Genomic DNA, 230,686 nt, shown 5'->3' on the forward strand with positions numbered 1-230,686 from the left:
GTACCATTCTTGAATCCAACTGGCATGGATAAACCAGATGCCATTTCACGGTGAGTTTGTGATTCAGTGGTACGCGCACCAATTGCTGACCAACTGAACAAATCACCCAGGTATTGCGGGCTATTCGGATCCAGTGCCTCAGTTGCCAACGGCAACCCCATACCCACTAAATCCAGCAGTAATCGACGGGCAATATGTAAGCCAGCTTCCACATCGAAAGAGCCATCCATTGCCGGGTCGTTGATAAGGCCTTTCCAACCGACAGTAGTTCTTGGTTTTTCAAAATAGACACGCATAACGATATATAAGCTATCACTCAACTCCGCAGAGAGTGTTTTCAAACGACGCGCATAATCCAGAGCAGCATCCACATCGTGGATCGAACATGGGCCACAAACGACTAATAAACGTGGATCTCGTCCTTGAACAATGTCAGCAATGGTTTTGCGAGCGGATTCAATCGCATACTGATCATTGTCGCTCAAAGGAAACTGGTTTTTCAGTTCTTCCGGGGTTATCAGTATTTGTTCAGCACTGATATGGACATTATTGAGCGCATCTTTTTGCATGATCATATTCTTTACCCTATCTCTGTTTAGCGGATGTCGTTTAGCGTATTTATCGTTTGATGGGGTACACAATACCATGACGTGTAAAGTTTTCAATCCATATGTGTAAATAAATAATTACCACACTTTTACCGCCCTATTTCTGTCCGACTTTTGCGGTAAGTCGCAGTTTCCGCAGATGGTCCCAACCTCCCTCGGAGGCCATGATAGAATGCGGAAAATTTGTGGAGGCTGTATGTTAAGAGTCATCATCGTCGACGATGAGCAACCTGCGCGTGAAGATTTACGCGAAAGACTAAGTGAAGAACACGATATTGAGATCGTCGCCGAATGCAGTAATGCACTGGAAGCAATCCCTGCAATCCAGCGCTTACAGCCCGACGTGGTGTTTCTCGACATCCAAATGCCAAGAATTAATGGCCTGGAATTGGCATCAATGTTGAATCCAGAAAACATGCCACACATCGTGTTTGTTACCGCTTACGATGAATATGCTATCCGTGCATTTGAAGAGCACGCCTTTGACTATCTGTTAAAACCACTCGATTATCAACGGCTGGCAAAAACGCTAATACGCTTAAGACGCGGCCTTACCGTAAATAATAATTTACATAAAATCACTGAACCCATGCTGCGGCATATCCCCTGTTCCGGTCATAACCGTATTTTTTTGCTGAAAATTGAAGAAGTAGAATATCTAAGCTCTGAGCTTAGCGGGGTGCATGTCGTCGGGACAGTGCAATCAGGCTATACCCAGTTGTCACTCAAAACACTCGAAGAAAAAACACCATTTATCCGCTGCCACCGTCAATATATGGTGAATACTGAACAACTGGGAGAAATTCAACTGATGGATAACGGCTCAGCCGAAGTGATTACCCGTAGCGGTAGGCATATCCCGGTGAGTCGCCGCTACTTAAAATCACTGAAGGAGAAATTAGGTATTAGTTGAGAGATGTGGCAGTTAAAAATCACAGAAAATTCCCCGACCGATTGTACGCTTTATCAATGCATGCCAATCATTAACAGCATGGCGGTGCCAACGCAAAAGGAAAACCGCCCTCAAGTTATGATCCAATTGATAATATTAATGTGTTAAAACGGGAAATAATAAGTGTTATTAGAAAATTAACACATTAATTGAATACAATATTTATACATTATTTTCACAATCAGACCATATATCCCATAATTCCCTCCTCACGCCACTTTAATTAATTAGAAAAGTCTGGGCTGATATAAAAATAGAGGCAGATCTCAGATTTAATTAATTACATAACTAAACAATACTCCCTTGATATTAGCCAAGTTTTAATCAATACAATCTGTGCTCTGATAGAGAAAGTCGAGTAAGAGCCATGCTCATTGCTTAAAACCAGCAAATACCTAACCGAATTTCATTCATGTTGGAAGCAAGGGAACGTTATGATAACACTACAATTTATAATTATAATTATATGTCTACTACTGGGGACACGCTACGGAGGTATGGGGCTGGGGTTAATAAGTGGTATCGGCTTATTTATTCTAACCTTTATCTTTGGGCTTGAACCAGGGAAACCACCAGTAGATGTCATGCTCACCATATTAGCTGTTATTGGTTGTGCATCTGTATTACAAACTGCCGGTGGATTAAATGTAATGATGCAATTTGCCGAGCGCTTATTACGTCGGCACCCTCAGCATATTACGCTACTAGCTCCATTTACAACCTGGTCATTAACCTTTTTATGTGGCACCGGGCACGTTGTTTATACCATGTTCCCGATTATTTCTGATATTGCCATTAAGAAAGGTATTCGCCCGGAACGACCAATGGCTGTTGCATCCGTTGCTTCACAAATGGCTATTACCGCCTCACCCGTATCGGTAGCTGTCGTATCATTAGTATCAATTATTGGTGCCAACCACGGTATCGGCCATGCTTACAGCATTCTGGAGATTCTGGCCGTATCAGTCCCAGCCTCTTTAGTTGGGGTACTAATGGCAGCCTTGTGGAGTCTGCGTCGTGGTAAAGACCTGGATAAAGACCCTGATTTTCAAGAGAGAATTAAAGATCCAGAGCAACGCTCCTTTATCTATGGTTCAACAGATACATTATTGAATCAGGTTTTCCCGAAACAAGCCTACTGGTCTACCTGGATATTCTTCGCAGCTATCGCAATAGTGGTATTACTGGGCGCTTTTGCTGATCTGCGACCAGCCTTTGAAGTTAAGGGCAAATTGCAGTCACTGTCAATGAACCTGGTTATTCAGATGATGATGCTGATAGCTGGTGCGGTTATATTGATGGGCTGTAAAGTTAAACCCAGTGATATCTCTAACGGTGCCGTATTTAAAGCTGGCATGGTTGCTATCTTCTCGGTATTCGGTGTTGCCTGGATGAGTGATACCTTCTTCCAAGCCCATATGGGTGATTTGAAACTGGTATTGGAAGATGTCGTGAAAAGTAAGCCTTGGACTTATGCCATTGTTCTGTTCTTGGTTTCCAAACTGGTAAACAGCCAAGCGGCAGCATTAGCCGCCATCGCACCAATGGGCCTGCAACTTGGTGTTGATCCTAAAATGTTGATTGCCTTCTTCCCTGCAGCTTATGGCTACTTTGTTCTGCCAACTTATCCAAGCGACCTTGCTTGCATCGGTTTTGACCGTTCAGGTACCACCAAGATTGGTAAATTTATCATTAACCATAGTTTTATCATCCCAGGTCTTATCGGTGTTATTAGCTCGTGTATCACCGGTTACCTACTGGTAACGACCTTTATGTAATTACTCGGTATACAGATGATATGCAAAGAGGCCAGTCCATTGTGAACTGGCCTCTTTAATTTTGTGGCATAAGAATTTCATGCTGTGAACAAAATATCTGTTTTTATTATTTTATTACTCACAGTAAAAAGTTGATACACTCTTTTTATTACATTTTAAGCATTAACTCATCGGAAAAACCTTCTTATTATAATTAATTATTCAATCCGAAATATCTTCTGATTTAGTTGGATCACAACTGCTACAATGCGGGCCGCAGCACAAAAATCATTTTTTTCACCATGGGCCTATTATGTTTTCTTTGCGTCATACCAGGGCGTTGCCGTTTTATCTCAGCGCAATCGCTTTATCCCTCATCAGCACTTCAGTTCTTGCTGATGGGACTGTTTTTACTGCCTTAGATGATCCAGCTACAGCCAAGAAGAGCTTTGATGGTACTGTCGAGGCTGGCTATACCGCACAATCAGGTAATACCACTAACTCAACGTTGACCGCTAACTCAACGTTAACCTGGTTCCAACCTAACACCGCCTATAGTTTGTGGGGAGCCGCACGTAATACCAGCGCTAACAATCAACGCTCTTCCGAACGTTACCAGCTAGGCGGGCGTACCCGCTATAATCTGACTGACAGTAACTACCTGTTCGGGCAAGCCAGTTGGCTGAATGATCGCTACAACGGTTTTGATTCCCGGTCGGTATTAACTACCGGTTATGGCCGCCAGATTATGACCACACCGTTGCACAACCTACGGGTGGAATTTGGTCCCGGTGTTCGCCACGATGAATTTTATGGTGGTGGTCGAGCCACTAAAGCATTGGCTTATGGCGGTGCGAACTATACCTATCAACTAACTGATAATACGGTGTTTAGCGAAGGGGTTTCCGCATTAGCGAACGAAGAAACTACACTGAACTCTGAAACTGCGTTAAATGTTGCCATCAATAAAAGTTTCGCACTGCGCCTGGCTTATGTTGTGACTTATAACACTAAGCCACCTGCCAGCGCGCCTAAAAATACTGATACCACAACATCAATAACTCTGGTTTACGGCCTGTAATCATCTATTAGTCTCTTTAGCGTGGTGTGATGCCACGCTAATTATCTCAGTTCGCCTTCCCCCACTTATCGCGCTGAAATCTCTGTCGTTTTTTTGTCATCATTGAAATAAAAAAAGGGGTCAGCCGATGGCTAACCCCTTCATAACTATTAACTTTTGGATGCAGCGCTAGCTGTATCTTAGTTAAGACGCTCTTTAATACGAGCAGACTTACCAGTACGCTCACGCAGATAGTACAGTTTCGCTTGACGAACGGCACCACGACGTTTCACAGTAATGCTGTCGATTACTGGGGAGTGAGTTTGGAATACACGCTCAACACCTTCGCCGTTGGAAATTTTACGAACGGTGAACGCAGAATGCAGACCGCGGTTACGAATAGCGATAACCACGCCCTCGAATGCCTGCAGACGCTTTTTAGAACCTTCAACAACCCATACCTTCACTTCCACGGAATCACCCGGACGGAATGCAGGTACGTCCTGCTTCATCTGCTCTTGTTCGATTTGCTTGATAATATTGCTCATAATAATTCTCTTACCCTAGGTAAACTGATATATCAGGAAGTTGGCACGCAGCACAACACTCCTTTCATAGTTCTGTTGCTTCAGGGCTTGTGTTCCCGTTGGAACTCAGCCAGCAACACCATTTGCTCGTCAGTCAGAGCTAGGCTTTCTAGAAGTTCAGGTCTTCTAAGCCAGGTACGGCCCAGCGACTGCTTTAAGCGCCAGCGACGAATCTCGGCATGGTTGCCCGACAGTAATACTGGCGGAACTTCCATCCCTTCTAACACCTCAGGACGAGTGTAGTGTGGGCAATCCAGCAATCCATCAACAAAGGAATCTTCCTCTGCTGAAGCCTGATGACCTAGCACTCCCGGGATAAAGCGGGATACTGAATCTATCAGAGCCATTGCCGGCAGCTCTCCACCGCTGAGAACGTAATCACCAATTGACCATTCTTCATCAATTTCGGTTTTCAGTACGCGCTCATCAACACCTTCGTACCGACCACATACCAGAATCATCTTCTGATTGGTAGCCAGTTCGCAAACACCCTGTTGGTCCAGTTTGCGCCCTTGAGGTGACAGATAAATCACCTTTGCTCCCTCGCCTGCCGCTGCTTTTGCTGCATGAATGGCTTCCCTTAGCGGTTGCACCATCATCAGCATTCCCGGGCCACCGCCGTATGGGCGGTCATCCACGGTACGATGCCGATCGTAGGTAAAGTCACGAGGACTCCAACACTGCACGCTCAGCAGGCCATTTTTTACTGCCCGGCCAGTTACCCCGTAATCGGTTATTGCGCGGAACATCTCGGGAAACAGGCTAATAACACCGATCCACATCGTTTTGTTCCACTCACTTTTGCCGTTTAATTCGGAGGTCAAAAACCAGGATCCCAATCTACCTCAACACGTTGAGCAGTGAGATCGACTTTCTTGATAACCTGCCCATGAAGAAACGGGACCAACCGCTCCTTCATACCGAATGCATCTTTCAGGTTTGCCTTCACTACCATCACATCGTTAGAACCGGTTTCCATCATATCGATGATTTTACCCAGTTCGTAACCCGTGGTTGTTACTACCTGACAGCCCATAAGGTCTTTCCAGTAGTAATCATCCTCTTCTAGTGCGGGTAGTTGCTTGGAATCTACGATAATTTCGCAATTAGTCAGTAAATTCGCGGCATCCCGATCGTCAACACCTTTAACTTTGATGATCAGATCTTGACTGTGGCGCTTCCAGTCTTCCAACTCGACATGCTGCCACTTACCGGCCTGCTGGATAAACCACGGCTGGTAATCAAAAATGCTTTCGGCGTTTTCGGTGGATGAAAATACTCTGAGCCAACCGCGAATGCCGTAAGTTGAACCCATTTTACCGAGTACAATCGGCTGATCGGGAACCACTGGATTGAGTTGCTTGCTCATAATAACCACCACCGCGACAGATTAAGCTGCTTTCTTAGCGTCTTTGATCAGCGCAGATACGCGATCAGAAACTGTTGCACCCAGGCCAACCCAATGTTCGATACGGTCCAGGTCCAAACGCAGAGCTTCAGCCTGACCAGCTGCGATCGGGTTAAAGAAGCCTACACGTTCGATAAAACGACCGTCACGAGCATTACGGCTGTCGGTCACTACTACTTGATAGAACGGACGCTTTTTAGCGCCGCCACGAGCCAAACGAATTGTTACCATAACATCCTCTTTAGTTAATAAAACAACTGGACCCCATCGGGGAACGGGGTCCAGTTGCAATATAAAAAGCCCGAAAATTTTACTCATTTTGGCGCAAAAAGCAATCTAAAGCGTAGATTCCTGTGCGCTAGTTTTGGAATGAGTACAGTTTTCTTCGTTTACCGCCGTTTTCAGCGGGAAATCATTACTCATCTCACACGGTTAACACCACTGCGTGAAATATACCCTTCGTACTTGAAACCACAGGGTTGTTGGCTGCGCGCACTAACCCGAATCATTTACTTGAGTAAGTTCATCGTGATTAGTTTACTGGCCGCCTACCTGAAACCCCAATCACTTTGGGTATGACGTTTAGCGGCCTGGGAAACCCGGTGGCATCATACCCTTCATGCCACGCATCATTTTAGCCAAGCCACCATTCTTCATTTTCTTCATCATGCGCTGCATTTCATCAAACTGCTTAAGTAAGCGGTTAACATCCTGTACCTGCACGCCAGAACCAGTAGCAATACGGCGCTTACGCGAGCCTTTGATGATCTCTGGTTTAGCGCGTTCTTTCAGCGTCATCGAATTGATGATGGCCTCCATACGTACCGTCACCTTATCGTCCATCTGCGATTTCACGTTTTCTGGCAACTGACCGGCACCCGGCATTTTACTCAACATGCTGGCCATACCGCCCATATTGCGCATTTGCTTCAACTGATCAAGGAAGTCGTTGAGATCGAAACCATCACCTTTTTTCAGCTTGGTGGCTAGTTTCTCCGCCTGTGCACGGTCAACTTTGCTTTCGATATCTTCAATCAGCGACAGCACGTCGCCCATCCCCAGAATGCGTGAAGCCACGCGATCCGGGTGGAATGGTTCCAGTGCGTCGGACTTTTCACCCACGCCCAAGAATTTAATCGGCTTGCCGGTAATATGGCGGATAGACAGAGCCGCACCACCACGAGCATCACCATCAACTTTGGTCAGCACCACACCCGTGAGCGGCAACGCTTCGTTGAATGCTTTCGCCGTGTTTGCAGCATCCTGACCGGTCATTGCATCGACGACAAACAAGGTTTCAACCGGATTAATCGCGGCATGAATCTGTTTGATCTCGTCCATCATCGCTTCATCGACGTGCAAGCGACCGGCGGTATCGACAATCAGAACATCATAAAACTTAAGTTTTGCCTGTTGCAGGGCACGATTAACAATATCAATCGGCTTTTCTTGTACATCAGACGGGAAGAAATCAATATCAACACCCTGTGCCAGCGTCTCCAACTGTTTGATCGCCGCAGGGCGATACACGTCGGCAGACACAACCAGCACTTTTTTCTTCTGTTTCTCTTTAAGGAACTTACCCAGTTTGGCCACACTGGTGGTTTTACCCGCCCCTTGCAGACCGGCCATTAACACCACTGCTGGCGGTTGAGCTGCCAGATTCAGTTCGTTATTGACCTCACCCATGGCGGTGATAAGTTCATTTTTAACTATTTTGACGAATTCTTGGCCTGGTGTGAGGCTTTTATTCACCTCATGCCCGACAGCACGCTCTTTTACCCGGTTGATAAAGTCACGAACCACCGGCAGGGCTACGTCAGCTTCCAGTAACGCCATGCGCACTTCACGCAGCGTTTCTTTAATATTTTCTTCTGTCAGCCGGCCACGGCCGCTGATATTGCGCAGTGTGCGCGACAATCGATCAGTTAAGTTCTCAAACATTGTCTCATACTCAACGTGGAAACAGGCCGCTCTGGCGACACAATGGGGGGATTATAACACGAAGCTTAAACGATCTCTGCTCTCACGTCGGAGAACGGTTGGAGAGGAACGCGCTCAACGCTATACTGGCTATCTAATTCACTTAGCCGATGCTCATATACCGCTATGCCCGTGTTCTCCATTTTGGCTTTGATCGCTTATTTGCTCAGCCTGGGCCTGATTGTCCCAAGCTTGGTGCAGAAAAATAGTGCTTACCGGCGGTTAGCGCTGGTTTCTGCCGTCGTGGCTCTAGTGTGCCATGCTATTGCTCTGAAGCATCAGATTTTTGATGTCGGTGGGGGCCAAAACCTCACTTTATTGAATATTGGCTCCATCGTGGGGTTGATGATCTGCACTATCATGACTATCGTCGCCTCACGGGGGCGCGGTTGGTTCTTGCTGCCGATTGTCTATAGCTTCGCCATGATCAACCTGGCCCTTGCCAGTTTGCTACCGGGCGAGTTTATTACTCATCTGGAAACCAGCCCCACCATATTCGTTCACATTGGGTTGGCGCTTTTTGCTTACGCGACACTTATTATCGCAGCGTTATATGCATTACAACTGGCTTGGCTCGATTATCAGTTAAAGAATAAAAAACTGACATTTAATGCAGACATGCCACCATTAATGAGTATTGAGCGTAAAATGTTCCATATCACCCAAATTGGGGTGGTATTACTGACACTGACGCTGTGTACTGGTTTACTTTATATGGACAACATATTTAGTAAAGAAAACGTCCATAAAGCGGTGTTATCGATCATGGCCTGGTTTGTCTATATTGTTCTATTATGGGGCCATTACCATGAAGGCTGGCGTGGGCGTAGAGTGATTTGGTTCAGCTTCGCTGGTGCATTTCTACTTACTCTGGCCTATTTTGGCAGCCGCTTGGTGCAGGAAATTATAGTTCCTTAATCATCCTCTCCATCATCAGCGTATGGATCAGTTGAACTGACAGAGCCACCATCGCCATTAAGGAATACAGTGTTGGATCACGTATCAACTAGCACGCTGATCATTATTCTGGTCATTATGGTCGTGGTCTCGGCTTATTTTTCTGCCTCCGAAACCGGTATGATGACCCTTAACCGCTATCGTTTGCGCCATTTATCCAAACAGGGTAATCGCGCCGCACGGCGAGTTGAGAAACTACTAAGACGTCCCGACCGCCTGATAAGTCTGGTGTTAATCGGCAACAACCTGGTTAATATTTTGGCATCCGCCTTGGCAACTATTGTTGGTATCCGCTTATACGGGAATGCCGGAGTCGCAATAGCAACCGGAGTGCTGACTTTTGTGGTGCTGATTTTTGCTGAGGTGATGCCGAAAACTATCGCGGCACTTTATCCTGAACGTGTCGCCTTCCCCAGCAGTTTCTTACTGGTTCCCCTACAGAAAATTATGCTGCCACTGGTATGGTTGTTAAATACCATTACGCGCGCGCTGATGCGTCTGTGTGGCATTAGAGGGAATGTTCACAGAAGCGATGCCGTCAGCAAAGATGAATTGCGCAGTATTGTGAATGAATCCCACTCACAAATATCCCGCCGTAATCAAGATATGTTGATATCGGTACTGGACTTGGAAAAAGTTACCGTTAGCGACATCATGGTGCCACGCAATGAAGTGGTCGGTATTGACATCAATGATGACTGGAAGTCAATCATGCGCCAGTTAACCCACTCACCACATGGGCGCATCGTGTTGTATCGCCAGTCATTGGACGATGCCATCGGCATGTTACGTGTGCGGGAAGCCTATCGATTGATGACGGAGAAAAAAGAGTTCAATAAAGAGAATTTGCTGCGCGCAGCTGATGAAATTTACTTTATTCCAGAAGGCACACCACTGAATGTGCAACTGGTGAAATTCCAGAGAAATAAAGAGAAAGTCGGCATGATTGTCGATGAATATGGTGATATTCAAGGGTTGGTGACAGTTGAAGATATTTTGGAAGAGATCGTTGGCGACTTTACCACGTCAATGTCCCCAACACTGGCAGAAGAGGTCAATCCGCAAAGCGATGGTTCAGTACTCATTGATGGTAGCGCCAGCGTTCGCGAACTGAACAAAGCATTCAACTGGTCACTTCCGATCGATGCCCGTACCATCAATGGCATGCTGCTGGAAGAGCTACAAGAGATCCCACAGGTAGGTGCTCAGGTCCGTATCGGCAATTACCTAATTGATGTTCTGGATGTACAAGAGAACATGATTAAACAGGTGCGAGTCGCCCCCATAGTGTCTCAAGGCAGCTCCGCATAACTGCGTAACCAATACGGCTAGCGAACATAAAAAAGACGCCTTATCAGCGTCTTTTTTGCATTAGCCTATCGAAAACTAAATATGTAATTCAGATAGTTTTTCTTTCGGCAGCGCCAGTTCTTCGTTGTGATTGATACGTACATCACGATCAAGGATACCTTTGGCAATCGCCTGAGCCTCCTCCAGTGAGTGCATATGATAAGTACCGCACTGATACTCATTCAGTTCAGGAATTTTCCGTTGGTCGGTTACCTTCAACACATCCGCCATTGCCGCTTTCCAGGCATTAGCAACACGTTGCTCATCCGGCGTACCAATCAGGCTCATATAGAAACCGGTACGGCATCCCATTGGCGAGATATCGATAATCTCAACACCGTTGCCATTGAGGTGGTTACGCATAAAACCGGCAAATAGATGCTCCAGTGTATGAATCCCGCGTTCCGGCATCACTTCTTTATTTGGCACACAGAAGCGCAAATCAAATACAGTTATCTCGTCGCCATGAGGGGTTTTCATCGTCTTAGCAACACGCACAGCCGGTGCTTTCATAATGGTATGGTCTACGGTAAAGCTATCCAATAATGGCATTTAGTCACCTCCTCATAAAAAAATAATTTTTTATCTGATCTTTTTTCGCAATCCGTGAAACTTTTTCGAATCCTGTGCGTCTTAATATGTGAAAGACGCGCATTTGTTATCATCATCCCTGTTATCAGAGATGTTAATTTGGCCACAGCAATGTGGCCTTTTCTTTTTATTGGCCGCCATGAAGCAGCAAATATTCTTCAAAGCTTAGTTGATCTTTGAGTTCCAGATCACGCTGGCGCTGCCATGAAGCATCTCGCTCTGCGCTTAATTGCTCTTCTGTCAGTAATTCCAATGGTTCATTTTGCAGCATCTCCTTGTATCGCTCCGCGAGTTCAAGGCCAATACCACCAATACCACCTTCTTTCATCGCTTGCAAAATACGCGCGGAGAATGTCAGGCTTGGATCATCAAAATACGCCACAAGCTCATCACAAACTTGTTGATATTCAGTACTGTCTTTGCCATCCAGCACTTCTGCAACACGGCGCAGGTCTGCAAACAGATCTTTTCCGACCTTTTCCAGCGGTTCACGGGTATCGTTGCATCCCCTGCCAATCGTCTGCCCCGGCTTACGCCCTTCTAAAATAACCCGATTCCAGTTCTTACGGGTACACAGTAGTTCATCACTGCTCATTTCAGGCGCATCGGCCAATACACACCAAATCAGGAATAGATCGAGGAACCGTGCCTGTACTGCATCAACGCCAATCGGTGAGAATGGGTTAATGTCCAGAGAGCGCACTTCGATATATTCAATGCCGCCACGTAGCAAAGCATCTGACGGTGATTCGCCAGCCCGGGTAACCCGTTTTGGCCGAATAGGGGCATACAATTCATTTTCAATCTGCAATACATTGGTATTCAATTGCAGATGACGGTCACCGTCTTTTAGCCCCAGTGCTGCGTACTCTTCTGATGGCGTTTGGATCGCACGTTTCAGCCCAGCAACATAGGTGTGCAGGTCATTAAACGTGATACCCAAATTGCTTTGTGATTTATTGGTATAACCCAAATCACTCAGACGTAAAGAGGTGGCATAGGGCAAATAACACATCCCCTTATCATTACGCTCGAAGGGTAATGCCGTCTCGCGCCCTTGCAGGAACGATGAGCAAATCGCCGGTGAAGCACCAAACAGATATGGAATAACCCAACCAAAACGGTAGTAGTTGCGAATCAGTCGGAAATAGCCCGCTGAGATCTCTTCCTTACCGCTTTTTTCATCGGTGACACCTGCCCATGCCTGCCAAAACTCCAGCGGCAAAGAGAAGTTATAGTGCACTCCAGAGATAGTTTGCATCAACGCACCGTAACGGTTTTTTAAACCTTCACGGTAAAGTGTTTTGAAACGGCCAATATTAGAAGAACCATACTTAGCCAATTCAATATCCTGCTCAGCCTCAATAAAGCAAGGCATACTGAGCGGCCACATACGTTCATCACCCAGTTTACGTGCCGTATAACGGTGGATATCACGTAAAAAAGTCAGCAAATGGTCAATATCACCATCGACTGGAGTAATGAATTCCAACAATGCCTCAGCAAAATCAGTGGTAATCCATTGATGTGTCAGGGCTGCACCCAATGACTCTGGATGACCCGTCGAGGCTAATTGGCCATCGGCAGTCACTCTCAATGTTTCCCGCTCGATACCGCGACGGATCCCTTTCAGGGCTTTAGGGTGCGCTTCCAGCCAAGTTAGCGCGTGTGATACATCCGGGATCAAATCGACCTCCCGCTCTTGAAAACCATAACTCGCCAGCATACTGAAACTGCATCGAAGTGACTATGTAAGTTTGTCACATTCTTTACTGCCACCAGGCGATTCCTTGCAACGTAATTACCGTTAATACGATATAACGTAATGCTTTTCCCAAACACAGAAAAAAAGCCACAAGACCCCAGGGCATTCGCAACCAGCCTGCCAACACACACATCAAATCGCCCACTATCGGTAGCCAGCTCAATAACAAAGCCGCTGGGCCAAAACGTTGGAGCCAGCCTAATGCTGTACTCATCCCCCGCTGTGGCTTTAGCTCCGGTAATAAACGTCCTATAACAACATTTGTTAGCCCCCCAAGGGTATTTCCGACAGTGGCAGATAACACCAGCATCATTGCCGGCGCACTACCTGCCGTTAATAGAGTGACTAACAGAATTTCAGAATTTCCGGGTAAGAGCGTCGCACTGAGGAAGCTACTCCCGAATAAAGAAGCAATAGCTAGCGTACTACTCACAACAGGCGCACATCAACTATTGCCATATTGGCCCTTTTAGCCGCTTCAACACCAAAGTCAGCATCTTCGAAGACGACACATTTATCTGGCTGCACGCCGAGTAACTGCGCACAGCGTAAAAATGTCTCAGGCTCTGGTTTATGTTTGGTGACATCATCAGCACCGACAACGGCCGCGAAATAACCGCGCAGACCCAGATGACACAAGAGCATCTCTGCCATAGCATGCTCGCTTCCTGTCCCTACAGCCATAGGTATACGCCCATGATAGGCTTTAACCACGTCTATGAGCGGTAGAGGCTTCACATTATCCAACAGCATCGTCTTCACTAATGCTGTTTTCTCAGTGGCCAATAAATGAGGATCCAAATCAGATTGATGATTAGCGATGATTGCCTGGGCAATTCGCCAAGTCGGTGCGCCATTCAAAGCCACCATCGCTTGATCATCGAAATGCATACCATAAGGCGTTAGCACCTGACGCCAGGCCTGACGATGTGTGGACTCAGTGTCCAGAATGGTGCCATCCATATCAAAAATCAGGCCTTCGTAGCGATCGTACATCGTGGCCCCGCGCCTAGGAATAAATGAAAAGCTACTTTATCGCAAACTAACTAAATTGTCGCTTACTGTATAATTGCATGAATTTACTTGATAAATAATAAATTCAGCTTAATAAAGTTGCTATTTGATATAGAAGAAACCAATGAGTTGAAGCGTTGATTACGAGATAAGAGAATTCAGGTATTTCGTTTTGCTGGGCTATAGGGAACATGAAGCAAAAACTAAAAAGCAGAAAACCCCGCCGTAGCGAGGTTTCTTAATATGGTGCACCCAGGAAGATGACTCGGCTTACGCCTCGCCCTCCGGGCCGTTGCTAAAGCAACGTTGTCTCGCTGCGCTCGGCTCGAACTTCCAACCGCTCGGTTCTACGAATTATCTGCTGCTAAAAAGCAGAAAACCCCGCCGTAGCGAGGTTTCTTAATATGGTGCACCCAGGAAGATTCGAACTTCCGACCGCTCGGTTCGTAGCCGAGTACTCTATCCAGCTGAGCTATGGGTGCGATTTTTATTTCTAATTTTACGGAGGCGTTTCAGCAAGTGAAACTTAACAACAAGATGTATGACCTAGAAGATGGTGCACCCAGGAAGATTCGAACTTCCGACCGCTCGGTTCGTAGCCGAGTACTCTATCCAGCTGAGCTATGGGTGCAATTAATTCTTTGACACTACCTGATGTTCATTTGACTATTTCACCATACTGCAAAATATGGTGCACCCAGGAAGATTCGAACTTCCGACCGCTCGGTTCGTAGCCGAGTACTCTATCCAGCTGAGCTATGGGTGCATAGTAAATGGCGGTGAGGGAGGGATTCGAACCCTCGATACAGCTTTTGACCGTATACTCCCTTAGCAGGGGAGCGCCTTCAGCCTCTCGGCCACCTCACCATACGCTTCTTTCGAATTGTGCCTGACTTGCTTTTGAAGAAGCTCATCGGCACTGCGTGGCGCACATATTACTTTCCCGCACTTATAAGTCAAACAATTTTTCCCAACTCACGTTCATTTGCACAATTCACACACAACATGACCAGTTTGACGTCAAAAAGAGTGTTTTATCAACAGGCAAGATAGTGTTTATTGCGGCGTAATTCGATAGAGGAAAAAATAAAACTCTCACCAGCGGCCAATTAAAGAGATTGAAAATAGAAAATTATTACAGGGAGAAGAAGGTTAAAAGGAGATAAAACAGCAGAACTGAGGAGAATAGACAGCAGTAGCGTCTCGTATAACACGAGACGCTGCTTCAAAATCAGTAAGTCGTCGGTTGAGACTTTTCTGCTTGGATGCGCTGGTAGATCTCTTCACGGTGAACAGAAACCTCTTTCGGAGCATTTACACCAATTCGAACTTGGTTGCCTTTAACCCCTAATACAGTAACCGTAACCTCATCGCCAATCATGAGTGTTTCACCAACTCGACGAGTCAGAATAAGCATTCTTTGCTCCTTGAAAAATTAAAAGAGTCGGGTCTCTCAGTTTCCCCGCCATTATCCATCATACACCGTGAAAACGTAAGCCATCACATTCACATAAAATGTAAGTAGCTTGGTCGAGTCTCTAACTAATACAAGTTTAGCTGAAGCAAACAACTTTGCGTTTAACTTTGTTTTCGAACTATGACATGAAAATTGAAAAACGCCATACCCAGCATAGAGATATGGCGTATTGATTTAATAGGTCATTACTTGCTTATAACCGGGAAGCTACCCAAGCGTCTACGCTTGCCAATGCCGCTGGCAATGCCAGAACATCAGTACCACCCGCTTGTGCCATATCAGGCCGTCCACCGCCTTTACCGCCCACTTGCAGGGCAATATCTGCGATTAACTCACCTGCTTTTACTTTTCCGGTAAGATCTTTGGTTACACCAACAATCAGGCTGACCTTATCATCCGCTGTTGTTGCCAGCACAATAATGGCCGACCCCAGTTGATTTTTAAGATCATCAACCATGGTACGCAGCATTTTTGGTTCAACATTGTCTAACTGACTAACGAGTAACTTCACACCGTTAACCAATTTCGCACTTGATGACAATGACGCACTTTCTTGAGCGGCTTGTTGATCTTTCAGTTGCTGGAGTTCACGTTCCAGCAGTTTACTGCGATCTAACACGGCACGGACTTTATCTGCCAAATTATGGGTATCACCCTTCACCAGATGAGCAACATCCGCCAGCAGGTCAGTTTGCTGGTGTAGCAGTGCAATAGCCCCCTCTCCAGTGACTGCCTCGATACGGCGGATACCTGCCGCCGTACCTGATTCAGACAGGATGCGGAACAAGCCAATATCACCAGTGCGGCTGGCGTGAATACCGCCACACAGCTCAGTTGAGAAATCGCCCATGGTTAATACTCGTACCTGGTCGTCATACTTCTCACCAAACAGGGCCATCGCCCCTTTTTCTTTGGCCGCATCCAGTTCCATCACTTCTGTCTGGACTGGCAAGTTACGGCGAATCTGCTCGTTGACCAGATCTTCTACCTGACGAATTTGTTCTGGCTTCATCGCTTCAAAATGAGAGAAGTCAAAACGCAAATACTTGTCGTTAACTAACGAGCCTTTCTGAGCTACGTGCTCACCCAGCGTTTTACGCAATGCCGCATGCAGTAAATGGGTTGCGGAGTGGTTCAACCGAATGCGATTACGACGTGCGACGTCAACCTGAGCATCAATACTGTGGTTAACTCGCAGAGTACCTTGAGTCAATTGCCCCAAGTGACCGATAGCCTGACCGTATTTCTGAGTGTCCGCTACCACGAAGGTGGCGGTAGCATTTTTAAGTTCGCCTTTGTCACCAACCTGACCACCAGACTCACCATAAAATGGTGTTTGATTCAAGACAACAACTGCCTCTTCACCGGCATTAATTTCATCAACGGCTACCCCGTTGCGGAACAATGCGGTAACGGTAGCTTGTTGATGAACATGGTCATAACCCGAGAACTGGCTCGCGCTATCAACACGGATCATACTATTATAATCTGCACCAAAACCACTGGATTCGCGGGCACGACGACGCTGAGCTTCCATCGCTTGTTCAAAACCAGCTTCATCCACTTTCAGATTACGCTCACGACAAACATCAGCAGTTAAATCAACCGGGAAGCCGTAAGTATCATATAAGCGGAAAGCCGTCTCACCGTCGAGGGTGTCACCGGTCAATTTACTGAGCTCTTCATCCAGCAGGGCTAAGCCACGCTCTAAGGTGCGCGCAAACTGCTCTTCTTCAGTTTTCAGAACTTGTTCAACCATCGCCTGCTGTTGTTTCAATTCAGCAGCAGCAGATCCCATCACGGCAATCAACGGAGCAACTAATTTGTAGAAGAAAGTCTCTTTAGCCCCCAACATGTTGCCATGGCGAATAGCGCGGCGAATAATACGACGCAAAACATAACCACGGTTTTCATTTGACGGGATAACCCCATCAGAAATCAGGAAGGCACAAGATCGAATATGGTCAGCGATGACACGCAGCGACTTGCTGGAAAGATCGGTTGCACCAGTGGCTTGCGCCACCGCTTTAATCAAATCGCGGAACAGGTCAATCTCATAGTTAGAATTAACGTGTTGTAATACCGCAGCAATACGCTCAAGCCCCATACCGGTATCAACCGAGGGCTTAGGCAATGGCAGCATAGTGCCATCTGACTGGCGGTTAAACTGCATGAAGACGAGATTCCAGATCTCAATATAGCGATCGCCATCTTCTTCTGCCGACCCAGGAGGTCCGCCCCAGATATGGTCACCATGATCAAAGAAAATCTCTGTGCATGGACCACATGGACCGGTATCACCCATTTGCCAGAAGTTATCTGACGCAAAAGCACCACCTTTGTTATCACCGATACGAATGATACGTTCACGAGGAACACTAACGTCGTTAGCCCAGATTTCATAGGCTTCATCATCGGTTTCGTAGACGGTTACCCAAAGTTTTTCTTTTGGTAAGTTAAACCACTGTTCGCTGGTCAATAATTCCCAAGCGAAACTGATAGCATCATGTTTGAAATAATCACCAAAGCTGAAGTTACCCAACATTTCGAAAAATGTGTGATGACGCGCGGTATAACCTACGTTTTCCAGATCGTTATGCTTACCACCTGCACGCACACAACGTTGAGAGGTCGTTGCACGAGAATAGGCCCGTTTATCCAAACCTAAGAAAACGTCCTTGAACTGGTTCATCCCCGCATTGGTAAACAACAGCGTCGGGTCATTATTGGGAACCAAAGAGCTGCTTGATACAACCTGGTGTCCCTTGCTATGGAAGAAATCGAGAAACGCTTGACGAATCTCAGCGGTGCTCTTGCTCATAATTGCCCCGGAAACAAGCTAAAAGAATGGCCCGCAAGCATATTGCGCATCAATTATTGATAACGCAGTGAGTAAGCTCACGAACAAAAAGTGGGAATAAGATAAATTTTCTTCGAGGGGAAGTAAAATCCCGCGTGCATTCATTCGACAAAATCATTGTAAATCGACTGAATTTCTTCTTGGAAGAAGCCACGATAGAGGAGATAACGCTGAACTTTCGCCTTTTCTTTCCACTCAAGAGGTAAAGTTTCACTAAATTTACGCTGTGCGACTTCTTTTGCGAGCAGACACCAGTCGATTTCACTGATTTCAAAAGCAGCTTGAATTAGTTCTTTATCGACCCCTTTTTGCATCAATTCCGAACGGATGCGCTGTGCCCCATATCCTTTCCGACTACGGCTATTAATATAACTGGTGGCAAAGCGGGAATCGTCTAACCAATCGTGTTGATAGCAATAAGCAATAACTTGTTCGATAGCTTGAGGATCAATATCTTCGACAGGTTTGCTATTTTCACCGCTGGTGCGCCTACCCCAATTCCCTTTTGCCGAAAAAGGCTGGGCTGCAAGCTTACGGCGCAACTCCGATTCACTATGATCACGCTGAGAGAGTAATCTCATGGCACGGCTTAACAGGTCATTCATATACCCTTCTTACTTGAGGTTACTGCTGTGTTAGCGGCTCTCACTCGCCCGAATTACTGACAAGGGTCAGTTCATCGGAACTCATTCGTTGGCTACCTTGCTGTAATCAAATTATTTTGGGTAACAGCCTTCTCTCTCGGCGTTGCAGGTAGGTACGGGCTCTGATTATTTTGGATATGAGCAGGAGTGGAGAGCTGAATACGAATTGCTATTTACTTACTCAAGCGGCCCAATTAATGGGCCGCTTGTTAACTACTTAATCTGCTGATACTAACGCGCTGTTTTAACCTTATTAATTAAAACTCTTCGCTAGTTTCATCAGTCTCATCGGCAAATGCTGCTGTTGCTACAGGTTGTTCGCCGTTCCCACCGTTAAGTAGCATTTCACGCAGTTTTTTATCCAACTCTGCCGCAACCGCTGGGTTTTCTTTTAAATAGTTGCTGGCATTCGCTTTACCTTGACCAATTTTGTCGCCGTTGTAGCTATACCATGCACCTGCTTTCTCAATCAGTTTGTGTTTAACACCCAAATCAACGAGTTCGCCGTTAATATTGATGCCTTCACCGTACAGAATCTGGAATTCAGCTTGTTTAAATGGCGCTGCAATTTTGTTTTTCACAACTTTAACGCGAGTTTCGCTACCAACAACTACATCGCCTTCTTTTACTGCGCCAATACGGCGAATATCCAAACGTACAGACGCGTAAAATTTAAGTGCGTTACCACCGGTGGTAGTTTCAGGGTTACCAAACATAACGCCGATCTTCATACGAATCTGGTTAATGAAGATCAGTAAGGTATTCGCATTCTTCAAGTTACCCGCCAGCTTACGCATAGCCTGGCTCATCATACGTGCCGCAAGGCCCATGTGAGAGTCACCGATTTCGCCTTCAATCTCGGCTTTAGGCGTCAATGCAGCAACCGAGTCAACGATGATAACGTCAACAGCACCAGAACGAGTCAATGCATCACAGATTTCCAATGCTTGCTCGCCAGTATCTGGCTGAGAACAAAGCAGGTTATCAATATCTACACCTAATTTTTTGGCATAAATTGGGTCAAGAGCATGCTCAGCATCGATAAATGCACAAGTCTTGCCTTCACGCTGTGCGGAAGCAATAACCTGTAACGTTAGCGTTGTTTTACCTGATGACTCAGGACCATAAATCTCAACAATACGCCCCATTGGCAAGCCACCGGCTCCCAATGCGATATCAAGAGAAAGGGAACCGGTAGAGATGGTTTCAACATCCATTGAGCGGTCTTCGCCAAGGCGCATAATAGAGCCTTTACCGAATTGTTTTTCAATTTGGCCCAGTGCTGCTGCTAACGCCTTTTGTTTATTCTCATCAATAGCCATTTTTACTCCCTCTCTGGTATGCAGGGGTTACCCCTACCATTACCACTGAATGTTGTTTTATGCAGGAAATTACCGCTAATTATACTGTACAATCATACAGTATCAAGCCTATTTTTACAGAAAATCATCGAATAGTGTTTGTAGCGCGAAAACAGCCGCTTGCAGCCTTACTGCATCGCGATCACCGGGGAAAATCTGTTTGCATGCCAAAATCTGCCCTTCACGTGCCGCGAAAGCAAACCATACCGTACCAACCGGTTTATCCGCACTGCCACCATCAGGCCCGGCAATGCCACTAATAGATACCGCGAAGTCAGCATTCGCTTCTCTCAATGCTCCGAGCGCCATCTCTCGTACTACGGCTTCACTCACAGCACCATAATTTGCTAACGTGATTTCGTCCACACCGAGCAAATCGTGTTTGGCTGCATTACTGTATGTCACGAAACCACGGTCAAAGTACGCTGAACTCCCCGCAATATCAGTTAATGCTTTGGCCACCCAACCCCCTGTACAGGACTCAGCACAGGTCACCCAGGCACCACGGGCCTTTAGCTTATTCCCGATTGCAATACTGAGCTGGCGTAATTGTTTCTCGCTCATTGTTGCCCCCTACTCTAATAAAATCTCCCGCCGCCGATAGTAGCACTTCTTTAGCCCGTAACGACAACCACTGTCAGTTATGCGAAACCTCTCGCAAGGAGGAATGAAAAAAAGCGCTTTCCCGTACAAAGCTTTACCTCACAGGCTTAGCTGTTAGTATCAAAAGGGCTGTTCGAATTTATCGGCAACGTAGGATGCGGCAAGTTGCATCAGGGGTACTGGATAGTTATCCGGGATGATGAACTAAGGACGAGATAGTGAAAAAAACGCTTAACGCCTTTTTCCCACTTTATAGTGCAACCGTTTTGATGTTGCTGGGTTCAGGCTTATTGACGACCTATATTTCGCTAAGGTTGACCGCCATCCATGTCTCAGGTGCATTAATTGGGGCAATTATTGCCGCAAATTATATTGGTCTGGTGATCGGTGGCAAGGTTGGCCATTTCCTGATTGCCCGCGTAGGCCATATTCGCGCTTATGTCGCCTGTGCCGGTATTATCACGGCAGCCGTGTTAAGCCATGGACTTACTGAATACATCCCCGCATGGGTAGTTCTGCGCTTGATTATTGGCCTCTGTATGATGTGTCAGTTTATGGTGCTGGAAAGTTGGCTCAATGATCAGGCAGCCTCTAATCAACGCGGTATCGTGTTTGGTGTTTATATGGCTGCAACCTATGCCGGTATGGCGTTAGGTCAGGTGGTATTAATGCTCCAACCTGAGTTGGGTCTGAGCACCCTGATGATTATTGCGCTATTTTTTGCCCTTTGCCTGGTGCCTGTAGCCCTAACAACGCGCAGTAATGCCCAACAAATGTCCCCAGCCCCTATGGAGCTGAAATTCTTTATCAGTTCAATTCCCAAAATACTGGCATCAACTTTGGTAATTGGCATGATTGTCGGCTCCTTCTATGGTCTGGCACCGGTCTATGCCAGCCTGCAATCGCTATCAACGCAGGAGACCGGCCTGTTTATGGCATTATCTATCTTTGCCGGTTTAGTGGCCCAACTTCCTCTCAGTTGGTTGTCCGATCGCTATAACCGCACGCTACTGATCCGTATTAACGCATTATTACTGGCATTAACTGCACTGCCGCTGGCCCTGGTGCCCCATATCTCGTTCCATTTTTTACTGGGTCTGGGGTTTGTCGTCAGCATGTTGCAGTTCACCCTCTACCCACTGGTGGTCGCTCTGGCTAATGACCTGATTGCACCAGAGCGGCGAGTTTCACTGGCGGCATGCTTACTGATGTCATTTGGCGTTGGCGCCAGTATTGGGCCGCTCGCTGTAGGTGCCCTGATTCAGCCATTGGGTGGCAATATTCTATATGCATTCTTCGTACTGTGTGGTGTGAGCCTGATAACACTGAGCAGAACGGTGAAACAAGATCAGGACGAATTCGTTAACGATGCCCCGGTTCCACACATGGCAATACCGGACAGCCTGGTCAGTTCCCCACTGTCACCAGCGCTGAACCCTAGCTTTGACGAGCAAATGATCCACGATGTTATGCCGCCTCCTGACCAACAAGAAGAAGTAGAAAAAACAGAGGAATCGTCTGCAACAGACACACCTAACGCCCCGTAACTCGGGGTCATAGGGGTATCAGTTTGTTTGTACAGCCTCTCTGACGTTAAAATTCGGTACAGCTTGTTATTTATTCAGCTTTGAATAAAAATACCAGCATCAGATAATTAGCGGGACGGAACCATGTCGAGACAAGATGAGCAACGGTTGCTGGTGAAAATAGCCACGCTGTATTACAGCGAAGGTATGAAGCAATCTGAAATTGCTGACAGCCTGCATTTATCTCAATCTTTTGTCTCCCGAGCGATCACCCGCTGCGTTAAAGAAGGAGTGGTGAAAATCAGCGTGATTCAGCCTGCCAATATGTTTATTGGTATCGAATCACGGATTCAAAAACACTATGGAATCGATCAGGCCATTGTGGTGGATATTGCTGATGACGCCAACCCAGTCCAAATAAAGCAAGCTATTGGTTCTGCTGCTGCCCATTACATGCAAACCAGTATTCGCCCAAACGATATGGTGGGGATCTCTTCGTGGAGTAGCACTATCCGGGCGATGGTTGATAATCTTCATCCGCTTAACATCAAAACCAGCGGGGTTATCCAATTACTGGGAGGGGTTGGCCCCAATGGTAATGTGCAAGCCACCTTGTTAACTCAAGCATTAGCCAATATTTTAAATTGTCCGGCTTACTTGCTGCCCGCTCAAAGTATTGAACGTTCGACAGAAGACCGCGCACGCTTGATATCCAGTGGTGAAGTTGCCGACGTAGTGAATAAATTTGCCGAAGTTGATCTGGCATTGGTGGGAATTGGTGATCTGGAGCCATCACAGCTATTGAGAAACTCCGGTAACTATTATCACGAAGAGATGCTCAAGTTACTGGCAGAGCGTGGGGCCGTGGGTGATTTATGTCTGCATTATTTTGATGCTGCTGGCGATGCGGTACTTAGCGATGAAGAAGATCCAGTGATTGGTATGTCGCTACCACAACTGCGTGCCTGCCCCCGAGTGGTAGCGCTGGCAGGAGGGGTAGGGAAAAGTGCTGCCATTCGTGGTGCACTGACGGGTAACTATGTTGATGTATTGATTACCGACAGGTTAACCGCCGAAACCTTACTTTAAAGCGACTGTGCTCGGTTAATAATCACCATAATGATTCACCGCGCCCTCCCTGGTGCGGCATTTGATAATGTCATTGAAACTAAAGCGGCGACTTCCCATGCCAGTAACAATCAACTCCCAGATACTTACTGAATGCTTCTTGCAATACCTGAGCTGTCGCTGAATGGTTCATTGCCACATGGTGTTCGAAACCATTATTACAGATATGCGTAAGTAAGCTTTCCAGCTGTGGCACTTCCACTACCGCACGGCAACCCACGGTATCTAACTCGTCACTGACAGAACGGCCTTCACCGACATAAGCCCGAACCCGACCGGTAAAATCATCAGAAGAGAGGCGGAAATAGGTCAATGGCCCGGATTTCATGCGACCATGGACAGCACCACAGGTATTCTCGCAACCTACAGTTGTTCCGATAATATCAGCGGTGCCCATGGTTGAGCTTTCCAGACTTTCACTGGCAAAGTTGCCACAGTGGAATAACACACATTTATCACGTTCTGCGCCAAAGTTATTATTCCAGTCAGCAATTGAGGCCGGCGCCAGTGAGCAACTCGCCAGTGCATACATCGATAGTGCCCCCATTACATCCACTTCACAGGCACTTGGCATCAGTTGCCCGGACATCACGCTCATAATGGAACAGACGTTGATACCCAAATTCTGTTGCAGCGAGGTCCAGCACTGCATGGCGGTGGTATCGATATCGTTGGCGATGATCCATTCACTGATAACCACAAACAGTTTCGCCATTTTGTGTAACTTATCTTGTGGGATGGCACTGGTGTCACCGTTGGCTTTTAACAGCGCCAGTTTTTCACCAACACGAATATCGTTATCACTGAGATTAGCGACGCGGAAGAACACTTCGGATAAATCGAGCGTTTCAACAGTAATGCCCAAATTCTCCAATAACTTCTCGCTGTAGCGCACAGTATTAAAGTTAGTTGGACGAGCACCAATAGCCCCGACACGCACCCGTTTCATGGCATGCACCACACGGCACAGTTGTACAAATTGTTCGACGTCGTGGCTAAATATTTCGCTGTTTAGACTACAAACATGCTGCTTGGTCAATGTGAATGGAATGCCATATTGGCGCAGATTGTTACATAACGAGATTTTGCCGCAGAAGCTGTCGCGACGCGTCGCTAGCCCCATTTTATCCAGCGCATCTTCTTCAGCCTGTACTAATACCGGTACTTTAAGGCCCGAAAGGCGAATAGCATCTGAGACACTTTTTTCATCACCAAAGTTGGGCAGAATCACCACTACACCATGGATCTCTTCGCTGTGCTTACGGAATAACTCGGCACACACGTTGGCATCACGCCAGTTTTCAACCCCCCCCAAGGGGGTTTGCTCTTCATTGAGCATAATGATGTTGATGCCCAGTCTATCAAACAGCGCCTGAGCATCACGGCGCGCGTCAGCCACCAGATAGCTTGGGAAAAACCCCCGGTTGCCGATAATCACCGCGAAAGTTAACTTACGAGGTATTGCTGACATATGCTTACTCCTAGTGTGGGTTATTTCGGCTGAAAACGCGCACGCGCGATGGCCGTTTGCCAGAGGCTATAGTTATCTTGCATCTCCGCACTTTGAGCGCGCGGTTCGATGTATTCCACTTCACGGGGAAGTGCGGCTAATTGCTGGTTATCCTGCCACCAGCCAAGGGTTTTCCCGCCTAAATATGCCGCCCCCAGTGCCGATACTTCGGCGGTATGGTTGCGTATCAACGTGCGCTGCAACAGGTCGGCTTGAAATTGCATCAACCAGCGGTTGCTGGTCGCTCCACCATCTACCCGCAGCCGTTCAAGACGATGGTTGCCAGCCCGCTCCATAGCAAAAAAGACGTCGGCTATTTGGTAGGCGACCGACTCTAACCCGGCGCGGGCTAATACCGCAGGGGTGGTAGCATCGGTCAAGCCGCAGAACAGACCACGAGCCTGGCTATCCCAATAAGGCGCCCCTAATCCCGAGAGGGCTGGAACAAAATAGACGCCCTGATTACCTGACTGACTTTGCGCCATCTCGGTCAAGTGCGCTAAATCCGTGATACCTAGCATGCGTGAAACCCACGCCACCCCCGAACCGGTATGCGTGATATTGCCTTCGAGGGCGTAACGTAGTTCACCGTCATGCCAGGCAATGGTGGTACTCAGGCCATTGCTCTGTGTTACCGCCTGCTTCACGGTAGTCATCAGGGAAGAGCCGGTACCATAGGTCGCTTTGATTTCGCCCGCACGGTCACCGCCCTGCCCATAGAGTGCAGCGTGGGAGTCGCCGATTTGTGCCACAATCGGTATCCCCTGTGGCAAGCCAATAATACCGGTATTACCGGTATGTCCGTGGATAGCCGCCGAGGGTAATACCGCAGGCAGACAAAGACTGGGAATACCAAATAGCGCCAGCAGGTCAGGATCCCATTGGCCGGAATGAATATTAAACAGTTGGGTACGGGCTGCATTGGAGAAATCGGTCGAGAAACTTTGGCCGCCACTGAGCTGCCAGGTTAACCAACAGTCGATGGTTCCGACGCACAGTTCACCGTGAGCCGCACGTTCCACACCACGTGGGATTTCTGCCAGCATGCCGTGAACCTTGGCGGCCGGAAACAGCGGATCAATCGGCAATCCAGTGCGTTCGGCAATCATTGCCGCCTCCGGTAACTGGCTCAGCGTTTGACAGAAAAGCTCTGAGCGCCGACATTGCCAACTCACCACTGGCGTCAGTGGTGTGCCGGTCTCCCGCTCCCAAATCAGCACCGACTCACGCTGGTTACTGATGGCAACACCGGCCACCCGCGCACCTGCCAACTGGTTCAGACAGCCTTCGATTGCCAAAGAGACCGCCTGCCAGATAGCCAGCGGGTCCTGCTCTGCCCAACCAGGCCTTGGGTGATTCAACAGAAGAGGCACTGAAGCCTTCGCCAGAATCTGCCCGGCAGTGTCCACTGCAATGGCTTTGGCATTGGTGGTGCCTTCATCAATAGCCAGAATAATCGGCGTTGACATGATTACTCTCCTCGGCAAAACCGCAGAGCACGCGCTACAATGCCTGCCGCATCAAAACCATGATAGGCACGCATATCTGCCCTGTCGGCAGCAATCGCATAGCCGCCATCAGGAATACCTAATCTCACCAATGGGATCCCACTGCCCGCTTCGGCCAACACTTCAGCCACCAAACTGCCCACACCACCATTAATGTTGTGCTCTTCGATGGTAATCACCCGCTGACTCTTCTGGAGAATGGCTAACAGTTGCTGAGTATCACACGGACGAATAGAAGAAACGTTGACCACCGCAGCAGAAACGTTGTTATCCGCCAGTATCGCGGCAGCGCTTACAGCCTCATGCACTGTAGAACCCATCGCTACCAGAGCAATATCCTGACCATCCTGCAAGACATCAATCTGCCCCGGTACAAAGTGGTAGTGCTCATCATGGAGTTGTGGCAAGGATTTGCCGTCCAGACGAATATAGACCGGTCCCTGATGGGCGATAGCATAATCAATTATTTGACGGCACTCTTGTGGGTCAGAGGGAGCATAAATTTCGATATTGCCAAAACCACGTAAGATAGAAATATCATCGATACAGTGATGAGTACTGGCCAGCGGCCCGTAACTGGCGCCAGAATTGAGACCGAACAACTTAACATTGCTATTGTTGTAGCAAACATCGATTTTTAGCTGCTCATTGGAGCGTGAAATCAGGAATGGCGCGGCATTACAGGTTACTGCAACTTTCCCGCCCATGGATAAGCCCACGGCGGTGCCGACCATCGCTTGTTCGGCAATACCTACGTTAACCACACGATCAGGGAAGCGAGCAGTAAACGGCCCGATTTTCGCCGTCGAAGTGGAATCAGCCACCACCGGAACCAGATCAACACCGTTATCCACGGCTTTGATAAACTGCTCAACCATCACTGAGGCCAAATGTTCTGCATTACTCATCGCTCAATTCCTCCAGTGCCAGATCAATTTCAGCACCTTTCGGCACCCGGTGGTGCCACTCCACGCGCCCTTGAATAAAGGAGATACCGGCACCTTTTTCGGTGTTGGCAATCACCACATTGGGTTTACCCTTGGGTTGTAATGCCTCCAGTGTTTCCACCACCGATTGCATGTTATTACCCTGGCATTCCGTTACTTCTAAACCAAATGCACGCCATTTATCCGCCAACGGGTCGGTATTCATAATTGACTTGGTGGTGCCCGCCAGCTGGAGTTTGTTTTTATCGTTAATGATTATCAGATTGTCTAACTGATAGTGAGCAGCCACTAATGCCGCTTCCCAGTTACTGCCTTCGGCTAACTCACCGTCGCCGGTCAGAACAAACACTCGGCGTTTGCTGTTGGCGCGTTTTGCCGCTAATGCGATCCCGACTGCGACCGGCAAACCATGTCCTAGCGCGCCGGTATTTAATTCGATCCCCGGCGTTTTGTGTTTTACCGGATGGCCCGGCAGATGAGAGTTAGCGTGTTGATAAGTTGCCAACCATTCCTCTGGGAAATAACCCGCTTCCGCCAGACAACAGTAATAGCCGCCAACGGCATGGCCCTTAGATTGCACATAGATATCGCGCTCAGGATCAGTTAACCGGTCAGGTGCGCAATTAAGGATGCGGAAATAGAGTGCGGTCAGAATCTCTACCTGCGAAAGATCAGCACCGGTATGCCCCCCTGCGGGGCTGTTCGCATTAAGCAGGACGATCCGGCGGCGGATAGCCCGCGCCTTTCTCACCAGCTCATCGATTGACAGTGAATACGGATTCATGACATTACCTCTCTTATATTTTCCTTCGCCATTGAATTTTTACTCATTGGCGAATATTTATTCCTGATGGTGCTAAAAAATAGCTTTCATCAAGCCTGACCGGAAAGCCTCCTCCGGCATTACCTCTTCAGTGTTCTGCGGCTTAGGGCAAGGTGTTACCCCCATCAGCCCATTAGCCGTTATGGGTTCTTTATGCCTGCTCGCTTTTGCCCACTTGCGCAACTACGTTGGCTTTTTGCGACACAATTGCTGCTTTATGCTGCATACGGTTTTGCATCTGGTCGATAATCACAGCCACAATAATTACGATACCTTTAATAACCATTTGCCAGAATTCACTGACCCCCATCATCACCAGCCCGTCAGCCAAAATACCGATAACAAATGCGCCGATCAGTGTGCCGAGGATGGTGCCACGGCCACCGGCCAGAGAAGTTCCCCCCAATACCACGGCCGCTATCGCATTCATCTCAAAGCCGCTGCCGTTCGCAGGGTGGCTGGCCACCAATTGAGCGGAAACAATGATCCCGGCAATTGCCGCACAGAAACCGGAAATGGTGTAAACCCAAACTTTGACCTGCCGGACTTTGACACCAGATAGTTCGGCTGCTCTCTCGTTATCACCGATAGCGTAGACATGGCGACCAAAAGGTAGGCGACGCGCTACATAGGCAATCACCAGAGCCAAAATGAACATGATCCAGATGGCGATCGGCAAACCCAGTAATGTGCCGGACCCCAGTAGATCAAAACCGGTATTTCCGAGTTGTGGATTGCCCTGTAAGCCTGGGAAGGTTTCACCGCCAGAAATCAGCATCGCCGCACCACGAACCACATACATGGTACCGAGGGTGCAGATAAACGGCGCGACGTTATAGCGGGTTATAATCCAACCATTGACCGCGCCAATCAGTGCACCGATGACCAATACCACCGGGACCACCACCCAAACACTGGGGAAAATGGCAATACCAAACATCGGTAATACAATACCTTGGGTGATCATCCAGCCCGCAATCATGCCGCACAACCCCAAGGTGGCCCCGATAGAGAGGTCAATCCCTGCGGTGATAATGACAAACGTGATGCCCAGTGCGAGGAAGGCATTGATAGCGATATGCTTCACCATAATGATCAAGCTGCCTGTCGCCAGAAAGCCCGGTACCATCACGGAGAAGAAACCAAGAATCAAAAACAGGGCAATAAAGGTGCGCATCTTGAGCAGAAGCAGCAGCATATTTTCCCGTGACCACGACGCGCCACCGGGCCGGTGACTCGCCAACGCAGTGCCAGTTGTTGCTTTCATCATTCGAACCCTTGTGCACTTGCCGTAACCAATGCCGATTCACTGGCCGACTGACGGGATAAGTTCGCGGTCAGCTTGCCATTCGACATCACCAGTATGCGGTCAGATACCGCCATGATCTCTTTCAGATCAGAGGTTGAGAACAAAATACCAATCCCCTGCTCAGAGAGTTTCACCATCATTTCAAACACATCAGCTTTCGCACCGACATCAATGCCTCGCGTTGGCTCATCCAACAGCAAAATGTTTGGACTGGTCAGTAATGAGCGCCCTATCACCACCTTTTGCTGATTACCGCCACTGAGAGCCTGAATCTCTACTTCCGGTGAAGAGACTTTGATCGACAAATCCCCGATAACCGATGCCACCACTTGTGACTCACTCTCTTGCCAGATAGTGAAGCTGTGTTTTAACCGACGCCATAAGCTGGAAATGGTCAGGTTATTGGCCACCGATGACACAGGGAAAATACCGGTTTTTTTACGGTCTTCCGGTACCAGACTCATTCCCAGACGAATGCGCTCTGCGGTTGAGGTCTTGGCATTAATCGACGTGCCATTGAGCCGGATAGTGCCAAGGTAGCTCTGCTGCGTGCCCAGCAGACATTCAAACAATTCGGTACGACCTGCCCCCATCAACCCATAGATGCCGACAATTTCACCCGCCCGCACTTGCAATGAGACCTGATTCACTACCGTGTTGCCGGATTCATTGATTAACGTGACGTTATCAACCTCCATCATCGGCGCACCAAATGTACGGTCCGGGTGAAGAAAACTGGAAACCGGGTCACTGCCCAGCATTTCACGGACAATCCACGGTACATCAATATCTTTTACCGCAGCTTCAGCCTGAAAACGGCCATCACGCAAAATAGTGATGTAGTCACCAATCGCCATCAACTCTTCCAAACGATGTGAGATGTAGACGATGGAAACACCCTGTCGCGTCAGTTCGCGAATAACCCGAAACAGGATATCAACTTCGGTTTTACTCAACGCCGACGTCGGCTCATCCAGAATCAGAATATCCGCCTGTTCTGCCAGTGCTTTGGCGATTTCAATCAATTGCTGTTGGCCTACTTTCAGGTTTGATACCATTTCTTTCGGCGAAATAACCTGATCAAGACGCACCATTAACTGTTCAGCAATCAGCTCCTGCGCTGCCTGATTAATGGGTTTCAAGCCTTGCTGAATCTCACGCCCCAGAAAGATGTTTTCCGCAACATTGAGGTTTTCCGACAGGTTCAGCTCCTGATGAACCATGCCAATACCCAGCGCCGCAGCCTCACGAGTATTGGCAATACTCACCGCATTACCATTCAGGTAGATTTGGCCGGATGTTTGTTGCTGTACCCCAGCCAAGATCTTCATTAAGGTAGATTTTCCGGCGCCATTTTCGCCGATAATCACATTCACTTTGCCGCGATAAACGTTATAACTGACGGCATCTAGCGCCAATGTGCCAGGAAAACGCATTGAAATGTCCTCAGCACGCATGACGATGTCAGGTCTGTGATCCATTAGTGGCTCTCCTTATTCAAACTGAGCGGCACACCATTGCTCAGACCGGTAGGGGTGAGTGTCACCGCTGCCAATACCTCGACTTGCTGCCCGACCCAACTGGCATCGGGTTTTGCCACATCCTGCAAAGCACGCTTGCTTAATGCTTTAGAGAGCTGGGCGTATTGCACCTGATTTTTAAAATCTTCGAAGCGGATAAACGTTGATGCATCACGAATGGCATTACCTTTGACGATTGGCCCCACTTGCAGCACTTGTTCATCACCGTCAATGGCCAAACGAATCAACCCTTCCCGCCCTTCTGTGTCTACCGCCACCACTTTGCCGTTAAAACGAACAAAACGACTTTGGCTATTTTTCCCTGCTGCTGGCTGACTTTGTTGCTGCTTTACCTGCTGCCAACTGAGCGCATTGCTATTGGCAAACGGCATAACTTTACTCACCCAAATGGTGGAGGCGACTTTGTCCGGTGGCTGGTTATAGTCACTGACCACCGCGTTAGGATCGACTGGCAGAATCGGTTTACCGTTTTCATCCAAATCAACCACGGTACAAGCCACCAGCACCGTACTGATAACCAACAAACCGCCTGCTTTTGATAAGGCACTGAACCACATACTGCCTCCTGTCAGGAGGGGCGATTACGCCCCTCATTCTTAAACCATGGTTTTAATAACCGGTGATTATAAGATGGGTGTTTCAGTCGCGATTATTGTTTCAGTGCAAAGACATTCAGATTCTTGGCATTGTTTTCATCAATCAATACGCAATCCATCAGTTGCTTTTCTTCCAACCCGGTTTTGCCGGTTTTCAGATATTTATCAGCCTGCACCACCGCCATCTGAGCTTGTGCCCAACCCGGCTGTAATACAGTGGCTTTGATATTGCCTTTGTTGATGATGGAGTCGCGAACATAGTCACTGCCGTCAAAGCCGACGACGATGACATCATTACGCCCCGCAGCTTTCAATGCCGCTTCTGCACCGAGTGCCATGGTGTCGTTGCCGGAAATCACCCCAGTGATATCTGGGTTAGCCTGCAAAATGGACTCCATACGGTTGAATGCTTCAGTCTGGCTCCAGTTTGCAGTCTGTTGGGCAACCATCTTCATGTCGCTATGTTCGTCAATCACGTCGTGATAACCCTGTGAACGAACATGAGCGTTGGTATCGGACTCACGGCCGAGCAATTCAACATATTTTCCTTTGCCCCCCATCAACGTAACGAATTTCTCAGCGCCGAGTTGCGCACCCTGATAATTGTTCGACACAATTTGCGATACTGCGATTCCGGTTTCATTGATTTCACGGTCAATCAGGAAAGTCGGAATACCGGCCGCTTTGGCTTTTTTCAATGGCCCGATAGTGGCATCTGATCCGGCGTTATCCAGAATGATCGCTTTAGCCTTACGAGCGATGGCAGTTTCCAGCAGTTGGTTTTGTTTGTTCACATCATCATCATGGGAAGCCACCAGTACGGTGTATCCCAGTTCCGTCGCTTTGGCTTTAGCACCTTCCGCCTCCGCTTTAAAGAACGGGTTATCGTGGGATGGGGTGATAATGGCGATCAGGCCGTTACTGGCGGCACCAGCAACACCCGCCATTGAGATCAATGCTGCGGTAAGACAGGATTTCAGTAGGGTATTTTTCATTATTTTTCTCCGCATTGAATATATATTCACTATTAAATTTATATTCAATGTAATAATACAAACGCCCCGCAGCTTGTCCAATGTGAGTGCAAGGAAAGTAGAAGCCGGTCACAAATTAGTCAAAAAGAGAGTTAAAAGATAAGTGAGAAATTACATATTAGGGAAAAGCAATTTAGCCCTTGGCACAGAACAAAAACGAGCATATGCTAAGGCATAGGCCAAGAAACAAGGAGTAAATGATGGATAGAGTTGCGAAGTTATTTAAAAATGGTAGAAATCAGGCAGTTAGGTTACCCGTTGAGTTCGAGTTTGATACTGATCAAGTCTATATTCGCCGTGACGAAAATGGAAATATAATCTTATCGAAGCAACCAGCTAAACCGGATGACTGGAGCCAACTGCTTCAGTTAATCAATAAAACACGCGTACCTGCTGATTTCTTGAGTATCAATGAACGTCAGCAAGGTACAGCAAACCGTGACCCATTCGACGGGATAAAGTAGCGCCATGTATATGCTTGATACCAATACAGTGAGCCATTTATTTCGACGTCATCCTAATGTTTTGCTCAGCATACAGCACGTGAAACCTTCTGATGTCTGTATTTCCAGTATTACAGAAGCTGAATTGCTCTACGGAGTAGCAAAACGTCAAAACAAAGCGCTAAAAACGATGGTAGCAGCCTTTCTGGACTCGGTAACCCTGCAAGCGTGGGATAGCGAAGCTGCAGAATGCTATGGCAAACTACGTGCAAAAATGGAAAAAAAGGGACATATCATGGGAGCTCTAGATCAATTAATTGCAGCCCATGCACTCAGCCTTGGAGCCATTTTGGTGACAAACGACAAAGCTTTTTCAATGGCTCCAGCCCTCCTAATAGAAGACTGGACCAAAGAAAGCCAGTGTTAATATACTGAAAATAATATCTATATTAATAACAAGGCTATATTTTCTTAATACTCAGCGATATAACTCAATCACCGCAGGCGTCACCTGTAATTCGTGTTGCCAGTGGGTCAATGTCAGGGTCGTTAACTCAGCTAGCCCCTGATAAAACGGGTGTCTGGCATCAGATTGCAGCAAGGCGAGGTAACGATACCCCCACGGCAACAGGTGCTCTGCCAGTAAAACCGGTAAATCCGCTGGTTGATGTTCTGCCAGCCAGGCGGCCATCATCAGCAATAAGCCGAAATGATCCTCTGGCTCTTGCTGCTCCAGTGTCACCTCCACTTGCTGCTGCGCCATCCAATCACGCAGTTTGAGCGTCGAGTCGCCAAACAGGACATTTTCTTTATCCAGATAAACCGATCCCCACGGGGGAGCGGGCAGTGCATATGGGCCAATAAACAGCCGCTGCCAAGCCTCTTCCAGGGTTTCATCTGACTTGTCTTGCGCCAATAAAGCGGCAATGGGCATTAGTTGAGTTTCCAGGCCATAAGGCCACTGGGCTACCCACTCATCACTGCTGAGTTGCGCCACAATATCACTGCACGCCGGACTGTCCGGTTCACAATAAAACAGCGCACCCAATACGTGGCCAGTCAGCGCAATTTGTTGATAAGTCATATTGTTTTCAACCATTTTGTTACCTCAGGAGCGCGATCAATTCGCCATCAAACGGGTGAAGCATTGCGAGCAAAGCCACGTTGGGCGTAAACCCAGCATGGGCTTTGCTCAGTCGCCATCAGGCTATATTTAACCGCCGATTGCCATTCCGACTGTCATATGCAACCCGTAAAACATGCCACGGCCAATTAGCTCACCCGCAAAAATAAGCAGCATAGCGAAGACCATGCCGAGCGTCGTCGGTGTGCGGCCTCTGATTAACGGACAAATCCAGCAACCCAGCCCCAGAACCAGTAGCACCAAACGCCATACCATCAGTGTGCCATAGTGGGGAATAAGCTCTGAAGCTTGCTGTACCGAGCTGTAAATCGTCGACAAACTGGCCGCCTGCATAATGACACTGGCAATACTGATAATCAGTGCCAATACACTGATCATCGGTAGTTGCAGCATCATTCGCCCATTAATCCCGGCCAGTTGTAACAACAAATAACCCAACATCGGGCCGCCAATCAAGGTGGTAAGAACAAAACCTAGCGGAGTATAGAGGTTGTCCCAAGTAGGAACAGTATCAATGGAATAGACTCGACACATGGCATAGACAAATACCACGCCCAGCACCATGGCGACCACTAGCCAGACTTTGCCGAGTACCGCTGGCATTTTACCCAATACGGCCAACAACCAGTAAAAACCTGCCACCGCAAAGAACAGTGAACCGGCGGCTATTTCATTACTGAGCGCCGACTCGCCAATGCGGCTTAATGAATTGAATGCTCGCATTGGCGAGCCTAAATGCAGTGTCGAGGCGATAAAAGCCAGTGCCATCAGCACCCACAGTACCAACATGCTGCGGTGAATTCGCTGTTGCTGCCCGTGACTCAAACCACCGAATATCAGCGCCAGCCCCAGCACTATAAAGCCGCCGACCACGCACTGCCCCAGTACCGTAAAGACCATTAGTGGCCATTCATGCCATCCCATGCCCATATTATACCTCCTTCGGATTTGCCAGATGACCGGTGGTATCTCTGACCGGACGGCTGTTGGCATTAGGTTTCACTACGATATTCGGCAGCGTGAAATGGGCTGCTGGCAATGGTGCGACTTCGGCCAAATCACCGTATTTCTCGCGTAATTCATCAATAGGGGCCATATCCAGTGCCCGCAGTGGGCAAGAATCGACACAAATCGGTTTCTTACCGGCAGCGACTCTTTCATAGCAGCCGTCACACTTGGTCATATGCCCTTTTGCTTCGTCATATTGCGGCGCACCGTATGGGCATGCCATATGGCAATAGCGGCAACCGATGCAAATGTCTTCGTTTACCACAACGAAACCATCATCACGCTTATGCATTGCGCCACTCGGACATACTTTGGTACAGGCGGGATCACTACAGTGATTACAGGCGATAGAGAGATAGTAAGCGAACACATTTTGGTGCCATGCGCCGTTATCTTGCTGCCAATCCCCACCGGCATATTCGTAGATACGCCGGAAGCTGACATCGGTAGACAAGTTTTTGAAATCCTTGCAAGCCAACTCGCAAGTTTTGCACCCAGTGCAACGGCTGGAGTCGATGTAAAAACCATATTGCGTTGTCATCAGTCAGCTCCTTATGCCTTGGTAACTTGAACGAGGTTGGTATGGGATGGATTCCCTTTCGCCAACGGAGAAGGCCGCTGAGTGGTCAATACGTTAATACTGCCCGCGCGATCAATGCGTTTCTCATCCGGGCTATACCATGCCCCCTCACCCAGTGCCACAACCCCCGGCATCATGCGTGGCGTGACTTTGGCGTTAATCTGAACTTCGCCTCGGCCATTGAAAATACGCACCATATCGCCATTTTTGATCTCACGCTCGCGGGCATCCATTGGGTTAATCCACATCTCCTGACGGCAGGACGCTTTTAAAACATCGACGTTGCCGTAGGTGGAGTGGGTTCTGGCTTTGTAGTGGAAACCCGTTAACTGTAATGGATACTGCTGATTGAGCGGGTCATCGTAGCTTTCAAAACCTGCGGCATAGACCGGCAGCGGATCGATAACATCGTCTTGTTGCAGTTCCCACGTGGCGGCAATCTGTGCCAGTTCGGCAGAGTAAATCTCAATTTTTCCCGATGGTGTGGTTAACGGATTGGCAATAGGGTCTGCGCGGAACGCTTTATAGGCAACATGATGCCCCGCCGGATCGCGTTTTTTAAAGATACCCTGTTCGCGGAACGCCTCAAAAGAAGGCAGTTCAGGAATGGCCTGTTGCGATTGTTGGTAGAGATGACGCAACCACTCTTCTTGCGTGCGCCCTTCGGTAAATTGCTGCTCCACCCCCATGCGTTTTGCCAGTTCGGTGGTCATTTCATAGATGTTTTTACATTCAAAACGCGGTTTGATGACTTGATCGGCAAAAATCACATACGCCATATTGCCGCTGGAAGCGTCGAGGCAGAAGTCCATCTGCTCAGAGGCGGTGCAGTCAGGCAGGATGATATCGGCGTATTTGGCTGACGAGGTCATGTGATTATCGATAACCACCACAATTTCACATTTTTTATCATCTTGCAGAATGTCGTGGGTACGGTTGATTTCTGAATGCTGATTAATCAAACAGTTACTGGCGTAATTCCAGATAAACTTGATCGGTACATCCAGCTTATCTTTACCGCGCACACCATCACGGGTAGCGGTCATTTCTGGCCCGCGCTCAATCGCGTCAGTCCACAGGAACATCGAGATACTGGTTTTAACTGGGTTTTCCAGTGTTGGCATGCGGACAAATGGCAAACCGTAAGAGCCTTCGCGGGCACCTGAATTACCGCCATTAATGCCAACGTTCCCCGTCAGGATAGCCAACATGGCAATGGCCCGACTGGTATTTTCGCCGTTGGAATGGCGCTGCGGCCCCCACCCTTGCGCAATATAAGCCGGTTTCACCGACCCTATTTCACGCCCCAGTTTAATGATTCTTGCGGCTGGAACACCGGTGATGGCTTGCGCCCATTGTGGTGTTTTGGCGGTTTCATCTGCACCCTGCCCTAAAATATAGGCTTTGTAGTGGCTATTTTTTGGCGCATCTGCCGGCAAGGTTTTCTCATCATAACCGACACAATATTTATCGAGGAACGGCTGATCGACCAGATTCTCGCTAATCATCACATAGGCCAAGGCCGATGCCAGTGCCGCATCGGTACCGGGCCGCAGCGGGATCCATTCATCTTCCCGACCTGCTGCGGTATCGGTATAGCGTGGATCAATCACTATCATCTTGGCATCGGATTTCTCCCGCGCTTGCTCCAGATAGTAGGTGACCCCACCACCACTCATGCGCGTTTCAGCCGGATTGTTACCAAACAGCACCACCAGCTTGCTGTTTTCGATATCGGACGGGCTGTTACCATCAGCCCAGCCACCATAAGTGTAATTCAGGCCAGCAGCGATTTGCGCAGTACTGTAGTCACCATAATGATTAAGGTAGCCACCACAGCAATTCATCAGCCGCGCCAATAGCGTCGATCCCGGTGGCCATGAGCGGGTCATGGTGCCACCTAAGGTGCCGGTGCCGTAATTCAGATAGATAGCTTCGTTACCATATTCCTTAATGATACTTTGCATGCTGCCCGCAAGGGTGTCGAATGCCTCTTCCCATGAGATGCGCTTGAATTTGCCTTCCCCACGCGCGCCAATACGCTTCATTGGGTATTTCAGACGGTCAGGGTTGTATACCCGGCGGCGCATGGAGCGGCCACGCAAACAGGCACGCACCTGATGCAAGCCATCAAAATCATCATTGCCAGTGTTGTCGGTTTCGACATATTTGATTTCGCCATCAACGACATGCATACGTAGCGGGCAGCGGCTACCGCAGTTGACAGTACAAGCACTCCAGATCACTTTGTCATCATTGAGCGGATTTATTGCCGATTGCACCGCACGGGCGGCGCGGGAGAACGGGAGCGAAAAGGCCCCGGTTGCCATGGCAAGACTGCCGATAAGCGTCGTTTGGACCAGTTTTCGGCGCGTGACTTCTGCCGTTAATAGCCGGGATTCGTTGGTCTCTTTCATAAGATTCCCACTTGGTTGCATTCCAGAAAATGGACAACATCCGTGATAGATGAAATCCGATTAATTCAAAAAAATGAGTAATTCTGCGGGAGAGGTTGTGTCATGAATGAGAGCGCAGTGGCCCAGCTACAGCAGTTATTATAGTTAGGATGATAAACAGTTCTCCCCGCAGTTATGAGCCTACCTCTTATGGGGAGTGCGGGTGTTGTCTGGTATCAATAAAGCAGTGGGGATTGCCTTCTCCTCACTGCTTTATGATGAATCTGTGACAAATAACCGTTCGGTTTAACAAGCCTGATGATACAGCGCCATAATTTCATCAATCGACGCTTCACGCGGGTTCCCGCCGGTACATACATCCGCGAAGGCTGCTGCTGCCAGCGCGGGAATATCATCAGCCAGCAAACCCACCGCACTCAGGGATGACGGAATGCCAATATCACGGTTCAATTCAATTACTGCCTGAATGGTTTGCTCACGAACCTGTGCCAATGACCCACTCAGGGCATTGTCGAGGCCCATCGCCATCGCGATTTGACGCAAGCGTTCACCGGTATAAGCGGCGTTATAACGCATGATATAAGGCAGTAAAATGGCGTTGGCGACACCGTGTGGCATGTTGTAAAACGCCCCCAGAGGGTGTGCCATACCATGAACCAACCCCAGCCCTACGTTTGAGAACCCCATTCCAGCGATATACTGCCCAAGAGCCATATCTTCGGTGGCGGCGGCATCACCTTGCACGGAAGCCCGCAATGAACGACTGATGACTTCAATGGCTTTAAGATGCAAAGCATCCGTCAGTTCCCAAGCCCCTTTAGTCAGATAACCTTCGATGGCGTGGGTCAACGCATCAACTCCGGTCGCGGCTTTCAGGGCCGCTGGCATACTGTCCATCATGTCCGCATCAATAAATGCCACTGCCGGAATAGCATGAGGGTCGACGCAAACAAATTTGCGCCGCCGCGCTTCATCGGTAATCACATAGTTAATGGTCACTTCTGCCGCAGTACCGGCGGTGGTTGGAATAGCCAGAATCGGTACGCAAGCGTTGCGGGTGTCAGCCACCCCTTCCAAACTGCGCACATCAGCAAACTCAGGATTATTGATAATAATGCCGATGGCCTTGCTGGTATCTTGTGGCGAACCGCCGCCCAGCGCGATGAGATAATCCGCCTCGCTTTGGCGAAAAACAGCCACACCTTGTTGTACGATGGCGATTGTCGGGTTGGGCGTTACCGCATCAAAGACAGCAAAATCCAGACCGGCCTGTTGCAAGCGGCTGATTAGGCAAGCCGCAACACCGCACTCCATCAGTATTTTGTCGGTGACCACTAACGCCTTTTTATATCCCCGCCGTGTCACTTCATCGGTGAGCGCATCCAGTGAACCGCGCCCAAACCACGCCATTTCGTTTAAAATCATTCTGTTCATGACTGATTCCTCTCGGTATTTTAACCCGCACGCTAATCTTCAACCCGTAAACCGTAGGTTTTGAATTTCTCCAGTACCACGCTGATCTCTTCTTTGGATAACACCGGCACCTCATCGACAATCGGCAAGATAGCCAGCAGCAGTGTTGCCAACACCTCAACTTCATGAGCAAGCCACAACGCTTTGGCCAAATTCTCCTCACAAGCAATCAGGCCATGGTGCTGCAACAGCGTGGCCTTGCGGTGCTTCATCGCCACGGCGACATGTTCAGACAGCGCTTTGGTACCAAAAGTGGCGTAGGGCGCACAGGGGATATCATCGCCACCGGCAGCGGCAATCATGTAATGAATCGCCGGGATCGGGCGGTTAAGAATCGATACTGCGGTGCAATGGACTGAGTGGTTGTGTACCACCGCATTGGCGTCTGCCCGAGTATGATAAACCGCCTGATGAAAACGCCACTCACTGGAAGGGACTTTGCCAGGCTCATGGTGGCCGCTGGCATCGATATAAACAATATGCGACTCCGTCAGTTTGTCGTAGGCAATACCGGAGGGCGTAATCAAAAATCCATCCTGGTAACGCACACTAACATTGCCAGCAGTCCCTTGATTCAACCCTAAACGGGTCATTTCCAGGCAAGTATTGATAATATCGCGCGCCAGTGCTTCTCTCTTCATTTGTTCCTCTCTTAAGATGCAAATACCTAAATATAAAAATGCATTGAATAATGGATGTAGGTGAATAAGCGTTAACAACTGTGGATATATCTTTCGCTCATTTAATTCAACTGAAAAATAAAGCACACCAAAATGTGAGCCATGTCATGACTATTCATGACTTCATCGTAATTTAGATCTTATTTATTTTCATTAAATGTCCGTTTGAAAAAACAATATGGGCAAACGGTCAAGTGACGCTGAATGATTAAATGCCGGGATATTTCTCGACAACTGACCGTTTGTGACAGAAATAGAAAAATCGGTCATTACCTATGTGTGTTTGAAACACAATTCATTTCAAACGGTCATGAAATGTTTTTATTTAAAGTGACTATCATCACAAAATATCAGCATTGAGTTACCAATGTGATTCAGCTCATACTTTTTAGCGATTTTTACCTTATAAAGAACGGGACTTATCGCAATGAGGATATTTAAATTTGTCACTCAGGCAGTTGTGGCTCGCCAGAGAAAGTATCACTCATTAAACAAAAATAATTCCGTCGAACATTACAAACTTTCGGACTAGTGAAGTATCTGACGAGGGCATCATGGGAAATATTTTAATACAAACAGATAGCACTAAAATTTCCGCCTCGGTAAGTGACGAGGCAGAAAATAAAAAAAGGTATCTGATTCCTTTCGCATTACTGTGTTCACTGTTCTTCCTTTGGGCAGTAGCAAACAACCTAAATGATATTTTATTACCTCAATTTCAACAGGCTTTCACCCTGACCAACTTTCAAGCAGGGCTGATTCAATCCTCCTTCTATTTTGGCTACTTCTTAATCCCAATACCTGCCGGGATATTGATGAAAAGGTTTAGCTATAAGGCGGGGATTATTACTGGATTACTGTTCTATGCCTTCGGGGCGGCATTGTTCTGGCCTGCGGCCGAAACGATGAATTACACCTTGTTTTTAATCGGATTATTTATTATCGCTGCCGGTTTAGGTTGCCTTGAAACGGCTGCCAATCCTTTTGTCACTGTATTGGGGCCAGAAAAAACCGGTCACTTCCGTATTAACTTGGCACAGACCTTTAACTCTTTCGGGGCCATTATTGCGGTAGTGTTCGGCCAAAGTTTAATACTCTCCAATGTGCCCCACCAAACACAGGAAGTGCTGGATAAATTGTCTGCTGAGGATTTGAATAGCTATCATCATAGTTTAGTAAAAGCTGTTCAATTACCCTATCTGATTATTGTTGCGGTCGTTATTTTTGTTGCGCTATTAATTTTAATCACTCGTTTCCCGGCAATAAAAAGTGAATCGGATGATTCGCATAACGGTTCTTTCTTTGCATCACTACCACGGTTATTAAAGATAACACATTGGCGCTGGGCGGTATTAGCACAGTTCTGTTATGTCGGCGCACAAACCGCATGTTGGAGCTATTTAATTCGTTATGCCATTGAAGAGTTACCGAATATCACACCGGGATATGCGGCTAATTATTTAACGGCCACTATGGTATGTTTCTTTATCGGTCGATTCAGTGGCACCTGGTTAATTACTCGTTTCGCACCAGAGAAAGTTTTAGCGGCTTATGCATTTATCTCTATGTTGTTATGTATTATCTCTGCGGCCTTCGGCGGACACATTGGATTATTAGCACTTACCCTGTGCAGTATGTTTATGTCAATCCAATACCCAACCATATTCTCATTAGGCATTAAGAATCTAAATCAAGACACTAAATATGGCGCATCTATTATTGTTATGACCATTGTCGGTGGTGGTATCGTCACCCCGATCATGGGATTAGTTAGCGATGCGGCAGGGAATATACCTACGGCTGAAATTATTCCTGCTTTATGTTTTGCCATTATATTTATTTTCGCCAAGTACAAAACAGTTCCTGTTAATTAATAATACGGGTAACGGACAAATTAACATTAAATTTTTGCTACTGAACACAAGGACTAATAATGAAAAAGACAATTCAATTACCTAAAATTGGCATTCGCCCAGTCATTGATGGACGCAGAATGGGTGTGCGTGAATCGTTGGAAGAGCAAACCATGAAAATGGCCCGTGCCACCGCAGAGTTTCTGCAAGAGGTGGTACGCCATCCTTGCGGCACGCCCGTTGAATGTGTCATTGCTGATACCTGCATTGCCGGAATGGCAGAATCCGCCGCCTGTGACGATAAATTCAGCGCACAGAATATTGGCCTAACCATAACGGTGACACCTTGTTGGTGCTACGGCAGCGAAACCATTGATATGGACCCGTTCCGCCCGAAAGCTATTTGGGGCTTTAATGGTACCGAACGCCCTGGCGCGGTCTATCTGGCAGCAGCACTGGCGGCGCACAATCAAAAAGGATTGCCAGCCTTCTCCATTTACGGCCATGACGTGCAGGATGCTAATGACACCCGCATCCCTGCCGATGTGCAGGAAAAACTGCTGCGCTTTACTCGCGCAGGTTTAGCCGTTGCCAGCTTAAAGGGCAAAAGTTACCTCTCTCTCGGTGGGGTATCCATGGGGATTGCCGGCTCCATTGTTGACCATAACTTCTTTGAATCCTGGTTAGGAATGAAAGTGCAAGCGGTCGATATGACAGAGTTGCGCCGCCGCATTGATCAAAAAATCTATGACGAGCAAGAGCTAGAACTGGCGTTGTCATGGGCAGATAAAAACTTCAAATACGGACCGGATAAAAACGCAGAACAATACCGCCGTTCACCGGAAAGCAGCCGCGCGGTACTGCGTGAAAGCCTGCAAATGGCGTTATGTATCCGCGACATGATGCAAGGTAATCCAACACTGGCAACGAAAGGTTTTGGTGAAGAAGCCTTAGGCTATAACGCTATTGCTGCCGGTTTCCAGGGTCAGCGCCACTGGACCGATCAATATCCAAATGGCGATACCGCTGAAGCCTTGCTGAATAGTTCGTTCGACTGGAACGGCGTGCGCGAACCGATGGTTGTCGCCACCGAAAACGACAGTTTGAACGGCGTGGCGATGCTATTTGGCCATACCCTGACCGGCACCGCGCAGATCTTTGCGGATGTCCGTACCTACTGGTCACCGGAAGCGGTACAGCGGGTTACCGGCCATCAACTGGAGGGGGTTGCCGAACACGGCATTATCCATCTGATTAACTCCGGCTCTGCCGCGTTGGACGGCACTTGCCGCCAAAACGATGCGCAAGGTAAACCGACCATCAAACCGCACTGGCAAGTGAGCCAGCAAGAAGCCGATGCTTGTCTGGCGGCAACCGAATGGTGCCCTGCTATCCATGAATACTTCCGTGGCGGTGGCTTCTCTTCGCGTTTCCTGACCCGTGGTGGGGTGCCCTTCACCATGAGCCGTATCAATCTGATTAAAGGCGTCGGGCCGGTCTTGCAAATTGCCGAGGGCTGGAGTGTCGAATTACCGAAATCCGTTCACGACACCCTGGACAAGCGAACCGATTCAAGTTGGCCAACCACCTGGTTTGCTCCACGCCTGACCGGCAAAGGGCCATTCAGCGATGTTTATTCGGTAATGGCGAACTGGGGAGCTAACCATGGCGTGCTGACCATCGGCCATGTCGGGGCGGACCTGATTACACTCGCCTCGATGTTACGCATCCCGGTATGCATGCATAACGTCGAAGAAGAGAGTGTTTACCGGCCAACTGCGTGGGGCGCGCACGGTATGGATATCGAAGGGCAGGATTACCGTGCCTGCCAAAATTACGGCCCACTATACAAAAGATAATGTGATGTTTGAGCAGGGTCTCAGGTGTGGAGCACTCCTTACCTGAGTCATAAAACAACCCTTGCTGTCAGCAAGGTGAACGAAGGGTTTATCGTGCCCCGAGGATTTAGCGGCTCACGTCGTTACCGCCTCGACGCCCCATATTCCCTTCGTTCCGCGTTATCCGCCCCCGTGGCAAGACATTTTCTGCCTAACAGCAGTAACAGGAGCATTTATGAAGCGCGATGTGGTCATTGTTTTAGATTGCGGCGCAACTAATATCCGGGCGATCGCAGTCGATCCTCAAGGTGTGGTGGTGGCGAAAGCTGTGATGCCGAACCACAGCCAACCCGATCCGGCTAATCCGCAATGGCAGTTGTGGCCGCTCGATGGCATCTTGCACAGTTTCGCTCAGTGTTGCCGCCAATTACTGCCACAGATTCATCAGGATAAGATCCATGGCATGACTGTTACTACCTTCGGCGTAGACGGTGCATTGGTGGATGCCAACGGCAAAATGCTGTACCCCATTATCAGTTGGAAATGCCCACGTACCGTGGCGGTGATGGAGAGTATCTCCCGCTATATGTCTGCAGAAAAGTTACAACAAATATCCGGTATCGGTCAGTTCAGTTTTAACACCTTATACAAGTTGATTTGGTTACAGGAAAATCGACCCGATTTAGTTGAACAAGCCCATGCCTGGCTGTTTATTTCATCTTTAATCAACCATCGCCTTACCGGGGAATTTACCACCGACCGCACCATGGCTGGCACCAGCCAACTGTTGGATGTCAAACGTGAGCAATTCAGCAGCACGATTTTACAAAAGATCGGTATTCACGCTGATTTATTCCCACCGATGGTGGCCGCCGGTGAAATCATTGGTCAGCTACTGCCAGATATCGCCGCTGAGTTAGGGTTACCCGCGGGTTTGCCGGTGATATCAGCCGGTCACGATACTCAGTTTGCACTATTTGGTTCGGGTGCTGATTTGGATCAACCGGTACTGTCATCCGGTACCTGGGAAATCCTGATGGTTCGGACCCCAAAAGTGAATACGACACTATTGCCACAATTTGCCGGTTCCACTTGTGAACTTGATAGCTGCCCAAGGTTGTTTAACCCAGGTTTGCAATGGCTAGCTTCAGGGGTACTGGAATGGGTGCGGCAGTTGTATTGGCATAACGAAGCCAGTGCCGAGGTCTACCAGCAAATGATTAGTGAAGCTGAGGCTATCGTACCCGGGGCAAACGGCATACGTATGAATTGCAACCTACTGGGCAGTGCTCAGCATCATCAATCGGGCGGCTGGCAAGGGGTCTCGCTGGCGGCGCGGCGCGGGCATTTTTACCGTTCTGCGTTGGAAAGCCTTACCTGGCAGTTAAAAAGCAATCTGTCATTACTCGAAGAGATTGGTGAATTCCGTACCCGCGAACTGCTGCTGGTTGGTGGTGGTAGCCGTAATACCTTGTGGAACCAGATCAAAGCCGATGTGCTCAATCTGCCCATCAAAGTAATTGATGAAGCTGAAACCACGGTTCTGGGGGCGGCGTTGTTTGTCTGGAGTGGCACTGGCTATTACCGCAGTGCTGAACAAGCGCGGGAGCAGGTCAATTACCGCTATCAATACTATCAGCCAGGCGAGCAACAACCGCTTTATCAGGCACTGAGCGACAGCCCATATCCCATTACTGAAGGAGCCATTCATGCTTAAAACCATTTCGCCATTACTGTCACCACAACTGCTAAAAACGCTGGCAGAGATGGGGCACGGTGATGAAATAATCTTTTCGGATGCCCATTTCCCAGCGCACGCGATTGGAAAAAACGGTGGCCCGTTGGTGATTCATGCCGATGGTTTATCTGTTAGCGCATTGCTAGCGGCCACTATTCCGTTATTTGAACTGGACAGCTACGCACCACCATTGGTAATGATGGCCGCGGTGGCAGGCGACACCCTTGATGCCGCGGTTGAAAAACGCTATTTACATGCCCTGTTTGGTAGCCAGGAAGCGTTGCCAGTGGAACGTATTGATCGTTTTGCGTTTTATCAGCGCGCTCAGCAAGCCTATGCCATCGTCATCACCGGAGAGACCGCCAAATACGGTAATATTCTATTAAAGAAGGGGGTGACGCCTGTTTTTTAAACCCGTGATCACGTAACCTCATCCCTTTAGCCATGTACTCTTTGTTGGTATTAACCGATGTGTTGGTATTAACCAATATATTAATATCAATCAATGTATACATGGCTTTGCTGACGGAGAGGATCATGAAAGCATCTCGTCACCAGAAAATCCTGCAACATATCAAACAGCATGAAACGCTGACAACCGCAGATCTGGCTCAGTTACTTGAGGTCAGCCAAGAGACCATTCGCCGTGACTTGAACGAGTTACAGGCGCAAGGGCTGATCATCCGCCAGCACGGGCGCGCCAAAAGCATTAAGCGTGCCACCAAAGACAGCGGCGATCCTTTTACCACCCGGCTAAAAAGTCACCTATCCAGCAAAGCCAGCATTGCTGACCATGCCCTGTCACTGATTGACAGTGGAATGGTGATCGCATTGGATGCCAGTTCCACCTGCTGGTATTTAGCCAAAAAGCTGCCCGATATCGATATAACGGTGTTTACCAATAGTGTACGGATTTGCCAGGAATTGGTGAAACACCAAAATATTGAGTTGATCAGTGCCGGTGGTCGCTTACAACGTAAATATGCCTGCTACGTTAATCCCGCACTCTTTTCACTGCTAAAAACCATCGAAATTGATCTGTTTATTTTCTCGTGCGAAGGTATTGATGCCGATGGCATCTTATGGGATTCAAACCCGTTTAATGCCGAATTTAAGACCATGCTGTTAAAGCGTGCCACCCAATCCATCTTACTGATCGACAAAAGTAAAATGTGCCGAACGGGAGAGGTAAAAATCGGGACGCTGGATGATGTAGAACAGGTCATCTCCAATGTCGATGCAGAGTAATTGATGGCGCAGACTTGCTCTACGCCACTAAGCTGCCATTCACCTTACTGACCGTAATAGGCTTTTGCGCCATGCTTGCGCAGATAGTGTTTATCCAACAATGTTTGCTGCATATTAGCCACCGCAGGCCGAAGTTGATGAGTAAACAGGTTCATATAAGCAATTTCTTCCAGCACTACCGCGTTATGCACCGCACTGGCCGCATTGCTACCCCAGGCAAACGGGCCATGGCCATTGACCAGAACCGCCGGTATTTCCCCCGCACTTAACGCCTGATGGGCAAAGGTTTCGACAATGACATTGCCGGTTTCATACTCATAGTCGCCAGCAATTTCGGCATCAGTCATAAGGCGGGTGCATGGGATGGGGCCATAGAAATAATCAGCATGAGTGGTGCCTAATGCTGAGAGCGACTTACCCGCCTGCGCCCAAATGGTGGCATGGCGAGAATGGGTGTGGACAATACCACCTATTTCGGGAAAGGCCCGGTATAGCACCAGATGGGTATCGGTATCGGAAGACGGTTTTTTATTTCCCTCCACCACCTTACCGCTTGCCAAATCCACCACCACCATGTCATTCACACTCATGGCCTCGTATTCAACACCAGAGGGCTTAATTACCACCAACCCGAGTTCACGATCAATACCGCTGACATTACCCCAGGTAAAAGTCACGAGTTTATATTTTGGTAATGCTAAATTAGCGTCAAAAACCTGTTGTTTTAACTGTTCTAACATGATGCTACCTCATGAAATAATATTCAGTACGGCAATTAACAATCACCAATAACGCACATGATGTCGTTAGATTATTTAATGGCCGTGATTAAACAAGCAACTCGCTATAAATAGCCATCATTGGTAATGAGCTTAATAAATAAGAAAACTGTTAATTAAAAATAACCAACTTAAATCCGTCATTCAAAATCTATTATTCAGCCCAGGCTTTATCTATCCCCAAAAATAATATCTAGCTGCAAACTAACCTAACTCTATTTATCGCTAAATTAAAGAGGATGAAAGGCGAGTTAATCATCAAACAAAAAGAATCGGTTGAATTCGGTCACAAACGGGCATTATTGTCATGCCCGAATGTGTGCTTTCATTACCAGTATTGACCATTCGTAAGGCAAAGAAGCCCTTAACATGAGGCATGAATCACATTATTTATGATAATTAAATGAATAACATATTAATATATGTGATTCTCACCACATAATCTCAGAGGAAAACACCCCTTAAAGCAATACTTGAATTCAGTCACTGTATAAACAGCAGATAAATACCAATATATCATCATCGTATTTGAAGCCGCAGACGTGCTACCTGCAATACCAACAACTTCAGGTATAGCAGCATGAGTGCTACGGGTGCTTTTTAGCATTAAGCGCTAAGACAATTTTTGAGGTAAATATGTTACAAGCCGAACGCTATAAAATCATCTGTAGCCATGTGCAGCAGCAAGGCTCGGCGCTGGTAACTGAGTTATCTGTCTTATGCCAAGTCTCGCAAGAAACTATTCGCCGTGACCTGACGGTGCTGGAGAAAAAGCAAAAACTGATCCGTAGCTTTGGTGGCGCGGTAGCACTGGATGGCCCAGACCTATCAGTCATTGATATTAAAGAGACCCACTACAGCCTTAATGCTATTGATCGGGCCGAATCCTTCCGTAAACGTACGGAGGAACACCCTGATACTAAAATGAAAATTGCTAAAGCAGCATTACAATTTATCCATCCGGGCGACTGTATTTTACTGGATAACAGTAGCTCTTGCTGGTTTCTGGCACGCCAAATCCCAGACATTGAGATTACCGTCGTCACCAACTCAGTGAAGATTATCCAGGCACTGGCCTGCCGTGACAAAGTGCGCATCATTGGTATTGGCGGTGAGTATTCTGCCCGCCATGATGACTTCCATGGTCCGGTGGCGGAGAATGCTATCCGCAATTTCCAGATCAATACTTTTTTCTTCTCTTGCCAGGGTATTAATCAGGAAAGTGGGGTGCGTGATGGCAACGACATTAACGCCAAGTTAAAACAAGTTATGTTACAAGTCTCGGGCCAAAAAATATTATTGGCCGACTCTAGTAAATTTGACCAGTATGCATTTTGTAAAATATGCATGTTAGATGAAGTCGATATTCTTATTACTAATAGATTAAGTTCGCAAAACTATCGCAGTGACAATCCAAAATTAAATATTATTGAATCAGATAAATAACAAAATTATTCATCGGAATAATAGCGTCAACACCAGTGAAACAGTCACACAATAAGAATAAGCCAAGCTGCTTTGTTTTCTCTCTTTATATATACAAAGCAGGACGTCTTGATGCTTTCTAAAATTGTTCTTTCAGAGGATTTAATAATGAAAAAGTTAATCTTACCCTGCTTAATAACCACATTAATTACTTCCCATGCTACTTGGGCGGATGACAGTAAAGTGCCACAAAAAGCCAATAAACCATTCACTATGGGGGTAGTGGTTAAAGTGGGGGGTATTCCTTGGTTCAATGTGATGGAACAGGGCATTAAAGCAGAAGGTCAGGCTCTCGGCGTCAATGCCTGGCAAGTCGGGCCAACCACCGCAGACCCCGCCGAGCAAGTTCGTGCTATTGAAGACTTGATTGCCAAAAAAGTCGATGTGATTGGTGTGGTGCCAAATGATGCCAAAGTGCTGGAGCCAGTGCTGAAACGGGCGCAGGAAGCAGGCATTAAAGTCATTACTCACGAATCACCAGGCCAAATCAATGCCGACTGGGACTTTGAGCTATTAGACACCCAAAGCATGGGCGCTAACCATATGAAAGATATGGCGCAATGCATGGGTGAGGAAGGCAAATATGCCATGTTTGTCGGTAGTTTGACTGTGCCACTGGTGAATGAGTGGGCCGATGCCGCCATTGCTTATCAAAAAGCACATTATCCAAAAATGCTCCTGGTTGAAGACCGTTTCGGCGTTGCTGAGTCGGTGGATGACTCCATGCGTACCGCCAATGACTTGCTCTCTAAACATAAAGATCTAAAAGGTATTATGTCCTTCGGTTCACAAGGTCCGATTGGCGCTGGCCGCGCGATTGATAAACGTAAGAAAAACGACACCACCTGCGTATTCGGTACCTTTACTCCGGGTCAAGGTATCAAGCTGTTAGAGAAAGGTGCGATTGATGGCGGTTATATTTCCAATCCAATGGTGGCCGGTAAGGTATTCGTGCAGGTAGCCACCGCCATGATGAACGGCGAGCCAATTAAAGACGGCGTCAAACTGGGCGATATGGGTGAAATCAAAACCAAGGGGAATACCATCCTCAGTGATAACCCGGAAAAACTGGATGTAGAAAACACCAAGCGTCTGGTCAAACTTGGTCTGTAAACACAATCCAAACTAAAAAACAGCGCCGGGCACTGCTCGGTGCTTATTTCGGCCCGCAGTATTGAGGCCGTTTTCCGGGGAACAGCACTATGACTAATATTTCTGATGCTGATAAAGGAGTGCCGCTTATCACGCTAAAAGAGCTATCAAAAAGCTTTGGCGGACATCAGGCACTCAAAAATATCACTCTGACGTTGAATAAAGGTGAAGTGCACTGTTTAGCTGGGGCCAATGGCTGTGGCAAAAGTACGCTGATAAAAACCATCAGTGGTGTGTATGCCCCTGATGACGGTAGTGAAATTATTATCGACGATAAATCGTACCCGCGTTTAACCCCTGATCGCGCTCGCGATTTGGGGGTGCAGGTTATCTATCAAGACTTGTCGCTGTTCCCTAACCTGACGGTGGCGGAAAACATTGCTTTCGAATACAACCTGAAAGGTTACTTCGGTTGGTTTAGCAAAACCAAACTCAAACAGAAAGCTTGCCAGGTTTTACAAGAGTTGGCCTTTACCATCGACCCCGATGCGCTGGTACAAAACTTACCTATTGCTCAACGTCAGCAGGTTGCTATTTGTCGCGCATTGGTTGCTGATGCCCGTTTGGTGATTATGGATGAGCCAACTGCGTCTCTCACCCGAACAGAAGTGAATCAGTTGCTGCGCACGGTGAATTACCTGCGCGACAAGAACATCACCGTGGTGTTTGTCAGCCACCGGTTGGATGAAGTGAAAGAGATTTCGGACCGAATTACCGTCATTCGTGATGGCGAGAAAGTGGGAACCTGGCCGGCAAGCACTCTTTCCGTGGGGCGGATTACCGAGCTGATGACCGGTTTAACCATTACCCATGAGCAGAAATTACCGAATGCCGAACTGGGCAAAGTGGTATTGCAGTTAGATAAGCTCAGCCGCAAAGGGCAGTTTGAGAATATTTCCTTTAGTCTGCATCGCGGTGAGGTGCTAGGGCTTTGTGGCTTGCTCGGGTCCGGGCGCACAGAACTGGCGTTGAGTCTATTTGGCATCACCCACCCTGATAGCGGCGAGATTGCTATTGATGGCAAACCGGTTCACATCAAAGATAATACCCGCGCCATCGAGCTGGGGATTGGTTACGTCTCTGAAGACCGCCTGACACTCGGCGCCGTGCTACCGCAATCGGTCGCCGACAACATGATGCTGTCAATATTGCAACGTATTCGCACCCCGCTCTACCTACTTGATGAAACGAAAAAAGCGGCGCTGGTGCAGGAATGGGTAAAAGATTTAGACATTAAAGTCACCAACCCCGATAACCCACTGTCAACCTTATCCGGCGGTAATCAGCAAAAAGTGGTGCTGGCCAAATGGATTCTGACCAAACCGAAAGTACTGATTCTTGACTCCCCTACCGTGGGCGTCGATATCGGTGCGAAAGACAGTATTTACAAGCTAATTCACCGCCTATCAGGTGTCGGTATTTCGGTACTGCTTATCTCCGACGAAGTGCCAGAAGCCTATTACAACTGTGATCGCATCCTGCATATGAAACAGGGGCGCATCGTCAATGAATTGATCCCGAATCAAATGACTGAGCAACAGCTTGCGGAGGCCATCAATGCCTAATATCAGCAGACTCAAACCGCAATCCGTTGAAGGGTGGCTAGCCTGGGTTATCGTCATTATGCTGGCCCTGTTCTCCCTGCTTAGCAGTGAGTTTCTGTCCATTCAAAACCTGCTGGATCTGACGGAAAGCTATGCCGTCACCGGCGTCTTTGCCCTCGGGCTTTTTGTAGTACTGGTGACCGGCGGTATCGATATTTCCTTTGCTGCCGTGGCCTCGGTGGTGCAATACGTGGTGGCATCACTGCTACTCAATGACGTGATTGCCAGCCCGCTATTGTGCCTGGTTATCGCTATCTCCATCGGCGTGTTGCTCGGTTTCGTTAATGCGATACTGATTTACTATCTAAATATCGTTTCCATCATTATCACCATCAGTATGCAATCGGTACTGTTTGGCATCCTGATGTGGATAACCAACGGCCACAGTATTTATGACTTGCCGGACTGGTGGATAACCCAGCGATCCATTCTGCCCTTTAGCGTTGATGGCGAGAGTTACCAAATTGGCTTGCCGCTGGTCATTATGCTCGCTATTGCCCTACTCACCTGGCTGCTACTGAATAAAACTCATATTGGTCGTCAATTATATGCCGTCGGCGGTAGCCCTGAATCTGCGCGCCGTATCGGTATTCGCGTGTCACTGCTTTATCTGTTCGCCTATGGCTATTTAGGGGCAACGGCAGCAATCGGTGGCATGTTGCAGACCTACCGAATGAGTGAGGTGGTACCAAGTGCACTGGTGGGCGGCGAGTTGGATGTTCTGGCCGCAGCCGTGTTAGGGGGTGCCAGTTTGTCCGGTGGGCGCGGCTCGGTGGTTGGCACACTGATGGGCGTCTTCCTCATTGGTATTCTGAAAAATGGCCTCAACCTGATCGGCGTTTCCAGTTACTTCGTCAACATTGTGATTGGCGTAGTGATCGTCGCCGCCATTTGCGTCACCCATTACAAGAAACGCAAAGAAACTGATGTTGGCTTTGTCTGACAGGGGCTTTTTATGAAAAAGAACACGTTTTTCCATATCGACGGCACCATCTCCGGCTTACTGAGTATTTGCTGTCTGGCAACACTGGCTTTCAGTCTGGCTATGCCCGGTCACTTCTTTACCACGAACACCTTTTTGAGCATCGCTTTCCAATTGCCGGAGTTAGGGCTGCTGACCTTTGCCATGTTTGTGCCGATGCTCAGCGGCGGGCTAAATCTGTCCATCATCGGCACAGCTAACCTCACCGGCCTGTTTATGGCCTGGTTGCTTATTCAATATGTTCCGGCGGATGCCAGCACCGCGACACAATTGATGTGGCTGGTGATTGCCCTGTTGGGGGCGGCGCTGATTGCCGTCATTATCGGCACGCTAACCGGGCTGATGATCGCTCGCATCGGCGCGCACCCGATTCTGGTGACATTGGGCAGCATGACCATTATTAGCGGGATCGGTGTTTATCTGACCAAAGGGGCCGCACTCAGTGGTATGCCGCCCATTGTGCGCAGCATGGGATCAGAGGTGGTGATGGGCATCCCTATCCCGATGATTATTTTTGTCGTCGCCTCACTGCTGTTGGCACTGATATTAGGTAAAACACGGCTAGGTAAAACCATCTATATGTGCGGCAGCAATATCAACGCCACCTGGTTCAGTGGTATCCGTACTGACCGCGTGATGATTGCTATCTACTCCATCTCCAGCCTGTTATGTGTGTTAGCCGGCCTGATTATGATGTCGCGTTTTAACTCAGCACGCATGGGATATGGCGACTCTTATCTGTTACTGACCGTGTTGGCTATCGTGCTGGGTGGGACCAATCCGTTCGGCGGAGTAGGGAAAGTTAGCCATGTGTTTTGTGCACTACTGGTATTGCAGGTCATCGCCACCGGCCTGAGCCTACTGGGTGTCAGCCTGCACTTCAATCTGGCGGTTTGGGGGATCACGCTTATCTTCGCGCTGGCCTTTAAGTTCTTCAAAGAGAAATGGAAAGCCAAACGTGCCATGAAAAATAACCGATTGAAAAATTTCAGTAAGATGGCCATAGGGAAAACAGAATAATGCGAATTCACCCATTAGGAATCTATGAAAAAGCACTACCTGTGGGCACCAGTTGGGTTGAAAAGCTGGCGGTAGCAAAGTCCTGCGGTTTCGACTTTGTCGAGATGTCGGTTGATGAAAGCGACGAGCGGCTGGCCCGGTTAAATTGGAGCCGCGAGGAGCGCATGGCAGTTATTAGCGCTATCCAGCAAACCGGGGTGAGAATTCCAACACTGTGCCTGTCGGCACATCGCCGCTATCCCTTTGGCAGCCGTGATGCTGCCACCCGTGAGCAAGCACACACTATCATGTTGCAAGCCATCCGGCTGGCGCAAGATCTGGGTATTCGCACCATTCAACTGGCGGGTTATGACGTTTATTACGAGCCACAAGACAGCGAAACCATCCGCCGTTTTGAACAAGGTATGGCATGGGCAGCACAGCAGGCAGCGGCGGCACAAGTGATGTGTGCGGTAGAGATCATGGACACACAGTTTATGAATTCCATCAGCAAGTGGAAGGCGTTGGACCGCAAAATTGGCTCGCCGTGGTTTACCGTGTATCCCGACATTGGCAACCTCACCGCGTGGGGCAATGAAGTGGATACTGAACTGGCAAGTGGCATTGACCGAATTGCGGCTATCCATCTGAAAGATACTTTTGCCGTCACCACAGATTGCCCTGGTCAGTTTCGTGATGTGCCCTTCGGTGAAGGCTGTGTCGACTTTGTTAGTCTGTTTAAAACCCTGCGGCGTCTGAACTATCGCGGCACCTTTCTGATTGAAATGTGGACCGAGAAATCAGCCGAACCGTTGCTAGACATCATCCATGCCCGCCACTGGATTGAAGACAAAATGCGGCTGGCTGGTTGGGGTAACGATACCTTACCGGCTGCATGCTAAGGAGCCATAATGAGCCACTATTTTCTCGGCATTGACCTTGGCGGCACGGTAACCAAGGCCGGGATTTATACCGCCGAAGGGTGCGAAATTGCGGTTACAGAGCAGGCTTTGCCGGTGCTTAGCCCACAGGTAGGGTTTTGTGAGCGCAATATGGAAGCACTATGGGCGGCGACTTGCCAGGTTATCCGCCAGACCCTCAATAATGCGCAGGCGGTGGCTGGTGTGGCGGCCGAGCAAATTCACGGCATCAGCTTCTCTGCTCACGGTAAAGGATTGTATTTGGTAGATAAACAGGGCCAACCGGTGCGCCATGGCATTGTTTCTTCCGATTCCCGCGCGCAAACTTTGGTTAGCCGCTGGCAAAAAGAAGGCAAAGCAAACCAAGCTTATGCACTCAGCCTACAACAACTGTGGCCATCCCATCCGGCAGCCCTACTGCGTTGGCTTAAAGAGAACGAACCGGAAAACTATCACCGCAGCGGTTATGTGTTAATGGCACATGACTATATCCGCTATCGCCTGACAGGCGAGTTCACCATTGAAGAGACTAATATCTCTGGCAGTAATCTTTATAACCAATACAGCGGCAATTTTGATCCGCAACTGATGAAGATATTCGCCATTGAGGAAGTCGCCGAGAAAACCGCACCGATTATTGGCTCTGCGGATCTGGCAGGCTATGTCAGTCAACAGGCGGCACAGGCCTGTGGCTTAAGACCCGGTATTGCGGTATACGGTGGTATGTTTGATGTAGTCGGTGCGGCGTTAACCTCCGGCTTGCATGATAGCCACCAGCTCAGTGCTGTGGCAGGAACCTGGTCAATAGCTACCCGGGTATTCGAAGGCGTACAGCCATCTGACTACCCTTATGTGTGGGGGAAATATTGCATCCCCGGTACCTACTTTGTTCACGAAGGCAGCCCAACCTCCGCCAGTAATCTGGCGTGGTTTGTACAGCAATTCCTACCAGATTTGCCCGACAGCTATCAAACACTCAATCAATGGGCTGAGTTGGGTTATGCGAAGTCGGAAGATTTGCTGTTTTTCCCGTGGCTATACGGCTCCAATTACAGTGCCAATCTTAGCGGCGGTCTGTTAGGGCTGAGCGGGCACCATACTCGCCAGGATATTGTTTACGCGATTTATCAGGGGATTGTTTTTTCGCATCTGTTGCATCAGGACCAGATTCTGGCGCTGGGCGATAACACCGACTGCATCCGTTTCAGCGGCGGCCCCACTCACTCGGCCATCTGGATGCAAATGTTTTGTGATGCCAGTAATTTGCCATTAGAAATTGTCGATATTCAGCAATCCGGTTGCCGGGCTGCGGCCCTATGTGCGGCAGTGGGAAGCGGCTATTATCGCGGTTTTGAGGACGCCATCACTGCCAGCCCGCCGCCTATCACTCGCCTGCTACCCAATGCTGAAAAACACCAGATATTGAGAACGCGTTTTGACAAGTTTAAGTGCATTGCCGAGGCGTTAAGCAGAGTCATGTAGTTGCATCACAGGCAGAATTTAGTGAAAAACACAATAACATCATCAAGTTATAGCCAAAATAATTGGAGTTACAGGTAGGCAGCAAGAAAGCGAATCCCGATGAGCTGACATAAGTCAGTGATTCGGGTGAGTGAACGTAGCTAACACTCCGGCAGCTTCAAGTATGAAGGATATAATAGTGTCCCACCATCATCCTGCCAGAACCATCGATAAGTGCGGAAAATGAGATCCACCCTTTATAAAGAGGGTGGGGCCGTCGCCTCGCACTGACAATCTATAGTAAGATCATCGCCAAAGTCATGTCCCCAAAGAGATTAGAGTGGTAGGTAGGCGGCAAGTGAGCGCCGCTAACAATCTTGCTACTTCAAGTTCGAAGGGGAAAGTAAAAATATATCGGCTTGGCTTACTAACGCTTGTTTCTGTTATCGAACGCTTTCGCTAACTGATGTTGAATGTGAGAAAAATATGTCAAACAAACCGTTCCACTATCAGGATCCCTTCCCGTTAAAGGAAGATGATACTGAGTATTACCTTGTCAGTAATAATCACGTCTCGGTTACCCAGTTTGAAGGCCACGACATGCTAAAAGTCGAGCCAGAAGCCCTGACCCTCCTCGCCCAACACGCTTTCCACGACGCCTCATTCCTGCTACGCCCCGCTCACCAAAAGCAAGTTGCCGCTATTTTGGATGACCCAGAAGCGAGCGAAAATGACAAATATGTTGCCCTGCAATTCCTGCGTAATTCGGAAATTTCCGCCAAAGGGATTTTACCGACCTGTCAGGATACCGGCACCGCAATTATCGTCGGCAAAAAAGGCCAACGTGTTTGGACCGGTGGCAATGACGCAGAAGCCCTGTCACGCGGCGTGTATAACACCTTTATTGAAGATAACCTGCGCTACTCGCAAAACGCGGCGCTGGATATGTACCAAGAAGTGAACACCGGCACCAACCTGCCAGCACAAATTGACCTGTACAGCACTGAAGGCGAGGACTACAAATTCCTGTTCGTCACCAAAGGTGGTGGCTCAGCCAACAAGACCTATCTGTATCAGGAAACCAAGGCGCTGCTGTCTCCGGGCAAGCTGAAAGAGTATCTGGTCGAGAAAATGCGCACCTTGGGTACCGCGGCCTGCCCGCCATACCATATCGCCTTTGTGATTGGTGGGACGTCGGCTGAAAGTACCCTCAAAACCGTCAAATTAGCCTCAACCAAATATTATGATGGTCTGCCGACTGAAGGGAATGAGCACGGGCAAGCTTTCCGTGATACCGCGCTGGAACAAGAGCTACTGGAAGCGGCACAGGACTTAGGTTTAGGCGCGCAGTTCGGCGGCAAATACTTTGCTCATGATGTGCGGGTGGTGCGTTTGCCGCGTCATGGTGCATCCTGCCCTGTCGGGATGGGGGTCTCCTGCTCTGCCGACCGTAATATTAAAGGCAAGATTAACCGCAAAGGGATTTGGCTGGAAAGGCTAGAGCAAAACCCAGGGAAATATATTCCTGAGCATTTGCGCCAGAGCACCGAAGGCAAAGTGGTTAAAATCGACCTTAACCGCCCAATGGCCGATATCTTAAAAGAGCTGTCTCAGTATCCGGTATCAACCCGCCTGTCACTGAGTGGGACGATTATTGTTGGCCGTGATATTGCCCATGCAAAATTAAAAGAACGGTTGGATAACGGTGAAGGTTTGCCGCAATACATTAAAGATCATCCGATCTACTACGCCGGGCCGGCCAAAACGCCAGAAGGTTATGCATCAGGCTCCCTCGGGCCAACCACCGCGGGCCGCATGGATTCCTACGTGGACCTCCTGCAATCCCACGGCGGCAGCATGATCATGCTGGCAAAAGGCAACCGTAGCCAGCAAGTGACCGATGCCTGTCACAAACACGGCGGCTTCTATTTGGGCAGCATTGGCGGCCCAGCCGCAGTATTGGCACAAAACAGCATTAAGAGTCTGGAGTGTGTGGAATATCCTGAACTGGGTATGGAAGCCATCTGGAAAATTGAAGTGGAAGACTTCCCAGCCTTTATCTTGGTAGATGATAAAGGTAATGATTTCTTCCAACAGATCCAGGCATCAAGATGTAACCGCTGCGGTTAACATTAAAATCCAACCTCGGTGGTTTCGCCGGGGTTGGATTTATTACAAATAAAAAGTTTACAAATAAAAAATTTACAGATAAAAAGCAGATAAAATTTCGAATAGTTTTTAAGCACCCCACTGGTGCAATTTATTAACCTCCGCCATTCTCTTCACTATGCTCTACATGGATAATCTCGCCATTTTGCTTTTCATCATCCACAGTTAGCGCCCCCCACCAGCCCCAAACGAATGAACCATTTACGTGCAACGTAAAGCCCTGATTTAGTGCAACGAATTTCAATTTTACTATTTGATTTTTATTGGAAATTCTTCGTTGACAATAACTCTGATTACTTTTTATAGTGACCCTGACTTCTCCGCAAGAACGCCAACGTTGTCGGCTTGTGGTTATGGCAATAGAGCCCTCGCAATGTCATCTGACTTTGCCGGGCTTTTTTTTTGGCTTTTTTTCAGACCCACTTTTTTAACCAATATCAGGGGTACTTATGTCCAGAATAAAACGGTCAAGAATAAAATGTCATTACGCTGCGCTCTCAATCGCGCTGGCAACTGCATTTGCCGTGACCTACTCAGGTATGACGATCGCGGCAGAAAAACCGGTGAAAATTGGTTTATTGGAAGATGCTTCCGGTAACTTTGCTTTGCCGGTTATTCCCAAAATTCATGCTACAGAACTGGCAGTAGAAGAAATCAATGCCAAAGGCGGCATACTCGGACGCCCAATCGAGTTGGTCAAATACGATACGCAATCCGATAACACCCGCTTTCAACAAATGGCTCGCCGCTTAATTAAAAATGACAAAGTAGATGTGATATTCGGGGCGTTTTCCAGTGCCTCACGCGAAGCTATCCGCCCGATAATGGACCGTGAAAAGCAGCTCTACTGGTATAACAATCAGTATGAAGGCGGCGTGTGTGACTCCAATGTTTTCGTCACCGGCGCCGTGCCTGAACAGCAGTTCTCAACCCTGATCCCATGGATGATGGAGAAGTACGGCAAAAAAGTTTACACCATTGCTGCCGACTATAACTTCGGGCAAATCTCGGCTGAATGGGTACGCAAAATTGTGGAAGAGAATGGCGGCACCATGGTGGGTGAGGAGTTTATTCCGCTGAGTGTTTCGCAATTTGGTCAAACCATTCAGAACATCCAGAAAGCCAAACCTGATTTCGTGATGACTTTGCTGGTCGGAGCGAACCAATCTTCTTATTACGAGCAACAAGCCGCAGCAAAATTGAACTTGCCGATGGGGAGTTCAGTTAACGTCGGCCAAGCTTATGAGCACAAACGCTTTAAAGCCCCGGCACTGAAAGATATGTATATCACGGCTAACTACATTGAAGAGGTGGATAGCCCCGCCAGTAATGATTTCAAACAGCGTTTTCACGCCAAATTCCCGAATGAACCGTACATCAATCAGGAAGCGGCCAATGCCTACGACGCAGTTTATCTGTACAAAGCGGCGGTAGAAAAAGCGGGCAGCACCGATATGGACGCGGTGCGTAAATCACTGGAAAGTGGTGATATCTGTACCGATGGCCCTTCAGGAAAAGTCTGTATCGATCCGAAAAGCCATCATTTGAGCCACACCATCTATCTGGCTCATGTCAAAGATGACCACTCAATCGAGATCCCGAAAGTGTGGGCCGATATCAAACCGTATTGGTTGGGTGAGGCCGGTTGTAACTTGCCGGTGAAACCGGATAACAGCCAATACACACCATCATCTCCGCCGAAAAAGGCCTAAACCACGCTAATGACAAAGCTATTGATAGCTTGGTGAGTGAAGGGGGGACCACACCTCGGGGCGCTCCGATGGCTTACGCACTTGTATTTGAAACTAAGAGCGATCCCAGCGGCACGTTTCCCCTTCATTTGACTTTGTCAGCAGTTTGAACGGGCTATTTTATAGGGAAGTCGCCGCTTGAGCGGGCTTCCCTGTGTTATCCATTTTCAATAGTGTCAATCAGGACACCAGGGATTGCCAAACGATGTTAACGCTATCCTTTCTCTATTCGGTGATTTATCAGTTTGGCGATAACTTCGCCTATCTGGTGCTGGCAGCACTAGGGCTGGCGGTTATTTTTGGCATGATGGGCGTGATAAATCTGGCACATGGCGAATTCATTATGTGTGGTGCTTATGTCACCATCCTGATGAACAAAGCAGGCTTGCCACTGCCTTTTGCCATGCTCGCCGGTACCTTAGCGGCGGCGTTCTTCGGCGGGGTGGTCGAGCGCCTTGTGGTGCGCCATCTCTATGGCCGTTTGTATGATTCGGTGGTGGCGACGTGGGCTATCAGCCTGATTGTGCAGCAAAGTATGTTGCTGATCGCCGGTCCATCACTGGAGGGATTGTCTACGCCTTTCGGCTCTTTCACCCTTGGCGAATACTCGTTTGCCACTTACCGCGCATTACTGCCCTTTTTCGCCATTGCCATATTAATGGTGCTCTATTGGCTGTTCTTCCACACCAATTACGGCGTCTGTGCCAGAGCTACCATTCAAAACGCCCGCATGGCCTCCTGCCTGGGGTTAGAAACTGATCGTATTTATACCCTGACATTCGCGCTGGGCGCAGGGCTGGCGGGGCTCGCAGGGGCCATTTATGCCCCGACGCTAACCGCCGTACCCACCATGGGCAGCAGCTTTATTGTTCAAGCCTTTGTTTCGGTAGTGGTCGGTGGCGCCAATGTACTTGTTGGCACCATTCCTGCAGCGATTGCCTTAGGTGCGATACAAACCGGGCTGAACTCCTGGTATGGGCAACTGGCGGGGCAAATTGGCTTACTGGTCACCGCTGTCTTGGTTATCCGCTTACTGCCTAACGGTATTGGCAGCCTGTTTACCCGTAACCGCTAGGAGCCTAATGTGACAATGACCTCTGTTAATTTATCGACGGTGAAGCAACGCACGCCCTCCACCACTCGGCTGGCGGCAATGTTAATTCTGGCCGGCGCACTCGCGCTGCCGTTAGTGGTCGATAGCGCCATGATAGGCGACTTCTCCTACTTCCTACTCTGGACCTTCTGTGCCATCGGATTGGCCGCAATGTGGGGGCATGGCGGCATTTTATCTTTCGGGCAGACCGCCTTCTTTGGCCTTGCCGGTTACACCTATGGCGTGATGACGCTGAATTTTGGCGATGGGGTACTCTCCACCTGGTCGGGGCTGGTCATGGCACTGCTAGTGGCTGCCACCGTGGCGGCGGCACTGGGCTATCTGATGTTTTACGGCGGGGTGACCGGTATTTTTATCGGCATTGTGACGCTCTCTTTCACGCTGGTATTGGAAACCTTTATGTCCCAGACCGCAGGCCCGCAATGGGCTATCGGCAGCGCGCGACTGAATGGGTTTAATGGTATGTCAGGTATGCCGCCACTCTCCCTACCGTGGTTTGGCGGCGAATTACTGACACTGGAAGGCAATGCGTTCTACTACCTGATTATCGTGCTGCTCGCGGGGGTTTATTGGGCTGTTCGGCGCTTATTGCGCTCCGATTTTGGCCTGACACTGGCCTCTATTCGTGAGAACCCACGTCGGGCAGAAATGCTCGGTATTGATATCCGCCGCTACCAATTACTGGTGTTCGTGCTGGGTGGCGTGCTCTCCGGGTTATCCGGCGCACTTTATACCCTGTGGGGTTCTTACATTACCCCCTCTTCCATGGGGCTAACTGCCGCCGCGATGCCGGTTATCTGGGTAGCGACCGCTGGGCGTAAAAACATTTTCGGCACGGTGGTCATCACAGCCCTGCTGGTGTGGTTATCCCAATGGTTGGCTATCTATGGCAGCGAATACGCCATGATCCTGCTGGGGGCCATTCTGCTGTTTGTCGTGCTGGCCGCCCCTAATGGTCTATTACCTTGGCTGGCAGAAAAAATCACCCGCTTATCTGCCGCACGTCAGAAGAAAGGGGAATCGCTATGAATCAGGCATCACAGGATCTGATCCTCGAAACCCGTGGGCTGAGTAAGCGCTTCGGTGGCATTCAGGTTATCAATAAGGTCGATTTGCAAATACGTCGCGGTGAAGTGCGCTGTGTCATTGGCCCGAATGGCGCCGGTAAAAGTACCTTTTTCAAATTACTGACTGGTGAACATACGCCAAGTGATGGGGATATCCGTTTCTTCAATCGTCGGCTGAATACTTTAGCCCCCTTCCAGCGCATCAGGATGGGCATGAGCATTAAGTTTCAGATCCCCGGTATTTTCCCTGAATTGACCGTTGAGCAACATTTGCAATTATCACTCAGCCACTTACGCCCAGAGGTTCGCTCACAAGCGGTCAGTGTCGATGAGCTACTCGAGCGCTTTAAGCTCAGCTCTGAATACCATCAGTTGGCCGGTAACTTGTCTCACGGCAAAAAACAGTGGCTGGAAATTGCAATGGCCGTGTCGCTGCAACCGACGTTGCTAATGCTTGATGAGCCAGTGGCAGGCTTATCTATTGATGAAACCTATCTCACTGGTGAGCTGATTAAGCAGATGCAGAGTGATGGTCTGACGCTGATGGTCGTGGAACACGACATGACATTCGTGCGCCAGATTGCCTCACAAGTCACGGTCCTCCATGGCGGGCAGGTTTTTGCTGACGGCAATGCCGCCGACGTGCTGGCCCGTGAGGATGTGGCGGATATCTATTTGGGGAAAGCGGTATGAATAACGTGGTGTTGCAAATAGAGGGGCTGATCGGCGGTTATGGCGGTGGGCAAGTGCTTAATGGCGTAACACTGCAACTGCACGCCGCAGAAGTCTTAGGTTTGATTGGCCGCAATGGGGTGGGGAAAACCACACTGATGCGCACTTTAATTGGTGCGGTACCGACGAAACAAGGCAGCATTTTGTTGGGCGAGACTGACATCACCCTAGCCTCACCGCAGCGCCGTGCCCGCTTGGGGATTGGTTACGTCCCGCAAGGACGTGAAGTGTTTGCTGGTCTGACGGTGGCGGAGAACCTGCAAGTCGGCATGCAGTTTGTACGAGAACACCGTGAGTTTGCTAAAGACTTGCTGGAGCGGGTGCTGGATTACTTCCCCATCTTGCGCCAAAGACTCAAACAAAAAGCCGGCACCATGAGTGGCGGCGAGCAACAACAATTGGCTATCGCCAGAGCCTTGGTCGGCTCACCCAAAGTATTACTGTTGGATGAACCCTCAGAAGGTGTTCAGCCCTCTATCGTCAATATCATTGCCGATACTCTGGTGCGCATTGCCCGCGAACTGCATGTGGCAGTGATTCTGGTTGAACAGGATATCGCAATGATCCAGCGGGCCGCACAACGGTGCGCAGTGATGGACAAAGGCCAAATAGTAGAAAACCTGACCCAACAACAACTTTCTGATGATCTTTTAATGCGCCGTCATCTGGCTTTGTAACCGGATGCCGCTATACCCTAAATAGTTCGAGCTTCAGGAAAGTGGCAACGAAACCAACCCAATTAGTTGATATAAATCAATATATTGGGTGAGTTATGGCAGCCAACGCACATGCAGCTTGAAGTATGACGAGTATATTACGTGGAGAATTGCTAATGAAATGGCTGGAAGAATCAATCATGGTCAAACGCGGTGTCGGTGCTGGACGTAAACCGGTGACCCATCATCTGACCGAAGAGATGCAAAAAGAGTTTCACTATACTATCGGCCCCTACTCAACACCGGTGCTGACCATTGAACCCGGTGATCGGGTGATTGTCGATACCCGCGATGCCTTTGAAGGTGCCATTAGCTCAGAGCAAGATATTCCGAGCCAACTGCTCAAAATGCCCTTTCTCAACCCACAAAATGGCCCGATCATGGTCAATGGTGCCGAGAAAGGGGATGTGATCGCAGTTTATATCGAATCCATGTTGCCGCGTGGCGTTAACCCGCACGGCATCTGTGCGATGATCCCCCATTTTGGCGGGCTGACCGGAACAGATCTAACCGCCATGCTCAATGACCCACTACCAGAAAAAGTGCGCATGATTAAGCTCGATAGCGAAAAGGTCTACTGGAGCGAGCGCCATACCCTGCCCTATAAACCCCACATTGGCACCCTAAGTGTGTCGCCAGAAATTGACTCAATCAATTCACTCACGCCGGATAATCACGGCGGGAATATGGATGTCCCGGATATCGGGCCGGGGAGCATTACTTATCTGCCGGTGCGCGCCCCCGGAGGACGCCTGTTTATTGGTGATGCTCATGCCTGTCAGGGGGATGGGGAGATTTGCGGCACCGCGGTGGAGTTCGCCTCAATCACCACCATCAAAGTGGATTTGATTAAGAACTGGCAACTCTCCTGGCCACGAATGGAGAACGCCGAAACCATCATGAGTATCGGCAGTGCGCGCCCGTTAGAGGATGCCACCCGTATTGCTTATCGCGACCTGATTTACTGGCTGGTGGCCGATTTTGGCTTCGAACAGTGGGATGCCTACATGTTACTGAGCCAATGCGGCAAAGTGCGGCTGGGCAACATGGTCGACCCGAAATACACCGTCGGCGCGATGCTTAACAAAGAACTTTTAGCGCAGTAAAAACAGCTAGCACAGTAAAAATTCTAGACCCTAAATAATTCGAGTTGCAGGAAGGCGGCAAGTGAGTGACAAATCGGTCAGGAACCAATTTGAACGCTGTTTGCAGCGGCCTCGCAGAGGCGAGGCCCAGTAACGAGGGCAGCCAACACCCCTGCAGCTTGAAGTATGACGGGTATTCATCGAGTTTGGATAAGCAGGTGCCTATGAGTTCAGATACACCGGTCAACATTGGCTTACTGTACTCCTTCAGCGGTGTGACGGCGGCACAAGAGCTGTCGCAATGGCGGGGAGCAACACAGGCTATTGCCGAAATTAACCAAAATGGCGGCATCAACGGCAGGCCACTGAATGCGATTCATTTTGACCCACAATCTGACGATACGCAGTTCCGTGCCTTGGCCGAACAATTGATCGTCGAACATGAGGTTAATGTGATTTTTGGCGGCTACACCTCCAGTAGCCGTAAAGCCATGTCACCCATCGTCGAAAAGTACCGTCGGCTGCTGTTCTACTCACAACTGTATGAAGGCTTTGAGTTTTCGGAGAATATCTTTTACGGCGGCGCGGCACCTAATCAAAACTGTGTACAACTGGCGGACTATCTCACCGGGCAGTTTGGCGCGCGGGTTTATTTGATTGGCTCCCGTTATATTTACCCTTATGAATGTAATCGCAACATGCAGGAGTTAATTCTGCAACGCCACGATGGCGCGGTTATTGGCGAGCGCTATTTAGATCTGAATGCACCTTATGAGGCGTTTCTGCCCATCATTGAGGAGATAACCAAAAAGCAGCCCGACTTCATCTTCAGTACCGTGGTAGGTCAAACAGTCCCCTTTTTGTATCAGGCTTATCAGGCTGCGGGGCTGGATCCTGGCCGCATGCCAATTGGCAGCTTGAATACATCAGAAACCGAGATTGCCATTATGGGGGCACAAGTGGCACAGGGCCATTTCAGTTCAGCTCCCTATTTCCAAAGCATTAGCACCAAAGCAAATCAATCAGCACTTAAACAATTCCATCAACAATTCGGGCCGGAACTCACCACCGACATGAATTGGGAAGCCACTTACAGCCAGGTGCATCTGTTTGCCAAAGCCATGGCAGAATGCGGCAGCGACCATATCTTCCCACTGTCTGCCGCACTGCGTGGGAGCCAATTTGATGCCCCTCAAGGCCGCATTCGTATTGACCCGCTGAATCAACATACCGGACTGTATCCACGCATTGGTATGGCGAATGAGCATGGGCAATTTACCGTCGTGCAGGAGTCTCGCCGTATCGTCGAACCCGACCCCTATATGACTAATCAGATTCAGGGCGATTGGGTCACGAAGTTAACGACCGTGGGGTATCCACATGCGACCTAGCGATAGCAGAATCAGTGCAACCGCCCTATTACTCAGTCGTGGGATCCGTTGTGTGGTGTTACATCCCGACGACGAAGACGGTGCCACCCTCACCAATCATTTACGCCGAATGGGGTTTAAGGTTCAGGCTTTCTGGCCTATCCCTGAGCAACTCCCCGCCGATACAGATCTGATTTTCTATGCATTACAGTCAGATAACCCGGAACCAGATGTGTCATGGCTCAACCCTAACAAACATGCCCTGATAGCAGTTATTACCTATGAAAATCCGACATTTATTGATCAAGCACTCAATATGGGCGCGGGCACCTCGATAACCACTCCCATTCGCGCCTCAGGCTTATTGTCAGCCATGGTGTTTGCTTTACACCATGCCCAACAGCAGCGGCTGATGAGTGATCGAATCGAACGGCTGGAGAAAAAAGTGCTCGGGGTTCGCCAGGTCAGTGAGGCCAAAGCGATCCTGATGCGGATGCACAGCATTGGTGAAGAGCAGGCTTACGACATCCTGCGCCATCAGGCCATGGATAAGCGCATTACCGTCGAAGAGATCTCGTGCGCATTGATTCAAGCCAACGATATTTTCTCTTGGACCACACCAGCGGCTGCCAATCACCGGAAGAATTGAGTTTAATTGCCGCTATATGCCGAACCTAAAATTTATTATTTATGAGGATCATCATGTCGATAACGCCTTTTCTTGCAGCCGCAATTCAATTTGAACCCTTAATGTTTGCCAAAGAAGCGAATTTGCGTCAGTTACTGGCATTGGTAGAACAGGCGGCACAGAAAGGTGCTCGTCTGATTACCACGCCAGAAATGGCGACCACCGGTTACTGTTGGTTTGATCGACAAGAGATTGCGCCCATGGTCGAAACCGTCCCCGGTGAGAGCACCGCCCGCTTTGCGCAACTGGCGCAGCGTTATCAATGCTATATCGTCTTAGGGATGCCAGAAGTGGATCCGCAAACAGCGCTGTATTACAACAGTGCGGTACTCATCGGGCCGCAGGGGGTGATTGGCTGCCATCGCAAAAGCCACCCCTATATTTCAGAGCCTAAATGGGCTGCTGCGGGTGACGTCGGGCATCAAGTGTTTGATACACCGCTGGGACGTATTGGCATGCTGGTGTGTATGGATATTCATTTTCCCGAAACGGCCCGTCTGCTGGCACTGGATGGCGTTGATGTCATTTGCCATATCAGCAACTGGCTGGCAGAGCGCACTCCGGCCCCTTACTGGATCAGCCGGGCCATGGAAAATGGCTGCTATCTGTTGGAAAGCAACCGCTGGGGATTAGAGCGCGGCGTGCAATTTAGCGGTGGCAGTTGCATCATTGAGCCTGATGGCAACATTGCTGCGGTGGTGGATGGCGGCGATGGGATTGCTTATGCCGAAATTGACATCAGCCGTAGCCGTCAGCGTCAAGTGTTAGGCGAGTTAGTGTTTGAGCAGCGCCGCCCTGACTATTATCACGCGCTATTAAGTGACAGTTTTTTGTGGAACCCACAGGATTTCTTTGGGCTTTACGGGCAACGGCCGTTGCCGCCCGGTAAGCAGAGCCGGATCACGGTAGCGCAGTTCTCCCCAACAGAACGGGTGGAGGATAATTTGGCAGCAATTACCGCCCTGACAGAAGAGGCGGTGTTACAGCAAGGCAGTGAGCTTATCGTGTTCCCGGAGTTATCCCTGACCGGTTATCTCGCGGGTGCGGTTCAGGCCCAAACATCAGAAAGTCCCGCGGTGCAGGCGCTGGCTCGTCTGGCTATAAAGTTACGGGTATATCTGGTAGTAGGAATGGCCGAAAAACAGCAAGATAAGTGCTACAACACCCAGATTATGTTGGGGCCGGAGGGGGTCATTGGCACCTATCGGCAAATACATCTGTCTCGAGCACATCAAGCGTGGGCTAGCGCTGGGGAGCACTGGTGCGTATTTGATACTGCGCTCGGAAGGGTCGGATTGCTACTGGGCCAGGATGCACTGTTGCCCGAATCAGCGCGTATTTTGGCCCTGATGGGATGCGATATTATCGCCTGTTCCGCCGCACTTCCTGCGGGGTTCACTGCTGCGCATGCGGGCAGTGTCGTGGTGCAAAATTATCCGATTCCAATGGGAGCCGACCCGCTACACTGGCACTTATTCAGAACCCGCGCGGGGGAAAATAATCTTTATTTGGCCTTTGCCAATGCTGTCGATGACCTCAATCAGCAAGGAGGATATAGCGGAATATTCGGGCCGGAAACCTTCACTTTCCCACGTCTTGAGCGGCTGCTGTGGCAAGAAACGCAAGCCGTAACACAAACCATTAATACCGCGTCTCTCGCCGGCAGCCCCTACCCAACCAATGTCGTGCGCCGTAAAGATCTGGTCACCATGCGCCAGCCCCATCACTACAAACCGTTACTGAATTAGTCCCTTTCCCTGACTAACCTCGGATAAGTATTACCGGGGTTAGTGCTATAACCGCGCCATTCTGCACATATGTGCAAAACCAACCATATCACACAAAATAAAAATGTGATCACAATCCAAATTTTGTCGTCAAGATCGTTGCGGCACACAAAAACCCTATTTCAATTTATTTAATATAAATCAATTCATTAAATATGAATGCACATCTGTGCGATAACTAAAGTGGGTAATAGCGCTTGAATTGGTTTTTTATGGAAGATATTGAGAGTTATTCGTTATATTGTGCTTTTGACTTCAAAAATGGAAAGTGATTATATCAAGCCATAGATAACTTAATGACATTTGCACAAATGTGCAAGAGGTTGAAAATGGAAAAGAGCGACGATCTGCGCCTGATGGTGAAAATTGCACAAATGTATTACGAGCAAAACTTCACGCAAGCGGAGATAGCACGCGCGCTCGGTATTTATCGCACCAGTATCAGCCGAATGCTAAAAAAAGTACGCGAACAGGGCATTGTTACTATTTCAATCAATTATAACTATAACGAGAATCTGTTACTGGAACAGCAGTTGAAGTCGCGTTTTAAATTACGTGAGGCGATTGTCGTCTCTTCAGAGCATGATCAATCGCCAGAACATCAGTTGATATTAATGGCAAAACAGTGTGCCGCATTGTTAAACCGAATTATTGAAAATGGCGATATCCTCGGCTTCTCTTGGGGCAGTGCGATTGCCACCCTGATTGAGCAAATGGATATATCACCGGTATCGCGTCAGTTAACCTGTATCCCGATGGTGGGTGGCCCCTCAGGTAAGCTCGAAAGCCGTTATCATGTGAATACCCTGGTTTATAGCGCCGCAATGAAATTAAAAGGCGAGTCATTGTTGATCGATTTCCCGGCAATTCTGGAGAAAAGTGTTATCCGTGATGGCATTGTGCAATCTCAGCATTATCAGGCTATCGCTGACTATTGGCAGCGGCTGGATATCGCTATATTCGGTATTGGTTCACCCAATATCTCGGGGAATTCCACCTGGCGCGCTTTTTATGGCAGTGATGTTATTGATCACTTTAATGACCGACAGGTTGCTGGCGATATTTGTTCGCGTTTTTACGATTTGCAGGGCAACCCGGTGGAAACCTACATTAGCGATAAGACGATCACTATCGACTTAGAGAAAATTAAAAAAGCCCGTTATTCCATCGGTATTGCGCATTCCCATGAAAAAATCAGCGGGATCATCGGAGCAATTAAAGGAAAGTATATTAATAGTCTGGTGACCACGAAAGAAACTGCCGAGGAGATACTCAAACTAACGGCATAAAGTTCAGCTAAAGAAATACCATGAGGAAAAGTTTACTGTCAGTCATGATTAACTTTTCCTATTTATATCAAAAAACTCAATTAATTGCGCCTTAGGGTGTATGGCTGAGTATTAGCAAAATTCAGAACAGCAGGGAAATTCTATGAACGATTGGCTTAATTTAAAAGATAAAGTTGTCATTGTAACCGGTGGTGCATCAGGGATTGGCTACGCTATTGTGGAAGAGTTACTGGCGGCAGGTGCCAAGGTGCAATTAGCCGATGTTAATAAACTTGACGGTGACATTAAAAATAATCCACAGCTGAGTTTTATTCAATTGGATATTTCAGACCGTAGCAGTGTACAGACTGCAATTGATAATATTCTAACCCAACATGGGCATATTGATGCATTAGTTAATAATGCCGGGATTAATCTCCCCCGTCTGCTGGTCGATCCGAAACAGAGCCACAGCCAATATGAGCTGAAAGATAACGAATTTGAAAAAATGGTAAATGTGAATCAGAAAGGGGTGTATCTGATGTCACAAGCCGTGGCACGCAATATGGTTGAGAACAAACGCGGTGTCATTATTAATCTCACGTCGGAAAGTGGATTAGAAGGCTCTGAAGGACAAAGCTGTTATGCCGCAACTAAAGCCGCACTATATAGTTTTACCCGCTCCTGGGCCAAAGAACTGGGAAAATACGGTATTCGTGTGGTGGGCGTCGCGCCGGGTATTTTGGAGAAAACCGGTTTGCGCACCCTGGATTATGAAGAAGCACTGGCCTACACCCGTAATATAACGGTTGAGCAGTTACGTGACGGTTATACCAAGAATGCCATTCCAATTGGCCGGGCTGGAAAACTATCAGAAGTGGCTGATTTTGTCACTTACTTATTATCCGAACGTGCCAGCTATATTACCGGCGTTACCTACAACATTGCCGGTGGTAAAACCCGAGGCTAAACAGGAGGTATGATGGTTAGTGTCATTTTTTGTGCTCATGGTGATTTAGCGGTTTCAATGCTTAACTCCGTCAATATGGTGTATGGCGAAACACAAAATATTACCCCGCTGTTATTTAACCGTGGTGAAAATGCCGAAGATTTAGTGACAAAAATGCAGGATGTGATGGCACATAGTGACAGTTGCTCTTGGCTGATTGCGGTTGATTTGCAAGGTGGCAGCCCATACAACGCTGCCGCACGGTTGGCATTCAACAATCACAACATTCAAGTTATCAGTGGATTATCACTACCACTGGCACTGGAGATTGCCGATAACCAGCACTCGATGGCAGTAATAGAACTGGCTGATTACTTACTGGAAATCGGCGCGCAGTGTGTGCAGTCATTCCATCACTTACAGAATGTCGAAGAAGAAGAGGCCGACTTTATATGAAAATCAATCTGGCAAGAATTGACGACCGGCTGATTCACGGTCAGGTCACCACAGTATGGGCGAAAGAGGCCAAAGCTGGGCGGATTATTATCTGTAGCGACGAAGTCTATAACGATGATATTCGTAAAACGTTATTAAAACAGGCAGCACCTCCGGGAATAAAAGTAAACGTGGTTAATATAGAAAAAGCCGTCGCGGTTTACCACAATCCTAATTACAGTAATGATACGGTTTTTTATTTATTTACCAATCCGACCGATGTTTTGCGCCTGGTGGATCAAGGCGTGAAGATTGAAGTTATTAATATTGGTGGCATGGCATTTAAACAAGGTAAAAGGCAATTAACTAAAGCAGTATCAGTTGATCAGGAGGATATTAAAGCCTTTTATGCATTAGCTGAACGTGGCGTACATTTGGATTTACGGGTAGTCACTTCCGACCCTCAGGTAGATGTGATTAAAAAAATACGTGAACTGGAGTCTAAATAACGACATTTAACACAACCGACAAATAATAACTCAGGTTTTATTAAACATTTAAATCCGATTACTCAACCTGGGCAATGAAACTATTTAATGATAATCCATGGCGATAGTGGCCAGGGTTAATAGGAGTATATTGCCGAAAGGGGTCCACCATGGAAATAAGTTTAGTACAGATAATCTTAATCTTTATTTTCTCATGCATCGCCGGTATGGGCAGTGTGCTGGATGAATTTCAAACTCATCGGCCATTAATCGCCTGTACCATTACTGGCCTGATCCTCGGTGATATGACCACCGGCGTGATTCTCGGCGGTACCTTGGAATTGATCGCCCTCGGGTGGATGAACGTCGGTGCGGCGCAATCCCCCGATTCCGCCCTCGCCAGTATTATCTCAACCATTCTGGTGATTGTCGGCCATCAAAACATTGCCACCGGGATTGCTATCGCCCTACCCGTGGCGGCAGCCGGTCAGGTGCTGACAGTGTTCGCCCGTACCATTACCGTGGTTTTCCAGCACGCAGCAGATAGGGCCGCAGAAAAAGCCAACTTTGCCATGATCGACTTAATGCATGTCTCAGCCCTACTGGTTCAGGCTCTGCGCGTGGCGATACCGGTTTTGATCGTATCCATCTTTGTCAGTGCCGATACCGTCAGTCACATGCTCAGCGCGATTCCAACCGTAGTCACCCATGGGTTACAAATCGCGGGCGGATTTATTGTGGTGGTCGGTTATGCCATGGTACTCAACATGATGGGTGTGAAATACCTTATGCCCTTCTTCTTCCTCGGTTTTATTGTCGGTGGCTACCTTGGTTTCAGCCTGCTCGCCTTCGGTGGCATCGGCCTGATTATTGCCTTGCTATATATCCAGTTAAATCCTCTGTATCAGAAACCGGCGGCTCCTGCGACGTCAGCCAGCCACGCCAAACTTGATGAATTAGAAGATTAGGAGACGCTGAAATGAGCACACCTCACAAACAATTAACTCGCTCTGATCTGTTTAAAATGTTCTTACGCAGTAACTTACAACAAGCCTCTTTTAACTATGAACGTATCCACGGCTTAGGTTTTTGCTATGACATGGTGCCCGCAATCAAGCGTTTGTACCCACTGAAAGAAGATCAGGTTGCTGCCTTAAAACGTCATTTAGTGTTCTTCAACACCACTCCCGCCGTCTGTGGCCCGGTTATCGGGGTGACGGCGGCGATGGAAGAAGCGCGAGCCAATGGGGCCGACATTGATGAAGGGGCAATTAATAGTCTGAAAGTCGGGCTAATGGGGCCATTGGCCGGAGTCGGTGACCCATTGATCTGGGGAACCTTACGCCCAATCACCGCAGCCTTGGGGGCCTCGCTGGCGCTAAATGGCAATGTACTAGGCCCGATACTGTTCTTCTTATCCTTCAACTCTGTTCGTCTGGCATTGAAATGGTTCGGCCTGCAATACGGCTTTACCAAGGGGGTCAATATCGTCAAAGACCTTGGCGGCAATCTGCTACAAAAACTGACGGAAGGCGCGTCCATTCTGGGCCTGTTTATCATGGGGGTTTTGGTCACCAAATGGACCAGCATCAATGTGCCACTGGTGATTTCGAAAACACCGGCACAGGACGGCAGCACGGTAACCATGACGGTGCAAAACATTCTGGATCAGCTCTGTCCCGGCCTGTTGGCACTGGCACTAACCCTGTTAATGATGCGATTACTCAAACGTAAAATTAACCCTATCTGGCTTATCTTCTCCTTGTTTGGCCTTGGTATTTTAGGCTCATGGCTTGGCATTCTTTCCTGATTTATGCCGGGGAGATTTTTTATTCGATCTGCTGTTTTTTATATTTAAAAATGATTGAGGTGGTTCCAAATGAAGACCAAAGCATTGCGTTTATATGGTAAGAATGACCTACGACTGGAAAGCTTCATCTTACCGGAGATAAATGATGATGAAATTCTGGCCACAGTAGTGACCGACAGTATTTGTCTTTCTTCGTGGAAAGAGGCCAATCTGGGGGCTGAGCATAAAAAGGTGCCGGATAATGTGGCAGAAAATCCGATTATTATCGGCCATGAATTTTGCGGCGATATTTTACAAGTGGGTAAAAAATGGCAGCATAAATTTAAACCCGGCAGCCGTTATGTGATTCAAGCCAACTTGCAATTACCCGACCGCCCTGACTGCCCAGGCTATTCATTCCCTTATGTCGGCGGCGAAGCCACCCATGTGGTTATCCCTAATGAGGTGATGGAACAAGACTGTCTGCTGCCTTATGAAGGTGAAAGCTATTTCGAAGGATCCTTGGTAGAACCGCTTTCTTGTGTTATCGGCGCATTTAACGCCAATTACCATCTTATTCCCGGCACATACCAGCATAAGATGGGCATAAAACCTGGTGGGAATGTGCTAATTCTCGGCGGTACTGGTCCGATGGGATTATTGGCCATTGATTACGCGCTGCACGGGCCAGTCAATCCACAATTACTGGTGATAACTGACCGTCACCAGCAAAAACTAGATTATGCCGCCCGCCTGTATCCGAGCGAATCATCAACAGCAGTACATTATCTCAATACCAAACAAACAGAGGATCAGTTTGAACGTTTAATGGCTTTGACTGGCGGAAAAGGCTACGACGATATATTTGTCTTCGTACCTTCCGCAGAATTAGTCACCTTGGCTTCAAGCTTATTGGCACCGGACGGCTGCTTTAATTTCTTTGCCGGCCCGCAGGATAAGAATTTTATGGCGTCGGTTAATTTCTACGATATCCATTATTCATTTACCCATTATGTCGGTACCTCTGGCGGTAATACCGATGATATGCGCGAAGCAGTAAAATTAATTGAAGCGAAGAAGGTGAATGCCGGCAAAGTGGTCTCCCATATTCTGGGTTTAAATGACGCGGCAGAGACCACCTTAAATCTACCGCAGATTATTGGCGGTAAGAAATTGGTCTATACCGGTAAAAATATCCCGCTGACGTCATTGAGTGAGTTGATGAGCCAATCACAAGAGCTGCCGTTATTACAGCAACTCCAGGCTATTTTGCGTAAAACCGACGGTTTGTGGTCGAAAGAAGCGGAAGATTTTGTTTTGGCGCACGCCCAAGAGATTTAACCTTTTGACTAAGGGCGGCAAATAGCCACTGTCGCCCTCAGCTCACTCCGGCAGATGCTTCGCCGTTGATTCATCGGTGGTTGCATCATTCTCCACCGCGCTCAACAACACATCCAATAAACCGGGGAAACGGGCATCAATATCATCGCGTCGCAGTGATAGCAAACTCTCGCGCCCGCAAGGCCGCTGCCAGATAACACCGCTTTCCCGCAATACGCGCCAATGATGGGTCAGGGTGGATTTAGACAACCCTTGCACTAAGGTGCCACATGCATGCTCCCCACCAGCCGCCAACCTACGTACTACCGCTAACCGCAGCGGATTACCTAAAGCCGTCAGCACATTTTCCAGCCGGATCTGCTCACGCTCAGGGTGATTTGCAATCATAGTATTCCTATAGATAAGTGACAGGCCAGCACGCCTGATTTGGCTACCGCTACACAGCTTAGCGCGCCGCAATATAGCCTATACGCCATCTCGACCCTACAATTAATTCTCATGCCATGCTGAAAGCTACCTCAGCCGTTGTATGCCGCCATTATTGCATATTTTAAGAACAAATAATCAAATCGTACGTGTATATTCGTACAATTGGACTATACTGCTCTCGACCGATTGATCAACCAAGATCATAACTTAACAACTTCCCGGCAGAGCAGCAAACCGCCCGCCCCGAAATTGCCATTATCTTTTAAGGACTTAATATGGCACGTAAAACTCCTATCGAGCGCTATCGCAACATCGGTATCTCCGCCCACATCGACGCCGGTAAAACAACCACCACTGAGCGTATTCTGTTCTACACCGGCGTCAGTCATAAGCTGGGTGAAGTACATGATGGTGGCGCGACAACTGACTGGATGGCTCAGGAGCAGGAACGTGGCATTACCATTACATCGGCTGCCGTGACCTGCTTCTGGAAAGGTATGGACCGTACCTTACCGGAACACCGTATTAATATTATCGACACCCCCGGGCACGTGGATTTCACCATTGAGGTGGAACGCTCCATGCGGGTACTCGACGGTGCAGTCATGGTGTATGACGCGGTAGGTGGCGTACAGCCACAATCAGAAACGGTCTGGCGTCAGGCCAACAAATACCGCGTGCCACGATTGGCTTTCGTCAATAAGATGGACCGCCCAGGTGCTGATTTCTTCCGCGTTAGGCAGATGATGATTGACCGCCTGAAGGCCAATCCAGTGCCGATTGTGATTCCGATCGGCAGTGAAGAGCACTTTATCGGTGTGGTAGATCTTCGTTTGATGCGGGCCATTATCTGGGATGAAGCCTCTCAGGGTATGACATTCAGTTACGCCCCGATCCCGGAAAACTTGCTGGCAACCGCCAATGAGTGGCGCGAAAAGATGGTCGCTGAAGCGGCTGAAGCCTCTGAGGCGCTAATGACCGAGTATCTGGAGACCGGTGACCTGACGCTGGAAGAGGTCACCCAAGGTTTGCGTATCCGTACCATTGCGGGCGAAATACAGCCCATGATGTGCGGCAGTGCCTTTAAAAACAAGGGTGTGCAGCGGATGCTGGATGCGGTGGTTGAACTAATGCCGTCACCGGTCGATATCCCACCGGTCAGTGGCACTGATGAAGAGGGCAATGAAGTCAGTCGCCGCGCCGATGATAATGAAAAATTCTCGGCACTTGCATTTAAACTGATGACTGACCCCTACGTCGGCCAGTTAACATTCGTGCGGGTTTACTCCGGTGTGTTGCGAAAAGGTGATAGCGTTTATAACCCGATTCGCGGCAAGAAAGAGCGTATTGGCCGTATTGTTCAGATGCATGCCAACAACCGCATTGAAGTCGATGAAATCTGCGCCGGTGATATTGCGGCCTGTGTCGGTTTGAAAGATGTCACCACTGGCGAGACGTTATGTGACCCGGATGCCGTGATTACCTTGGTACGGATGGAGTTCCCCGAACCAGTGATTTCGCAAGCGATTGAACCGAAGACCAAAGTCGATCAGGAGAAAATGGGGATCGCATTGCAACGGTTGGCATCAGAAGATCCGTCGTTCCGTATCCGTACTGACGAGGAATCAGGCCAGACTATTATTTCCGGTATGGGCGAGCTACATCTGGAGATAATTGTCGATCGGATGAAACGTGAGTTCGGTGTGGAAGCCAATATCGGTAAACCACAGGTGACCTACCGTGAAACTGTGCGTAAAACCGTGACTGACGTCGAAGGCAAATTTGTGCGGCAGTCTGGCGGTAAGGGGCAATATGGCCATGTGGTCTTTACCCTCGAACCGCAGGAAGCGGGCAGCGGCTTTGCGTTTGTTGATGCAACTAAAGGCGGTGTGGTCCCGCGTGAATATATCGGTGCGGTAGAGAAAGGTGTACTCGAAGCCACCAATACCGGTGTATTGGCCGGTTATCCGGTAGTGGATGTGAAAGTAACACTGACTTTCGGTTCCTATCACGAAGTGGATTCATCGGAACTGGCGTTTAAAATGGCCGCCATCTTTGGTTTTAAAGAAGCGGTCAAACAGGCGTCACCAGTGATTCTGGAACCGGTGATGAGTGTGGAAGTAGAAACACCGGAAGAGTACGCCGGTAACGTGATGGGCGACCTTTCCTCTCGCCGTGGCTTGGTACAAGGCATGGAAGAGATGATTGGCGGCGGGAAGATTATCCGCGCAGAAGTGCCGTTATCCGAAATGTTCGGTTACTCCACCGTGCTGCGTTCCATGTCGCAAGGCCGTGCCACCTATACCATGGAGTTCAAGCACTATGCTGAAGCACCACGTAATGTCGCCGATACGATTATTGCCGCCCGGGGCAGTAAGGGCTAAACGTTAAACCGCAGTAACATACTCAGCCGCCAGTGGAAAATTTTACGCTGGCGGCTTTTAATTGGCTAGATAGCGACCCGCCGGCTAATCTCTACCACCTGATCGCTGGGTAAATGATAGTAATCAGTCACATGAGTGCAATTTCTGACCATAAAAGCAAAGCTGCTTCGTTGCCATGCCGGTAATCCCCTGCCATCTTCACGGCCCACAATGGTTTCATGGCCTAAATAATAGGTCACATCATCCAGCTCAAACTGACAATCCATATCGGCAATACGTTGTAATAATGCCGGTATATGCGGCCGCTCCATAAAACCGTATTGTGCCGTTCCGCGCCAATAATCTGGCGCTTGCTCGGTCATCACCAGCCGCTCTGCCGCCTCCGCCCGTGGAACATTCAAAATAGTGATCGTCAGTGATAACACCTTCTGTTGTAGGGCGCGATTACGGGCCACATGCCAGCGCATGACTGGGGGAATCTCATTCTGAGTGCGGGTCAAAAACACCGCAGAACCCGATACTCGAGGGATATTTTTATCGCGGATTTTACTAAAGAATTCATCGCTTCCCACCACTTTCTCGCTGATAGCGAGTGAGGTTGCTTTAACCCCTCGGTGCCATACCAACATCACTGTACAGACCACGGTCGCCAGCAGCAGCGGGATATAACCGCCGTCCAACACTTTGATGAGATTAGCGATTAAAAAGCTGGTATCGATAATCAGAAATCCCCCCGCCACTAACATACTGGTTGGTAAATTCCAACGCCATATCTTGCGCATAGCGACAAATAACAAACCAGACGTCATCAACATCGTTAACGACACTGCAATACCGTAAGCTGCGGCCAGGTTTTCAGAGGATTTAAAGAATACAGCCAGAAATATAGTCACTATCATTAATAGCCAATTGATCGTGCCAATATAAATTTGCCCGTAGCTCTCAGCGGCTGTCTGCTTAATCCGCAAACGAGGTAGCCACCCTAATTGAATCGCTTGGCGAGTCATGGAAAACGCGCCGGTAATAATCGCCTGACTGGCAATAATGGTCGCGAGTGTCGCCAGAATCACCAACGGAAGTTGCATTATCGGCGGGCACAAGCGGAAGAAGATATTATGTGAAATATCAGCACCGGCTAAAATCAGCGCCGACTGACCGGCATAATTAAGTAACAGGCTGGGAAAAACCAAACCGAACCACGCCATCCAGATAGGTTTTTTACCAAAATGCCCCATGTCCGCATATAAGGCTTCCGCCCCCGTGACACACAGGAAAATACCGCCTAATACCAGAAAGCTGGCAAAGCCATGGGAAAACAAGAACTTGATGCCATAGTATGGATTAATAGCCAGCAACACTGCTGGGTGTTGAACTATCCCCCATATTCCCAGCCCCGCAATAGCGAAAAACCACAGTGCCATAATGGGGCCAAAAACTTTGCCTATTTTTGCGGTACCAAAAGGCTGAAGAGCAAATAACGCAACCAAAATAATAACTGTCCCAGGTAAAATATAGGGTTGAGCGTCTGGGAGAACAATTTTCAGACCTTCAAGGGCTGAGAGTACAGATATCGCTGGCGTAATGGCACCATCACCGTAAATTAATGCCGCTCCGAGTAAAGCAGAAAAAATAACCCACTTGTTCCCCTTCCCCTTACGTACCAACAGCGACATTAAGGCCATAATGCCCCCTTCACCATTGTTATCAATACGCATGGCGAAAACGGCATACTTTACCGAGGTAACCAGAATCAGTGTCCAGATAATCAGTGATAACAAACCCATTATCACTGCAGGTGTCGGGTTATTTCCTGACAGCAACAGGACGGTTTTCAGTGTATAGAGAGGGCTGGTACCGATATCGCCGAAAACCACGCCAAGCGCGCCGCCCGCGAGCATAATTCTACCGGGCGATTTTTGAGCAGCGACACCACCGGCAGCTAACGCCATTCTTTCCATTGCGACATCCCTTTACCTTTTCATCCGCCATGGCGCGATGATTTAGTTAAATTCCCCTATCAATAATATAGATATAAAGATGTCGCACCACACATTACCGCAACGCAATAACCGACCAAACAGATCCCTGAGAGCTATCATGATCAAATTGCTTTTATGATGTAAGAAGGCGGCAACGATGTTGACCTATCTCCCATCGCTGGCGACGCCCAGCCGATAACATAATCCCCCATATAAAAACGGGGTAATCATTTACCCCGTTTTTATATTGTTATCATCTCATGAAATCAAATCTTTGCTGTTGCGAGATACTTTTTCATCTCTTCGGCAGGTACCATCCCACCGCCGGTAGCCCAAACCAGATGGGTCGCATTCTGCATTTTCTCAGCACTAAAGTGGTTATTACTTAAATAGTCAGAACACTGATTTACCCGCGCCGCACCCGGCATTCCAGCCAGTGCCGAAGGCTCCAACTGAATACCTTCATCGCGATTTAGCAAGCCGAGCAGATCGTACATCTCAGCATCACTTAAGGTATAGAAACCGTCCAGTAAATGTTCCATAGCGCGGCCAACAAATCCTGATGCCCGCCCTACCGCCAAACCATCTGCGGCGGTGATGTTGTCGATACCAATATCCTGCACGGAGATACCATCATGCCGGCCAGTATAGACACCTAATAGCATGCACGGCGAATGACTCGGTTCGGCAAAAATGCAGTGCACATGGTCACCAAACGCTAGCTTCAGGCCGAAAGCAACCCCGCCAGGGCCACCACCAACCCCACAAGGCAGATAAACGAACAGCGGATGGTTTTCATCAACCACAATCTGCTGCTCGGCAAACTGTTTTTTCAGCCGGCTGCCTGCCACCGAGTAGCCCAAAAAGAGTGTTGGCGAGTTCTCATCGTCGATAAAGAAGCAATTCGGATCAGATTCTGCCTCTTTGCGCCCTTGTGCCACCGCCACGCCGTAGTCCTGTGCATACTCAACTACATTTACACCGTGTTCCCGCAGTTTGCGTTTTTTCCATTCACGCGCATCGGCAGACATATGCACACTGACACTGAACCCCAGCTTGGCACTCATGATGCCAATCGACATCCCCAGATTACCGGTAGACCCCACCGCAATACTGTACTGGCTGAAAAATTGGCGGAAATCATCTGAGAACAGTTTGCTGTAATCATCGGTTTCGGCCAATAACCCAGCCTGTAGCGCCAACTTTTCAGCATGGGTTAACACTTCATAAATGCCGCCACGCGCTTTAATCGAACCAGAAATCGGCAGGTGGCTATCTTTTTTTAATAGCAGTCGACCGCTAATTTCAACGCCGTATCGCTGTTGCAACGTCTCTTTCATGGTGGGAATCGCCACGATATCAGATTCAATAATACCGTGGGTTTTTTGTGTTTCAGGGAATGCCTGACACAGATAGGGCGCAAAGCGTTGCAACCGTGCCTCGGCATCCGCCACATCCCACGGCGTTAATCCAACATATGGCAATCCCTCTGCCAATGTGGTCGATAACGGGTTAAACCAAGTGACCTCCTCTAAATTGATAAGCTTTTTGACCAAAGGAAAGTCGGTAATTAATTTATCAATTTCAGTGTGTTTCATAGCATGTCTCTTTTCGGTCATATAATGTAAGAAAGTAGGAAGGTCGTACCTAATGCGATCACCGAGGCGATGAACGTCGCGGTGGTGTAATATTTAAATGTCTCATTAAGGGTGGCACCGCAGTATTGCTTTACCAACCAGAATAGCGAGTCAGTGACGATGGTGAAACCAATGGCACCGGAGCCAATCGCTAAGGTGATAATTTCTGGGCTGACATTGGGATACATTGGTAATATCGGTGCCACTATCGCCGTCGCCCCCATCATTGCTACCGTAGCCGAGCCAACCGCCGCATGCAGAATCAAGGCCACCAACCAGGCCAGTAGAATCGGGTGCATATCCAGATTGGATAAAATCACTGCCAGCGTATCTGCTAAACCACTGGCTTTTAATATGCCGTTAAATGCCCCACCGGCACCGATAATCAACAGGATATTAGCAATCGAGGAGAAACCATCTTCGGTTTTAGCCAGCAGCGTACTCATACCTATATTTTGGCGAATGCCCAGCATGTAGTAGGCCGCAAATGCGGCAATAAACATGGCGGTAATGGGGTTACCGATAAACGATAATACTGAATATAGCGGAGTGCCTTTTTCCATATTCAGTTCTGCGGCGGTTTTCGCCAACATCAGAATAATGGGCAGTAACACGGTAAATAGAGTTGCACCCAGAGATGGCAATTCATCTTCATTGCGCACTTTAATTTCAGAGAACGCTTGCGGTACCGCTTTAAAGGGCAGTCGATTACCCACTAGCCGCAAGAATAACGGCCCACCAATTAATGATGCTGACAGCCCAACCACCAGCCCGTAGACAATCACAGTGCCAATGTCAGCCCCTAACGCATTGGTGACATACATGGCTGCCGGATGCGGTGGCACCACACAGTGAACGGCCATTAGCGCCGTACACAACGGGATTGCCAGTTTTAATAGCGAAGTATTGGTCTTTCTTGCGATGGAAAAAGCCAGTGGAATCAATAACACCACACCCACTTCAACAAATAGCGTAATGCCACAGATCAACCCAACTAACACCATCGTGACATCAGGTGATAGCCAGCGGCAACGTTGTAAGGTGATACCGATGCGCTCTGCCGCACCCGATATCTCCATCATTTTGCCTAAAATAGTGCCCAGCCCGATCACTGCGGCTAAAAAGCCCAGCGTCCCGCCAATCCCACTTTCAATGGAATTAACCATCTCAATGGGATTCATGCCCATTAATAGCCCGACATAAAAACTGGCTAATAATAGCGCCAGAAAAGGATGTATTTTCAGTTTTACAATGGTGAAGATGATAATAATGATACTTGATAATAACGTACCCACTACCCATATTTGTGAGTCCATAGCCAACCTCATCTAATAATAAGTTCTATCACTATTGAATAAGAATTAGCCGGGGCTGACAAATGATGAAAATCCAGCTTAAGATGAGCTAGATTGACCCAAATAGGTAATATCAGTCAAAGTTTTATGATTTATTCAGGTTTGCATCACATTAGATAACCCTAAATATCTGCTCCAGCAATAAATACGATATGCTATTGAGTCAAAAATGATTGTCTGAGCCGCCGCCATGTACCCGGAAAAAAGCTATATCACCCGTAATAAGCTGCTTAATGGTTATCAGCTATCCAAACTCTATACCTTTGAAATTGCCGCGCGGCACAGCTCATTTGCGCTGGCGGCTGATGAGTTATCCATCAGCCCCAGTGCCGTTAGCCACAGGATCAATAGTTTGGAAGAGGAGTTAGGGTTCAAACTGTTCCAGCGTTTTCATCGTAAAGTGGAACTCACCAGCGAGGGGGAACGCGTCTTTTGGGTACTTAAATCGTCGCTGGAGTACCTGAATCAGGAAATTTTGGAGATAAAAAATCAGGAGTTGTCCGGTACATTAACCGTCTATTCCCGGCCATCCATCGCCCAATGTTGGCTGGTACCAAAATTGGCGGACTTTGCCCATCGCTATCCGGCCATTAGCCTGAATATTCTGACCGGCAATGAGAATGTTAACTTTCAGGGCGGCGGCATTGATTTAGCGATTTATTTCGATGATAAAACGCCGGAGAAACTGTCATATCAACACTTGATGGATGAATCGATGGTCCCCGTGTGCAGCCCGGAATATGCGGAAAAACATCAGTTACACGGCAATCTGATCAATCTGCGGCAGTGCACCTTACTGCACGATCGGCAAGCCTGGAGCTATGATTCCGATCGCAGTGAGTGGAATAGCTGGAGTCAGCAAATCGGTTTTGATCTTGATCCCACCCAGCGCAGCATGGGGTTTGATCGCTCCGATTTGGCGATTATCGCAGCCATAAATCATGTTGGGGTGGCGATGGGCCGTAAAAAGCTGGTCAATAAACGGTTGGAAAACCAAGAGTTGATTATGCCGTTCCCCGACATGGAAGTCAGATGTGAACAACGCTATTACATTTCAACATTATCCGACCGGCAATGGCCGAAGATTAACGCCTTTATTCAGTGGCTTAAGAAGATGGCTGATGAGTCCTGAGGCGCAGGCGCTCCCTCGCAGAAGCGCCTGACGCGATTACGACATCTCGGCAGCTTTTTGCGCCAAATCACGGCTATAGTGGCGGCTGGCATCTACCAGCATATGGGTATAAGCGGTTTTTTCGCAATCAGTGGTCAAATCCTCAGTGTTCAGTGTTTCCAGAATCCGGCCATGTTGCATCACCGCAACCCGATGGCAAAGATGAGCAATGACCCCCAGATCATGAGTCACCATCAGATAGGTTAGTTTCTCCCGCTGTTGCAACTCAGCCAGCAGATTTAGGATCTCTGCCTGCACCGACACATCCAGAGCCGAGGTCGGTTCATCCAGCAGCAATACCCGCGGCTCAAGAATCAATGCCCGCGCAATGGCGACGCGCTGGCGCTGCCCACCCGAGAGCTGATGGGGATAGCGCTGGCGAAACTGCCGGTTGAGGCCCACTTTATCTAAAATAGTGTCGATCCGTTGGTCGCGATCACCAATGCCATGGATAATCAGTGGCTCAGACAAAATGTATTCGATGGTATGACGCGGGTGCAGCGAACCATAGGGATCCTGAAACACCATCTGAACATGGCGGCAGCGCTCACGCTCAATGCGGTGTGCCAAGGGGATCTGATTCAAGGTTAGCTGACCGCTCCAATGGTTAAACAGCCCCGCCAGGCATTTCAGCACTGTGGTTTTACCCGAACCGGACTCCCCAACCAAGCCAAAAATCTCACCGTTATTCACCGTCAGATTAACATCAAACAACACCTGATTCTGCTGGCTGCCTTCGCCAAAAATAAGGTTAAGGTTATTGATTTCAATCATCGCATTTGCAGACATAACAGGCTCCTTAACCATTCATCCAGGCCGGATCACGCACCATAACCGGCAAGCGATCACGGCGGTTACCGATATCCGGTAATGCATTTAGCAAACCACGGGTATAGGGGTGTTGCGCCTGATCAAGGTCACAGGCCGCGATCGACTCCACGACCCTACCGGCATACATCACCAGCACCCGATCGCAGAAACTGCGCACCAGATTGATATCATGACTAATAAAGATCAGCCCCAAGCCACGCTCTTGCACCAAATCATCCAGCATCGCCAATACCTGCAAACGCACCGAGACATCCAGTGCCGAGGTTGGCTCATCGGCGATCACCATTTCCGGCCCGGTTATCAGCATCATCGCTATCATGATGCGCTGCCCCTGCCCGCCGGATACCTCGTGTGGATAGAGGTGATACACCCTTTGTGGCTGACGGATACGCACCACATCAAACATCGCCAATACGCGCTCGCGCGCTTCCTGTCGCGAGACTTTATGGTGCGCCAGATAGGCCTCTGCCACCTGATCACCCACGCACACCACCGGATTGAGCGAGTATTTTGGATCCTGCATAATCATCGACATACGCTTACCGCGCACTTCACGCATATGGGCTTCACTGGCCTTCAGCAAATCCACTTCGGCAAAGCGTAACCTATTGGCGTGGATCTGTGCACTGGCCGGATGCAGCTTGAGCAGCGCCCGCCCAACCGTAGATTTACCCGAGCCGGACTCACCGACAATCGCCAGTTTCTCCTTACCAAGGGAAAACGAAACACCACGCACCGCGTCGGTCACCTGTTTGCCATTGACGAAGCTAACCCGCAGGTCATCCACTTCCAGCAAAGGCACTGATTTATTCTGTTCTGGGGTCAAGAATGTCACGTAGGCCATCTCCTAGGAAGTTGAATGCCAGGCTGTTCAGCAGAATCGCCAGACCAGGAATTGTCACCAGCCACCAGCACTCCATCATGTAACGGCGGCCGCTGGAGATCATCGCTCCCCACTCAGGGTCCGGTGGCTGAGCCCCCAAACCAAGGAAGCCCAGACCAGCAGCAGTCAGAATGATACCGGCCATATTCATGGTGATACGGATGATTACCGACGGCAGGCACAGCGGCACAATGTGACGCAGCAAGATCCGCAGTGGCGACGCGCCCTGCAATTTCACCGCAGAAACAAAGTCCGCATTACGCAAAGAGAGGGTTTCCGCCCTTGCCAGACGGGCAATCGGCGGCCATGCCGTCAGGGTAATAGCAATAACCACATGCTCCAGACCGGGGCCTAATGCCGCGACAAAAGCCAGCGCCAACACCAGGCTCGGGAATGAGATAAAAATATCGGTAATACGCATCAGGATACTGTCGACTTTACCGCCGAAGTAACCCGCTACCACCCCCAATAACAGGCCGATTGGTCCCACAGTCACTGACACCAGCGCCACGATATACAGCGTGGTACGGGCACCATAAATCAACCGGCTGTACTGATCACGGCCAAACTCATCGGTACCAAACCAATGTTGGCTACCGGGTGCCTGTAGTGAGTTATTGAGATCTTGCGCCAATGGATCATGGGTCGCCAGCCACGGAGCCAAGAATGCCACCACTAACAGCAAACCGATGATAGCGACACCAATAGCCGTCAGCGGGTTACCCATTAACAAACGGAAGAAATTAACTACCCGCCGTAGCCCGCGCTTCCATCCCTGAGGTTTCATCTCAGGGCGCGCTACGACATTATCGGGTTCGGAGGAAAGCATCATTGATTCGTCCTCGGGTCGAAGATCTGATACAGCATGTCAGACAGTAAATTCAGTGAAACAAAGATCAGCCCCACCAGTAATACACAGCCCATCACCGCATTCATGTCACCCAATAACAGACTGCCCGTCAGATAAGAGCCAAAACCGGGCCATGAAAAGACGGTTTCGATCAAAACTGCGCCTTCCAGTAATGAGCCGTAGGCCAGTGCCACCACGGTCAGCAATTGCACCAGAATATTGCGGAATGCATGGCCCCACAGCACCTGAAACTCTGACAATCCTTTCACTTTGGCGGTAATGATGTATTCCTGTGACAACTGCGCCAGCATAAAACTGCGGGTCATACGGCTGATATAGGCCAGCGAGTGGAAACCGAGAATGGTAGCGGGCAGCACCAGATGGTTTACCGCGCTGCGAAACACCTCCCACTCCCCTGCCAGCGCCGAATCAATCAACAATAAGCCAGTGCGGCGATCAACTAAACCGTCGTAGGCCATATCTACCCGACCTGCCCCCCCCACCCAGTTTAGCCAGGCGTAGAACACCAACAGGCCCATCATGCCCACCCAGAAAATCGGAGTTGAGTAACCCGCCAGACTAATAAACCGCACCACATAGTCGGCAAACTTGCCGCGACGTGCTGCCGCCATGACCCCCAACGGGATACCGAGACCAGCCCCGACCAGAATCGCCATGGTTGCCAGCTCAATGGTGGCTGGGAAGACCCGGATAATGTCATCCACTACCGGACGGCCGGTGAGTAAGGCATTGCCCAAATCACCGTGGATCAGTGAGTTAAAATAGATAAAGAACTGTGACCATAGCGGTTTATCCAGCCCCAATTGCAGGTAGACCTGCTGATAGGTACTTTGATCCGCATCCTGACCCACAATCGCCAGTACCGGATCAATCGGCATCACCCGACCAATAATAAAAGTAAGAATCAATAAACCGAATAAGGTTACGGCCACCTGCAAAAAGCGCTTCGATAAACGCCGCACGATCCCGTGCGGAGCCATCCAATCTGAAACATTCATGCTATCTCCCCCAACATGCAGCGGTTTAACGCTGCTTATACACCTGTAACAGGCGGGTTGTGGTCGACGGATGTGGTACATAATCCATCACGTCTTTACGCACGACGACCGAATCAACCATTTGGGAAATCGGCAAAATGGCTGGGAATAGCGCGTCATAACGCTGCTGAACTTCAATGTACATCTGCTTCTGTTTAGCCGGATCTTTCTCGATTAACGCGTTGTCGATCAGCGAGTTGAGTTGTTGATCATAGAATGAAGTGCGCCAACCCTGGAAGTTGGTCAGTTTGGCGGCATCGCTGTTATCGGGGTTATAAGCAATGGAACGCAGACTGGAGTGCGGGTGCGGATCGACACCACCACCACCACGACCCACCAGCATATCGAACTGACGATCACGCATTGCGCCATACACCTGATTACCGGTGCCCGTCAGAATTTTGGCCTGAATCCCTGCCTGTGCCAGTGTCGATTGAACCGAGGTGGCGACATTAATAAACGGCGGATCAGACAATACCCGCAGGGTGGTGGTGAAACCGTCGGGATAGCCGGCTTCCGCTAACAATGCTTTAGCTTTAGCCACATCCAACTTGTAGCCGGGATCCGGTAGCGTGACATCCATACCCTTCTGGATTGGCCGCTGATGGAAGATGCCATAACCTGGCATAATCGTTTTATTAATACCATCATAATCAACAAGATAGCGCACAGCTTCTCGTACTTTAGGGTTAGCAAAATGCGGCTCTTTCAGGCTCATCGCGACATAATAAATAGTGCCACGCTGGACCTCATCAACCTGGATTTGCGGGTTACTTTTCAGCGCGTTGATATCCGGTACCGACATCCCGCTGGCGATATCGATATCGCCTTTTTCAATCATTAAGCGCAGCGCCTGCGACTCAGTCATGTGGCGGAATATCACCCGCTTCATTTTGGCGTCACCTTGCCAGTAATTATCTACCCGGCTGATACGTAACACATCTTTTGCCTGCCAAACATCCAGTTTGAATGGGCCAGAACCCGCTTCATTGGTGGTTAGCCAGCCATTACCCCAGTCACCGTTTTTCTCATGCTGCATGACGGTGGCGCGATCAAGAATCGACCCACTACCTAAGGTACCTAATGAATAAATTACCAGCTTGGGATCGGTGGGTTTCGGTAACTCAATTTCTACCGTCAGTGGATCTTTGGCGCGGATCAATTGCTCCACGTTATCGGCGGTAAAACCGTAGGATTTCCAGGTGGTGGCCTGTGCCAGATTCAGATGCATCAAGCGGTTCATCGACCAGGCAAAATCTGCCGCCGTCACGGGATTGCCGGAGTGAAACTTCATACCCTCACGCAACGTAAAGGTGATCAACTTGCCGTCGTCACTGATTTTCCACTCGGTGGCAGCACCGGGCAGCACCTTACTGGGAGTGTGTGGATCCAGTTCCACCAAAGAGTCGTACAGGTTAACAATGATAGCGACAGCATCATTGCCGGTCATGGCTGCCGGATCGAGCGACAGCAGGTTATTCATATTCATGCCAACAATCAGTTGGTCATCAGGTGTTTTAGCGACACTGACGCCGGTCGACGTCAGGGTGAACAGTAGGGTAAAGAGGAGTGTTCTTACTATTATTATCGCGTTCATGGACCATCTCCGGTAAGAAAAGGCTAGATCTGAATGCTTGTTTTTATAGGTCGATACAATAGAGTTATCCCCAAAATGATTGGAGTCGCAGGTAGGCAGTTCGCACCGCCGCGGCTTCAAGCACTAAGGGTATTGGCGGCGATATAATCGAAATTAATATCTTCGCCCAAGCCTGCTCTCGTTGGCAGAGAGACATAGCCATCACTGTCCATCGGGTCAATGATGCTGTTGAGATAAGCGGCAGGCTCGTCATAATCCAGGAATGGATGCAACAACCCACGCTCATACCAACGGCAGTTACGGATTGCACCGACTACCGCCAGATTCGGCGCACCATTGCCGTGGATTTCACAATCCATGCCGAACGATTCCGCCAGATGAGCCACTTTCAGACAAGGTGTGATACCACCCACGCCTTGGACGCCAGCGCGTAAAATATCGCAGGCACCGGCCTTCACCCAATCAGCGCGGCTAAAGTATTTACCGGCCAGACTTTCAGGTCCGATAATGTCAATTTGTAGGTTTTCCCGCAGCCAGCAGTAAGAGGCCATGCTCTGCTCTTCCATCGGCTCTTCGAACCAACTGAAATTAAGTTTTTGCAGTTCGCGACCAATATAGAGGGCGTCACTGCGGCTGTACCAATGGTAGCCATCCAGCATCAGAGCAATATCTGGGCCGACGGCTTCACGCACCGCCGCACAAGCACGAACATCCATCTGCGGACTTGGCGCAAAAGAGACTGGCGGCATCCAGGTATGCAGCTTAATACCCTTATAGCCACGGGCGACCAGTTGCTCGGCAAAGCGCGCATACTCATCCGGGGTCGACAATCCATCAGCTAACTCATCACCACACATGGTGCTACCGTAAGCCAATACTTTGTCGCGATATCCGCCCAGTAATTTATAGACTGGCTGGCCCAGTTTGCGCCCCAACAAATCCCAAATAGCTTGCTCGGCAATGGCCAGCGCCCGGTCGGTTAACTGATTGGCACTGCCGCGCTGCCAATGCACCAGATCATTCCATAACCGTTCGCGGTCAAACGGGTTTTGCCCAATCAGAACTTTTTTAAAGAAGCTATTGACGATGTGCGGGCGAATCACTTCCGGTGGTGCAAATGCATAACCGCAATCACCTTCGTCAGTGGTCAGCGTCAGCATGGCCATTTTGGCTAAGGACTCTGCGCCTGGATGCGAGTGCCCTGCGGTATCAGAAACACGCCGAGTCGGATAAGAAAAAACGGTTACATCTACTGATATTATTTTCACCTGATTACCTGCCTTTATAATTCATTGAGTCTCTGGTCAGTTAACGCAGCAAACCCCTATTTTTTATGATGATTTAGCTCACTTAAAATAATAAAACATCGGATCTATTTAAATGGAATGTCATTTCACCTTATCAGTATTGAAGATAACCTTGCATTAGTCATTAGGAGATTGGCTGCAAAATTGGCAATAAAGGCGTGTTTTTTTAGGCAACTGCACAAATTATTGTGAGCAGCATCACGATGACGGGTCGGAAAAGGCCGATAGGGGGATATATTCCGCGTCAATAACGAGTATTACCCCCGCAATACCCGTTGGTATGTTGAGGGGCTATTATCCATTTTGTAACGGATATCTTCGCCATGAATAGCCAATAACCCAAACTAAATTGAATTCGCCGATAGTGATAAGAATAATCTTGTAAGTTACTGGTAAAAAATGAGTTTATGATAAAAGGTATTGCTTAAAAATAAGGCCTCAGGCTATGCTCATCCCACTTATAACAAAATGTAACAGAGCGTTATACCCAAAGAAGTTGTAGTTGCAGGTGAGCGGTAGGTGAAGGGAGAATCGGTTATGAACTGATTTGAACAGCATGTATGCCATGCCCGTAGGGTGAATCTCAAAAAGGCTCATTAATCCAGTTCAACTTACGTCAGTAAGCCATTCGGGTGAGTGAACGTCGCTAATACACCTATAACTACAAGTAAAGGGGTATACAGGGGAAGTTAGCATGGATCGTCGTACACTGTTAAAATCATCCGGTCTATTACTGGGCGGATTAACACTGGGTAACTTTATTTCAACGGCTCAGGCCAAAAGTTCTAAGATAAACGCACAACCGCGGATCCCTACTGAACAGCAGCCACTGCTGTTGAATTTTAATGAAAACTCGTTAGGAATGTCACCAAAAGCGCATCAGGCTATTATCGCCGCGTTGCCGACTGCATTTCGCTACCCCGATGCTGCCCGCGAACAATTGATTGCTAATATCGCCACAGAATACCAACTCAAAACCGAGAATATCTCGCTGGGGAATGGCTCATCAGAGACGATTCAGGCCGTCATTCAAGCGGTTATCCGCCAAGCTGAACTTGCGAATACACCAATCCAGCTCGTGGTGCCGGACCCTACATTTAACTACGCCGAACTCTATGCCAAGCCTTTTGGCATTCCCATTGAGAAAGTCGTTCTGACCAAAGAAATGGCATTTGACCTGCCTGTAATGCAGCAGAAAGTCGCCAGCTTCAAAGGGCGTTCAATCGTCTATCTGTGTAATCCGAATAACCCTACCGCGACCATTACCCCGGCAAACCTTATTGAAGCCTGGATTAAAAATGCCTCACCGGAAACCTTGTTTATCATCGACGAGGCTTATGCCGAGTTTGTCAGCGATCCTGCATTTCGCAGTGCTATCGGGCTGGTTCAAGCCGGCCACAAAAATCTGTTGGTCACCCGGACATTCTCCAAAATTTACGCGCTAGCGGGCCTTCGGGTAGGTTATGGTATCGCGCATCCAGAACTGATAGCCGCGGTGGAAAACTTTGTTTCGCTGGATAACACCAATACCGCCGGCGCAGCGGCGGCTTTAGCCTCGTTGCAAGACAAAGCCTTTGTACAATACAGCCGCCAGTCAGCCGATCAGGCGCGTCGAATTGTTACTCAGACCCTGGACGAACTGAAATTATCCTATGTTCCGTCGCAGGCAAACTTTGTTTTTCATCAGGTGAACGGGGATGTGAAAACCTATCAAAACCGCATGAAACAATATCACGTGTTTGTCGGGCGTGAATTTCCCCCCGCTGTGGGTTGGAACCGCCTCACGTTAGGGACGCCGGAAGAGATGATGGCCTTTGTCTCGGTGCTAAAAATGTTCCGCACCCAGGGTTGGGTGTAACCGCCGTTATCCTGTGTCGACCTACGATATAAAGGGGGGCTGGCCCCCCGATTACCCAACAAACACGTTGATAACAACACCGCGAAAAGTGGGATTTTGCCCGCCATCCATACGAAATTCAAGATGGGGTCAGGCCAAGTGTATTTGAACAGGCTACCTGAATTAGGCGGTCAATCCGCCGTCCAATACCAGTGTTTGCCCGGTCATATAGCGGCTGTCATTGCCTATCATAAAAGCACTGACACGGGCGACTTCTTGCGCATCACCTAAACGCCGTAGTGGTATCTGTTTACGTAAGCCTTTTAAGGCATCGGCAGGCATCGCGCGCGTCATATCGCTGTCGATTATCCCCGGCAGCAGGCAATTAACCCGAATACCAAAACGCCCCATCTCCAGCGCCAATGAGCGACTAAGGCCAATCATTGCGGCTTTACTGGCACCATATGCGCTCTGCCCGACATTGCCTTTGATAGCGGTTACCGACGACATCAGCAAAACTGCGCCCTCGCCCTGCATGATCATCGGCGGCAATAGGTGCTTATTCCAATAGAAGATAGCGTTCAAATTGGTGTTCATCACATTGCGCCAGTTATCGCCATTTTGCTGAATATGCAGGCCATCACCAGTAATACCCGCATTATGGATTACCGCGCCGGGCGCACCATACTTAGCCAGCAGTTGTGGCGCGAGGTGGTCGACATCCGCTTCATCGCTACCATCACAACGATAGTGGGTTACCCAGCCAGGCAGGCCGGCACAGCTTTCTATCACATCGTGACTCTGTTGCTCACCGCTGCGCCAGGTAAAGACCACATTCCACTCTTTGGCCAGTTCTTCGACCAAAGCACGGCCAATACCACGACTACCACCGGTAATTAATACCCATTGCCTACTCATAATATTATTTCTTCTGTTCTGCCAACTTCTGGCAAAGCTCGCCTAAAGTCATATCTGGATTTTCCATAAACATTTCCGCATTCAGCGTCGCCCCGAATTCGCGCTTTGCCAGCACCATCAGCTCGACATAATCAAGGCTGTCGAGTTTTAGCTGATGCAGCGGCATATCCGGCGACAATGCCGACATTTCCAGATCTTTGGCGTCAGATAACATTTCACAAACGGTGTCATAGACGTGTTGATACTTTTCCATGGTCTTATCCTTATTTAGTGCGCGGCTAATGGCCACGTTTTTAATGTTACAGCGGTGGTAATTAATGCCCCAGCATCTAAGCGGGCCTGAATAGCGGCGCGCAATACCCAACCATCATCGGCATTACCGACGATAAGTGTTGGCTCGATGCTGTAGCGCAATGCGCCACGGACAAATAAATTTGGGTTATTGACGCCCATAAATTCAGCACTGAAATGCACGTCATGGTGAGTCTGGATGACTGGCACATGCTTAAAGACATCAATCAAGGTGTCAGCCTGAATGCCCGGTAACACCTGTTTTGCGGTGGCCAGTGTTTGTGGGGCGGCGACTAATAACTTAAACAGCAACGCATCGAAAAAACCCCAACATTCAGCAGGTTGCGTGGCATCTCCTGGATACTGTTGGCTTAACTGATGAAGGTTATCCGCCGAGAGGACCGACCAATGCTCGCTTTTTGACAATACCAACGCCGGTGCGCTGCGCAATTTGCTGTTAAAACAGTTTTCGCCGCTGCCAATATCCACCAGATTGCCACTGGCCTGGCTAGCCCCTTGCTCGAGTTGCAGGTAGTAGGGGGTATTGCACAGAACCGGCTGACGTAAACGGGTGTTAAAACGCAGAAAATCCGTTGCAGGCAAGCAGGGTAATAACCCAGCACTGAGCTGATATTTGATATCTAACATCGCACGCATACCATGTACGGTAAGTGCCTGTTGGCCGAACCGTTGTGCATGTTGCAGATCAAAATGGATCGGATTGTAATCGCCGGAAAACGCAGCCCAACGCTGTGCATCACTGAGGGTGTAGTTGAATATCATGCTCAATCCAGCCCGATAACCAAGGCGGCATTGGCGCCACCAAAACCGAAACTCAGGTTTAGGGTATTGCGCAGTGCTTTAGGTCGATGCCCCTCGCTGATGTAATCAAGGTCGCACTGTGGATCAGCATTTTTCAAATTACAGGTGGCGGGCATTATCTGATGCTCAAGCGCTTGCAGACAGATAATGGATTCAAAACTGCCCGCCGCCGCAATCAGATGGCCGGAATAAGATTTGGTACTGGACAGTGGCGTGGTATAAGCCGCTTCGCCAAAGGCCTGTTTAATGGCCTGAGTCTCATTGAGATCGTTAAGCTGGGTCGAGGTGCCGTGCAAGTTCACATAATCAATCTCATCAGCACTCAAACCGGCCTGTTGCAAGGCGTGACGGATAGTCTTCACCCGCGCCACCCGATCTTCCGCCGGTGCGGTGAAATCAAATGCATCAGAGTAGTTACCGTAACCTTTGATCTCACCGAGGATGGTCGCACCGCGTGCAATCGCACCTTCTCGTTCTTCCAAGCACAGTACCGCCGCACCTTCAGACAGCACAAAGCCGTTGCGATCCAAACTAAACGGGCAACTGGCTTTGGTGATATCGTCTTGCTCGCGCGCCAGTGCACCCAGAATATCGATATTCCATACTGCGGCATCGCTGCGCAATGATTCACCCGCCCCTGCCAGCATCATTGACGCCCGACCACTACGGATAATTTCAAATGCATCACCGATGGCAATGGTCCCGGTAGCGCAGGCAGCAATCGGGGAGTTCTGATAGCCGCGTAACCCCCAGTACAGGCTGCACGCCGCAGTGCCCGCATTAGGCATTGAGAGGAAGCAGCCAAAAGGCGTACCCAGCCCGGTTGCCAGATAACCTTCATAGTTATCATGTGTTTCATCCTGCCCCGCCCAACCGCTACCAATGATGGTTCCGCAGTCCAACAAGTCATAATAAGCCTCAGGAGATTGCTCGGCGAAGGCCATCCCCATCGCCTCTTTCGCTGCCGCCAGTACCAAACGGGCATAACGCGGTAGGCGGCGGCGGATAGCCGCAGGCACTGATTTCAGATTCGGCTCAGCCTCAAGCAAACCAAAAAAGCGCGACTTGATACCCTGCTCAGATTTATCGTAATAACGATAACCCAATTGATAGTCCATAATCGCCGCCCAGCTCTGCTGTGCCGTCATGCCCATCGGGGTCACGCTGCCATAGCCGGTTACCACCACGCGGCGCTGTTTATTTGTATTTGTCATGATTTAATTCCTTTACTTTCCCTGCTGTTATCAACACCCCCCCCTAGCGCCAACCACAGTTTCATGGTGGCATTTAGGTAGTTATATTGAAGTTCGAGCAAATTGGTTTCACTGGTCAGCAGGGCATCCTGCGCATCCAGTAAGGTCTGAAATGAGACGGCACCTGCTTGATATTGGCTGTTAGTCAGGATTAGCCGACGTTGGCTGAGTTGCAGGTTTTGCCACTGATTCTGTTTTTGTTGCTGATAGCTCAGCCGTGCCGTCATCGCGTCATCGACATCTTTCAAGGCGCTATAAACCTTGCTGCGAAAATCAACAGCCGCCAATTTCACTTCCAGCTTTGACTGCTCGATGGTGAGCTGCACAGTGTTCCACTGGAGGAAAGGCAGCGCGCTGTTGACACTGAGTGTCCGGCTCGGGTTGCTAAACCATTGTGAAAACACCGCGCTACCGGCATCTAAACTCGCTCCTAGCGAAAGGGTCGGGTAGAAATTCAGCTTGGCAACATCAGATCCGGCCAAGGCTGCACGCAAGCGCCATTCGGCAGCCTGCACATCAGGCCGTTGAGCAATCACCTGTAACGGTAAACTTTCCGCTATCGCAACTTGCTGTTGTAAATCCAATGACTTGCGTTCGGCCTGACGATAATCAGGCGCGCGGTTAAACAGCAGTGCCATGGCATTACGTGCAGCTTCCCGCAGTTGTTCGAGATTTTGATACTGATTTTGTCTATCCAGCAGGGCTTGTTGTGCCTGCAATAGTTCAATTTCACTGGCATCCCCCGCCGCCAGACGCGAGCGCACAATGTTGAGCGTATCTTGCGAAATAGCTAACGCCGCCTGTTGGTAGCCCAACTGCTGGTTAAATTTAGCAATCTGCCAATAGAGATCCGCAGTGGTCCCAATCAGTGACAGTGCAGTTTCTTGTCGATCTTGTTCGGTCGCATTGACCAGCCAGGCGGATTGCTCACGGGCGCGGGCCAGTTTGCCCCACAAATCCAGCTCGTAACTCAGACCAAGCGAGGTGCTATAGCTTTCTCGCGGCTGGGTATTTTCATTCAGGGAACGGGTATTACTGCCCGCACCGGTCATGGTGATATCCGGTGTCAAATTGGTATTGGTCAGCCCTGCCGTCAGGCGCGCCTGCTGTAACTTCAGGCCAGCAGCAGCTAAGTCATTATTACTGACCAACATCCGACTGATGCTGTCAGACAGTTGTGGATCATCGAAATTTTCCCACCAGTGCACACTGTGATGCAGGTAACCCCCGCCAGTATCTTTAACCCGCCACTCCTCGGGAACCGACAGCATGGGGCGCTGATAATCGCTTTTCAGTGATGAACCGCAGCCGGTTAACAGCAGCATGATAAGTCCTACATTAATCAGTCTGCTCATTCTCGTGCCAGTGCCTCGGTTGGGTGCAAACGGGCGGCATTGCGCGCCGGGAAAAAACCAAACCCTAGCCCGATAAGCGCAGAGAAACTGCACGCCAGCACTAACGGCGGCCAGGTAAAAATCATAGTAAATTCTTGGGTAACCCACGAGAAAATCACCCCCGCCAGCGCCGAACCGATAATCCCAATCAAGCCGCCGAGAGTACAGATAACCACCGCTTCAATCAGAAACTGGATCATGATGTCGCTGGGGCGAGCACCAACTGACAAGCGAATACCAATTTCATGGGTCCGTTCAGTCACTGACACCAGCATAATATTCATCACCCCAACCCCACCCACCAGCAACGAAATCGCGGCAATGGAAGTGATTAACAATGTCATCGAATCAGAGGTTTTCTGAATCGCTTTGCTCATCTGGTCATTGCTTAGAATGAAAAAGTCCCGCTGGCCGTGGGCCATATCCAGCAGCGTTTCAACCTCGCGCTGCACCTCATTCAGGTTGTAACCCTCACGTACCCGCACGGTGATTGATTCGAGTGGAATATCACCTGAAATGCGCTCGGTGAGTGAGGTATAAGGCATCCAAGCGGCCAATAACCCGCCAAATGACGAACCATTACGCTTGGCGACCCCGATCACCCGCAGAGGAATACCATCGAGTTGAACAATTTCGCCAATCGGATTTTCCCCAACAGCAAACAGGGTGTCACTGAGTTCAGGTTGCAAGATAACCACCGGCTCACGCGCATTGACGTGGTGCTGGGTAAAACCATCGCCCACAGTAAAACTCAGCCCTTTTACTTGAAAGAAACCGTTACTGACCCCAGAGAGCGAAATCATCACTTGTTTGTCGCCACGCACCGCGGCAACCATCTTGCTCACCACCGGTGACACGCTATCGACATAGGGTTGTTGGCTAAGTAATGCCACATCTGCCTGCGTGAGTGCGCGCTCAAAATCAGGGCGCGGTTTATCCCAGCCCAATCCGGGACGAATATCCAGATTACTGGTACCCAGTTGACTGATTTCACTTAGAATTTCTTGACGCGCACCTTCGCCCACCGCCATGGAAGAGACCACCGATGAGATGCCGATAATGATGCCCAACATCGATAAGAAAGCACGGATACGATGCCCGAGCAGTGAGCGCCAGGCCATTTTGATAGCTTCCCTGACACTCAACCACCAGTGTGGCCGACCCGTTGCCAGTGTGGCGGGTAACGCGGCGTGAACAGCCTCCGTCTCAGACGCCTCATTATGGCGATCAGCAATGATTTCACCGTCGCTTATCTCAATAATGCGCTGGGCCTGATTAGCGATATTACGATCATGGGTCACGATAATAATGGTGTGGCCGGACTGATGCAGGCCATGCAATATTCCCATCAACTCTTGCCCACTGGCTCTGTCGAGCGCACCGGTCGGCTCATCGGCCAAAATAATACCGGCACCATTCATCAGAGCGCGGGCAATACTGACACGCTGCTGTTGCCCGCCCGAAAGCTGTGCTGGTTTGTGTAACAGGTGCTGACCAAGGCCTAAGCGGCGCAATAAATAGGCCGCACGCTCCTGACGCTCAGCAGATGGCATAGCAGTGTAAAGTGCCGGAATGACCACATTCTCCGTTGCCGTCAGATATGGCATCAGGTGGTAGCGCTGAAAAATAAAACCGATGTACTGGCTTCTTAATTGCGCCAGTTGCTCACTGCTGGCCTGCCGGGTAGAGATGTTATGAATCGACATCTCCCCCTGAGTTGGCTTATCAAGGCAACCAATGATATTCATTAGCGTCGATTTACCTGACCCGGAAGCACCGATGATCGCCACCATTTCGCCGCTACCAATAGACAGCGAGATATCTTTAAGGACCGCGACCGATTGGCTACCCGACGCAAAATGGCGATAAATGCCATTAAGTTCGATCAACGGACATGGTGAATCAATGGTATTAGCGCGCATTAGTGACTCCCGAAGGTGCACCCATTAGCACCACCTGATCACCTGGCTGTAAGCCTTCTTTTACTTCGGCATATTGATCATTACGCAGACCGAGCAATACCTCACGAACCACCGTTTGTTTGCCTTGGATGACCTGAACCTGATAGCGTTTATCTGACTGTTGACTCCCCAGCGCTGATAGCGGTACTCGCAACACATTTTTCGCCTGCGCGGTGATAATGAATACCTGCGCCGTCATTGATGTGCGCAATAGTCGCTCACGGTTGGCAATGCTGAATATGCCGTTGTAATAGACGGCAGAAGGTTGCTGACTGTTAGATGTGACGGAACTCTCTTCGCGCAAGCTTTCTGCCGACGCTTCCTGAATAGCATCCATCCGGCTCTCATAGCGGCGCTCGGGGTCAGCGACCACATAGAACCATAGTGGCTGCCCAACGCTGACTTTGAGAATATCGGTTTCTGAAATACGGGTGTGAACCGTCATGGTATCGACATTCGCCAGCACCAAAATTGTCGGCACGGTTTGCGAGGAAACAATGGTTTGTCCCTCTTTGGTGACAATCCCCAGTACTTCGCCGTCAATCGGCGCCATGATGCGGGTAAAACCCAGATTGGCTTTGGCGGTTTCCAGTGACATTTGGCTTTGCACAATTTGCGCTTCGTTAACGTGCAATTGTGCTAACTGGCTGTCGTATTGCGCCTGTGCTTTTTCTAGCGCACTTTTCACACCAGAACCTTCCGTTGCCAAAGTCTGTTGACGGCGAAATTCAAGTAGATATTGGCGTAACAACGCTTGGCTTGCCTGCTTTTGTGCCTGCGCGCTCTGTAATTCAGCTTCCGATTTCCGTAACTCGTTTTGCTGCAAGGTCGGGTCTATTTCAGCTAACAATTGGCCACGAGTGACGCGATCGCCCTGTTTAACATAGAGTTTGGTTAGCTGCCCGTTGACCTGCGCGCCGACATTCACCTGCAATGAGGGTTTTAAGCTGCCGGTTGCCATGACGTTTCGTTCGATATCACCGCGACCAATAGTTTCGCTTAATTGCGGTACGTCCTGCTCGCTATTAGATAACCACAGCACTACCCCACCGCCGATAACTAACAGCAGTGTAATAAGCAGGATCAGGAGTAACCGTGGTCTGTTGTTCACTATGTTTATACGCATAATTAACCTGCAACCGGTGTCAGGCGGCTTAATGCCGCAGATTGCGCAAAACGCGCCAACTGACCGTCATTTAAGCGGAAAACACTGTCAAACATGGGTAAGACACTTTCACTGTGTGTCACGGTGATCAGTGTTTTCTGATATTCCCGGCAATGTGCCAATAAGGTCTGCATCACCTGATGGGCGGTATCTTCATCCAGATTGGCAGTAGGTTCATCTAACACCAATACCGGGCAATCGCTGTACATCGCTCTGGCCAGCAATAACCGCTGACGCTGGCCTAAAGAGAGTGCGGCATGGCTTTCACGTACCAAAGCGCTGAGGCCACCGGGCAACTTATCGATAACCGGGGTTAATTGCAGCCCTTGGAGTGAACGTTCAATACGTTGACGTTTTTCAGCATCGACATGCCCATCAAACAAAGTGATGTTTTGTAATACCGAGGCATTAAACAGGATATCTTCCTGGCTTTGCAGGAAGAACAAGGCATGGGCCTGCTGAAAATCTACCGGCTCCCCATCCACCAATACCTGCCCTTGCTGTGGTGGCATCAACCCCGCCATCACTTTCAACAAAGTACTTTTGCCCGCACCAGATTCCCCGATGATCGCCACACTTTGCCCACGCGTCAGTGACAGCGACAAATTGCGCAATACCGGCTGACTGGCGTCATAGGCAAAACGGATATTCTGATAGACCAATTGGCGGGTAAATGCCGGGATCGCCGGTGGGATCGTTGAATCGCTGCTTGAGGGTGTTGCCTCCCCAGCAGGGAACAGATCACGGGCACGGATATCAATGACATGCAGTTGGTTTTTCTGCAAAATCGCATAGAAGATCTTAGTGATATACGAGGTAAAGATCTCACGGACAAAGCTATAGGCAAAGAATTCCCCCAAACTCAGCGTCCCCTGCTTCAACAACGGCAACGCCAGCAGCATAAAGAACACCATTTCCAGGCTGCCGATCAGTTGATACAGACTATTTTTGACCTGATCGTAAATTTTTTTCTTCTGTAACGCACTGAATAATGAAAGTGCCAGACCGGCAAACACCCCTTGGCGTTGACTGGCCAAACCGGCTGATTTAATAGTGGAAAATCCCTGAATGGTTTCCAGAATAAAATCACTTTGCTCAGCACCTTTTACTTGTAACTGTTGGGTGTAATAACGGTCACGGTAGATGGCCCAAATACTGATAAGCCCCATCAGCATCACGCCGACGGCAGAAACCATCGCCAGCACCGGACTCATATAGCACATCACCGCCAGCGCAATAGCACCGATTATCCAGTCGGTACGCAGGCCGTTATCCAGTTCTATTTTTTGCGTAGCTGCCATTTGCCAGTTGGAGAAGCGGCTGAAAATATCACCCGGTGCGCGTTTATCAAAAAAGTTAAGTGAATGACTGAGCAAACGGGAGAAGCCGGCGACACTATTTAGCACCACAAAGTGTTTGATATAACGCTCGGTGATGTATCGCACGCAAAAAGCAAGTGACGTTGAGACCACAAAAGCCAATAGGAAATAGAAATAGGGGAAGTCTTTATCACCCGCAGAAGAAAATACGTCATTAATGGCGCTACTGACCATGGTCGGCATGATAAACAGCGTCAGCGAGATCAAAAATGCCAGCGTCATCAGCCAGTAGATGCCACGAACACTGGCGGTCTCTTTCAAGCTCATGCAGTCCAGTGCGCTCAATCGCGTACTGTGTTCAATTTTCTTCACCGCCTCTGGGTCTGCCGGTGTTTCTGGATCCAACACCAAGGCATAACCGCTAATTTCCGCTTTCAAAGCATCCATTGGCAACAATTGCTGACCGATTGCCGGATTCATCACACAGACATAGTTGCCTTTACGGTAAGCAAGTAACACGTAGTGGTTCGCGCCATAATGCAGAATGGCGGGCAGCGGTAAGGCAGACAGCTCCTGATGTTCAAACACCACCGGGTAAGCGGGTATCGCCAATTCAGATAAAATAGTACAAAGCGTAGCCAATGACGTGCCATGCGCCGAGGCAGGATAACGCTCCCGTAAGCTTTCCAACGGCGCGTTGATGCCTTGCGTCTGTGCCAGCATCGCAATACAGGCTAAACCGCATTCATTGGTTTCGCTTTGAAAAACCTGGGTCGGGATTATCTTTTCCATTTTCTACTATTCTTTATGAGTGCCATTATTCGTTAATAAAAAATAACGAATGTGAGTGCCATAACAGCCAATCTTGCGGATGTTGCGTCATTGATGTTTCAATCAATTCGGGTAATTTACTTTTCACTTCTCGCGCGCTAAGAGCAGGATAAATATTTATTTTTATTTCTTTGTCGTAGTACAGATAATAAAAAACCACCTGCGCTGAAAGTGCTCTGGCAAGGCGAATAATGCCACTGTGTAAATTGGCTGGGCGGTTGAATAATTGGCAGGGTATTTTTGCCGTTTCAGCCATCTGGTTATTGACGGTGTAATCCGGCGTAATATCTGGGAAAATCATAATATTGCGCTTATGCTCGGCCGCTTCCATGATGGCTTCCATCAGGTTACCGGCGATTGCACGGCTGTCAGCATGGATGGAACAATAGGAAATATTCACCCCGCCCATCTGCCGCGCCTGCTCTTCATACGCCTCGGCACTGGCTGATACCACCACGGTCGCCTGCCCCGGATAAGCATTAGCCCCCACCATGCCAGCGAGCACATCAGAAACCATATGCAGCGGCGCTAAAATAACCGGTGAGCCGGCCTCATGCAGTGCACGAACCTGGCTATCTAACTGCTGAGTACATGCTGCTAACTGAGCTAAAACCCGCCGGTTTTGGCCATAAGTCGCTGCCAGCTCCAATACCTGACGGCGCTGGGCGGTACGCATAAAATTCTGTGCTGATGGACTATTGTCACCATTCAATAAACACTGGCTGTTGGCCGCCGCCACTCGCGCCAGATTCTTCTGTCGCTTTGGCATCAAGCCTAAAGCCCGGCGCAAAGCACCGAGCATCAGTAAGAAACGATAATCACCGTGCCGTAACAGCCAGCAAGCCAGCCTGGCTTGCCCGCGGGCAAGTAACCGCCCACTCAAAGCCAGCTTGTCGAGCTGGTTTCTCCAGGCAAAGTAACCCCATACGGCTAACAGTCTCATTATTTCTCCAGCGCCTTATCGTGCTCGAGTAATGACAAGAGATGATCTGAGAACGCTGGGAATTCCCTGTCCTGCAACGCTATCCATTTTTTACCGACAATAAAGCTCGGGGTGGCGTCTATCTTGTAATGCGCAGTCACTGCCGTCATATACGCGATCAATTCTTTAACTTCAGCTGACTGGCTGACTTGCTGATATTTGGCAACATCAATGCCATTGGCTTTTAGCCAGGTTTCGAGTTGGCTGTTATCACTCAGGTCAATGTTGTCTTCCAGTACCGCTTTGTAGGCACTTTGGCGATGCTGCGGTTCAATACCCATGACGGATAAAGTGGCGAAAATAGGTGCAAAACGCCCCAAGCCGGTAGTTTTATCACTGCTGATATGCAGGCGGATAAAACGCGTCCCTGCTGGCATGCGGTTTTCTAATTGGGTGACATTCTCTTCATTGATGGCGCAGTAATGGCAGCCATAAGAGAAAATCTCGATAATGCTTTTATCGTCTTTGATTGGGCTGTTTTCAACTTCACTGTTGCTGACAGCGAATAGGGTTTCCTGTTCATCCTGATTAAGAACGAAATAGTGGAAATAGGCCGTTGTTATCAATGAAGAAATAAGGATAACTAACAGTGTATAGCCTATAAAAAATCCCTTACTCCTAAACATATTTTTTTCAGTAGACATAGATTCAGTTCTATTCACAATCAGAGTTCAGGTAAGACATAAACAGAATCAAATAACATTTATGCCCACGAAATAATCTTTCTAACATTCAATTAATGCGAAAATTCTTGAATTTAAGCATCGATGACACATTTGAATAAATAAGTCAGGCAAGTACAGAAATCCCTCCCGCACTTGCCTGGGATACTATTAAATATCGATAAAAATTAACAAATACTTAATTAACGGCAGTTAGCAATGTTGCTAGGTGCAGAAGTAGTGCTTAATACTTTACCGTGTTTGTCAGTACAAGTAGTTACTGCCATGCAAGTTGCAGTTGTACCGCTAGTCTGCCACTGGAAAGTATCTTTACAAGTTTGACCAGTACCGCCAACGATTGTATTTGCAACTGCCATGTTCATTTTTTTCATGAGAAAATCCTTAAAAGAAAAATTTATAGCCTATTTATTTAATAGCCCATTGAAGTATGCGTTTCATTTTTAGGTTGTATACCCGTCATACTTCAAGCTGCATGTGTGTTGGCTACGCTCAATAACCCGAATCGCTTACTCATGTAAACTCATCGGGATTATCTCCCTTGCCGCCTTCTTGCAACTCGAATTATTTAGGTTATAGCCTAATACCTAACTAATCTAACGCAACAGCGTTATACTATATTAGTACAACACATTACAACTTAAAGATAACATTTATTTAATTTCAAATAATATATAAATAAATGCCATGGGAGCCCCCTGCCATATATAAACAACAGTAAAACCACCCAACTTATGAATATGAAAATAGCGAATTTAAAACACTATTTCATATTCATAATCATCATGCACTCAAATAATGAATGCATATAATTCTACATTTAGAGATAGGACATAATAACCACTCCACTCCCGCTAAATGTACCTGCGTCAGGCAATGCTGGCGCATGAAGTGTTGATTCGATCTGGAAAGGGGTGTTGCCTATCGCTGCCGTTACCGTCACGCCATTGGATAAGTCTTGCCCTGACACTTTTAAGGTCGAAGTCAGATTGCCATTTTGCCCAAGATTAATATTTTTCCCACCGACCAGCGTTAATTTCACCGATGTTCTGGCTGTACAGTTGATAATGAGCGGTTCACTTTTTATCGCACCATCGACATTTTGCTGATTAAGCGAGCCGTGGTTGATATAGACATCATTGGTAACCTCACAGGTTTCTGGCGTTGGAGGAACCGCACCACAATAAGAGCCTGGGATCTGATTACCGGTAAAGTTTAAATCACCAACCCCTTGCCAATAGAGAATGCCAAAACAGGTGTTTGATGAACTCAAAACCGGGGTCGTGGTGCTCCAACTTCCAGAAGCGCCATTGCGACTGACAAACGCATCTCGCATGGTCTGCGCCGTTGCTCCTTGAGAAACAATGACTCGCGTTGATGCCCCACTCGGGTTAACACACCGCTCAGCTTCAAGAGTGGAGTAGTGACATATCGCCACAGAACAAGATGAGGAGGTACAAAGTACGTTGCTCAACTCCTCCGTCGGCCAGGAGAATGTTCCGGTATATTGACCGCCGGTTCGTGTTTGCGTCGAAACCCAGGCACTGGCCTGACTATAAAGCGGAAATAAAAACAGTACGCAAGCAATTAGCCAGCAATATTTATGACTTAGTCGCATATTAGGCTTTGTCATTCGTTTAAGTTCCATTGTCTCTATCCGCATATCGGCATTTAAGCTGTTGATAATGATTTTCAGCGTTAACATATTCGTATTGAAATAAGATTAGAGGGGAGATCCCATTAATAATATTGCAGATTAAATGTTGCGACCGCATTGAACTCACCGCGCTTAATAGTACGTTGAGATATCGCCTCGGGTTCACCCCGAACATAAGCTTTCAAGGTAATAACGTTATTTCCTGTATCAAGTGCAATATCGTCACTCGACTGATTCAGATACAGAGGTGTCCCCGCCATTGTTTCAAGACCAATGGCGATTCCAACATCACTGCCATCAACCGCCAATAACCCAGGTAAATTAACACTATCATTACCAGTAAATACAATATTGGCTGTCGTACCTAAGCTGATATCGCAATCGACCAGATGTAGTTGAAACTGTTTACCTGATGTACGCTGATTCGAATACAGATATTTATCGACGATAGTGCCAAAATTCAAACTAATAGCTTCATCACCGGGACGAATAGTGCAAGGCTCTGCGACCAAGGCGCCATGAAAACGCATATTGTCAGCGGCCGATACCGGTATCATCCAAAATAAATTCAGAATTAGAATACTTAAAATAGCTCGCCCACGGCGCATCAGCAGATTTAAATTAGTCATCATTTGATCCTATTGATAATCCACTAATAAAGTAGCGGTAGCCTCAAAACTTCCTTCACTTAATGTTGCCCCAGCAGCTTTAACAGGTACGGCCTTAAGTACCGGTGGGTTATTTTTGTCATAAGCAACACGGGTATTAAGTGCAAAAGGAACACCGTTTTTCAGTAAACGAATACCCAGATCCTGAACATCGGTTTGTATCGCTGCGGAGTCAAATGTAGTAACCGATGCACTGACAATCGTTAGACCTAATTCCAAACTGCTACTGGTTGTTTCGCAGGTCATGCTGTAAGGCACATCCCGGGTATAATTAATACCATCGATCTTGTTCACGCCCAGATTTTCCCCGAAAGGCACATCTATCGTATTTCCCCCATTAATCACACAAGGGGCGGGGTTAATTAATGTCCCCGTGAACAATACGTCATCCGCATACACCAGCGTGCTACTCAGTGTCAGTACCACCGCAATGGAACAACGCGATATCAGTGATCCGTTTTTCATTACTGATACTCCACAACCATGGTCGCTGTACCGTAAAAATCTCCCGCGCTCAACGTTGCACCGGGTTGTTTGACCGGTACGGCCTTCAGCACCGGGATAGTCGGATAGGAAAAGGTGAAAGCACTATTCAGTGACAATGCTTGATCATTACGTAGCAATTTGATCCCCAGCGCCGAATTATTCGTGCTCAAGACACTGGAATCAAAACCAGCACCATTTCCTTTAATTGTCATTTTCAGCGCATTGGATACAGCCCCAGTACAATTCAATGTATAGGTCACCGGCTGCATATACTGAGTGCCATCAACCCGCGAAGTCAGAACATCATTGCCAAAACCGACAAGGATAGTGCCGGTATTGTTAATCACGCAGGGCGGCGGATTAATTAATGTGCCGGAGAACAGCATGTTGTCCGCATAGGCCAACGTACTGCCGAGAGTCAGTACCACCGCAATGGAACAGCGTGAAATCAGTGAATTAATTTTCATTACTGGTACTCCACAACCAGGGTCGCTGAGCCGGAAAAATAGCCCGTGCTCAACGTTGCATTTGTTTGTTTAACCGGTACTGCCTGCAATACAGGAACATTCGGATAGGTAAAGTTGGATGCCGTATTCAGTGGGAATGACTGCCCATTACGTATCAACTTGATCCCCAGACCTGAATTACTCGTTTTCAAGACACTGGTATCAAAATTTGCCCCATTACCATTAATGCTTAATTTCAGTGCATTAGAGGCGGCCGAAGTACAGTTCAACGTATAATTCACCGGCTGCATGTAGTTGCTACCATCAATATTTGATGTCAGGACGGTATCGCCAAAATTAACGTTGATAGTATTGTTACCGTTAATCTCGCAAGGCGGTGCGGCAAAAATAGTGACTGAGACATTGACTGTCGCAGACTTATTTAATGCCCATGCTGAGCTACTTAACAACATAGTCATCACTGCGGCCGCTGTCCCTACGATGGCTGTCATCCCAAAGATGGACCTCATGGCCCGCCGGGTAACTATTCCCTTACAAACAACAGTCATCCCATATTCCTTATTCATCGTTCAGCCTGACACCCGCCCAGTATTCTTCTTATGCAGCGCCCTGAAATACACCGTTACTTGATGCTTTCAACCACAGAACACGTGCTCCCCGAACAGCTAAATATCAGCTTGGGACGACCGCCAAAATCATTGACATAAGTTAGTACCGGTTTGCTGCCCAATGCGGCGGCACTGACATCCAACATGCTTTGCGCTTTTGGTGCGATCATCAGCGGCTTGAAGTCGGCTGCTGTTTTCCCGGCTTTGCCGTCACTGGCATCGACCAACGTGATGTAATACGGCGTTGGGTTATTAACCTGATAACGATCACCCTGACGAGTCAGCTGTAACTTCTCTTGCCAAGGTGTCGACATATCAGCCTTTTGTGGCACGATGCTAACTGGGCGGTAGAAAAGTTTGATGCGCGTTTGCAGTGCAATCTGCAAAGTATTGGGTTTGTCCGACCGCGGTGGAATTTCACGCAGGTTAAAATAGAACAAGGTTTCCCGGTCTTGCGCCAACTGACTCACAGCAGGCAAGCTTTGTATTTTTAACTGACTCATCGCGCCAGGCTCTACTCGCTGAACCGGTGGAACTACCGTCAACGGTGAATTGATTTTGTTACCCTGCTCATCTTCAATCCATCCCTGCGCCAGATAAGGTAGCTCCTTATTCTGGTTGCTGATGTTCAAGCTGATCGACTTATCGCCGCCATTAAGAATCGCCCGGGTTCTATCCAGTGCAATCGCTGCTGTTGCTTGCTGAGCCATAAGTGCCGTCACCAAAATCGCGGTGATACGCAGTTTGTTATTCAATTTCATTACCTTTTCCTTCGAATTAATCTTGTCAGAACCTGGTGGCGCCGATCGTTTTCACTTAGCTGAACGGGCGGTTACCCGCAGGTTCATTACCAAACCTTTCTACTGCGACACCGGAGGTTTATCCCCCGTCGCTATTGGCTGGCAAGGCAACAGTAGATTCGCCAGTATTGCTGGAGAAAGAGCCTGCGGCAGAGTGATGCTGCATTGCGCCTTCCCATTCCAGTGTACTGACATGGTTTCACCGGCTTTGATCCCACTGAGATAGGTGGAACCGTCGTCATTAACAATGCCGGTCTCTTGCTGATTTTCATTTAACACGGTGGCCCCAAATGGCGGTGATGTGCCATCTGCCATACGTATCATGGCCATCGCTTTTTCGCCGGAAATCACATTAAAGCGGCGATAACCAATAGCACCTTCAGTCAATGTGACCTGGGCTATGGTTCCTCTGGCTTCAACATCGTCTGCCAGGTTATCGATATCTATACTGGCCCGATTGCGGTAGTAGCTATTCACATCACCAACCACAGCTTTACCAAACTGGTTGGTCCGTATCGATGAGCCATATCCCTGAACCGGAACGCCGGATACCCCTTGGGTATCGAGTAACAAGCGAGTGCCGCCAAGGGTATTAACCCGATGCAAAGCCCCGCCTTCAGGGGTGATAGTTGCCCCGCCCTGAATACCTAAACCAACAGAAGAGTATTGTCCTTCCTGATAGCTGGCGTTGGCATTGATATCCGCACTATTACCTATGTGGTTATAGTTACCACTGACTAGCGCGCCGCTACGTGCTACGCCGGTATTGATCTGGTAGTTGTTGTGAGCATCCAGACGATCGGTATAACCCACTCGCTGACTGTGTTCACGGCCACTCACCGTCGCGCTATAACTGATTGTTGCGCTGTTACCAAACGGCATCGACATGGAGAGATACACGCCATCGTCATTGCTTTCGTTATAGCGGTTACGGTAAGCCGAGAAGGTCAAACTGACGTTTTTCACTTTACCGATATCAAAATAACGCGAGAGCGACAGGTTATAGCGGTCATTCGCCGAGCGATCCCAATAGGTCTGATGGCTATAGTTCAGATACGCGCTCAGCCCCAGATCTTGAAATTGCTGGTTGAAGCTGATGGTGTACATCTCTTTATTGCCACCCACGTCATTGTTGCGATAACGCGCGTCGAGATATTCAGTCATGCTCATAAAGTTACGTTCAGAGAAGCGATAGCCAGCAAATGTCACCTGACTGCCTGTTTCCTGAAAGTTTTTCGAATAGTTGACTCGGTAAGAGCCGCCACTCAACGTACCTTGCTCGGGTAAATTGGCCCAAGATTGGGTCATATCAACCGATACGGCACCAAATTCCATCAAATCACGGCCAACCCCGATGGATGCCGCTTGATATTCGTTTTCACCACTGATCCCACCACCAAACAATGACCAGCCGCTATTGATCCCCCAGGAGAATTCCCCGGTACCAAATACTGGCCCTTCAGACCGACGTCCGATATCCGAAGGCTTACCGGCAGCCATGCGATAGCGCACCATGCCAGGGCGGGTCAGATAAGGAATACTGGCGGTATTCACTTGGAATTGTTGAACTTGTCCGTCAAGTTCCTCGACTCGCACATCCAGCGTGCCGGAAACAAAACTGTTCAAGTTCTGAATACGGAAAGGACCGGCCGCGACCAGTGTTTCACTCAACACACGCCCTTGCTGACTCACAACAACTCGCGCGTTGGTACGGGCAACACCAGTAATTTCAGGGGCATAGCCACGCAAATTAGGCGGTAACATATTGTCATCGGTCGCCAGACTAGCGCCGCTAAAGCGAAAGCTATCAAAGATGGCGGAGTTCAGAAAATCTTCACCCAGCGTCAACTTGGCACCCAAATTCGGGATAGCGCGATAGGCGTAATAGCGGCTCCAATCCCACTGACGCTCAGTCGATGAACCCGATGATTGGTCAACCCGCGTTTGCCAATCAGCACGGAATCGCCAGGCACCCAAGTTAGCGCCGGTGGTCCCGTTTCCGCTTAACGTATTGTTATTGGTATTGTTCGTTTCCTGGCGGTTCAATTGCCCTAACAAGTTGTAATCGAACAGCACTCCGGGAATACCATCCTCCCAACGAGAAGGGGGATCCCAATCGGGTTCGCTGTATTCCAGCCAGGCTTGCGGCACACTCAGGTACAGTGCTGACTTCGCCAAATCACCTTCCACGGTCAGACCGGGTAAGCTGCTGATATCGAGACACTCCCCATTACGCGACCAGGTCAGCTTTTGGAAGCTGTCTTCTTTCAATGCCAGCAACTCAATTAACTGGGGTGTTAAACAGGCCTCACTTTTATTAGGATCTTTTTCTGAGACGTAGAACACAACCGGCTGTTCGCTGAGCTCCTGCTTATTCATACTAACCAATAAGTTATAGTGCCCAGGCATGATGTAGCCGCGTTGGGAGAACTGACTCAGGTCAAAATTAGCGCGATCCTTGGTATCCAGCACATCGGTATTAAACTGAATATCATCACGGGCTTGCGCTCCATAAGCATTGCCACTTAATGCAACTGCAATCAAAATTCGCAATAAATCACGACGGGCAAAACCGGAGGTGATGGAACGAGCGGATACCATGGGATATGTCACCTTACTCATTGAAATCAGTAATAATCCAATTTGAAACGAACGCTAGAATGATAAGTTCCAGCACGCAGTGTCTTACCATTGCCCACTAACCGCAGGGCATAATTGAGTTTCATATCAGCAGGAATTATATTGATCTCCGGTGATGCCACCCCTGGCGTCGAAACATTGCCTTTATCATCAATAATTTGCATTGCCACTCCTTCGGCTTCACCATTAACTGCAAAATTATTACCGTCTGCGGCACCGTCAAATGTCACAACAAAATGCTGCTGGTTCGACTTATCTGGATCAGGGTGAGCTATCGTGCAATGCAGCAACCGAATCTCAAACGGGTGTTCATCCCCTGCACCGTTCTGAACCAATTTACCAATAGGCAAAATCGCCATATCGATGGTCTGTTCCAAGCTTCCGGGCTCTATCGCACAAGCAGTATCAGTAATACTTCCTTCCATACTCACGCGGCCCCAGGCTGTTTTCATGGGATCTGCCGTTACCGGTAAACTCAGCAATAACGCCATCAGTAAGGAAGGAGGCACTATCAAAAAAAAAGACCTGGACATAAATCACCTAACTCATCCAATACGTATCTTTCTCAAGAGAAAAGACATGCGGATAAATCCGCATGTCCAATTAAAAAAGGGGGGCTTATTGGTAAGCCAGCATGAAGTTAGCTACGCTTGAGAAGCTACCTGGTTTGATAGCGTCAGAAGCTGTGCTGCCCTGCAGGTAAGCAGAGAATGCCAAAGTGTTGTTGCCGGTGATCAGAGTCTGTTCAGCAGTTGCTTGACCCAGTTTCACAACAGAACCAGTACCATCAACGATGGCGATACCAGCGCCTTCAGCCAGACCAGTGATGCCCAGCAGGCCAGGTACTGCTTCTGATTCTGCACCGCTAAAAGTAGTGGTTACAGTTTTCAGAGTAGCGATGTCACAGTTTTCCAGTTTGATGTCGAACTTTTTGGCAGGGTTTGATTTGCCGCCATTCTGCAGAAGTACGTTAGAGATCTGACCCATTTCAACAGTCTGAGAATCAGAACCTGATGCGATTGAGCAAGGTGCATCAATGATTGAACCATTGAAAGTCACAGTACCCTGGCCTTGATCAGCAGCGTTAGCCATAGAAGCAAAACCTAATACCAGAGCAGCAGCCAAGATTGTTTTATTCAGTTTCATTACGTGATTCCTTTATACACAATTAAAATTTAATACACTGATTTGCTTTGAAAAAATCAAAGTAAATACCGCGTAGAAGTTGTTTTAAAATACAAATGCATGTTGCTTCTTGCCGTTAAAATACCAAAGGACAAGCTGAGAACTGCACAGAGCCATAAAGTCAATATGTAGGCATTGGTAACGCCTGCACATTAAGAAAAAAATTCAAATAACGTTTAAAGCCCTTATTTTGTTCGAGGCAGATAATACAAATATAGGCATCTAGTTGATAGTCATTTAATTCAAATAACTATAATTCAGAGTGTTTAACTTAATTGATTACAGTAACGAAATAAAATCGATAAGATTGATCGATAAACATTATACCCTCGACATATAACACTCCAAAAATAAGCATCCCGACACATTTGATCGCTAAAGAGCGATTTTTCAAAATTAATGATTGCTTATTTCATGACCCAATCTATAATCGACATTAAATCCTTAACATTTCAGCCTAAGAAGCAGAAAAACCTTAGTAATAATGGTATAAACACCCGAGAACCCTTTGATTCCTTCTTAGGTTAGCTTGGTTTTTTTATATGTTAAATCTCAACAAAACCCATAAAAAATAAATCAATAGATTGATTTTAAAGGTTTTTATTAAATTACTTAAAATATCATTTATTTCACATGCAAATTAATAACCCTATTTTCCTTATGCGGCAAAAATGACAAAAAGTTAAATCCTGAGCGTAAGATACTGGGTGACAAAATACAGAATATAAAAACATATAAAAAGGAATGAGAACACAACCACGTTAATGTAAGAACAATTACCGATGGCGTAGGAAATATCCACATAATATGTAGGAAGCACTGATTAGAAATAAAGAATATAGGAAATTTAAAGTTATACATTCTCAACATATAAATTTAATAGGGTAAATAACAATGAAACCGAAGAATCAGAGAAAAGAAGAAGTGATGGGTATTCTGGAGAACCACTGTAATTCGTTAATGGAGCAGTTTACTGAGTCGCCACCACCTGTTATCAATTGGCCAAAAACCAGAGAACTTGCCGATAAAGCGCACTTGGATATTTATACGGCAAGATTGGTATTAATGAAGCTAGTCGAGGAAGACAGGGCCAGAATGTCAGAAACCAAAGTGATGAACTCATTACGCTGGTTTGTTACTCAGCCAGAAAAAAAATGAAACGGCCATCATCTTAGAATAAAAACATTATTTTTCAACGAGATAAATTTGAATAGCGATAAAGATTCAGCTTTAATTGCTGCCAGACACTATCCCATTGAGCTGTTATAACCCCAATATTGGACAATTAGTTAACCTGTTTCCGTACAACAGGATGTTAGCTATATATGTAACTTGTTGATAGAAAAATGAAACTTTGTTTACCCCCATCTATAAGACCCACTCTTTCAGTACCAGTGCTCAACCTTGTTGTTATGGCGCTGATGTCCATTACCTTTGTCACCATGATGCACTATGAAATCAACCGAGGAGGGGCTGGGCTTCATCTTCCTGCCAATATAATCATCTGGGCCATGATGGCACTGCTGACGATAACACTCTATTTACCCCATACTGAAGCCACTCAGCTTGTAAATTCTCCTGGCCGTTTGTGGCTGCTGTTTGGCGCCTTGATGATAAGCCTGCCGGGGCTATTTCCTGCCTCATTACAGCATGTCGTTGCCTGGTTACCGCGGATTTTAGGCCTGTGGGGTGGGATAATACTGCTACTGGGGTTGTTCCGCCTGAAACTGAATGTAGCCCTGCGACAGAGATGGCTGGTGATCATCCTCTTGTCGGCCTGGGGGCAAGCTGTGCTGACTCTGTTGCAATTTTTTGTTTTTACATCCGATAATTGGATGGAATTTGATAGTGCACAGCGGCCTTATGGCATATTCCAGCAAACCAATGTACTGGCCAGTTACCTGGCAACCGGTTATAGCATTGCAATCTATCTGTTTATGTTATCGAGCAAGCGGGCCGTTCGAGGCATCAGCACACTTACCCTGCTGCTATTCCCAGGCTTATTGGTGCTGTTGCAATCAAGGATCGGTTGGGTTGGCGGGATAACAACCTTGCTATTACTGTCGCTATATTACTGGCGTCAGCGACAGATAGCCTGGGTGTGGCTGAGTAGCCTGCTGAGTTTACTGGTCGCCGTTTATCTGTTGGAACAGATGAATATCGGTATGCATGTATCCAAAGATGCCAGCAACACCGAGCGCTGGCTGATACTGCAATATACCTGGCAGATGATACAGCTGCACCCATGGCAGGGTTGGGGATATGGTAGCTTTGAGTCAAGTTTTGCCCATGAGTTGGCGCAGCATTGGCGGGTACCGACTTACTTAACTTATCCTTCCCACCCTCATAATGAAGTGCTTTATGGTTGGGTTGAGGGTGGCATTGCCGCACTGATCGGGATGTTGCTATTGGCTATCGGCTATGTGAAGCCACTCTTAATGCAACCAAAAACCGTTTTCCCTCTGTGGGTTCTCACGTTGCCGATCGCGTTGCATTTGATGACGGAGTTCCCTCTTTATCAATCAGCAGCCCACTGGCTGGTGCTGATTTTACTTGGCCGCCTGATGGTTACAGAAGATATGCTGCAACCCACCACATCGAAGCCAACTTGCTGGCAACGCTGGCTGCACACTGCCGTGATTTTATCGGCGCTATGCACACTGGTGTTTATGGTGACAGGCTTTAAAACTGGCCGGGTACTCACACTGGCCGAGAGAAGTGGCTTGGTTAACATGCAGCCTTTAGATAGCCTGACCAATCCCTATATCCAGTGGGAAAGGTATCAATATATAAGAAATGTTAATCTATTATTGCGATTTAACCAGCATCCTGACCCCATGTTATTACGCCAATTTAGGGTATGGGCCGAGCAGTATATTCAATTACACAATGATCCGAATGTTTATCAAAGTCTGATCATGATTGCTCGGTATCAGAAGGAAACAGCTTACGCCGATCAGTTGTACCAAACTGCTCGCGCTTTATTCCCCGCCAACCCAGCCTTTCAATAACGCCGACCTTATCAGCAATCACAAATCACCTGGCCCCTAAATCAAGGGGCTTATTACACCGTTTGCGGGCAGCCTCGAGTTTTACCTATGTCAGTTTTGGGGCTGCTGGGCTAGTATATCGGCTGGAAAAAGGACTTGATGAATGGTTGTAATTACAGCCCTTCTGTTTCAAGCTCATAGCTTATTTTTATCGGCTGTTGTGCCGGCATTGATAGCGAGATTTCCGTGTTAACCGTAAAATCATGTGATAGCTAACGATAATAATAAAAATCACAATTAACTTTAAATTCAATGGACTATAAATCATAACCACATGAATAATACCGATAAACTCGATTCTCACACCCCGATGATGCAGCAGTATCTTCGGCTCAAGGCCCAGCATCCTGACATTCTATTGTTCTACCGGATGGGGGATTTTTACGAACTGTTCTACAGTGATGCCAAGCGAGCTTCACAGCTACTGGATATCTCACTCACTAAACGCGGAGCCTCCGCAGGTGAGCCTATTCCGATGGCTGGGGTACCTTATCATTCGATAGAAAACTATCTGGCGAAGCTGGTCCAGTTAGGTGAGTCTGCCGCAATTTGCGAGCAAATCGGTGATCCCGCCACCAGTAAAGGGCCAGTTGAGCGTAAAGTAGTGCGTATCGTGACACCAGGTACTGTCAGTGATGAAGCTCTGCTACAAGAACGTCAAGATAATCTGCTGGCGGCTATCTGGCAGGATGCGCGCGGTTTTGGCTATGCGACGTTAGATATCAGCTCCGGTCGTTTTAGGGTTGCACAACCCGCAGATCTTGAAACCATGGCTGCCGAGTTGCAGCGAACGCATCCCGCAGAGTTACTTTACCCAGAAAACTTTGAGCAGATGTCGTTGATAGAACACCGGCATGGCTTGCGCCGCCGTCCATTATGGGAGTTTGAGCTAGAAACCGCCCGTCAGCAGCTTAATCTGCAATTCGGCACCCGTGATTTAATCGGGTTTGGTGTAGAGCAAGCCCATCAAGCACTGCGCGCTGCGGGTTGCCTACTGCAATATGTCAAAGATACCCAACGTACCTCTCTACCCCATATCCGCGGTTTAACCATGGAGCGCCAGCAAGATGGCATTGTTATGGATGCCGCGACCCGTCGTAACCTTGAACTGACCCAGAACCTGTCTGGTGGGTCTGAAAATACGTTAGCTGCTATTCTCGATTGCAGTGTGACCGCAATGGGCAGCCGCATGCTAAAACGCTGGCTGCATATGCCGGTTCGCGATATCAAGGTATTAAGCGATCGCCAACAAGCAATCGGCGGCTTACAAGATATCACCGCCGAACTGCAAACGCCGTTGCGTCAGGTAGGCGACTTAGAACGTATTCTGGCTCGTTTGGCGCTGCGCACTGCGCGCCCAAGAGATTTAGCGCGGATGCGCCATGCTTTCCAGCAATTGCCGGAGATTCACCGTCTACTGCAATCGGTGGATGTTCCCCACGTGCAAAATTTGTTGTCACAAGTCGGCCAGTTTGATGAATTACAGGATCTGTTGGTGCGGGCAATTGTAGAAGCACCGCCAGTGTTAGTACGTGATGGTGGTGTCATTGCGCCGGGTTATAATTCTGAACTCGATGAATGGCGAGCTCTGGCCGATGGTGCTACCGATTATCTGGATCGGCTGGAGATCCGTGAGCGTGAAAAGCTGGGCCTGGATACACTGAAGGTCGGTTTTAATGGCGTCCACGGCTATTACATTCAGGTAAGTCGTGGTCAGAGCCACTTGGTTCCGATTCATTATGTCCGTAGACAAACCCTGAAGAATGCTGAGCGCTATATCATTCCAGAACTGAAAGAGTATGAAGACAAGGTTCTGACCTCTAAAGGCAAAGCGCTGGCGATTGAAAAAGGGTTATATGAAGAGATTTTCGATCTTCTGTTGCCACATCTGCCTGAATTGCAAATCAGTGCTAATGCGTTGGCGGAACTGGATGTACTGGCGAATCTGGCTGAAAGAGCGGAAACACTTAACTACAACTGCCCAACCCTGAGTGATAAACCGGGGATTAAAATTACCGCTGGCCGCCATCCGGTCGTCGAGCAGGTTCTCAGTGAGCCCTTTATTTCTAACCCGCTGACGTTATCACCTCAGCGGCGGATGCTGATCATTACCGGCCCGAATATGGGGGGTAAAAGTACCTATATGCGCCAAACAGCCTTAATAGTTTTGTTGGCACACATGGGGAGTTATGTTCCGGCGGAAAGCGCTATCATTGGCCCGGTTGATCGCATATTTACCCGCGTAGGTGCCGCTGACGATCTGGCTTCAGGCCGTTCCACCTTCATGGTCGAAATGACGGAAACAGCCAATATCCTGCATAACGCCACGGAGCAAAGTCTGGTGCTGATGGATGAGATTGGTCGCGGTACATCCACTTATGATGGCCTTTCATTAGCCTGGGCTTGTGCTGAAAATCTGGCGAGCCGTATTAAAGCGATGACGCTGTTCGCCACTCATTACTTTGAGTTAACCACCCTACCGGAAAAAATGGAAGGTGTGGTAAACGTCCACCTTGATGCTCTGGAACATGGCGAAACTATCGCCTTCATGCACAGTGTGCAGGATGGGGCAGCCAGTAAAAGTTATGGTCTGGCAGTCGCAGCCCTGGCCGGTGTACCACGTGATGTGATTAAGCGGGCACGGCAAAAACTGAAAGAGCTCGAGTCATTGTCTAATAATGCCGCAGCCAGTAAGATTGATGGCTCACAACTGACATTGTTAAATGAAGAGACACCACCTGCGGTTGAAGCATTGGAAGCACTGGACCCAGACTCATTATCACCACGTCAGGCATTGGAATGGATTTATCGCCTGAAGAATATGGTGTAAACGGGCATAAAAAAACGGTGAACATCTGTTCACCGTTTTTGTGTTTTATAAGAATAACTATCTATACCCTAACTATTTCGTGTTGCAGAAAGGCGGGTAAATTTATTCACGGAACAACGCCTCGATGCTCAAGCCTTGTGTTTGCAAAATTTCCCGCAAACGACGTAAGCCTTCAACCTGAATCTGGCGGACACGCTCACGCGTCAAACCAATTTCACGGCCAACATCTTCCAGCGTTGCTGCTTCATATCCTAAAAGACCAAAACGACGGGCCAGCACTTCGCGCTGTTTAGCATTCAATTCAAACAGCCATTTAACGATACTTTGCTTCATATCGTCATCTTGCGTTGTATCTTCTGGACCATTTTCATTTTCGTCGGACAGAATATCTAACAAGGCTTTCTCTGAGTCGCCGCCTAACGGTGTATCAACAGAAGTGATACGTTCGTTCAGACGTAACATACGGCTCACGTCATCAACCGGTTTGTCGAGTTGCTCAGCAATCTCTTCAGCGCTCGGTTCATGATCCAATTTATGAGAAAGTTCTCGTGCAGTACGCAAATAAACGTTTAATTCTTTAACGATATGGATAGGTAAACGGATGGTCCGGGTTTGGTTCATTATCGCCCGTTCAATCGTTTGACGAATCCACCAAGTGGCATAAGTGGAGAAACGGAAACCGCGTTCAGGATCAAATTTTTCCACCGCCCGAATAAGACCGAGGTTTCCCTCTTCAATCAAATCCAGCAGTGCTAAACCGCGATTACTGTAACGGCGGGCGATCTTCACCACCAACCGCAAGTTACTTTCAATCATACGCCGACGTGAAGGCACATCACCGCGCAATGCACGCCGGGCAAAATAAACCTCTTCTTCTGCGGTTAACAGCGGCGAATAACCAATCTCACCAAGATAGAGCTGCGTCGCGTCCAGCACTCGCTGGGTAACACCTTGCGCCAACAGCTCATCTTCTGCTAACTCGCTTTCAGTAGGTTCATCCTCTACTAATGCTTTTTCGTCGAAAATTTCAGTTTCCGTACTGTTTTCATCAAAATCAGCATCTTCATGCAACTCGTTAACTTTCAGCGTATTTTGGCTCATATGCTGCTCCTACCCGTGAATCCGGCGAGCAGAATACAGCGTATTCTGCCCAATCTATCGCTGCGGAAGGTAACGCAGCGGGTTTACGGATTTCCCCTTGTAACGAATTTCAAAATGCAATCTAACTGAACTGGTTCCGGTGCTACCCATGGTTGCTATTTTTTGACCCGCCTTCACTTCTTCTTGTTCCCGGACCAGCATTGTATCGTTATGAGCGTAGGCGCTCAGGTAATCATCATTATGTTTGATGATAATAAGATTACCGTAACCACGCAGTGCGTTCCCAGCATACACAACTCGCCCGTTTGCTGTAGCGAAGATGGGTTGCCCACGAGAACCGGCGATATCTATCCCTTTATTGCCCCCTTCGGAAGCCGAGAAGCTATCGATCGTTTTACCCTCAGTTGGCCATTTCCAGCTACTGACTGGACCACCATTACTGGTTGGATCACTGATGGTACTGCTTGGCGCGGTAACAGGTGCGGTCGATGCGACAACTGCCCCTGACGCTGGTAACATTTTACCAACATTCTGTTTACCCGAGTTTCCAGAATACGCGCTAGTTGATTGAGAATCAACCGTTGTAGTTGTGTTCTGAATATTTGCCGGCGGTTTTGTCATTCCACCTGATGTGGCATCGGTCGCGGCTAACATTCCACCACCCGACCCATTACCCAACTGGATAGATTGTCCAACATTCAGGCTATATGGCTCAGCAATATTGTTTTTTGCTGCCAGATCACGGAAGTCATTCCCGGTTATCCAGGCAATATAAAACAGCGTGTCACCACGCTTAACGGTATAGGTATTACCGTTGTAACTTCCCTTGGGGATACTGTTGTAACTACGGTTATAAACGATGCGGCTACCGGAACTATTCGTATCCGAGCCACTTAGCATGGTCCCTGAACGATCACCGCCAACACTGCTGATTGGCGCAGATGTTGAGGAGTCATTACTACAACCTACCAACCATAAACTCATAACCGTACATGCCGCTACCCGGCGTAATGTAATCATTGGGCTTCCCGTGCTCATGCTTCCCCCATGACAGCAATAATAAGCGATATATCCAAAATACCTTTTACACTGTAGTTAAAGTGGTCAGTTAACGACTGTTAAAACGCCATGCCGAATATGACTATTCCACTCATTTTCGAGTATTAAAAGGTTCCACAGTGCAGGCCAAGACACATGCTGACTCGCACTGAAGAAACAAGATACAGAAGCGCGCATGCTATCAATACCGCGCCTGCCATACCATAAAATTTATATTACTGATTTTCGGCCAATCTTTAGCACAAAAAAACTGCACTTCGACTTTAGTTAAAGATTAAGACTGAAATACACCCTAAATAATTCAAGTTGCAGGAAGGCGGCAATTGAGCGCAGCCAACGCACATGCAGCTTGAAGTATGATGGGTCTAAAGGCATTTATTCAGGCCAATTCACCTTTAACCAAAGGAACAAAACGCACGGCCTCTACCGTCTCAATTTGGAATTCATTGTTACGGCGTTGCACACATTTCAAGGTTTGAGCCTGCTCCCCAACGGGAAGAACTAATATCCCACCTTCATCCAATTGTTCAAGTAAGGCACTTGGAATTTCTGGTGGAGCTGCTGTGACAATGATCGCATCAAATGGCCCGCGTGATGCCCAACCTAACCAGCCATCACCATGGCGGGTGGAGACATTATGCAGATCCAGTTGCTTTAGGCGACGCTTTGCCTGCCACTGTAACCCTTTGATTCGTTCAACTGAACAGACATGTTCGACTAAATGCGCCAAAATTGCGGTCTGATAGCCAGAACCGGTACCTATCTCTAATACCCGAGAAGTCGGTGTCAATTGCAACAATTCGGTCATCCGTGCCACCATGTACGGCTGAGAAATAGTTTGCCCTGAACCTATAGGTAGAGCTGTATTCTCATATGCCTTATGGGACAACGCCTCATCAACAAAACGCTCGCGCGGCACCGCTTCGATCGCCTGTAACAAGCGCTCGTCGTGAATACCTTGCTGACGTAACAGCATCAACAATGTCTGCATGCGTTTATTTACCATTCCTCGTCACCCTAGGTGTTTTAACCAGTAATGTTGGCTAACCAGTTTTCAACCACGTCTTGCGCCGCATAGGCGGTTAAATCAACTTGAAGTGGTGTTATAGAAACATAACCTTGTTCAATCGCAGCAAAATCAGTGTCCGGTGCTACATCAAATTTCTCCCCCGGCGGCCCAATCCAATAGAGATCTTGCCCCCGTGGGTCCTGCTGACAAAATACCTGCTCTGCTGGATGGCGACTACCACAACGTGTGACTCGAATACCTTTAATTTCAGATAAGGGTAAGTCAGGTACATTAATATTAAGTATCTTACCGGTACGCAACGGCTTTTGTTGTAAAGCACGCAATAAACGGCAAGTGACTGCTGCTGCCGTAGCATAATGCTGATGACCGTTGAGTGACACGGCCAGAGCAGGAAAGCCTAAATGCCGCCCTTCCATTGCGGCGGCCACCGTGCCGGAATAGATAACATCATCCCCCAGGTTCGGGCCTGCGTTGATACCGGAAACCACAATGTCGGGCCGGGGGCGCATTAACGCATTTACTCCGAGATAGACACAATCTGTCGGAGTACCTTGCTGCACGGCAATATCGCCATTGGATAATGTGGTAATGCGTAATGCACAGTCCAAAGTCAGTGCATTGGAAGAACCGCTGCGATTACGATCTGGGGCGACGATTTGTACCTGCGCAAACTCGCGCAATGCAGCGGCGAGCGCTTGTATCCCTGGCGCAGAAATACCGTCGTCGTTACTCAGCAATATCCGCAGCATCGGCATTATCCTGATTCATTATTTCCCTTACCACACTGGTGGCAAAACTGCCCGCGGGTAGCCAGAAGCTGAGTTCAAGGGTTACGTCATCCCACCAGCTCCACACCATATTCTGTGGCTTTAGCAGTACAGCCCGGCGAGCACCCTCAACACGTTCACGCTTAATCAACGCCAGTAATTCACTTTGATCCGCTATACATGACTGCTCAAAAGCCAATGCTTCATCCTGCGTACCCAGTTCGCCGTCGCCTGGCAGTGGGGCCGTCACATTCAATTCACCCGCATCAACACGCTGCTGTAACGCCACCAATTCATCAGCACTGGCCACAAACCAACTGCCACGACCAGTTAACTGTAAAGCATCGCCTGTCAGCACCGTGGTTGCTTGCTGTTGCGCCAGACGGCAACTGCTAATCAGGTTGAACATTGCACTACGGCTAGCGGACAAGTAAAAGCTGCGTTTACTGCGCTCTTTGACCCGAATCTCATTATTCGCCCACAGACGAGCCTGCACCAGATTATTACCACCACGGCCAAACCGTTGGCTGCCAAAATAGTTGGGCACTCCCTGTGCGGCAATTTGCTGCAACCGTTGTTCTACATCCTGACGATCAGTGATATGGCGCAACACTAGGGTAAAAGCATTACCTTTCAGTGAACCGATACGCAGCTTACGTTTCTGCCGCACAGCTTCCAGCACTTCACACCCTTCCAGCTCGAACGTAGCGAGATCCGGTGCTTCTTTGCCCGGTAGGTGCAAACAGAACCACTGCTCTGTGACAGCGTGGCGATCTTTCAAACCCGCATAGCTCACTAAACGCGGATGAAGCTTGGCAAAACGCGCCAGATAGTCAGCAACAAATTGCGTATTACAGCCATTTTTGCGAATACGGATCAGCAAATGTTCGCCTTCGCCATCAGGTTCAAAGCCTAAGTCCTCAACCACCACAAAATCTTCGGGATTGGCTTTTAAAATGCCACTCGCTTTGGGTTTGCCGTGCAGCCAGGTTAGATTTTCCATGTCCATCGTTATGCCTTAACCCTGTTATGCTTTAACCAAAAGCGCCACTGCTTCACATGCAATACCTTCACCACGGCCAGTAAAACCAAGTTGTTCCGTGGTGGTGGCTTTTACGTTGATATCATCCATATGACATTGTAGGTCTTCCGCCAAATGAACGCGCATTTGCGGGATATGGGGAGCCATTTTAGGTGCCTGGGCAATAATGGTAATGTCCAGATTACCCAGCCGGTAGCCTTTCGCCAGAATACGGCGATAAGCTTCACGCAGCAAAGCACGGCTATCAGCACCTTTAAATGCCGGATCGGTATCAGGGAATAATTTGCCGATATCACCTAACGCAGCCGCCCCCAATATTGCATCGGTAGCAGCATGTAATGCGACATCACCGTCGGAATGTGCCAATAGGCCCATCTCATATGGGATACGCACACCGCCGATAATAAGTGGGCCAGCTCCGCCAAATTTATGAACATCGAAACCATGACCAATTCGCATTAATTGCACTCCTTATAATGCCTTTATTACTTGAGGTTGCAGCAGCATTAGCCGCTCTTACTCACCAGAATCACAATGACTGGGCCAAGCCTGCTGGAATTTACTGGCTGCAACACCCATTAATTGGGCTATTGACGTTGGGTTAAATAAAACTCGGCCAAGGCCAGATCTTCAGGGCGCGTCACTTTGATATTATCCGAACGACCAGACACTAATATCGGATGATAGCCGCAATGTTCTAATGCAGAAGCTTCATCAGTGACCACCGCCCCTTCGCGCAAGGCGCGGGCCAAGCATGTTTTTAATAACTCAAGCGGGAAAAGTTGAGGTGTCAGGGCATGCCACAACGCTTGACGATCTACAGTATGGGCAATGGCTGGATGATCGCCAATTTGGACAACGGCCTCACTGCGCTTCATGGTGTCACGTACTGGTGCTGCCAGAATACCCCCGACATGGCTATGGTCGATAATCGACAACAACCTTTCAAGGTCATCGAGATGCAAACAAGGACGAGCCGCATCATGAACCAGCACCCACTCAGTCTGCCCTGCACATTGTAAGCCAGCCATCACCGAATCAGCCCGCTGCTCACCACCGTGAACAAGCGTGATCCGCGGGTCCTGCGCAATAGGTAACGTTGAAAACTGCGTATCCTGAGGATGTATTGCCACAATAATCCGCTGGACACGTGGATGCCGAAGCAAAGAAAAAATAGCATGTTCAATGATTGTCTTGCCAGCCACAGTTAAATACTGTTTAGGGCAATCAGCCTGCATACGGCTGCCAATACCTGCAGCCGGTAATACCGCAATGATATCAGGAAGGGAAACTGCAAAATTACTCATTATTTATTATTGCGCGTTATTTGACGACGAAGGGATACCCGCATTACGTCTGGATTGGTCAGGAACCAGACGATAGAAACTTTCGCCAGGCTTGATCATGCCCAGTTCGTTACGTGCGCGTTCTTCGATAGCCTCTTGACCACCATTTAAATCATCAATTTCAGCAAATAGCTGATCGTTCCGAGCTTTAAGTTTGCCGTTATTGGCCTCTTGCAGCGCCACGTCATCCTTAACCCGAACAAAATCATGAACACCATTCTTGCCCAACCACAGTGAATACTGTAACCAGCCAAGTAAAATCAGCAATAGTAGTGTAAGTTTTCCCATTCCCGCCCCCTGAAAAACTGCCTATACCGTAAATAATTCGAGTTGCAGGAAGGCAGCAACTGAGCGAGTCCTCAGGAGCTTACACAAGTAAGTGACTGGGGTGAACGAAGACAGCCAACACACATGCAACTTGAAGTATGACGGGTATAATCATCCCACAACTTTTCGTCGGACTCCACTCTGTGAAGGAAATAGGTCATAAAGCTCAGATTAAGGATGATTTCCGGCAAAAATACCATGCAAATCTACAAAATGTCATTAGTTGCTGGTTTTGAGTGCACGGTAAGTCCTGCTGTAACTACCTCTTATTGCCCCACTGCAAATCATGCAGAGATAAACACTGCAAAAACTGTTTTTGGCATTAGCTTATACCAACACTCAAGTTAAAAATGCATATTTAATCTCGTCAAAAACAAATAAACCCCATTACAGTTGAGTTTATATGTATAAAAGTTTATTTTTATGCACTCAAACTGCATAAATAAAAAATGTACCTTAACTCGTTGCTACTTTTTACCGGGAGATTCACATGTTTAAACGTTTAATGCTGGTCGGAACTTGTCTGGCCGCCGTATTGTCTGCGGGTAGCGTTGTTGCAGCCGAGCCGACTTATGTTGTCGGTTCCGGTGGTACCTACCGCCCATTTGAGTATGAAAATAGCCAAAAACAACTGGAAGGTTTTGATATAGATATCATCAAAGCTATCGGTAAAGCTGAAGGTTTTCAGGTCAAATTGGTGAATACGCCTTGGGAAGGGATTTTTGCCACATTAGGCTCCGGTGATCGCGATATCATCATTTCGGGTATCACCATTACCGATAAACGTAAACAAATGGTTGATTTTTCAGATCCTTATTTCCCTGCCGAACAAACTATCGTCGTGGCTAAAGGCTCTAAAGTTGATTCCATTGCGGCACTGAAAGATCTGAATGTTGGCGTGGTGAACTCAAGCACCGGCGACATCGTGGTATCCGATGTTCTGGGTAAAAACAGCACTGCGATCAAACGCTTTGATAACACGCCACTGATGCTGCAAGAACTCTACGAAGATGGCATCGCTGCCGCCGTAGGTGATGTAGGTGTCGCCAAGTTCTACCTGAAAACTCACCCGGAAAAAGCATTTGAACTGGTTTCCGATACCAAGTTTGAGCGCCAATATTTCGGTATTGCGGTGGCGAAAGGTAATGAAGAATTGCGCACCAAAATCAACAGTGGTTTGCAGAAAATCATTGCTGACGGCACTTACGCCAAAATCTATGAAAAATGGTTTGATGCACAGGTACCAACACTGCCAGCCGCAACCCAGCCAGCAAAATAACCCTTTCTTATATACGCCACCGCTGCGTGAATGCGCGGTGGCTTGATTGACCGGATCACCCTATGTCAGGATTTCGTTGGGAAATCATTCAGGAATACGCCCCACTGTTTATGGACGGTGCCTGGATGACAATTAAGTGCACCATTATCTGTGTGATTTTGGGCACAACCTGGGGGTTAACCCTCGGTCTGGGCCGTCTGGCGCAAGCGCCTCACGGTATCTGGAAGCCAGTATTGTACTATTTCGTTCAATGGCCAGTACGCATCTATATTAGTGCTATTCGCGGCACCCCCTTATTTGTGCAGATAATGGTGGTGCATTTCGCGCTGGTGCCACTGTTTATTAACCCACGGGATGGCATTCTGGTCACCAATGGCATTATGTCTTCTGATTTTGCCAGAATGCTGCGCTCAGATTACGGTGCTTTTTTATCCTGTGTCGTGGCTATCACGCTGAACGCGGGTGCTTATGTTTCTGAGATTTTCCGCGCGGGTATTCAGTCAATTGATCGCGGCCAGATGGAAGCCTCGCGCTCATTGGGAATGAGCTACGGCAAAACGATGCGCAAGGTTATTCTGCCTCAGGCTTTCCGCCGGATGTTACCGCCACTGGGTAACAATGCCATCGCTATCGTAAAAGATTCATCGCTGGCCTCTGCGATTGGCCTGGCTGACTTAGCCTATGCTGCTCGCACCGTTTCTGGTGCCTATGCGACTTATTGGGAACCCTACCTGACTATCTCACTGGTTTATTGGGTTATCACATTCTTACTTTCGCTATTAGTGCGGCATATGGAAAAGAGGTTCGGTAAAAGTGATTCACGTACATAACCTACAAAAACAATTTGGCGAAACCCATGTGTTGCGTGGCATTTCTTGCGACATTCAGCCAAAAGAAGTGGTTTGCATCATTGGCCCATCCGGTTCGGGTAAAAGCACCTTTTTGCGCTGTATTAATGCGTTGGAGACGTTATCCGGGGGAGAAATAACCGTTAATGGTTTTGAGATCCATAAGCCGAAAACCGATCTCAACCGGATGCGCGAAAGTGTCGGCATGGTGTTCCAACGTTTTAATCTCTTCCCTCATATGACGGTGTTGGAAAACCTAACCATGGCACCTATGGATGTTAAAAAGCTGCCACGAGCACAAGCCATAGAACGGGCTGAATTGTTGTTACGCAAGGTGGGATTACTCGATAAGATTGATGCCTATCCCAGCAGTCTTTCTGGCGGTCAACAGCAACGCGTTGCCATTGCCCGAGCCTTGGCAATGGAACCTAAAATCATGTTGTTTGACGAACCGACTTCAGCGCTGGACCCGGAGTTAGTCGGTGAAGTGCTAGCGGTGATGAAAGCATTAGCACTGGAAGGGATGACCATGGTGGTAGTGACTCATGAAATGGGCTTTGCCCGAGATGTGGCCGACCGGGTGCTGTTTATTGATCAAGGGGTGATACAGGAAGAGGGGCAACCGGAAAAAATCTTTACCGCCCCTACTAACCCGCGAACTCAGGCATTTCTCAGTAAGGTGCTTTCAGCGCAAGGGTAAACGGTTACCCATTGAAGATGTTACAAATTGAAGCGGGTTATTATCAGGTGAAACCGAATAGCCCGCCGATTTGCTCACCAACCAGTAAGAAATGAAAACAGCATCCAGAATAAACACAATACTGCAATACCACTCCCACCAATGGTAAATAAGAGATTACCGCGCGATAACACACTCAAGGCAATACCTACCAACACTGAAACCGGCATCAGGGCCAGAAAGAACGGCCAAGTGTACAGCAGGAAGAAGACGGTATTGGGACCATAGACAAAGAAAGGTATCGCAAACGCCAGCCAATAGAAAACAAAGCCTGTAACGCCACCGAGAAAGGAGTATGACGGCTCCTCCCTTTCCCGCTGTTCGTCGATAATAATTTGGGTGATATTCTGCATAGCAATCCTGTGGGCACAGTTTACCAGCACGCTCTAAGGGCGTTTTGCCGATAGCCATTAGTATAGATACCCAGCGTAATTAGCGTTACAGGTAGGCAGCAAGCTAATACATCCCGATGCGCTTACACAGTCAAGTGATTCGGGTGAATGCGTGCAGCTAACGGCCCTGTAGCTTCAAGTACAAAGGATATCATTTAGGATTTGATAATAGCTCGACCACGCAGTACGTCTAACAATTGTTCAATCAAATTTGTTACTAATTGTTCACCCGGCAAATGAATATCAGCGTGTTCGGGTGATTCATAAATAGAGTCGATGCCAGTAAAATTTTTCAGCTCGCCAGCACGGGCTTTTTTGTACAAACCTTTAGGGTCACGGGCCTCACAAATAGCCAACGGTGTATCGACAAATACCTCAATAAACTGGCCTGATGCCAACATATCGCGCACCATTTCCCGCTCAGCCCGATGAGGTGAGATAAACGCCGTCAGCACCACCAATCCGGCATCTACCATCAGTTTGGCCACCTCCCCGACGCGACGAATATTCTCGCGCCGGTCAGTATCAGAAAAACCCAAATCACGGCATAAACCATGGCGCACATTGTCGCCATCCAGTAAATAAGTGCTAACACCGCGAGCAAACAGTGCCTGTTCCAGCGCACCGGCAAGGGTAGATTTCCCTGAGCCAGATAAACCGGTAAACCACAGCACCACCCCTTGGTGCCCATGCTGTTGCTCCCGATCCTCTCGGGTCACCGCATGGGGATGCCAGATGATATTCTCATCAGCTGGCAGAGCGCCCGATTCATTAACATCATGCGTTTTCAACGGATCGGCGTACAAGTTATTTACCCCCTAACAGATCACGCGCGCCCCAGTGTGGGAAATGGCGGCGAACCAAAGCATTCAGTTCTAGCTCAAACGTACTGAATTCAGTATTTTCCTGATAAACCGACGCCAGCGTTTCGCGGATTAACCCCGCACCAACAGTGACATTAGTCAGCCGATCAATAAAGATCATGCCACCGGTATCCCGGTTGCGTTGATAGCTGTCGAGCACCAGCGGTTCATCAAATGCCAGTTCAACCAAACCAATACCATTAAGCGGCAGGCTGTCAACTACCCGCTGGGTCAATGAGTTGATTTCCACCTGATATTGAATATTTTCCACCCGCGCACGGGTCTTTTTCCCCGCTACTTTGATGTCATAACTTTGTCCAGCCACTAACGGCTGTTCCGCCATCCACACCACATCCACCAGCGCATTTTGCGCCGCTGTTAAGGTTTCACTGGCATCAACCAATAAATCGCCACGGCTGATATCCACTTCATCAGTCAGCACCAAGGTTATGGCTTCGCCAGGGATGGCTTGCTCCAAGTCACCATCAAAAGTAACAATGCGCGCCACACTTGATTCCACACCGGACGGCAGCACTTTTACTCTCTGCCCAACGCGCACCACACCGGCAGACAAGGTGCCAGAATAACCACGAAAATCCAGGTTTGGCCGGTTAACATACTGCACCGGGAAGCGCAGCGGCTGCTGCCGGCTGGCATTGACCACATCAACACTTTCCAGCACTTCCAGTAGTGTCGGGCCGGAATACCAATTCATTTTCTCGCTCGGTGATGCCACATTATCGCCATCCAGCGCAGATAGAGGGACAAACTTGATGTCGAGATCCGTGGGTAATTGCTCGGCAAAACTCAGGTAATCTTCTTTAAATTGTTCGAAAACGCTTTCCTGATATTCCACCAAATCCATCTTATTCACCGCCACTACCAAATGGCGGATCCCCAGCAATGTAGCGATAAAGCTGTGACGGCGAGTTTGATCCAACACCCCTTTGCGGGCATCGATCAACAAAATCGCCAGATCGCAGGTAGAAGCCCCGGTCGCCATATTGCGGGTGTATTGCTCATGCCCAGGCGTATCTGCGATGATAAATTTGCGTTTCTCGGTTGAGAAATAGCGATAAGCCACATCAATGGTGATGCCCTGCTCACGCTCGGCCTGCAAGCCATCAACCAATAACGCCAAATCCAATTTTTCACCCTGAGTGCCAATACGTTTACTGTCAGTGTGCAGCGTTGATAACTGATCTTCATAGATTTGGCGGGTATCATGCAGTAAACGCCCAATCAGGGTGCTCTTACCGTCATCCACACTGCCGCAGGTCAGAAAACGCAACATCGTTTTATGCTGTTGGGCATGCAGGTAAGCTTCTACTCCCCCCTCGTTGGCAATCTGCTGGGCGATAGAGGTGTTTTGTAAAATCATCGATTTGTTCTCTGAAACTGGCAGCTCATCAACAACGGGCTGATCTTGTAATTTCGTGCTCATTGGGCGCTCCTCAGAAATATCCCTGACGCTTTTTAAGCTCCATCGAGCCGGATTGGTCACGGTCGATCATTCGACCCTGGCGTTCACTGGTAGTAGAGATAAGCATCTCTTCGATGATGGCAGGTAAAGTTTCAGCCTCGGACTCTACCGCGCCAGTCAATGGCCAACAGCCCAAGGTGCGAAAACGCACCATCTTCTGAGTAATGACTTCACCCGGTTGTAAATCAATTCGGTCGTCATCCACCATCAGTAACATGCCATCACGCTCAACCACCGGACGAGGCTTTGCCAGATACAGTGGAACAATGTCGATTTTTTCCAAGAAGATATATTGCCAAATATCCAGCTCAGTCCAGTTGGACAGCGGGAACACGCGGATACTTTCGCCTTTGTTAATTTGGCCGTTGTAGTTGTGCCACAGTTCCGGGCGCTGATTTTTTGGATCCCAGCGATGGAAGCGGTCACGGAACGAATAAATACGCTCTTTGGCGCGGGATTTCTCTTCGTCACGCCGGGCGCCACCAAATGCAGCATCAAAACCGTATTTGTTCAGCGCTTGCTTCAAGCCTTCGGTTTTCATGATATCAGTGTGTTTGGCGCTGCCGTGAACAAACGGGTTAATGCCCATCGCTACCCCTTCCGGGTTGCGGTGGACCAGTAGCTCGCAGCCAAATGCTTTAGCGGTACGGTCGCGAAATTCATACATCTCGCGAAATTTCCAACCGGTATCCACATGCAATAACGGGAATGGCAAATTACCGGGGAAGAATGCCTTGCGCGCCAAATGCAGCATCACAGAGGAATCCTTACCGATAGAATAGAGCATCACCGGATTACCGAATTCAGCGGCCACTTCACGGATGATATGGATACTCTCCGCCTCCAATTGCCGCAAATGAGTGAGTCGTTTTTCGTCCATAACAGATCCTTTATGCCAAATTCACGACTGACGGGCTGATAGCCTGTTCAGTCTGTGGTTGTTGCCCAAACCAGGCGATTTGGTGATGTAAATCCACCACTTCACCGATAACCAGCAGTGCTGGGGTCGGTGCCTGATGTGCTAATGATTCCAGTTGGGCCAGTGTGCCCGTCAGAACTTGTTGGTCAGCACGGGTTCCCCGGCCAATTACCGCTACAGGGGTGGTGCTTGCCCGACCATGGGCTATGAGCTGACGGCTAATCTCGGCGGCTTTCACTGTTCCCATATAAATCGCCAAAGTTTGGCGGCCTCGAGCCAGTGCCTGCCAATCCAAATCATCGCCATCGGCGCGGCAATGCCCGGTAATAAAGGTTACGCTCTGAGCATAGTCACGATGCGTCAGGGGGATACCCGCATAGGCTGTCGCCCCACTTGCCGCCGTCACTCCCGGCACCACCTGAAACGCGATGCCCGCACGCGCCACCATTTGCAGCTCTTCACCACCACGGCCAAAGATAAACGGATCACCGCCTTTCAGCCGCACTACCCGTTTCCCCTGCTGCGCCAGCGAGACAAGTAATTGATTGGTTTCTTCCTGTGCTACCGAGTGTGCTCCTGCCCGTTTGCCGACACAGATACGTTCAGCGTCACGCCGTACCAGATCCAACACTTCCGGGCTGACTAAATGGTCATATAACACCACATCAGCCTGCTGAATCACTTGCAGACCACGTAATGTCAGCAAACCTGCACAACCAGGCCCCGCCCCCACCAAAGCAACCTCACCCTGAGTGCTGCGCTGCCCCTCCAGCTCTCGTTGTAATTCCTCTTCGGCTTGGGCTAACTGACCACGGCTAATCAGACTCGCAAAGCGGCCACTAAACGCATTTTCCCAAAAGCGACGGCGCTCTCCCATCGAGGCGATATGCTGTTTAACCCGACCACGCCAGCGCCCGGCAACGGCGGCCATATCACTCAGGCTGGCCGGTAGCAGGGCCTCTAACTTCTCACGTAGTAAACGCGCCAGCACCGGAGCTTGACCGGCAGAGGAGATAGCCACCACCAGAGGGGAGCGATCGACAATCGACGGGAAGATAAACGAGCAGCGGGGTTGGTCATCAACCACGTTAGCCAAAAGATGTCGCTGATCCGCAGCAGTAAAAACAGCGGCATTCAGCACGGTATCGTTCGTGGCGGCAATCACCAAAAAAACATCATCCAACTGTTCCGGCAAGAAAACCTTTGCCAGCCAGTTAATGCGGCCATCCTGATGCTGTTGTTCCAGTTCAGATGAAAGAGTCTGTGCCACTACCCTCACCTGTGCACCCGCGCGGTGGAGTAATTCAATTTTTCGCGCAGCGACTTCGCCGCCGCCAACAACCAATACTGGGCGCTGTTTCAAGTCGGCAAATAGAGGTAGATAGTCCACAACGTCCTTCAATTACATGATAAAGCGTAGGGTGACTATAGGGGGGGGGCATGGCCTTATGAAATGACGAAAAGTAATTACAAGTTCCATAATGATATATAGGCGTAACAGCATGGCTTGCAGCTAAGTTAGCCAATTCGCACTCAGGGCGATTTTCTTACTTACTGACATAAAATTTCTACACTTTAGGAAGTATACAAATTGTCTATTGGTGTAGACAGTTTCATACTAAGCACCGGAAAGAGCTGTATTGTCCATGCTGCGAGGCATGGCCCAGACTATAACAAGGATATTTCGGTATGTTTTCCCGCCGTCGCCTAAAGTGGGCACTATTCACCCTGTGTTTCAGTACCGTCTTACCGTTGCATGCCGCTACGACTCAGGCCGTTGGTCGAATCGCTGAACAACAAATCCGCCATATCAGCACCTACTTTCCCGGCCGTATGGCGGGTAGCCCGGCAGAATTACTGGCTGCTGAGTATATCAACCACCGTTTTCAGCAAATGGGTTATCAAAGCAACCTGCGGGGTTTTAATACCCGTTATCTGTATACCAGTAAAAACGGTAAACCAAGCTGGCACACACTGACTGCCACCTCGGTGATTGCCGCTCGCAACATGACAACTCTCGATAAAAAGCAGGTGACTGGCAAAGCGGATGACCAGAAACAGATAATTATCATGGCGCACTTTGATACCTACACACCGCAAAGTGATAAAGATTTAGATAAGAATCTGGGTGGGCTGACGCTACAAGGGGTCGATGACAATGCGGCAGGGGTCGGCGTTATGCTGGAACTGGCTGAACATCTGAAAGACACACCATTGCGCTATGATTTGCGTTTTGTGGCACTCAGCGCCGAGGAGATAGGTGCACAAGGTGCCGAGAACTATCTGCAACGAATGAGTAAAACGGAGAAAGCCAACACACTGCTAGTGATCAACTTAGATAGTCTGATAACCGGTGACCGGCTCTATTTTAATGCCAGTAACCAGCCCACAGCCATTGCTGCAAGGGATCAAGCACTTGCGTTGGCACGTCGGTATGGCATTACTGCCGCCACAGTTAAAAACCAGATTAGCTCCCCCTGTAGGGCGGATAAAAATATCTTCTATAGCGCCGGATTACCGGTGTTGTCTGTCGAAGCAAGCAACTACAGCCTGGGTAACAAAGAGGGTTGTCAGCAACGGGCCATCAGTAGCCACTTTCCTCAAGGTATAACCCGTCATCAAAGCCAGCTAGATAACTTAAATTATCTGGATAAGTACTTACCGGGTCGTATTAGTAAACGTTCACACGATAGTGTGAAAATATTGTTGCCCCTGATACAAGCGCTCGCTGCCGATAAAAAATAATATGGGCTTTGCGTAACTTCGCGCAAAACACCGATAAAAACCAATAAATTCAACGTCAGGGTGATCATTATGATCGCCCTTTTTCGTGCTTTTCACGTATAACTCTTGGTGGGTATGGCACCCATAATTAATTGACTCAATCTCGCTGGTAGGTATGATACCCACCAGCGACTCACCAGGAGGTCACATGGAGAGTGGCGAATTAATAAAGCGATTGCAGGATACGGGCTGGCAAATCAGGGGTTGTAAAAAAACCAATGGCGGTAGCCATGTCACGATGTGCAAACCGGGTGTACGCAAGATCATTACGCTGCCCCATCCGCGCAAGGATACATCCAAAGGTGTTCTGCGGCAGGCTCAGCAGATTGCCGGAATTAAATTGATTTAAACAAAGCCGCATACCCTAAATCATTCAAGTTGCTGGAAGGTGTGAAGTCACCAGGGCGATAAATCGCTGGGAGCCGCCTCCACACATACGGTTTGAATGATGGCGGGTATAAACGCTTAGGGAGTTAACCATGATCTACCCTATTTTTATTTTCAGTACCACTGAAGGATTCGATGGATATTTTCCCGATCTTGACGGTTGTTTCTTTGCTGGCAATACCTTTGCCGATATCAGTAAAAATGCCGAAGAAGCCTTTGCTGTTCATATTGAAGCACTGATGGATGAAGGTTTTCCATTACCCACGCCCCCGAAAGATCCACAACGTTACATTGGGGATCCCCGGTTAAAAGAAGAAGGGGGGATTTTGGGGTTTGTTGAGATTGATCCGGCCAAATATGAAAGTAAGGCAGTCAAATTCAATCTGACTATGTCGCAAAATCTGCTGACCGCCATTGATAAGTTTATCGCCACACACCGGGGTTATAAGAACCGTAGCCAATTTCTGGCTGAATTGGCACGTGAGAGAATCATCAGCTAATAGATAATGAAAATGAGGGCGCAGGCAGCGCCCTCAGACCACAGACAAATTCAAATAAAGGGAGAACGTGCGGTTGGGTGTAGCCGTTACGCATCAATCGCCGGAGCGCCCATCGGGGGCGGTCTACTTTTCACTCACTGAGCTGTAACACTCACAGGGCTATAAATAGCGTTGATATTAGCCTCAGCCTTCATGCAGGCCGCATTCGCGTTTCAAACCAAAGAAGCGAGTTTCCTCTTCGCTCATTCCCGGTTCCCATTTACGGGTGGTGTGAGTATCCCCGACCGATAAATAACCCTGTTCCCAAAGAGGGTGATAGCTCAGGCCATTTTGAGTCAGATATTGGTAAATCTGCCGATTGTCCCAATCGATAATCGGTAGCAACTTGAAGACACCGCGCTGAATGGCTAACACCGGTAGCTGCGCCCGGCTGCCTGATTGTTCACGGCGAAGACCAGCAAACCACGTTTGAGCCCCCAGCGTTTCCAACGCCCGATTCATGGGTTCCACTTTGTTCAGGTCATTGTAACGTTCAATACCCTCGACTCCTTGCTCCCACAATTTACCGTAACGGGCTTCCTGCCAAGCCGAGCTATGAGGGGCACGAAATACCTGTAAGTTAAGTTGAAGCTTCTCAGTCAAGTCATCAATAAACTGATAAGTTTCTGGGAATAGGTAACCGGTATCAGTAATAATTACTGGAATATCAGAACGTTGCCGCGTAACAAGATGCAAACAAACGGCGGCCTGAATACCAAAGCTGGAAGAAAGTACAAACTCGCCCGGTAGATTTTCCAATGCCCAGCTCACCCGTTCTTGCGCGGTTAAATGCTCAAGTTGACCGTTAACCAGTGCCAGTGCCGCCGCTTGTTCTGCTTTCGGCAGGGCATTAAGTTCACTCAAGTTAAATTGGCTCACACCGCCTCCTGTACGTCATAAAAATCACGGGCTGAATCAATCACTGGAGCAATCACACCAACGCGAATCACAAAGTCACCGAAACCTTCATCAGCATGGCGCTCTTTTGCCCAGCGCCCAACCAACTGATCGGTAATTGACAGAATTTCATCTTCGGTGATGTTTTCACGATACATCCGCGGTATCCGAGTGCCTTCCCGGTTGCCACCCAGATGCAGGTTATAACGACCAACGGCTTTACCCACCAGCCCTACTTCTGCCAGTAAAGCACGGCCACAGCCGTTCGGGCAGCCAGTAACTCGCATCACAATATGTTCATTGGGCAAACCGTGTTGCTGCAAAATACCTTCAATACGGGTAACAAACTCTGGCAGGAAGCGTTCAGCTTCTGCCATAGCCAATGGGCAGGTTGGGAATGAAACACACGCCATGGAGTTCTCACGCTGCGGGCTGACACTGTCATCCATCAAGCCATGCTCACGGGCCAGCGCCTCAATACGGGCTTTATCTTTTTCCGGCACCCCTGCCACAATCAGGTTCTGATTCGCAGTTAAGCGGAAATCACCCTGATGGATTTTAGCAATTTCTGCCACACCGGTTTTCAGGCTACGGCCAGGATAATCTAGCAAACGGCCATTTTCGATAAACAGGGTTAAATGCCATTTTTTATCGATCCCTTTGACCCAGCCAATACGATCGCCACGACCAGTAAATTGATAAGGTTTAATAGCCCCGAAACTGACGCCTGCGCGCTTTTCAACTTCCGCTTTGAACGTTTCTACCCCTACTCGCTCCAACGTATATTTGGTTTTAGCATTTTTGCGATCAGTACGATTGCCCCAATCCCGCTGCGTGGTAACAACCGCTTCAGCGATAGCCAGCGTGTGTTGCAGCGGAATGTAACCAAATTCACTCGCTTTACGGGGATAGGTATTCTTATCACCATGAGCAATGGATAACCCACCGCCTACTAACACGTTAAAACCAATCAGTTTGCCTTTATCAGCGACAGCCACAAAGTTGAGATCGTTGGCGTGTAGATCCACATCATTTTGCGGCGGAATAACAACTGTGGTTTTAAATTTACGCGGTAAATAGGTCGCGCCGAGAATCGGCTCCTCATCGGTGGTCGCCACTTTTTCCGCATCCAACCAAATTTCGGCATAAGCGCGAGTACGCGGCAGCAAATGCTCAGAAATCTTTTTCGCCCATTCGTAGGCTTCCTGATGTAGCACCGATTCCACCGGGTTCGACGTACACAGTACATTACGGTTTACATCGTTTGCCGTCGCCAACGCATCCAGCCCCAATTGATTAAGCAACTGATGGGCCGGTTTAACATTACCTTTCAGAATGCCATGGAACTGGAATGTCTGGCGATTGGTGATACGGATACTGCCGTATAAGGTGTTATCCGCCGCAAACTTATCAATTCCCAACCATTGCTGTGGGGTAATAATCCCCCCCGGCAAGCGGCAACGTAGCATCATGGCATGACGTGGTTCCAGCTTCTGCTCGGCGCGTTCGGCGCGGATATCACGGTCATCCTGCTGGTACATACCGTGGAAGCGGATTAACAGGAAGTTGTCGCCATTGAAACCACCCGTTAGACCGTCATTCAAGTCTTTGGCAATGGTCCCACGCAGGAAATTGCTTTCCGACTTCATACGTTCGCCATCAGACAGTTTTCCAGTAACGACTAATGGTCCTGGGTGTTTTTCATTCATCAGTACACATCCCGCTGATAACGGCGCGCCAGGCGCAGCTCACTTAAATATTCATCAGCCTGCTCGGTATCCATTGCACCGTGCAGAGCCACCACGTCCAGTAAAACCTGCTCAACGTCTTTGGCCATGCGGTTAGCATCGCCACAGACGTAAATGTGGGCACCTTGTTGTATCCAGTTCCACAGTTCTGCGCCCTGTGCACGCAGTTTGTCTTGTACGTATATTTTATGGGCCTGATCGCGCGACCAAGCCAGATCAATGCGGGTCAGCAAGCCGTCTTTAACATAGCGCTGCCATTCAACCTGATAGAGGAAATCCTCGGTGAAATGAGGGTTGCCAAAGAACAACCAATTCTTGCCACTCGCACCATCGGCCTCACGCTGTTGCATAAAGGCGCGGAAAGGTGCAATACCGGTACCGGGGCCAATCATGATAACTGGCGTTTCCGGGTTAGCAGGCAGGCGGAAGTTATCGTTATGTTCGATAAAGACACGAATATCACCCTCCACTTCCAGCCGATCAGCCAAATACCCTGACGCCCCTCCAGTACGTGGTCGCCCATCAATGTCATAGCGCACCACACCCACAGTGATATGTACTTCGTTTTCAGTCTCAGCCTGTGAGGAAGCAATGGAGTACAAACGCGGCGTCAGTGGCCGTAACAGCGCAATCAACTGATCAGCATTGAGATCAGACGGGGCTTGTCTAACCATATCAACGATCGGGATATTTTTGGCATATTGTTGCAGCGCCGGTTTATCTGCCAGCAGCGCAATCAGCTTCTCATCACGGGAAAGTGCCGCATACTTATCAACGATCAGCGTCGTATTTTGTGTCAGTTCAAAATGGCTGCGCAATGCCTGTGCCAGTGGCAGATTCTGCCCGTCGACACTGACCTGTTCGTCGCCTTTAAGCCACAACAGAGCGAGTAGCTCGTCTACCAGGGCCGGGTCATTATCAAACCAGACCCCCAGTGCATCACCGGGTTGGTAACGCAGACCTGAATCGGCTAAATCTATTTCAATGTGGCGGACATCTTTTTCGGAGTTACGGCCTGTCACTTTCTGCTGTACCGATAATTGCGCGGTCAGTGGTGCCGTTTTGCTGTATGGGCTGGACGTTATTTCATCCACGACACCACTTTGCGTTACCGCCGCCGCAGTTGCCGATTGTGCCGGCACCCGAGCCTGTAACACTGCAACGATCTGCTGACGCCACTGCTGTGCCGATTCCTGATATTCCACATCCGCATCGACACGATCCAATAAGCGCTGAGCACCAAGTTCCGCCAATTTGCTGTCGAAATCTTTACCTGCTTGGCAAAAGTGCTCGTAAGAGGTGTCCCCTAATCCAAACACAGCAAAGGCGGTTTCCGGCAACTTAGGCGCTTTTTTAGAGAATAAGTATTTGTGCAATGCAACCGCTTCTTCCGCGGGTTCACCTTCGCCCTGAGTGGAGGCAACGATAATTAATAGGCGTTCTTGTGCAATTTGCTTAAACTTATAATCACCCGCATTGACCAAATTGACATTAAGTTTAGCCGCCAGAAGGTCATCACGTAGCTGTTCCGCCAAGCGGCGTGCATTACCTGTCTGAGAGGCAGAAATAAGGGTAATCGTCAGCGCTGGCGGAGCCACTGCCGCTGGGGTTGCAGCCACACCTGGCTGTTGATTAACCATGCCCCAGAAATAACCGGACAACCATGCCATTTGGGTTGGGGAAAACTCACCAACCGCCGCCTGTAAGCGGGCTAACTGCTCCGGCGATAGCGGAAGTAAAGAAGTAGGAGGAACCTGAGTCGTCATTGCAGTACGCATTCCCTTAAGCTTTAGCCAGTGTCAGTCGATCTATTTTCAGCACATATTTCTTAATGTTTGTAAGGTTAACCATCCCGATAATAACAATTAAAGAAGCGATAGAAATAATAAATAACCAAAACGACTAAGCGGTTTTTCAGGTAATGGATATGAGTTAAAGTGTTCAACTTATTAAGAAAATTTTCACTAACCCATATCAAGCTATTAATTTACTACGTCTACATATAAATCAGTAGGCTACGGGTAAAAGACTGGATTGGCAGGGGCCAAGAAGCGCTCCCCGTTGTGCGCTTTCATAGCCAGCAGAGGTGCTTTCCGGTACTATGCGGCGGTTTTTTGAGTCAATAAGGTCAGGACTATGAGCACCACCCTATTTAAAGATTTTCAATTTGAAGCCGCTCACCGGCTGCCCCATGTTGCGGAAGGTCATAAGTGTGGCCGTTTGCACGGTCATTCATTTATGGTCCGTATCGAGGTTACCGGTGAAGTCGATGCTCACTCCGGCTGGGTGATGGATTTTGCTGATCTGAAAACGGCATTTAAACCTATTTGGGAACGACTGGATCACTACTATCTGAATGATATTCCCGGTTTGGAAAACCCAACCAGTGAAGTACTGGCCAGTTGGATTTGGCAACAGCTTAAACCGCAGTTACCAGAACTGAGCGCAGTAATGGTGAAAGAGACCTGTTCTGCGGGCTGCGTTTATCGCGGCGAATAAATCGATCCCCAAAGTCATTGATGTTGCAGCAAGGCAGCATGCGCTGGCCCGCAGGGTGAGCCTGTTATAAGGCTCATAATCCCAATGAGCTTACATGAGTAAGTGATTTGGGTGACAAATCTGTCGGGAGCAGATTTGAACGCTGCTTGCAGCGGCCTCACAGAGGCGAGGCCCATGGACGGGCCGAGTAATGAGCGCCGCAACACGGCTGCGGCGGCAAGGACGAAGAGGATCCCCAAAGTCATTAATGTTGCAGCAAGACAGCAAGTGAATGAATCCCAATGAGCTTACATGAGTAAGTGATTTGGGTAAATGAGCGCCGCAACACGGCTGCGGCGGCAAGGACGAAGGGGATTAAGCGATATTTAAATACTTATGCGTCTGCATCGACAACCGCCAATTCTTGGCAATACAAATTTCGATACAGAGCTTAGTGGCGTCGTCTTTCTGGCTGATGGGTTGTAGCGCAATAATCCGCTTTTTGTCGTCATCCAGCGTGGCAAGCAGTGCCTCTAATGCCTCGATATCACGCATGCGGCCAACCGGATGTTTGATTTCATCGGCGCGTTGCAATGCCTGAGGCAATACTTTCAGGCCACCGCGCATATTCACTTTTGGCGAAACCGTCACCCAGGTCGTCGCTGAACACCGCACATCATGCGTGCCGCTGGTTTCAATCTGGCAGCTATAACCGGCCTGCTCCAACAATGAGGTTAAGGGGAACAAGTCGTAAATAGCGGGTTCTCCACCAGTGATGACAACGTGGCGTGCGGTATATCCCTGCTGAGAGAAAATATCTAATAGCTGCTGTGCGCTGGCTTCCCCCCAGGCATCACTTTCGGCAGTTTTCACCATAATACGCTGCATATCAACTTCCCGATCGGCTTCCTTTTCCCAAGTGTGTTTGGTATCGCACCAGCTACAACCTACCGGGCAGCCCTGCAAACGCACAAAGATCGCCGGTACACCGGTGAAGTAACCCTCGCCTTGCAAGGTTTGGAACATCTCATTAATCGGGTACAGCATCAGTTTCTCTATATTCATTCAAGCCAATCGGCGATTATCGCAGATTCTCTGACTGTGACCAAACTGGCAACGCTTATGCTGCCAGTTTGTCTGTATCAGAGTATTACTCAATCACGCCACAAGCCATGCGCGCACCACCACCGCCTAACGGCATTGGATGATCGGCATAGTTGTCGCCACCGGCATGGATCATCAGGGCATGCTGCTTCAGTTCAGAGAGTGATTTCAGCCGTGGAGCCAATACCTGATAAGTCGCGCTGCCATCAGCATTCACAACCAGTCCCGGCAAATCCCCTAGATGCCCTTTGTCATTATAAGGGCCAAGGTGTACGGCAGTTTTTTGTGGATCAAAATGGCCGCCAGCAGCAAGGGCTGGCACGGGTTTGCCGTCTTTCTGCCCTGGTGCACAACTTGGGTTTTCATGCAGATGGAATCCATGAATCCCCGCCACCAGCCCGGTCAAATTGGGCGTGAACAATAAACCATAAGGTGTTTCAGTCACTGTCACCGTGCCCAGAGCTTTACCATTACCTTCAGGGAGTGCTTCGTTCATGGTCACAGTAACGCCTGCAGCCAGCACACTGCTGGTAAAAAGCATCGCTGGCAACATTAAGTATTTCAGTTTCATCCGTTATCTTCCTTTATGCATTATTGTCGAATCATTCGGGTACACATTAATGATAACGGGTGATGAATTATCTGCACGGCAGCGGTGTAAGAGATGTGAAGCCGATGTGTGGGGTGGGTGAGATTCAGATTAATCCCGCAGAGGTAAGTAAGTGGTAATAACAGGCTAATTTGTAACAATGACAGCTCACGGCCAGCATATTACCGAAGCTTGCCCCGCCATATCCCATAAAAAAACCCGCCTATTAAGGCGGGCTTTATCAACAAACTGTTTTACTGAAGGTAACGCGCAGTAATTACTGGCCTTTCACTTCTTTCAGACCGTTGAATGGTGCGCGGTCACCCAGCGCTTCCTCAATCCGAATAAGCTGGTTGTATTTAGCAACACGGTCAGAACGGCTCATTGAACCAGTTTTGATTTGGCCTGCTGCGGTACCTACTGCCAGGTCGGCAATGGTAGCATCTTCGGTTTCGCCTGAACGGTGAGAGATAACCGCGGTGTAACCTGCATCTTTCGCCATCTTGATAGCAGCCAGAGTTTCGGTCAGAGAACCGATCTGGTTGAATTTGATCAAGATAGAGTTAGCAACACCTTTCTCGATACCTTCTTTCAGGATCTTGGTGTTGGTTACAAACAGGTCGTCACCAACCAGCTGAATTTTGTCGCCCAGAACTTCGGTCTGGTATTTGAAGCCAGCCCAGTCAGATTCGTCCAAGCCATCTTCGATGGAGACGATTGGGTACTGTTTGGTCAGGTCTTCCAGGAAGTGAGTGAACTCTTCAGAAGTGAACGCTTTGTTGCCTTCGCCAGCCAGAACATATTTGCCATCTTTGTAGAACTCAGATGCCGCACAGTCCATAGCCAGAGTAACGTCTTTGCCCAACACGTAGCCTGCTTGTTTTACCGCTTCAGCGATAACAGCCAGTGCTTCGGCGTTAGAACCCAGATTTGGTGCATAACCGCCTTCGTCGCCTACCGCAGTGCTCATGCCTTTAGACTTCAGAACTTTAGCCAAAGTATGGAACACTTCTGAACCGATGCGAACCGCTTCTTTCAGAGTTTTCGCGCCTACTGGCTGAATCATAAACTCTTGAATATCAACGTTGTTATCAGCATGTTCGCCGCCGTTGATGATGTTCATCATAGGCAGTGGCATAGAGAATTTGCCTGGGGTGCCGTTCAGTTCAGCAATGTGCTCGTACAAAGGCATGCCTTTAGACGCTGCTGCTGCTTTCGCTGCTGCCAGAGAAACAGCCAGGATGGCGTTAGCACCAAACTGGGATTTGTTCTCAGTACCATCCAGATCGATCATGATTTTATCGATGTTAGCCTGGTCTTTAGCATCTTTACCCATAACTGCCTGAGCAATTGGGCCATTTACTGCTGCAACGGCTTTCAGAACGCCTTTGCCCAGGAAACGGGATTTGTCACCGTCACGCAGTTCCAGTGCTTCACGGGAACCGGTAGAAGCACCTGATGGTGCCGCAGCCAAACCAACAAAACCGCCTTCCAGATGAACTTCAGCTTCTACAGTTGGGTTACCACGGGAGTCGATGATTTCGCGACCGATGACTTTAACGATTTTGGACATTAGATTTTCCTCAGTACAAGTTAAACTAAAACTCCAGACAGAGGGGGCGACATCGCTGCCGCCCCTTCTACCAAATATTTTATTTCACCTGGCGCTTCTGATAATCACCAGCCGCTTTAACAAAGCCGGCGAACAACGGGTGACCATCACGTGGCGTCGAAGTAAATTCTGGATGGAACTGACAAGCTACAAACCACGGGTGGTTTGGTAACTCAATAATTTCCACCAGTTTGTTATCCGCAGAACGCCCTGCTACACGTAACCCGGCGGATTCAATCTGCTTCAACAACATGTTGTTTACTTCATAGCGATGACGATGGCGCTCAACGATGGTAGGTTCGCCATACATCTGACGTACCAGGCTACCTTCGGTCAGGTGACATTGTTGCCCACCCACCCGCATGGTACCGCCCAAATCGCTCTCTTCCGTGCGTACTTCAACGTTGCCGTCTTCATCACGCCATTCGGTGATTAATGCAACCACCGGATACTTACAGTCTGGCACAAATTCGGTGGAGTTTGCGTTTTCCATCCCCGCTACGTTGCGGGCAAACTCCATCAGTGCAACTTGCATACCCAGGCAAATACCCAGATAAGGAATATTGTGTTCACGGGCATAACGCGCTGCCAGAACCTTGCCTTCCACACCACGGTAACCAAAGCCACCTGGGATCAGAATAGCATCCAGTCCTTTCAGCATCTCTTCGCCGCGTGTCTCAACATCTTGCGAATCAATCAGCTTGATGTTCACAGTCAGGCGATTTTTCAGCCCACCGTGTTTGAGTGCTTCAATCACAGATTTATAAGCATCCGGCAATTCTACGTATTTACCGATCATCCCGATGGTCACTTCGCCACCTGGATTCGACTCTTCGTATAATACCTGTTCCCATTCAGCAAGATTTGCTTCAGGACAAGTTAAGCTGAATCGTTTACAAATATAATCGTCAAGGCCCTGTGATTTCAATAGCCCTGGGATTTTATAAATGGAATCAACATCTTTTAGGGAGATAACCGCTTTTTCTGGCACATTACAGAACAAGGCAATTTTGGCCCGTTCATTAGCAGGAACTGCGCGATCAGAACGGCATATCAGCACATCTGGCTGAATACCTATGGAAAGTAGCTCTTTTACCGAATGTTGCGTTGGCTTAGTTTTCACTTCACCGGCAGCTGCCAGGTAAGGAACCAACGTCAGATGCATATAAAGCGTGTGCTCGCGGCCAACATCAACTGCCATCTGGCGAATAGCTTCCAGGAATGGCAAGGATTCGATATCGCCCACGGTGCCACCAATTTCAACCAAAACCACATCGTGGCCTTCGCCGCCTTCGATGATGCGCTCTTTGATAGCATTGGTAATATGAGGGATAACCTGGATAGTCGCACCCAGATAGTCGCCACGGCGTTCTTTACGCAGAACTTCAGAATAGATACGGCCAGTGGTGAAGTTGTTACGACGGGTCATTTTGGTGCGAATGAAACGCTCGTAATGCCCTAAATCCAGATCGGTTTCAGCACCATCTTCGGTGACGAAAACTTCCCCGTGTTGAGTCGGGCTCATGGTGCCCGGATCCACGTTGATGTACGGGTCCAGTTTCATGATGGTAACGTTGAGGCCACGGGCTTCAAGTATAGCCGCCAGAGAGGCTGCGGCAATGCCTTTACCCAGAGAGGATACGACCCCGCCGGTCACAAAAATATAATTAGTTGTCATGCTGAACCTGAGAGTTTAGGTTTAAAGACGATGGAAGAACCAAGACGGGAAAGTAGTATACTCGAACCTTGGTTTCGCTACAAACTATCTCCGCGCCAGTGGCCATTTTCGCTACCAAAACCGCACGGAACATCGTCTTGCTATCCGTTATAATTCAATATATTAACGTAATTAAAATCCAACAACCATCCGCCAAATGAATTAAAACACCTTAAATTTCAGTTTCTTGCTTTTTAACTTGCTGCCAGGCGGCTTCCATTTCTTCCAGCGTCGCGCTCTCCATGCTCTTCCCTGATGCCATAACTATTTGTTCTACCTGACGAAAACGACGTTCAAACTTGCGGTTAGCTGCCTGTAAGGCATTTTCAGCTTTATGGCCTAAATGACGAGATAAGTTAACCGTAGCAAACAGCAAATCGCCAATTTCTTCCCCCAGTTTTTCTTCATCCACCACCGCTTGGCGAGCTTCGAACATCACTTCATCGATCTCTTCATAGACTTTGTCCAAAACCGGACCAAGTGTGTCCCAATCAAAACCAACCACTGCGCAGCGCTTTTGGATTTTATGGGCTTTCATCAATGCTGGTAGTGCATCGGGAATATCATCCAGTGCCGAATACAGGGCTTTCTCCGCTCTTTCCTCGGCTTTACGCGATTCCCAACCCGCCAGCGCCGCTTCACTGCCAATCGCTACGTCAGTGGCGTTTAGCGCAGCATTAGGGAATACATGCGGGTGACGACGCTCCAGTTTGTCGCTGATGGCATGACAAACATCATCAAACGCAAACAACCCCTGTTCCTGCCCCATTTGGGCATAAAACACCACCTGAAACAGCAAATCGCCCAGTTCATCACGTAAATCATCAAAATCCTTGCGCTGAATCGCGTCAAGCACCTCATAGGTTTCTTCTAATGTATAGGGAGCGATGGTGTCAAACGTCTGTTTACGATCCCACGGACAGCCGTGCTCCGGGTCACGCAAGGTACGCATAATATCCAACAAACGTTGCAGAGCTAAGGCGGTGATATCAGGGGTAGTTACTGGCTGGGTCATCTCAATTTATTCACTTTTTTGCTGTTTAAAATTCGAGGCGTAGCGAGCGCAGGCAGATTGATTGCGGCCAGCGCACAGCCCCCGGAGCGTACACGCAGTACGTGAGGAGGGCGAGCACTGCCCAATATCAATATGCCAAAGCGCAGTAGCCGTCCAGATCAAAAACTTAATTGCCGTGGAGCCGACGGGCATCTATCACATCCGGCAACTGATTCAGCTTGGCTAACACCCTGCCCAGCACCTGCAAGTTGTAAATCTCGATATCCATATCGATGGTAGCGAGCATCTTTTTAGTATCGCTGCGGCTGGCAACCCCTAATACATTGACCTTTTCGTTCGCCAGTATGGTGGTGATATCACGTAACAAGCCACTGCGATCATTGGCGGTCACCCGCACTACTAATGAATAGCCACTGGAGTAGCTTTCACCCCAAACCGCATCAACAATCCGCTCTGGTGCATGAGACTGCAATTCAGCCAGTTGTTCACAATCAGCACGATGAATGGATATCCCCCGCCCCTGGGTAATAAAACCAATAATCTCATCACCGGGAATCGGTTGGCAGCAACGGGCAATATGGTGCATCAGATTGCCAACACCTTCGACCACAATGCGCCCGCTGTCTTTGCTAGCGTTGCGTGGTGGTGGCTGATGCTTATTATTCAGATGGCGCAATGCCTCTAAATCAGCCTCTTCCGCTGTTGGCTTGTTCAGCTTGCCTTGCAGGAAGTTGACCATCTGATTCAGACGAATATCACCACCGCCAATGGCCGCCAACACTTCATCCATCGAATTCATGTTATAGCGCGGAACTAGCAGCTTCTCAGCCTCTTTTAGGCTGATATCCATATGTTCCAATTCGTTGTCCAGCATCTGCCGGCCAGCAAGAATATTCTTGTCTCTATCTTGTTTTCTAAACCAGTTATGGATCTTGGATCGCCCACGACTGGTAGTGACATAACCGAGGTTAGGATTCAGCCAGTCACGGCTTGGGTTGGGTTGCTTCTGGGTGATAATTTCAATCTGATCACCCATCTGTAACTGATAGGTAAACGGCACAATTCGGCCACTGATTTTAGCACCTATGCAGCGGTGCCCCACATCACTGTGAATATGATAAGCAAAGTCGAGTGGGGTAGAACCGGCAGGTAAATCAATAACATCGCCTTTCGGGGTAAACACATAGACCCGATCGTCAAATACCTGACTGCGCACTTCATCCAGCATCTCGCCAGAATCTGCCATCTCTTCCTGCCAGGCAATCAGCTTACGTAACCAGGCAATGCGCCCTTCATAGCCAGAACGCCCCGCCGCCACAGCACCTTCTTTGTACTTCCAGTGGGCGGCAACCCCCAATTCAGCATCTTCATGCATCTGGCGGGTACGAATCTGAATCTCCAGCGTTTTCCCACGCGGCCCGAGGACTACAGTATGAATTGACTGATAGCCATTGGGTTTAGGGTTAGCGACGTAATCATCAAACTCATCAGGCAAATGACGGAAATGAGTATGCACAATCCCCAATGCGGCATAGCAGTCCTGCAAACGCTCGACGACCACTCGCACAGCGCGCACATCGAATAACTCATCGAAGGCCAACGACTTTTTCTGCATCTTGCGCCAAATACTGTAGATATGCTTTGGTCGGCCATAAATATCAGCTTTGATACCTTCATCCGCCATTGCTTTGTGCAATGAAGCGACAAAATCATCAATGAATTGTTCACGATCAATACGACGCTCATGAAGCAATTTAGCAATTTGTTTATATTCATCGGGATGCAGATAGCGGAAGCAGAAGTCTTCCAACTCCCACTTAATCTGGCCAATACCCAAGCGGTTAGCCAGCGGGGCATAAATATTGGAACACTCTTTGGCCGCCAGCACGCGTTCGTCTTCCGGTGCATCTTTCACTTCACGCAAATGAGCAATACGCTCAGCCAGTTTGATGACCACGCAGCGAAAATCTTCCACCATCGCCAGCAGCATACGGCGCACGTTATCCACTTGCTCAGAGCTCATGGAGTCGTTGTGAGTCGCTTTTAATTGGCGGATAGCGTCCATGTCACGCACGCCATGCACCAGATAGGTGATACCCTTGCCAAATTGCTCAGTCAGGGTGGTTTCATCCACCACATTGGCATCCACCAGCGGGAACAGTAGCGCCGCGCGCATACTGTCGTTATCCATGCTCAGAGTGGAAAGAATCTCAACCATTTCAAGACCGCGCCACAACAATAACGAGGCATCAGGATGGTTTTGCGTCTGTTGCTCACAGTAACGCCAGGTTTCGGCCAATCGCTCACCTGACTGCGGATTAGGAAGCCCCAAGCTGGCGATCCAGTCGTCGAGAGCAAACTCACCCGCCGGATTCAAATGTGCACTTCGTACCGCAACCATAACTTCTCCCTACTTTGCGACCCCTGGCTCCTGCATGAACAGCGCCATAGATTCAAGATGCCCGGTGTGGGGAAACATATCCAACATTCGCACCTGAGCAAGACGGTAACCGGCGGCTAACAACACCTGACTATCCCGTGCCAGCGTGGTGGGATTACACGAAACATACACCACCCGCTTTGGCGCCAGTTTGACTATATGTGACATCACCCCGGCAGCACCTGCGCGAGCGGGGTCTAATAATACTTTATCGAATCCTTGTATCGCCCACGGCTGACGACTGATATCGGATTCCAGATTTTCATGAAAAAATGACACGTTGGCTAATGCATTGTTCTGCGCATTATACTGCCCATTCGCCACCAGCTCCGCAACTCCTTCCACCCCGACAACTTCACGCGCACGCTTTGCTAGCGGCAATGTAAAATTACCCATACCGCAGAAGAGATCCAGTACCCGCTCGTCAGGTTGTACATCAAGCCATGCCAGAGCCTGAGCCACCATTTGTTGGTTGACCGTATCATTGACCTGAATAAAATCCCGTGGATGAAATGCTAAGCGTAGACCGTCTATCTGGTAATAGGGGTCCTCACCAAAGAGTTTTTCCAGATTCTCGCTGTCGGCAGCCAGATAAACGGCAACCCCCTCCCGCAGAGCAAAATCTATAAGCGCTGCACGATCTACCTCATTAAGGGTATCAAGGTGGCGTAAAACCAGCAACGGCCCATTATCAGCCAGTACCAGTTCCACATGCCCTAACCGGCGCACAGCCTGTAAGGCAGATAAACATTGATAGAGCGGATGTAGCAGGCGCTCCAATTCAGGCCGCAGGACGGGACAATGTTTTATGCTAACCAAGTCGTGAGATTCAGTTTGATGGAAGCCCATTTGTAATCGCTGCTGTTTTGGCTGATAGAGCAACCCCAACCTCGCCCGCCGCCGATAACCATACTCTGGCCCACAGATAACCGAGTCTAATGCAGGGCAGCCCCCCGTTGCCTGCACCAGCAGTCGCCTGAGCGAATCTACTTTGCTATCTTGTTGCAATTGGCTACAAGCGTGCTGCTGCTGACAGCCTCCACAAATTCCAAAGTGAGGGCAAGGAGGAGCCACTCTTTCGCTACATTGGTTCAACAAACGTTTAAGTTTACCGCGACCATACTGGCGTTTTTGCTCGATCAGCTCAATTTCAGCTTGCTCTCCCGGTAGAACCCCGGGGATAAAAATAGCTTTGCCTTTATCGCGTGCAACCCCCTGACCAAAGGGATCAAGAGAATTTACTGTCACAGTTATCGTTTGTCGGGTCGTCACACGTCGGTTTGGAGAGTAGAATTGCGCCATATTGATTGATCAAGCACTGGTTTTGTAAGCTGCCGATTCTCCCACATTGGAATACCATGACCAAATACAGTCTTCGCGCGCGCATGATGATTTTAATCCTGGCCCCCACGCTGCTTCTTGGGCTGTTACTCAGTACTTCCTTTATGGTAAATCGTTATAATGAGCTTCAAAAACAAATAGTTAATGCAGGCACTAATATTATCGAACCGTTGGCGGTTGCCAGTGAATATGGCATGACCTTTCGCAACCGCGATACTGTCCGTCAGTTGATTAACCTGCTTCATCGCCGTCACTCGAATATTGTTCGGTCAATATCCGTTTTCGACGCAGATAACAATCTTTTTGTCACATCTAACTATAATTACAATTCCTCACAATTAAGGTTACCTAAAGGTGATTCTATCCCTGAGTCGCTGATGCTCTCTTATCGCGGCGACTCGCTGATTATGCGAATGCCTATTGTCTCGGAATCCAACTTATCCAGTGACAGAGTCTCGGATTCGGATATAACCCATCAGCCACTAGGCTATATCGCTATAGATTTGGATTTACAATCGGTGCGTTTGCAGCAATACAAAGAGATCTTTATTTCAACCCTGCTGTTGCTGTTTTGCATGTGTGTAGCGATTTTGTTTGCTTATCGTTTGATGCGCGATGTTACCGGCCCAATCCGTAACATGGTGAATGCTGTTGACCGTATTCGTCGAGGGCAATTGGATAGCCGGGTCGAAGGACATATGCTCGGCGAGCTGAATATTCTGAAAAATGGTATCAATTCGATGGCGATGTCGTTGGCGGCCTATCACGAAGAGATGCAGCAAAATATCGATCAAGCGACATCTGATTTACGCGAAACACTGGAACAGATGGAGATACAAAATGTTGAGCTGGGGCTGGCAAAAAAGCGGGCACAGGAAGCGGCACGCATTAAGTCGGAGTTTCTGGCTAACATGTCTCACGAGCTACGAACTCCGCTAAATGGTGTCATTGGTTTTACGCGCCAAACGTTGAAAACTTCGCTAACCCCCACACAAACTGACTATTTGCAGACTATCCAACGTTCAGCCAACAACCTGTTATGCATCATTAATGATGTTCTCGACTTCTCCAAACTGGAGGCCGAAAAACTCATTCTTGAACACATTCCCTTCCCACTACGTGGTGCACTGGATGAAGTCATTATCTTACTGGCACACACCGCACATGAGAAAGGGCTGGAGCTGACACTGCATGTTAATAATGATGTCCCCGAGCAGGTAGTCGGGGATGCGATGCGTTTGCAGCAAATTGTCACGAACTTGCTCGGTAATGCGATTAAATTCACCGAACAGGGCAATATCGATATTCTGGTTGCTGTGCAGGCGAAGACAGCACAACAAGTCACTCTGGTAGTAGAGATTCACGATACGGGCATTGGTATTTCTGAATCCCAACAGGCTCAGCTATTCCAGGCTTTTCGTCAGGCGGATGCCAGTATCTCGCGTCGACACGGAGGGACCGGCCTTGGATTGGTCATTACCGAAAGATTGGTCAAAGAGATGGGGGGCGATATTAGCTTTCACAGCCAAGTAGATCGCGGCTCAACCTTTAGGTTCCATCTCACACTGGATCTTAACGAAACCCTCTCTTATCGCCATCCTGATATGTCGTACTTAGAGGGGAAAACACTCGCCTATGTTGAGCGCAATACTTGTGCAGCAAGGGCCGCGCTAGATATTCTGAGTGTCACGCCCTTGCAGGTCACTCATAGCCCGACGTTAGCGCAATTACCGCGCCAACATTATGATTTCCTGCTGGTGGGGGTACCCATTCCGTTCCGTAATAATATGGCGGTTCATCAAGATAAACTGGTAGCGGCGCTGAAAATTTCCGAGCGCGTAATTCTGGCTCTACCAAGCCAGTCACAGGTGGAGGCTGAGCAACTTAAACAGCTCGGTGCCAAAGCATGTCTGGTCAAACCTTTGTCATCGAATAGATTGATTCCATTGCTGTTATCTGAAGAACCTCACAGTGAATTACCCGTAGTGGAGCAAGCGGACAAGTTGGCTAAATTACCGTTTAAGGTAATGGCAGTTGACGACAATCCAGCTAACCTAAAACTCATTGGCACCCTGCTTGAAGAACAGGTCGAAGAGACCGTGTTGTGTGACAGTGGCGCGAAAGCCATTGCCTATGCCCGAGAAAACACGCTGGATATCATCTTAATGGATATTCAAATGCCTGAAATTGATGGTATCCGTGCCAGCGAAGTCATTCATCAGATGTCCCATCATCTGGATACCCCCATTATTGCAGTCACCGCCCACGCCGTAAGAGGCCAGCAAGAACAGTTGTTAAAACTGGGGATGGCTGACTATCTGGCAAAACCGATTGATGAAGCTCGATTAATTCAGGCACTTTCCCGCTTTCAGCATGATAGTTCAGCCCCCCTTCTGGTGCAGGCTGCTCACTTGCCGGTACTTCAATCTGAATGTGACGGGGCGATAGATTGGCCACTGGCAGTCAGGCAAGCAGCCAATAAAGAGGCTCTCGCCAGAGACCTGTTAACTATGTTATTAGAATTTATGCCGCAAGTGATAGGTCGCGTGCAGGCTATATTGGCAGGTAGTCATGACAACGATATTCTGAACCTAATTCATAAGTTCCATGGCAGTTGTGCATGTAGCGGTGTGCCGCGACTGAAGCAATTGTGCATGACAATTGAGCAGCAATTGCGCCAGCAAACAGATTTACAAGGCTTGCAACCTGAATGGCTTGAATTATTAGATGAGATAGAGAATGTTCGCTATGCTGCCAAAAGCTATTTAGGTACTGCTTAGCACACCCCCGCTTCAACATAAAAAAAGGGCACAGTCATAATGAACTGCGCCCTTTTGGCGTTATTAATGCCGATTACTGCATTAATAAATAGAGTGAAGTGTCACCACGCTGAATATTCAGCGCCAGCACTGATGGTTTGGTATCGAGAATCTTCCGCAGCTCACCCAGATTTTGAACTGACTGCTGGTTAATCCCCATGATGATATCGCCTTTTTTCAGGCCAATACGTGCAGCGGCAGTGCCGGCTTTCACGCTATCAACTTTCACACCTTTTTTACCATTAACATCAGAGTTGCTCAGCTCCGCACCTTCAATTCCAGTATAGAGATTACCGGAATCAACCTGAGTTTGGCTGCTCTGCTCTAAGGTCACTTCCACATTGACAGGTTTACCGTCACGTAGCAGACCTAAGGTCATTTTACTGCCCACTGGCAGAGTACCAATCTCAGCACGGAAACCTGCGAAGCTATTGATTGCTTTACCATTCATGCTGACAATCACGTCACCAGCTTTGATCCCAGCTTTGGCCGCCGCAGATTTTGGCAAGACCTGACTGATAAAGGCACCTTTCTGTGCATCAACATTCATGGCTTTGGCCAGCTCAGAGTTCAGTTCGGTGCCCATAATGCCCAATTCACCACGTTTCACCTGACCAAATTCAACCATTTGAGATGTCAGGTTTTTCACCATGTTACTTGGGATAGCGAAACCAATACCGATGTTACCGCCATCTGGTGCCAGGATCGCAGTGTTGATACCAATCAGCTCACCGTTCAGGTTGATCAATGCGCCACCGGAGTTACCACGGTTAATCGCGGCATCAGTCTGGATAAAGTTTTCGTAGTTTTCCACGTTCAGACCACTGCGCCCCAAAGCAGACACGATACCGGATGTTACGGTTTCACCCAGACCATATGGGTTACCGATAGCAACGGTATAATCACCCACACGCAATTGATCAGAATCTGCGATTTTAATTGCAGTCAGATTTTTAAAATCTTTTAACTGCAATAACGCGATATCAGTTCGCGGATCTTTACCGATCACTTTTGCTTCATAGCTACGGCCATCGCTCAGTTTAACGCTGATTTTAGTCGCATTATCTACCACGTGGTTATTGGTAACGACATAACCTTTGGCAGCGTCAATAATGACACCTGAACCGAGCGCTCGGAAATCCTGCTTGCTAGGTGATCCCCCTTTGCCACCCTGCCCACCCTGACACATCGGGGAGCCTTGGAACGGTGAACCGTCTTGACAGAACGGCGAGTCATCACCAAAGAACTGCTGGAACTGTGGTGGCACGCCACCAGCACCGGAGTTGCTAACCTGGGTGCTACCCTCCACGTTGATGCTCACAACAGAAGGCATCACTTTCTCTAGCATTGGCGCCAGGCTAGGGAGCTGCTGGCTGCTAGAAGAGGCCGTCTCTGCCGAAATAGCAGAAGAAACCGGCCCCATGGCTAAACCGATGCTCAATGCCAGTGCACTTAACACTAAAGTTGTTTTTTTCATGTATTCTGGTTCTCGCTGTACAATTAATAAGGGGTCAATAAATGGTATATATACCCAAAGAAATTGAAGTTGCGGCTAACAACCTAGCAGCTTCAGAGACAAAGGGTATAACTGACTTATATCCAAAATAATTGACGTAGCAGTCAGTGAGCAATCGCGCGAATCCTAATGAGCGAACTAAAGCTCAACGATAGGGATGGGTCGAGTAACGAAAGCCACTCACTACGCGGCAACGCCAAGAGAAGGATATAGCCGTCTTGCATAGTAAGATTAAATATGGGGGATGAAGTTCATAGAACCAATAATCGGAATAGTAAAAAATATTGTCCGTCTTTACAAAACTACAGTTAATTAAACGGACAACTCACTTTGCTTGGATACTATTCCGCAGCCATCAATCGCCGATATTCATCATAAGCATAAAGATCCGTCATCCCACTGATATAATCCTGAATTAAACGAGCACGATAATAATATTCATAGATCTCATGTTGTTCTGACGATAAATTACGTAACCGCTCTGTCGATTCCGCATAAGCCAAGCGATGCTTAGTAGACAATTTATGGAACAACCGCGTCTCAATAGGATACTGGCGGTGGCTGTCTTCTGCCACTAACTGTGTAAAGGCCGTTTGCGGCATAGATAATAATGGGCTGTAAATATCAAGTAGCCCACTAATAACTCTATATCCTTGTAATTCAAGCTGTTCTACTTCAGGATGATTAAACACATGTTTTACTGCCACCTTTTTAAAAATTTGCAGTAATTTACACGCAGGGCTGGAGTCTTCTAATAATGCCTGATTGAACGAGCCAGAAAATACCGTGGGTAAATTTTCAATAAACCGTTGTGCTGCATGGGGAACTAACTTCCCGACAGTATTTACCCGTAAATACATAAAGAATTGATCTTCCGAACTGCGCCGGCCTTGCCCGCGACCTAATTGCCGGAATGCGCCACCAACAACTTTATCAAACAAGTCGCCATGGGTAACTTCGCCCCACTCTTGCATCATATGATCGTAAAGTTGCTCGACACTGAAAATACTTTTTTCTACTGCATCTTCTAAGTCAGCAATACAATAAGAAATATCATCAGCAGCTTCCATAATATATGTCAGAGGGAAACGATTGAACTCTCCCATATTGAGTTCACGACGTAAATCTTTAACATAGTCTTCTTCAGCAAGATAAAATCCTGGTTTCTTCATCAAATAGTGATGAGAAGCAGGAATATCGCCTGACCAATACGCCGGTTTGGTATATTTAAGAATGCATCCTACCTGAGCATAAGTCAGATTCAGTTTTAATAAACTGTAAACCAACCGAATGGCTTGTGCGTTACCTTCAAACTGGCTTAGGTCATGGCGGATTTTACTGCGCAGGATATTAAGTTCTGTTTCCCCTTCCCGCAGCCTTAATGCATTAACCTGACAATGATCCTTACCACGAGGTTCCGCACCACCGCCGTTAGGGTCCATCTGTTTTGTAAACCAGTTATTGATAGCTGATTCACCAAAATGGCCAAAGGGAGGATTACCGATGTCATGCATCAGGCAAGCCATTTCCACTATGCTTTCAAAGGGGTCAAGCAGCTTATCCAGCCCATAAGCTGTGATTTTTTTATCCTGCTTAAACCGATTAAGGATCTCTTTGGCAATATAACGCCCCACTTGTTGCACTTCCAGCGAGTGGGTTAAACGGCTACGAACAGCGGCATTACGTTCCAGTGGGAAGACCTGCGTTTTTTGCTGCAAACGCCGAATGGCGGCAGAATTCACAATCCGACCCCGATCACTTTCAAATACTCGGGTAATCTCATATTCATCTTCCGCCGAACTGGATTTACCAAACGGCCGCTGAAAACTGATTTTCTGCTTAAAGTCGATCCCGGACATGTTATCCCCCTGATCATTTAATATAAACAGTGATACCGACTCCCGCCAACAGATGCAATTGATTACGCATGAACTGCGGCACATTACGCATTATCTTTGCTGAGCTACCCGGATATCTCACTTAACTGATAAACTGTGCGTTGATAATTACAACCTAATCCACTCTTTAAAATCAGCGGGTATCCATATGAAAGTAGGCATTATTGGTGCGATGGAGCAAGAAGTTACGTTGCTGCGTGATAAAATTGAAAATCGCCAAACCTTGACACGAGCAGGTTGCGAAATTTACACCGGTAAACTCAATGGCGTTGATGTCGCATTACTAAAATCCGGCATTGGTAAAGTCTCTGCGGCCATGGGAACAACATTGCTGTTAGAGCATTGCCAGCCAGACGTGGTAATCAATACCGGCTCTGCGGGTGGTTTAGCCTCCAGTTTGAAAGTGGGTGATATCGTTGTTTCTAACGAAGTTCGCTATCACGATGCTGATGTGACCGCATTCGGCTATGAAGCAGGCCAAATGGCCGGTTGCCCTCCCGCTTTCATTGCTGATGCTGAGTTGATTGCACTGGCAGAAAGCTGCATTAATCAATTGAACTTACATGCAGTACGCGGCCTGATTTGCAGCGGCGATGCCTTTATTAATGGTTCAGCCCCCCTGGCCCGTATCCGCGCGGCCTTCCCGTCGGTGGCAGCAGTCGAGATGGAAGCCGCCGCTATCGGCCATGTTTGCCATCTGTTCGAGACACCTTTCGTTGTGGTTCGTGCGATTTCTGATGTGGCTGATCAGGAGTCTCATCTGAGCTTTGAAGAGTTCTTAGTGGTCGCCGCTCAGCAGTCGACGCTTATGATCGAAGCCATGTTAACCACACTGGCTAATCGCAATTAATGGTCCGTTCCCGTATTTTCGCCCTATCACGAGCAGCAATAACGTTGTTGCTCGGCCTGTTTTCGTTTGCCCTGTTTGCACCATACGCAGTAGCAGTAGAGCGGATTATCAGCTTATCCCCCAGCACCACTGAACTGGCTTATGCCGCGGGATTAGGCGATAAACTGGTTGCAGTAAGTGCTTACTCTGATTACCCGGAAGCGGCTAAAAAGCTTGAGCAAGTTGCATCCTGGCAAGGCGTGAATGTCGAACGTATTTTGGCATTAAAGCCAGACTTGATCCTCGCGTGGCGTGGCGGTAATCCACAACGCCCGCTTGATCAACTCGCCGCCTTTGGTATTCCAATTTTCTATTCTGATCCGGTAAATATTGATCAAATTGCTGGTGATCTGGATAAATTGGCGCAATACAGCCAGCATCCTGAACAGGCCCACCAAGCCGCAGCTCAACTCCGTCAGAAGGTTACTGAATTACGTCGCCACAATGCCCGTAACACGCCCTTGCGTACCTTTTTACAGTTTGGTACTCAGCCGCTGTTTACCAGCTCTGGGCATACGTTACAAAGTGAGGTTATTTCCTTGTGTGGTGGAGAAAATATTTTTGCTGGCAGTCGTGTTCCTTGGCCTCAAGTCAGTCGGGAACAAGTCATGACACGCCAACCACAGGTGATCGTAGTCAGCGGTGACCAGCCACAAGCTGATAATGTCAGAGCCTTCTGGCAACCTCAGCTTGCAATTCCTGTTATAACGCTGAATGAGGACTGGTTTAATCGTTCGGGTCCGCGTATCCTGCTGGCCGCTGAACAGTTGTGCCAACAAATGGCCAGCTTTCAATCCCCCGTGGCGGAGTCACATTAATGCTGGTTTATTGGCTGGATATTTTAGGTACTGCGGTATTTGCTATCTCTGGTGTATTGCTAGCGGGGAAGTTGCGTATGGACCCGTTTGGTGTGCTGGTTTTAGGGGTGGTGACAGCTGTCGGTGGGGGAACAATCCGCGATATGGCCTTGGCCAATGGCCCGGTTTTTTGGGTGAAAGATCCTACTGACTTAGTGGTTGCAATGGTGACCTGTCTGGCAACCATTTTGTTGGTGCGTCAACCTCGTCGAACACCTAAATGGATCCTGCCGGTGCTTGATGCTATTGGTCTGGCAGTATTCGTCGGTATCGGCGTCAATAAAGCCTTTGCGGCTGGTGCCAGCCCGTTAGTGGCTATCTGTATGGGTGTTATAACCGGAGTCGGCGGTGGGATTATCCGCGATGTATTAGCCCGCGAGATCCCAATGATCCTGCGCACTGAAATTTATGCTACCGCCTGCATTATTGGTGGTATCGTTCATGCTACCGCGTTCTATACTTTAGGTATGCCCTTACAACAAGCAATGATGCTGGGCATGGTGATTACGCTCGGTATCCGGCTTGCAGCTATCCGCTGGCGTTTAAAACTACCCACATTTGAAATAGAGCACTAATAGAGTGATTGGTCTAATTTGTATGATCTAAATCTTCAAGTTTTTAAATAATTAGCCGATATATCTATCCAAAATAATTGGCCCTGATAGCTAACAACGCTGCGGCGTCAATAAGCAGGATATCCCCATTTAGCTGGCTGAATGGGACACCGACAGATAAAAATGCAGTCATAAATCATGAAATATTTTTTGTTTACGTTTTGGCTGGCATTTATTGCCAGTCCGTCGCTGGCTCAGGGGCTAAGCGGCACAATAGAATTAAGCTTAACTATCGTGCCATCTTGTCAGGTGCAATCACCGAATCAAAATGAACACATAGCTAATGATGCAAAAGTAAATTATCCACAAATACACTGCCAACGAGGAGGTGGCTTGGTTAGCGAACCTAAAATCAGCCATTCTTTTATTGCGACAGATGGCTCATTACTCAGCCAAACCAGTAACAGCCAGATGACACAGTTGATCACTGTAGAATGGTAATATTCAGATGAAAAAAACCGCAACTATTAAAGTTGCGGTTTTTTATCGGAAATTGAGTGGACTAATTATACCCAAAGTCATTGGTGTTACAGCAGGGCAGTAAACGAACGACAAATCAGTCAGAAGCGATTTGAACAGCATTGATGCTAGCCCGTAGAGTGTGCCTTCAAAATGAGGCTCACTAATCCCGATGAGCTGGCCCAATTCAGTGGTTCGGTTAAGTGAATACAGCTAACGTCGTTGTAGCATCAAGGACACAGGATAAATTAAATGCTGAAAGAAGAACCGCAACCACAGGTACTTTTCGCATTCGGGTTCGTCACAATAAAGCGTGAGCCTTCCAACCCTTCGGTATAATCCACCGCACCGCCGACCAGATATTGCAGGCTCATCGGATCAACAACCAATTCCACGCCTTGCTTTTCGATGGTCATATCCCCATCGTTGATTTGATCATCGAAAGTAAAACCATACTGGAACCCGCTGCATCCGCCACCGGTAATATAAACCCGCAGCTTCAGATTCGGATTTTCCTCATCAGAAATCAGCAGTTTAACTTTCTTAGCTGCTGCCTCAGTAAACTGTAGGGGCAGTACTGTTTCATCGCTCATACTCATCACTCCCAACCGGTGTTCGAGTTGCAGGTTACTACAATGGCAGCCTGATCTAATCATCAATTATCTAATACCTGAGTAATTCATTCAAGTATTGCTGGCTAATGTTATATATTATCTACCTGTTTGAGTATCATTTTCAACCACCGGTTGTTGTTGTTCACTCGCAGATGCAGCCTGCTCTTGTCTTTGTAATGTGCGGGCTAAAATAGCTGAATACAAGGGCTTACCCCCCATAAATTGTGCTATTAATGTGGCGCCCAAGCAGGTCACTATCATTGGTAAAATAAGCTGATAATTATCGGTCATCTCCAACACCAAAACTATCCCAGTCAGTGGTGCACGTACCGATGCAGCAAACAGCGCCCCCATCCCGGCAATAGCAAAAGTCCCGGCCTCAATGCCGTATTCGGGGAAAAAATACGCGCAGGACAAACCGAAAGCAGTACCCAAAATAGTTCCTAAAGCCAACATTGGGGCAAATATCCCGCCAGGTGCACCAGAACCAAAGCACAATAGTGTCGTAATAACTCGAGCAATAAAAATGAATAGCAACATGCCGATACTGAAGTTACCGGCTGTCGCAATAGGAATTAATGCAAAACCACCCCCCACAGCCTCGCCATGAAACAATGCCAATAAACCACACATTCCTCCCAGCAGGCCGCCAAGCAAAACTAACTTGCGCCAATCACCACCGTGGAAACGCATGAACATATCCTGCGTGCGGAATATTAACGCATTGAACATCACACCGATGGCACCGAAAATAATCCCCAGCACAAGGTAAAGCCATAATGTGTCCAGTGGCACTTCGCTCATTTTACCGACATCAATAACCGCATGTTCACCGTTAAAATAGCGGTAGACGATAGTAGATGTTATCACCCCGACAAATACGGCTTTGATTGACACCAGACTGTAGCGGAACTGAGAGCGCATCTCTTCAATAACGAACAAAATCCCCGCCAGCGGGGCATTGAAGGCCGCAGACAACCCGGCAGCTGCACCTGTTGCCAGCAATGAGTGACGTGCTTCAGGGCTGTGCAGACGAAAGATATCGACAATCATCCGCCCGCTATTACCCCCCATCTGTACCATCGGCCCTTCCCGGCCTAACACCATGCCCGCCCCTAATGTTCCAAGGCCGCCAATAAATTTAACCGGAATAACCCGCCACCAGCGCACTGGCCGCATCTCCTCCATTGCCCCTTCGATTTCAGGAATACCTGAACCACCAGCCTCAGGAGCAAAACGACGCACCAAAAAATAACCTACCATCGCCAGCAACGCCGACATAACGAAAGCCAACGGCCATACCAAAATTGCGTAATCCGCGACTTTGGCCAGCGTTGCCAACCTTTGTTGTTGGATCCAATCGACGCCGCGATCAAAAGCCACAGCCAGCAAACCGGTAACAACCCCGACCACACCAGCCATAATAAGAATAACCAACGGCGTTTTATCACGATTAACCAATGCTCGGATAAAACGACCCCGTTTGAGTTCAGTAACGCCTTCAGCAGGCATTGGTTGCGTTGAATCAGTCATGATTAGTCTATTTATCAATTGAATAATAAGTAATACAAATGAACAGTAGTCTGAGTTTAGACTACATCATCATGATGTGCCTGCTTAAACGTCGATGAAACACTCTGGCTTAGAATGTAAGTTTAGCGATGAAAGTTTCGAATATGCGGCACGTCGCGCAAGCTAGCAGTTAATTATGCCCAATCATTTGATAACCGCAGCCAGTTCTTTAGAATAGGCACCATTGTCTATGGTCATAGCTGATGTTAACAACATTAATTTTATATAACTCACTGTTATTTAATATAATATCATCTCAGCCAATGTCATCAAGCCCAATTCAGGAGCCAGTTTATGAGTAAGTCCGAAAGTCTGTATGCCCAGGCACAGCAGGTGATCCCAGGCGGGGTTAACTCTCCGGTGCGTGCATTCACCGGTGTCGGTGGCGTTCCATTGTTTATTGAACGTGCTGACGGCGCTTATCTATTTGATGTCGATGGTAAAGCTTACATCGATTATGTCGGCTCCTGGGGTCCGATGGTGCTTGGTCACAATCATCCCGCCATTCGTCAGGCCGTAATTGAAGCAGTCGAGCGCGGCCTAAGCTTTGGCGCACCGACAGCGATGGAAGTCAAAATGGCTGAGTTGGTGACAGAATTAGTGCCAACCATGGATATGGTACGGATGGTTAACTCCGGTACCGAAGCCACCATGAGCGCCATTCGTCTAGCCCGAGGTTTCACTGCGCGCGATAAAATCATCAAGTTTGAAGGCTGCTATCACGGCCACGCCGACTGCCTATTAGTAAAAGCAGGCTCTGGCGCATTGACCCTCGGTCAGCCAAACTCTCCGGGGGTACCGGCTGATTTCGCTAAGCACACTCTGACCTGTACTTATAACGATCTCGCCTCTGTACGTGAAGCCTTTGAGCAATACCCACAAGAAATCGCCTGTATCATTGTTGAACCTGTCGCTGGCAATATGAACTGCATACTACCGCAGCCAGAATTCCTGCCGGGGCTGCGTGATCTATGTGATGAATTTGGTGCATTGCTGATTATTGATGAGGTCATGACGGGTTTCCGGGTGGCATTAGCCGGGGCGCAGGATTACTACCATGTCATTCCTGACTTAACCTGTCTGGGGAAAATTATCGGTGGTGGTATGCCGGTGGGTGCTTTCGGTGGTCGCCGTGATGTCATGGAGGCACTGGCGCCGACTGGACCAGTTTATCAGGCGGGTACTCTCTCCGGGAACCCTATCGCTATGGCGGCGGGTTATGCCTGTTTAACTGAAGTGGCACAGGTAGGTATTCATGAAACCCTGACCGAGTTAACCGATTTACTGGCAACTGGCCTGCTCGATGCAGCACAGGCAGAGAACATCCCGCTGGTGGTTAACCACGTTGGTGGCATGTTTGGTATCTTCTTTAGCAATTCACCAACGGTCACCTGCTATCAGGATGTCATGAATTGTGATGTTGAACGCTTTAAACGTTTCTTCCATTTGATGCTGGCAGAAGGCGTCTATCTGGCCCCTTCTGCGTTTGAAGCCGGTTTTATGTCCGTCGCACATAGCAAAGAGGATATCCAGAGAACCGTCGATGCTGCCCGCCGGTGCTTTGCCAAACTTTAATATCTATAGATACTATAACCACCGCCAAAACGCTGGAGGTGGTTATAAATTAAAGCCCAGAGGTTTAATGCGCTTAATTAATTTAATGCCGATTAACGGTATAAAGTAATTCTGATATTTCTACATACTGTGGAATATCACCACCACTACTACCATTCCAACTTGGCCCCATAGGAAGTGTAGGCATGTTAACTTCAACTGGGTGATAATCTATTATATTACGGGTTACTGGTTGAACAGTATCAATGTGCGTCGTCAGAGAAAAAGTTAATACATCGGAAATGAGTAACACACCAAAGCCTGTCACTATCAGACCATATATTAACAAGATATTAATCAACACCTTGTCATTAACCCCATGCAGAAAAAACTTACTTTTTTCATGAATTAATTCAGTCATCTTATTTCTCTCCAATTTAATTACCACTAAATAATGAGTAGAATAATCAGACAAACTAATAACTTAAAAATAATTTACATTGCATTATTTAGCTTGATAACATACAGGTAACTATCAAATTGACAATCACAATTAGCGTCTAAGTAACGCGATGGATTTTCTGCCTGATTCTTTCACACTATCATATAAAAACTCATGAACAATACTTTATTACTTATTAAATTTAACTGAGTTTAAATATAATTAACAATGCATGTAGTATTTTTATTTATAATAATTTTAAATACAATAATCATTAAATAATATTACTATAAATTAACCCAATATCCTCCATATCATCGACTCATAATTAATAGCTCGATGATATATTTGATAAAAAATCTAACTACAGTTCAGAATCCATATTCAAACGAAGCAGATTATTGACATAATAAACGCTTACCGCCCTTGTTTACGCAATAAATAAACAAAGTAAGGAGCACCAATAAATGTTGCCAACAACCCTGCGGGGATTTGGTTCGGGAACAACAGCATGCGGCCACACCAGTCGGCAAATACCATCAGCAGTCCACCTAAAATAGCCGCGATAAACAGTTGTGGAATGGCTCGGCGAAAGCCCATCATACGCGCCATATGTGGTGCCATCAGCCCGACAAAACTTAAAGGCCCAACTGTCAGGGTAGCCGCGGCAGTTAAGATGGCAGCCAATAACAAAATGGCTAACCGGCTAGGTGCAAGCGCCATACCCAGTGCTCTGGCGGTGACACTGCCCAATGGCAAAATCATTAACCATCTGCGGCACAGTGGCGCTAATGCAATCAGCACCAAAGCAACTAAACCGGTTGTTACTGCCTGTGTTCCATTAACCGAGTAGGTAGAGCCAGAAATCCACGCCAGCAAGCCGCGCATACGTGGGTCGCCACTGGCCAGTAACATAGTGATTACCGTGGTAAAGGCGGTGCTCAGTGCAATCCCTGCTAATAGCATTCTGCCTGGAGAGAACCCGCCACGACCAGCAACCACCAGAATCAACAATAACGTGGCCGCAGCCCCTAAGCTCCCGGCGGGTAGCAGCCATAACAACGCATTACCTGGCACGATAAACATCATGACCACCACCCCGAAAGAAGCACCAGAGCTGATACCCAGAACTTCGGGGCTAGCCATTGGGTTACCCGTCAGTTTTTGGATTAAGGTCCCCGCCACCGCCAGCATCATACCGGCCGATAATGCCGCGAGCACACGTGGCCAGCGCCAATGTAACACTGCCTGAAGTTCATCACCGGTAATCCAACTCCAGCCCTGATTGTCGCGGCCGAGCATAAGCGCTACCGTCAACCCAGCCAGCAGTAACAGCAAACCAACACTTATCCATAATCCTAAATGCTGTCGTTCAGCAGGAACATTATCGCCAAAATCCATATTGGGTGCGGTCGCACTGTGTAAACGTGGTAGTAGCCACAACAGTAGTGGTGCACCAATCAAGGCGGTCGCCGCACCGGTAGGAATCTCCCGCCAGACTTGCGTCAGCCAGATGATGCTCTGATCGGTAACCCAGAGCAGTAACGCCCCGACTACCGGTGCCAGTATCAAGCGCTGAGATAACCGCCGCGCACCAAAAATTTTCGCCAACAGTGGCGCAAATAGACCGATAAACCCAATGACTCCGACTGCATTAACTAACATCGCACTGAAAATAATTGCCACGCCCAGCGCACTCAACCGCGCCAGTGATAACCCCAGTCCTAGATTACGAGCAATGCCATCATCTAGCCCCAATAGGGTTAATGGGCGTATCAGTAAAGCTGCCAATATGCAGGTAATCACTAAGCGTGGCAGAATAAATTGCACCGTACTCCAATCCTGCTGATTCAGTGCGCCACTGCTCCATAAGAACAGCCCCTGCAACTGGTCATAGTTAAATAGTGCCAACAGACCATTAACTGCACCACAGTACAAACCAAGAACCAGGCCAGCCAGAATCAGAGTGACAGGCGAGAGTCGTTTTCCCCAGGCGACACCAAATACCAACGCACCGATAACCATACCACCAGCCATTGCTGCCAGTTGGCGGGTCAATTCGCCACCGGGTAACATCCATAGGGTAGCGACTGTCAGCCCAAGTTGGGCACCCGCCGCGACACCGAGTGTGGCGGGTTCAGCCAATGGGTTACGCAGCACTTGCTGGAATAAAACACCGACTAACCCTAACCCAGCACCGGTGAGCAGTGCAACGACCAACCTAGGTAACTGGCTGTAATGGAATAACATCTGGCGCACATCATTGTTGTCTGGCCGCCATAACGCTTCAGCCCATAATGAAACGGGCAATAATTGGCGCAGATTATATAGAGTCAGTGCCACGGCAATTATCAATAACAGCCCAAGTAATCCAATGGGCAGTAACCCGCTCTTGCGTGGATGGGCTGCCATCATGATGCATTACCCCATGCCTGCTCCAAAAGACGCACAAAACGCATGGCAGACAACGTTGAGCCGTAGAACCACACCGGCGGCAATATTCGTAATTGGTTTTGACGCACAAACGACATAGATTGCCACAACGGAGTGCCAGCAACCTGTTGTAACATTTCACGATTACCATGATCGAAGCAGATGGCGCGCCCCTGTTTGATGGTCGCTAAACGTTCAATACCCACAACCGAGCTACCCCAGAGATTGGTTTCTCCCTGCCAGGCATTTTCAATCTTCAATTGGTCCAATACATCTTGGAATAGGCTGCCTTTGCCGATAACCAGCGCATGGCGAGTGTCCAACAGAGTAAACATCAGTAGTGGTGCCTGGCTGGTGTGATAAAGACGTTGACGAGCTACCTGCATAAAGTGGGCAAAGTCAGCAATATGCTGCTCCGCAACCGTTTCTAGCCCTAGCCGTTGGCCCAGCGTGCGCAATGAGTTCCGGCCAACTGCCAGCGGTGAACTGCCCTCTTCATTAAAGGCAAAACTCATCGAGGGAGCGATAGGAGCGAGTTTTTCCGGCGAAGGGCCAAAGCCTTGCGACATCAGGATTAGCGACGGTGCCATTTGCTGTAGCAGTTCCAGGTTAGGTTCAGTACGCTGCCCCACATCAATAACACTGGCAGGCAATTCAGGATCTTCAACCCATAGTCGGTAATTATGGGTGTCAGCCACACCATAAGGTGTAACCCCCAATGCCAACAGTAACTCAGTGGGTAACCACTCTAACGTGACAACTCGATTAGCATCAATCTTGCCGCTATTCTGCGCCCAACTGGGCAATGACAGCAGTAACGGCGATAGTGCTAATGCGGTAAGCAGTCTGCGCCGAGAGTGATCTGGCATCGCGCAATGAGATTCAACCATGGATAAATGTGTTGTCATTAGTACACGAAGCTTACCGGCGCACCACCGGCCGGATGCGGTAATATCCCCATTGGGATACCGTAGATTTGCTCCAATACCTCTCCCTGCATCAGGCTGTCAGCCGGCCCTTGTGCAATCATCTCCCCGCCACGCAATGCCACTAAGTGGTCGCAATAACGGGCGGCCATATTGATATCATGCAACACAGCAATGACCGTCAATCCGCGTTCACGACTGAGATGTTGAATTAACCCTAATACCTCTACCTGGTGCGCAATATCCAGTGCCGAAGTCGGTTCATCGAGCAATAGGCAGCGGCTATTTTGTGCCACCAGCATGGCCAACCAGGCACGCTGCCGTTCACCACCGGATAAACTGTCAACCAACCGGCTAGCCAAGGGTTTTAAATCGACCAGTGCAATTGCCTCTTCCACTTGTTGGCGGTCTTCCTGACGAAAACGGCCTAACGCGCCATGCCACGGATAGCGGCCAATCGCCACCAATTCACGTACCGTCATCCCTTCAGCCGCCGGTAACTGTTGTGGCAAATAAGCAACTTCACGGGCAAACGCTTTGCTGTCCCACAGTGCTAATGGCACATCATTGAGTAAGGCTTCGCCACTTGATGGTGGCTGATGGCGACCCAGCATTTTTAATAGTGTTGATTTACCGGAACCATTATGGCCGATAAGTCCGCAGACTTTGCCTTGTGGGAATGTCAGTGACAGTGGCTGTAATAAGGTTCGGCCGGGAACCGAAAAACTCAGCTCACGGAGGATAAAGGTGCTGGATTGGCTTGCCTGTTGGTCCAAGATGGTGCCCTGCGATTAAAAGTTAACGGGTTTAACAATTATTGCGACCCGAACGTTATCGAAAAATAGCGAGAAAGTGAATCGAAACGATAATAATTATCAAAGTGAAATAATTATCAAAGCAGGTAGTTTATGCGTAACCTGCGACGAACTGCAAGCGCTAAGCCAGCCGATTGAGTAGTAAGAAATGAGCGGATAAGGTGCGGAGGCAAAACAGTGGAGCTGTGGAGCTGTGGAGCTGTGGAGCTGTGGAGCATGAATAGTCTGGCACGGTCGCGATAACCGTGCCAGTGGGTTAACTGTTACTGGCCGAACATATCTTTTATCCAGCCGGCAACACCGTCGCCTTCGGCTTGTGGTTGCGAAGCGGGCTGAGCCGCCTTACACAACCCCTGTGGGTTTTCAGTCCAGACAGGAATGGTGCGCATACCACCAGCCTCACCACAGACAAAGTTACCCGCCGAATCAATGCTCATCTCGCTAATCCCTTCCGGTGGTTGCAACACCAACGGCAGTGGAGTCTGGTTCTCCAGATAGCGGCGATACAAGGTTAGCGCACCATTAGCTCCGGTCAGTTTTGCCGGGCCGTTATTGTCACGACCAACCCAGGCAATCGCCACTTCCTTACCATCAATACCGGCAAACCAGCTATCACGCAGGTCGTTGGTAGTACCGGTTTTGGCCGCCAGTGTGTATTTGGAGAATTTCACTGACAGCGAACGAGAGGTACCACGGGCCACCCCTTGTTGCATCGCATAAAGTGTCAAATAGGCCGCCTGAGCAGGTACCATACGTTCCGCCTGTGGGAAGCTCTGATACAGCACGGTGCCATCTTCGGCAATAACCGAACGCACCGCCGATAACGGTGCACGGTTACCGCCACTGGCGATAGTCTGATACTCCTGTGCCACTTCAACCGGAGTCAGGTCAATCGCCCCCAGTAACATGGCCGGAACTGGAGTAATAGCGGCTTTCGGGATCCCTAATCGCTGCAACATCGCACTGATTTGATCCAACCCAACCGACATTCCCAGATTCACCGTCGGCACGTTCAGCGAGTTAGCCAGCCCATCAACCAACATCACCTGACCACGGAACTGGCGATCATAGTTTTTTGGCTGCCATGATGAACCGTTTGGTAATTTGATCGACAACGGTTGATCAGATAACCAAGTGTTAAGGCGGTATTTATCTGGCTCACTCAATGCCGTCAGATAAGTGGGTGGCTTGGCAAGAGAACCGACTAAACGACGAGCCTGCATTGCACGGTTAAAGCCTGCATACTGCGGCTGTGCGCCGCCCACCATGGCACGAACTTCGCCACTGAAGCGGTCAACAATCACCATCGCCGCTTCCAGATCATCCAAATGACGAGCGGCTTTCAGCGCCGGAATGCCGTCTTCAATGGCTTTTTCTGCTGCATCTTGTGAAACTGGATCCAGTGTGGTGAAGATCTTCACACCAGATAGATCGTTAATCTTGTCACCCAGTTTCTGTTGCAGTTCCTGACGCACCATCTGCATAAAGGCTGGCTGGGGAGTAATAACACCGCCTTTTGGCTGTACCCCCAGCGGGCGGGCACTAAGCATGGTGTAAAGCTCTGCGTCAATCACACCTTGATTCTGTAACAGGCGCAACACCAGATTGCGACGTTCAAGTGCCAGCGTTGGGTTACGCCATGGGTTATACAGCGACGCCCCCTTCACCATACCCACCAGCATCGCTTGCTGATCAAGGCTCAGTTCATTTACCGGGCGACCAAAGTAATACAGGCTTGCCAGCGGGAAACCACGAATCTGATCGCTACCACTTTGACCGAGATACACTTCGTTCAGATACAGTTCCAGAATCCGATCTTTGCTGTAACGGTAATCCACCAACAGAGCCATATAGGCTTCGTTAAGTTTGCGCCACAGTGAACGCTCGTTGGTCAGGAACAGGTTTTTCACCAATTGCTGCGTCAGGGTACTGCCGCCCTGCACCGCTTTACCGGCAGTCAGGTTAGCGACTACTGCGCGGCCAATGGAGTACGGGCTGATGCCATCGTGCTCATAGAAATGGCGGTCTTCGGTTGCCAGCAAAGTATCGACTAACAAATCAGGGAAACCGGCACGCGGCACAAACAGACGCTGTTCACCGTTAGGTGATTGCAGCATGGTAATCAACTTAGGATCAAGGCGCAGGAAACCGAAATCACGCTGATTATCCAGATTTTGGATCTGGGCCAGACGATCGTTTTTAAACACCAAACGCGCGCGGATCTGGCCCTCTTTCGCATCAGGGAAATCAAATGGGCGGCGCAAGATATCAATACTATCGCCCTGAACCGTGAATTCACCTGGACGGGTCATACGGGTAACCTGCCGGTATTGCATCCCTTCCAGCAAATCGACCATCTCTTTTTTGCTGTAGGACATCCCCGGTTCAAGGTTAACCATGCGGCCATACACAGCGGCTGGCAGTTGCCAAACTTTGCCATCGATGCGGCTGCGAATTTGCGAATCGAGGTAAACCCCATAAATAGCCAGCACCACGGCACCGACTAAAAACAGTTTGATAAATAAGCCGAGCCAGCGGCGTTTTTTACGGGGCGGACGTGATGCTACCTTTCTTGGCATCGGCTCTTCCTCGTCATCGTAGTCATCATCGTCGTGCTCTTCGTCATCTAAATAGTCTTCTTCTTCGAACTCATCTTCATCACGCCGCCGGCGCAGTGGCCGTTTCGATGCGACTTTGGGTAGGGCTTTCTTGCCCTTGCGCCCTATTGGCTCGCGGTCATCCCCAGACATGTATTTATCTCCACGCGCATTGGCGATTATTGCGGCTTAATGTGTTCCCCAATTTATCGAATAGAAAGGGGAAACATCTGAAATTATTGGCTCTGATACTTCTTGGTCCTGCGGGTTGGCCGGGTATTGGCAGGGTCATCCGGCCAGACATGTTTGGGATAACGCCCTTTCATCTCTTTTTGTACCTCCCGATATGCGCCTTGCCAGAAAGCGGCTAGATCACCCGTAATCTGTAATGGCCGATGTGCCGGGGAGAGCAGTTCTAACACCACCGCCACCCGCCCGCAGGCCAGCATCGGGCTGTGTTGTTCGCCAAAGACCTCCTGCAAACGCACCGCCAGTACCGGTGGCCGCTCGACATAATAACGGATTGGCAGGCGGCTCCCCGTGGGCACAGTGTAATGAGTTGGCAGCTCAGTATCCAGCCGTTGACGTAACTGCCAGCTCAACAAGCGGGTTAATGCCTCGCTAATATTCACTTGCCGCAATCCGCGGAAAGCCCGCACGCCGGACAGCGACGGCTGTAACCACAGCTCAAGTTTGCTCAGCAAACTGTCATCATCCATCGCAGGCCAAGGCTCCTCAGGTAGCCAGCGGGCAGCACATTGTAATCGAACGCGTAACTGCTCGGCATGCTCATCCCAATTAAGTACCTGCAACCCTTGCTCGCGTATCCAGTTAAGTAATGCCGATTGCAATGCCTCATCGCTCGGCTTGGCTAACGGTTGCGCCCGTAAGGTCAAACGCCCGATTTGCCAGCGTCGCCAGGCCCGCAGCGTACCCTTTTCTTCATCCCATTCCACCACCGTCCGCTCGTCGACTAACCGGGGTAATTGTTTTACCAGTTGTTCAACATCAATCGGCAATGCCAGCAAAATACGCGCATCCGGCCCGCTGTTGCTTTGTAATAAGTTGGCGGCCACTAGCCAGGGGGTACGTGACAGCGCCTCATCCTGAGCCATTGCAGCCCCCATACCGTTAGCCAACAGGTAGCGACCATCCAGCCCTCTCTGCTGCGCGATGCGATCAGGGTAAGCCAGTGCCAGCAATTGGCCGGCGAGATTACTGTCCACGTTGCCTGAACGGCGGTTGACTCTTTGCGTCAATTGCCGTGCCCGGCGCTGCCAGTGAGGTTGCGGCCGACTAAGCCAATCGTGTAAATCAATCTGACCAGAACGGGGTGGTTCTTCCAAAATGGCGGCCAGCAATGCCGCCGTTGCCAACGCATCGGGGCTTTGTTCAGCGGCAAAGCACAACATGGCCGCCAAACGCGGTTCACAACCTAAACTCGCCATACTGCGCCCCGTAGCACTAAGGTGGCCATGGGTGTTGATGGCCCCGAGTCGCATCAATAATTCGCGCGCGACAATGAGTGCCGCCTGCGGCGGTTGATCCAGCCAGCTCAGTTGTGCCACATCCTGACAGCCCCAATTCAGCAGTTCCAACCATAAGCTGCATAGATCGCTGTTGAGGATTTCCGGCTCACTGTATTCCGCTGCTCGATCGGCTTGCTCTTTAGCAAACAAATGCCAGCAGATACCCGGTTCCAGCCGCCCGGCACGCCCGGCACGCTGAATCATTGAGGCCTGACTGATACGCTGGGTGACTAATCGGGTCAGGCCATTTTTCACATCAAAACACGCTACCCGCTCCAGGCCACTGTCCACCACCAGCCGAATACCTTCAATGGTCAAACTGGTTTCGGCAATATTAGTCGCCAGCACCACTTTGCGCCGTCCGGCGAGAGCCGGTTGAATCGCTTTCTGCTGTTCATTGAGCGGCAGCGCACCATACAGCGGGCAAAGATCTGTGTCGTTGGCTACGGCACCGTGCAAGCGCTCCATCACGCGATGGATTTCACCGACACCGGGTAAAAATAGCAATAAAGAACCGGTTTGCTCATTTAATAAACGCTTAACCCGACTGGCAACCCCATCTTCAAGCCGCTCATGGCTTGATAGCGGCTGATAGCAACGATCGACGGGAAAGCTGCGCCCAGCCGAGACAATGGCTGGCGCGCAAGGAAGTAGCGAGGAAAGACGCTGGTTGTCCAGAGTCGCGGACATGATTAACAGTTTTAGGTCATCGCGCAGCCCCTGCTGTACATCCAGCAATAGCGCCAGCGCTAAATCAGCTTGCAAACTGCGTTCATGGAATTCATCAAGGATCACCAGCGAGACGCCCGTTAGCTCAGCATCCTGTTGGAGCATGCGCGTCAAAATGCCTTCGGTTACTACTTCCAAACGCGTATCTGGCCCGCTTTTGCTTTCAGCACGCATCCGATAGCCTACCGTCTGGCCGGGTTGTTCCCCCAGTTGTTGCGCCAGGCGGTAAGCCACATTTTTCGCCGCCAGCCGCCGTGGTTCCAGCATGATAATCCGCCCTGGCAACCCACTGTATTGCAGGATTTGCAGCGGTAACCAGGTCGATTTCCCCGCGCCGGTCGGGGCATGGAGTAAGACTTGCGATGAGGTTTGCAACGCAGAGAGTATCTCGCTGAGCACTTCACTTACCGGTAAAGCAATCACTGTCGCATCACGCTCTTTCTGGTTCACCACCACATTTGTCTCCATGCTCTACTTTCATCATCAGTCATTGTAACATCATGGCCGTAGAGCGTATTTAGCCGAGTGATTATGCCAACCAGATGATAAATACCATTGATAAAACTAAAACAAGTTTCCGTCGCATGTTCTTTGCCCTGACACTGCCTGAAACCATGCAGCAGGATATTGTGCAATGGCGGGCGGCGAGCTTCCCACCCGAGGCCGGTCGCCCTATCGAAGCCGCTAATATGCACCTGACACTGGCATTTCTTGGCGATATAAGTGCCGCTAAAGCACAGGTATTGCAGCAGCAAGCCGGGCGTATCAGCCAGACTGGCTTCAGCGTAACCTTAGATGATGTCGGCCATTGGCCTGGTTCGGGTGTGATATGGCTTGGCTGTAAAAATCCGCCCCGGGGCCTGTTGCAGTTGGCGCAGTTGCTGCGATCTCAGGCTGCGCGCAGTGGTTGCGCCCAAACATCACTGCCATTCCACCCCCATGTGACCTTGTTGCGTGGCGCTACCCACCCGGTAGCTATACCGGCCAAAACCAATAATCAACGCTTGTGCGTAGACCACTTCTCACTGTATGAGTCAGTATTGGTGCGCGGTCGCACCCGCTATACCCTGATACAAAGCTGGCCGCTGGCTGGCGGCGAAAGGAAATTTGATGACGTCTAACCCTCAATTGTTATCTTTTAACCCACGGTTACAGCCCGCCACACTTATCCTGCGGTATAAACGCTTTTTAGCTGATATTGTGACACCCGCTGGAGAATCATTAACCATTCATTGCGCTAATACTGGGGCAATGACGGGTTGCGCGACGCCCGGTGATACAGTTTGGTATTCGACCTCAGATAACCCGAAACGTAAGTATCCCCACAGTTGGGAGTTAACGCACACCCAAAGTGGTGATTGGATTTGCGTAAATACCTTACGGGCCAATGAGTTAGTCAGCTCTGCGATAGATAAAAACCATATTGTTGAATTATCTGGTTACACTTCTGTCAAAAGAGAGATTAAATATGGAGACGAGAACAGCCGTATAGACTTGTTATTGCAGGCAGAAAATAGGTCTAACTGCTATATTGAAGTCAAGTCGGTTACCTTATTACAGCAACAGTGTGGGTATTTCCCGGATGCCGTCACCCTACGGGGTCAGAAGCATCTCAGGGAGTTACAAAGCATGGTTGCCGACGGTCACCGGGCGGTACTTTTTTTTGCCGTATTGCATACGGGCATCAGGCAAGTCGCTGCGGCCCGACACATTGACAATCGCTATGCAGAATTGCTGGCCCAGGCTCAGCAAGCAGGAGTGGAGGTTATTTGCTACGGTTTTCAACTATCGCCTGACGGTATTGCGCTGGACGCCCGCATACCGTTATTACTGGCTGAAACGCTCTCACCAACAAGCGCTGAATAAAGAAGCGATTATTGGAGAAAGTTGTTCGCCAAATACGCCTTCCTTCACACCATTGTCAAGCAGGCGACAGGAATAATTGCTAACCTACCTTCCTTCTGGTATTTATAGCGGCCTGATTTTTCCCCGTATTGGGGATTTCGATAGTGCGTATGAATGTAGGAGAAGCATCATGCAAGAAGGGCAAAAACGTAAAACCTCGTCCTTGAGCATTCTCGCCATCGCTGGGGTAGAACCGTACCAAGAGAAGCCAGGCGAAGAGTATATGAATGCCGCCCAGCTGTCGCATTTCAAGCTGATTCTTGAAGCATGGCGCAACCAGCTCAGGGATGAAGTGGATCGTACTGTATCGCACATGCAAGACGAAGCCGCTAATTTCCCTGATCCGGTAGACCGTGCTGCGCAGGAAGAAGAGTTTAGTCTTGAACTTCGTAACCGCGACCGCGAGCGTAAACTGATTAAAAAGATCGAAAAAACGCTGAAAAAAGTCGAGGATGACGATTTCGGTTTCTGCGAGTCTTGTGGCGTAGAAATTGGTATCCGTCGTCTGGAAGCACGGCCAACTGCAGATTTGTGCATTGACTGTAAAACCCTGGCCGAAATCCGCGAAAAGCAGATGGCAGGCTAACTGCATACCCAATGAAATTGGCGTTGTAGATAGGCAGCAAGCGAACGAATCCCGATGCGCTAACAAACGTAAGTAATTCGGGCGAGAGGCGTAGCTAACAACCCTACAACTCCAAATATGAAGGGTATAACACGGTGCCAGAGTCACCTCCGGCACCGTATCTATTACGCGGAATTCCCTTCCCTTTTTATGTCCGAAGATATCAGTACTCAACAGCCCAGTGTGCTGCAACATTATGTTCAGCAACACGATGTTCGGCAACATAAGTACGTGGGCCGTTTTGCCCCATCCCCGTCTGGTGATTTACATTTTGGTTCACTGATTGCCGCACTCGGAAGTTACCTGCAAGCCCGTGCTCAACGCGGGAACTGGCTAGTTCGCATTGAAGATATTGACCCCCCTCGAGAAATTCCCGGAGCTGCTTCCCGTATCCTGGCGGCATTAGATCACTATGGCCTCCATTGGGACAGTCAGGTTATCTATCAGTCCCAGCGTCATGAAGCCTATCGCGCCACATTAGACTGGTTGAAACAGCAGGGCCTGAGTTATTACTGCACGTGTACACGCAGCCGCATTCAACAGCTAGGGGGATTCTACGACGGTTATTGCCGTGACCGCCATTTACCTGCTGATAGTGCCGCCATTCGTTTGCGACAGACACAGCCGATTTATGCCTTTTATGATAAATTACTGGGTGAGTTGCATGTTGAATCTGCGCTGGCACAAGAGGATTTTATTATCCGCCGCAGAGATGGCTTGTTTGCTTATAATTTAGCTGTGGTGGTTGATGATGCTTTTCAAGGCGTGACAGAAATTGTGCGTGGGGCTGATTTGATTGAACCTACCGTGCGCCAAATAGCCCTCTACCAACAGTTACAACAGCCCGTTCCGAGCTATTTGCACTTGCCATTGGCACTGAATCATGACGGTAATAAGTTATCCAAGCAAAACCATGCAACACCGCTACCGGATGGCGATCCGCGCCCGATTTTGGTTGATGCATTGAAGTTTTTACATCAACCGCTGCCAGAATGCTGGCAAGATCTTGATTTACCGTTATTATTACGTTTTGCAGTCGAAAATTGGACGTTGGCAGCAATTCCGCTTCACGGGACAATAGCAGTCACTGAAAACACAACGGCATTCTCAAAGTAAGCACGGTGAGCTATGATTAGCCGCTGTTTTTCTGTAGTTCTGTTATTTATTAGCCACTATCGAGGTGTACCATTTTTACCCGAGTAGCCAATTTCTGCCGTAAGGTACTGATTCGCGATGATAAATCAGAACGCGATAACAAAGCTGTCCGTGATGATACGGCCCGTGATGGTAGTGCCCGTAAAGATAAAGTGCCCGGTGAAGATAGCGTGGCCCGCAAAGAGAAAAGGCCTGCCAGAACAAATACTGGCCGCAAGAATCATGCGGTGCCTGCTTCACAACAGAGTCTGATGACGATTATTCCGCGAGATCAGCACAATATTTCCCGTAGAGAAATCAGCGATAATGCGCTGAAGGTTCTCTATCGCCTGAATAAATCAGGCTATGAAGCCTATCTGGTTGGCGGCGGCGTCCGCGACCTGTTACTGGGCAAAAAACCGAAAGATTTTGATATCACCACCAGCGCGACACCAGAACAAGTGCGGAAATTATTCCGTAACTGTCGTCTGGTTGGCCGCCGTTTTCGCCTGGCCCATGTCATGTTTGGCCCTGAGATCATTGAAGTTGCCACTTTCCGTGGTCACCATGAGCAACAACCGGCGGAAGATAGCGACAAGAACTCTTCCCAGCAAGCGCAAAATGGCATGCTGCTGCGTGACAATATTTTTGGCACCATCGAAGATGATGCTCAGCGCCGTGATTTCACCATTAACAGCCTCTACTACGGTATTTCTGATTTTGCCCTGCGTGATTACACCGGTGGCTTGCGTGATCTGAAAGAAGGCATTATCCGGCTGATTGGTGATCCTGAAACTCGTTACCGTGAAGATCCCGTGCGCATGCTGCGTGCAGTGCGTTTTGCCGCCAAATTGGATATGACGATCAGCCCGGAAACCGCTGAGCCGATCCCACGTCTGGCCTCATTACTGCACGAGATCCCGCCAGCGCGCCTGTTTGAAGAATCACTCAAACTGTTGCAATCGGGTTATGGTTATAAAACCTATTTAAAACTGTGTGAATATCAGTTGTTCCAACCATTATTCCCACTGATTGCACGCAATTTCACTGAGCAGCATGACTCTCCGATGGAGCGCATTCTGGTTCAGGTACTAAAAAATACTGACCATCGTTTGCATAATGATCAACGCGTCAACCCAGCGTTCTTATTTGCGGCTATGCTTTGGTATCCGTTGATTGAACATGCGCAAAAACTGACGCAGGAAAGCGGTTTGGCGTATTACGATGCCTTTGCGCTGGCAATGAATGATGTGCTGGATGAAGAGTGCCGTTCGCTGGCCGTTCCAAAACGTATTACCTCACTGGTACGAGATATCTGGCTGCTGCAACTGCGCCTGTCTCGCCGTCAGGGTAAACGTGCGCACAAGTTGATGGAACATCCGAAATTCCGTGCTGCTTATGATCTGTTAGCGCTGCGGGCTGAAGTGGAAAATAACCATGAGTTGCAGCGTTTGACACAATGGTGGGGGGAGTTCCAGGAAGCCACACCGCTACAGCAGAAAACCATGCTGAATACGTTAGGGGCTGATCCGGCACCACGACGCTCTCGTCCCCGCCGCCCACGTAAGCCAGCACCACGTAAAGAAGGGGCATAATTCGCATCATGATCCGGGTCTATATCGCGTTAGGCAGCAATCAGGCTATGCCACTGCAACAGGTTAAAACCGCCCTGGAAGCGTTGGAGCATCTGCCACGCACCCGGTTAGTTGCATGTTCGCCATTTTATCGCACCAAACCGTTAGGCCCACAAGATCAGCCAGATTTTCTTAATGCCGTGGTAGCGTTAGATACCTCACTACCACCCGAGCAACTGCTGGACCACACTCAAGCCATTGAACGCAATCAGGGCCGGGTAAGGAAAGAACAACGCTGGGGGCCACGAACGCTGGACCTGGATATCATGCTGTATGGCTCACAGGTGATAACAACCGATCGCCTGACTGTGCCGCACTATGGTTTGAAAGAGCGCGAGTTTATGCTCTATCCGCTGGCTGATATCGCACCTGACCTGATTTTCCCCGATGGCGAAGCATTATCAGAACGCCTTAAATGGGTGGATAAAAACGGTCTGGTGCCTTGGTAACTCATACTTGCCAAATTCAACATATAGCATCCCTATCTGATATCCCCACCATCTTAACCCCTTGTCTCAGGAGAAAAGAGTGATGAAAGCCACCACCATGAGCCACTTGCGTCAATGGAAACAAGAAAAGCGTAAGTTCGCCACACTGACAGCCTATGATGCCAGTTTTGCCCAGTTGTTTGTCGAGCAAGGTATTGAGGTACTGCTGGTGGGTGATTCGCTCGGTATGACGTTACAAGGCTTCGACTCGACTCTGCCAGTAACCACCGTGGATGTGGCTTATCACACCCGTGCGGTGCGCCGAGGTGCGCCTCATTGCCTATTATTGGCAGATATGCCCTTCATGAGTTATGCCACACCAGAGCAAACATTTACTAATGCCGCAGAGTTGATGCGCGCCGGGGCCAATATGGTCAAACTGGAAGGCGGTAGCTGGTTATGTGATACCGTGCGCATGCTCGCTGAACGTGCCGTTCCGGTATGCGGGCATCTGGGATTAACCCCGCAGTCAGTTAATATCTTCGGTGGCTACAAAGTACAAGGCCGCGAAGAAGTAGCAGCAAATCAGCTACTGAAAGATGCACTGGCACTTGAACTCGCGGGGGCGCAATTATTGGTACTGGAATGCGTGCCAGTAGAACTGGCAAAACGGGTTAGCGAAGAGCTGGCTATTCCGGTGATTGGTATTGGTGCTGGTAATGTCACTGACGGGCAGATACTGGTTATGCACGATGCGCTGGGCATTACTGGCGGTCATACCCCTAAATTCAGTAAGAATTTCCTGGCACAAAGTGCCGGTGATATTCGCGCCGCCATTAAGCTGTATATTCAGGAAGTTGAAAGTGGCCTATATCCGGCGGAAGAACATACATTCCAGTAAATTTTGCGGATAATACGCTGCTATTACATCCTATTTATACCCAATAGATTTCAAGATGCAGGAAGGCGGCAAGCAGAGGTGAGGCCCATGAATGGGTCGAGTAATCACCGCAGCCAACACACCTGCAATTTGAAAGATGACCGGTATCGGAGAGAAGAATGCTGATTATTGAAACCCTGCCGCTATTGCGTCAGCAAATTCGCCGTTGGCGTCAGGAAGGAAAGCGAGTTGCACTGGTACCAACCATGGGTAACCTGCATGAAGGGCATATGACATTAGTGGAAGATGCCAAAACCCGTGCCGATGTGGTGGTCGTGAGTATTTTTGTCAATCCGCTGCAATTTGAACGCTCGGATGATTTAGCTCGCTACCCACGCACTTTGCAGGAAGATTGCGAGAAGTTGACCCGTCACGGTGTGGATCTGGTATTCGCCCCTGCGGCAGTCGATGTCTATCCAGCCGGTCTGGAAAGCCAGACCTATGTCGACGTCCCTGCCCTGTCTACTATTTTAGAAGGTGCCAGTCGCCCTGGTCATTTCCGTGGTGTATCCACTATCGTCAGCAAACTGTTCAATCTGGTGCAACCAGATGTTGCCTGTTTTGGTGAAAAAGATTATCAGCAACTGGCACTGATCCGTAAAATGGTGGCGGATATGGGCTATGACATCAATGTTGTCGGGGTGCCGATTGTGCGGGCGAAAGATGGTCTGGCACTGAGTTCCCGCAATGGCTATCTGACGGCTGAAGAGCGAAAAATCGCCCCGCAGCTCAATAAGATAATGCAAGCTCTGGCCGAGAAACTGATCTTGGGTGAAAGGCAGATTGATGATTTGCTGGCTGACACCGCAGAGCAATTACGTCATGCCGGTTTTACCCCGGATGAACTGTTTATCCGCGATGCCCACACTTTGCAACCATTGACCATCGACAGTAAACAAGCCGTTATCCTGCTGGCCGCCTGGCTGGGTAAAGCACGCCTGATTGATAACCAACAGGTTGATTTGCGTAGTTAACCCCTGACTGCGGTGAATAGCGGCCGAGCCCGGTTTTCACCGCACATCCCCCTTCCCTGCTCCTCTTATTCTTCACCAAACAAGGTGTTAACCCGAAAGCATTTTCTTTGCCTTTTGTATGTAATACATCGCATAAATAAAAGGGGGTTGAAGATGGGAATTAGGGTTGGAAATCATCTGTTTTCCACTGAGATTAGTCACTCAGTCATCGCTAATATAGCGAAAAACACAACACCACCATCGATGAGTCTATGGGAGATAATAAAGGACTTTTTCTGTTGTACCCATCATGCTGAAGCATTGGATTGTCTCTATCAACTGTACCATCCTCTGAATAATACCGATGCAATGAACCCGGAGGAAATTCGCGGCAACATAGCAAAAGCATTTAATCAATTAAAACAGTTAGCAGCACCAGGATATGAAGAGAGATTTTCTCAGCCTAAGGGGTCTAATAACCAAGAGCAACATTTCACTATTACTGATAAAAATGACGAATTTATATTAAATATAAGAATGAACATTAACACCAATAAATACACAATCTCCACCCCTAGTGGCGACCCAGTATGCCTATATCTGCGACCAAAGTCTGCACAAGCAACCGATAGACCGATGGGATCGGGGGCTTGATAGCAAGTCCCTGTTCCGCTAGCCGCAGACCCGTTTTAGTCTCCTGTTTTTATCACTCAATCGCTGAGCCATAGACAAGCGGTATAAAATCAGCAAAACTGGATGCTTCTCCCTAAATCAATCGATGATGGGATAGGATGCCAGACTTATTCTGGGTAATAACCGGGGTCAAAGGTAAGAGTTATGATACGCACTATGTTGCAAGGCAAACTGCATCGGGTCAAAGTCACTCAAGCTGATTTGCACTATGAAGGTTCCTGCGCTATCGATCAGGATTTTCTGGAAGCCGCTGGAATTTTGGAATACGAAGCCATTGATATTTATAACGTTGATAATGGTCAGCGTTTTTCCACTTATGCTATCGCCGCCGAACGCGGTTCACGGATTATCTCGGTGAATGGTGCCGCGGCGCGTTGTGCTTGTGTCGGTGATAAGCTGATCATCTGTTCCTACGTACAGATGTCTGATGCTGATGCCCGATTGCACCACCCTAAAGTGGCGTATTTTGAAGGTCAGAATCAACTGCAACGCAAAGCTAAAGCGGTACCGGTTCAAGTCGCTTAATTACCCTTTGTACTTGAAGCCGCAGGGGTGTTAGCTACGTTCACTTACCCGAATCACTGACTTCAGTCAGCTCCTCGGGATGCGTTTACTTGCTGGCCTACCTGCGACTCCAATTACTTTGGGTAATATCCTTCTTACTGAAGGCTCAGGTTAGCCACGTTTGCTCACCTGTATTCTTGGTCTTTCAAGATAAAAAATGGTGCCTTACCAGAGCACCATCTTTCATATCCTCTTCATACCATCGAGTAGTTAATCCGACTCCATCACCGCAGGTGCAGGGGCAACCGGCTGGCCAGGTTCATTGGCAATACGCTCTGCCATAGTCGGTATTGAATCAGTACGCAGAATATAAAGCCGTTTGAGGGTATACGGATTATCACCGGGTTTAACCTTGCCTTGTATGGTGGTCACCGCCAAATGGAAACCGGCATTTTTAGCAGCATCAATCGCAGTTTGATTAAAGCCACCGAACGGATATGACAGAAAGATCACGTGCGGATTAAATTGAGATAACGCTCGTCGTGAGTGTTCAAAATCAAAAACAATATTGTGATAAGAACGGCTCAATAAGATAGGGTTACGTTTATTATCAGTCCGGTGTAAAAAATGAGTATGAGACTGAACATCAAATACATCCTGAATCTCTTTCAATTCAGAGATACTCATAAACTGTAATGAATCAGGGTTCCATTTTTGTGGATGGCGCTTAATTCGTGATGAAATAATAAACGCCGTAGCCCGGAAGCCATTTTCTTTCAATATAGGATATGCGTAGCGGTGGACCGATTTAAGACCATCGTCAAAGGTCAGTACTACAACTTTTGCGGGCAGATTAATCTTGTTATTGAGATAACCTTCAAGCTGATAGAGCGAAATCGTGTCGTAACCTGTCTGCTTGAGATAGGTCATCTGGTTACTGAATGCCGCATCAGAGGTGGTGGTTGATGTATTGAGGAAACGTTTATTCTCCTCATTCTTCAACATATGGTGATAGGTCAGGATCGGGATGCCGTTATCGATTTCAGCATCGACGCTACTGACATAGCCTAAGCGATCACCAATATTGACCTGATACCAGGTATTCCCTAACCGGTCTTTCAATTTACCCACGATAGGATAACGCAAGTTATCTACCAGCGTAGCAAACTGCTCACTGCGCACATCCGCCGCCAGATAGACAGGAGTTTCGCGCTTGATCAATATATTTTGATTGGGCAGGGGTTTATTCAAATCACCCAAGATATCGTTGGTTTTTCGTGCTTTGTTGATATCTTCTAAATCGTCCTTATCAATAAAGCCGATGCCATTACCAAATTTAAATTCATAGTATTCTGCCGCGGCGGGTAAAACCTGAATAAGTTGATCTTCTTTAATCTCACCGACAGGAATGACCTTCTCACCAACCAGTGAATATATTTCGCTATCACGCTGTGCAACCATATATTTAGGCGTAAGTGTTGCTTCATCAGGTAAGAGATCTGCATGGGTTGCCGGTATCATTACCGACATGACAAGACCGAGTAGCATCCCAATAGCTATTCTGTTTTTATGCCACATTATCGTTCTACTTATGCGCATTTGGCGCTGAATTGAAAAGGGGAAAATCTGGTGCGCCAGCATAGCACGAGACGCCAGAAGTTGAGAAAGACGATATTAGATGGGGACATTATTTATTACGTTTAAATTCCAGTATTAACAACAATTAACTAACTAATAATTCACGATCAATCTCTGCTAATAGCCAAAATCATTGGCGTTACAGCAAGGCGGCAAGTCAGCGCATCCCGATGAGCTTACAGCAGTAAGTGATTCGGGTAAGTGAACGTAGCCAACACCGCTGTAACGTCAAGGCCGAAAAGAATACCCAAAGTCATTGGCGTTACAGCAAGGCGGCAAGTCAGCGCATCCCGATGAGCTTACAGTAGTAAGTGATTCGGGTAAGTGAACGTAGCCAACACCGCTGTAACGTCAAGGCCGAAGGGTATTAGGTGCGTAGCCCACGACCACGCTCTATCAAATACCAAGCCCACGCATAAAACACCGCGATGAATACCACCAAAACACCAATGGTCAATACCAATGGCACATCAGAAATCCCAAGGAAGCCATAACGAAACCCGCTTATCATGTACACAATGGGATTTAGTTTCGATACCGCCTGCCAAAAAGGGGGCAGTAATGATAGCGAGTAAAAGACCCCGCCCAGATACGTCAAGGGGGTCAGCACAAAAGTAGGCACCAGGCTGATATCATCGAACGTTTTGGCAAATACCGCATTCAGTAACCCACCGAGGGAAAACAGAATGGCCGTCAGCATCAATGTCAGTGCAATCATTGACCAAGAGTGGACATGCAACGGTACGAAGAACAGTGAGATAATCGTTACCAGAATACCGACACAGATCCCACGGGCGACCCCACCACCGACATAACCGATAATCACAATATGTGTGGGTACCGGTGCTACCAGCAACTCTTCAATACTGCGCTGGAATTTAGCACCAAAGAACGATGCAGCGACGTTGGCATATGAGTTGGTGATAACCGCCATCATAATCAAGCCGGGAACGATAAATTGCATATAATTAAAACCGCCCATATCACCAATTCGGGCACCAATCAGGTTGCCGAAAATAACGAAATAGAGCGACATAGTAATCACCGGTGGTACCAGTGTTTGAATCCAGATACGAGCAAAACGCGTGATTTCTTTGATCCAAATACTCTGTAATGCTACCCAATATAGGCGGGTCATGCTTTCTCTCCCCCGTTACCATTAACCAAGGTGACAAATAGCTCTTCCAGACGGTTAGCCTTGTTGCGCATACTATGTACCTGAATTCCCTGAGCGTTCAATTGACTGAATAAACCATTCAGACCTTGCTCACGCTTAACATCAACCTCCAGCGTTGAGGTGTCCGTCAGACGATAGCCATAACCTTCCAGCTTAGGTAGCGGGCTTTTAATACCCAAATCAAAAATAAAGGTTTCTGACTCAAGTTTGCCAAGCAACTGCTTCATGGTGGTATTTTCCACCAGTTCACCATTCTGGATAATACCAATGTTACGGCACAGCATTTCTGCTTCTTCCAGATAGTGAGTAGTCAGAATAATGGTGGTCCCCTGCGCATTCAGCTCTTTCAGGAACCCCCACATCGAGCGGCGTAACTCGATATCCACCCCAGCGGTAGGTTCATCAAGGATTAGCAACTTCGGCTCATGCATCAGCGCACGCGCAATCATCAAACGGCGCTTCATCCCGCCCGACAGCCGGATAGCGCGCTCATTGCGTTTGCTCCACAAATCCAACTGAGTGAGGTATTTCTCGGCACGTTGTAACGCCTCACGCCGCGTGACGCCGTAATACCCCGCTTGGGTAATCACAATCTGCAACACCGTCTCGAATGGGTTGAAGTTAAACTCCTGTGGTACTAACCCAAGTTGGCGTTTGGCATTCACGATATCGTTATCAATATCGTAACCAAAAACTTGTACCTTACCGGACGTTTTGTTCACTAATGAACTGATAATACCAATGGTGGTCGATTTACCCGCACCATTCGGCCCAAGCAGGGCATAAAAATCACCTGCCTCTACGCGCAGATCAATGCCACGTAGTGCCTGAACGCCACCTGCATAGGTTTTGGTTAGTTGCGTTATTTCCAGTGCATATGTCATAAGTAAAAAAGAACCTTATTCTATGAGTTTCTCAGCGATAACAGCATACCCATGCCTTGCTTAGCTCGCCTGTCAGGGCAAGTTACGGGGAGCAGAAGGGATCATGGGTCGATACCGAGAAGATGTTACGCAGACGAAAATTGCGCGATCAACAGGGTCACTGTTCCGATTTCAAAATCGTCATCCTTGCCGTATATTATCTTATCGCAATCCGTTCATTACAGGCTATTTACATTAATGAAAGAAATAGAGAAGCTCCTCGCGAACAATGACATGTGGTCAAACTCTATCAGTAAAGATGACCCCGATTTTTTTGAACACCTGGCGCAAGCCCAGAAACCCCGTTTTCTGTGGATTGGCTGTTCAGACAGCCGCGTCCCCGCAGAGCAACTAACGGGTCTAAAAGCGGGTGAATTATTCGTTCACCGCAATGTAGCCAATCTGGTTATCCATACGGATCTCAACTGCTTGTCCGTGGTGCAATACGCCATCGATGTTTTGCAGGTCGAACACATCATTATCTGTGGTCACCTTGGTTGTGGCGGTGTCGAAGCGGCGATCAAAGGTGAAGAGATGGGCCTTATCGATAACTGGTTACTGCATATTCGTGATCTTTGGTATAAGCACAGCTCACTGCTGGGTGAGCTACCACAAGAAGAACGCAGCGATATGTTATGTAAAATCAATGTCGTAGAACAAGTCTATAACCTGGGTCATTCGACTATTGTCCGGTCCGCCTGGAAGCGTGGGCAGAAAGCCATGATTCACGGCTGGGTCTATGGTATTGAAGATGGCAAACTGACTGATTTGAAAGTCTCGGCCACCAGCCTCAGTAGCCTTGAAGTCCTTTACCGTGAAGCGATGGCAAAGTTACTGCAACCTAATAGAAAAGACTGAACAGTCGCCAGGGAGGGTGTTCAAGCACACCCTCTCCCATCCCTAAATGCTGCTAAAGACACTCGAACTCAAAATATTGACGTGCAGTGACCAGCGGCAAATAAGGCGTAGCGAGCTAAGTCAGTTTGAGTGCGCCCAGCACGCAACAACCGGAGCGTACACGTAGTACGTGAGGATTCTAAGTACTGCGTAATCTCAAAATGGCGACGCACAGTAGCCGTTCCTGATCACTCGTCAAACATGACAACCTTTCCTACATAAGGAAGATGTCTATATCTTTGAGCATAATCGATACCGTAACCCACCACGAATTCATCAGGAATAGCGAAGCCGACCCACTCAACCGGCACCTGAACTTCGCGACGCTCTGGTTTATCCAGCAACGTGCAGATAGCCAATGATTTTGGCCCACGCAATTGCAGAATTTCACGCACTTTACTTAATGTATTACCGGAGTCGATTATATCTTCAACAATCAGCACATCCTTACCACGGATATCTTCATCTAAATCTTTCAGGATTTTCACATCTCGCGTGGTACTCATGCCATTGCCGTAGCTGGAGGCCGTCATAAAATCGACTTCATGGGAAACATCAATGGCACGGCATAAGTCAGCCATAAACATAAATGAGCCACGGAGCAACCCGACCAGCACCATTTCACTGCCGCTGTCGCGGTAGTGTTCGGAGATTTGGCGGCCTAATTCGGCAATTCGGGCTTTGACTTCCTGCTCGGAAATCATGACTTCTACAGTGTGTTTCATAAGTATTTACGTCGCTTTTTTACGTTACTTGCCACAAGAAAGCCGCTGAGTTTACCATAGCCTAAGCGATGTTGCGACGGACTCACCCGCCGCACACATAACCTGTTGATACCCCCTAAGCGCTGACGGTAAAACCCAACATCATGCCAGTATCTTCATGTTCCAACAGATGGCAGTGGGCCATATAAGGCATACTGGCTGGTGCGAGGTGACTAAAACGCACTAATATCTCACTGCGAGCACCTTCCACTCGTACAATATCTTTCCAGCCACGGCGATGCTCTGCCGGTGGTTTGCCGTTTTCTGTCAAAATACGGAACTGTGTCCCGTGGACATGGAAAGGATGTAACATCATGTCGCCTTCACCAGAAACGGTCCACTTCTCGAATTTCCCGAGCTTCGCGTCAAACGCCGGTTCAGTCATCGAGAACGGTTTGCCGTTAATCATATTGGCATGGCTGAAATCAAAAGCCGCCGTGCCTTTCATCGCGCCACTCGCCATGCCTTTCATATTGCCACTCTCCATACCGGCCATATTGCTGTGATCCATGCCATTCATGGCACCGTTACCCATGTTCATGCCAGCCATTGCTTGCATACCATAACGGCTCATCAGCGCTTGCATCCCTAACATATCCAATTTCGGATCCATCATCAGTTGGAACCAGCGCTCTTGCAGGCCAGTGGCATCGGCTAATGCCGGTACCACAACCAGCGAATCCGGTAGCACCTTGCTACCTGCGGCCAGTGATGGCTGAATGCGCAATACCGGTAATGGCTTATCGAACGGGACCAGGGTCATACCCATCTGTTTCACTGGCAAAGTAACCAGATCAAGCGGCTTACCATCAGCGGTATCCACCAGCACCTCAAAACGTTCACCCATCAGTATTGGCAACTCACGCACGGCTACCGGTTCGGCCAGTAAGCCACCGTCGCTGGCAATCACATACATCGGGCGGCCATCGCTGAGTGCCAAATTAAGGGAGCGGGCATTACAGCCATTGAGCAGCCTTAGCCGCACCCAACCGCGTGGGGTGATTTGCTGCGGATAGTGTGCTCCATTGGTAAACATCCGATCGCCAAACCAACCAACAGCCGCCGTCATCACATCTAACTGATAATCAATCTGCCCATCTTTACCCAGTAATTTATCCTGCAAAATAACCGGAATATCATCTACACCCCACAGCTTTGGCAGAGGAAGTTTCTCGCTCTCACTGTCATCGATCAGGACCAATCCGCCTAAGCCCATGGCCACTTGCTGGCCAGTCTTCCCATGAGTGTGGGGATGGAACCAGCAGGTAGCCGCCGGTTGATCGACACTAAAAACAACCTGCCGGGTTGTGCCGGGTTGAATCAGTGCCTGTGGACCACCGTCCACTTCGCCGGGGATTTCCAGTCCGTGCCAGTGCACCGTGGTCGCTTCTGGTAGGGAATTAGTGATATCAATAGTGACCGGTTTGCCTCGTTGCAAACGGATAGCAGGCCCCAGTAGATTGCCATTATAACCCCAGGTCTGCGTTGCTGTGGAGGGTAGCCAGGCCACAGTACCGGTCTGGATATTCAAATTAATTTTGCTATTGGCATCGGGCTGGAGCAGAGGTGGAATAGGCAGTGGTGAGAAATCTGCGGCCAAGGCCGCGCGGCTCCATAACGGCAGTGAAGTGGCGGCTCCAAGAGCTGCCGTTAACTTAATAAAATCACGGCGATGCATGGTCGTCTCCATCTTGATAATGAGTGAGTGCCTGCAAGACACAAAAACAGCAGTCTGTGAGCTTAAACCCTCCCCTTACAGGAAGGTCAAGACGTAATCAATCACTTGGTGAATCAATCCAAATCAGGTAAGTGATTCTGGTGATAAATCTGCTTGCAGTAACCTCGCCTGGCAAGGCGCATGGTGCGGGAGAGTCACCTGCATCGCTAACAACCCTGCGGCTTCAAGTACGAAGGGTATAATAAAATTTACTCTGAACCATCACAGTGTGATAACGTCTGTTAACAATGAACAAGCCTGTTTCCGCTATGAAAAGAACAACGTTAGTTATGCTGCTGCTTACTCTGTGCGGATTTTCATCTGCCAGTTCTGCATTAAGTGAATCCGAAGCAGAAGATCTTGCGGATCTGACTGCGGTATTTGTCTATCTGAAAAATGATTGTGGTTATAACGAATTACCCAATAACGAAATCAAACGGGCTATCGTCTATTTTGCTCAGCAAAATCGCTGGGACCTGCGTAACTATAATAGCTTTAATATGAAAGCGTTGGGCGAAGAGAGTTATCGCGACCTGCGTGGTATTGCTATTCCAGTTCCTACCAAATGCAAGTCTCTGGCCCGTGACTCGTTGAGTTTATTGGCTTACGCGAACTAACAATCCCGCCTTTATCCTTTCAGTCTGAAATTCCACCGTGCAACCTCATCCAGAGTTGGCTATGATGTTGCCCCCATTTTTCATGGCTGTTACTGCGAAGGAGAAGCCCCGAACATGTCACAGAAAGAACTATGGTATGAAACATTGCATGCCAACTTCGGTCAGTATTTTTCAGTAGAAAATGTGCTGTACCACGAGAAAACCGAGCATCAGGATCTGGTGATTTTTGAAAATCCCGTGCTGGGCCGTGTCATGGCACTGGATGGCGTGGTTCAGACGACCGAGCGCGATGAGTTTATCTATCACGAAATGATGACTCATGTGCCGTTACTGGCCCACGGTCAGGTGAAGAAGGTACTTATCATCGGTGGTGGTGATGGTGCCATGCTGCGTGAAGTCAGCCGCCATAAAAATATCGAACAGATTACCATGGTGGAAATTGACGCCGGTGTCGTGGAGTTCTGCCGCCAATATCTGCCGAATCACAGTGCGGGTGCCTATGACGATCCTCGTTTCACATTAGTTATTGATGATGGTGTTAATTTCGTTAACCAGAGCACTGAAAAATTCGATGTCATCATCTCCGACTGTACCGATCCCATCGGCCCAGGAGAAAGCCTGTTTACCTCAGTTTTCTACGAGGGATGTGCCCGTAGCCTGAACCAAGGCGGCATTTTTGTGGCGCAAAACGGCGTATGCTTCCTACAACAGGATGAAGCCGTCGGCAGCCACAATAAGCTTAACCACTATTTCAGTGATGTCAGTTTTTATCAGGCCGCAATTCCGACCTATTATGGCGGTATTATGACCTTCGCGTGGGCGACTCAGAACCCCTCGCTGCGTCAGTTGGATCTTGCCACGCTACAACAGCGTTTTGCTGAAGCAGGCCTAAACTGCCGCTACTATAACCCAGCCATTCATGTCGGCAGCTTTGCCTTGCCGCAGTATCTGCTGGATGCCTTAACAGCCAAATAAGGAGGTGAACTAAATTGTCCAAGCTTAAACTACACGGCTTCAACAACCTGACCAAAAGCCTGAGTTTTTGTATTTACGATATTTGTTATGCCGAGACCGCAGACGACCGCGATGGCTATATCGCCTACATTGACGAACAGTACAACGCCAACCGCCTGACCGAGATCTTGAGCGAAACCTGCTCGATCATTGGCGCAAATATATTGAATGTCGCACGTCAGGATTACGACCCTCAGGGGGCGAGTGTTACCATTCTCGTCAGCGAAGAACCGGTCGATCCGCGCGATGTTGATACCTCTGAGCACCCCGGCCCGCTGCCAAATGCAGTGGTTGCCCATTTGGACAAGAGCCATATCTGCGTTCATACCTACCCAGAAAGCCACCCTGAAGCGGGGTTATGCACTTTCCGCGCAGATATCGAAGTCTCTACCTGCGGAGTGATTTCACCGCTGAAAGCCCTGAATTACCTTATCCATCAGTTGGAGTCCGACATTGTTACGATGGATTATCGCGTGCGAGGTTTTACCCGTGATATCAATGGGATAAAGCATTTTATCGATCATAAGATCAACTCGATTCAGAATTTCATGTCTGACGATATGAAGTCGCTGTATCACATGATGGATGTGAATGTTTATCAAGAAAACATCTTTCATACCAAGATGATGTTGAAAGACTTCGATTTGAAGCATTATCTGTTTAACGCCAAGCCGGAAGAGCTGAGTGCCGCAGAAAGAGAACGTATTACTCGCCTGTTATATAAAGAGATGCAGGAAATCTACTATGGCCGCAATGTGCCAGAAATGTGATACGTTGCCGGTAATACCACTGTATTTATATGTTATTAATCAGTAATAAGTCAGACAAGAAACCGATTAATCGGGCATAACTCTTTTTGCCCGGTTAATACCTCCAACTCAAGGAATGACCCCGCGAATGAACCGCCTCCCCACCCTATATGGCATTATTGCAATCCTGCTTTGGAGCATGAGTGTCGCTTTAACGCGCGGACTATCTGAAACCTTGGGTCCGTTTGGGGCCGGAGCGGCAATTTACAGCCTGAGTGGAGTTTTGGTGTGGTTGGTGGCGGGTAAACCTACGTTACGTGGACAGCATCCAGCTTATCTGTACGGTTGTGGTTTACTATTTGTGGTGTATATGGTGGCGTTCGCTTTGGCTATTGGTATGGCTAATGACCGTCAGCAGACACTGGAAATTGGCTTGATCAATTACCTGTGGCCGAGTTTAACCTTGCTGTTAGCGGTTCCATTACTTAAGCTGCGTGCCCGTTGGTGGTTATGGCTGGGAGTTGCACTTGCTTTATTCGGTGTAATCTGGGTAGTCAGCGGTGGAAACGGACTAGATATCAACGTATTGAGCACCAATGTTCGCAGTAACCCTCTGGCCTACAGCCTGGCACTCATCGCGGCGTTTACCTGGGCGGCTTATTCCAATCTGGTCCGTTTGTACAGCCGTGGACCAGGGGCGTTGCCGCTGTTTTTACTCGCCTGCGCCCTGTGTTTGTGGGTCATGTTCTTTATGCTGACCCCCGGCAAGTTGCATTTCACCACACGGGCAACATTTGAACTGTTACTTATGGGAGCCAACACTGCGCTGGCCTATCTGTGTTGGGATATTGCCATGAAAAAGGGCAATGCCACATTAGTGGCTGCTCTATCCTACTTCACACCACTGCTATCGATATTGATTGCCAGCTTGTGGCTCAATACCCTGCCCTCAGCCGCTTTCTGGCCTGGAGTGGCGATGGTGGTGGTAGGTTCTCTGCTGTGCTGGTCTGCCAGCCGCAATCCCCTTCGGACTTGAAGCCGCAGGTTGGCAGCAACTCCAAGTTCTTTGAGTAAATATTTTATTTAGAAGTAATGAAGTTACGATAGCCTTTCAATACCAGCAGAAAGTCCTCTAACCCGCACAGACAGAGGCTTTCTTCATCATAGTAATTCATGCCCTCTTCCATCTCATCGCCGTCTAGATCCAGTTGATTGGCACGCACCATCACTTCTTCCCCATCCAGCCACAAGGTATATTCATGGCCGGTCAACTGCCACTGGCGCTCACTGCCTTTCACTTCCATAGCGGCAGCTTCAATTTGATCGAGTTTCGCCAGGTCGCCCTTAATCTCTTCATTGAGCCAATGGCCGATCACTTCATGTCCCATGGAGAATCTGACCAGCACTTGCCCTGTTAAATCACGCAAGAATTCATAGTCCATAGCATGCCCTCCTGATGCTCTTATAATTATTGTAACCGTATTTAGCCCACCCACTTGGCGCAAGCTCGCAAAGCCGGTAAATACCACTAAGATTTCACTACCAGACGGTTTGTTTAAAATAGAAACGGGAGGCCATAGGCCTCCCGTCAGATACGTATTATACATCATACCCAAAGTAATTGGTGTTACAGATAGGCGGCAAGCTAACAGCCCTGTAACTCCAAAGACAAAGGGTATAGCTGTTTAGACTGCGGTTTGGAAGATAACACCGTCAGCTTTGTCCGTATATTGGCTCAACTGATCGAAGTTCAGGTAGCGATAAGTATCCTCTGCGGTCTTATCAACCTGAGCCATATAAGTTTGATATTCCTCAGGCGTTGGCAGACGCCCCAGCAGTGATGCAATCGCCGCCAGTTCAGCCGACGCCAGATAGACATTTGCCCCATTCCCCAAGCGATTCGGGAAGTTACGGGTTGACGTAGAAACCACTGTCGCACCATCAGCCACACGAGCCTGGTTACCCATACACAGTGAACAGCCCGGAATCTCAATACGGGCACCACTCTTACCAAAGACGCTGTAGTAGCCCTCTTCAGTCAACTGTGCGGCATCCATTTTGGTCGGCGGTGCAACCCACAAACGTGTTGGCAATTGGCCTTTATGTTGATCCAGCAACTTACCCGCCGCACGGAAGTGGCCAATGTTGGTCATGCAAGAACCGATAAACACTTCATCGATCTTGCTGTTAGCCACATCAGACAACAAGCGAGCATCATCTGGATCGTTTGGCGCACACAGAATAGGTTGTGTGATATCAGCCAGATCGATTTCGATTACCGCTGCATATTCCGCATCGGCATCGCCTTCCAGTAGATTTGGATTCGCCAGCCAGCTTTCCATACCATTAACCCGTCGCTCCAGCGTACGGCGGTCACCGTAGCCTTCCGCAATCATCCACTTCAACAAGACGATATTGGATTGCAGGTATTCGATAATCGGCGCTTTATCCAGTTTAATGGTACAACCGGCAGCAGAACGCTCAGCAGAGGCATCAGCCAGTTCGAACGCTTGCTCGACTTTCAGCTCTGGCAAACCTTCAATTTCCAGAATACGGCCAGAGAAGATGTTCTTCTTGCCTTGCTTCTCAACCGTCAGCAGGCCTTCCTGAATCGCGTAGTAAGGAATTGCATGCACCAGATCACGCAGAGTGATACCCGGCTGCATTTTACCTTTAAAACGCACCAGCACCGATTCAGGCATGTCCAAAGGCATTACACCTGTTGCGGCCGCAAAGGCCACCAAACCAGAACCTGCCGGGAAGGAGATCCCAATCGGGAAACGAGTATGGGAATCACCACCGGTACCAACCGTATCTGGCAACAGCATGCGGTTCAACCACGAGTGGATGATGCCATCACCAGGACGCAGCGATACGCCACCACGGTTCATAATGAAATCAGGCAAAGTATGGTGAGTGGTCACATCAACGGGCTTAGGATAAGCGGCAGTATGGCAGAATGACTGCATCACCAAATCAGCGGAGAAGCCCAGACAGGCCAGGTCTTTCAGTTCATCACGGGTCATCGGGCCGGTGGTGTCTTGTGAACCGACCGAGGTCATCTTAGGTTCGCAGTATTCGCCTGGGCGCACACCTTCAACACCACATGCGCGGCCAACCATTTTCTGTGCCAGCGAGAAGCCTTTATTGCTTTTGGCAACCGGCTTCGCCACACGGAATACTTCGCTGACTGGCAGACCCAGCGACTCACGAGCTTTAGTGGTCAAGCCACGGCCAACAATCAGTGGAATACGCCCACCAGCACGGACTTCGTCCAGCAACACGTCAGTTTTCAGCTCGAAGGTCGCGAGTATCTCACCAGTATCATGGCGGCGTACTTCGCCGAGATACGGGAAGATATCAATCACGTCGCCCATGTTTAGATTGGCAACATCCACTTCGATTGGCAAAGCACCGGCATCTTCCATCGTGTTAAAGAAGATCGGGGCAATTTTGCTGCCCAGCACCACACCGCCGCCGCGCTTGTTCGGCACGTAAGGGATGTCGTCGCCCATAAACCACAGCACCGAGTTAGTGGCGGATTTACGGGAAGAACCGGTACCGACCACATCACCGACGTAGGCCAGCGGGAAACCGATTTTGTTCAGTTCTTCGATCTGTTTGATCGGGCCAACGCTACCCGGTTGATCTGGGTGAATGCCTTCACGGGCATTTTTCAGCATCGCCAAGGCATGTAGTGGAATATCAGGGCGCGACCAGGCATCTTGCGCCGGGGACAAATCATCGGTATTGGTTTCACCGGTTACTTTGAATACGGTGACCGTGATTTTTTCGGCCAAAGGCGGTCGGGAGAGATACCATTCGGCATCAGCCCAGGATTGCATCACCTTCTTGGCGTGTGGGTTACCCGCTTTGGCTTTTTCTTCCACATCGTAGAAGTTATCAAACATCAGCAAGGTGTGAGATAACGCTTTGCCCGCAATCGGTGCCAGCTTTTCGTTATCTAACGCATCAATCAGCGGATGAATGTTATAACCGCCCTGCATAGTGCCAAGCAGTTCAATCGCTTTTTCAGCGTTAATCAGAGGGGAGTTGGCTTCACCCTTGGCAATCGCCGCCAGGAAACCGGCTTTAACGTAGGCTGCTTCATCAACACCGGGTGGAACACGGTTGATCAGCAGATCTAACAAAAATTCTTCTTCGCCCGCCGGCGGATTTTTTAATGATTCAACCAGCGCGGCCATTTGTGATGCATCTAATGGCTTGGGGACGATACCCTCAGCAGCACGCTCGGCTACGTGCTTACGGTATTCTTCTAGCACGACTCTCTCCTCGCTTTTATTGTCATTTATACCCATCATCTTTCAAACCGCAGATGTGTTGGCTGCTCTCGCTCACCCGAATCACTTACTTATGTAAGCTCATCGGGACTCTCTCGTTGGCCGCCTTCCTGCACCTTGAAATCTATTGGGTATATTTCCAGGCTATCAGTAGCCACCAGCCATCATCACTGATGCAGTAGGTGTAAGTAAGATGCCCAGTTTGCCCAGCCAGCATACCAGTATTTGAACTCAGTGTTAATTCGTTCACATAAAAGCAACATTAAATTTTTGCTGAATCGTTGAGCGCAGTGTAATCACCTGAAGTATTGATAATGGCTCTCAGTTAGCCTCTCACCGTAGGGCAATATCCGCAAAAACACCGCTGTATGATAACCACAGTAAATGAATGGATACCATCTCTCTATGAGAATCTCGTGCTATTGATATGACTTTTAGGGTGATAAATAACGAAGGGAAGATATTGTGGCGATAAATGAAGCAGAAACAGCCGATAACCACTGTTTCTGCTTTGATAAAAGACTCTATGCCCCAAGTATGAAGGGCATTTAGAATTGGGTATTCAAGCTAACAAAATAGGTCCGGCCCGGCTCATTGTAAGTCGCTGCCCCTGCACCCGCGATACCGGCTACGCTCTGAGCATTCCCGGCACGGAACTGGCGTTTGTCGAACAGGTTTTCAATCCCAGTGGTGACACTGACATTTTTTGTCACTGTATAGCTAGCACTGAGACCAAAGATGGCATATGGGCTGACTTCATTGCGTGCCGTACCCGTAACCGGCAGACCTTGATAGTCATATTTTTTCGGCTTCTGACGCCCATACCAGGTCACCGTGGATAGCAGTGACAAATCATCAGTTGCCTGCCAGTTCAGTGAACTATTCAAAGTAAACTCCGGCGTGATCGATAAGTAATCGCCGGTGCTTTTGTTCTTCGACTCCAGCATGTAGGTCAGATTGCTGCTCCACTGTACTGTCTCAGTGAAGGGCACGGTCAGATTACCTTCCAACCCTTCCACCAACGCTTTCGGCACGTTACTCCACTTGAAGATATCGGAATTAGCATAAGCACCGGTACCACCACTGGCAGTCCCGAGGGAGACCAAACCCGGCTCGATCTTATTACGATAATCATTACGGAAGTAAGTGATACCGGCAATAATGCCGTCATCGTGGAACTCGAACCCGATCTCTTTGTTTACGCTGGTTTCAGCAGACAGAGAATCATTACCCATCAGGTAGCAACTGCCGCCACCGCCATAGCAACCTTGACCACGGCTATATAACAGATAGTTAGGGTTGGTTTGATAGAGATTTGGCGCTTTATAAGAACGGGCAATACCCATTTTCATGGTGAAGTAATCACCCAGTTCCTGTGACAGATTCAGGCCCGGACTCCAGTTACTTCCCGCGGTGCTGTGATGATCAAAGCGCAGTGCTGGGGTGAGCATGGTGGTATCCGTCAACTCGATATTATCCTCAACAAATACCGAGGCTATCTGCGCCGAGCTACGAGTATTACGCCCAGTCCCCGTCAAGCCGCTGACACTGCCACCCTCACTCGTCGTTTGGGTATTAGAGCTTGGATCGTTCATTTTCTGGTCATTCCATTCCGCCCCCACGGTCAGCACCTGATTAACGCCCAATTCAAATGGCAGGTTAACCTCGGAGTGGGCCAGATAGTTGTCCAGCTTGATAGTACTGAAATATTTATTTGAGAATATGCCTTCTGTACCGCCCGCCAGCCCCTCATTAATTCGTGAGTTGCGCGTATCTTCATACTGAAAATAGGAGGTTGTACTGACGCCGTTATCCCAAAAGCCACGGTGTGTTAGCGAGAAATTATCGCGGTACATCACGTTAGTTTCCGCACCGTATAAGCTGCGAACTATGGCATTGCTGTTTGTGTTTTGTGTATCACCGGCATAAATATTTCCCTGGCGGCTATAACCTGCCTCGAACTCCAGAGATTGGCCTTGGGCAAATTCCCAACGCAGTAACCCGTTGATATCTTTATTTCGTACCCCTTCACGGCCAGCAGGCAGTGTACCGGCCTGGTTACCGGTACGGGCAGATTCATGGCCTTGGTTAATATCCCAATCATCAGCATCGGTTTTATTGTATCCGCCATACAAGCGGAAACTGACGGTATCACTTAGCGGCCCCAACAGACTGAAATCGGTACGACGAGTCGCGCCTTCCTCACTGTGCTGCGGCAGGTTCATGTAGGCGTTCCAGCTACCATGTAGTTCTTTGTCCGGCTGTTTGGTGATGATATTCACTACACCACCGGCTGCACCGTTGCCATAGCGTGCCGCTGACGGCCCGCGTAAAACTTCTATTTTCTCAACCATATTCGCGGGAACCCAGTTGGTATCACCACGGGTATCACGTTCACCACGCCAGCCATAACGCACCGCATTACGGCTGGAGACCGGTATGCCATCAATCATAATCAGCGTATTTTCAGGTCCCATGCCACGAATATCAATTTGGCGATTATTGCCACGCTGACCACTGGCAGAGTTACCGGAAAGATTAACACCCGGCATGGTGCGGATAATTTCGGACAGGTCATTCGCGGGTGGCCGTTTGCGGATATCTTCTGCGGTGATAGTGGATGCCCCCAGCGCCTGACGAACTTGCTGTTGAGCGGTCACCACCAGCGTATCTCCGGTGGTTGCCGACCCACCGGCCACAGCAGGCTCTTGCTGCGATGTGGTGGCGGTTGTTTGCGCTGTCGTCTGTGTCGCTGCTGTGGACTCAGCTTGATTTGTCGCTTGAGTTTGTGCCCAGAGCGGAGTCGATATGCAAATACCGATCAATGTCGTCAGAGAACGCCGTTGCCATTTTACTTTCATTACACTTTCCCCTGATGCAAAAAAGCCCACAGCAAATATCCGCAGAGTAAAATCTCTGGCAATCTATTCGCTGGGCGATAAAGGCGAACAAGATTGATAATTATTTCCATTATCAATTCATCGCGTTAATTGTTACATTTGCATATAGGGAAAAGGTTTGTGCAAACAGCAAATCTGTTTGTCAGAACGTCAATGTTGTCATAATGTCAGTGGAGAGTTCGTCATGTCGGCGGTGAAGCAAAACAAATTACGCAATGTCTCTCCCTCATCCAAACCGATTTATCGTGAACAAATTGTGCAACAATCGAATCTGGTTGCCAGTGATTATCAACTGAGCAGCGTGAAATCATTGTCCACTGACCCGGTATTGTTTGGCGACTTTCAAGTATTGCGTCTGAACCCACATCTGATTTTACATACCGCGAATGTCACCAACCTCTGTGATATCAAGACACAAAACCGGCTTAATCCAGCACTGAAACTGGCTATTGTGGTTAGTGGCAGCGCGCATATCTCATTCGGCGGTCAACAGTTGCATTTGCAGGAAAAAGGCGATGCCTCGCTGGTCTCATTAACTGAAAGCACCCTGTTTACTCGCCACGGTAAAAACAACAGTCACGAGCGCACATTAACACTGACTTTTGACCGTGAATGGCTGTATGGCGATTTGCTGCCACAAGCCGGCGCATGGGATACGTTGTATAACTTTACCCAACAGCATCTGGCGATTCATTTATGGCGCCCATCAGTTCACTCGCAAGCCATTGCTCAGAAAATAGCGAGCGCCCCACCCTTTTCAACGCCGCTGGAGCGGTTGCAATGGGAAACACAATGTATTGGGCTGATCATTGAAGCGTTCAGTTCACTGGAGCAGCAAGCTCAACAGCAAAATAAAATCTCATTACGTGGATTGAACCGAGTCCAGCAGGTACGTGACTGGCTGGAAAGTGGTGAGGCTGACCACCTATCGATGAGTGAATTAGCCGGTCTGGTGAATATGAGCCAGAGTACCTTGCAGCGACGTTTTCGTGAAAGTTACCACATTACGGTATTTGAATATCTGCGCCATTGTCGTTTAAAGCGGGCTATGCTGGCATTACAGAAAGAAGGAGTCAGTATCGATCAAGCCGCCGCCATTGCTGGTTATACCAGCCCAGCCAACTTTGCCACCGCACTGCGGCGGACCTTTCATATCTCGCCCAGCCAACTACGGGCGGGATCGATTTTTGATCGATAAAAAATACCTGAGTGATAAAAACCTTTAAACAAAAAAACGGCCCCTGTTAAGGAACCGCTTCATTATCTTGCTGTATTAGCGAAAATTATTTCTTTTTCGCTTTCGGATTAGGCAAGTCGGTAATGCTACCTTCGTAGATTTCCGCAGCCAGACCGACAGATTCATGCAAGGTAGGGTGAGCATGGATGGTCAACGCGATATCTTCCGCATCACAACCCATCTCGATCGCCAGACCGATTTCACCTAACAGTTCACCACCGTTAGTCCCAACAATGGCACCACCGATGATACGGTGAGTTTCTTTGTCGAAGATAAGTTTAGTCATACCGTCTGCGCAATCTGAAGCGATAGCACGGCCCGATGCCGCCCACGGGAAGGTGGAGGTCTCAAAGCTGATGCCTTTTTCTTTCGCTTCTTTCTCAGTCAGACCCACCCATGCGACTTCAGGTTCAGTGTACGCAATAGATGGAATGACTTTCGGATCGAAGTAATGTTTCAGGCCGGAGATAACTTCAGCAGCAACATGACCTTCGTGCACACCTTTATGTGCCAGCATTGGCTGACCCACGATGTCACCGATAGCAAAGATATGCGGCACGTTGGTACGCAGTTGTTTATCAACGTGGATAAAGCCACGCTCATCAACTTCTACACCAGCCTGACCGGCATCCAGCAATTTGCCGTTAGGTACACGGCCAATAGCCACCAGAACGGCATCATAGCGCTGTGGTTCTGCTGGCGCTTTTTTGCCTTCCATCGTGACATAGATACCGTCTTCTTTGGCTTCTACCGCCGTCACTTTGGTTTCCAGCATCAGGTTGAACTGCTTGCTGATGCGCTTGGTGAAAACTTTCACCACGTCTTTATCAGCAGCCGGAATAACCTGGTCAGCCATTTCTACCACATCAATTTTCGAGCCCAGCGCATGGTAAACCGTACCCATTTCCAGACCGATGATGCCACCGCCCATAACCAGCAGACGTTCAGGTACGGTTTTCAGTGCCAGTGCATCAGTTGAGTCCCAAACACGTGGGTCTTCATGAGGAATAAATGGCAGTTGGATTGGGCGAGAACCGGCCGCGATAATCGCGTTATCGAAGGTAATGGTAGTTGGGCCATTTTCGCCTTCAACCACTAAGGTATTCGCGCCAGTAAATTTACCAAAACCATTAACCACTTTGACTTTACGGCCTTTAGCCATACCTGCCAAACCACCGGTCAACTGATTGATAACTTTCTCTTTCCAGACACGGACTTTATCAATGTCAGTTTTAGGCTCACCAAAAACGATACCGTGTTCAGCCAGCGCCTTAGCTTCTTCGATAACTTTAGCAACGTGCAACAATGCCTTGGAAGGGATACAACCCACATTCAGGCAAACACCACCCAAAGTAGAGTAACGCTCAACCAGAATGGTTTCCAAACCTAAATCCGCGCAACGAAAAGCAGCAGAGTACCCTGCTGGACCTGCCCCAAGTACCACGACCTGAGTTTTAATTTCAGTACTCATCATGACCTCTTAATTGTTTGTCCGGCGAAATACCCTTCATCTTTCAAACTGTAGGCGCGTTAACACCCCTGCGACTTCAAGAACGAAAGGTATAACAAGGCCGGCGCTAAGCCGGCCTTGACGATTACATCACCAGACGACGAATGTCGGCCAGCATGTTGTTGATGATGGTGATAAAGCGCGCACCATCAGCACCGTCAATCACACGGTGGTCGAAGGAGAGCGACATCGGCATCATCAGACGCGGCTGGAACTCTTTACCGTTCCAGACTGGCTCTATCGCAGACTTGGATACACCCAGAATAGCCACTTCCGGCGCGTTAACAATCGGCGCGAAGTGAGTTGTCCCGATACCGCCCAGGCTGGAGATGGTGAAGCAACCGCCCTGCATTTCGCCAGCGGTCAGCTTACCATCACGAGCTTTCTTGGAGATAGCCATCAGTTCACGGGACAGTTCAGTGATGCTTTTCTTGTTCACATCCTTGAATACCGGAACGACCAGACCATTTGGCGTATCTACCGCGACACCGATGTTGATGTACTTTTTCAGTGTCAGCTTCTGACCGTCTTCGGACAGTGAGCTGTTGAAACGTGGCATCTGCTCGAGAGCAGCAGCAACAGCTTTCATGATGAACACCACTGGGGTGAACTTCACGTCCAGCTTACGCTTGGCAGCTTCGTCGTTCTGCAGCTTACGGAACGCTTCCAGATCGGTGATATCGGTTTTGTCGAAGTGAGTTACATGTGGGATCATGACCCAGTTACGGCTCAGGTTCGCACCAGAGATTTTCTGGATACGGCCTAATTCAACTTCTTCAATCTCACCGAACTTGCTGAAATCAACTTTCGGCCAAGGCAGCATGCCCGGCAGACCGCCGCCAGTGGCAGCAGTTGGTGCTGTTTCAGCACGTTTGACCGCATCTTTCACGTAGGCCTGAACGTCTTCGCGCAGGATACGACCTTTACGGCCGGTACCTTTCACTTTCGCCAGGTTTACGCCAAATTCACGCGCTAAACGGCGGATAACCGGCGTGGCATGCACGTAAGCGTCATTCTCAGCGAACTCGCCTTTGCTCTCAGCTTTCGCGCCAGGAGCGCTGGCCGCTTTAGCCGGTGCAGCAGCAGGAGCCGCTTGCTGGGCAGGCGCGGCAGCAGGGGCTGCGCCTTCCACTTCGAACACCATAATCAGCGAGCCGGTTTTAACTTTGTCGCCAGTGTTGATTTTGATTTCTTTAACGGTACCGGCAAATGGTGCTGGCACTTCCATTGAAGCCTTATCGCCTTCAACGGTGATCAGTGATTGTTCAGCGGCAACTTTATCCCCGACTTTAACCATCACTTCAGTCACTTCAACTTCATCGTCGCCGATGTCTGGCACGTCGACATTTTTAACCGCAGAGGCTGTTGCCGCCGCCGGTGCTGCTGCCGGTGCTGACTCAGTTGCCGCAGCGGGTGCCGCAGCACCTGCTACTTCAAATACCATGATAAGAGAACCGGTGCTGACTTTATCGCCAGTGCTGATTTTGATCTCTTTAACGGTACCGGCGAATGGCGCTGGCACTTCCATAGAGGCTTTATCGCCCTCTACAGTGATCAGCGATTGTTCAGCCGCAACAGTGTCGCCCACTTTGACCATAATCTCGGTGACTTCAACTTCGTCAGAACCGATATCCGGCACCGCAACGTCTTTCGCCGCGCTGGCCACAGAAGCCGCTGCCTGAGCCGGGGCTGCTGGCTTTTCTTCGGCTGTTGCAGGCGCCGCAGCGGCACCTGTTGCTTCGAAGATCATCATCAGTTTGCCGGTCGCGACAGTATCGCCAACTGCAATTTTGATTTCTTTAACTACGCCCGCCTGCGGTGATGGGACTTCCATGGAAGCTTTATCACCTTCAACGGTGATAAGCGACTGTTCCGCTTCAACGGTATCGCCTACTTTCACCATAATTTCGGTGACTTCCACTTCATCTGCACCGATGTCTGGTACGTTAATTTCAATAGCCATTTGTTCTTTACCTCTTATGCCAGACGCGGGTTAACTTTATCGGCGTCGATACCAAACTTGGTAATTGCTTGTGCAACTACGCTGGCGTCGATGTCACCGCGTTTAGCCAATTCACCCAGAGCTGCAACCACAACGTAAGAAGCATCAACTTCGAAGTGGTGACGCAGGTTCTCACGGCTGTCAGAGCGGCCGAAACCATCTGTACCCAGCACGCGGAACTCGCTGGCAGGAATGAAGTTACGAATTTGTTCAGCGAACAACTTCATGTAGTCAGTAGAAGCAACTGCTGGTGCGTCGTTCATGACTTGAGCCACATAAGGAACGCGTGGCGTTTCTGTTGGGTGCAGCATGTTCCAACGCTCACAATCCTGACCGTCACGAGCCAGTTCAGTGAATGAAGTTACGCTGTACACGTCAGAACCAACACCGTAGTCGTTAGCCAGAATCTGAGCCGCTTCGCGAACGTGACGCAGGATTGCACCTGAACTCATCAACTGCACTTTGCCTTTGCTACCTGCAACAGTTTCCAGTTTGTAGATACCTTTACGGATACCTTCTTCTGCGCCCTGTGGCATTGCTGGCATGTGGTAGTTTTCGTTCAGCGTGGTCAGGTAGTAATAGACGTTTTCCTGCGCTTCACCGTACATACGCTCCAGACCGTCATGCATGATGACAGCAACTTCATAAGCATAGGCCGGATCGTAAGAGATACAGTTCGGGATAGTCAGTGACTGAATGTGGCTATGACCATCTTCATGTTGCAGACCTTCGCCATTCAGAGTAGTACGACCTGAAGTACCACCGATCAGGAAGCCACGCGCCTGTTGGTCACCCGCAGCCCAGCACAGGTCACCGATACGTTGGAAACCAAACATGGAGTAGTAGATGTAGAACGGGATCATTGGCAGATCATTGGTGCTGTATGAGGTCGCAGCAGCCAGCCATGAAGAGGCAGCACCCAGTTCGTTGATCCCTTCTTGCAGGATCTGGCCTTTTTCGTCTTCTTTGTAGTAAGCAACCTGCTCACGGTCTTGCGGGGTGTACTGCTGACCATTCGGGCTGTAAATACCAATCTGACGGAACAGACCTTCCATACCAAAAGTACGCGCTTCGTCAGCAATGATTGGAACAATTCTGTCTTTGATAGATTTGTTCTTCAGCATCACGTTCAGCACACGCACGAAGGCGATAGTGGTAGAGATCTCTTTGTTCTGCTCTTCCAGCAAGGAGCTGAAATCTGACAACGCAGGGATTTCCAGCTTCTCGGTGAACTTAGGCATGCGGGTTGGCACATAGCCTTCCAGCGCCTGACGACGTTCATGCAGATATTTGTACTCTTCGGAATCTTTCTCGAAGGTAATGTAAGGCAGTTTTTCGATATCAGCATCGGCAACTGGTACATTGAAACGATCGCGGAAGTGGTGAACCCCTTCCATGTTCATTTTCTTCACCTGGTGAGCAATATTTTTACCTTCTGCTGTTTCGCCCATGCCGTAACCTTTAATGGTGTGGGCCAGGATAACAGTTGGTTTACCGGTGGTTTCTTGTGCTTTCTTCAGTGCGGCAAAGACTTTCTTCGGATCATGACCGCCACGGTTCAGAGACCAGATCTCATCGTCGCTCATGTCTTTCACTAATGCAGCAGTTTCAGGAAAACGGCCAAAGAAGTGTTCGCGGACATAAGCGCCGTCTTTGGATTTAAAGGTCTGGTAGTCGCCATCCAGGGTTTCGTTCATCAATTGGATCAGTTTACCGCTGGTATCTTTACGCAGCAGCTCATCCCAACGACTACCCCAAATCACTTTCAGAACCTGCCAGCCAGCACCATTGAAGATACCATCCAGCTCATTGATAATCTTGCCGTTACCGGTAACCGGGCCATCCAGGCGCTGCAAGTTACAGTTGATAACGAAGACCAGGTTATCCAGTTTTTCACGGGTCGCGATGGTGATCGCACCTTTGGATTCCGGCTCATCCATCTCGCCGTCGCCCAAGAAGGCGTACACGGTCTGTGCTGCAGTGTCTTTCAGACCACGGTGATGGAGGTATTTCAGGAACTTGGCCTGATAGATTGCACTGATTGGGCCAAGGCCCATCGATACAGTTGGGAACTGCCAGAATTCAGGCATCAGTTTCGGATGCGGGTAAGAAGACAGACCCTTACCATCGACTTCCTGACGGAAGTTATCCATTTGCTCTTGAGTCAGGCGGCCTTCAAGGAAAGCACGCGCGTAAACACCTGGAGAAATGTGGCCCTGGAAGTAAACCAGATCGCCGCCGTCTTTTTGGTTACGAGCACGGAAGAAGTGGTTGAAGCAAACCTCGTAGAAGGTAGCGGAAGACTGGAAGGATGCCATGTGGCCGCCCAAATCCAGATCTTTCTTCGACGCACGCAACACGGTCATCACAGCATTCCAACGGATAGCGCTACGAATACGACGCTCAAGCTCCAGGTTGCCAGGGTAAGCGGGTTCGTCTTCTACCGCGATGGTGTTGATGTAATCACGGTTGGCAGAGCCTGCCGCAACGCTCACGCCACCTTTACGGGCTTCGCCCAAAACCTGATCAATCAGATACTGAGCACGCTCAACACCCTCTTCACGGATGACCGATTCGATCGCCTGTAGCCAGTCGCGGGTTTCGATCGGATCCACGTCATTATTTAAACGTTCTGACATGGTGGTATTCCTTATCTGTTTCTAATGGTTTATTTGGAGCCTATCTTCCTGTGCTTTAACCCCAGGCTAAAGCACGTGCCCTGGTGAAAACACCGGAAGATAGGCCCATCAGTTTGTCCCCGTCATACTTCAAGCTGTAGAGGCGTTGGCTGTACTCTCTCACCCCAGTCACTTACCCAAGTAAGCTCCTGAGGATTAATGAGTCTCTTTGAGACTCACCCTACGGGCTAGCATAAATGCTGTTCAAATCGGCCTACGACCGATTTGTCATTCCCTTGCCGCCTACCTACAACTCGAATTATTTTGGGTATAGTTGCCGCTAATAATTCTCAAATGAGAATAACTACCCAACGAAATTGGAGTTACGGCAGCGCTGCCAGAGAACGAATCTCGATGAGCTGACCCAAGTCAGTGATTCGGGTGAGTTCACGCAGCTGACAACCCTGTAGCTTCAAGTACGAGGGGTATAAAACGAGTTATTGAGGTCTTGCAGAGGCGCAACCTGAATGATTCGTTTCTAGTCCTTGCGCTGTTGGAGCCGACGCAAAGATCGCTCACGGCGACTGTGCTCCCGACTAAGATCCAACAGAATTTCCTCGATAAACGCCAAGTGACGGTGTGAAGCTTCGCGGGCTTTCTCTGGCTCGCGTGCCACAATCGCCTCAAAAATCCCGGCGCGGTGACTGCTTACTGTTGCCAGCATTTCGCGGCGCGAGTAAAGCAATTCAAAGTTCTGTCTTACGTTTTGTTCCAGCATCGGCCCCATGCAACGCAGTAAATGCAGCAAAACCACATTATGCGCAGCCTCTGTGACAGCCACTTGATACTGCATAACGGCATCTGCCTCAGCATCTAAATCGCCGTTATCCTGCGCTTGCTGAATAACAGTATGGCATTCACGGATACGTTGCAGATCTTCATCAGTGCCGCGCAATGCTGCATAATAGGCAGCAACACCTTCGAGAGCATGACGGGTTTCTAACAGATCGAATTGTGATTCTGGATGGTCAGCCAGTAGCTCTGCCAGCGGATCGCTAAAGCTTTGCCACAGATTGGTTTGCACGAAAGTCCCGCCCCCCTGACGACGCAACAGCAGTCCCTTAGCTTCTAAGCGCTGAATTGCTTCTCGCAAAGAAGGTCGGGAAACATCAAATTGCTTCGCCAACTCGCGTTCAGGCAGTAATTTCTCCCCCGGACGCAGCGTCCCTTCCAAGATCAGGTATTCGAGCTGCTGCTCGATGACATCTGATAATTTGGGCTGACGTATTTTGTTGTAGGCCATAATTTGTTGTAAGTCGCGCTGTAAGCCGTATTGAGTGAATCGTCTCTGCGAGTAGCGCGGAGTCAATTGGTAATACCAATTTCAAAAACGTGACGATAAAGTAACAAAGTATTCACTAGCTGTCCATACGGACCTTGACCAAAATCATGAAACCCAGCACATTTTAACAACTTCACTGATAAAGCAATGCAAAGTGATAACGTAGCAGTGGTAATACCATTACCTGGCAGCCTCGGGTTTTAACTTTTATGAAACGGGTAATTAGGCAAGCTGAAGCGTTAAAGTGATTTTATTTGTGAATATAAATCCTGTAAATTTGAATTTATATTCAAACAAAAACAAGAAAAGTCTGTATCCCTCGGTCTCTCGCCTTAAAACTGGTATGACCATTATAAAAATGGCTTACTGGTGGCTTTTCAACCCAAAAAAGCACATTCCTGCTTTTCCTCAAAACAACAGCTTGATCACGCATCAACATTTTTCTTGCTGTTTTGGCTAAAACTTCACCGATTAAAATAAAAAGCAGATGCAATAATTCTCGCCTACCACTATTCTCTTTTAAACGGTAGCCTAAAGAGAAAATTCCCAGAAAAGCCACCGTAAACAAAATAATACAAATAATGTAATCAAAACCTTACGCATAGCAAGCGGCACCTATTTATACCCAATAGATTTCAAGTTGCGGGAAGGCGGTAAGAGATTATTCCAAGGATGGGCTGAGTAATGAGTACAGCCAATATATTTGCAGTTTGAAAGATGACGGGTTTGCCCGCTAAAAGTGACAACGACAGAGGATGCAACAATGAGTGTTCAACAGGAAGGTGCAGAGCTAAAGCGGGGGCTTAAAAACCGCCACATACAGCTTATTGCCTTAGGTGGCGCAATTGGTACCGGATTATTCCTTGGTATCGCGCAAACCATTCAAATGGCGGGGCCTTCAGTGCTACTGGGGTATGCAATCGGCGGCTTTATCGCGTTTCTGATTATGCGCCAGTTAGGAGAAATGGTAGTCGAAGAACCAGTCGCGGGTTCTTTTAGCCACTTTGCTTACAAATATTGGGGGAACTTTGCCGGTTTCGCTTCTGGTTGGAACTACTGGGTACTATATGTGTTAGTGGCGATGGCCGAACTGACCGCCGTAGGTATCTATGTACAATATTGGTGGCCGGAGATCCCAACATGGGTGTCAGCGGCAGTATTCTTCTTAGCTATCAATGCCATCAACCTGGCAAATGTCAAAGTGTATGGTGAAATGGAGTTTTGGTTCGCCATCATTAAAGTGGTCGCTATCATTGCAATGATTCTGTTCGGTGGATGGTTACTACTTAGCGGGCAAGGCGGCCCGGAAGCCACTGTGACTAACTTGTGGGCACAAGGCGGCTTCTTCCCTAACGGTGTCATGGGCTTGGTTATGGCAATGGCGGTGATCATGTTCTCCTTCGGTGGCCTTGAGTTAGTCGGGATTACCGCCGCAGAAGCCGAAAACCCAGCCCAAAGCATCCCCAAAGCAACCAATCAGGTTATCTACCGTATCTTGCTGTTCTATATTGGTTCTCTGGCAATCTTATTATCACTCTACCCGTGGGGAAAAGTGGTCGAAGGCGGTAGTCCATTTGTACTGATCTTCCATGCACTGAACAGCAATGTGGTCGCAACTGTATTGAATATCGTGGTACTGACAGCAGCATTGTCGGTCTATAACAGTTGTGTTTACTGTAACAGCCGCATGTTGTTTGGTTTAGCCAAACAAGGCAACGGCCCGAAAATGCTGCTAAAAGTCGATGGTCGCGGGGTACCTGTTATTGCTATCGCCGTCTCTGCATTTGCCACCGCTTTCTGCGTACTGATTAACTATCTGATCCCAGGCCGAGCCTTCGAATTACTGATGGCACTGGTAGTATCGGCGCTGGTGATCAACTGGGCGATGATTAGCCTTGCGCACCTTAAATTCCGTGCCGCTAAAAACCGCCAAGGTGTGATCCCACAGTTCAAAGCCTTCTGGTATCCGTTCAGCAACTACCTGTGCTTGCTGTTCCTCACCGGCATTTTGGTCATTATGTATCTGACACCGGGTATCCAGATTTCTGTGCTATTGATTCCAGCTTGGGTATTGCTACTGGCTATTGGCTACATCCTGAAAAATCGTAACCAACGCGCCAAATCCTGATAGCAGATTTCTCTCGGGAATCTGACGACATCATAGCTAATGGGTCAGCCACAGCGCTGACCCGTTTATTTTATTGTTTAACAAAACCGTGTTCGACTGACTCGCCATCTTCCATAACCCATTGATCCTATAGTGCTGTGCGCCCCAACAGTACAAACCAGATAATGAACAGTTTGATATTACTTATGTATTGAATTTATCACGTTTCCTTTTTTGCCGTCTGGTTCAGACTTTGATGGCGATGGTACATTTGTGCATCTCTATAACCATTAACTTCTGATATCTCCCCGATTGAACAGCAATTATCCATCTTCAATGACTGTTTTTGATCCAAAACGGAGAGAATATCCATGAATACAGAACTAATAGTGAAGGAAAAGATCAGATATGAGATGGGGATGAGGTATGCGGGCTAATTAATCATATTTCGTTAAGACCGCACTGGCCGAGCACAAACTCTCCGGCCAGTGCCATAAATCAGAAAACTAAACTAGTGCACCATAAATGGTCAGTAAAGCCACGACTACAATCACCGTTAGTGTCACTTTTCGTGCTAACGAGACCGCAGACCTTGGCGTCTGTACTGGGTCTAAATGAGGCTCACGAGCCAAAGAGTACTGCGCTAATTGGGTCAGAACCTGATACTGCTGAGTTCTGAAATCGCCTAATGAGGCAAACCAAGCTGGTAATGCTCTTTCGCCGTGCCCCAACAAGGCATATGCCACACCCACCAACCGCACAGGTATCCAGTCCAGCCAATGTAACAGACGATCAATACCAGATTGAGAACGCTGTAAAGGTGTATGGTGTCGGGCTAACCAGGTTTGATATCCGCGTAACATCGCATAGCCTGCTAGCGCTACGGGGCCATAGTTAACACATACAACAAACCAGAAGATAGGCGCTAAATAGTAACGGAAGTTTATCCACAACAAGGCATTTTGTAGGGATTGTAAGCGAGCTTTCTCTCCGCTATCCATGGGTAAACCATGGATTAATGCTAACTCTTCTGCCATTTTATCGGTGGCATGGGCATCATTTTGGCGGGCAGCTTTAAGGTAGGCTCGATAGTGTTTACGAATCCCCCCGGCACCAATGCATAGCAGGCAAATCAGAATCCAAATCAACAACAGGGGGAAACCAAACAAGATATTCTGCACTAACTGCAAAATCAGCCATACCAAGGCCATCCACACGGCAGTCAGCAAAATAGTTTGTGCCAACGAAAAACGGTGTAAACGCGTGAATACGACTTCAAGGCGGTGGTCTAACTGCCAATGTTCGCCGAGTTTAAACAAGCGCTCCCATGCTAGCACCAGCAACAGCGTAAACAGTGTCATTAGCTCTTATTCTCCCTTTGCACTTAACCAGCCCTGGAAACAGGGCATATGCCTCCCGGCATGTATAAACCACACTATAAAACCAGGCAACAAGCAGCTGAGCTGCTCGACAACAAACCTGCGGTGAAGACTGAATCACCAGCATCACGATGGCGATGTTAACTTCACTAAACTCTGCTGATACAAAGCCCAATCAAAAGCGGGGCCAGGGTCGGTTTTACGTTGTGGCGCAATGTCACTATGGCCCGTCACCCGATCAACAGTTATCGGATAATGAGCAAATAACAGCACACTTATCTCATTCAAACTCCGATATTGTGCGGGCGTAAACGGTAACACATCCGTTCCTTCCAGCTCGATCCCAATAGAAAAATCGTTACACCGCTCACGCCCGCCAAAGCTTGAGACTCCAGCATGCCAAGCGCGTTGATCAAACGGAACATATTGAATAACTTCACCATCACGACGAATCAGACAGTGGGCTGAAACTCGCAAGTGAACAATATCAGCAAAATAAGGATGTTCATCGGCATTTAGTGTGCCAGTGAAAAGCTGATCGATATATGGGCCACCAAATTCACCAGGGGGCAAACTGATATTATGAATTACCAGCAGCGAAGGTACCTCGCATTCTGGCCGTTGATCAAAATGGGGAGAAACGACCCGTTTAACCCCTAAAATCCAGCCATTTTCTAACTGCATTGTTTATCTAAGCCCCCTAATAGTACACTTCAACTGGCTCTTTTATGGCACTTCAGCCAGCAACAGAGTAGCATGTTTGAACTATTATCTATCCGCCATTTCGGAGTTTTATATGCCGACCCGCAGCTATAATGCCGACAGCCGCCGTGCCGAGCTATTGGAACGAATTCAATGTGATATCCCTTTCACTGTTGCCCAAGCTTTGAGCGAAGACCTGGGTGGTGAGGTTAATGCAGATCGCGACCTCACCGCACAATTACTCCCAGCAGATAAACAGGCTAATGCCACGATTATTACGCGCGAAGCTGGTATCTTTTGTGGTCAGCGCTGGCTAAATGAAGTGTTTATTCAACTTGGCGCCCAAGTGACAGTTGAATGGTTAGTCAACGATGGAGACAAGTTGATAGCTAATCAGACACTTTGCCATCTGACTGGCCCTGCCCGTATCCTACTTACCGGTGAACGCACCGCACTTAATTTCTTGCAAACCTTATCCGGTGTCGCTACCGAGGTCAGCCGTTATGTGGCGGAGCTCTCTGGGTTGCATACACAATTACTCGATACCAGGAAAACCTTGCCAGGGCTGCGTACCGCCTTAAAATATGCCGTCCTCTGCGGTGGCGGTAATAATCATCGACTCGGCTTATCTGATGCTTTCCTTATCAAGGAAAATCACATTATTGCTGCTGGCTCTATCAAAGAAGCGGTTGCTAAAGCATTTTGGATTCATTCCGATGTTCCCGTCGAAGTTGAAGTTGAATCCCTTGATGAATTGCAACAAGCATTAACCGCTGGTGCCGATATCATTATGTTGGATAATTTTACCATTCCAATGATGCGTGATGCTGTGCACATGCGTAATGAGTTGGCCAAGACCCAAGAGAGTGCTCAACTGGAAGTTTCTGGCAACGTTACGCTAGAAACACTGCGAAGCTATGCCGAAACCGGTATTGATTTCATCTCAGTCGGTGCACTAACAAAACACGTGACAGCTTTAGACCTGTCCATGCGATTTAAATAAGCCTACCAAATTATCTTCGGCCGATGATAGCCATTAGCAGACTCTAATTCTGTTTTTGCGAGCATCGCCGAAGTTATCTGTGACTTCACTGTAACAACCTAAATATTCGACAGCCTGCTTCGCAAATCAATGTAATGCCCCTGTTGCCATCAATTAAAAAGTTGCACCCTTCCCTTGTTTTCTCACACACAAGGAGAGTGACAAATGAATAAGCAACAGGGTTTTACCTTAATTGAATTAATGGTTGCCATCGCCATCATTGCTGTACTTAGCGGTATTGGTATTCCTTCCTATCAGCGCTATATCCAAAAAGCAGCCCTCACCGATATGTTACAAGCCATCGTGCCCTACAAAATGGCGGTAGAACTTTGTGCTCTGGAGCATGCCAAGTTCGATAGCTGTAATGCGGGCAATAACGGCGTACCGGCTGGGCAACCATCGCGTTATGTCAGTGCAACAACCATTGATCAAGGTGTGATTACACTTACGGGTCAACATACCCTTGCTGACCTGACTCTCTCGATGACCCCCACACTTAGTAGTAGTGGAAATATTGTCTGGACCAGAACATGTACCACCGTAGATAACAACCTTGCTGATAGCTGTAAGACCGTGTTCCGTTTCAATGATAAGGCCTAATCCAATGACTGAATTCATGGCACACCAACCCGAGCGAATCAGCGCTGAATTACACAAACTCTGTCGTCGTTATAGGGCAATAGCCTTAAAACTCGATGGCAAAAACCTCGCTATAGCGTCATCCAAACCAGTGAATGACGAATTATTAACTGCTCTGCGTTTTACCTGTGGTCGTAAAATTACCGTAGAATACTGGCCTGAGGCTAAGATTGAACAGTTATTAAACCTTGAGCCATCAGCAAAAGAGCACCTAAACCTAGAAGTAGAATCTACCGAAAATAGCCAAGGCGTATCGCGACAAGAGAGGAAACGACAAGGAGGAGGCTCAGCTTCTCTGCCACAACAGGATTTAGATGAGACGTTGCTGGATAATGAAAGTGATATTCCCGTTATTCAATTTATAACGCAAACACTCAGATTGGCGATTCAGAAACGTTCCTCAGATATCCATTTTGAACCTTATCAGCATCATTATCGTATTCGTTTAAGAATTGATGGTGTTTTACACGAATCCCCACCTCCAACAACTGAATTAACCAGCCGTATCAGCAGTTGCCTAAAAGTTATGGCTAAATTGAATATCGCGGAAAAACGGTTACCGCAGGATGGCCAGCTAGCTTTAGTGTTAAATGGCACCCGCTACTCCATAAGAATAGCCACCCTCCCCGTACAGTTCGGTGAAAAAGTGGTGCTGCGTATACTGAATATTCATCAACAACCAACGCTGGCCAGTCTGGGTCTGACAACCATGGCCCACCAACAACTCACGCGCGCATTATCTGCTCCGCAAGGTTTAGTTCTGGTGACTGGGCCTACCGGAAGTGGAAAAACTGTGACGCTCTATTGCAGTTTAGACCAACTCAATCAACCGCAAAGAAACATCTGTAGTGTTGAAGATCCTATAGAGATCCAGGTTGATGGCATAAATCAGACTCAGACTAACAATAGAATTGGATTGGATTTCTCTTGCGTATTACGCGCGATGCTACGCCAGGATCCTGATGTGATTATGCTCGGCGAGATTCGCGATAATGAAACTGCCGAGATAGCGGTTAAGGCCGCATTAACGGGGCATCTGGTACTTTCAACACTGCATACCAACTCAACATCTGAAACCCTAATACGCCTGACACAAATGGGAATAGAACGTCACTTAATTGCATCGAGCCTGACGTTAGTTATCGCCCAACGACTGGTTCGCAGGCTCTGCCTGCACTGTCGCCAGGCATCTCCCACTCTTTTTCAGGTTCCGGCAGGTGTTTGGGCGAGTCCATTGCAACATTATCTCGCAGTGGGCTGTGAACACTGTTGCGCAGGTTACTATGGTCGCACAGGTATTTACGAAATGTTAAGTGTCACCCCGCCAATCCAGCAAGCTTTGCTCAACAATGTCAGCCCGGCAAAGCTCACTCAGATTGCACAAGAGCAAGAACAAGTAACATTACTTTCTGCTGGTTTGGCATTAGTTGAAAGCGGTGTTACTACGCTTAGTGAAATTAATCGTGTTGTGGGAACTCTGAAAGAATTCGAGGCAATCCTGTGAGTCATCAACGTTTATTTTACTGGAAAGCCATTGATACTACAGGACAGTTACAGACTGGAGCACAATTGGCAACAGAGCGAAATATTGTTTATGAACAAATGTTCCGCCAAGGGTTACAACCATTAAACGTTAAGGGTGGTAAGCGATTATCAATGAGTTATTGGCAAGGTGAGCACCTGGTGGCTGTTACTCGCCAATTGGCGACACTACTGCAAGCCGGACTGCCTTTGGTTAATAGCCTGCAACTGCTAGCGAAAGAGATAGATGCATTACCGTGGCGCTGCTTATTGCAGGACATAAGCCAACTGGTTTCACAGGGCCAATCACTATCTGAAGCGATGGCGAGTTACCCACACACATTCCCCCGATTATACCCCCCAGTGATTGCAATGGGGGAGCTGACAGGTAACCTTGAACAGTGCTGTATTCAGTTGGTACAGCACCAAGAACGGCAACAAAAATTACAAAAGAAAGTGATTAAGGCACTCAAATATCCAATATTTGTCTGCGTTATCGCGATGGTTGTTAGCCTCGTTATGCTGGTCATGGTGCTGCCTGAATTTGCACAAATCTATCAATCATTTGATACACCATTACCCACACTGACTGCCACGCTGCTGCTGATGTCAGTATTTCTTACTACTTACGGGCCATATATTGCGGTGTTATTAACATCAATATGTATAGGATACCTTTATGCGCGGCGGCGTCAGGCGCACGTGCAACAATGGGAGCAAACACTGTTATTACGTCTCCCACTCATCTCCACATTAATCCGAGGAAGTTGCCTTAGCCAAATTTTTCAAACATTAGCTATCACTCAACATGCCGGATTACCGCTAACTGCCGGATTGGATGCCGCACTCCTTTCCATCAATAACTGTACCTATCAGCAAGCATTAAAACATATTCAACAACAGATCAGCCAAGGTGAGCCTCTGCATATCGCTCTTGCACAACATCATCTATTCCCGCCGCTATGCCAACAAATGGTTCGGGTGGGTGAAGAATCTGGCGCGTTGGATGTGTTATTAGAAAAACTAGCAGGTTGGCATCGGCAAAAAACACAGGATTTAGCCGATAATCTCACACAAATGTTGGAACCACTGTTGATGTTGATTATTGGCAGCATCGTCGGGGTTCTAGTGATCGCAATGTATTTACCGATATTTCAACTAGGGGATGTTATTGGGTAATACGGGTATTAAGGGCGAAGTATCGTGGGGAAAGGGAGGTCGAAACAGGGCGTTAAATAACGCCCTGTTTCCATCCGTAATCAGTTACTGCCAAAAACGCGGTTTTCTTGCTCTGCAACTCGGATAAAGGTGGTGCGCTTGGTCAGTTCTTTTAAATGCGAAGCACCCACGTAGGTACAAGCAGAACGCAAGCCACCCATAATGTCGCGCACCGTGTTATCAACGGAACCGCGTAATGGCAGTTTAACTGTTTTACCTTCTGCGGCGCGATATTCAGCGACTCCGCCTACGTGGCGTTTCATAGCAGACTCTGAACTCATACCGTAGAACAGCATGAATTTCTCGCCATTTTCTTCCACCACGCGGCCTTCACACTCATCGTGCCCTGCTAGCATGCCACCCAGCATCACGAAATCAGCACCACCACCGAAAGCTTTAGCCACATCGCCCGGTGCAGAGCAGCCGCCATCACTGACAATCTGTCCACCCAAACCGTGGGCAGCATCGGCACACTCGATCACAGCAGATAGCTGTGGATAACCAACACCGGTCTTAACTCGCGTGGTACAAACAGAACCTGGACCAATACCCACTTTAACAATATCTGCACCAGAAAGGATAAGCTCTTCTACCATCTCACCAGTCACCACATTGCCAGCACAAATCACTTTGTCCGGGCAGGCTTCGCGAGCTTTTTGCAGGAAGGAAACAAAATGCTCAGAGTAGCCATTAGCTACATCGATACAGATGAATTTCAGTGCCGGTGATAATGCCAGAATTTGCTTCATTTTGTCGAAATCGGCAGAGGAAGTCCCTGTCGACACCATGACATGACGCAATACAGATTCAGGAACCCGTTTTACAAATTCAGCCCATTGTTCAACCGTGTAGTGCTTATGAACTGCGGTAAGCACATCAAATGATGCCAAAACTTCAGCCATGCGGAAGGTGCCAACAGTATCCATATTAGCAGCGATGATAGGTACACCAGACCAATTCCAACCTGAATGTTTGAAGGTAAACTGGCGCTCGAGCTCTACTTCAGAGCGGCTTTTCAGTGTGGAACGTTTAGGGCGGATTAACACATCTTTAAAACCTAATTTCAAACCTTCTTCAATACGCATGGCTTATTATTTCCTGGTTAGTGGCGATAGATCGCAAAAAGTGATCGGGCGTAAATCACGCCATCCCAGTGAAGCTATCATACGCATGAATAATTCTACGGCAAGACTGCGAATCCACCTTTATTTACGCTATAATCCCACAAATTACTTGGAGAATAGCAACTACTCTTTTATCTGCGCGTTCACTTCACTTATTTTTCCACGTAGCTCAAACAGAATGCATACCTTACTATCTCTTCCCACCTGCTTTCAGATACAATTCGACCACTCACTGACAGTATACAAGGCTAGGCAATGACCTATATTGTGGCTCTCACCGGCGGGATTGGCAGCGGCAAAAGTACCGTAGCAGATGCATTCGCCGATTTTGGGGTGCCCCTTGTTGATGCTGACATTATCGCTCGCCAGGTTGTTGAACTGGGTATGCCAGCATTGGCAGCTATCGCATCCCGCTATGGCGAAACTATTTTGCAAGCAGATGGTTCATTAAACCGAAGTGCATTACGCGCAAAAATTTTCAGTGAGCCGCAGGAAAAAGCATGGTTAAATTCACTGTTGCATCCACTTATTCAGCAAGAAACTGAGCACCAATTAGCGAATATTGATAAACCATATGCACTTTGGATTGTTCCTTTGTTGCTTGAAAATGGTTTACAGCACCGTGCTAATCGTGTGTTAGTGGTAGATGTAGCACCTGAAATACAACTCACGCGCACGATGGCAAGAGATGGTATTACCCGCCAACAGGCAGAACATATTTTAGCGTCACAGGTTTCGCGGCAACAACGGCTAGCCTGTGCCGATGATATTATTGACAATAGCGGCGATCCATCCATTATCGCCTCGCAAGTTGCTTCATTACACCAACAGTATTTAATATTGGCAGCCGCGGCCCAACAGGATCTACACCAATGAGTGACCTCACCTCAACAATACTTTTTGAACATCCGCTGAATGAAAAAATGCGTACCTGGCTGAGAATAGAATTTTTATTACAACAATTAGAAAGCCAACGTTCGTTAGATAATATTGCCACTGCATTAACGTTTTTTCGCGCCGCATGCGATTTGATTGAAGTTTTGGATCGCGGCGAAGTCCGCACTGATTTGCTCAAAGAGCTTGAGCGCCAACAACAGAAGTTACAGCAATGGGCCGATATACCCGGTGTGGATATGTCGCGAGTGGACTCCTTGCGCAGTAAACTAAAAAGCCATGCCACAGTATTAATGTCCGCGCCACGTATCGGGCAATCATTAAAAGAAGACCGCTTAATCGCTGTCGTTCGCCAACGTCTTAGTATTCCCGGTGGCTACTGTAGCTTTGATTTACCCACGTTACATACCTGGCTACATCAACCACAGGAGCAGCGTGACCAACATATTGATAAATTGCTGGTAAGCTTAGCGCCACTCAATCAGTCTCTGACCATCATTTTAGATTTAATTCGCCAGTCGGGTCCGTTACGGGCACAAATCAGCTTGAATGGATTCTTTCAAGATAATGCCGAAGGTGCTGACCTACTCCGGCTGCGCTTGCCATTAGACCCACAACTATACCCACAAATTTCTGGTCATAAAACACGGTATGCTATTCGCTTTTTACCGCTCGACAGTGAAAATGGTACCGTTCCGGCCCGTTTATCGTTTGAATTAGCCTGCTGCTGATGTGGCAATCAATCAGTTGGTTTTTAAGGAGAGAATATGGACTTAGAAGAAATCGAAGTTAACTGCCCTACCTGTGGGAAAATCGTTATCTGGGGAGAGCAAAGCCCATATCGCCCTTTCTGCTGCAAACGCTGTCAACTGATCGACCTAGGCGAATGGGCTGACGAAGAAAAGCGTATTTCAAGCCATGGCGAGTTATCTGACAGTGATGAATGGAGTGAGGAAGAACCCCCAACGCATTGATGCGCATATCATTGGGGAGCAATCCTATTTTGCTCCCTTCCCATTATATTAATTACAATTTTATTAAGCGCAACACGGAGTTATCGGGTGAGTAATGCAATGATTGCGGCATTCGCTGGCGGAAACTCCTCGGCAACCAATTCGGATTGCCTTACCCAGCGAATGGGTTGCCCTTCGCGGCCAAAGGGCTCACCATCCCACGCTTCAACCATATAGAAACTTAATGTCACGATACGGTCGGTAAAAGTATGCTCCAAGACGTTGAGTAACACAGCCTCTTGTACCACGATCCCTACTTCTTCTGACAGCTCACGTTTTAAAGCAAGTTCCGCTGTTTCACCCTGCTCAACCTTACCACCGGGAAACTCCCAAAAACCTGCCATATGAGAATCAGCAGCGCGCTGAGTAATAAAAATCTCCTGCTGGGCGTTGCGGATAATCCCTACCGCTATCTGTAAATGTTTCAATTCTCTTTCTCCTGATCAGAGCATAAACAGTAAGTTATATGGCCTCTTGGTATCTGTCCTAAAAAGAACGACAAAATAAAGGGCGGTTTTTAAGCCGCCCTCATTTTCAGTATTACCAATGGCCTTAAGTATTACTGTAGGCTGCCGTGACACTGTTTGTATTTTTTGCCTGAACCACATGGGCACGGATCATTACGACCCACTTTACGCTCAAGGCTAGCGGCTACATTGACTTCATCCTTTGACATCAAGGCACTGTTGTCAGACTGATGGCTTAGTTGCTGCTGTTTCGCCAAACGCTCGGCTTCTTCACGACGTTGTACTTCCAGCGCTTCTACCTCTTCTGGCATCCGCACTTGTACTTTGCTCAGCACACTGATCACTTCATATTTTAGTGATTCCAACATGGCAGCGAACATGGCGAAAGATTCACGCTTATATTCCTGTTTAGGATCTTTTTGCGCATAACCACGTAGATGGATCCCCTGACGCAGATAATCCATTGCAGCCAAGTGTTCTTTCCACAAGGAGTCGAGCGTTTGTAGCATCACGCCTTTTTCGAAGTTACGCATCATATCGATGCCAACAACTTCTTCTTTGCGGTGATACACCTCAATTGCTTGTTGAAGAATACGCTCACGTAACGTTTCTTCATGCAGTTGTGGCTCATCTTGCAACCATTGTGCAATTGGCATATCCAAGTCGAAATCATTTTTCAGGCGCAGTTCAAGGCCTTCAACATCCCACATTTCTTCCAGTGACTGGGTAGGAATGTAGCTGTCGATAACTGTTTTGAATACATCTTCACGAATGCTGTTAATGGTTTCGCTAACATCAGATACGTCCAGCAGTTCATTACGCTGGCTATAGATGGCACGACGCTGATCACTGGCGACATCATCATATTCAAGCAATTGCTTACGAATATCGAAGTTACGACTTTCAACTTTACGCTGTGCGTTAGCAATGGCCTTCGTCACCCATGGATGTTCAATGGCTTCGCCCGGTTTCATACCCAATTTACGCATCATGCCAGACACACGGTCAGAGGCAAAAATACGCATCAAGGCATCTTCCATTGATAAGTAGAAGCGTGAAGAACCGGCATCACCCTGACGGCCCGCACGACCACGTAACTGGTTATCAATACGGCGTGACTCATGACGCTCGGTACCAATAATGTGTAAACCACCAGATGCCAGCACGGCATCATGGCGAATCTGCCAGGCGGCCTTAATGGCGGCAATTTGATCTTCGGTCGGATCTTCCAGCAAAGCAATCTCACTCTGCCAGCTCCCCCCCAACACGATATCGGTACCACGACCAGCCATGTTGGTAGCGATAGTTACCGCGCCTGGTTGACCCGCCTGAGAGACTATCTCTGCTTCCATGGCATGGAACTTAGCGTTCAGAACTTTGTGCTCAATGCCCGCTTTGGTCAATTCGGCAGATACCACTTCAGATTTCTCAATCGAGATAGTACCAACCAATACTGGCTGACCGTTCGCAGTACGCTCACGGATATCTTCGATAATCGCACCAATTTTTTCCTGTTCAGTCATATAGACCAAATCAGCTAAATCCTTACGAATCATTGGGCGGTTAGTGGGTACAACAATGGTATCGAGCTTGTAGATTGAGCTAAATTCAAACGCTTCGGTATCCGCCGTACCGGTCATCCCGGCCAGTTTTTCATAAAGACGGAAATAGTTCTGGAAGGTAATGGAAGCCAGTGTTTGGTTTTCGTTCTGGATTTCCACACCTTCTTTTGCTTCAACAGCCTGATGCAAGCCATCTGACCAACGGCGCCCTTGCATAGTACGGCCAGTGTGTTCGTCGACGATGATAACTTCACCATCTTTCACAATGTAGTCAACATCACGGGCAAACAGCACATGGGCGCGCAGCGCGGCCGTGACGTGATGCATCAGCATAATGTTGGTTGGAGAGTACAGCGACTCGCCTTCTTCCATGATGCCCGCTTCCACTAACATTTGTTCAATCAGAATCAGGCCACGTTCAGTTAAGTGAACCTGACGTGATTTTTCATCGACCGAGAAGTGGCCTTCACCCTGGAAGGTGTCCGAGTCTTCTTTTTCCTGACGAATCAGTTTTGGAATAAGTTTGTTAACCCGAATATACATCTCGGAACTGTCTTCCGCCGGACCAGAGATAATCAGCGGGGTACGGGCCTCATCGATCAAGATGGAGTCAACCTCATCCACCAGCGCATAGTGCAATTTACGCTGCACACGCTCTTCCGGGCTGAAAGCCATGTTATCGCGCAGATAGTCAAAACCGTATTCGTTGTTAGTACCATAAGTGATGTCAGCAGCATAAGCGGCACGCTTGGCTGGTGCTGTCATATTCGGCAAGTTGATACCGACGCTTAGACCGAGGAACTCGAACAATGGGCGGTTATTTTCGGCGTCACGTTGAGCCAAATAGTCATTGACGGTAACCACGTGAACACCACGGCCACTCAACGCATTCAGGTAAGCTGGCAGCGTTGCAGTCAGCGTTTTACCTTCACCGGTACGCATTTCTGCGATGCAACGCTCATTCAATACCATACCGCCGAGCAACTGCACGTCGAAGTGACGCATACCAAACACGCGTTTACTTGATTCACGAACAACCGCAAAAGCTTCAGGGATCAAGGTTTCCAGCACCGCGCCTTTTGCCAGACGCTTGCGGAATTCATCTGTTTTGGCACGCAACTCAGCATCGGTCAGTTTTTCAATTTCTGGTTCCATACGGCTGATTTGATCAACCACTTTGCGCATACGGCGCAGAGTACGATCGTTACGGCTGCCAAAGACTTTGGTTAATAATTTGATTAGCATGATTCTTAATATCTCTTACAAGACCACCAAACCGGCGGCCAAAGGTTGTATAAAATTGAGGTAAACCAAGAGAATAATTAGCTTATACCCGTCATACTTCAAGCTGCATGTGCGTTGGCTACATTCAATCACCCGAATCACTTACTTATGTAAGCTCATCGAGATTAATGAGGTTCACCCTACGGGCTAGCATAAATGCTGTTCAAATCGGTTCCGGACCTATTTGTCTCTCGCTTGCCGCCTTCCTGCAACTCGAATTATTTAAGGTATAGGATAGGAGGCCCGGCACGGATGCCTTGCACTTGTGCAAGCCAGAGTCCAGGTTTGTGTAACGAAAGAACAGGCCGCTTAACTTGCTCGGTGTAACGAATGATAGCCGGTGGCTTAAACTCATGTGTCAACAGCGCATTGAGGGTATCCAACAGTGCAAGCTGCTGAATTTGTGATGGCTGAGCTTGCTCGACTGCTGTAACTTCTTGCACCCGCGCATAAGCGACCTGAGGTGCCAACGCAAATGAGAGGTGACGAATAACCGTGCGCAGTGCATGCTGTTGCCAGTAGTCTACGCTGAATGAAGGACGGCGATGCATATCATGCAACAATGCCAAACTGTTAAAGTTTGTCACACCGTAATTCTGACGGCTTTGGCTTGATGATGTATTCGGTATTGCAGTTTGATCTGGAACGCCAGACAGGTTTGATGGCACGCCAAGACTCGCCGCTACCATCCCTAACAAGAGATGCGGCCAGAAATAACGTCTACCAAATTGTCGCCAACGATTTAGAATACCGATCACAAGTTTAAAATCCGCCGGAGCCTTGTCAATGCGTGAAAACCGCCCACAATTATTAGATGTTCTGTTCGATGATGCCATTGCAGCAGAAAACGGACCGCTACATAACGTACAACAACGCGCTACTGCACTGTTAAAACTTAACCGTGCGGTAAAAGGATTGCTCCCTTCACAAATGCAGCCGTGGTGCCGTGTCGCTAACTATCGACAGAGTGTTTTAGTGCTAGAGACTGCGAACGCTAGCTGGTTAATGCGCTTACGTTATGAACAACCCGCTCTGCTCTCTGCACTACGAGCACAAATTCTACCATCATTGTCTTCAATCGACATCAGGATTAATCCGTCGTTAATGGCCAAGGGCCATAACATTACGCAAGATGTGGCAAAATCGGCGCAAGATCCTGAAAAATCGCCGCCATTACGTCATTTAAGTCTGGAAAGTGCTAAGGAATTAAGAGGATTAGCGAGCCGTAGCCCTGAAAAACTTAGGATAATATTGGAACGATTGGCTGCGTTGGCCGGAGAGAGTGCCAACGCAACCAAAAGTGATAAGTAGCTTTTCCCTTCACACTTGAACTTACAGCGATGTTAGCTGGCTGTAATGCCAATGAGTTTGGGTACAAAAGTACTTAGTAAGCTAATACTGTAGACGGAGCTTTAAATGCCAGTGGCATTTCGGCTTCGTCTTGGAACGTCACAAATTCCCAAGCTTCTTGCTTCGCTAAAACAGCCTGCAACAACTTGTTATTTAAGGCGTGACCCGATTTGAACGCAGTAAATGCGCCAATAATATTGTGGCCACACATAAACAGGTCGCCAATCGCGTCCAGCATTTTGTGACGAACAAACTCATCTTCAAAGCGTAAGCCATCTTCATTAAGCACGCGGTAATCATCTACCACAATGGCACAATCGAAACTACCGCCCAGGCACAAACCACGGGACTGTAAATATTCGATATCACGCATGAAACCAAAAGTACGCGCACGACTGATTTGACGGACGAATGAATCGGCCGAGAAATCCAGACGGTAACGCTGAGTACTTGAGTCAATCGCCGGGTGATTAAAATCAATGGTAAAATCTAAACGGAATCCATTGAATGGAGACAATTCAGCCCATTTATCACCGTCTTCAACCCGCACAGTCTCTTTCAGACGCAGGAATTTCTTCGCAGAGTTTAACTCTTCGATACCGGCATCCAGCAGCAAGTACACGAATGGACTGGCACTACCGTCCATAATCGGCACTTCGGGAGCGTTAACTTCAATAATAATGTTATCAATCCCTAACCCTGCCAAAGCAGCGTTGAGATGCTCAACAGTAGAAATACGCACGTCATGCTCATTGACCAGGCAAGTACAGAGCATGGTATCACGCACGGATTTTGCATCTGCCGGAAAATCAACCGGTGGATTCAAGTCAGTGCGACGATAGATGACCCCGGTATTAGCCGGCGCGGGTCGCATTGTCAGCGTGACTTTCTTACCGGTGTGCAAACCGACGCCAGTCGCCTGAACAATACGTTTTAAAGTCCTTTGTTTGATCATCGTTTTATCTCGCAATGTTATCCATCCTACCGACCAAGCTTATAACAAGATCGGTGGGACAGTTTAGCACAAAGAGCGGAGATTCCAAATATTCGAAAATTAATCGGCTTGCTTACGCAAAAATGCCGGGATATCCAAATAATCGGGCTCTTTATTGGTTTGAGCAGTCGGGTCATTGACCACTTTAGCCGCAGGTTTAACTTCCTGAGGTAAAGGTGACATGCCATGCTGCTGGTAACGATGGTCCATCACAGGCTGAGTCTGCTTGTTGGTAACCAGCGTAATTTCTGGGCGTTTATCCATGCCGATACCGGTCGCAACAACAGTTACGCGCAGTTCGTCGTTCATTTCCGGGTCTAACGATGTACCGATAACAACGGTGGCATTGTCGGACGCGAATGCACGGATAGTATTACCCACAGTTTCGAACTCATCCAAACGTAAATCGAAACCAGCAGTGATGTTAACCAACACACCACGAGCACCAGACAGGTCGATATCTTCCAACAACGGGCTGGAGATAGCCATTTCTGCTGCTTCTTCTGCACGATCTTCACCACAAGCCACACCGGAGCCCATCATGGCATAACCCATTTCGGACATCACTGTGCGCACGTCGGCAAAGTCAACGTTCATCAGGCCTGGGCGGGTAATCAATTCGGCGATCCCCTGAACAGCACCTTTTAATACGTCGTTCGCTGCACCGAATGCATCCAGTAAAGAGATGCCACGCCCCAGAACTTTCAATAATTTGTCATTCGGGATAGTGATCAGTGAGTCCACATGCTTGGACAACTCAGCAATACCCTGCTCAGCAAATGCCATGCGTTTCTTGCCTTCGAAGTTGAAAGGCTTGGTAACCACGGCGACTGTCAGAATACCCAGTTCTTTTGCCACTTCGGCAACAACAGGAGCAGCACCAGTACCGGTACCACCACCCATACCTGCGGCGATAAAGACCATGTCCGCGCCTTCAAGAGCTGCACGCAGAGCTTCACGGTCTTCTTCGGCTGAATTACGACCCACTTCTGGGTTCGCGCCAGCACCCAACCCTTTGGTAATACCGCTACCAATTTGGATGGTTTGGCCAACAGCCGTCTTACGTAGCGCCTGAGCGTCTGTATTAACGGCGAAGAATTCAACACCTTCGATGCGCTCGCGCACCATGTGTTCGACGGCATTACCACCGCCACCACCGACGCCGATGACTTTAATCACCGCGTCATTGGTTAGTTCCATAGGTTCAAACATAGTTTCTCTCCGTTTTGTGCCTGTCGCTTCGAGATCAAAAAATATGTTCAGCATGATCTCTTTGTTGAAACATTAAAACTCTTTTCTCAGCCAGCTATTGATACGTTTAAACCAATTGCCCACTGAGGCACGTTTTTCTACTTCTGACTCACCACTGAGATGAGATTCTTTACCGTAATGCAATAACCCAACAGCAGTGGAGTAATAAGGTTCCTGTGCATAATCCGTCAGCCCGGTGATATTGAGCGGTTGACCGATACGAACCTGGGCATGGAACACCCGTTGTGCGCATTCAGCCAGCCCATCAATTTGTGCAGCACCGCCAGTCAGCACGATACCGGCTGCCAGATGATGCTTCACGCCTTGCTGACGCAACTGCTCCTGCAATTGTAAAATCTCGTCATTAACTAAATTCAGCAACTCGGTGTAGCGTGGTTCTATAACCTCAGCGAGTGTCTGTCTTTGCAGACTACGGGGAGGGCGTCCGCCAACACTTGGCACTTCTACACTTTCGTCCTTGCTGACTATCGACCCGAGCGCACAGCCGTGCCGAACTTTAATCGCTTCCGCATCTGTAGGCGGCGTACCAAAAGCATAAGCTATGTCGCTGGTGACCACGTTCCCGGCGTAAGGGATAACTTTGGTGTGCCGTAAAGCGCCACCGGTATAAACCGCCATATCCATGGTGCCACCGCCGATGTCAACGACACAGACCCCCAGCTCACGCTCATCTTCAGTCAATACTGCATAACTTGCTGCCAAACCGGCGAAAATCAGTTGGTCCACTTTCAGGCCACAACGTTCCACCGCTTTAACAATATTCTTAGCCATATCGTTATGGCAGGTAATCAGGTGCACTTTAGCCTGCATCCGCACGCCAGACAGACCAACAGGATTTTTGATGCCTTCCTGATAATCGATGGCATATTCCTGTGGAATAACGTGCAGGATACGATGCTCATCACGCACACGCACCGACTTCGCGGTATGCACTACGTTCTCTACATCTTCCTGAGTTACTTCTTCTTCTGAAATAGGAACCATCCCTATTTCATTCTGGCAACTGATATGTTTACCCGATAACGCCAAATAAACAGATGAAATTTGGCAATCCGCCATTAACTCAGCCTGATCGATAGCGCGCTGCACGCATTTCACTACCGATTCAAGATCATTAACCCCACCCTTATCCATGCCACGGGATGGGCAACTGCCGACCCCAATAATATTGACCATGCCATCGGGCAGAACTTCCCCTACCAATGCGGAGACCTTTGCCGTGCCGATCTCAAGACCTACTACCAGTTTTCTGTCCGTCGACTTGATCATTGTTGTTTTGCCTGTGCCTGATTCTGTTGCGGATTACTGTTCTGCTGGCCATTTATTGGTGGCTCACCACCCTGACTGCCGATAAATACCGGAGCCCAACCTATTGCAGCCCCTGTCTCATATCGCAAATCAACATAACTGACTCGTTTATCTGGCTGCTGTTGCAACATCGGATATAACTCGATGAAACGTTGCAAACGCCCCATCCGGTCATCCCGTCCCAGCTCCAGCCGAACATCATTATCTAAGGCCAACTGCCAAGAATGCCTGGCGCTCATCGCCACCATCTTTAGCTGATATTTATTGGCCGCTAACACCTTATTTATTGCCCGGTAGCCTTCCAGGACATCCTGTTCACTGCCTTCCGGACCATACAGTAATGGCAATTTCTGTGTGCCGACCCGCTCGGACGGCACACTAAATGACCGCCCTTGCTCATCAACCATATGCAAATCATTCCAGCGAGCAAAAGGCACATACTCCACCAGATGGATTTTTAGCTCATCCGGCCACTGTTTACGCACACTGGCCTGCTGAATCCAAGGCAACCTTTCAATCTGCTGCTGGATGATGTTCACATCCTGCGTCATAAAGGTACCCGGTGCGCCTAATGCCAGAATTGCCTGGCGAATATCATCATTGGTGGTGTAATGGCGCTCACCGGTCACCACCAGTTTTGACAGTGGCAGTCGGCTGGCATCTTTCATCCACCCCACTACGACCCACCCACCCCAGAGCATGGTACCCAGAACCATTAGCAGGAAAATCAGACCTGCTAGTTGGCCTCCGTTACTGCGTCGGGCCACGCTGTTTTCAGCCGCACGTTCACGCGCATTCAGGGCAGCTTGCGACATATCAGTCAGCCAACATCAAAATTCGAGCGACCAGTTGGGAGAAACTCAACCCTGACTGGCGGGCTGCCATCGGCACTAAACTGTGGCTAGTCATACCCGGTGAAGTGTTCACTTCAAGCAGGTAAAAACTGCCGTCACTGTCTTGCATGACATCTACCCGGCCCCAACCGCTGCAACCCAGCGCCTGATAAGCCTGCAATGCCAGCGTCGCCAATTGTTGCTCCAACTCATTGCTCAAACCGCTTGGGCAAAAATATTGTGTTTCGTCAGACAGATACTTGGCTTCATAATCATAGAACACGCCGGGGGCCTGAATACGGATTGATGGTAAAACATCATCACCGAGGATCGCGACGGTGTATTCCGGGCCACTCAACCATTGCTCTATCAGCACATCACTGTCGTGACGGAAAGCTTCAACCAAGGCACTCTGCAATTGATCGACGTGATCAACCTTACTCATGCCAACACTGGAGCCTTCGTGGCTTGGCTTAACAATTAATGGCAGGCCAAGCTTAGCGACACCCGCCGCTAATTCCTCTGACGAAAGTGTTTCAAACTGTTGATGATTCAACGCGACATAAGGCGAAATCGGCAGACCTGAAGCCTGCCACACCAATTTGGTGCGTAATTTGTCCATCGTCAGGGCTGACGCCATCACGCCACTGCCGGTATAAGGCAGTTGCAGGAATTCCAGTACCCCTTGCAAGGTGCCATCTTCACCACCACGGCCATGTAAAGCGATAAAGACCTTATCGAAGCCCTGTTCTTTAAGCTGAGTCACTGGGAAGTCTCGGGTATCAATCCCATGGGCATCGATACCTGCTTCTCTCAAGCCCGCTAATACCGCCTGACCTGATAGCAATGACACTTCACGTTCAGCGGAGGTACCACCCAGCAGTACCGCGACTTTCTCAGCCATGATGTTCCTCATCTTTTATCTGTGGCTGCAATTTAAGCTCAGCCAATTTACGGGCAATTTTACCAATGTTACCTGCGCCTTGAACCAGAATCAGGTCATCGCCGTTCAGCACTTGCGCCAAAATTTCAGGCACGGTTTCACTGTCTGAAACCAAAATTGGGTCTAACTTGCCACGATTACGGATGGTGCGGCACAACGAGCGGCTATCAGCCCCTGGGATCGGCGGTTCACCGGCAGCGTACACATCCAACATCAGTAGCACATCAACCTGCGATAACACATTGGCGAAGTCGTCGTACAGGTCACGGGTACGGGTATAACGGTGCGGCTGGAAAACCATCACGATGCGCTTATCCGGCCAACCCGCGCGCGCAGCTTTAATAGTGGCATCCACTTCAGTTGGATGATGGCCGTAGTCATCAACCAGCATCGCACTGCCTTCTTTGCCATTGACCGGTGCCAGCGGGAAGTTGCCGAGGAAATCAAAGCGGCGACCAGTCCCCTGGAACCCTGCCAACGCGCGCAGAATATCTTCGTCTTCAATACCTTCTTCTGTCGCCACAGCCACCGCCGCCGCTGCATTGAGCGCGTTATGACGACCCGGTGCATTCAAGGTCACCGTCATCAATGGCTTATCCAAGCGTTTGAGCGTGAAGTGCCCCTGTGGGCCTTCCTGCCGGTAGCTGGCGATCTGCACATCGGCATCATCACTGAAACCGTAGGTGGTAATGTGGCGGCCTACTCGCGGTAGCAACTCGCGCACCACGGGATCGTCAATACACATCACCGCACGGCCATAGAATGGCAAGTTATGCAAAAAGTTAATAAACGTCTGTTTTAAGTTCTCAAAGTCGCCCTGATAAGTATCCATATGGTCGGCTTCGATATTGGTGACAATCGCCACCATCGGTTGCAGATGCAAAAATGACGCATCACTTTCATCGGCTTCTGCTATCAGGTAACGGCTGGACCCAAGACGAGCATGGGTCCCTGCCGCTTTCACCAACCCGCCGTTAACAAAGGTTGGATCCAGACCGGCTTCAGCATAGATACTGGAAACCATCGCCGTGGTGGTGGTTTTGCCGTGAGTGCCTGCAACCGCAATGCCATGACGGAAACGCATCAACTCTGCCAGCATTTCTGCGCGGCGGATCACCGGAATACGCGCCTCGCGAGCCGCAACTATCTCTGGATTATCCGCAGAGATTGCAGTTGAAACCACGACCACACTGGCGTCCAGAACGTTTTCAGGACGGTGATGGAAATAAATTTGTGCGCCCAAAGAGGCCAAATGCTGAGTGACCGGGTTAGGTGCCAAATCTGAACCGCTAATCTGATAACCTTCGTTAGCCAACACTTCAGCGATACCACCCATGCCGGCACCACCGATGCCAACAAAGTGAATGTGCCGGACGCGACGCATCTCGGGCACGATAGTTCGTAGTTTCGCCAGTTGTTGTGTATTCACGTTTCTCTTCACTTTTTTGTCTGTTGCATATTCACAGCCCGCATTAACCTAACTACCTGCTGTTCATTATCTATTTTTACTATTACTTACTGGCCGCGACCACTTCAGCAGCTACGCGCTCAGTAGCGTCCGGGATAGCCACGGACCTTGCCTGTTCAGCCATAGTCAGTAAGGTTGCTCGATCCCACTGTTCCAATAAGCTGCTGACCGCCTCGGCGCTAAATTGCGGCTGCTCGATAATCTTGGCCGCACCGGCCTTTTCCAGCGGCAGTGCATTCCAATATTGCTGCCGGTCTTTATGCTGAAACGGCACAAAAATCGCCGGTAAACCTGCGGCGGCAATTTCACTGACCGTCAGCGCACCTGAACGGCACACCACCACATCGGCCCAACTATAAGCGGCTGCCATATCGTCGATAAACTCAGTAATTTTATGCTTATCATCGCCCTGCCCGACTTGCTGGTATGCCTGTAATACCTCTGGCAATGCGCCTTTA

200 protein-coding genes, 4 tRNA genes and 1 other RNA gene (2 of these 205 only partly in view) are annotated in these 230,686 nt (G+C 48.7%); 82 read left to right on the forward strand and 123 right to left on the reverse strand.

The genetic code is table 11. The annotated features are described in order from the left end of the window. Nucleotides 1-569: the 5' portion of a 3-deoxy-7-phosphoheptulonate synthase gene (locus V1953_RS16600; RefSeq protein ID WP_083160223.1), read on the reverse strand. It extends 511 nt beyond the left edge of the window; only the first 569 of its 1,080 coding nucleotides appear in the window; the start codon lies at nt 567-569; the stop codon falls past the left edge of the window. 235 nt (nt 570-804) lie between these two features. On the opposite strand from V1953_RS16600, the gene btsR reads away from it, so the two are divergent. The 3 genes from btsR (at nt 805) to V1953_RS16615 (ending at nt 4,398) form a co-directional block, all read left to right on the forward strand. Continuing rightward, entirely contained in the window at nt 805-1,521 is a 717-nt protein-coding gene (btsR, locus tag V1953_RS16605; RefSeq protein ID WP_083160225.1) for a two-component system response regulator BtsR, read from the forward strand. Nucleotides 1,522-1,994: 473 nt separating this feature from the next. After that, nucleotides 1,995-3,338, forward strand: a complete 1,344-nt coding sequence (locus tag V1953_RS16610; RefSeq protein WP_372558120.1) for an anaerobic C4-dicarboxylate transporter — start codon at nt 1,995-1,997, stop codon at nt 3,336-3,338. Between the two features lie 292 nt (nt 3,339-3,630). After that, nucleotides 3,631-4,398 (forward strand): DUF481 domain-containing protein, encoded by a 768-nt coding sequence (locus V1953_RS16615; RefSeq protein WP_083160229.1) that lies wholly within the window; start codon nt 3,631-3,633, stop codon nt 4,396-4,398. A gap of 179 nt (nt 4,399-4,577) precedes the next feature. Here V1953_RS16615 and rplS read toward each other — a convergent pair whose 3' ends face one another. The 5 genes from rplS to ffh form a co-directional block, all read right to left on the reverse strand. Further along, on the reverse strand, nt 4,578-4,925 hold the full coding sequence (gene rplS, locus V1953_RS16620) for a 50S ribosomal protein L19 (protein ID WP_005182038.1): 348 nt from the start codon (nt 4,923-4,925) through the stop codon (nt 4,578-4,580). Between the two features lie 80 nt (nt 4,926-5,005). Then, nucleotides 5,006-5,746: a tRNA (guanosine(37)-N1)-methyltransferase TrmD gene (gene trmD / locus V1953_RS16625; protein ID WP_005182033.1), complete on the reverse strand. Its 741-nt coding sequence runs from the start codon at nt 5,744-5,746 to the stop codon at nt 5,006-5,008. 38 nt (nt 5,747-5,784) lie between these two features. Further along, nucleotides 5,785-6,333: a ribosome maturation factor RimM gene (gene rimM, locus V1953_RS16630; RefSeq protein ID WP_032905542.1), complete on the reverse strand. Its 549-nt coding sequence runs from the start codon at nt 6,331-6,333 to the stop codon at nt 5,785-5,787. Nucleotides 6,334-6,354: 21 nt separating this feature from the next. Beyond that, nucleotides 6,355-6,603 (reverse strand): 30S ribosomal protein S16, encoded by a 249-nt coding sequence (gene rpsP / locus V1953_RS16635; protein ID WP_005182026.1) that lies wholly within the window; start codon nt 6,601-6,603, stop codon nt 6,355-6,357. A 351-nt stretch (nt 6,604-6,954) separates the two neighbouring features. Then, nucleotides 6,955-8,316: a signal recognition particle protein gene (gene ffh, locus V1953_RS16640; protein WP_083160233.1), complete on the reverse strand. Its 1,362-nt coding sequence runs from the start codon at nt 8,314-8,316 to the stop codon at nt 6,955-6,957. 165 nt (nt 8,317-8,481) lie between these two features. Here ffh and V1953_RS16645 point away from each other — a divergent pair, with 165 nt between their 5' ends. Both V1953_RS16645 and V1953_RS16650 read left to right on the forward strand, forming a co-directional pair. Then, complete coding sequence (locus tag V1953_RS16645; RefSeq protein ID WP_083160235.1) at nt 8,482-9,273, forward strand: cytochrome C assembly family protein; 792 nt, start codon at nt 8,482-8,484, stop codon at nt 9,271-9,273. A gap of 72 nt (nt 9,274-9,345) precedes the next feature. After that, on the forward strand, nt 9,346-10,623 hold the full coding sequence (locus tag V1953_RS16650) for an HlyC/CorC family transporter (protein ID WP_193784716.1): 1,278 nt from the start codon (nt 9,346-9,348) through the stop codon (nt 10,621-10,623). 75 nt (nt 10,624-10,698) lie between these two features. On the opposite strand, the gene luxS is transcribed toward V1953_RS16650, so the two are convergent. The 14 genes from luxS to pncC all read right to left on the reverse strand — a co-directional run bounded on the left by luxS (nt 10,699) and on the right by pncC (nt 20,938). Beyond that, a complete protein-coding gene (gene luxS, locus V1953_RS16655) occupies nt 10,699-11,214 on the reverse strand; it encodes an S-ribosylhomocysteine lyase (RefSeq protein ID WP_083160240.1) in 516 nt (171 codons plus the stop codon). Between the two features lie 166 nt (nt 11,215-11,380). Further along, on the reverse strand, nt 11,381-12,979 hold the full coding sequence (gshA, locus tag V1953_RS16660; RefSeq protein WP_193784717.1) for a glutamate--cysteine ligase: 1,599 nt from the start codon (nt 12,977-12,979) through the stop codon (nt 11,381-11,383). A gap of 43 nt (nt 12,980-13,022) precedes the next feature. Continuing rightward, complete coding sequence (locus V1953_RS16665; protein WP_083160242.1) at nt 13,023-13,451, reverse strand: YqaA family protein; 429 nt, start codon at nt 13,449-13,451, stop codon at nt 13,023-13,025. Then, entirely contained in the window at nt 13,448-14,014 is a 567-nt protein-coding gene (gene yqaB, locus V1953_RS16670; protein WP_083160244.1) for a fructose-1-phosphate/6-phosphogluconate phosphatase, read from the reverse strand. Before yqaB ends, V1953_RS16665 begins: the two co-directional genes overlap by 4 nt. A 262-nt stretch (nt 14,015-14,276) precedes the next feature. Next, a non-coding RNA gene (locus tag V1953_RS16675) (RtT sRNA) lies at nt 14,277-14,410 on the reverse strand. A 27-nt stretch (nt 14,411-14,437) separates the two neighbouring features. Continuing rightward, nucleotides 14,438-14,514 (reverse strand) — tRNA-Arg (locus tag V1953_RS16680). A 72-nt stretch (nt 14,515-14,586) separates the two neighbouring features. Next, nucleotides 14,587-14,663, reverse strand: a tRNA-Arg gene (locus tag V1953_RS16685). A 58-nt stretch (nt 14,664-14,721) separates the two neighbouring features. After that, nucleotides 14,722-14,798 (reverse strand) — tRNA-Arg (locus V1953_RS16690). Nucleotides 14,799-14,806: 8 nt separating this feature from the next. Continuing rightward, nucleotides 14,807-14,899: transfer RNA gene (locus V1953_RS16695), tRNA-Ser, on the reverse strand. A gap of 364 nt (nt 14,900-15,263) precedes the next feature. Beyond that, nucleotides 15,264-15,449 (reverse strand): carbon storage regulator CsrA, encoded by a 186-nt coding sequence (gene csrA / locus V1953_RS16700; RefSeq protein ID WP_002209449.1) that lies wholly within the window; start codon nt 15,447-15,449, stop codon nt 15,264-15,266. A 253-nt stretch (nt 15,450-15,702) separates the two neighbouring features. Next, nucleotides 15,703-18,330, reverse strand: a complete 2,628-nt coding sequence (gene alaS, locus V1953_RS16705) for an alanine--tRNA ligase (protein ID WP_442851139.1) — start codon at nt 18,328-18,330, stop codon at nt 15,703-15,705. Nucleotides 18,331-18,470: 140 nt separating this feature from the next. Continuing rightward, the gene (gene recX / locus V1953_RS16710) at nt 18,471-18,974 is read right to left on the reverse strand and encodes a recombination regulator RecX (RefSeq protein ID WP_083160248.1); all 504 of its coding nucleotides are present in this window, start codon (nt 18,972-18,974) and stop codon (nt 18,471-18,473) included. 296 nt (nt 18,975-19,270) lie between these two features. Continuing rightward, nucleotides 19,271-20,335, reverse strand: coding sequence for a recombinase RecA (recA, locus tag V1953_RS16715; protein ID WP_083160250.1), 1,065 nt, complete (start codon nt 20,333-20,335; stop codon nt 19,271-19,273). 114 nt (nt 20,336-20,449) lie between these two features. Continuing rightward, nucleotides 20,450-20,938 (reverse strand): nicotinamide-nucleotide amidase, encoded by a 489-nt coding sequence (gene pncC / locus V1953_RS16720; protein ID WP_083160252.1) that lies wholly within the window; start codon nt 20,936-20,938, stop codon nt 20,450-20,452. 257 nt (nt 20,939-21,195) lie between these two features. Here pncC and V1953_RS16725 point away from each other — a divergent pair, with 257 nt between their 5' ends. Both V1953_RS16725 and V1953_RS16730 read left to right on the forward strand, forming a co-directional pair. After that, nucleotides 21,196-22,524 carry an MFS transporter gene (locus V1953_RS16725; RefSeq protein WP_083160254.1) on the forward strand — a complete coding sequence of 443 codons (1,329 nt, stop codon included), beginning with the start codon at nt 21,196-21,198 and terminating at the stop codon, nt 22,522-22,524. Between the two features lie 123 nt (nt 22,525-22,647). Then, on the forward strand, nt 22,648-23,592 hold the full coding sequence (locus V1953_RS16730; RefSeq protein WP_083160256.1) for a sugar-binding transcriptional regulator: 945 nt from the start codon (nt 22,648-22,650) through the stop codon (nt 23,590-23,592). A gap of 79 nt (nt 23,593-23,671) precedes the next feature. On the opposite strand, the gene V1953_RS16735 is transcribed toward V1953_RS16730, so the two are convergent. The 8 genes from V1953_RS16735 to V1953_RS16770 all read right to left on the reverse strand — a co-directional run bounded on the left by V1953_RS16735 (nt 23,672) and on the right by V1953_RS16770 (nt 32,860). Further along, nucleotides 23,672-25,102 (reverse strand): L-fucose/L-arabinose isomerase family protein, encoded by a 1,431-nt coding sequence (locus V1953_RS16735; protein WP_083160258.1) that lies wholly within the window; start codon nt 25,100-25,102, stop codon nt 23,672-23,674. Nucleotides 25,103-25,122: 20 nt separating this feature from the next. After that, nucleotides 25,123-26,610: an FGGY family carbohydrate kinase gene (locus tag V1953_RS16740; RefSeq protein WP_420073097.1), complete on the reverse strand. Its 1,488-nt coding sequence runs from the start codon at nt 26,608-26,610 to the stop codon at nt 25,123-25,125. A 2-nt stretch (nt 26,611-26,612) separates the two neighbouring features. After that, a complete protein-coding gene (locus V1953_RS16745; RefSeq protein WP_420073098.1) occupies nt 26,613-27,557 on the reverse strand; it encodes a transketolase family protein in 945 nt (314 codons plus the stop codon). Then, nucleotides 27,550-28,380: a transketolase gene (locus tag V1953_RS16750; protein ID WP_005181977.1), complete on the reverse strand. Its 831-nt coding sequence runs from the start codon at nt 28,378-28,380 to the stop codon at nt 27,550-27,552. Before V1953_RS16750 ends, V1953_RS16745 begins: the two co-directional genes overlap by 8 nt. Nucleotides 28,381-28,570: 190 nt before the next feature. Further along, entirely contained in the window at nt 28,571-29,686 is a 1,116-nt protein-coding gene (locus tag V1953_RS16755) for an ABC transporter permease (protein ID WP_372559834.1), read from the reverse strand. Next, nucleotides 29,686-31,209, reverse strand: a complete 1,524-nt coding sequence (locus V1953_RS16760) for a sugar ABC transporter ATP-binding protein (protein WP_083160267.1) — start codon at nt 31,207-31,209, stop codon at nt 29,686-29,688. Before V1953_RS16760 ends, V1953_RS16755 begins: the two co-directional genes overlap by 1 nt. Continuing rightward, nucleotides 31,209-31,826: a DUF2291 family protein gene (locus tag V1953_RS16765; RefSeq protein WP_083160269.1), complete on the reverse strand. Its 618-nt coding sequence runs from the start codon at nt 31,824-31,826 to the stop codon at nt 31,209-31,211. The genes V1953_RS16760 and V1953_RS16765 overlap by 1 nt, the downstream gene beginning before the upstream one ends. Nucleotides 31,827-31,918: 92 nt before the next feature. After that, entirely contained in the window at nt 31,919-32,860 is a 942-nt protein-coding gene (locus V1953_RS16770; protein WP_050086418.1) for a D-ribose ABC transporter substrate-binding protein, read from the reverse strand. Nucleotides 32,861-33,099: 239 nt separating this feature from the next. Between V1953_RS16770 and V1953_RS16775 the strand changes: the two genes are divergently transcribed. Next, nucleotides 33,100-33,363 (forward strand): antitoxin, encoded by a 264-nt coding sequence (locus V1953_RS16775; protein WP_083160272.1) that lies wholly within the window; start codon nt 33,100-33,102, stop codon nt 33,361-33,363. Nucleotides 33,364-33,367: 4 nt separating this feature from the next. Further along, complete coding sequence (locus V1953_RS16780) at nt 33,368-33,769, forward strand: type II toxin-antitoxin system VapC family toxin (RefSeq protein WP_420073778.1); 402 nt, start codon at nt 33,368-33,370, stop codon at nt 33,767-33,769. A 51-nt stretch (nt 33,770-33,820) separates the two neighbouring features. On the opposite strand, the gene dmsD is transcribed toward V1953_RS16780, so the two are convergent. From dmsD to V1953_RS16810, 6 genes are all read right to left on the reverse strand, one after another. Beyond that, a complete protein-coding gene (gene dmsD / locus V1953_RS16785) occupies nt 33,821-34,426 on the reverse strand; it encodes a Tat proofreading chaperone DmsD (protein WP_442848354.1) in 606 nt (201 codons plus the stop codon). 129 nt (nt 34,427-34,555) lie between these two features. After that, nucleotides 34,556-35,416: a dimethyl sulfoxide reductase anchor subunit family protein gene (locus V1953_RS16790; protein ID WP_442851140.1), complete on the reverse strand. Its 861-nt coding sequence runs from the start codon at nt 35,414-35,416 to the stop codon at nt 34,556-34,558. 1 nt (nt 35,417) lies between these two features. Further along, nucleotides 35,418-36,035, reverse strand: a complete 618-nt coding sequence (locus V1953_RS16795) for a DMSO/selenate family reductase complex B subunit (protein WP_005181957.1) — start codon at nt 36,033-36,035, stop codon at nt 35,418-35,420. A gap of 11 nt (nt 36,036-36,046) precedes the next feature. Next, nucleotides 36,047-38,491, reverse strand: coding sequence for a dimethylsulfoxide reductase subunit A (gene dmsA / locus V1953_RS16800; RefSeq protein ID WP_442851141.1), 2,445 nt, complete (start codon nt 38,489-38,491; stop codon nt 36,047-36,049). A gap of 285 nt (nt 38,492-38,776) precedes the next feature. Continuing rightward, entirely contained in the window at nt 38,777-39,925 is a 1,149-nt protein-coding gene (gene fucO, locus V1953_RS16805) for a lactaldehyde reductase (RefSeq protein WP_442851142.1), read from the reverse strand. Nucleotides 39,926-39,957: 32 nt separating this feature from the next. After that, complete coding sequence (locus V1953_RS16810; RefSeq protein ID WP_005181951.1) at nt 39,958-40,605, reverse strand: L-fuculose-phosphate aldolase; 648 nt, start codon at nt 40,603-40,605, stop codon at nt 39,958-39,960. A gap of 593 nt (nt 40,606-41,198) precedes the next feature. On the opposite strand from V1953_RS16810, the gene fucP reads away from it, so the two are divergent. The 5 genes from fucP (at nt 41,199) to fucR (ending at nt 47,321) form a co-directional block, all read left to right on the forward strand. Beyond that, nucleotides 41,199-42,518, forward strand: coding sequence for an L-fucose:H+ symporter permease (gene fucP / locus V1953_RS16815; protein ID WP_083160284.1), 1,320 nt, complete (start codon nt 41,199-41,201; stop codon nt 42,516-42,518). 59 nt (nt 42,519-42,577) lie between these two features. Next, nucleotides 42,578-44,356, forward strand: coding sequence for an L-fucose isomerase (gene fucI, locus V1953_RS16820; RefSeq protein ID WP_372568727.1), 1,779 nt, complete (start codon nt 42,578-42,580; stop codon nt 44,354-44,356). Between the two features lie 214 nt (nt 44,357-44,570). Further along, nucleotides 44,571-46,052, forward strand: coding sequence for an L-fuculokinase (fucK, locus tag V1953_RS16825; protein ID WP_083160289.1), 1,482 nt, complete (start codon nt 44,571-44,573; stop codon nt 46,050-46,052). After that, nucleotides 46,045-46,485 (forward strand): L-fucose mutarotase, encoded by a 441-nt coding sequence (fucU, locus tag V1953_RS16830; protein ID WP_083160291.1) that lies wholly within the window; start codon nt 46,045-46,047, stop codon nt 46,483-46,485. The genes fucK and fucU overlap by 8 nt, the downstream gene beginning before the upstream one ends. A 101-nt stretch (nt 46,486-46,586) precedes the next feature. Then, complete coding sequence (fucR, locus tag V1953_RS16835; protein WP_329956815.1) at nt 46,587-47,321, forward strand: L-fucose operon activator; 735 nt, start codon at nt 46,587-46,589, stop codon at nt 47,319-47,321. A gap of 44 nt (nt 47,322-47,365) precedes the next feature. Here fucR and V1953_RS16840 read toward each other — a convergent pair whose 3' ends face one another. After that, nucleotides 47,366-48,061 carry an L-ribulose-5-phosphate 4-epimerase gene (locus tag V1953_RS16840; protein ID WP_083160295.1) on the reverse strand — a complete coding sequence of 232 codons (696 nt, stop codon included), beginning with the start codon at nt 48,059-48,061 and terminating at the stop codon, nt 47,366-47,368. 675 nt (nt 48,062-48,736) lie between these two features. On the opposite strand from V1953_RS16840, the gene V1953_RS16845 reads away from it, so the two are divergent. The 24 genes from V1953_RS16845 to V1953_RS16960 all read left to right on the forward strand — a co-directional run bounded on the left by V1953_RS16845 (nt 48,737) and on the right by V1953_RS16960 (nt 75,452). Then, complete coding sequence (locus tag V1953_RS16845; RefSeq protein ID WP_005181936.1) at nt 48,737-49,546, forward strand: DeoR/GlpR family DNA-binding transcription regulator; 810 nt, start codon at nt 48,737-48,739, stop codon at nt 49,544-49,546. 147 nt (nt 49,547-49,693) lie between these two features. Beyond that, nucleotides 49,694-50,698, forward strand: a complete 1,005-nt coding sequence (locus tag V1953_RS16850) for a substrate-binding domain-containing protein (RefSeq protein ID WP_442848101.1) — start codon at nt 49,694-49,696, stop codon at nt 50,696-50,698. Between the two features lie 89 nt (nt 50,699-50,787). Further along, the gene (locus V1953_RS16855; protein ID WP_420073705.1) at nt 50,788-52,302 is read left to right on the forward strand and encodes a sugar ABC transporter ATP-binding protein; all 1,515 of its coding nucleotides are present in this window, start codon (nt 50,788-50,790) and stop codon (nt 52,300-52,302) included. After that, a complete protein-coding gene (locus V1953_RS16860; RefSeq protein WP_083160301.1) occupies nt 52,295-53,284 on the forward strand; it encodes an ABC transporter permease in 990 nt (329 codons plus the stop codon). The genes V1953_RS16855 and V1953_RS16860 overlap by 8 nt, the downstream gene beginning before the upstream one ends. A 12-nt stretch (nt 53,285-53,296) precedes the next feature. After that, nucleotides 53,297-54,343 carry an ABC transporter permease gene (locus V1953_RS16865; RefSeq protein WP_083160303.1) on the forward strand — a complete coding sequence of 349 codons (1,047 nt, stop codon included), beginning with the start codon at nt 53,297-53,299 and terminating at the stop codon, nt 54,341-54,343. After that, nucleotides 54,343-55,224 carry an L-ribulose-5-phosphate 3-epimerase gene (locus V1953_RS16870; RefSeq protein ID WP_083160305.1) on the forward strand — a complete coding sequence of 294 codons (882 nt, stop codon included), beginning with the start codon at nt 54,343-54,345 and terminating at the stop codon, nt 55,222-55,224. The genes V1953_RS16865 and V1953_RS16870 overlap by 1 nt, the downstream gene beginning before the upstream one ends. Nucleotides 55,225-55,233: 9 nt before the next feature. Further along, nucleotides 55,234-56,724: an FGGY-family carbohydrate kinase gene (locus V1953_RS16875; protein WP_442851143.1), complete on the forward strand. Its 1,491-nt coding sequence runs from the start codon at nt 55,234-55,236 to the stop codon at nt 56,722-56,724. 465 nt (nt 56,725-57,189) lie between these two features. Further along, nucleotides 57,190-58,833 carry a class I fumarate hydratase FumA gene (gene fumA, locus V1953_RS16880; protein WP_083160309.1) on the forward strand — a complete coding sequence of 548 codons (1,644 nt, stop codon included), beginning with the start codon at nt 57,190-57,192 and terminating at the stop codon, nt 58,831-58,833. Between the two features lie 584 nt (nt 58,834-59,417). Further along, nucleotides 59,418-60,584 (forward strand): urea ABC transporter substrate-binding protein, encoded by a 1,167-nt coding sequence (locus V1953_RS16885; protein WP_019080392.1) that lies wholly within the window; start codon nt 59,418-59,420, stop codon nt 60,582-60,584. A 244-nt stretch (nt 60,585-60,828) separates the two neighbouring features. Next, a complete protein-coding gene (locus V1953_RS16890) occupies nt 60,829-61,698 on the forward strand; it encodes an ABC transporter permease subunit (protein WP_005181910.1) in 870 nt (289 codons plus the stop codon). A 9-nt stretch (nt 61,699-61,707) separates the two neighbouring features. Next, on the forward strand, nt 61,708-62,766 hold the full coding sequence (locus tag V1953_RS16895; RefSeq protein WP_083160311.1) for an ABC transporter permease subunit: 1,059 nt from the start codon (nt 61,708-61,710) through the stop codon (nt 62,764-62,766). Beyond that, nucleotides 62,763-63,497, forward strand: coding sequence for an ABC transporter ATP-binding protein (locus tag V1953_RS16900; RefSeq protein ID WP_083160313.1), 735 nt, complete (start codon nt 62,763-62,765; stop codon nt 63,495-63,497). Before V1953_RS16895 ends, V1953_RS16900 begins: the two co-directional genes overlap by 4 nt. Further along, nucleotides 63,494-64,213: an ABC transporter ATP-binding protein gene (locus V1953_RS16905; protein ID WP_442851144.1), complete on the forward strand. Its 720-nt coding sequence runs from the start codon at nt 63,494-63,496 to the stop codon at nt 64,211-64,213. The genes V1953_RS16900 and V1953_RS16905 overlap by 4 nt, the downstream gene beginning before the upstream one ends. 155 nt (nt 64,214-64,368) lie before the next feature. After that, on the forward strand, nt 64,369-65,358 hold the full coding sequence (locus tag V1953_RS16910; protein ID WP_004389165.1) for an acetamidase/formamidase family protein: 990 nt from the start codon (nt 64,369-64,371) through the stop codon (nt 65,356-65,358). Between the two features lie 203 nt (nt 65,359-65,561). Further along, on the forward strand, nt 65,562-66,728 hold the full coding sequence (locus V1953_RS16915; RefSeq protein WP_372568720.1) for a transporter substrate-binding domain-containing protein: 1,167 nt from the start codon (nt 65,562-65,564) through the stop codon (nt 66,726-66,728). Continuing rightward, on the forward strand, nt 66,718-67,356 hold the full coding sequence (locus V1953_RS16920; protein ID WP_083160319.1) for an ANTAR domain-containing response regulator: 639 nt from the start codon (nt 66,718-66,720) through the stop codon (nt 67,354-67,356). The genes V1953_RS16915 and V1953_RS16920 overlap by 11 nt, the downstream gene beginning before the upstream one ends. A 53-nt stretch (nt 67,357-67,409) precedes the next feature. Next, complete coding sequence (locus tag V1953_RS16925; protein ID WP_372568719.1) at nt 67,410-69,143, forward strand: nitrilase-related carbon-nitrogen hydrolase; 1,734 nt, start codon at nt 67,410-67,412, stop codon at nt 69,141-69,143. Between the two features lie 368 nt (nt 69,144-69,511). Then, nucleotides 69,512-70,471, forward strand: a complete 960-nt coding sequence (locus V1953_RS16930) for a sugar-binding transcriptional regulator (RefSeq protein WP_083160323.1) — start codon at nt 69,512-69,514, stop codon at nt 70,469-70,471. A gap of 142 nt (nt 70,472-70,613) precedes the next feature. Beyond that, nucleotides 70,614-71,420: an SDR family oxidoreductase gene (locus V1953_RS16935; protein ID WP_083160331.1), complete on the forward strand. Its 807-nt coding sequence runs from the start codon at nt 70,614-70,616 to the stop codon at nt 71,418-71,420. Nucleotides 71,421-71,432: 12 nt separating this feature from the next. After that, nucleotides 71,433-71,855, forward strand: a complete 423-nt coding sequence (locus V1953_RS16940; RefSeq protein WP_442821456.1) for a PTS sugar transporter subunit IIA — start codon at nt 71,433-71,435, stop codon at nt 71,853-71,855. After that, entirely contained in the window at nt 71,852-72,343 is a 492-nt protein-coding gene (locus V1953_RS16945) for a mannose/fructose/sorbose PTS transporter subunit IIB (RefSeq protein ID WP_372558090.1), read from the forward strand. The genes V1953_RS16940 and V1953_RS16945 overlap by 4 nt, the downstream gene beginning before the upstream one ends. 149 nt (nt 72,344-72,492) lie before the next feature. Next, entirely contained in the window at nt 72,493-73,290 is a 798-nt protein-coding gene (locus V1953_RS16950; RefSeq protein WP_193784718.1) for a PTS mannose/fructose/sorbose transporter subunit IIC, read from the forward strand. 11 nt (nt 73,291-73,301) lie between these two features. Further along, a complete protein-coding gene (locus V1953_RS16955) occupies nt 73,302-74,132 on the forward strand; it encodes a PTS system mannose/fructose/sorbose family transporter subunit IID (RefSeq protein ID WP_083160339.1) in 831 nt (276 codons plus the stop codon). 69 nt (nt 74,133-74,201) lie between these two features. Then, nucleotides 74,202-75,452, forward strand: coding sequence for a zinc-binding dehydrogenase (locus V1953_RS16960; protein ID WP_442851145.1), 1,251 nt, complete (start codon nt 74,202-74,204; stop codon nt 75,450-75,452). Nucleotides 75,453-75,494: 42 nt separating this feature from the next. Here the strand turns inward: V1953_RS16960 and V1953_RS16965 are convergent, their stop codons facing one another. Further along, nucleotides 75,495-75,839: an ArsR/SmtB family transcription factor gene (locus V1953_RS16965; protein ID WP_005181869.1), complete on the reverse strand. Its 345-nt coding sequence runs from the start codon at nt 75,837-75,839 to the stop codon at nt 75,495-75,497. A gap of 317 nt (nt 75,840-76,156) precedes the next feature. On the opposite strand from V1953_RS16965, the gene fusA reads away from it, so the two are divergent. Beyond that, entirely contained in the window at nt 76,157-78,265 is a 2,109-nt protein-coding gene (gene fusA / locus V1953_RS16970) for an elongation factor G (protein ID WP_083160343.1), read from the forward strand. Between the two features lie 65 nt (nt 78,266-78,330). On the opposite strand, the gene V1953_RS16975 is transcribed toward fusA, so the two are convergent. The 3 genes from V1953_RS16975 to dsdX form a co-directional block, all read right to left on the reverse strand. Next, nucleotides 78,331-80,214, reverse strand: coding sequence for a potassium transporter Kup (locus V1953_RS16975; RefSeq protein ID WP_372569855.1), 1,884 nt, complete (start codon nt 80,212-80,214; stop codon nt 78,331-78,333). Nucleotides 80,215-80,510: 296 nt separating this feature from the next. After that, entirely contained in the window at nt 80,511-81,842 is a 1,332-nt protein-coding gene (locus V1953_RS16980; RefSeq protein ID WP_083160345.1) for a D-serine ammonia-lyase, read from the reverse strand. A gap of 17 nt (nt 81,843-81,859) precedes the next feature. Then, on the reverse strand, nt 81,860-83,197 hold the full coding sequence (gene dsdX, locus V1953_RS16985) for a D-serine transporter DsdX (RefSeq protein WP_442851146.1): 1,338 nt from the start codon (nt 83,195-83,197) through the stop codon (nt 81,860-81,862). Between the two features lie 229 nt (nt 83,198-83,426). Here dsdX and dsdC point away from each other — a divergent pair, with 229 nt between their 5' ends. Beyond that, on the forward strand, nt 83,427-84,368 hold the full coding sequence (gene dsdC, locus V1953_RS16990) for a DNA-binding transcriptional regulator DsdC (protein WP_050089255.1): 942 nt from the start codon (nt 83,427-83,429) through the stop codon (nt 84,366-84,368). Between the two features lie 36 nt (nt 84,369-84,404). Here dsdC and V1953_RS16995 read toward each other — a convergent pair whose 3' ends face one another. The 6 genes from V1953_RS16995 to V1953_RS17020 all read right to left on the reverse strand — a co-directional run bounded on the left by V1953_RS16995 (nt 84,405) and on the right by V1953_RS17020 (nt 90,894). Next, nucleotides 84,405-85,181 (reverse strand): ABC transporter ATP-binding protein, encoded by a 777-nt coding sequence (locus V1953_RS16995; protein ID WP_083163844.1) that lies wholly within the window; start codon nt 85,179-85,181, stop codon nt 84,405-84,407. A 25-nt stretch (nt 85,182-85,206) separates the two neighbouring features. Beyond that, the gene (locus tag V1953_RS17000; protein WP_080608135.1) at nt 85,207-86,082 is read right to left on the reverse strand and encodes an ABC transporter ATP-binding protein; all 876 of its coding nucleotides are present in this window, start codon (nt 86,080-86,082) and stop codon (nt 85,207-85,209) included. Continuing rightward, nucleotides 86,045-86,908, reverse strand: coding sequence for an ABC transporter permease (locus V1953_RS17005; protein WP_072088690.1), 864 nt, complete (start codon nt 86,906-86,908; stop codon nt 86,045-86,047). Before V1953_RS17005 ends, V1953_RS17000 begins: the two co-directional genes overlap by 38 nt. Nucleotides 86,909-86,949: 41 nt before the next feature. Continuing rightward, nucleotides 86,950-87,990, reverse strand: coding sequence for an ABC transporter permease (locus V1953_RS17010; RefSeq protein WP_050132832.1), 1,041 nt, complete (start codon nt 87,988-87,990; stop codon nt 86,950-86,952). 25 nt (nt 87,991-88,015) lie between these two features. After that, the gene (locus tag V1953_RS17015; protein WP_442851147.1) at nt 88,016-89,626 is read right to left on the reverse strand and encodes an ABC transporter substrate-binding protein; all 1,611 of its coding nucleotides are present in this window, start codon (nt 89,624-89,626) and stop codon (nt 88,016-88,018) included. A 116-nt stretch (nt 89,627-89,742) separates the two neighbouring features. Next, nucleotides 89,743-90,894 carry a mandelate racemase family protein gene (locus tag V1953_RS17020; protein ID WP_372558083.1) on the reverse strand — a complete coding sequence of 384 codons (1,152 nt, stop codon included), beginning with the start codon at nt 90,892-90,894 and terminating at the stop codon, nt 89,743-89,745. 733 nt (nt 90,895-91,627) lie between these two features. Here V1953_RS17020 and V1953_RS17025 point away from each other — a divergent pair. Beyond that, nucleotides 91,628-92,791 (forward strand): pyridoxal phosphate-dependent aminotransferase, encoded by a 1,164-nt coding sequence (locus V1953_RS17025; protein ID WP_442851148.1) that lies wholly within the window; start codon nt 91,628-91,630, stop codon nt 92,789-92,791. Nucleotides 92,792-92,953: 162 nt separating this feature from the next. On the opposite strand, the gene V1953_RS17030 is transcribed toward V1953_RS17025, so the two are convergent. The 20 genes from V1953_RS17030 to V1953_RS17125 all read right to left on the reverse strand — a co-directional run bounded on the left by V1953_RS17030 (nt 92,954) and on the right by V1953_RS17125 (nt 112,858). After that, nucleotides 92,954-93,688 carry an SDR family NAD(P)-dependent oxidoreductase gene (locus V1953_RS17030; protein ID WP_442851149.1) on the reverse strand — a complete coding sequence of 245 codons (735 nt, stop codon included), beginning with the start codon at nt 93,686-93,688 and terminating at the stop codon, nt 92,954-92,956. Nucleotides 93,689-93,692: 4 nt separating this feature from the next. Then, nucleotides 93,693-93,941, reverse strand: a complete 249-nt coding sequence (locus V1953_RS17035; protein ID WP_042568505.1) for an acyl carrier protein — start codon at nt 93,939-93,941, stop codon at nt 93,693-93,695. 14 nt (nt 93,942-93,955) lie between these two features. Further along, a complete protein-coding gene (locus V1953_RS17040) occupies nt 93,956-94,762 on the reverse strand; it encodes a hypothetical protein (protein WP_442851150.1) in 807 nt (268 codons plus the stop codon). Nucleotides 94,763-94,764: 2 nt separating this feature from the next. Next, complete coding sequence (locus tag V1953_RS17045; RefSeq protein ID WP_442848935.1) at nt 94,765-96,015, reverse strand: beta-ketoacyl-[acyl-carrier-protein] synthase family protein; 1,251 nt, start codon at nt 96,013-96,015, stop codon at nt 94,765-94,767. Beyond that, nucleotides 96,012-97,409 carry an efflux transporter outer membrane subunit gene (locus V1953_RS17050; protein ID WP_102970466.1) on the reverse strand — a complete coding sequence of 466 codons (1,398 nt, stop codon included), beginning with the start codon at nt 97,407-97,409 and terminating at the stop codon, nt 96,012-96,014. Before V1953_RS17050 ends, V1953_RS17045 begins: the two co-directional genes overlap by 4 nt. Beyond that, nucleotides 97,406-99,370, reverse strand: a complete 1,965-nt coding sequence (locus V1953_RS17055) for an ABC transporter permease (RefSeq protein WP_442851151.1) — start codon at nt 99,368-99,370, stop codon at nt 97,406-97,408. Before V1953_RS17055 ends, V1953_RS17050 begins: the two co-directional genes overlap by 4 nt. Next, nucleotides 99,360-100,535, reverse strand: coding sequence for an efflux RND transporter periplasmic adaptor subunit (locus V1953_RS17060; RefSeq protein WP_083160361.1), 1,176 nt, complete (start codon nt 100,533-100,535; stop codon nt 99,360-99,362). Before V1953_RS17060 ends, V1953_RS17055 begins: the two co-directional genes overlap by 11 nt. Nucleotides 100,536-100,537: 2 nt before the next feature. Continuing rightward, nucleotides 100,538-102,685, reverse strand: coding sequence for a peptidase domain-containing ABC transporter (locus V1953_RS17065; RefSeq protein ID WP_442851152.1), 2,148 nt, complete (start codon nt 102,683-102,685; stop codon nt 100,538-100,540). A gap of 25 nt (nt 102,686-102,710) precedes the next feature. After that, on the reverse strand, nt 102,711-103,667 hold the full coding sequence (locus V1953_RS17070) for an ABC transporter (protein WP_083160365.1): 957 nt from the start codon (nt 103,665-103,667) through the stop codon (nt 102,711-102,713). Beyond that, on the reverse strand, nt 103,667-104,350 hold the full coding sequence (locus V1953_RS17075) for a DsbA family protein (protein ID WP_442851153.1): 684 nt from the start codon (nt 104,348-104,350) through the stop codon (nt 103,667-103,669). The genes V1953_RS17070 and V1953_RS17075 overlap by 1 nt, the downstream gene beginning before the upstream one ends. Nucleotides 104,351-104,571: 221 nt before the next feature. Continuing rightward, the gene (locus V1953_RS17080) at nt 104,572-104,760 is read right to left on the reverse strand and encodes a DUF4762 family protein (protein ID WP_005167317.1); all 189 of its coding nucleotides are present in this window, start codon (nt 104,758-104,760) and stop codon (nt 104,572-104,574) included. Nucleotides 104,761-105,206: 446 nt separating this feature from the next. Further along, nucleotides 105,207-106,034 (reverse strand): MrpH family fimbial adhesin, encoded by an 828-nt coding sequence (locus V1953_RS17085; protein ID WP_083163847.1) that lies wholly within the window; start codon nt 106,032-106,034, stop codon nt 105,207-105,209. A 92-nt stretch (nt 106,035-106,126) separates the two neighbouring features. Further along, nucleotides 106,127-106,672: a fimbrial protein gene (locus V1953_RS17090; RefSeq protein ID WP_083160367.1), complete on the reverse strand. Its 546-nt coding sequence runs from the start codon at nt 106,670-106,672 to the stop codon at nt 106,127-106,129. A 9-nt stretch (nt 106,673-106,681) separates the two neighbouring features. Next, nucleotides 106,682-107,176 (reverse strand): fimbrial protein, encoded by a 495-nt coding sequence (locus tag V1953_RS17095; protein WP_083160369.1) that lies wholly within the window; start codon nt 107,174-107,176, stop codon nt 106,682-106,684. Beyond that, nucleotides 107,176-107,664 carry a fimbrial protein gene (locus V1953_RS17100; protein WP_083160371.1) on the reverse strand — a complete coding sequence of 163 codons (489 nt, stop codon included), beginning with the start codon at nt 107,662-107,664 and terminating at the stop codon, nt 107,176-107,178. Before V1953_RS17100 ends, V1953_RS17095 begins: the two co-directional genes overlap by 1 nt. Then, nucleotides 107,664-108,212: a fimbrial protein gene (locus V1953_RS17105; protein ID WP_442851336.1), complete on the reverse strand. Its 549-nt coding sequence runs from the start codon at nt 108,210-108,212 to the stop codon at nt 107,664-107,666. Before V1953_RS17105 ends, V1953_RS17100 begins: the two co-directional genes overlap by 1 nt. Nucleotides 108,213-108,286: 74 nt before the next feature. Next, on the reverse strand, nt 108,287-109,033 hold the full coding sequence (locus V1953_RS17110; RefSeq protein ID WP_372568708.1) for a fimbria/pilus periplasmic chaperone: 747 nt from the start codon (nt 109,031-109,033) through the stop codon (nt 108,287-108,289). 99 nt (nt 109,034-109,132) lie between these two features. Next, entirely contained in the window at nt 109,133-111,673 is a 2,541-nt protein-coding gene (locus tag V1953_RS17115) for an outer membrane usher protein (RefSeq protein WP_193784720.1), read from the reverse strand. Between the two features lie 26 nt (nt 111,674-111,699). After that, the gene (locus V1953_RS17120) at nt 111,700-112,203 is read right to left on the reverse strand and encodes a fimbrial protein (protein ID WP_193784840.1); all 504 of its coding nucleotides are present in this window, start codon (nt 112,201-112,203) and stop codon (nt 111,700-111,702) included. A 127-nt stretch (nt 112,204-112,330) separates the two neighbouring features. Then, a complete protein-coding gene (locus V1953_RS17125) occupies nt 112,331-112,858 on the reverse strand; it encodes a fimbrial protein (RefSeq protein ID WP_083160381.1) in 528 nt (175 codons plus the stop codon). A 933-nt stretch (nt 112,859-113,791) separates the two neighbouring features. Here V1953_RS17125 and V1953_RS17130 point away from each other — a divergent pair. From V1953_RS17130 to mutS, 3 genes are all read left to right on the forward strand, one after another. Beyond that, nucleotides 113,792-114,055, forward strand: coding sequence for a faeA-like family protein (locus tag V1953_RS17130; protein WP_442821245.1), 264 nt, complete (start codon nt 113,792-113,794; stop codon nt 114,053-114,055). A gap of 263 nt (nt 114,056-114,318) precedes the next feature. After that, nucleotides 114,319-115,908, forward strand: a complete 1,590-nt coding sequence (locus V1953_RS17135; protein ID WP_442821246.1) for a Wzy polymerase domain-containing protein — start codon at nt 114,319-114,321, stop codon at nt 115,906-115,908. A 313-nt stretch (nt 115,909-116,221) separates the two neighbouring features. Beyond that, the gene (gene mutS / locus V1953_RS17140) at nt 116,222-118,777 is read left to right on the forward strand and encodes a DNA mismatch repair protein MutS (RefSeq protein WP_083160387.1); all 2,556 of its coding nucleotides are present in this window, start codon (nt 116,222-116,224) and stop codon (nt 118,775-118,777) included. A 102-nt stretch (nt 118,778-118,879) separates the two neighbouring features. Here mutS and rpoS read toward each other — a convergent pair whose 3' ends face one another. The 8 genes from rpoS to ftsB form a co-directional block, all read right to left on the reverse strand. Beyond that, nucleotides 118,880-119,878, reverse strand: a complete 999-nt coding sequence (gene rpoS, locus V1953_RS17145) for an RNA polymerase sigma factor RpoS (RefSeq protein ID WP_019210991.1) — start codon at nt 119,876-119,878, stop codon at nt 118,880-118,882. 54 nt (nt 119,879-119,932) lie between these two features. Next, nucleotides 119,933-120,898, reverse strand: a complete 966-nt coding sequence (gene nlpD / locus V1953_RS17150; protein WP_193784841.1) for a murein hydrolase activator NlpD — start codon at nt 120,896-120,898, stop codon at nt 119,933-119,935. A gap of 418 nt (nt 120,899-121,316) precedes the next feature. Then, a complete protein-coding gene (locus V1953_RS17155; protein ID WP_050086457.1) occupies nt 121,317-121,943 on the reverse strand; it encodes a protein-L-isoaspartate(D-aspartate) O-methyltransferase in 627 nt (208 codons plus the stop codon). Nucleotides 121,944-121,963: 20 nt separating this feature from the next. After that, nucleotides 121,964-122,716, reverse strand: a complete 753-nt coding sequence (gene surE / locus V1953_RS17160) for a 5'/3'-nucleotidase SurE (protein ID WP_083160391.1) — start codon at nt 122,714-122,716, stop codon at nt 121,964-121,966. Next, a complete protein-coding gene (truD, locus tag V1953_RS17165; protein ID WP_083160393.1) occupies nt 122,694-123,743 on the reverse strand; it encodes a tRNA pseudouridine(13) synthase TruD in 1,050 nt (349 codons plus the stop codon). The genes surE and truD overlap by 23 nt, the downstream gene beginning before the upstream one ends. 18 nt (nt 123,744-123,761) lie before the next feature. Next, nucleotides 123,762-124,235: a 2-C-methyl-D-erythritol 2,4-cyclodiphosphate synthase gene (gene ispF / locus V1953_RS17170; RefSeq protein ID WP_083160395.1), complete on the reverse strand. Its 474-nt coding sequence runs from the start codon at nt 124,233-124,235 to the stop codon at nt 123,762-123,764. Between the two features lie 128 nt (nt 124,236-124,363). Beyond that, the gene (ispD, locus tag V1953_RS17175) at nt 124,364-125,083 is read right to left on the reverse strand and encodes a 2-C-methyl-D-erythritol 4-phosphate cytidylyltransferase (RefSeq protein WP_372568706.1); all 720 of its coding nucleotides are present in this window, start codon (nt 125,081-125,083) and stop codon (nt 124,364-124,366) included. Between the two features lie 6 nt (nt 125,084-125,089). Continuing rightward, nucleotides 125,090-125,410 carry a cell division protein FtsB gene (gene ftsB, locus V1953_RS17180; protein WP_083160397.1) on the reverse strand — a complete coding sequence of 107 codons (321 nt, stop codon included), beginning with the start codon at nt 125,408-125,410 and terminating at the stop codon, nt 125,090-125,092. A 529-nt stretch (nt 125,411-125,939) separates the two neighbouring features. Here ftsB and V1953_RS17185 point away from each other — a divergent pair. The 3 genes from V1953_RS17185 to V1953_RS17195 all read left to right on the forward strand — a co-directional run bounded on the left by V1953_RS17185 (nt 125,940) and on the right by V1953_RS17195 (nt 128,276). After that, a complete protein-coding gene (locus V1953_RS17185; RefSeq protein ID WP_372558063.1) occupies nt 125,940-126,728 on the forward strand; it encodes a basic amino acid ABC transporter substrate-binding protein in 789 nt (262 codons plus the stop codon). Nucleotides 126,729-126,790: 62 nt separating this feature from the next. Continuing rightward, on the forward strand, nt 126,791-127,558 hold the full coding sequence (locus V1953_RS17190) for an amino acid ABC transporter permease (RefSeq protein WP_005181636.1): 768 nt from the start codon (nt 126,791-126,793) through the stop codon (nt 127,556-127,558). Next, a complete protein-coding gene (locus V1953_RS17195) occupies nt 127,542-128,276 on the forward strand; it encodes an amino acid ABC transporter ATP-binding protein (RefSeq protein ID WP_083160401.1) in 735 nt (244 codons plus the stop codon). The genes V1953_RS17190 and V1953_RS17195 overlap by 17 nt, the downstream gene beginning before the upstream one ends. Nucleotides 128,277-128,350: 74 nt before the next feature. Here V1953_RS17195 and V1953_RS17200 read toward each other — a convergent pair whose 3' ends face one another. The 5 genes from V1953_RS17200 to cysG all read right to left on the reverse strand — a co-directional run bounded on the left by V1953_RS17200 (nt 128,351) and on the right by cysG (nt 133,362). Beyond that, nucleotides 128,351-128,668 (reverse strand): DUF3561 family protein, encoded by a 318-nt coding sequence (locus V1953_RS17200; protein ID WP_083160403.1) that lies wholly within the window; start codon nt 128,666-128,668, stop codon nt 128,351-128,353. Between the two features lie 194 nt (nt 128,669-128,862). Further along, a complete protein-coding gene (gene cysC / locus V1953_RS17205; protein WP_372568705.1) occupies nt 128,863-129,513 on the reverse strand; it encodes an adenylyl-sulfate kinase in 651 nt (216 codons plus the stop codon). 1 nt (nt 129,514) lies between these two features. Then, nucleotides 129,515-131,014, reverse strand: a complete 1,500-nt coding sequence (gene cysN, locus V1953_RS17210; RefSeq protein ID WP_193784722.1) for a sulfate adenylyltransferase subunit CysN — start codon at nt 131,012-131,014, stop codon at nt 129,515-129,517. A 10-nt stretch (nt 131,015-131,024) separates the two neighbouring features. Continuing rightward, nucleotides 131,025-131,933 carry a sulfate adenylyltransferase subunit CysD gene (gene cysD, locus V1953_RS17215; protein WP_004706274.1) on the reverse strand — a complete coding sequence of 303 codons (909 nt, stop codon included), beginning with the start codon at nt 131,931-131,933 and terminating at the stop codon, nt 131,025-131,027. 10 nt (nt 131,934-131,943) lie between these two features. Beyond that, nucleotides 131,944-133,362, reverse strand: a complete 1,419-nt coding sequence (cysG, locus tag V1953_RS17220; protein ID WP_372568704.1) for a siroheme synthase CysG — start codon at nt 133,360-133,362, stop codon at nt 131,944-131,946. 299 nt (nt 133,363-133,661) lie between these two features. Between cysG and V1953_RS17225 the strand changes: the two genes are divergently transcribed. From V1953_RS17225 to V1953_RS17235, 3 genes are all read left to right on the forward strand, one after another. Further along, nucleotides 133,662-134,717, forward strand: coding sequence for an aminopeptidase (locus V1953_RS17225; RefSeq protein WP_372568703.1), 1,056 nt, complete (start codon nt 133,662-133,664; stop codon nt 134,715-134,717). A 187-nt stretch (nt 134,718-134,904) separates the two neighbouring features. Then, complete coding sequence (locus V1953_RS17230; protein WP_005181624.1) at nt 134,905-135,105, forward strand: type II toxin-antitoxin system HicA family toxin; 201 nt, start codon at nt 134,905-134,907, stop codon at nt 135,103-135,105. A gap of 130 nt (nt 135,106-135,235) precedes the next feature. Then, the gene (locus V1953_RS17235; RefSeq protein WP_005181621.1) at nt 135,236-135,643 is read left to right on the forward strand and encodes a type II toxin-antitoxin system HicB family antitoxin; all 408 of its coding nucleotides are present in this window, start codon (nt 135,236-135,238) and stop codon (nt 135,641-135,643) included. Between the two features lie 183 nt (nt 135,644-135,826). Here the strand turns inward: V1953_RS17235 and V1953_RS17240 are convergent, their stop codons facing one another. The 3 genes from V1953_RS17240 to cysJ are packed head-to-tail and all read right to left on the reverse strand — an operon-like array spanning nt 135,827 to nt 140,093. Further along, on the reverse strand, nt 135,827-136,561 hold the full coding sequence (locus V1953_RS17240) for a phosphoadenylyl-sulfate reductase (RefSeq protein ID WP_083160409.1): 735 nt from the start codon (nt 136,559-136,561) through the stop codon (nt 135,827-135,829). Then, complete coding sequence (gene cysI, locus V1953_RS17245) at nt 136,558-138,288, reverse strand: assimilatory sulfite reductase (NADPH) hemoprotein subunit (RefSeq protein WP_372568701.1); 1,731 nt, start codon at nt 138,286-138,288, stop codon at nt 136,558-136,560. The genes V1953_RS17240 and cysI overlap by 4 nt, the downstream gene beginning before the upstream one ends. Then, nucleotides 138,288-140,093 (reverse strand): NADPH-dependent assimilatory sulfite reductase flavoprotein subunit, encoded by a 1,806-nt coding sequence (gene cysJ, locus V1953_RS17250; protein ID WP_442851337.1) that lies wholly within the window; start codon nt 140,091-140,093, stop codon nt 138,288-138,290. The genes cysI and cysJ overlap by 1 nt, the downstream gene beginning before the upstream one ends. Before the next feature lie 370 nt (nt 140,094-140,463). Here cysJ and queD point away from each other — a divergent pair, with 370 nt between their 5' ends. Continuing rightward, nucleotides 140,464-140,826 carry a 6-carboxytetrahydropterin synthase QueD gene (queD, locus tag V1953_RS17255; RefSeq protein WP_442851154.1) on the forward strand — a complete coding sequence of 121 codons (363 nt, stop codon included), beginning with the start codon at nt 140,464-140,466 and terminating at the stop codon, nt 140,824-140,826. A 354-nt stretch (nt 140,827-141,180) separates the two neighbouring features. Here queD and queE read toward each other — a convergent pair whose 3' ends face one another. The 7 genes from queE to rlmD form a co-directional block, all read right to left on the reverse strand. Then, nucleotides 141,181-141,852, reverse strand: coding sequence for a 7-carboxy-7-deazaguanine synthase QueE (gene queE, locus V1953_RS17260; protein ID WP_372569853.1), 672 nt, complete (start codon nt 141,850-141,852; stop codon nt 141,181-141,183). Nucleotides 141,853-141,955: 103 nt separating this feature from the next. After that, entirely contained in the window at nt 141,956-142,480 is a 525-nt protein-coding gene (sodC, locus tag V1953_RS17265) for a superoxide dismutase family protein (protein ID WP_083160419.1), read from the reverse strand. 295 nt (nt 142,481-142,775) lie between these two features. Then, nucleotides 142,776-144,071 (reverse strand): phosphopyruvate hydratase, encoded by a 1,296-nt coding sequence (gene eno / locus V1953_RS17270; RefSeq protein WP_050086475.1) that lies wholly within the window; start codon nt 144,069-144,071, stop codon nt 142,776-142,778. A 79-nt stretch (nt 144,072-144,150) separates the two neighbouring features. Then, nucleotides 144,151-145,788: a glutamine hydrolyzing CTP synthase gene (gene pyrG, locus V1953_RS17275; protein ID WP_083160421.1), complete on the reverse strand. Its 1,638-nt coding sequence runs from the start codon at nt 145,786-145,788 to the stop codon at nt 144,151-144,153. A 211-nt stretch (nt 145,789-145,999) separates the two neighbouring features. Then, nucleotides 146,000-146,842: a nucleoside triphosphate pyrophosphohydrolase gene (gene mazG / locus V1953_RS17280; protein ID WP_083160423.1), complete on the reverse strand. Its 843-nt coding sequence runs from the start codon at nt 146,840-146,842 to the stop codon at nt 146,000-146,002. A 166-nt stretch (nt 146,843-147,008) separates the two neighbouring features. Further along, the gene (relA, locus tag V1953_RS17285) at nt 147,009-149,243 is read right to left on the reverse strand and encodes a GTP diphosphokinase (protein WP_083160425.1); all 2,235 of its coding nucleotides are present in this window, start codon (nt 149,241-149,243) and stop codon (nt 147,009-147,011) included. 9 nt (nt 149,244-149,252) lie between these two features. Further along, nucleotides 149,253-150,584 carry a 23S rRNA (uracil(1939)-C(5))-methyltransferase RlmD gene (rlmD, locus tag V1953_RS17290; protein ID WP_372568699.1) on the reverse strand — a complete coding sequence of 444 codons (1,332 nt, stop codon included), beginning with the start codon at nt 150,582-150,584 and terminating at the stop codon, nt 149,253-149,255. A gap of 56 nt (nt 150,585-150,640) precedes the next feature. On the opposite strand from rlmD, the gene barA reads away from it, so the two are divergent. Next, on the forward strand, nt 150,641-153,403 hold the full coding sequence (gene barA / locus V1953_RS17295; protein WP_420072836.1) for a two-component sensor histidine kinase BarA: 2,763 nt from the start codon (nt 150,641-150,643) through the stop codon (nt 153,401-153,403). 73 nt (nt 153,404-153,476) lie between these two features. Here the strand turns inward: barA and degP are convergent, their stop codons facing one another. Both degP and dgt read right to left on the reverse strand, forming a co-directional pair. Then, on the reverse strand, nt 153,477-154,919 hold the full coding sequence (gene degP, locus V1953_RS17300) for a serine endoprotease DegP (RefSeq protein WP_083160432.1): 1,443 nt from the start codon (nt 154,917-154,919) through the stop codon (nt 153,477-153,479). 380 nt (nt 154,920-155,299) lie between these two features. Beyond that, on the reverse strand, nt 155,300-156,817 hold the full coding sequence (gene dgt, locus V1953_RS17305; protein ID WP_083160434.1) for a dGTPase: 1,518 nt from the start codon (nt 156,815-156,817) through the stop codon (nt 155,300-155,302). A gap of 187 nt (nt 156,818-157,004) precedes the next feature. On the opposite strand from dgt, the gene mtnN reads away from it, so the two are divergent. From mtnN to V1953_RS17325, 4 genes are all read left to right on the forward strand, one after another. Continuing rightward, complete coding sequence (gene mtnN, locus V1953_RS17310; protein ID WP_372568696.1) at nt 157,005-157,706, forward strand: 5'-methylthioadenosine/S-adenosylhomocysteine nucleosidase; 702 nt, start codon at nt 157,005-157,007, stop codon at nt 157,704-157,706. Continuing rightward, nucleotides 157,706-158,563, forward strand: a complete 858-nt coding sequence (gene btuF / locus V1953_RS17315) for a vitamin B12 ABC transporter substrate-binding protein BtuF (RefSeq protein ID WP_372568695.1) — start codon at nt 157,706-157,708, stop codon at nt 158,561-158,563. The genes mtnN and btuF overlap by 1 nt, the downstream gene beginning before the upstream one ends. Next, nucleotides 158,563-159,177 carry a TRIC cation channel family protein gene (locus V1953_RS17320; protein WP_442851155.1) on the forward strand — a complete coding sequence of 205 codons (615 nt, stop codon included), beginning with the start codon at nt 158,563-158,565 and terminating at the stop codon, nt 159,175-159,177. The genes btuF and V1953_RS17320 overlap by 1 nt, the downstream gene beginning before the upstream one ends. Nucleotides 159,178-159,354: 177 nt before the next feature. Continuing rightward, nucleotides 159,355-159,657: a hypothetical protein gene (locus V1953_RS17325; RefSeq protein ID WP_372568694.1), complete on the forward strand. Its 303-nt coding sequence runs from the start codon at nt 159,355-159,357 to the stop codon at nt 159,655-159,657. A gap of 266 nt (nt 159,658-159,923) precedes the next feature. Here V1953_RS17325 and erpA read toward each other — a convergent pair whose 3' ends face one another. Both erpA and clcA read right to left on the reverse strand, forming a co-directional pair. After that, nucleotides 159,924-160,268, reverse strand: a complete 345-nt coding sequence (erpA, locus tag V1953_RS17330; protein WP_004706254.1) for an iron-sulfur cluster insertion protein ErpA — start codon at nt 160,266-160,268, stop codon at nt 159,924-159,926. A gap of 117 nt (nt 160,269-160,385) precedes the next feature. Continuing rightward, nucleotides 160,386-161,822, reverse strand: a complete 1,437-nt coding sequence (gene clcA / locus V1953_RS17335) for a H(+)/Cl(-) exchange transporter ClcA (protein ID WP_083160438.1) — start codon at nt 161,820-161,822, stop codon at nt 160,386-160,388. A gap of 333 nt (nt 161,823-162,155) precedes the next feature. Between clcA and hemL the strand changes: the two genes are divergently transcribed. Then, nucleotides 162,156-163,436, forward strand: coding sequence for a glutamate-1-semialdehyde 2,1-aminomutase (gene hemL, locus V1953_RS17340; protein WP_372568692.1), 1,281 nt, complete (start codon nt 162,156-162,158; stop codon nt 163,434-163,436). An 82-nt stretch (nt 163,437-163,518) separates the two neighbouring features. Here the strand turns inward: hemL and V1953_RS17345 are convergent, their stop codons facing one another. The 6 genes from V1953_RS17345 to hrpB form a co-directional block, all read right to left on the reverse strand. Continuing rightward, on the reverse strand, nt 163,519-163,836 hold the full coding sequence (locus V1953_RS17345; RefSeq protein ID WP_372568691.1) for an E492 group microcin: 318 nt from the start codon (nt 163,834-163,836) through the stop codon (nt 163,519-163,521). A gap of 438 nt (nt 163,837-164,274) precedes the next feature. Beyond that, nucleotides 164,275-166,272 carry a Fe(3+)-hydroxamate ABC transporter permease FhuB gene (fhuB, locus tag V1953_RS17350; protein ID WP_442851156.1) on the reverse strand — a complete coding sequence of 666 codons (1,998 nt, stop codon included), beginning with the start codon at nt 166,270-166,272 and terminating at the stop codon, nt 164,275-164,277. Further along, nucleotides 166,269-167,198 (reverse strand): Fe(3+)-hydroxamate ABC transporter substrate-binding protein FhuD, encoded by a 930-nt coding sequence (fhuD, locus tag V1953_RS17355; protein WP_442851157.1) that lies wholly within the window; start codon nt 167,196-167,198, stop codon nt 166,269-166,271. The genes fhuB and fhuD overlap by 4 nt, the downstream gene beginning before the upstream one ends. Further along, nucleotides 167,198-167,992 carry a Fe3+-hydroxamate ABC transporter ATP-binding protein FhuC gene (fhuC, locus tag V1953_RS17360; protein WP_083160448.1) on the reverse strand — a complete coding sequence of 265 codons (795 nt, stop codon included), beginning with the start codon at nt 167,990-167,992 and terminating at the stop codon, nt 167,198-167,200. The genes fhuD and fhuC overlap by 1 nt, the downstream gene beginning before the upstream one ends. Before the next feature lie 302 nt (nt 167,993-168,294). Beyond that, complete coding sequence (gene mrcB / locus V1953_RS17365) at nt 168,295-170,781, reverse strand: bifunctional glycosyl transferase/transpeptidase (protein ID WP_442821252.1); 2,487 nt, start codon at nt 170,779-170,781, stop codon at nt 168,295-168,297. Between the two features lie 83 nt (nt 170,782-170,864). Further along, nucleotides 170,865-173,354: an ATP-dependent helicase HrpB gene (gene hrpB, locus V1953_RS17370; RefSeq protein WP_442851158.1), complete on the reverse strand. Its 2,490-nt coding sequence runs from the start codon at nt 173,352-173,354 to the stop codon at nt 170,865-170,867. Nucleotides 173,355-173,428: 74 nt separating this feature from the next. Between hrpB and thpR the strand changes: the two genes are divergently transcribed. The 10 genes from thpR (at nt 173,429) to panD (ending at nt 181,723) form a co-directional block, all read left to right on the forward strand. Beyond that, nucleotides 173,429-174,007, forward strand: a complete 579-nt coding sequence (gene thpR / locus V1953_RS17375) for an RNA 2',3'-cyclic phosphodiesterase (RefSeq protein ID WP_442851159.1) — start codon at nt 173,429-173,431, stop codon at nt 174,005-174,007. After that, complete coding sequence (gene sfsA, locus V1953_RS17380) at nt 173,997-174,752, forward strand: DNA/RNA nuclease SfsA (protein ID WP_193784723.1); 756 nt, start codon at nt 173,997-173,999, stop codon at nt 174,750-174,752. Before thpR ends, sfsA begins: the two co-directional genes overlap by 11 nt. 169 nt (nt 174,753-174,921) lie before the next feature. Further along, nucleotides 174,922-175,377, forward strand: coding sequence for an RNA polymerase-binding protein DksA (gene dksA, locus V1953_RS17385; RefSeq protein WP_002209354.1), 456 nt, complete (start codon nt 174,922-174,924; stop codon nt 175,375-175,377). 189 nt (nt 175,378-175,566) lie between these two features. Then, nucleotides 175,567-176,532, forward strand: a complete 966-nt coding sequence (gluQRS, locus tag V1953_RS17390) for a tRNA glutamyl-Q(34) synthetase GluQRS (RefSeq protein WP_372568688.1) — start codon at nt 175,567-175,569, stop codon at nt 176,530-176,532. Between the two features lie 290 nt (nt 176,533-176,822). After that, the gene (gene pcnB, locus V1953_RS17395; RefSeq protein WP_372559821.1) at nt 176,823-178,145 is read left to right on the forward strand and encodes a polynucleotide adenylyltransferase PcnB; all 1,323 of its coding nucleotides are present in this window, start codon (nt 176,823-176,825) and stop codon (nt 178,143-178,145) included. 8 nt (nt 178,146-178,153) lie between these two features. Next, nucleotides 178,154-178,633, forward strand: a complete 480-nt coding sequence (folK, locus tag V1953_RS17400) for a 2-amino-4-hydroxy-6-hydroxymethyldihydropteridine diphosphokinase (RefSeq protein WP_083160458.1) — start codon at nt 178,154-178,156, stop codon at nt 178,631-178,633. 82 nt (nt 178,634-178,715) lie between these two features. Continuing rightward, nucleotides 178,716-179,513 carry a 3-methyl-2-oxobutanoate hydroxymethyltransferase gene (panB, locus tag V1953_RS17405; protein WP_442851338.1) on the forward strand — a complete coding sequence of 266 codons (798 nt, stop codon included), beginning with the start codon at nt 178,716-178,718 and terminating at the stop codon, nt 179,511-179,513. A 158-nt stretch (nt 179,514-179,671) separates the two neighbouring features. Next, nucleotides 179,672-180,526: a pantoate--beta-alanine ligase gene (panC, locus tag V1953_RS17410; protein ID WP_442851160.1), complete on the forward strand. Its 855-nt coding sequence runs from the start codon at nt 179,672-179,674 to the stop codon at nt 180,524-180,526. A gap of 153 nt (nt 180,527-180,679) precedes the next feature. After that, the gene (locus V1953_RS17415) at nt 180,680-181,159 is read left to right on the forward strand and encodes a hypothetical protein (protein ID WP_372568686.1); all 480 of its coding nucleotides are present in this window, start codon (nt 180,680-180,682) and stop codon (nt 181,157-181,159) included. A 183-nt stretch (nt 181,160-181,342) separates the two neighbouring features. After that, entirely contained in the window at nt 181,343-181,723 is a 381-nt protein-coding gene (panD, locus tag V1953_RS17420) for an aspartate 1-decarboxylase (protein WP_032905470.1), read from the forward strand. Nucleotides 181,724-181,972: 249 nt separating this feature from the next. Here the strand turns inward: panD and V1953_RS17425 are convergent, their stop codons facing one another. The 3 genes from V1953_RS17425 to V1953_RS17435 all read right to left on the reverse strand — a co-directional run bounded on the left by V1953_RS17425 (nt 181,973) and on the right by V1953_RS17435 (nt 185,401). Then, nucleotides 181,973-183,280, reverse strand: coding sequence for a polysaccharide deacetylase family protein (locus tag V1953_RS17425; RefSeq protein ID WP_102970472.1), 1,308 nt, complete (start codon nt 183,278-183,280; stop codon nt 181,973-181,975). A 427-nt stretch (nt 183,281-183,707) separates the two neighbouring features. After that, nucleotides 183,708-184,478: an ABC transporter permease gene (locus V1953_RS17430; protein ID WP_083160466.1), complete on the reverse strand. Its 771-nt coding sequence runs from the start codon at nt 184,476-184,478 to the stop codon at nt 183,708-183,710. Next, nucleotides 184,475-185,401 (reverse strand): ABC transporter ATP-binding protein, encoded by a 927-nt coding sequence (locus V1953_RS17435; protein ID WP_442851161.1) that lies wholly within the window; start codon nt 185,399-185,401, stop codon nt 184,475-184,477. Before V1953_RS17435 ends, V1953_RS17430 begins: the two co-directional genes overlap by 4 nt. A 237-nt stretch (nt 185,402-185,638) precedes the next feature. On the opposite strand from V1953_RS17435, the gene can reads away from it, so the two are divergent. Next, nucleotides 185,639-186,298 (forward strand): carbonate dehydratase, encoded by a 660-nt coding sequence (gene can / locus V1953_RS17440; protein ID WP_050086084.1) that lies wholly within the window; start codon nt 185,639-185,641, stop codon nt 186,296-186,298. 227 nt (nt 186,299-186,525) lie between these two features. On the opposite strand, the gene hpt is transcribed toward can, so the two are convergent. Together hpt and cueO are read right to left on the reverse strand one after the other, a co-directional pair. Further along, nucleotides 186,526-187,062: a hypoxanthine phosphoribosyltransferase gene (gene hpt / locus V1953_RS17445; protein ID WP_083160470.1), complete on the reverse strand. Its 537-nt coding sequence runs from the start codon at nt 187,060-187,062 to the stop codon at nt 186,526-186,528. A 115-nt stretch (nt 187,063-187,177) separates the two neighbouring features. Continuing rightward, nucleotides 187,178-188,779 (reverse strand): multicopper oxidase CueO, encoded by a 1,602-nt coding sequence (cueO, locus tag V1953_RS17450; RefSeq protein ID WP_442851162.1) that lies wholly within the window; start codon nt 188,777-188,779, stop codon nt 187,178-187,180. A 308-nt stretch (nt 188,780-189,087) separates the two neighbouring features. Here cueO and V1953_RS17455 point away from each other — a divergent pair, with 308 nt between their 5' ends. The 4 genes from V1953_RS17455 to yddG all read left to right on the forward strand — a co-directional run bounded on the left by V1953_RS17455 (nt 189,088) and on the right by yddG (nt 192,234). Beyond that, a complete protein-coding gene (locus V1953_RS17455; RefSeq protein WP_016266377.1) occupies nt 189,088-189,435 on the forward strand; it encodes a YacC family pilotin-like protein in 348 nt (115 codons plus the stop codon). Nucleotides 189,436-189,549: 114 nt separating this feature from the next. Further along, nucleotides 189,550-190,410, forward strand: coding sequence for a polyamine aminopropyltransferase (gene speE / locus V1953_RS17460; RefSeq protein ID WP_083160474.1), 861 nt, complete (start codon nt 189,550-189,552; stop codon nt 190,408-190,410). Between the two features lie 14 nt (nt 190,411-190,424). Continuing rightward, on the forward strand, nt 190,425-191,219 hold the full coding sequence (gene speD / locus V1953_RS17465; RefSeq protein ID WP_083160476.1) for an adenosylmethionine decarboxylase: 795 nt from the start codon (nt 190,425-190,427) through the stop codon (nt 191,217-191,219). Nucleotides 191,220-191,346: 127 nt separating this feature from the next. Beyond that, complete coding sequence (gene yddG / locus V1953_RS17470; RefSeq protein WP_083160478.1) at nt 191,347-192,234, forward strand: aromatic amino acid DMT transporter YddG; 888 nt, start codon at nt 191,347-191,349, stop codon at nt 192,232-192,234. A 43-nt stretch (nt 192,235-192,277) separates the two neighbouring features. Here yddG and yacL read toward each other — a convergent pair whose 3' ends face one another. From yacL to V1953_RS17485, 3 genes are all read right to left on the reverse strand, one after another. Further along, nucleotides 192,278-192,640: a protein YacL gene (gene yacL, locus V1953_RS17475; protein WP_083160480.1), complete on the reverse strand. Its 363-nt coding sequence runs from the start codon at nt 192,638-192,640 to the stop codon at nt 192,278-192,280. A 243-nt stretch (nt 192,641-192,883) separates the two neighbouring features. Further along, nucleotides 192,884-195,481, reverse strand: a complete 2,598-nt coding sequence (gene acnB / locus V1953_RS17480; protein WP_083160482.1) for a bifunctional aconitate hydratase 2/2-methylisocitrate dehydratase — start codon at nt 195,479-195,481, stop codon at nt 192,884-192,886. Between the two features lie 566 nt (nt 195,482-196,047). Further along, nucleotides 196,048-198,360: a TonB-dependent siderophore receptor gene (locus tag V1953_RS17485; RefSeq protein ID WP_153046286.1), complete on the reverse strand. Its 2,313-nt coding sequence runs from the start codon at nt 198,358-198,360 to the stop codon at nt 196,048-196,050. A 223-nt stretch (nt 198,361-198,583) separates the two neighbouring features. Here V1953_RS17485 and V1953_RS17490 point away from each other — a divergent pair, with 223 nt between their 5' ends. After that, complete coding sequence (locus V1953_RS17490; RefSeq protein ID WP_420072767.1) at nt 198,584-199,597, forward strand: helix-turn-helix domain-containing protein; 1,014 nt, start codon at nt 198,584-198,586, stop codon at nt 199,595-199,597. Between the two features lie 85 nt (nt 199,598-199,682). On the opposite strand, the gene lpdA is transcribed toward V1953_RS17490, so the two are convergent. From lpdA to pdhR, 4 genes are all read right to left on the reverse strand, one after another. Next, the gene (gene lpdA / locus V1953_RS17495) at nt 199,683-201,107 is read right to left on the reverse strand and encodes a dihydrolipoyl dehydrogenase (RefSeq protein ID WP_050086092.1); all 1,425 of its coding nucleotides are present in this window, start codon (nt 201,105-201,107) and stop codon (nt 199,683-199,685) included. A gap of 124 nt (nt 201,108-201,231) precedes the next feature. Further along, nucleotides 201,232-203,109, reverse strand: a complete 1,878-nt coding sequence (aceF, locus tag V1953_RS17500; protein WP_372568682.1) for a pyruvate dehydrogenase complex dihydrolipoyllysine-residue acetyltransferase — start codon at nt 203,107-203,109, stop codon at nt 201,232-201,234. A 14-nt stretch (nt 203,110-203,123) separates the two neighbouring features. After that, nucleotides 203,124-205,787, reverse strand: coding sequence for a pyruvate dehydrogenase (acetyl-transferring), homodimeric type (gene aceE / locus V1953_RS17505; RefSeq protein ID WP_083160488.1), 2,664 nt, complete (start codon nt 205,785-205,787; stop codon nt 203,124-203,126). Nucleotides 205,788-206,304: 517 nt separating this feature from the next. Further along, the gene (pdhR, locus tag V1953_RS17510) at nt 206,305-207,069 is read right to left on the reverse strand and encodes a pyruvate dehydrogenase complex transcriptional repressor PdhR (protein WP_049613280.1); all 765 of its coding nucleotides are present in this window, start codon (nt 207,067-207,069) and stop codon (nt 206,305-206,307) included. Between the two features lie 802 nt (nt 207,070-207,871). Here pdhR and V1953_RS17515 point away from each other — a divergent pair. After that, on the forward strand, nt 207,872-209,236 hold the full coding sequence (locus tag V1953_RS17515) for an amino acid permease (RefSeq protein ID WP_083160490.1): 1,365 nt from the start codon (nt 207,872-207,874) through the stop codon (nt 209,234-209,236). A gap of 485 nt (nt 209,237-209,721) precedes the next feature. Here the strand turns inward: V1953_RS17515 and ampE are convergent, their stop codons facing one another. Both ampE and ampD read right to left on the reverse strand, forming a co-directional pair. Then, nucleotides 209,722-210,576, reverse strand: coding sequence for a beta-lactamase regulator AmpE (gene ampE / locus V1953_RS17520; RefSeq protein WP_083160492.1), 855 nt, complete (start codon nt 210,574-210,576; stop codon nt 209,722-209,724). Nucleotides 210,577-210,720: 144 nt separating this feature from the next. Continuing rightward, entirely contained in the window at nt 210,721-211,278 is a 558-nt protein-coding gene (ampD, locus tag V1953_RS17525) for a 1,6-anhydro-N-acetylmuramyl-L-alanine amidase AmpD (protein ID WP_372568679.1), read from the reverse strand. 112 nt (nt 211,279-211,390) lie between these two features. On the opposite strand from ampD, the gene nadC reads away from it, so the two are divergent. From nadC to hofC, 4 genes are all read left to right on the forward strand, one after another. Beyond that, complete coding sequence (nadC, locus tag V1953_RS17530; protein ID WP_083160496.1) at nt 211,391-212,299, forward strand: carboxylating nicotinate-nucleotide diphosphorylase; 909 nt, start codon at nt 211,391-211,393, stop codon at nt 212,297-212,299. Nucleotides 212,300-212,503: 204 nt separating this feature from the next. Next, nucleotides 212,504-212,938, forward strand: a complete 435-nt coding sequence (gene ppdD / locus V1953_RS17535) for a prepilin peptidase-dependent pilin (RefSeq protein WP_083160498.1) — start codon at nt 212,504-212,506, stop codon at nt 212,936-212,938. Nucleotides 212,939-212,942: 4 nt separating this feature from the next. Beyond that, nucleotides 212,943-214,481 carry a type II secretion system protein GspE gene (gene gspE, locus V1953_RS17540; protein ID WP_193784724.1) on the forward strand — a complete coding sequence of 513 codons (1,539 nt, stop codon included), beginning with the start codon at nt 212,943-212,945 and terminating at the stop codon, nt 214,479-214,481. Continuing rightward, on the forward strand, nt 214,478-215,677 hold the full coding sequence (gene hofC, locus V1953_RS17545) for a protein transport protein HofC (protein ID WP_083160500.1): 1,200 nt from the start codon (nt 214,478-214,480) through the stop codon (nt 215,675-215,677). Before gspE ends, hofC begins: the two co-directional genes overlap by 4 nt. Before the next feature lie 80 nt (nt 215,678-215,757). Here hofC and V1953_RS17550 read toward each other — a convergent pair whose 3' ends face one another. Further along, nucleotides 215,758-216,801 (reverse strand): GMP reductase, encoded by a 1,044-nt coding sequence (locus V1953_RS17550; protein ID WP_083160502.1) that lies wholly within the window; start codon nt 216,799-216,801, stop codon nt 215,758-215,760. Between the two features lie 294 nt (nt 216,802-217,095). Here V1953_RS17550 and coaE point away from each other — a divergent pair, with 294 nt between their 5' ends. The 3 genes from coaE to yacG are packed head-to-tail and all read left to right on the forward strand — an operon-like array spanning nt 217,096 to nt 218,708. Next, entirely contained in the window at nt 217,096-217,716 is a 621-nt protein-coding gene (coaE, locus tag V1953_RS17555) for a dephospho-CoA kinase (protein ID WP_083160504.1), read from the forward strand. Then, complete coding sequence (gene zapD, locus V1953_RS17560) at nt 217,713-218,465, forward strand: cell division protein ZapD (protein ID WP_083160506.1); 753 nt, start codon at nt 217,713-217,715, stop codon at nt 218,463-218,465. Before coaE ends, zapD begins: the two co-directional genes overlap by 4 nt. Nucleotides 218,466-218,501: 36 nt before the next feature. After that, complete coding sequence (gene yacG / locus V1953_RS17565; RefSeq protein WP_050086102.1) at nt 218,502-218,708, forward strand: DNA gyrase inhibitor YacG; 207 nt, start codon at nt 218,502-218,504, stop codon at nt 218,706-218,708. 80 nt (nt 218,709-218,788) lie between these two features. On the opposite strand, the gene mutT is transcribed toward yacG, so the two are convergent. The 3 genes from mutT to secM form a co-directional block, all read right to left on the reverse strand. Further along, a complete protein-coding gene (gene mutT, locus V1953_RS17570; RefSeq protein ID WP_050132916.1) occupies nt 218,789-219,175 on the reverse strand; it encodes an 8-oxo-dGTP diphosphatase MutT in 387 nt (128 codons plus the stop codon). A 131-nt stretch (nt 219,176-219,306) separates the two neighbouring features. Continuing rightward, nucleotides 219,307-222,021 (reverse strand): preprotein translocase subunit SecA, encoded by a 2,715-nt coding sequence (gene secA, locus V1953_RS17575; protein ID WP_442851163.1) that lies wholly within the window; start codon nt 222,019-222,021, stop codon nt 219,307-219,309. Between the two features lie 257 nt (nt 222,022-222,278). Further along, the gene (gene secM, locus V1953_RS17580; RefSeq protein WP_083160513.1) at nt 222,279-222,818 is read right to left on the reverse strand and encodes a secA translation cis-regulator SecM; all 540 of its coding nucleotides are present in this window, start codon (nt 222,816-222,818) and stop codon (nt 222,279-222,281) included. A 28-nt stretch (nt 222,819-222,846) separates the two neighbouring features. Between secM and V1953_RS17585 the strand changes: the two genes are divergently transcribed. Further along, nucleotides 222,847-223,371, forward strand: coding sequence for a DUF721 domain-containing protein (locus V1953_RS17585; protein ID WP_193784725.1), 525 nt, complete (start codon nt 222,847-222,849; stop codon nt 223,369-223,371). A 73-nt stretch (nt 223,372-223,444) separates the two neighbouring features. Here the strand turns inward: V1953_RS17585 and lpxC are convergent, their stop codons facing one another. The 7 genes from lpxC to murG all read right to left on the reverse strand — a co-directional run. Continuing rightward, complete coding sequence (gene lpxC / locus V1953_RS17590) at nt 223,445-224,365, reverse strand: UDP-3-O-acyl-N-acetylglucosamine deacetylase (RefSeq protein WP_005181431.1); 921 nt, start codon at nt 224,363-224,365, stop codon at nt 223,445-223,447. Nucleotides 224,366-224,464: 99 nt separating this feature from the next. Further along, nucleotides 224,465-225,616, reverse strand: a complete 1,152-nt coding sequence (gene ftsZ, locus V1953_RS17595; RefSeq protein ID WP_004389003.1) for a cell division protein FtsZ — start codon at nt 225,614-225,616, stop codon at nt 224,465-224,467. 72 nt (nt 225,617-225,688) lie between these two features. Continuing rightward, nucleotides 225,689-226,945: a cell division protein FtsA gene (gene ftsA, locus V1953_RS17600; protein WP_002210431.1), complete on the reverse strand. Its 1,257-nt coding sequence runs from the start codon at nt 226,943-226,945 to the stop codon at nt 225,689-225,691. Continuing rightward, nucleotides 226,942-227,799, reverse strand: coding sequence for a cell division protein FtsQ (gene ftsQ, locus V1953_RS17605; RefSeq protein WP_083160517.1), 858 nt, complete (start codon nt 227,797-227,799; stop codon nt 226,942-226,944). The genes ftsA and ftsQ overlap by 4 nt, the downstream gene beginning before the upstream one ends. 1 nt (nt 227,800) lies before the next feature. After that, nucleotides 227,801-228,721 carry a D-alanine--D-alanine ligase gene (locus V1953_RS17610; protein ID WP_083160519.1) on the reverse strand — a complete coding sequence of 307 codons (921 nt, stop codon included), beginning with the start codon at nt 228,719-228,721 and terminating at the stop codon, nt 227,801-227,803. Next, nucleotides 228,714-230,189, reverse strand: coding sequence for a UDP-N-acetylmuramate--L-alanine ligase (murC, locus tag V1953_RS17615; RefSeq protein ID WP_442851164.1), 1,476 nt, complete (start codon nt 230,187-230,189; stop codon nt 228,714-228,716). Before murC ends, V1953_RS17610 begins: the two co-directional genes overlap by 8 nt. Nucleotides 230,190-230,271: 82 nt before the next feature. Continuing rightward, nucleotides 230,272-230,686, reverse strand: partial view of an undecaprenyldiphospho-muramoylpentapeptide beta-N-acetylglucosaminyltransferase gene (gene murG / locus V1953_RS17620; RefSeq protein ID WP_083160523.1) — the final stretch only. Its footprint extends 656 nt past the window's final position; the window shows 415 of its 1,071 coding nt (coding positions 657-1,071); the start codon falls outside the window, past its right edge; the stop codon is at nt 230,272-230,274.

Source organism: Yersinia sp. 2541 StPb PI (genome assembly GCF_052217145.1).
Classification (GTDB): Bacteria; Pseudomonadota; Gammaproteobacteria; order Enterobacterales; family Enterobacteriaceae; genus Yersinia; species Yersinia enterocolitica_E.

What these genes read in the sequence shown, in the direction of transcription:
- btsR (WP_083160225.1), top strand. Translation starts at nt 805, where the DNA reads ATGTTAAGAGTCATCATCGTCGACGATGAGCAACCTGCGCGTGAAGAT.
- V1953_RS16610 (WP_372558120.1), top strand. Translation starts at nt 1,995, where the DNA reads ATGATAACACTACAATTTATAATTATAATTATATGTCTACTACTGGGG.
- V1953_RS16615 (WP_083160229.1), top strand. Translation starts at nt 3,631, where the DNA reads ATGTTTTCTTTGCGTCATACCAGGGCGTTGCCGTTTTATCTCAGCGCA.
- rplS (WP_005182038.1), bottom strand. Translation starts at nt 4,925, where the DNA reads ATGAGCAATATTATCAAGCAAATCGAACAAGAGCAGATGAAGCAGGAC.
- trmD (WP_005182033.1), bottom strand. Translation starts at nt 5,746, where the DNA reads ATGTGGATCGGTGTTATTAGCCTGTTTCCCGAGATGTTCCGCGCAATA.
- rimM (WP_032905542.1), bottom strand. Translation starts at nt 6,333, where the DNA reads ATGAGCAAGCAACTCAATCCAGTGGTTCCCGATCAGCCGATTGTACTC.
- rpsP (WP_005182026.1), bottom strand. Translation starts at nt 6,603, where the DNA reads ATGGTAACAATTCGTTTGGCTCGTGGCGGCGCTAAAAAGCGTCCGTTC.
- ffh (WP_083160233.1), bottom strand. Translation starts at nt 8,316, where the DNA reads ATGTTTGAGAACTTAACTGATCGATTGTCGCGCACACTGCGCAATATC.
- V1953_RS16645 (WP_083160235.1), top strand. Translation starts at nt 8,482, where the DNA reads ATGCCCGTGTTCTCCATTTTGGCTTTGATCGCTTATTTGCTCAGCCTG.
- luxS (WP_083160240.1), bottom strand. Translation starts at nt 11,214, where the DNA reads ATGCCATTATTGGATAGCTTTACCGTAGACCATACCATTATGAAAGCA.
- gshA (WP_193784717.1), bottom strand. Translation starts at nt 12,979, where the DNA reads ATGCTGGCGAGTTATGGTTTTCAAGAGCGGGAGGTCGATTTGATCCCG.
- yqaB (WP_083160244.1), bottom strand. Translation starts at nt 14,014, where the DNA reads ATGTACGATCGCTACGAAGGCCTGATTTTTGATATGGATGGCACCATT.
- csrA (WP_002209449.1), bottom strand. Translation starts at nt 15,449, where the DNA reads ATGCTTATTCTGACTCGTCGAGTTGGTGAAACACTCATGATTGGCGAT.
- alaS (WP_442851139.1), bottom strand. Translation starts at nt 18,330, where the DNA reads ATGAGCAAGAGCACCGCTGAGATTCGTCAAGCGTTTCTCGATTTCTTC.
- recX (WP_083160248.1), bottom strand. Translation starts at nt 18,974, where the DNA reads ATGAATGACCTGTTAAGCCGTGCCATGAGATTACTCTCTCAGCGTGAT.
- recA (WP_083160250.1), bottom strand. Translation starts at nt 20,335, where the DNA reads ATGGCTATTGATGAGAATAAACAAAAGGCGTTAGCAGCAGCACTGGGC.
- pncC (WP_083160252.1), bottom strand. Translation starts at nt 20,938, where the DNA reads ATGAGCGAGAAACAATTACGCCAGCTCAGTATTGCAATCGGGAATAAG.
- V1953_RS16730 (WP_083160256.1), top strand. Translation starts at nt 22,648, where the DNA reads ATGTCGAGACAAGATGAGCAACGGTTGCTGGTGAAAATAGCCACGCTG.
- V1953_RS16735 (WP_083160258.1), bottom strand. Translation starts at nt 25,102, where the DNA reads ATGTCAGCAATACCTCGTAAGTTAACTTTCGCGGTGATTATCGGCAAC.
- V1953_RS16740 (WP_420073097.1), bottom strand. Translation starts at nt 26,610, where the DNA reads ATGTCAACGCCGATTATTCTGGCTATTGATGAAGGCACCACCAATGCC.
- V1953_RS16745 (WP_420073098.1), bottom strand. Translation starts at nt 27,557, where the DNA reads ATGAGTAATGCAGAACATTTGGCCTCAGTGATGGTTGAGCAGTTTATC.
- V1953_RS16750 (WP_005181977.1), bottom strand. Translation starts at nt 28,380, where the DNA reads ATGAATCCGTATTCACTGTCAATCGATGAGCTGGTGAGAAAGGCGCGG.
- V1953_RS16755 (WP_372559834.1), bottom strand. Translation starts at nt 29,686, where the DNA reads ATGAAAGCAACAACTGGCACTGCGTTGGCGAGTCACCGGCCCGGTGGC.
- V1953_RS16760 (WP_083160267.1), bottom strand. Translation starts at nt 31,209, where the DNA reads ATGGATCACAGACCTGACATCGTCATGCGTGCTGAGGACATTTCAATG.
- V1953_RS16765 (WP_083160269.1), bottom strand. Translation starts at nt 31,826, where the DNA reads ATGTGGTTCAGTGCCTTATCAAAAGCAGGCGGTTTGTTGGTTATCAGT.
- V1953_RS16770 (WP_050086418.1), bottom strand. Translation starts at nt 32,860, where the DNA reads ATGAAAAATACCCTACTGAAATCCTGTCTTACCGCAGCATTGATCTCA.
- V1953_RS16775 (WP_083160272.1), top strand. Translation starts at nt 33,100, where the DNA reads ATGGATAGAGTTGCGAAGTTATTTAAAAATGGTAGAAATCAGGCAGTT.
- V1953_RS16780 (WP_420073778.1), top strand. Translation starts at nt 33,368, where the DNA reads ATGTATATGCTTGATACCAATACAGTGAGCCATTTATTTCGACGTCAT.
- dmsD (WP_442848354.1), bottom strand. Translation starts at nt 34,426, where the DNA reads ATGACTTATCAACAAATTGCGCTGACTGGCCACGTATTGGGTGCGCTG.
- V1953_RS16790 (WP_442851140.1), bottom strand. Translation starts at nt 35,416, where the DNA reads ATGGGCATGGGATGGCATGAATGGCCACTAATGGTCTTTACGGTACTG.
- V1953_RS16795 (WP_005181957.1), bottom strand. Translation starts at nt 36,035, where the DNA reads ATGACAACGCAATATGGTTTTTACATCGACTCCAGCCGTTGCACTGGG.
- dmsA (WP_442851141.1), bottom strand. Translation starts at nt 38,491, where the DNA reads ATGAAAGAGACCAACGAATCCCGGCTATTAACGGCAGAAGTCACGCGC.
- fucO (WP_442851142.1), bottom strand. Translation starts at nt 39,925, where the DNA reads ATGAACAGAATGATTTTAAACGAAATGGCGTGGTTTGGGCGCGGTTCA.
- V1953_RS16810 (WP_005181951.1), bottom strand. Translation starts at nt 40,605, where the DNA reads ATGAAGAGAGAAGCACTGGCGCGCGATATTATCAATACTTGCCTGGAA.
- fucP (WP_083160284.1), top strand. Translation starts at nt 41,199, where the DNA reads ATGGGAAATATTTTAATACAAACAGATAGCACTAAAATTTCCGCCTCG.
- fucI (WP_372568727.1), top strand. Translation starts at nt 42,578, where the DNA reads ATGAAAAAGACAATTCAATTACCTAAAATTGGCATTCGCCCAGTCATT.
- fucK (WP_083160289.1), top strand. Translation starts at nt 44,571, where the DNA reads ATGAAGCGCGATGTGGTCATTGTTTTAGATTGCGGCGCAACTAATATC.
- fucU (WP_083160291.1), top strand. Translation starts at nt 46,045, where the DNA reads ATGCTTAAAACCATTTCGCCATTACTGTCACCACAACTGCTAAAAACG.
- fucR (WP_329956815.1), top strand. Translation starts at nt 46,587, where the DNA reads ATGGCTTTGCTGACGGAGAGGATCATGAAAGCATCTCGTCACCAGAAA.
- V1953_RS16840 (WP_083160295.1), bottom strand. Translation starts at nt 48,061, where the DNA reads ATGTTAGAACAGTTAAAACAACAGGTTTTTGACGCTAATTTAGCATTA.
- V1953_RS16845 (WP_005181936.1), top strand. Translation starts at nt 48,737, where the DNA reads ATGTTACAAGCCGAACGCTATAAAATCATCTGTAGCCATGTGCAGCAG.
- V1953_RS16850 (WP_442848101.1), top strand. Translation starts at nt 49,694, where the DNA reads ATGAAAAAGTTAATCTTACCCTGCTTAATAACCACATTAATTACTTCC.
- V1953_RS16855 (WP_420073705.1), top strand. Translation starts at nt 50,788, where the DNA reads ATGACTAATATTTCTGATGCTGATAAAGGAGTGCCGCTTATCACGCTA.
- V1953_RS16860 (WP_083160301.1), top strand. Translation starts at nt 52,295, where the DNA reads ATGCCTAATATCAGCAGACTCAAACCGCAATCCGTTGAAGGGTGGCTA.
- V1953_RS16865 (WP_083160303.1), top strand. Translation starts at nt 53,297, where the DNA reads ATGAAAAAGAACACGTTTTTCCATATCGACGGCACCATCTCCGGCTTA.
- V1953_RS16870 (WP_083160305.1), top strand. Translation starts at nt 54,343, where the DNA reads ATGCGAATTCACCCATTAGGAATCTATGAAAAAGCACTACCTGTGGGC.
- V1953_RS16875 (WP_442851143.1), top strand. Translation starts at nt 55,234, where the DNA reads ATGAGCCACTATTTTCTCGGCATTGACCTTGGCGGCACGGTAACCAAG.
- fumA (WP_083160309.1), top strand. Translation starts at nt 57,190, where the DNA reads ATGTCAAACAAACCGTTCCACTATCAGGATCCCTTCCCGTTAAAGGAA.
- V1953_RS16890 (WP_005181910.1), top strand. Translation starts at nt 60,829, where the DNA reads ATGTTAACGCTATCCTTTCTCTATTCGGTGATTTATCAGTTTGGCGAT.
- V1953_RS16900 (WP_083160313.1), top strand. Translation starts at nt 62,763, where the DNA reads ATGAATCAGGCATCACAGGATCTGATCCTCGAAACCCGTGGGCTGAGT.
- V1953_RS16905 (WP_442851144.1), top strand. Translation starts at nt 63,494, where the DNA reads ATGAATAACGTGGTGTTGCAAATAGAGGGGCTGATCGGCGGTTATGGC.
- V1953_RS16910 (WP_004389165.1), top strand. Translation starts at nt 64,369, where the DNA reads ATGAAATGGCTGGAAGAATCAATCATGGTCAAACGCGGTGTCGGTGCT.
- V1953_RS16915 (WP_372568720.1), top strand. Translation starts at nt 65,562, where the DNA reads ATGAGTTCAGATACACCGGTCAACATTGGCTTACTGTACTCCTTCAGC.
- V1953_RS16920 (WP_083160319.1), top strand. Translation starts at nt 66,718, where the DNA reads ATGCGACCTAGCGATAGCAGAATCAGTGCAACCGCCCTATTACTCAGT.
- V1953_RS16925 (WP_372568719.1), top strand. Translation starts at nt 67,410, where the DNA reads ATGTCGATAACGCCTTTTCTTGCAGCCGCAATTCAATTTGAACCCTTA.
- V1953_RS16930 (WP_083160323.1), top strand. Translation starts at nt 69,512, where the DNA reads ATGGAAAAGAGCGACGATCTGCGCCTGATGGTGAAAATTGCACAAATG.
- V1953_RS16935 (WP_083160331.1), top strand. Translation starts at nt 70,614, where the DNA reads ATGAACGATTGGCTTAATTTAAAAGATAAAGTTGTCATTGTAACCGGT.
- V1953_RS16940 (WP_442821456.1), top strand. Translation starts at nt 71,433, where the DNA reads ATGGTTAGTGTCATTTTTTGTGCTCATGGTGATTTAGCGGTTTCAATG.
- V1953_RS16945 (WP_372558090.1), top strand. Translation starts at nt 71,852, where the DNA reads ATGAAAATCAATCTGGCAAGAATTGACGACCGGCTGATTCACGGTCAG.
- V1953_RS16950 (WP_193784718.1), top strand. Translation starts at nt 72,493, where the DNA reads ATGGAAATAAGTTTAGTACAGATAATCTTAATCTTTATTTTCTCATGC.
- V1953_RS16955 (WP_083160339.1), top strand. Translation starts at nt 73,302, where the DNA reads ATGAGCACACCTCACAAACAATTAACTCGCTCTGATCTGTTTAAAATG.
- V1953_RS16960 (WP_442851145.1), top strand. Translation starts at nt 74,202, where the DNA reads ATGAAGACCAAAGCATTGCGTTTATATGGTAAGAATGACCTACGACTG.
- V1953_RS16965 (WP_005181869.1), bottom strand. Translation starts at nt 75,839, where the DNA reads ATGATTGCAAATCACCCTGAGCGTGAGCAGATCCGGCTGGAAAATGTG.
- fusA (WP_083160343.1), top strand. Translation starts at nt 76,157, where the DNA reads ATGGCACGTAAAACTCCTATCGAGCGCTATCGCAACATCGGTATCTCC.
- V1953_RS16975 (WP_372569855.1), bottom strand. Translation starts at nt 80,214, where the DNA reads ATGGCGTTAGCTGCCGGTGGTGTCGCTGCTCAAAAATCGCCCGGTAGA.
- V1953_RS16980 (WP_083160345.1), bottom strand. Translation starts at nt 81,842, where the DNA reads ATGAAACACACTGAAATTGATAAATTAATTACCGACTTTCCTTTGGTC.
- dsdX (WP_442851146.1), bottom strand. Translation starts at nt 83,197, where the DNA reads ATGGACTCACAAATATGGGTAGTGGGTACGTTATTATCAAGTATCATT.
- dsdC (WP_050089255.1), top strand. Translation starts at nt 83,427, where the DNA reads ATGTACCCGGAAAAAAGCTATATCACCCGTAATAAGCTGCTTAATGGT.
- V1953_RS16995 (WP_083163844.1), bottom strand. Translation starts at nt 85,181, where the DNA reads ATGATTGAAATCAATAACCTTAACCTTATTTTTGGCGAAGGCAGCCAG.
- V1953_RS17000 (WP_080608135.1), bottom strand. Translation starts at nt 86,082, where the DNA reads ATGGCCTACGTGACATTCTTGACCCCAGAACAGAATAAATCAGTGCCT.
- V1953_RS17005 (WP_072088690.1), bottom strand. Translation starts at nt 86,908, where the DNA reads ATGAAACCTCAGGGATGGAAGCGCGGGCTACGGCGGGTAGTTAATTTC.
- V1953_RS17010 (WP_050132832.1), bottom strand. Translation starts at nt 87,990, where the DNA reads ATGAATGTTTCAGATTGGATGGCTCCGCACGGGATCGTGCGGCGTTTA.
- V1953_RS17015 (WP_442851147.1), bottom strand. Translation starts at nt 89,626, where the DNA reads ATGAACGCGATAATAATAGTAAGAACACTCCTCTTTACCCTACTGTTC.
- V1953_RS17025 (WP_442851148.1), top strand. Translation starts at nt 91,628, where the DNA reads ATGGATCGTCGTACACTGTTAAAATCATCCGGTCTATTACTGGGCGGA.
- V1953_RS17030 (WP_442851149.1), bottom strand. Translation starts at nt 93,688, where the DNA reads ATGAGTAGGCAATGGGTATTAATTACCGGTGGTAGTCGTGGTATTGGC.
- V1953_RS17035 (WP_042568505.1), bottom strand. Translation starts at nt 93,941, where the DNA reads ATGGAAAAGTATCAACACGTCTATGACACCGTTTGTGAAATGTTATCT.
- V1953_RS17040 (WP_442851150.1), bottom strand. Translation starts at nt 94,762, where the DNA reads ATGATATTCAACTACACCCTCAGTGATGCACAGCGTTGGGCTGCGTTT.
- V1953_RS17045 (WP_442848935.1), bottom strand. Translation starts at nt 96,015, where the DNA reads ATGACAAATACAAATAAACAGCGCCGCGTGGTGGTAACCGGCTATGGC.
- V1953_RS17050 (WP_102970466.1), bottom strand. Translation starts at nt 97,409, where the DNA reads ATGAGCAGACTGATTAATGTAGGACTTATCATGCTGCTGTTAACCGGC.
- V1953_RS17055 (WP_442851151.1), bottom strand. Translation starts at nt 99,370, where the DNA reads ATGCGCGCTAATACCATTGATTCACCATGTCCGTTGATCGAACTTAAT.
- V1953_RS17060 (WP_083160361.1), bottom strand. Translation starts at nt 100,535, where the DNA reads ATGCGTATAAACATAGTGAACAACAGACCACGGTTACTCCTGATCCTG.
- V1953_RS17065 (WP_442851152.1), bottom strand. Translation starts at nt 102,685, where the DNA reads ATGGAAAAGATAATCCCGACCCAGGTTTTTCAAAGCGAAACCAATGAA.
- V1953_RS17070 (WP_083160365.1), bottom strand. Translation starts at nt 103,667, where the DNA reads ATGAGACTGTTAGCCGTATGGGGTTACTTTGCCTGGAGAAACCAGCTC.
- V1953_RS17075 (WP_442851153.1), bottom strand. Translation starts at nt 104,350, where the DNA reads ATGTCTACTGAAAAAAATATGTTTAGGAGTAAGGGATTTTTTATAGGC.
- V1953_RS17080 (WP_005167317.1), bottom strand. Translation starts at nt 104,760, where the DNA reads ATGAAAAAAATGAACATGGCAGTTGCAAATACAATCGTTGGCGGTACT.
- V1953_RS17085 (WP_083163847.1), bottom strand. Translation starts at nt 106,034, where the DNA reads ATGGAACTTAAACGAATGACAAAGCCTAATATGCGACTAAGTCATAAA.
- V1953_RS17090 (WP_083160367.1), bottom strand. Translation starts at nt 106,672, where the DNA reads ATGACTAATTTAAATCTGCTGATGCGCCGTGGGCGAGCTATTTTAAGT.
- V1953_RS17095 (WP_083160369.1), bottom strand. Translation starts at nt 107,176, where the DNA reads ATGAAAAACGGATCACTGATATCGCGTTGTTCCATTGCGGTGGTACTG.
- V1953_RS17100 (WP_083160371.1), bottom strand. Translation starts at nt 107,664, where the DNA reads ATGAAAATTAATTCACTGATTTCACGCTGTTCCATTGCGGTGGTACTG.
- V1953_RS17105 (WP_442851336.1), bottom strand. Translation starts at nt 108,212, where the DNA reads ATGACTGTTGTTTGTAAGGGAATAGTTACCCGGCGGGCCATGAGGTCC.
- V1953_RS17110 (WP_372568708.1), bottom strand. Translation starts at nt 109,033, where the DNA reads ATGAAATTGAATAACAAACTGCGTATCACCGCGATTTTGGTGACGGCA.
- V1953_RS17115 (WP_193784720.1), bottom strand. Translation starts at nt 111,673, where the DNA reads ATGGTATCCGCTCGTTCCATCACCTCCGGTTTTGCCCGTCGTGATTTA.
- V1953_RS17120 (WP_193784840.1), bottom strand. Translation starts at nt 112,203, where the DNA reads ATGGCGTTATTGCTGAGTTTACCGGTAACGGCAGATCCCATGAAAACA.
- V1953_RS17125 (WP_083160381.1), bottom strand. Translation starts at nt 112,858, where the DNA reads ATGAAACTGAATAAAACAATCTTGGCTGCTGCTCTGGTATTAGGTTTT.
- V1953_RS17130 (WP_442821245.1), top strand. Translation starts at nt 113,792, where the DNA reads ATGAAACCGAAGAATCAGAGAAAAGAAGAAGTGATGGGTATTCTGGAG.
- V1953_RS17135 (WP_442821246.1), top strand. Translation starts at nt 114,319, where the DNA reads ATGTCCATTACCTTTGTCACCATGATGCACTATGAAATCAACCGAGGA.
- mutS (WP_083160387.1), top strand. Translation starts at nt 116,222, where the DNA reads ATGAATAATACCGATAAACTCGATTCTCACACCCCGATGATGCAGCAG.
- rpoS (WP_019210991.1), bottom strand. Translation starts at nt 119,878, where the DNA reads ATGAGCCAAAATACGCTGAAAGTTAACGAGTTGCATGAAGATGCTGAT.
- nlpD (WP_193784841.1), bottom strand. Translation starts at nt 120,898, where the DNA reads ATGATTACATTACGCCGGGTAGCGGCATGTACGGTTATGAGTTTATGG.
- V1953_RS17155 (WP_050086457.1), bottom strand. Translation starts at nt 121,943, where the DNA reads ATGGTAAATAAACGCATGCAGACATTGTTGATGCTGTTACGTCAGCAA.
- surE (WP_083160391.1), bottom strand. Translation starts at nt 122,716, where the DNA reads ATGCTGCGGATATTGCTGAGTAACGACGACGGTATTTCTGCGCCAGGG.
- truD (WP_083160393.1), bottom strand. Translation starts at nt 123,743, where the DNA reads ATGGACATGGAAAATCTAACCTGGCTGCACGGCAAACCCAAAGCGAGT.
- ispF (WP_083160395.1), bottom strand. Translation starts at nt 124,235, where the DNA reads ATGCGAATTGGTCATGGTTTCGATGTTCATAAATTTGGCGGAGCTGGC.
- ispD (WP_372568706.1), bottom strand. Translation starts at nt 125,083, where the DNA reads ATGAGTAATTTTGCAGTTTCCCTTCCTGATATCATTGCGGTATTACCG.
- ftsB (WP_083160397.1), bottom strand. Translation starts at nt 125,410, where the DNA reads ATGGGAAAACTTACACTACTATTGCTGATTTTACTTGGCTGGTTACAG.
- V1953_RS17185 (WP_372558063.1), top strand. Translation starts at nt 125,940, where the DNA reads ATGTTTAAACGTTTAATGCTGGTCGGAACTTGTCTGGCCGCCGTATTG.
- V1953_RS17190 (WP_005181636.1), top strand. Translation starts at nt 126,791, where the DNA reads ATGTCAGGATTTCGTTGGGAAATCATTCAGGAATACGCCCCACTGTTT.
- V1953_RS17200 (WP_083160403.1), bottom strand. Translation starts at nt 128,668, where the DNA reads ATGCAGAATATCACCCAAATTATTATCGACGAACAGCGGGAAAGGGAG.
- cysN (WP_193784722.1), bottom strand. Translation starts at nt 131,014, where the DNA reads ATGAGCACGAAATTACAAGATCAGCCCGTTGTTGATGAGCTGCCAGTT.
- cysD (WP_004706274.1), bottom strand. Translation starts at nt 131,933, where the DNA reads ATGGACGAAAAACGACTCACTCATTTGCGGCAATTGGAGGCGGAGAGT.
- V1953_RS17225 (WP_372568703.1), top strand. Translation starts at nt 133,662, where the DNA reads ATGTTTTCCCGCCGTCGCCTAAAGTGGGCACTATTCACCCTGTGTTTC.
- V1953_RS17230 (WP_005181624.1), top strand. Translation starts at nt 134,905, where the DNA reads ATGGAGAGTGGCGAATTAATAAAGCGATTGCAGGATACGGGCTGGCAA.
- V1953_RS17235 (WP_005181621.1), top strand. Translation starts at nt 135,236, where the DNA reads ATGATCTACCCTATTTTTATTTTCAGTACCACTGAAGGATTCGATGGA.
- cysI (WP_372568701.1), bottom strand. Translation starts at nt 138,288, where the DNA reads ATGAATGAAAAACACCCAGGACCATTAGTCGTTACTGGAAAACTGTCT.
- cysJ (WP_442851337.1), bottom strand. Translation starts at nt 140,093, where the DNA reads ATGACGACTCAGGTTCCTCCTACTTCTTTACTTCCGCTATCGCCGGAG.
- queD (WP_442851154.1), top strand. Translation starts at nt 140,464, where the DNA reads ATGAGCACCACCCTATTTAAAGATTTTCAATTTGAAGCCGCTCACCGG.
- queE (WP_372569853.1), bottom strand. Translation starts at nt 141,852, where the DNA reads ATGCTGTACCCGATTAATGAGATGTTCCAAACCTTGCAAGGCGAGGGT.
- sodC (WP_083160419.1), bottom strand. Translation starts at nt 142,480, where the DNA reads ATGAAACTGAAATACTTAATGTTGCCAGCGATGCTTTTTACCAGCAGT.
- eno (WP_050086475.1), bottom strand. Translation starts at nt 144,071, where the DNA reads ATGTCCAAAATCGTTAAAGTCATCGGTCGCGAAATCATCGACTCCCGT.
- pyrG (WP_083160421.1), bottom strand. Translation starts at nt 145,788, where the DNA reads ATGACAACTAATTATATTTTTGTGACCGGCGGGGTCGTATCCTCTCTG.
- mazG (WP_083160423.1), bottom strand. Translation starts at nt 146,842, where the DNA reads ATGACCCAGCCAGTAACTACCCCTGATATCACCGCCTTAGCTCTGCAA.
- relA (WP_083160425.1), bottom strand. Translation starts at nt 149,243, where the DNA reads ATGGTTGCGGTACGAAGTGCACATTTGAATCCGGCGGGTGAGTTTGCT.
- rlmD (WP_372568699.1), bottom strand. Translation starts at nt 150,584, where the DNA reads ATGGCGCAATTCTACTCTCCAAACCGACGTGTGACGACCCGACAAACG.
- barA (WP_420072836.1), top strand. Translation starts at nt 150,641, where the DNA reads ATGACCAAATACAGTCTTCGCGCGCGCATGATGATTTTAATCCTGGCC.
- degP (WP_083160432.1), bottom strand. Translation starts at nt 154,919, where the DNA reads ATGAAAAAAACAACTTTAGTGTTAAGTGCACTGGCATTGAGCATCGGT.
- dgt (WP_083160434.1), bottom strand. Translation starts at nt 156,817, where the DNA reads ATGTCCGGGATCGACTTTAAGCAGAAAATCAGTTTTCAGCGGCCGTTT.
- mtnN (WP_372568696.1), top strand. Translation starts at nt 157,005, where the DNA reads ATGAAAGTAGGCATTATTGGTGCGATGGAGCAAGAAGTTACGTTGCTG.
- btuF (WP_372568695.1), top strand. Translation starts at nt 157,706, where the DNA reads ATGGTCCGTTCCCGTATTTTCGCCCTATCACGAGCAGCAATAACGTTG.
- V1953_RS17320 (WP_442851155.1), top strand. Translation starts at nt 158,563, where the DNA reads ATGCTGGTTTATTGGCTGGATATTTTAGGTACTGCGGTATTTGCTATC.
- V1953_RS17325 (WP_372568694.1), top strand. Translation starts at nt 159,355, where the DNA reads ATGAAATATTTTTTGTTTACGTTTTGGCTGGCATTTATTGCCAGTCCG.
- erpA (WP_004706254.1), bottom strand. Translation starts at nt 160,268, where the DNA reads ATGAGCGATGAAACAGTACTGCCCCTACAGTTTACTGAGGCAGCAGCT.
- clcA (WP_083160438.1), bottom strand. Translation starts at nt 161,822, where the DNA reads ATGACTGATTCAACGCAACCAATGCCTGCTGAAGGCGTTACTGAACTC.
- hemL (WP_372568692.1), top strand. Translation starts at nt 162,156, where the DNA reads ATGAGTAAGTCCGAAAGTCTGTATGCCCAGGCACAGCAGGTGATCCCA.
- V1953_RS17345 (WP_372568691.1), bottom strand. Translation starts at nt 163,836, where the DNA reads ATGACTGAATTAATTCATGAAAAAAGTAAGTTTTTTCTGCATGGGGTT.
- fhuB (WP_442851156.1), bottom strand. Translation starts at nt 166,272, where the DNA reads ATGATGGCAGCCCATCCACGCAAGAGCGGGTTACTGCCCATTGGATTA.
- fhuD (WP_442851157.1), bottom strand. Translation starts at nt 167,198, where the DNA reads ATGACAACACATTTATCCATGGTTGAATCTCATTGCGCGATGCCAGAT.
- mrcB (WP_442821252.1), bottom strand. Translation starts at nt 170,781, where the DNA reads ATGTCTGGGGATGACCGCGAGCCAATAGGGCGCAAGGGCAAGAAAGCC.
- hrpB (WP_442851158.1), bottom strand. Translation starts at nt 173,354, where the DNA reads ATGGAGACAAATGTGGTGGTGAACCAGAAAGAGCGTGATGCGACAGTG.
- thpR (WP_442851159.1), top strand. Translation starts at nt 173,429, where the DNA reads ATGATAAATACCATTGATAAAACTAAAACAAGTTTCCGTCGCATGTTC.
- sfsA (WP_193784723.1), top strand. Translation starts at nt 173,997, where the DNA reads ATGACGTCTAACCCTCAATTGTTATCTTTTAACCCACGGTTACAGCCC.
- dksA (WP_002209354.1), top strand. Translation starts at nt 174,922, where the DNA reads ATGCAAGAAGGGCAAAAACGTAAAACCTCGTCCTTGAGCATTCTCGCC.
- gluQRS (WP_372568688.1), top strand. Translation starts at nt 175,567, where the DNA reads ATGTCCGAAGATATCAGTACTCAACAGCCCAGTGTGCTGCAACATTAT.
- pcnB (WP_372559821.1), top strand. Translation starts at nt 176,823, where the DNA reads ATGACGATTATTCCGCGAGATCAGCACAATATTTCCCGTAGAGAAATC.
- folK (WP_083160458.1), top strand. Translation starts at nt 178,154, where the DNA reads ATGATCCGGGTCTATATCGCGTTAGGCAGCAATCAGGCTATGCCACTG.
- panB (WP_442851338.1), top strand. Translation starts at nt 178,716, where the DNA reads ATGAAAGCCACCACCATGAGCCACTTGCGTCAATGGAAACAAGAAAAG.
- panC (WP_442851160.1), top strand. Translation starts at nt 179,672, where the DNA reads ATGCTGATTATTGAAACCCTGCCGCTATTGCGTCAGCAAATTCGCCGT.
- V1953_RS17415 (WP_372568686.1), top strand. Translation starts at nt 180,680, where the DNA reads ATGGGAATTAGGGTTGGAAATCATCTGTTTTCCACTGAGATTAGTCAC.
- panD (WP_032905470.1), top strand. Translation starts at nt 181,343, where the DNA reads ATGATACGCACTATGTTGCAAGGCAAACTGCATCGGGTCAAAGTCACT.
- V1953_RS17425 (WP_102970472.1), bottom strand. Translation starts at nt 183,280, where the DNA reads ATGTGGCATAAAAACAGAATAGCTATTGGGATGCTACTCGGTCTTGTC.
- V1953_RS17430 (WP_083160466.1), bottom strand. Translation starts at nt 184,478, where the DNA reads ATGACCCGCCTATATTGGGTAGCATTACAGAGTATTTGGATCAAAGAA.
- V1953_RS17435 (WP_442851161.1), bottom strand. Translation starts at nt 185,401, where the DNA reads ATGACATATGCACTGGAAATAACGCAACTAACCAAAACCTATGCAGGT.
- can (WP_050086084.1), top strand. Translation starts at nt 185,639, where the DNA reads ATGAAAGAAATAGAGAAGCTCCTCGCGAACAATGACATGTGGTCAAAC.
- hpt (WP_083160470.1), bottom strand. Translation starts at nt 187,062, where the DNA reads ATGAAACACACTGTAGAAGTCATGATTTCCGAGCAGGAAGTCAAAGCC.
- cueO (WP_442851162.1), bottom strand. Translation starts at nt 188,779, where the DNA reads ATGCATCGCCGTGATTTTATTAAGTTAACGGCAGCTCTTGGAGCCGCC.
- V1953_RS17455 (WP_016266377.1), top strand. Translation starts at nt 189,088, where the DNA reads ATGAAAAGAACAACGTTAGTTATGCTGCTGCTTACTCTGTGCGGATTT.
- speE (WP_083160474.1), top strand. Translation starts at nt 189,550, where the DNA reads ATGTCACAGAAAGAACTATGGTATGAAACATTGCATGCCAACTTCGGT.
- yddG (WP_083160478.1), top strand. Translation starts at nt 191,347, where the DNA reads ATGAACCGCCTCCCCACCCTATATGGCATTATTGCAATCCTGCTTTGG.
- yacL (WP_083160480.1), bottom strand. Translation starts at nt 192,640, where the DNA reads ATGGACTATGAATTCTTGCGTGATTTAACAGGGCAAGTGCTGGTCAGA.
- V1953_RS17485 (WP_153046286.1), bottom strand. Translation starts at nt 198,360, where the DNA reads ATGAAAGTAAAATGGCAACGGCGTTCTCTGACGACATTGATCGGTATT.
- V1953_RS17490 (WP_420072767.1), top strand. Translation starts at nt 198,584, where the DNA reads ATGTCGGCGGTGAAGCAAAACAAATTACGCAATGTCTCTCCCTCATCC.
- lpdA (WP_050086092.1), bottom strand. Translation starts at nt 201,107, where the DNA reads ATGAGTACTGAAATTAAAACTCAGGTCGTGGTACTTGGGGCAGGTCCA.
- aceF (WP_372568682.1), bottom strand. Translation starts at nt 203,109, where the DNA reads ATGGCTATTGAAATTAACGTACCAGACATCGGTGCAGATGAAGTGGAA.
- aceE (WP_083160488.1), bottom strand. Translation starts at nt 205,787, where the DNA reads ATGTCAGAACGTTTAAATAATGACGTGGATCCGATCGAAACCCGCGAC.
- pdhR (WP_049613280.1), bottom strand. Translation starts at nt 207,069, where the DNA reads ATGGCCTACAACAAAATACGTCAGCCCAAATTATCAGATGTCATCGAG.
- V1953_RS17515 (WP_083160490.1), top strand. Translation starts at nt 207,872, where the DNA reads ATGAGTGTTCAACAGGAAGGTGCAGAGCTAAAGCGGGGGCTTAAAAAC.
- ampE (WP_083160492.1), bottom strand. Translation starts at nt 210,576, where the DNA reads ATGACACTGTTTACGCTGTTGCTGGTGCTAGCATGGGAGCGCTTGTTT.
- ampD (WP_372568679.1), bottom strand. Translation starts at nt 211,278, where the DNA reads ATGCAGTTAGAAAATGGCTGGATTTTAGGGGTTAAACGGGTCGTTTCT.
- nadC (WP_083160496.1), top strand. Translation starts at nt 211,391, where the DNA reads ATGCCGACCCGCAGCTATAATGCCGACAGCCGCCGTGCCGAGCTATTG.
- ppdD (WP_083160498.1), top strand. Translation starts at nt 212,504, where the DNA reads ATGAATAAGCAACAGGGTTTTACCTTAATTGAATTAATGGTTGCCATC.
- gspE (WP_193784724.1), top strand. Translation starts at nt 212,943, where the DNA reads ATGACTGAATTCATGGCACACCAACCCGAGCGAATCAGCGCTGAATTA.
- V1953_RS17550 (WP_083160502.1), bottom strand. Translation starts at nt 216,801, where the DNA reads ATGCGTATTGAAGAAGGTTTGAAATTAGGTTTTAAAGATGTGTTAATC.
- coaE (WP_083160504.1), top strand. Translation starts at nt 217,096, where the DNA reads ATGACCTATATTGTGGCTCTCACCGGCGGGATTGGCAGCGGCAAAAGT.
- zapD (WP_083160506.1), top strand. Translation starts at nt 217,713, where the DNA reads ATGAGTGACCTCACCTCAACAATACTTTTTGAACATCCGCTGAATGAA.
- yacG (WP_050086102.1), top strand. Translation starts at nt 218,502, where the DNA reads ATGGACTTAGAAGAAATCGAAGTTAACTGCCCTACCTGTGGGAAAATC.
- secA (WP_442851163.1), bottom strand. Translation starts at nt 222,021, where the DNA reads ATGCTAATCAAATTATTAACCAAAGTCTTTGGCAGCCGTAACGATCGT.
- V1953_RS17585 (WP_193784725.1), top strand. Translation starts at nt 222,847, where the DNA reads ATGCGTGAAAACCGCCCACAATTATTAGATGTTCTGTTCGATGATGCC.
- lpxC (WP_005181431.1), bottom strand. Translation starts at nt 224,365, where the DNA reads ATGATCAAACAAAGGACTTTAAAACGTATTGTTCAGGCGACTGGCGTC.
- ftsZ (WP_004389003.1), bottom strand. Translation starts at nt 225,616, where the DNA reads ATGTTTGAACCTATGGAACTAACCAATGACGCGGTGATTAAAGTCATC.
- ftsA (WP_002210431.1), bottom strand. Translation starts at nt 226,945, where the DNA reads ATGATCAAGTCGACGGACAGAAAACTGGTAGTAGGTCTTGAGATCGGC.
- ftsQ (WP_083160517.1), bottom strand. Translation starts at nt 227,799, where the DNA reads ATGTCGCAAGCTGCCCTGAATGCGCGTGAACGTGCGGCTGAAAACAGC.
- V1953_RS17610 (WP_083160519.1), bottom strand. Translation starts at nt 228,721, where the DNA reads ATGGCTGAGAAAGTCGCGGTACTGCTGGGTGGTACCTCCGCTGAACGT.